The organism is Streptomyces alanosinicus, assembly GCF_014650595.1.
Classification (GTDB): Bacteria; Actinomycetota; Actinomycetes; order Streptomycetales; family Streptomycetaceae; genus Streptomyces; species Streptomyces alanosinicus.
This window is the reverse complement of the sequence record NZ_BMVG01000008.1, coordinates 168,347-356,911: the sequence shown is the minus strand read 5'-3', so window position 1 is coordinate 356,911 and position 188,565 is coordinate 168,347. Positions and strand designations below refer to the sequence as shown.

Here is a 188,565-nt window from a genome sequence, read left to right as displayed (position 1 = left end):
CGGCTCGCAGGCGGTGACCAGCTCCCGCAGCGGATACCGGGCCAGCAGCACATCCACCTCGGGGGACAGGGCCGGCTCCAGACGTTCGTGCACTGCAAGGGAGTCGTCGCCGAGAGCCTGCGCGGCGGCGCGGACGAGGCCTCGCTCCGGGCCCTTGGGCACCCCGGCCGCCGCACGCTCGTACAGCTCGGCGCCCTCCTCCAGCACCAGTCCGATGTCGATCCCGGCCGGCACCTTCACCGCGGCGGTGTGCCGCCAGGTGGCCAGCGGATCGCTCCACGCCTCCACCCGAAAGGTCCAGCGGCCCGTCGTGTCCGGGGTGACGTCCGCCCCCCACAGGTCGGTGCCCGGGGACAGCTCCCGCATCGGTGTCCACGGGCCGCGGCGGCCCTTCGGATCGCGCAGGACCACATTGGCGCCCACGGCGTCATGCCCCTCGCGGAACACCGTGGCCGTCACCTGGAAGGTCTCCCCGGCCACCGCTTTCGCCGGGCGCCTGCCGCACTCCATGGCCGGCCGGACGTCACGTACCGGTACACGGCCGATGGCCGGGGTCCTGCGCATGTATTTCACCTCCGCCGTGCGCGAAGCCGGGCACCCGGCACGGCTTCGCGATCCGAGAGAGGGCCGGCCGACGCCGGCCCCGTGGGGAACGCCTTGTACGGTGCCAGGTCAGGGGCGTGGCGCCGTGGAACGCCGCTCCGATGGTGGCGCTCTTCTGGCCGACCGACGTGACCGCGGCCGTCCGTCCTGCTCGCGCAGGTAGGTGACAAGAGTGGTGCGCAGATAGCGTTCGGCGGCGTCCGCGGCCTCGCGGGCGCAGCGCTTGCCCATCAGCACGCACAGTGTGTAGCCCGAGTCCTCGAACGTGACCCGGACCGTGCGGTCGTGGGGCGAGGCGAGCATCACGCGCTCCCACGCCCGGTAACGCCGCAACGCCCGGGCCACTTCGGCCTTGGCGGGTAGCAGCATTGCCCTCTTCACCCTCCACGCTCTCGACTGGGCGCGTTCCCGACGGTCGGGTGGTGTTCGCGCACGGAAGCGCGCGGCACCGTTACGGCGATCGAGGCTTTCACTTATGGTGCACGGACGACGACGCAGCGTCTTGTTGGATCTTCAACCACGAGTGGTGCCGGCTGCTCGTGTTGCACGAATGGCGTAGCGGCCGCACCGTAGAGGTGACTCAGGAGCGATCGAAGCTCACGCTATGTGTCCGGGAGTCGTTCCGGACGGGCATCCGGGATCCCTCCCGGAGGGGAGCGGGAGCCGCGCCGGTGAGGAGCAAGCGACGATGAAGACCGCAGTGCCCTGCTACTACCACATCGACGTGGAAGTCAGCCCGGAACGGGTGGGACAGGTCAGCCGCATCCTGGCCGCCCACCTCCGCTACTGGGACCTCGAGAACCTCGCGGTCCCCGTCTGTCACGGTGCCGAACTGCTGCTGCGGGCGATCGACCAGCACGCCACCGACAAGCACACCTCGATCGAGCTGTGGTGGAACGGCCAGCACCTCATCACCGCCTTCGGGGACGACGACCCGGATCTGCGCCCCGATCAGGATCTGCGCGCCTGCCTCGCCGACATCGCCGCCATGAGCGACGGGTGGGGCTGCTGCGCCTCGGACAGCGGCAGCAAGATCATCTGGTTCTCGCAGCGAGCCCGCGCCGGCCAGCGCGTCCCGCTGGTGCCGCTCGCCCCCGCACCCACGCTGCGTCAGGGGCTCCCGCTGCCGCGCGCGTTGCCGACGGCGCTGCTGGCCGCCCCGGCGGCACCGGTGGACGACACGCTCGGCGCGGCGGCCGCCGTTCCCTGTGCCGTCCTGGAAGGCAGCCGGTGACCGCCGGTTCCCTCAACAAGGGGCTGCCCGTGTGGAGCGGGCAGCCCTACCCTTTGGGCGCCTCGTTCGACGGACAGGGCACGAACTTCGCCCTGTTCAGCGAGGTGGCCGAGCGGGTCGAGCTGGTCCTCCTCGACGCCGCCGGAACCGAGACCCCGGTCCGGCTGCACGAGGTCGACGGATGCGTCTGGCATGCCTTTCTGCCCGGCATAGCGCCGGGCCAGCGCTATGGCTACCGGGTGTACGGCCCCTGGCAGCCCTCGCTCGGCCACCGGTGCAATCCGGCGAAGCTGCTGCTCGACCCGTACGCCCGCGCGGTGGACGGCCAGATCGACAACCACCCCTCGCTGTACGAGCGCGCCCCGGAGGGCCCCGCCCCCGCAGACAGCGCGGGGCACTCGATGCTGGGCGTGGTCACCGACCCGTACTTCGACTGGGGCGACGACCGCCCGCCGCGCACGCCGTACGCGGACTCGGTGATCTACGAGGCCCATGTACGCGGCCTGACCCGCACCCACCCGGACGTCCCGGACCGGCTGCGCGGCACCTACGCGGGCCTCGCGCACCCCGCCGTCATCGAGCATCTGACCTCGCTCGGGGTGAGTGCGGTGGAGCTGATGCCGGTGCACCAGTTCGTACAGGACGGGGTGCTCCAGGACCGGGGCCTGTCCAACTACTGGGGCTACAACACCATCGGCTTCTTCGCCCCGCACAACGCCTACGCCGCCTTCGGCACCCTCGGCCAGCAGGTCAACGAGTTCAAGGCCATGGTGAAGGCGCTGCACGCGGCCGGCCTCGAAGTGATCCTCGACGTGGTCTACAACCACACGGCCGAGGGCAACGAGCAGGGTCCGACCCTGTCCTTCCGGGGCATCGACAACGCCTCCTACTACCGGCTGGTCGACGGCGACTGGGCGCACTACTACGACACCACCGGCACCGGCAACAGCCTGCTGATGCGGCACCCTTACGTGCTCCAGCTGATCATGGACTCGCTGCGGTACTGGGTCACCGAGATGCATGTCGACGGCTTCCGCTTCGACCTCGCGGCCACGCTCGCCCGGCAGTTCCACGAGGTGGACCGGCTGTCGGCGTTCTTCGACCTGATCCAGCAGGACCCGGTGATCAGCAGGGTCAAACTCATCGCCGAGCCCTGGGACGTGGGGGAGGGCGGCTACCAGGTGGGCAACTTCCCGCCGCTGTGGTCGGAGTGGAACGGCCGCTACCGGGACGCCGTACGCGACTTCTGGCGGGCGGAGCCCGGCTCCCTCGGCGAGTTCGCCTCCCGGCTGACCGGCTCCTCCGACCTGTACCAGCACAGCCGGCGCCGGCCGCGCGCGAGCGTCAACTTCGTCACCGCGCACGACGGTTTCACACTGCGCGACCTGGTGTCGTACAACGACAAGCACAACGCGGCCAACGGCGAGGACGACCGGGACGGCGAGAGCCACAACCGGTCCTGGAACTGCGGCGTCGAGGGCGACACCCAGGACCCGGCCGTCCTCGAACTGCGCGCCCGCCAGCAGCGCAACCTGCTGGCCACGCTGCTGCTGTCGCAGGGCATCCCCATGCTCTGCCACGGCGACGAACTCGGGCGCACCCAGCGGGGCAACAACAACGCCTACTGCCAGGACAACGAACTCTCCTGGATCGACTGGCGGCCGACCGCCGAGCGGCGCGGCCTCGCGGACTTCACCCGGCATCTGATCGCCCTGCGCTCCGCGCACCCCGTGCTGCGCCGCCGCCGCTTCTTCCGGGGCGAGACCGCGACCAACGCCGCACAGCCGCTGCCCGACCTGATGTGGCTGAGGCCCGACGCCCGCGAAATGACGGCCCGGGACTGGCAGCGCGACGACGCGCACTCGGTGTGCGTGTTCCTCAACGGCGACGCCATCGCCGAACGTGATGCCTACGGCCGCCGCATGGTCGACGACTCCTTCCTGCTGCTCGTCAACGGCTACTGGGAACCGGTCGACTTCCGTCTGCCCCCCGGCTCCTTCGGCGAGCGCTGGACGACCCTGATCGACACCGCGGACCCGGAGGGCATCCCCGACGAACGCGAACACAAGGCGGCCACGAGCATCCACGCGGAGGCCCGCAGCCTCATCCTCCTGTCACGTCCGTCCCGCGCCGCGGGCCGGCAGTCAGTACTGCCGGCGGCCCCGGGCTCAGCGAGCTCGGTGTGACGTCACGGTGAACTGGGCGCCGTCCGGATCCCGGAGGATCGCCTCGTCCTCGGCCTCGCTCAGCACGCTGCCGCCGTGCTTCTCCGCCGTGCGGGCGCAGTCCAGGACGTCCGCGACGGCGAAGTGGATCTGCCAGTGCGGCCGTACGGAGGGGTCCGGGGCCGCCTCCAGCGCGCCCGAGTCGATGCGCGCCACGATGTCGCCCTGGCTGCGCAGCACCACCTCGCCGCCCTCGTACTCCACCTCGCAGCAGCCCGGCACACCGGACGCCCAGTCGAGGATCTCGCCGTAGAACAGCGCGGCGTCGAAGGCGTCGCGGGTGTGCAGCCGGATGAAGGTCGGCGAGGCCCGCCGCCAGGCCTCCCAGTTGCCGACCAGCTCGCCCTGCCAGATCCCGAAGGTGGCCCCGTCCCGGTCGGCGAGCAGCGCGGCACGGCCCGGTGGGAAGGACAGCGGCCCGACGGCCGCCGTACCGCCGCGCTCGCGGGCCCGGGCCACCGCCACATCGGCGTCCGGCACGGCGAAGTACGGCGTCCACGCCACCGCCATCTGCCACATGGCGGCCACGGCGGCGATCCCCGCCACCGGCACTCCCTGCGCCAGCGCTATCCGGAAGTGCTCGCCGAGCTTGGCGCCGCGCCAGCGCCAGCCGAGCACGGCGGTGTAGAACTCCTGGGTGGCCTGGAGGTCACGGCTGGTCAGGCTCACCCAGCACGGGGCACCGAAGACGGAGTGCGTGGAGACGACGTCTCGCTTGCGCGGTCCTCCCCCGGCGGGGGCGTCGTGGTTCATGTCAGTCGCGTCCTGCTCTCGGGGCCGGGCGGCCACCGGTCTGGCACCAGTGTCCAACCACGCGGGGGTCGGATGCCTGTCGAGGACGCCCGGTGGCATCGGCGCAGGCCGCCGAGGACGATGGGGGACATGGGAGCGAGTGAGCCCGAACGGATCTTTGAGCTGCAGGCGGAAGTCGACCAGTTGAAGGAGGCCGTGGCCTCCCACGCGGTCGTCGACCAGGCGATCGGGATGATGGTGGCCCTCGGCAGGGTGACCCCGGACGAGGGCTGGGAGGTGCTGAAGGAGGTCTCCCAGCACACCAACATCAAGCTGCGCAACATCGCGGAGCTGATCCTGATCTGGGGCCGCCGCGGCGACATCCCGCCCCAGGTCCGCGCCGCCCTGGAGGACACCCTGGACCGGTACGGTCCCACACAGGTGCCCGGCGCCCCGGAGGAGTGAGCCCCCGCCGGGGGCTCCGCGGGGCTGAGGGGGCTCAACGGGCGTTGGCGAGCAGTTCCTGGCGCAGTCGGTCGAAGCAGCCGCTGAGCAGCCGGGAGACATGCATCTGCGAGATACCGAGCTGCTGGGCGATCAGGCTCTGTGTCATTCCCCCGAAGTACCGCAGGTAGAGGATGGTGCGCTCGCGTTCCGGCAGGGCCTGCAGACACGGTCGGACGGCGACCCGGTCGACCACGAGGTCATAGCCGGGGTCGGGGTCGCCGAGCGAGTCCCCGAGGGCGTAGCAGTCGGTGCCGGCGACCTCGGCGTCCAGGGACAGCGCCGAGAAGCACTCCAGCGCCTCCATGCCGGTGCGCACCTCGTCCTCGGTGAGCCGCGCGTGGGCGGCGATCTCCGCCACGGTGGCCGGGCGCCCCGGGCTGCTCTGGGCCAGTTCCTTCGTGGCGCAGCGGACCCGGTTGCGCAGATCCTGCACCCGGCGCGGCACATGCAGGGTCCACATGTGGTCGCGGAAGTGACGCTTGATCTCGCCGGTGACGGTGGGCACGGCGTACGCCTCGAAGGCGCGGCCGCGCTCCGGATCGTAGCGGTCGACGGCCTTCACCAGGCCGAGGGCGGCCACCTGGTACAGGTCCTCCAGGGCCTCTCCGCGGCCGCGGAAGCGCACGGCGATCCGCTCGGCCATGGGGAGCCACAGCCGGACCAGTTCGTCACGGAGCGCCCGCCGCTCAAGGCCGTCGGGCATCCGCGCGAGCCGTGCGAAGGACTCCGCCGTGTCGGGGGCGTCGTCATGCGGGTGGGGTTTCGGGCTACCGGTGACACGCATGGTGCGCACCTCTCTCAGCAGGTGCTGGATGAAACAGACACCGCGGGAGGCGCGCTCGGACCGGGCAACGGGTACCGGGGCCGGCCACGAGGCGGGCTCCCACGGACGTGCCTCCGGTCCGAAGCACTGCCGTCCCTCTTCCCCCTCACGGACATCATCAAACAAATATGTCCATATGGGATGTGTCCATAGGGGATATGTGTCCATGTGGCATGTGGTCCGCGCTCTCCTTGACCTGCTCGGCGGGCATTACCTCTGTAGCAGAGATAATCTTCTTGTATGGAACCCGAGACGACGCGGCGAGCGGCAACGGGGTCCGAGACCCTCCCGGAAGAGCTGGCGGACGCCCTGGTGCGCATCCAGCGGCTGATCCGGCGCCGGCTGCGGGGCGGGATGAGCGTGCCCCGGCTGCGGGGCGCCGAGGTGGAGCTGCTGCGGCTGGTCCAGTCCCGGCCCGGCATCGGCATCTCGGACGCGGCAAGGGCGCTGCACCTGGCGGGCAACTCCGTGTCGACCCTGGTCAACCAACTCGCCCGGGCCGGATACCTGCTCCGCGAGACCGACCCCGCCGACCGGCGCGCCGCACGGCTGCAGCTGACCGAGGCCGCCGAGGAACGGCTCGGCGACTGGCAGCGACGCCGGGCCGAACTGGTCGTCCGGCAGGTGTCCGGGCTCGACGAGGCCGACCGGGAGGCGCTGCGCGCGGCCCTGCCGGCGCTGCGCAAACTCGCCGCCGGTCTGCACGAGGAGGCCGAGGAAGCCGAGAGAAGCCGGCGGAGACCGGGGGAGACTGACGGAGACCGGCGGAGGCCGACAGAGACCGGCGGAGACCGGCGGAGGCCGACAGAGACCGGCGGAGACCGGCGGAGGCCGACGATCATGACGGAGGTCCAGACACCGTGACGAGGCAAGCCCAGACACCGTGACGGAGGTCCAGACACCATGACGAGGGACACCCGCGACACACCCGGAGACGCCGTCGGCACGGCCGCCGGTCCCGCCACCCCCACGGAAACACCCGCCACGCCCCCCGCGGAGTCCTCCTCCGCCGTGGGCACCGCCGAGACCGCCCGCGTCTGTGCCGAGGCCGTCCCCGAGGCGGATGGGGGTGCCGTCAGCTGTACGCGGCTCGTCTACGCCTTCGGGGACAACCGTGCCGTCGACGGGCTCGACCTCGCCGTGCGTGAGGGTGAGGTGTTCGGGCTGCTCGGGCCCAACGGTGCCGGCAAGACCACCGCCATCCGTTGCATCACCACCCTCCTGCCCGTCCCCGCCGGCATGGTGCGCGTCTTCGGGCACGACGCCGCCGGAGAGCGGATGGCGGTGCGCCGGCTGCTCGGCTACGTCCCGCAGCAGCTGTCCGCCGACAGCGGGCTCACCGGCCGGGAGAACGTCGCCCTGTTCGCCCGTGTCTTCGACGTGTCCCGTCGCGAGCGCGCCGCGCGCGTCGGCCAGGCGCTGGCCGCCGTCGGCCTCACAGAAGCCGCCGACCGGCTCGCCGGTACCTACTCCGGCGGCATGGTCCGCCGCCTCGAACTCGCCCAGGCCCTGGTCAGCGCCCCCCGGCTGCTGATCCTGGACGAGCCCACCATCGGCCTGGACCCGATCGCCCGCACCGGCGTCTGGGAGCACATCAACGCCGTCCGCGCGGCCACCGGTATGACCGTCCTCGTCACCACGCACTACATGGACGAGGCCGAGCAGTACTGCGACCGGGTCGGTCTGATGCACCGCGGCCGCATCCGCGCCCTCGGCACCCCGGACGAGCTGCGCCGGGGCCTGGCCGAACGCCAGGGCGCCGACACCCTGCCCACGCTGGAGGACGTCTTCCGCCACGTCGCCGGCAGCGGTCTCGACGACAACTCCGAAGGAGGTTTCCGCGATGTCCGCAGCACCCGCCGCACCGCGCGCCGAGTCGGCTGACCACACCCCCGGCAGCGGCACCGACCTGCTGCTTCGCCCGCCCGTCCCGCGCGCCGGCTGGCGTCTGTTGCCCGCCCGGGTCGTCGCCATGTGCGCGGTCGAGCTGCAAAAGCTCCGGCACGACCGGACCGAGCTGTACACCCGCGCGGTCCAGCCCGCCCTGTGGCTGCTGATCTTCGGCCAGACCTTCACCCGGATCCGGGCGATACCCACCGGCGGTGTGCCGTACATCGACTTCATGGCGCCCGGCATCATCGCCCAGTCGGCGATGTTCATCGCGATCTTCTACGGCATCCAGATCATCTGGGAACGCGACGCGGGCATCCTGAACAAGCTGCTCGTCACCCCGACCCCGCGCTCGGCGCTGATCACCGGCAAGGCGTTCGCCGCCGGGGTGAAGTCGCTGATCCAGGCGATCGTCGTGATCGTCATCGCCGCTGTGCTCGGCGTGGCCCTCACCTGGAACCCGCTGAAACTGCTCGGCGTCGGCGCCGCGGTGGTCCTCGCCTCCGTCTTCTTCTCCTGTCTGTCGATGACCATCGCCGGCATCGTGCTCAGCCGCGACCGGCTGATGGGCTTCGGACAGGCGATCACGATGCCGCTGTTCTTCGCCTCCAACGCCCTGTACCCCGTCTCGGTGATGCCGGGCTGGCTGCAGGCCGTCAGCAAGGTCAACCCGCTGAGCTATCAAGTCGACGCCCTGCGCGGGCTGCTGCTCGGCACCCCCGCGCATCTCGGCACCGACTTCGCCGTCCTGGTGGTGGCCGCCGCGCTCGGCATCGCCGCGGCCTCCTCACTGCTCGGCCGGCTGGCCCGGTGATCTTGCCGGGGACGTGCGGCACGGACGTGATGTGCGGCACGCGCGCGCACCCCGTCCGAAGCGTCGCGCCCGCATACTTCCTGGGCAGCGCTTGATCAGCGATCAAAGCGGGCGAACCCCCTGGCCACGGCGCATTCTGCTCATTTGACAGTGCGCTCAGAGCACAGATAGACAGCAGCTCTCGAAGGTCGAGAGGGGCACTGTGTACGAGCCGAACGTGGTCGGTGACTGGCACGAGTACGACGAGCATGCCGGTCTGCGGGTCCGCGTCCACCGTCTGGAGGCCGCCGAGCCGCCGCGGGGACGCGACGACGCGGCCGCCGGCCTGACGTACTTCAGTGTCCGGGTGACGGTCGAGAACCGCGGTGCCCGGCACTACGGGATCCACCTGGAGGACGGCCAGATCGACGTCCGGGTCGGTCCCGACGGCGAGGGCGCGTTCATCGACTGGCGCAATTCCCAGTTCATCGAGGGCTTCGACGTCTACCCGCTGCGCCGGGTCACCGCCGTGGTCTACGCCGCCGCCCCCGAGGCCGCCCTGAGCCACGTGGATGTGCAGGTGCAGCTGCGGGTGGAGGAGGAGTGGGCCGACCGCCGGCTGTGGACGGGCGGCATCGGCGTGCTGGAGCCGGCCCCGGCCGCCGCCCCGACGGCCACGGGCCAGGGCAGCCTGGCCCACCAGGTCAGCGCCTTCCTGCGGGACCAGACGGAGCCCGGCCCCGCCTGACGCGCCCGCAGGCTCGGCACGGCCCTGCGACCTGACACGGCCCTACGGCGCATGAGCCGCGGCCGCGCGCCGTAGGGCCTGTCGTCAAACTCCCTCCCCCACTGCCTTGAGGGCGTGGGAGGTGCCCCCAGCGCGGCGGGGTGTGGCACGCACTCCCCCAGAGGGGGTACCCCCGGCGGCGTTGTCGTCGGTCGCCGACGCTACCCCGCGCTCGGCTGTGCTCGCGCGGGGGCGTCCGGCATCCCCGCCGTCGACTCCTTCCTCCGCCTTGCAGCTGCACGCGCCAGTCCCCGCCGGGCCCGCCCTCCGGGCGGACGACGGGAGTTTGACGACAGGCCCTAGGACCGGCACCGGGCCGCCGTACGCGGCCCGGCGTCTCAGTGCGGGATGCCGTCGATGAGTTCCCGGGCGCCCTGCCGCAGCAGCGCCACCGCGACCGAGGTGCCGAGGGTGGCCGGGTCGAGCCGGCCCGCCCACTCGTGGGCGTTCAGCCGGGTCTTGCCGTCCGGGGTGAACACACAGGCCCGCAGGGACAGTTCCCCGCTGCCGTCCACGCGCGCGTAGCCGGCGATGGGGCTGTTGCAGTGTCCCTGCAGCACATGCAGGAACATCCGCTCGGCCGTCGCCTCACGGTGGGTGTCCGGGTCGCCGAGCCCGCTGACGGCGTCGATCAGCTCGGTGTCGTCCGCCCGGCACTGCAGCGCGAGGATGCCCGCGCCGATCGGCGGCATCATCGTCTCCGCCGACAGCACCTCGCTGATCACGTCCGTCCGGCCGATCCGCGCCAGGCCTGCCGCCGCCAGCAGCAGCGCGTCCGCCTCGCCCTCGGCCAGCTTCTGCAGCCGGCGGTTGGCATTGCCGCGGAACGGCACGCACTCCAGGTGCGGGTGCGTGGCGGCCAGTTGGGCCACCCGGCGCACCGAGGAGGTGCCGATCCGGGTGCCGGCCGGAAGTTCGTCCAGGGTGAGGCCGTCCGGGTGGATCAGCGCGTCACGGATGTCGTCCCGCTTCAGGAACGCGGCGAACACCGTCCCGGCGGGCAGCGGCCGGTCCGCGGGCACGTCCTTGACGCAGTGCACCGCGAGATCGGCCTCCTGGGCCAGCAGGGCCGCGTCCACCTCCTTGGTGAACGCCCCCTTGCCCTCGACCTTGGACAGATCGCCGAGCCACTTGTCGCCGGTGGTCTTCACCGGAACGACCTCGGCGCGCACACCCGGGTGCAGTACGGCCAACTCGGCGCGGACCCGCTCGACTTGGGCCAGGGCCATGGGGGAGTCGCGGGAGACGATACGGATCAGTTCGGGAACCGGCATGCGCACACGATAGACCTCCGCGCCGGAGCCGGGCTCGACGGCCCGGTCTCACCCGAGGCCCTCCGGAAGGTCGGCCGCCGACTCCCGCGGCGTCAGATCCGGGCGCAGCCGCAGCCAGGACGGCTGGCGCAGCAGCCCGGCCCGGGTACGGGTGCTGTAGCCGACCTCTCCCACCACCTGGGGCAGCACCCAGCGGGCGTCCGGGATCCGGGGCGCCGGGTCGAAGGGGCAGCGGGCGCTCGGGGCCGCCGCCAGCAGCCGGGCCAGCTCGGTGCGCTCCGCCTCGCTCCAGCCGGTGCCCACCCCGCCGACGTACCGCAGCCGGCCGTGCGCGTCGCGCTGACCGAGCAGCAGTGCGCCGGGCAGCCCGCTCAGCCGCCCCTTGCCCGGCAGCCAGCCGCCGACGATGACGTCCTCGGCGCGCATGTTCCGGATCTTGATCCAGGCGCGGGAACGCACCCCGGGCTCGTACACCGAGTCCAGCCGCTTGCACACCAGGCCCTCCAGGCCGTGCTCCCTGGTCGCCGCGAGTGCCTCGGCGCCGTGTCCGGTCACGGCACCCGGCGTCGACCAGTACGGTCCGGCAAGCCCCAGTTCCGTCAGCCGGGCCCGCCGCTGTGCGTACGGCAGCCGTACCAGGGACTCCGCCAGGTAGGGCACGTCGAACAGCACCAGGTGCACCGGCACCCGCGCGGCTCGGCGCGCCGCCCGTGCGGGGGAGTGCGCGAGGCCCATCCGGCTCTGCAGCAACTGGAAGTCGGCACGGCCCCCTTCGTCGAGGGCCAGCACCTCACCGTCCAGCACGGCCGGCGTGGTGCCCAGCGCGTCGGCGAGCGGCCGCAGTTCGGGATAGGCCGCGGTGATGTCCTCGCCCGAGCGGGCGCGCAGCCGCACACTGCCGTCGCCGGGCAGATAGACCATCACCCGCTGGCCGTCCTGCTTGGTCTCGTACGCCCACCGCTCGTCCTGGGCGGCGGGCGGCAGGGTGCCGGCGGTGGCGAGCATCGGCGCGATCAGCGGCAGGGATACGGCGGTCACGGCTGAAGGTCTCGACCACTCCCGGCGCCGGCACGCGTGTCCACCGCCCGGTTCCCCTGAACGGGCCCGCACCGCGACCGGCGCGACCCGGGAGGCGATCCTGACCGCGGCGGAGCGGCTGTTCGCCGAACACGGCATGTACGCCGCCTCCGACCGTCAGGTCAGCGAGGCCGCAGGTCAGGGCAACAACGCGGCGGTCGGCTATCACTTCGGCACCAAGGCCGACCTGGTCCGTGCGGTGGCCCGCCGGCATGCCGAGCGCATCGAGGCGCTCAGGGAGCGGGCAATCGTGGCGGCCGGTGACTCCCGGGACGTACGCGACTGGGTCGACTGTCTGGTGCGTCCCGTCACCGAGCATCTGGCCGCGCTCGGCAGCCCGACCTGGTACGCCCGGTTCTGTGCCCAGGTGATGACCGACCCGGTGCTGCACGAGATCATGCTGGAGGAGTCCATGGCCTCGCCCGCGCTGCGGCAGGCCGTCGAGGGGCTGAACCGCAATCTCCCGGAGTTGCCGCCCGAGGTCCGCGCCGAACGCGGCCAGATGGTCCGGCTGCTGATCCTGCACACCTGCGCCGAGCGGGAACGGACCCTCGCCGAGGGCGCCCCGACCCCGCGGGCCACCTGGGCGGAGGCGGCCGACGGTCTCGCGGACGCGGTACTCGGCCTGTGGCTGGCCCCGGTCAGCCCGCCCCGCTGAGGCTCCGCGCCCCGGGCTCCCGGCCCCGCCGCCCCGGCTCCGCCTCGTGGACGGGCGCCGTACGGCGGATGTGTGACGATCCGTCAGGTGCGGCTCGTCGCGATGCTGACCGCGTTCGCGGCGGCCACCGCCCCGATGCCCACCCACTCCGGCAGCCCGAGACCCTGCCCGAGGACCGCCCAGCCGACCACGGCCGCCAGCATCGGGTTGACGCTCATGAACAGGCCGAAGGTATGGGCCGGCACCGTGCGCAGCGTGACCAGATCGGCGAGGTACGGCACGGCCGACGACAGCAGGCCCGCCGCCGCCGCGCACAGCACGGCCCCGGCGGTCGGCGGATGCCGGAGCGCGAGAAGGATCCCGGCCGGCAGGAAGGCTGCCGCGGACACGCACGCGGCCGCCGCGGAGCCCTGTGCGCCCGGCACGCGCCGCCCGACCAGTCGGTTGAGCAGGATGTACGAGGCCCAGCAGCAGGCGGCCACCAGACCGAGCCCCATCCCCGGATAGTCGGCGGACGGCTGAGGACGCATCAGCACCACGACTCCGGCCGCCGCCAGCACCGCGCACCCGGCGTCCAGCCGGCGCCGCGAGGCGGCCAGCGCGATGCTCAGCGGGCCGAGGAACTCCAGGGTCACCGCCAGCCCCAGGCCGATCCGGTCGATCGCGCTGTACAGGGTCAGGTTCATGGTGCCGAAGACCCCGGCGAGCAGCAGGACCGGCCACCACTGCCGCCAGGTGAAGGCGCGCAGGCGCGGCCGGCCGACGGCCACGAGAACCAGTGCGGCCACGTACTGACGTACCGCCACCACTCCCAGCGGACCGAGGACCGGGAAGGCCAGCGCGCCGATCGCCGCGCCGGTCTGGTTCGCGAGACCGCTGCCGACCATGGTCGCCACGCCGGCCGGCCTGCTCGGCGTGGGGTGGGCTGCCGAGGACCCGGACCCAGGCACGGACACGGACCCAGGCACGGACACGGACGCCGCGGGACGTCGCAGAACTCGTCGCATGCCGGGAGCATCCGCCCGCGTGTCTCTTGCGCAAAATGCATGCGTTCAACGATCTATACGCTGAGCGTATGGATGAGCTGGAGCTCCGGCAGTTGCGCTGTCTCGTCGCCATCGTCGACGAGGGCACCTTCACCGACGCGGCGATCGCCCTGGGGGTGTCCCAGGCGGCCGTGTCCCGCACCCTGGCCGGTCTCGAACGGACCCTGGGTGTACGGCTGTTGCGGCGCACCTCGCGTGCGGTGACCCCGACGGCGACCGGATCGCGGGTGGTGGCGCAGGCCCGGCGGGTGCTGGCGGACGTCGCCGACCTGGTCCAGGAGGCCACCTCGGGGCACACCCGGCTGCGGATCGGCTACGCCTGGTCGGCGGTCGGCCGGCACACCGTCGCCTTCCAGCGGCGCTGGACCGCGGCGCATCCCGGGACCGATCTGCATCTCGTGCGTGTCAACACGGCGTCCGCCGGGCTCGGTGAAGGAGCCTGCGACCTCGCGGTGCTGCGCCGGCCGCTGGAGGACCGGCGGTTCGACACGGCCATCGTGGGCCTGGAGCGGCGCCTGTGCGCGATGGCAGCCGACGATCCGCCGGCCCGGCGCCGCTCGGTCCGGCTCGCCGACCTCACCGGCCGGGTCCTGCTGGTCGACCGGCGCACCGGTACCACCACCCCAGAGCTGTGGCCGGCGGACTCCCGGCCCGCCGTCGAGGAGACGCACGACGTCGACGACTGGCTCACCGTCATCGCCGCCGGGCGCGGCATCGGCGTCACCGCGGAGTCGACCGCGAACCAGTACCCGCGGCACGGCATCGTCTACCGGCCGGTGCGCGATGCCGAGCCCGTCGCGGTACGGCTCGCCTGGTGGCGGGACGATCCGCACCCCGCTCTCCAGGCGGTCCTGGAGCTGCTCAGCGAGCTGTACCGCACGGGCTGACGGGCGCGCGGGCCAAGCCGCGCGACCAGTCGCTGACAAAATTGTTGACCATCTTGTCTGGCTGGATTTAGGGAACGAACTCGCCGAGCAGTTCGGGTGACGCGGGCCGGCATCCGTGCGGCACTGATCGATCTGGAGGCGCAGGGACTGGTCGAGCGGATCCGCAACCGCGGCTCGCGGGTGGTCGAGCGGATCCGCAACCGCGGCTCGCGGGTGCGGGTGGTGACCGTGGAGGAAGCGGTCGCGATCACGGAGTGCCGCATGGTCCTGGAAGGGTTGTGCGCGGCCAAGGCCGCCGTCAGCGCCCACCTCGCCGGCGTGATCGACGCGCTCGGCGACTGACCCGGCTGCGCCCTCCTCCCCGTCGCCCCGGTCGCCCCTCGTCGTCACCGCGTGCGCCGGGGACTTCCAGACGATGATCTACGCGACCGTCGCCCTCCGCTCCACCCCGGACCACCGTGCCACCGCCGTCGGCCGGACCTCGGGCATGGGCCGCTTCGGTGCCGGCTTCGGGCCCTGGCCGGGCGGCCGGTTGCTCGCGTCGGGCGACGGCGACCGGGGCTTCACCGCCTTCGCGCTCGCCGGTGTGTCGTCCATGGTGTTCATCGGCATCGCCGCCCTGCGCTCGACCCGCCGGCCCGAGCACCTCGGGCTGACCACCCGCCGGGAGCATGTGATGTAGTCGTCCGCACACTCCGGCGCACTCAAAGGAGAGCAACAGTGGGCGGGTTCGGCGGGTACCAGGACGAGATCTATCTCGACGGGCTGCGGGGGGGTGCTGCCGCGCTTCCCGATGACGTTCGAGGGCTGGGAGGAGAGCGCGCGTGCGGCGATGTCCCCGTCGGTGTGGTCGTACGTGGCGGGCGGGGCCGGTGACGAACGGACGCAGCGGGCGAACGTGGCCGCCTTCGCCCGTCATGGACTGATCCCGCGGATGTTCGTGGGGGCGAAGCAGCGGGATCTGTCGGTGTCGATGTTCGGGCTGACGCTTCCCTCGCCGCTGCTGATGGCGCCGATCGGGGTGCTGGGACTGTGCGCGCAGGACGGACACGGTGACCTCGCGGCGGCCCGCGCGGCCGCGGCCACCGGCGTGCCGATGATCGCCTCGACGCTGTCGGTGGACCCGATGGAACAGGTCGCCGCCGCATTCGGGTCGACGCCGGGATTCTTCCAGCTCTACACGCCCACGGACCGGGACCTGGCCGCGAGTCTGGTCGAACGGGCCGAGCGGGCCGGATTCCGCGGGATCGTGGTCACCCTCGACACCTGGGTGACCGGATGGCGCCCCCGGGACCTGTCGACGGGCAACTTCCCCCAGCTACGGGGCCACTGTCTGGCCAACTACACCAGTGACCCGGTCTTCCGCGCGGCGCTTCCCCGGCCCCCGGAGGAGGATGCCGGCGCGGCGGTGCTGCACTGGGCGGGCGTGTTCGGCAACCCCCTGACGTGGGAGGACCTGCCGTGGCTGCGGTCGCTCACCGAACTCCCGCTGATCGTCAAGGGCCTGTGCCACCCCGAGGACGTGCGCCGCGCCAGGGACGGGGGCGTGGACGGCGTCTACTGCTCCAACCACGGAGGCCGGCAGGCCAACGGAGGCCTGGCCGCGCTCGACGCACTGGCGGAGGTCGTCGAGGCCGCCGAGGAACTCCCGGTGATCTTCGACTCGGGGGTGCGCGGCGGCGCGGACGTCGTCAAGGCACTCGCGCTGGGCGCGACCGCGGTGGCCGTCGGCCGCCCCTACGCCTACGGGCTCGCGCTCGGCGGCGTCGACGGCATCGTGCATGTGCTGCGGTCCCTGCTCGCCGAGGCGGACCTGCTGATGGCGGTCGACGGATACCCGACCCTCGCCGACCTCACCCCGCGGGCACTGCGCCGCGTCACCTGACCACCCCTGGGGGTCTCGCGCTCCGGCACCATGCGTCACCCGCCCTGCTCGTCCGGCTCCACGTCCAGGCCCGTGCAGGCCAGTTCGCCGTCCACCTCGGCACACGCCTCCACGCCCCGCGGCGAGGACACCGAGAGCATGGGGCTGCTGTCCCCGGCGGTGTCGTCCGCCGGATAGCCGGCCGAGAGCACGTCCTGCCCGGAGCGCACCGACACCTGCCGCGCCCTGGCCGACCGCAGCCGCACCTCGGACCAGGCGGTCCCGCAGGCGGGCGAATAGCGCAGCCGGACGGTGTAGGCGGGGCCCGTGACCGTGCTCGTGGTCCGCGCGTCCCTCGCGCACACCGACGCGTCGGGCAACTCGCCCTGACAGGACCGGCCGTGACAGCGCGGCACCGCCGACACGGGCTGCGCGGCGGGCGCGGTTCCCGGACGCACGCACAGCGCGACGGTGGCGGCCACCGCCGTCGCCGCGCCGCACAGCGCGAGCAGGGACAGCGGCAGCCAGGAGGCGCGCCACGGCGGGATCCGCCGGAACCGGCGCGCCCGGCCGGGCTGCTCCGGCGCCGCGGCGGCCGAGGCGACGTCGGCCGCCTCCCACAGCGCCAGTACGGCCTCGGGATCGGCACCGGCGAGCCGGCACAGCGCCTCCACGGCGGGCCGCGGCGGCGGCGTACCGCCGGAGAGATAGCGGTGCCAGGCGGACTTGCTGTACGGGGTGCGCGCGGCCAGCGCCGCGAGACTCAGTCCCGTACGGTCCTTCAGCTCGCGCAGGGCCGGCCCCAGGGGCTCGTCCGCCGCGGTCGGCGCTTGGGGGTGCCGCATGTGCGTCCTCGACTCCCATTCCTCTGTCGGCTTCCTCTGTCGGTTCCGCCACGGGCTTCAGCGAGAGGTTTCCCCTATGGGGGGATTTCATCACTGTTGTCGGAATGGCTTCCCAGGAGTGCGGCGACTGCAACACCCGGTGAGGTATGAGGAAGGTGAGGCGTGCGGGCGCACCGAAGGCCCGTTCGGGGGTCGTCGAACGGGCCTTCGGCGGCTAGGCGGTGCGGCGGCGCGGTGCCGTCAGCACCGGGGGAGGGCGGCGCGGTTGGTGCGGATGTAGTGGGCCGAGACATAGCCCCTGTGGTGCGGCAGCCGGTACCAGGTGCGGTTCCCGTGCACCCGGGAGCCGTGCGCCTTGCAGACCAGCGCCACATGCCGGCCCGTGTACCGGTGGCCGATCACCCGGTAGCCGGTGCCGGGACCGGAGCGGACGTTCAGCCGGAGGTGACGCGTGGCGACCCGGCCGGTGACGGGTCGGACGTGACGGTACGACACGGGCTGCGCCACGAGGCGGTACGGCAGCAGCCGGTACGGCGATGTGCGCAGGGCACGCCGGTAGGCCATCGACCGCTCGAAGGAGCGGTACACCGCCGCCTGGGCCGTGTACCGGTGGCCGCGGTGCAGCCGGTGCGCGTGGTGCCTGCGCAGGTGGCGGCGGTGGTGGTGGAAGCGGTACGAGGTGTGCCGGTGGTGGGCGCGGTGGTGGTGGTTGTCGTACTGGGTGACGGCGCTGGGCGCCGGCTGCTGGGCGGCGGCGCTCGCCGCGGTCGCCCCGGCCGCCGTGGGCAGGAGCGCGAGCACCGCGACCGCCGTCAGCAGACCGCTCTTGAGGGTCCGTCCGATCATGGAAACCTCCGGCTGTGTTTCTCGTGACCACGAGGAGTGATCACGAAGCCAGCGTTTCCGTGACAGGCCGTCAGGATGCCGTTCCGCCGTCCCCGGGGACGGCTGGGACGTCCCGCGGGACAGGCATCCGGAACCGGATCCGTCCGGTGCCCGGTGCTGCGGCGTTCTGTCGTCCTGCTCGTCCCGGCGGACGTCCGGGTGAGGTGTCAGAGCGTCTCGGTGAAGGTGATGGTCCGCTCCTTCAGCAGCGGGAACACCGTGCCCCGGATCAGTACGGCGAAATGGTCCGTCTCCTTGTGCGCCTCGAAGCCGGCCCGGTCGGTGTAGCGCTCGTACAGCACGAACGCCCCCGGCCGGTCGACGACCTCGTGCGCCTCGTAGGCGAGGTTGGCGGGTTCCGACGGGACCAGCTCGCGCATCTTGCGCAGTGCGTCACGCACGGTGTCCGCGTCGGCGGGGGCGCACTGGTACTGGGCGACGACGGCGAAGGCCATGAGGTTCCTCCGGGGTCAGGGAACGGTGGGGACTCGCCGATTCCAGCACGCCCGCGGCGCCGGGCGGCCTGTGCGACACGACTACCGTCCAGTAATATCCGGCTCGTATCCGGCGCGGCGCCGGTCCCCGCAGTCGCCTTTCCGGGCGCCGCCGGTGCCATGGGAGGACGGTCATGACGGAACGCATCGAGGTCGGGGTCAAGGTCGAGGACTTCGCCCTGCCCGACGAGACCGGCGCCACCCGCCGGCTCGGCGAGCTGCTCGCCGACGGTCCGGTGGTGCTCTTCTTCTACCCGGCCGCGCTCACCCCCGGCTGCACCGCCGAGGCCTGCCACTTCCGTGATCTCGCCGCCGAATTCGCCGCCGTCGGTGCCCGGCCTGTCGGCATCAGCGGGGACAGCGTCGACAAGCAGCAGGAGTTCACCGGCCGGCACGGCCTCGGCATGCCGTTGCTCTCCGACGCCGACGGCACGGTCCGGGAGCGGTTCGGCGTCAAGCGCGGGTTCTCGATCGCCCCCACCAAACGCGCGACGTTCGTGATCGCCGAGGACCGCACGGTGCTGGCCGTCGTCCGCAGCGAGCTGCGCATGAACACCCACGCGGACCGGGCCCTCGCCGCCCTGCGCACCCACAAGGGCTGACCCGCTCCGGCTCCGCGCGGGACGCTCTGTAACGCTCCCGCGCTTGATGTGCCGCGGCAATCGGAACATCCTGGGGCATATGAAGCATGGCGCCGCCGTGGCGGTCATTGACGCCCTGGGCACGGTGGCCGGGTGGAGCGAGGGCGCGCGGCGGCTCACCGGCCGTGCCGCCGCGGACGTCGTGGGCCGGCCCGCGACCGAACTGCTCGCCGAGCACGTCCCGGACGAAACGCTCATCGCGCGGGCCGGTACCGTCGCACTGCGTCACCGTGACGGACACCGCGTCGAGCTGTACGTCTCCGCCTGCCCCCTCGCCGGGGCCGACGGCCGGCCCGCGGGCTTCGTCGTCACCGCCGAACCGCCCGGTACGTCCCTGGCCGCCGCGGCCTTCGAACAGGCCTCCATGTCCATGTCGGTCTTCGACCTCGAACAGCGCTATCTGCGCGTCAACGACACCGCCTGCAAGGTGATGGGCGTCTCCGAGGAATCCCTGACCGGCCGGTTCTTCCTGGAGACCGTGGAGGGCGGCGAATCCGACCAGGGCTTCCTGCGCCACCTGCGCGAGGTCGCCGAGACCGGCCGGTCCGTCCGCTACGAGAGCTTCGCCGGTGCTCCCGCACTCAACCGGGAGCATCTGTGGAGCGTCGAGATGTGGCCGCTGCGCGCCGGCTCGGGCGAGCTGACCGGGGTCGGCATGGCCGCCTTCGACAACAGCGAGCAGTACTGGGCCCGGCGCCGGCTCGCCCTGCTCAACGAGGCGACGACCGCCATCGGCACCACCCTGGACGTGGTGCGCACCGCCGAGGAACTGGTGGACATCCTCGTCCCGCGCTACGCCGACTTCGCCTGTGTGGACCTGCTCGACTGGGTGCTCGGCGCGGACGAACCGCCGATGATGCCGGACGGCGGTGTCGTCCTGTACCGCATCGCCCATGGCTCGACCCGCGAGGGCAACCCCGGCGCGGCCGTCCGCATCGGCGAGGTCGACGTCTATCCGCCGGACGCGCCGCCCGCCCGCGCCCTGCGCGAGGGCCACGCGGTGCTCAGCCGGGCCGGTGAGCCGGATTTCGTCGAATGGCTGAACGAGCGCAACACCCGCTCGCCGGAGGGCCGGCTTCACCGGCAGGGCGTCCATTCCCTGATCGCGGTGCCCCTGCGGGCCCGCGGCACCACCCTGGGCGTCGCGGTCGGCGTCCGCATGGCCCACCCCGACGGCTACGGCCCCGACGACGCCGTGTTCGCCGAGGAACTCGGCAGCCGCGCCGCCGTCTCCATCGACAACGCCCGCCGCTTCGCCCGCGAGCGCACCACCGCCCTCGCCCTCCAGCACAGCCTGCTGCCCAGAGGCCTGCCCGGGCAGGGACAGGCCGCGGTCGAGGTGGCCCACCGCTATCTGCCCTGCGGCTCGCTGGCCGGCATCGGCGGCGACTGGTTCGACGTCATCCCGCTCTCCGGCGGCCGGGTCGGCCTGGTCGTGGGCGATGTCGTCGGCCACGGCATCCAGTCCTCGGCCACCATGGGACGGCTGCGCACCGCCGTACGCACCCTCGCCGATGTCGATCTGCCGCCCGACGAGCTCCTCACGCACCTGGACGACCTCGTGACCCACCTGGCCGCCGAGGACAGCGGCGAGGAGGTCGCCGAACTCGGCGCCACCTGCCTGTACGCCGTGTACGACCCGGTCTCCCGCCGCCTCAGCCTGGCCGCCGCCGGCCACCCGGCCCCGGCCGTCGTCCTGCCGGGCGGCACCGCCGAGTCCGTCGACATGAGCGCGGGACCACCCCTCGGTGTCGGCGGGCTGCCGTTCGAGGCGACGGAATTGGAACTCCCCGCGGGCTCCGTCGTCGCGCTCTACACCGATGGCCTGATCGAGGACCGCGACCGGGAGATCGACGGTGCCGCCGACGAACTGCGCCGAGCCCTCAGCGCGCCCGCCGCCTCCCTGGAGGCCCTGTGCGACAGCGTCCTGAAGGCCGTCCTGCCCGACCAGCACAGCGACGACGTCGCCCTGCTGCTCGTGCGCACCCGCGCCCTGGGCGCCGACCGGGTCGCCACCTGGGACGTCCCGCCCGACCCCGCCGAGGTCGCCGCCTTCCGGCAGGCGGTCGGCGAGCAACTGGCCACCTGGGGGCTGGAGGAGGCCGCCTTCGTCACCGAACTCGTCGTCAGCGAACTCGTCACCAACGCCATCCGCTACGGCGAACCCCCCATCCAGCTGCGGCTGATCCGCGACCGCGCGCTCATCTGCGAGGTCTCCGACGCCAGTTCCACCTCCCCCCATCTGCGCCGGGCGCACGCCTATGACGAGGGCGGCCGCGGACTGCTGCTGGTCGCCCAGCTCACCCAGCGCTGGGGCAGCAGACAGACCGGCCGGGGCAAGACGATCTGGGCCGAGCAGACGCTGCCCGGCACCTGAGAGATCCGATCACCGGAACGGACAGCCGCTCAGCCCGCGATGCCGTTCAGCTCGGCGACCGCGTCGTCCGGCAGGACCAGGCCCGCGGCGGCGACGTTCTCGCGCAGGTGCTCCGGCGAGGAGGTACCGGGGATGAGCGCGATGTTCGGCGACCGGCGCAGCAGCCAGGCCAGCGCCACCTGCTGCGGCGACGCCTGGAGCCGGGCCGCCACTTTCGCCAGCGTCTCGGACTGCAGCGGGGTGAAGCCGCCGAGGGGGAAGTACGGCACGAAGGCGATGTTCGCGGCGGCCGTACGCTCCACGAGCGCGTCGTCCTGCCGGTCGGCCAGGTTGTACAGGTTCTGGACGGTCACCACGGGTGCGATCGCCAGCGCCTCGTCCAGCTGCGCGGCGGTCACCGTGCTCAGCCCGAGGTGCCGGATCAGCCCCTGCTCCCGCAGCCGGGCCAGCGCGCCGAACTGCTCGGCCAGGGAGTCGTCGTTCGGGGCGTCCACGCCACCCAGCCGCAGATTGACGACGTCCAGGGACTCCACGCGGAGACTGCGCAGGTTGTCGTACACCTGCGCCTTCAGGTCCTCGGGGTGCCGGGACAGGATCCAGCTGCCGTCGGGTCCCCGGCGGGCGCCGACCTTCGTGACGATGTGCAGATCAGCGGGGTAGGGGTACAGGGCCTCCCGGATGATCTCGTTGACGACCACGGGCCCGTAGAAATCGGCGGTGTCGATGTGTGTGATGCCCGCCTCCACCACCGCGCGCAGCACCGCCACGGCCCGCTCCCGGTCCTTCGGCGGACCGAAGACATGCGGCCCGGCCAGCTGCATGGCGCCGTAGCCGACACGGGTCAGGGTCAGGCCGTCGGCCGGGGTGATCGTGCCACCGAGCTGTGCAGTCATGTCGTACCTCTCAGGATGGTGCTCAGGCTGTCCGGGCCACCGCTGTCACGGCGGCGGCCCCGGATTCCACCCTGCGCCCCGGGCGTCCGCCGTAGCAGTACCCCGGCGATCCTGGGAGCGACAGGACCAGTCAGCGCGACGCGCGAGCGGCGCCCGCGGCCGGCTCAGAACTCCTCGTGCCGCTCGGGATCGTCGCCGAGCCGGCGCGGAGCGCGGCGGGCGATCGCCGCCAGCTGCCCGGAGTCCAGGCAGAAGCCGAAGACGTCCAGGTCGGCCCGCTGCCGGCCCGGATCGGCCGACTTCGGAAGGGGCAGCGCGCCCATCTGGACGTGCCAGCGCAGCAGTACCTGGCCCGGAGTCACCCCGTGCAGCTCGGCGATCCGCGCGACCGCGGGGTCGTCCAGCACATGGCTGCCCCGGCCCAGCGGGCTCCAGCTCTCGGTGACGATGCCCTTGTCCGCGTGGAAGGCGCGCAGCTCCTCCTGCGGGAACAGCGGGTGCAGCTCGATCTGGTTCACCGACGGCAGCACGCCGGTCTCCTTCTCCAGCAGCGTGATGTGCTCCTCGGTGAAGTTCGAGACGCCGATCGAGCGGACCAGCCCCTCCTCGCGCAGCTTGATCATCGCCTTCCAGGAGTCGGCGTACCTGCCGACACCGGTCTCGTTCGCGTGGTTCGCCGCGGTGCCACCAGCCGGTGGCCCAGACCGAGCGCGGAGCCCACGGCCCGCTCGGCCGCCGCGTCGTCGAGCGGCCAGGTGCCGAGACCGATGGCGGGGATCGCCGTAGCGTCGTTGAGCGTGTACACCGGAATACCGTTCACGATGGGACCTTCCCTCGCTTCGTGGACTCAGCCGGCCGGTTTCCAGCCCAGTGCCGGGCCCAGGCTTGTCGCCATGTCCGTCAGGATCTGTACGTAGTCCTCGTGCGCGAAGGTGAACGGCAGCGCGAACGCCACCTCGTCCACCTCCCGGAACGCGGCGTGCGCGGACAGGCGTTCGGCGATCTCCTGCGAGGTGCCGACCAGGTCCGGGGCGAACAGCAGCCGGCCCGGCCCCTGCGGGGAGGAGGTGCGGGGCAGCCGCTGGGCCGCGTACGCCTCGTACTTCGCGCGCTGCTCCGGGCTCGCGGAGTCGGTGGGGATCACGACCAGGCCGTGCGAGACCCGGGCCGCGTCGCCGTCGGGGTGACGGGCGCGGAACTCCCTGATGAGGGACTGCTGGATCGCGGCGAAGTCCCAAGGCCCGTCCGGCTGTTCCGCCTTGACCACGCTGCTGGTGAGGAGATTCAGGCCGTGCTCGCCCGCCCAGCGGGCCGAGCGGAGGCCGGAGCCGCCGTACCACAGCCGGCGGCCGAGCCCGGGGGACTGGGGCTGGACGACGTCCGAGAACACCTCGAAGCCCTCCCGCCCGCTGAAGTCGCTGGCGGGCTTGCCGCGCACCAGGTCCAGCAGCCGTCGCACCCGCTCGTAGGAGAAGTCCTCGGCCTCGGCCGTGTCCGGGTAGAGGGCGTCCTTGACCTGGTCGAAGTGTGTCGGCGGGCCCACGCTGACGCCCGGGTTCAGCCGGCCGCCGGACAGGATGTCCACCGTCGCCAGGTCCTCGGCGAGTCGCAGCGGGTTCTCCCAGCCGAGCGGTGTCACCGCGGTGCCCAGCGCGATGCGCCGGGTGCGCTGGGAGGCGGCGGCGAGGACGGCGACAGGGGACGAGATGCCGTGCTGCAGATGGCGGTGGCGCAGCCAGGCGCTGTCGAAGCCGAGCCGCTCGCCCAGCTCGATGATCCGCAGCGTGGACTCGTGCCCCGCCGCCGGATCCGCGGGGTCGAACAGGCCGATGGTGAGGAAGCCCAGCTTGCGCAGCGGACGGGCGGTGGACGGCATGGGCTCCTCCAACGGTCGTACGTCGCTTCCGCCTCCGATTCTGGCAGGCGGGTGTGACAACCGTGTGATCACTTCAGCGGAATGACGAACTCGTCCTCCACCGGCGGATCGGCCTCCTGCGCACGGTTGCCCGTCGCGGCGAAGCAGCGCAGCCGCAACTCCTCCGGAGCGACGTCCAGCCGCAGGAAGCACTTGAAGAACGGCGGGCTGTACGTGGCCGAGCCGGGCGAGAACAGCCGGGTGTAGAGGGTGCGCACGGGCAGCCGGAAACGGGACTCGCGGTCCGGGCGGCCGCCGGTGCCGAGCAGGCTCGCGACGAGACGGGTGCGCCTGCTCACCCGGGTGTCCGGACCGGGCGCGCGGCCCGTCTCGATGCCGAGCCGTTCGGCGACGACGGCCGTGGCCTCCGACTCGCTCAGGGTGAAGAAGCGGCGCAGCCGCAGCCGGCGTCCGTACAGGCGGCTGTAGAAGGCGAGCGAGTCACCGCGCAGCGGATAGCAGCGGAAGTCCCGCTCGGTGACACCGCCGACCGATACGCGCGGAATGGTGTGCGTGGCGTGCATGAACGCCCCGCCGCCGCCCGCGACCACGTACTGGATGGTGCGGCCGTCCACATCGACCGGGTAGCGCTGGTAGTTGTGGATGTCACCGCCGATCGCCGCCACGTAGCGGTGCTCCGGGTTCCGCACGATCTCGTCCACCGTCCCGCCGCCCTCGATCCGGCACGGGTGGTGTTCGCCGTCGACGTACAGCGGTGACCCGGTGATCAGGATCTTCGGCTTGGGCCCCCGGGACACCGTGCGCAGCCAGGCGCCCTGTTCGGCGTCGATCGTGCCGAGCAGACCGGTGTCGATACCGACGATCCGCACCGGACCCGCGTCGATGGCCCAGTACGGCCCCGGCTGCGCGGCCTGTTGACCGGGATCCGCGCGCAACTGCCGTGCGGCGGCGAGCCGTTGCTCGTCCGTCGGGCGCGGCCGGTGCCACAGCAGGGCGCGCCACCAGGCGCGGCCGAACGGGCGTGGCCGGGGCTCGGGGTCCAGCGGCGGGGTGTCGGCGCAGAAGACCCGCATGAACGCGCCGAGGTCCTCGTACCAGTCGTGGTTGCCCGGTATCGCGTAGATCGGCGCCGGATAGTCCTGGTAGGGCCGGAAGAACTTGTCGCCGTAGTCCCGGGCGCTGCCGACCGGATAGATCACATCGCTCGCGATCACCGCGAAGTCCGTGCCCTGACTCGCCTTCAGGAACCCGGGCACGACGGCGTATTGGGGATCGTCGCCCTCGCCGGTGTCCCCGATGACCATGAAGGAGAACCGGTCGGCGCCGTCCCGCCGGATCACCTTGTCGTCGGGCGCCCCGGCCGCCTGCCGGCGCGCCACCCAGCGGGCGCGGGTGCGTCCGGTCGGATCACCGAACCAGGACGCCAGCACGCCGTTGCGGGCGAGCCACAGGGTCCGCGGGTTCAGCCACGACACCTTCTCGACGTGGTCCGGCATCAACTGCTTGTAGGCTCCGGGCTCGGCCGAGCCCCAGCCGGCGCCCTGTGCGGTATCGCGCGAGGATTCAGACACACGATCCACCGTAACAACGCACCGGTCAGCGGCGGTTGGGGGGTCGGGTCCGCGGGCGTGTCGCAGGGCCGGCGCCGGCAGCGGATCCGGACGCGAAGGCCAGGATGTGCGGGACCGCTTCGCGCAGGCTCCCGAAGTGGCGGTGCACGCCCTCCACCGCGGCAGCGGCGTTCACGCCCCACACCGTCATACCGGCACGCAGCCCGGACCGCACTCCGGACGGGGCGTCCTCGATGACCAGGCAGTCGCCGGGATCGGCGCCCAGCAGCGCGGCGGCCCGCAGATACGGAACGGCAGAGGGCTTGCCCTCCTCGACGGCGGCCGCGTCGACGATCAGGCCCGGCGCCGGCAGACCCGTCCGCAGGAAACGGCCGCGCACCCGGTGCGCGTAGTTCGAGGTCACCAGCGCCCAGGACCCCGGCGGCAGGCCGCGCAGCACCTCTGCCGCGCCGTCGAAGGCCGCGTAGCGGCCGGACCGGACGTCCTCGTCCTCCAGTTCGTGCAGCTTGCCCAGGCACGCGTGCGGATCGTGGCCCGCGGCGACCTGCGCGAAGGTCTCGGTGGGCCGGGTCCGCAGGGCCACGCTGCAGACCTCGTCCGGGTCCAGTCCGTAGTGCGCCGCCCACGCTCGCCATACCTGGCGCTGGTTGTCCAGGGCGTCGATCAACGTGCCGTCGACGTCGAAGAGGACGTACCTGGTCCGGCCGGGCTGCGTGGATTCGCTCGTCACGCCGTGATCATGCCAGGCGAGGGGCGGCGAGGGGCGGCGAGGGGCGGCGAGGGACCGGTGCGGGGCCGGTCGCTACTCGTAGCCCTGCGCGGCGCCGAGTTGCAGGGCGATGGAGCGCCAGGTGACGGGTTCGAGCCGGGCGTGCACCGGCGTCGTGGCCCGCAGCCACCAGGCCCAGGCGTCCAGCCAGTCGCCCAGGATGCCGTGCGCCCAGGTGCCTCCGTCACCGGCCCACTCGCCGCGCTCGGCCCGCGCCCGCCGCTCGCGCTCGTCGCGGCGGAAGTCGACGGCGAGCGCGACGAGGTTGGTGCCGTCGCCCCAGTGCGACGGATCGGGCAACAACGACCCGCTGACCTCGCTGGACGTGGCCGGCCGCGAGATGAGTCACGGTGTCACCTCGAACACCGCGGGGCTCGAATACACCGGTGAGTCGGGCGGGTTGAACGAGGTGACCTCCGACATCATGGGCACCGGCGTGGAGTTCTACGCCAACAACAGCTCCGACCCGGGTGACTACCTCATCGGCGAGAAGATCAACATCAACGGCGACGGCACCCCGCTGCGCTACATGGACAAGCCCAGCAAGGACGGCAGCTCGGCCGACTCCTGGTACTCGGGCGTCGGCGGCCTCGACGTGCACTACTCCTCGGGCCCCGCGAATCACATGTTCTACCTGCTCTCCGAGGGCAGCGGCACCAAGGTCATCAGCGGTGTGACCTACAACAGCCCGACCTCCGACGGCGTCACCGTCACCGGCATCGGCCGCGCCGCCGCGCTGCAGATCTGGTACAAGGCGCTGACGACGTACATGACGTCCGGCACCGACTACGCCGCCGCCCGCACCGCCTCCCTGAACGCGGCCACCGCGCTGTACGGCGCGGGCTCCGCCCAGTACGCGGGCGTCGCCAACGCCTTCGCCGGCATCAACGTCGGCAGCCATGTCACCCCGCCGGGCAACGGCGTGACGGTCACCAACCCGGGCAACCAGACCTCCACCGTCGGCACGGCCGTCAGTCTCCAGGTGCAGGCGAGCAGCACCAACAGCGGCGCGCTGTCCTACAGCGCCTTCGGTCTGCCCGCCGGCCTGTCGATCCCTGCCCATCGACACCTCGGAGACCACCACCAGCACCCAGTACGACAAGCTGACGGTGACCGCGGGTTCGAAGACCCTCGCGACCTACTCGAACCTCAACAAGGCCGCCGGCTACAGCCAGAAGTCCTTCGACCTGTCCTCGCCGGCGGGCTCGACGGTCACGCTGAAGTTCAACGGCGTGGAGGACTCCTCGCTGCAGACCAGCTTTGTCGTGGACGACACCGCCCTGACGACCGGCTGAGCCACCCGTCGCGGCCCCGCACCCGAGGGGTGCGGGGCCGTGGCATGTCAGCTCAGCGGATCCAGGGTGAGATACGCCTGCTGCGGGCCGCCGTCGTGGACCAGCGACTCCTGGTTGCCGACGTCGTCGAAGGCGAACGCGTAGGCCTTGCCGTCGGCCATCGCCGCATGCACGGCACGCGCGTACTGGTTGGTCACCGCGTCCTGGTAGAAGCCGGCCGCCGAGGTGTCCGGCTGGTTCGGGTTGACCAGCAGCGTGGAGCGGTTGAAACCGGCGCACAGGGTGCGCGAAATGGGGCCGCGGACCTGGTCGTTGGGCGCGTCGAGCAGCTTGTGGCAGCCGAAGACGCTGTCCGCGTCCGGCTTCTGGAAGCTGGTGACGACGGCGCCCGAGGCGTCGGTGAAGTTCATGACGTCGCCCGAGACGCGGCCGTAGTACTTGGTGTCCGGCCGGTCGGTGAACGGCGTCACGGTCAGCGTCGACGTCGCGTACTTCTGCCAGACCCGGCTCACGTAGTCGTCCATCACGTTCGCCGGCAGGGCGCCCGTCTCCACGCCGTACAGCGGCGAGAGCGCACGCAGCACCGTGCCGTCGGAGCGGGTCTGGACCAGCCCGGACCAGCCGCCCGACCGGCCGCGCAGTGCGTCGAAGAAGCCGGAGTAGCCGCCGGACTTCAGATGTCCGGTGGTGCCCACGCCGCCGTCGGAGCGCCGCACCCCGACCGCGTACGGCGCCGAGAACATGTCCACCTGGGTGCTGTTCAGCCACAGCCCGGAGTCGTTGAGGGTGTACTCGGACCAGTTGAACAGGATGTTCCGGTTGGGGTCGGAGGGGTTCTGCACGGCCGGCTGCACCAGGCCGCCGGTGGCCAGCCGGAAATCGAGCTTCTGGCCGTAGGAGAAGTAGATCCGGCCGGAGAACTTCGGTATCCGGATCGTCTTCGACTGCCCGGGGGCCGGGCCGTCGATCGCCGTGTCCGGAGCGGGCGTCGGGGGGTTGCCGCCCGCCGGCCAGGCGTGGAAGGTGCCGTTCGCGTCGGCCCAGCCCTGCTGCCCGGAGGACAGCTGGGTGCCGAGGTCGTAGACGTAGACCGGTTCGGAGCGGCCCGAGTTGTTGGTGATCTGCAGGGGGATGGTGTCCGGTACGGCGGCACCGGCGCGGCCCGGGGCGCCGAGGGCGAGCACCGAGCCGACCAGGGCCGCGGCGGCCGCCAGGGGCAGTGCGGGGCGGGTGAGTTGATGCGGCACTCTCCATACCTCCGTGTGGGGTCGGGGTCGTACGGACCTTGGTCCGTACCTGTCTGAGAGCGCTCTCAGATTCGTGGTGAACCGCGTGTGTGTCAATGCGTGGAACGAGATCGGCTCCCGGCGCCCGCGGTGCGGCGGGAGCCGGGAGCCGATCGTGGTCCGGTGGGTGAGCCGGTGTCAGAAGGAGCGCCCGAGCAGGCCGAGCAGCGCCGCCCAGTGCCGCTCGGCGGCCTCCTCGTCGTACGCGGGCGTGTCCGCCTGCGTGTAGCCGTGCTGGGCGCCCTCGTAGACCTCGCACGTGTGCCGGACCCCGGCATCGGTCAGGGCCTTCTCGAAGCGCTCGATCTGCTCCGGCGGCAGCGACGGGTCGTTGTCGGCGTGGCCGAGGTACAGCTCCGCCTTGATGTGCGGGGCACCCAGGTGCGGGCTGGTCGGATCGTCGGTGGCGAGTGCGGCACCGTGGAATCCGGCGGCCGCCGTGACCCGGTCCGGATGCGCAGCCGCCGTCCACAGGGAGAGCCGGGCGCCCATGCAGTAGCCGGTGAGCCCGACCGGCCCGTCGGCGACCGCCGGGCTGTCGGCCATCCAGCGCAGATAAGCGGCGGAGTCCCGCACGATCAGATCCTGGGTCAGCGAGAAGATGATCGGGCCGAGCTTCTCCCAGATGGTCGGGTCGGCGCCGGGGTCGATGAACTCCGGCAGTTCGAGGACCGGCGCCCGGCCGAGACGGTACGTCACATTGGGCACCAGCACCGCGTAGCCCTCGGCGGCCAGCCGGTCGGCCATCGACTTCAGATGCGGGCGCAGGCCGTAGGCGTCCTGGTAGAACAGCACGCCCGGACGCGGGCGCCCGTCCGCGGGATGGACGAGATAGGCGTCGGCGACGCCGTCCTCGGTCGGGATGTCGACGTCGGTTCGCTGGAGATCGGTCATGGTGAGCAGGCCTCCCTGGGGGAATGGGCGTCGGGCGGCGGTCGGCCCCCCGGCGCCGGCTACGGCCCATGCTGCCACGCAAGATCCGCAGCCCCGCACCCGGTGCCCGCGCGCTCACTCGAAGCGGCTGGTGTCCCCGGCGCCCCGCCGTACGATCTCCGCCTCGCCGCCGGAGAAGTCCACGACCGTCGTCGGCTCGGTGCCGCACTCGCCCGAGTCGACCACCGCGTCCACCACGTGGTCGAGTCGGTCCTTGATCTCCCAGCCCTGCGTCAGCGGCTCCTTCTCGTCCGGCAGCAGCAGCGTGCTGGACAGCAGCGGCTCGCCCAGCTCCGCCAGCAGCGCCTGGGTGACCACGTGGTCGGGGATGCGTACCCCCACGGTCTTCTTCTTCGGGTGCAGCAGCTTGCGCGGCACCTCCCGGGTGGCCGGGAGGATGAAGGTGTAACTGCCGGGCGTGGACGCCTTCACGGCGCGGAACACGTCGTTGTCCACCTGCACGAACTGGCCGAGCTGCGCGAAGTCCCGGCACATCAGTGTGAAGTGGTGCCGGTCGTCCAGCCGGCGGATGGAACGGATCCGGTCCATCCCGTCCCGGCTGCCCAGCCGGCAGCCCAGCGCGTAACAGGAGTCGGTCGGGTATGCGATGAGGGCTTCCGAGCGCACCGCGTCGGCGATCTGGGCGATGCTGCGCGGTTGCGGGTTGTCAGGATGCACGTCGAAGTACTTCGCCACGCGTCGAGCTTATGCCGTCCGGGGCGTCACACGCGCATCCGGAGGCCGTCGTACGCACATCCGGAGGCCGATCGGGGCGCGTCCGGCCGACGATCCCACATTCGCGGGATTACTTCTCCGATTCGGGGGCACCCGACTTGAGCCGTCCTGGGTATCCCCCCCACCTCGGACGCGAGACTCCGCCGGCGTCCCACCCCCCCCGGGCCGCCGGCGGAGTCATGTCCGGGCGGGAGGCCCTCTCGTCAGGTACCGTGTGCGCACCCGTAAGCCCAGGTCACAACGGAGACGAGAAGGGGGGCGCGTGGTCGGCCGACCGGACGAGGGCCCGGTGTCGCCGCGGTCGCACGCCGGCGACAGCCTCTGGGCGCAGGAGCTGCTGGACCATCTGCGGCCCGCCGGACGCGATCTTCGCCGGCTCGTCGCCTGGCTCGGCCGGACCGTGCAGGCCGCGGTCTGCCTCCAGGACGCGCACGGCGCTCTGCTCGCCGGTGAACGCCTGCCGCTCGACGCCGCCGTGGTCGCCGACGTCGCCACCGGCCGGGTCTTCGCCGCCTCCGTCGAGGACGGCGTACGGCATGTGCGCCTGGTCGGTATCCGGCACCCGGGGCCCGGTCCCGCGGTGGGAGCCGTCCTCGCCGTGGCCCGTCCGGCGCCCTTCGACCGGCAGGCCGCGGACATCCTCGGCCACACCGCGAGCGTGCTGGAACTGCTCCTTCGGGACAAGGAGTTGGCGGAGTCCGGGCGCCGGCTGCGGCGCGCCACCGCCGATCTGCGGCTGGCGATCCTGCAGCTGCTCATGGTGGAGGACACCGTCTCCGCCCGCCGGGTCGCCGCCGGCCTGTGGCCGGGCCTGCTGGAGGAGGACACCGCCCGGGTGTACGTCCTCGAGAGTGCCGCCGACGAACGCGACCGGCTCGCCGAGGTGTGCGGGGACGCCACCGACGGCGGGGCGCTCGTCGTGCGCTGCCCCGCCGTGGACCGGCACGTCATCGTCGTCGGCCCGGCCTCCGACGTGGGGGAGCGGCTGCGGTCCCTCGTCATCGGCCGGCCCGGCACCTTCCTCGGTGGCAGCCCCCGGCAGCGCCTCGCCCTGACCGCCACCGCCTACGGACAGGCCGTCACCGCCCTCGCCGTGGCCCGCTTCCGGCCCGACCGGGCCGCCGTCTACGCCGCCCGCACCCGCCCCGCCCAGCTGATGGACCCCGCCGCGCTGCGGGCCTGGGCCGGCGCGGTGCTCCGTCCGCTCGACGCGCTGCCCCACCATGTGCGCGCCGAACTGCTCGCCACCACCCGGCTCGGCCTGGAGTTCACCGCCGTGAGCGCCGCCAAGGTGCTGGGCGTCAGCCGCAACACGGTCCGCGCCCGGATGGACCGGGTCGCCGCGCTGCTCGGGGCCGACCTCTCCCGGCTGCCCGTCCGCGCCGTCGCCCACGCCGCCCTCAACACCGAGGCCGCGTACGGCCCGTGCGACCCCCGCGGCCTGCCCGACCCGCCCTGCCGCACCCGGCTCACCGAGCTGCTGCGGACGAGCGCGCTGCGCGCCTGGGCCGAAGGGCTCCTCGGCCGGCTCGACGACGACGGGCGGGACCTGCGCGGCACCCTGCGCGCCTGGACCGGCGCCGACGCACACGCCGAACGCGCCGCCCAGGTGCTCGGCGTCCACGCCCAGACGGTGCGCGAGCACGTGCGGGCGGCCGAACCCGTGCTGGAACGCCGGCTGACGGACGGCGGCACCGATCTGTACGAGGTCGTCCTCGCCCACCTTGTGACCGGTGAGCTGCCCGTACCCGACCTCGGCGCGGCGGACGGCCCCGGAGCGGGCGCCCCGAAACCGGACCAACCGGACTCACCGGACTCATCTGTGCACCGGTGAGTGCCGGACGGCCCGTTCGGGGCACCGGTGCGCTACCCCGCGTCCGGCGGCTCGCGTAGGTTCAGCGGTCTGCGGGGCACGACCGGAGCGGGGGACCGGTCGCGGCCCCGCGCCCCGGCCGGGACGCCCGGTCCTGCCGATGTCCGCTGCGCGGCGTCTCCCGCCCGCGTGCTTCATCCCCCGTGTGTCATGGGCAGGTTGTACACATGCGCCGGGGAGATGATCTTCGTGATCGCTTCACCGAGCACGGTGCTGGGCTCCTGCGACCGGTAGTCGTTGTCGGTGTTGAGGAGCGCGACGAGTGTCGTCCGCGTCGACGGCAGATAGATCGTCAACGACTCGTAGCCCGGCAGGGATCCGTTGTGGCCGATCCATCCCTGTACGTCAAAGATGCCCAGGCCGTACCCGGCGCCCTTGACCGAGCTGGTCGACGGGGTGATCAGCCGCTGCTTCTGGGCGGCGGCGCTGACCATGCGGCTCCCGTCCGGGAACCGGCCGGTGGCCACCGTGGGCGCCCAGGTGCGCAGATCGTCCAGGGTGGAGATCATCGCGCCGGCCGCCCAGCCCCAGGACGGATTCCAGCCGGCCGCGTCGGCCTCCTTGCCGTTCGCCGTCTGCCGTGTGTAGCCCTGCGCATGCGGGGTGGGGAACTCGTCCCCGGCCGGGAACACGGTGTGCCGCATGCCGGCCGGAGCGAGGATGTGCTGCGTGATGTAGTCCCCGAGCCGCTGTCCGCTCACCTTCTCCACCACCAGTCCCAGCAGGATCAGGTTGGTGTTGGAGTACGAGAACTTCTCGCCGGGCTGGAATATCGCCGCGTGCTTGAACGCGTAGGCGAGCAACTGCTCGGGCGTGAAGCTCCGTTGCGGGTCGGAGGTCAGCGCCGTGAAGAAGCCGGCGTCCTGCGAGTAGTTGAACAGTCCGCTGCGCATCTCGGCCAGTTCGCGCAGCGTGATCCTGTTCTCGTTGGGCACACCGCCGATGTACCTGCCGATCGGGTCGTCCAGGCCGACCTTCTTCTGGTCCACCAGCTGCAGCAGTGCCGTCACGGTGAACGTCTTCGTCTCACTGCCGATACGCAGGTACATGTCCGGTGCCATCTTCTGGCCGGTGCTCTTGTCGGCGACGCCGAACGAGCGGACGTAACCCGGCTGTCCCGGCGTCCAGATGCCGACGGTCGCACCGGGCACGTCCGCCTCGTGCATCACCTTCTGTACGGCGGCGTCGAGTTGGCGTGCCACCTGCGGGGTGAGCGCGCGGACGCCGGGCTGCGAGGGGGACGGGCTGGGCGAGTCCGAGGGGGACGGGCCGGGCGGGTCCGCGCCGAGCGCGGCCGGCACGGCGCCAGGAGGAGTCACGGCGGCCCCGGCGGGGAGCGGCCCCGCCAGTGTCGCCGCCAGTACGGCGATCGTGGCCCCCCGGCGCAGGCGCGCGGACGAAGACGGCATGGGCTGACTCCAAGCACGTGAGAGCCGAACGTGCGGTGAGCGGGGCGTCGGAGCCCGGACCCTCCCAGCATAGGAGCGCTGTCCTCGCCACGCCCGTCGGGTGGACGGGTGACGGGGCCGGCTCCGGCACCGGTCGGCGGGATGCTTGTCCGACCGGTGGATGGGCCGTTCGAGGGACGGCCTCACTCGACCCGGTGAGGCGATGGCGCGGGGGCGTAGCCGCGGCGGTCCACGGGCGTTGCCCTGGTATGAACCGCTTGGATGACCCGCCGAACCGCCTGGCGCGGCCGGACCGGATCGACCGGCCGACGCGGCTCCGCCGGGCGGGCCGGCCCGCCCAGACGGACGGGGCCCGGGAGCCGATCTATGTCGGGCTCGTCGCCGAGTGGCGGGCCCAGGGCCGGACCGTACCCGCGGAACCGGACCTGCCGCGCCCCTCCTTCCCCGGGCCCACGACGGGCAGACGCGTCACGTCCGAGCGTCTCTGAACCGTCACCGCCCGCACAGTGGCGCGAGCACGGTGAGGGAGCCGGTGGCCTGGCGCAGTGCCCCTTCCAGGGCGCCGGGCGAGTGGAGCGCGCCGGTGCCGTCGGGCGGCACGAGCCACTCCAGGAAGCGCGCGGGCCGATACGGCGGGGGTACGGCGACCCAGGCTCCCTTGGTCGCGTACCGCAGACCGGAGCCCGCCCAGCCCCCGGACGGGTCCGGCGGCAGGAAGAAACCGACGCGGCCGGCCGCGGTGTCGACCAGCGTCGGCCCCGGCACCGGCGCTCCGGGCCGCCACAACAGGTCGAGCGTGAGCAGACCCAGCCGGTCCGGGACGCTCAGCACGTCCCAGAAGCGGCCCGCCTCCAGCAGCGCGATGCCCTCGCCGTGATCCCACTGCCATGCGCAGGAGCGCGGGTCGACCGCCGCGGCGGCCAGCCACTCCACGCCCCGCATCCACATCGTGTTCGTCATGCACTGCTCCGGGTGTCCTCGTTCGCCCGCGCCCGGTGCGGGGAACGGTCGTGACCGGGCACTCCGTGCGCCTGCACGCCAACCCGGCATATGCATGCTGGTGGATTTCCCCGCCCGGCGGAAGGGTGGCGAGGCCTGGCGTTTGAGCCGGGACGTTCGAACTCCGGCTGATGGTTCGTCAGTTGAGGGCAGGGGCCCTCAGGCAGCCGCTGTTTCCGGGCCAGGTCAGGGACGGGGGCCGCGGTGGGCGGCCGCCGGTTCGGGCGCCAGCACCAGCATCGTGACGTCGTCCCGGACCTCGCAGCCCAGACGGGCCAGATCCGCCCACACCATGCCCGGCAGCTCGGCCGGGACCGCGCGGGCCAGCGCGCCCAGCCGCGCCGGCAGCGGATAGAACGTGTCGCTGGAGTCCCGTGCCTCCCACACCCCGTCGGAGGCGAGGAAGAGCCGGTCGCCCGGCGCGAGCGGCACGGTGATCTCCCGCGGCGGGCCGGCGTCGGCCAGCCCGAGCCCCAGCGGCGGTCCCGACACCACCGTCACCTCCACGGCATGGCCCTCGTGCAGCAGGACGGGCACCGGATGGCCGCAGGCCACCACCCGCACCGCGCGGCCGTCGGGGGAGAACTCCAGCAGCACCCCCGTGGCGAACAGCTCCCCGTGCCGCGCACCCGCCGAGTCCACCGTCAGTCTGCGGTCCATCCGCGCCGCGACCGACTCCAGGTCGCCCTGGTCGAGCACCGCCTCCCGGAACGCGCCCAGCAGCGACACCACCGTCGCGACCGCCGTCAGCCCGTGTCCCTGCACATCGCCCATCACCGCGCGCACCCCGTACGGCCCGTCCCGCACGTCGAAGAAGTCCCCGCCCACCAGCGTCCCGTCCTGCGCGGCCCGGTAGAAACCCGAGCACCGCACGATCCCGACCCGGTCCGGCAGCGGTGGCATCACGGCCCGCTGCACGGCCTCGCCGATCGCCCGCTCCGTGTCCAGCTGGGCGTCCCGGCGGCTGCGCACATACGACACGAACACGCTCAGTGCGGCCACGAACACGACGGTGAGCAGATCGGTGTTGCCGGGGCGGTTCAGATGGGTGGCGGGGATGTTCAGCACCGTGACCGCCGCGGTGCCGAGCAGCGCGGTGGCCAGCGGGCCGTACGAAAGGACAGCCAGCGGCGGAATGGCCCCGAGCAGAAAGCCCAGGTCACGGGCGTGCGAGGTGATCAGCGTGGCCGTACTGACGACTGCGAGCAGCAGCACCGGCAGCACTCGCACCCACCGCGGTGGCGGTGCGCCGCGCAACCAGCCGCGTTCTTCCCGGTTCCGACGCGACCACCCGCCGCGCACCGATGTCACACCCCCAAGCTACGCCGCCAGCCCCACCCGGGCCTCCCGCCTGCGACAACACCATGGCCGCCGCGCTGGAGCGCCCGGTCGCGGCCCGGTCGCACGGTGTCCGCACCCAGCCGGAGACAGGGTGACGCACGGTGGACGCCCGGGCACCGGCCCCCGCTCACCCCCGCCGACGGGGCACCGTCGCTTTCCCGCGACCCGGTCCGCCGGACAGGCACTCCTCGCCATCGGCGGTCAGGCGGGCCTGGGCCGTGGCCAGGATTTCGGTGACGCGGAGGCCGAACGCGGCGTCGCAGGCGTGCGGGCGCCCCGTGCGGGCGGCCGTCAGCAGGGTGTCGACGGCACGGCAGAGTGCCGGCACCGCTCCTTCGGAACTCCCCGGCATCAGCGCCACGCCCGCCTCGCCCCGCAGCTCCACATCGGCCCCGGCCGCCGCGGGAGGTGCCGTCAGGCTCAGCGTGAGCGTGCTCGACGCACCGGTGGCGTGGTCGAGGACCAGATGCACGGTGTCCGCGGGACCGTGCGCCGCCGACACCACCTGCCGTACGTCGCCGAGGACCGGCAGCAGCACCGACAGGGCGTGCGGGCCGACGTCCCACAGCGCGCCCTTCTCCCGCCGCCAGGGCGAGCCCGCGAAGGGGCTGTCGGAAGTGAACACGGACCCCAGCCACTGCGCGCGGGCCGTGAACCAGCCCGCCGTGGCCGCCTGTTCCTCGATCCAGGCCTCCGGCTCCTTCTGGAAGCGCGTGGTGAGGAACACCACCGAGGCCACCCCGGCCCGCTCTGCCGCCGCCACCACGGCCCGGCCCTGCGCGACCGACACCGCGAGCGGCTTGTCGAGCAGCAGATGACGGCCGGCCCGCGCCGCACGCACCGCCAACTCGGCCTGCACGGACGGTGGCAGGGCCACGGCCACCGCGTCCACCTCGGCCAGCAGCGCGTCCACGTCGCCGTAGGCGGGCACCGCGTACTCCCCGGCCAGCGCGGTGGCCGCCTCGGCCCGGCGGCCCCACACCCCGGCGAATTCCACGCCGGGGTGCCCGAAGAGGGCGGGGGCGTACGCGGCCCGCGCCCACGGGCCCGTTCCCAGCAGTCCGATGCGCATGAAGCGTTCCTTTCTCCGAGCCGATCCCCGCACCCTCAAGAGGCTGCGCTCCGGCCGTCCTGCGCACACCTGCCGTCCGGATCCCGGTCCCCGGCGAGCCACGCGGCGATCGTCGCGGCGATGGGCTGACCTGTGTCCATCTCGACGAACCCGAACTGGCCCGACTGGTTGCACTCCAGGAACCACCAGATCCCGTCGGCGTCCTCGGCGAAGTCGAATGCGCCGTAGGCCAGTTCCGCGCCCCTCATGTACCGCTGTACGCCCTCGGCGACGCGCGGGGGCACGTCCACGGGCAGCCAGGGAGAGACCGAAGCGGCGAAACGGACGTCCACCTCGTCCGGGTGGGCGTCCGGATCGGCGGGCTTCCGCGCGGCCAGCAGGGTGTCGCCGACGGCGGTGAGCCGGATGTCGGCCCGCTTGGCGATCCGCCGCTGCAGCAGCGTCGGACCGAAGGCCACCGCCGAGAAGTCGGTGTCCGGCGCGACCCGGCTGGTCGGCACCGCACGCGGCGGTTCCTGTGGATGCGCGCCGGACACCGGTTTGACCACCAGGTCCGGGAAGCGCTCCGCGAACGCCCGGGCCGCCTGCGGGAACGTCGTGATCAGCGTGGCGGGCACCGCGAGGCTGCTGCGCTGGGCGAGATGCAGCTGCCAGGGCTTGTGCCGGGCGCGACGGGAGGCGTCCGGATGGTTCATCCAGCGGGCGTCGGTGGTGCGCAGCATGCCGTAGAGCGCCTGTGCCGACTCCTCCGTCAGCCAGGCGGACGGCTGGGCGGCGCGAGCGGCCGCCTCCCCGGGCCTGCGCACCCACACGGAGCGCAGACCGCTCATGCTCACGAGGCGCCCGCCGACGGACAGATGTCCACGGCAGGCGCCCTGCACGAACTCGCCCGACAGCGCCACCCCGGTGGTCAGATCGGCGGGATCGAGCCGGACGACAGGCACTCCGGACTCGCCCAGCCGGAGGACCACCATGTCCGCCGTCACGTCTTCTTCACTGGTCAGGATGAGCACGGTCATCAGTCGGGGCCCGCGGTTCAGTCGTCGAAGTGGGTCTTGGACCCGGCGGTCGACGTCGTGGTCCCCAGAGCTTTCAGGGTCGCGTGGTCGGTGGCGGCGATCCGCCCGTCCGGGAGGACGTTCAACTGCAGTCCGGAGTCGTACGCGTACGGAGTGGTGACGTCCAACTGCACAGCGGGGCGCGCGTAGTTGAGCGTGAACGGTTGCATGGTCTCTCCCTGATTCGGCTTTCACGTCCTTATACGAATCGAACGGGTGATTGGTTTCCTCACTCTGCGTAATCGCAGGTCGGAGGGGGCCGGACGGCCCCTGGGACACGGGGACGGCACGACACCGTCCCGCCGGGCGTGCGGGACGGCGCGCCCGCAAGCCTCAGGACGTCGGCGCCGCCCGGGAAGTTGCCCGCCCGGGCCGGAAAAATCGGCTGAGCCGGCGTCACATCGCCAGTGCGCCCCGGGCCGCCGCCAGGGCCTGCTCGGCGTATCCGCGTCCGAACAGCACCGCGTGCACCAGCAGTGGGAACAGCTGGTGGACGCCCACCCGTTCGCGCCATCCCGGCGCCATGGGGGCCGCCTCCTCGTACCCGGCGAGCACCCGGTCCAGCAGCGGGCAGCCGAACAGCCGGAGCATCGCCAGATCGGTCTCCCGGTGTCCGCCGTGCGCGGCCGGGTCGATGAGCCGGACCTCGCCGTCGGCGCCCCACAGGACATTGCCGTTCCACAGGTCGCCGTGCAGCCGCGCGGGCGGCTCGGGCGGGCCCGCCAGCTCCGGCAGCCGTACGCAGACCCGCTCGAACACAGGCGCCTCGCCCGGCCGGAGCGTGCCGCGGTCGACCGCCCCGCGCACATAGGGCAGGACGCGATGCTCGGCGTACCAGCGGGGCCAGTCGGTGCCCGGCGCGTTGCGCATGGGGGCGAGGCCGATGAAGGCGTCCTGGGGGCCGTCGGGCGGTGCCGCCCCGAAGTGCGGTGCGCCGGCCGCGTGCAGGGCCGCCAGGGCCTGGCCGAAACGCAGGGCCCCCGCGGGGTCCGGTCGCCCGGTCGGCACCCGCTCGGTCACCATCCAGCGCGCGTCGTGACCGAGCACCGCCGGCACCCGGACCGTGCCCGCCGCGGCCAGCCAGCGCAGTCCCGCCACCTCGGCCTGTACCGCCCCGGGCGCGTCGCCGCGCTTGACCATCACCCGGGCGCCGCCGTCCAGGGTGACCTCGGCGGGTGATCCGGACGCCGCCCGCGCGCCGGTGACCGGACGCCCGGTGAGCCGGGACGCCGCCCGGCCCGCGTCCTCGTGAGCCTCGTCTCGGTTGACCACGGCCCCAGAGTACGACCGCCAACAGATGCACGGTGCATGGAACTTCGAGCATTGCTACAACTGTTTTCGGCCAAAACCGGGCAGTAACTGCCCGTGCTGATCTCATGCGGTTAGCGTGAGGGCGCCGCGCAGCCACACCGGGGGCACAGGGCCCCGCCGGGACTAGCACGCGGCGGAGGCTTTCCCCTTTGACCACAGCATCCGTGCTGATGGCCGACGTCTTCGAAGTCCAGCCGTACACCTCCCACTGCGAGGTCATCCTGGGTGAGGGCGCGCACGCCGTGATCGGTGTGTCTCCGGGCAACAGTTACTTCTCGGCCCGCCGCCTGCACGACCTCGCCCGCTGGGGACTGGACCACTTCGACAGGGTCGACTTCGTCTACACCGACCTGTACGTCGCCGAGATGTACGAGGCATCCGGGTATCCGCCGGACGAGGCCCGGCGTAAGGCGGTGAAGAACCTGCGCGGTGTGCGCGCCAAGGTCCGTGACGCGGTGACGACGGCGGACCCGGAGGGACTGCGGCTGGACTGGCACCCGATGTCGGAGTTCCGCACCAACCCCGCTTATCAGGAGATCCACCGGCAGCTCAAGGACCGGCTGGCCGACGACGGCGCCTTCCGGGCCGTTTGCGATTCCTTGGTGAATCGTTTCCTCAGCGCCCGCGGCGAGGCGCCGACCGAGCACATGCGGGACGTGTGCCTGGACTATGTGTGCGCCGAGGCACCGCTGTTCCTGGACACCCCCGCCATCCTCAAGGTGCCGTCCTCGCTCAACTGCTACCACCAGCTGCTGCCGATGGCCGAGCTGCTGTACTCCCGCGGCGCCGGCCTGCGCGCCTCCCGCAACCAGGGCCACGCCGTCGTCACCCCCGCCGTCACCCCCGCCGTCCTGGAAGGAGCCGTGGCATGACCGCCGCCCCCGGCACCCGCGCCGACGAGGCGCCCCTGCTCGATTTCCCGTTCTCCTGGGACGGCACCCAGGTCCCCGCCGAGGTCGAGGAGATACGCGCCGCCACCCCCGTACGGCGCGTACGGACCATCGCCGGAGCCGAGGCCTGGCTGGTGTCGTCGTACGACCTGTGCGCGCAGGTACTGAAGGACGACCGGTTCTCGCTGAAGGACACCTCCGCCGCCGGAGCACCCCGGCAGTACGCGCTCACGATCCCGCCCGAGGTCGTGAACAACATGGGCAACATCACCGGCGCCGGACTGCGCCGGGCGGTGCTGAAGGCGCTCAATCCCAAGACGCCCGGTCTGCTGGAGTGGCTGCGCGAGGAGGCGCACCGGCTGGTGGACCGGATGGCGGCTGACGGCCCGACGGCCGATCTGCGCGGCGCGTTCTGCGAGCCGTACTCGGCGGGGATGCACTGCCATGTCCTCGGCATCCCGCAGACCGAAGCCCCGGCGTTCCTGCGCAGCCTGGACATCGCCTTCATGAACGCGCCGTGCCCGGTCACCGGAGCGAAGATCAACTGGGACCGTGACATCGCCCGGATGACGGCCCTGCTCGACGACCCGGCGACGCACGGCCTCATGGGTGAACTCGCCGCGCTGCGCGACGACCCCGAGTACGCGCATCTCAGCGACGAGATGCTGGCCACTGTCGGGGTCACCATGTTCGGCGCCGGTGTGATCTCCACCTCCGGCTTTCTCGCGATGGCGCTGGTCTACCTGCTCACCCACCCCATCGCCCGTGACCTCCTGCGCGACCGCCCCGACCTGATCGGCCCGGGTGTGGAGGAGCTGCTGAGGGTCAATCTCTCCATCGGCGACGCCCTGCCGCGCCTGGCGCTGGAAGACGTCCGGCTCGGTGACGTCGACGTGAAACAGGGCGAACTCGTCCTGGTGCTGGTGGAGGGCGCGAACCTCGACGCCGAGAAGTTCCCCGACCCGCACCGCTTCGACGTGCACCGCGACAACACGGCCGACCACCTCTCCTTCGGCGGCGGGGCCCACTACTGCCCCGCCACCGCGCTCGGCCGCGCGCACGCCCGGATCGCCCTGGAGGTCCTCCTCGACCGGCTCCCGGACCTCGCGCTCGCCGTCCCGTCCGGCCAACTGGTCTGGCGCACCGGCTTCATGAAGCGGATCCCCGAGCGGCTGCCGGTGACCTGGTAGCCGGGCGGACCCCGTGACCGTACGACGCCCCGGCCCGGCACAGCGGGCGGGGCGCCGTACGGGCCGGTCCGGCACACGGCCGGGCGGCAGCTGACCGGGGACATGCCCTGGGGCACCCCGACGGACCCGCCCGGAGCGTGCTCAGCGGCGGGCCGGGTACGGGCCCCGGGTCACCCCCACCGGATTGCCCGGCGGCAGCAGACCCGAGTCCTCGACCCGGCGCGCCAGGGGCTCCAGGAGAGCGGCCAGGCGTGCGGTGCGATCGGTGCCGAGCACGGTCCAGGGGCCTTCGGCCGCCGCGTCGGTCAGTGCCTCCACCTCCGCGCGCACGTTCGCCCCCGCCGGGGTGAGGGAACCGTCGGCCGCGAGCAGCCCGCGCTCGCGCAGCCGTATCGTGGCCGCGTCCCAGTCCACCGGTTCCCACTTGCGGGTCTCCCGCAGCAGGGCCCCGTCGGACTCGCCGGCCGCCGCCTTGAGCACCATGGCCTCGACCGGTCCGAGTCCCTGGCCCACCAGCACCGCCACATGGGAGTCGCCCCGGTGCTCGCGCAGCGTCGTCAGGCCCTGCCAGAGCCGGGCGGCGGGGCGGTCCGGGCGCTTGAGCGCCTGGTTGGCGGCGGCCAGCACCCGGCCCGCGGTGTCCGCCCCGGCGGCGGCCGCCCAGGCGAGGTCGGCCGCCTCGGCGAAATCGGCCGAGCCGACGATCTCCGCCCCGAACAGCGCGGTCATCGCCGCGTCCAGCGCGTCGAGGCGGGCGGCCAGCACCTCGGCCGGTGTCGCATACCCCCAGGCGTCCGGCAGGGCCCGGGTCACCCGGGTGGCGTGGAAGACGTAGAAACTGCTCGTCACGACGGACGGGGGAGCCGCGCCGAGCGGTGCCGCGCGCAGCGCGAAGTACCCCATCCAGAATCCGCGCATCCCGAGCGCGTCCGTCGCCCGGCGGACCTCCGGTGCGCAGTACACGAGGTCGTGCACCGGCTCGTACCGCTCCCACAGGGCCCGCGCCCTCGTGTCCGCCACCGCTTCCTCCACCGCGTCGGTCTGCCGTGCTGTCGGCACCAGCCTGCGTTATGACGGCAGTCATAACAAGCGGGGCGGGGGAGCCAGAAGGGGTACCGGCGTCCTCCGCGGGGTGGTGCGGAAGGAGGTACCGGCGGGCGCGGCGGTGGGCGCCGATAGGCCGACTGTGTGTCAGGAAGCGGTGCCCTGTGCTCCATATGTGTCCCCGAGGCCGATCCGGACGACAGACACCGCGCTCGGCGCCGCCGCGGCCATGCCCGCCGACCGCGGCCGGGGAGGGCGGCGGCCGATCGCCCGCTCCCGACAGGAGCGAGTGCTCCATGGGTCCGGCACCGGCGGAGGCGGAGCATCAACTGCACGGTGCGTCAGGGGAGTTGGGGGCCTTGGACGGTGCGGCGTCCTCGGTGGCGGTGAGGTCCGTCCGGGGGATCCGGCGGCCGCTTCCCGCCGGCCGCGGCGCTGTCGCCGACCGGCCCGCGGGCCGGTCCCGGTGCGAGGGGTGCGCCACGCCCGGCGATTCGCCCGGACGAGGGCATGGGGAGCGCGATCACTGGGTCAGACGGGTGGCTCGGTGACCCGGCTGGGCGGCTCGAATGGTGGGAGTCGAAGTGCTCACTGACGGTGGTTCATGTCGAGGCCGGGCTATCCAGCTGATGAGGTATCGGCTGCCCGGTCACGGCGGAAGGACATCGCTATGCGTTCTGCCCGCATGCTTCTGGCTACGGCGGCGGCCACCGCCGCCCTCGCCTTCGCAGTTCCCAGCGCCGCCCTCGCCGTCACCTCGGGTGACGACGGCGGCCGCGACGACTCCTCGCACAGCCGGAGCCACGACAGCGGTTCCGACGACGACCACGGCCGTGGCGGCGACGACCACGGAAGTGACGACGACCACGGCAAGGGCGGCGACCATGGCCGCGGTGACGACAACGACAATGATCACGGAGGAGACCACGGCAACGGCCGCGGACACGGCCCGCGCGGCGGAATGCACACGGGTGGCGGAGCGCTCGCCCTGGCGCGTGCCGGCCACCATGGCTCCGATGACGACGACCACGGCCGGGGTGGCGATGACGACCACGGCCGTGGCGGCGACGAGGACCACGGCGACAAGGGTGGTGAAGGCGACCACGGCCGGGGTGGCGACGACGACCACGGCCGCGGACACGGTCCGCGCGGCGGCGTGCACACGGGCGGCGGCGCGCTCGCCACGGTGCGTGTCGGCGCCCATGGTTCGGGTGACGACGACCACGGCAGGGGCGACGACCGCGGCGACGACCACGGCGGCAAGGGCGGTGGCGACGAGGACCACGGCGACAAGGGTGGTGAAGGCGACCACGGCGACAAGGGTGGTGAAGGCGACCACGGCCGGGGTGGCGACGACGACCACGGCCGCGGACACGGTCCGCGCGGCGGCGTGCACACGGGCGGCGGAGCGCTCGCCACGGTGCGCACCGACGCCTGGGGCGGCTCGGGCCGTGGTGGCGACGACGACCACGGCCGGGGCGGCGACGACCACGGCGGCAAGGGCGGTGACGACGACCACGGCCGGGGCGGCGATGACGACCACGGGCGTGGCGGCGACGACGACCACGGCCGCGGTGGGCACGACTCGCCGCGCGGCGGCATGCACACGGGTGGCGGCGCGCTCGCCACACCGAGTGTCACCGCGGGTGGCCTGGCCGTACTGGCCGTAGGCGCAGGCGGGATGTACGTGCTGCGCCGCAGGAAGGCCGGCCAGCCGTCGAACTGACCTGACTCTCCTTCCTTCCAGAGGCTGCGGCAGCCGCCGACGTGTCCACCGCGTCGGCGGCCCGCCCCAGGCGGGCGGTCCCCCGAAGCCCCCGCACGTACGTACCCGCTGTGCACCGGACCGACCATGCCGGAGCCCCCTGTACGTCACCCCCTGCGCGCCGGACCCTCTGCCCGGCGCCCCCTGTCCTGATCCCCGTGCTGCCGTGCCCGAGTGAGGTGGTGTCCGATGGCAGCAGAACCCTCCTCCCCGACCCCCGCGCAAACACCCGCGGACGGGCGGAGTTCCGGCCGTGGCGGGCGGCTGACGCTGTGGGGCGTGGCGATCGTCCTCCTCGTCGTCAGTGTGTTCGGCGGCCACCATGGCTCGGACGGCGCCTCGCAGGCCTCCCGGGCCGGCGGGACGCATACGTGGCATACGTGGCACACGCCCCGAGGCTCGGGCGCAGGCTCGGGCTCGGGCTCGGGAGCGGGCGCCGGCTCAAGCTCCGGTGCGGGAGCGGGCGCGAGCACGCCGTCCACGGCCCCGACACAAGAGGCCGACACGTCCCTGCCCCGATCCGAACCGACCCGTCTTGTCATCCCCGAGATCTCGGTGGATGCCCCCTTCACCACCCTGTCCATCGGCGACACCGGCCAGCTCGAACCGCCGCCGGCCGGTGACACCAACCTCGTCGGCTGGTACGCCAAGGGCGCCTCGCCCGGTGAGAAGGGCACCGCGGTCATCGCGGGGCACGTCGACACGACGACCTCCGCGGCCGTCTTCGCCAACCTCGACGATCTGTCGCCCGGCGACGAGTTCACCGTGCAGCGTGCCGACGGGCGCGACGCCGACTTCGTCGTGGACGACACCGAGACCTTCTCCAAGGACGACTTCCCGAGCAAGCGCGTCTACGCCGACGCCGACCGTCCCGAGGTCCGGCTGATCACCTGTGCCGGCGCCTACGACACATCCGCCAAGGACTACACCGACAACCTGGTGGTCTTCGCCCACCTGGTGTGAGGAGGCCCGTACACGTCAGCCGGCGCCGCCCCCGAGGGGCCCGCCCGGAGTGAACGCCAGAGCCGCGAACCGTTCGCCCATGCGGCGGTGCGCGGCGGCGTCCGGGTGCAGCCCGTCCGGCAGCGGCAGTTCACCGAAGTCGGCCTCGCCGTACAGCGCGCGGCCGTCGAGGTAGTGCAGGTGCGGGTCCTCGGCCGACCGTTCGCCGACGATCCGGGCCAGCTCCGCACGGATGACGCCCAGGGTGAGTTTCCCGCTCGCCGTCTCCGCCGGGTCCCCGGCCGCCTGGAACCGCAGCCGTCCCTCGCCGAGGGCGGAGGTGTCCATGAGGCTGGGGCCCGGCGTGTCCTCGTGCATGGGGCACAGGATCGGCGAGACGACGAGCAGCGGGGTGTCGGGGTGTCCCTCGCGGATGGTGTCGAGGAAGCCGTGCACGGCCGGACCGAATGCCCGCAGCCGCATCAGATCGGCGTTGACCACGTTGATGCCGAGCTTGACGCTGATCAGACCGGCGGGTGTGTCACGCAGCGCGCGAGCGGTGAACGGGTCGAGCAGGGCGCCGCCGCCCAGGCCCAGATTGATCAGTTCCACCCCGCCGAGGGACGCGGCGAGCGCCGGCCAGGTGGTCGTCGGGCTCGCGGCGGTCGAGCCATGGCTGATGGAACTGCCGTGGTGCAGCCACACCGTGCCGCGCGGGTCCGGTACGGGCTCGACGGGCGCGTCGGTGCGCAGGGCGACGAGTTCGGTCCTCTCGTCGTACGGCAGCCAGATCTCCACGACCTTGTCGGTGTCCGGCAGCCCGGTGCAGCGCAGCGTGCCGACGGGGCCCGGCCGGTGCTCGGCGGTGCCGTCGCTCAGGTCGATGGTGAGTGTGTGGCCGCCGGTGATGTGGCCGCCGCCGGCCGGACGTCCGTCGACGAGCACGTCGTACCGGCCCTGCGGGCGGGGCGGTACGCCGACGTAGACCCGTTTGGTCGGCAGGGCGTCCAGTTCGACGACGGTCGCGCGGGTGCGCAGCACCAGCCGTACGCCGGAGGGCTGGGACTCCACCATGGCCAGCTGCGGATCGGCGCACTGCGCGCGGGCGCGGGCGGGCAGCCGGTGCGGCAGCAGTCCGTGGGCGGTGCGTTCCAGTTCGAGGGCGCCACGCAGGAGTGCGGGCGTGATCGGGGTGGTGTGCATGGTGTCGGCCTGCGTTTCGAAGAGGTCGCGAGGATGCGAAGCGGGCGCTCGAAGGGCTCGTACGGGTCAGTCGCCGGGCCAGTTGCGCAGTGTGGCGTCGAGGGCGTCCAGGATGCGGGTCCAGGACTCCTGGGAGTCGGGGGCGCTGTGGCTGAATCCGCCGGCCAGCTCCAGGCTGACGTAGCCGTGGAAGACGCTGCCGAGCAGCCGGACGGCATGCGTCTGGTCGGGCTCGGCCAGGTCGTAACCGCGCAGGATGGCGCGGGTCATCGCGGCGTGCCGGCCGCCCGCGCTCGCGGCCGCCGCCTCGGGGGTCAGCGGGTGGCGGGTCGCCGCGTACCGGCCGGGATGCGCACGGGCGTAGTCGCGGTACACGTCGGCGAACGCGGTGAGGGCGTCCTTGCCGGCCCGGCCGGCGAGCGCGTCGGCGGCGCGGTCGGCCAGCTCCCGCAGAGCCAGCTGCGCGATACGGGTCTTGAGGTCCCCGGAGTTCTTCAGGTGCGAGTACAGGCTCGCGACCTTGACGTCGAACCGCCGGGCGAGCGCGGACAGGGTGACCTGCTCGAAGCCGACCTCGTCGGCCAGCTCGGCGCCCGCACGCACCAGCCGCTCGGTCGTCAGACCTGCGCGAACCATCTGCTCTCCCCTCTCTGCCATAAGTGATTATGGAGATACCTAAAGCATTTAGGCAAATGAGGGCGCACTTTAACTGGTCGGTGGCCGTCGTCGTCGTGGTCCGTCAGGTGCCGAGCCGTGCGGCGGCGCGGACGAGCCGTTGCTCGATGTCCTCCAGGGCGCGCAGGACGGTGGCCTGTTCGTCGTCGCCGGTGTCGCCGACGGTGGCGTCCTCCAGCTGGCGCCAGAGGTGCTCGACCTCCTTGCGTAGGGCGTGGCTGGCGGTGGTGGCCTCGATGACGGAGGCGCGCTTGTCGTCGGCGCAGGGGGAGCGGCGGACGAAACCGGCGTGTTCGAGGCGCCGGATGGTGCGGGTCATGGTGGCGGCGTCGGAGTCGAGCAGCCGGACGAGGTCGACCTGTCGCTGTGGTCCGAGCTCCCACAGCTGCATCATCACCAGCTCCTGGCCAGGGTGCAGACCCACGCGGCGCAGGAGGTGCCCGGCGATCATGCGGTGGGTGCGGGCCACCCGGAAGATCGCGTGACTGATGGGTCCGCCAACGGCGGCCGCGGGCAGGGGGATGGCCCCGCTCGCCAGGGCCTGAGGGCACCCCTCACTGCTGGCTGCGGACTCCGTCATGGTCTGAACGCCCCTGTTCCCGTCGTGAATATTGCTCGAACAGGATACCTCTCACCGGGTGCCTGGCTACGGATCTCGGTGGGGCAGACCGGCGAATTCGCGCGAGTTTCCCCTCCTTGTGTCCCTCCTTGTGATGGTCGTCATGCCGGTTTGTGGAATGCTTCTCGGGCACTTTACTGTTCGGACAGGTAATTCGACCGGCATCCACCACCTGAAGGGCTTGAGCCATGACCACTGCATTCGAACCGATCGATCTGGGCGGCAAGCGCCTGGCCAACCGCATCGCGATGGCGCCCATGACCCGCAGCCGCGCCTACGGGGCCGGCGCGAGCCCGACGGATCTGATGGCCGCCTACTACGCACAGCGGGCCGGCGCCGGGCTGATCGTCACGGAGGGCATCCAGCCCTCGCCGGTCGGCCAGGGCTACCCCGACACCCCCGGCCTGCACTCCGCGGAGCAGATCGCGGCGTGGCGGCAGGTGACCGACGCGGTGCACCGCGAGGGCGGGGTGATCTTCGCGCAGCTGATGCACACCGGCCGGATCGGCCACCCGAGCCTGCTGCCGGAGGGCCTGGTGCCGGTGGCTCCGTCGCCGGTGCCGGCCCAGGGGCAGGTCTTCACCCATGAGGGACCGAAGGACTTCGTGACGCCGAAGGAGCTGACCGAGGCGGAGATCCGGCAGACCGTCGACGACTTCGCCGCCGCGGCCCGGGGCGCCGTCGAGGCCGGGTTCGACGGCGTGGAGATCCACGGCGCCAACGGCTACCTGGTCCACCAGTTCCTCGCGCCCAACACCAACCGGCGCACCGACGCCTGGGGCGGCGCCGCCGAGGGCCGGATCCGCTTCGCCGTCGAGGTGGTCACTGCCGTGGCCGAGGCGATCGGCAGCCACCGGGTGGGACTGCGGATCTCGCCCGGGAACCCGTACAACGACATCGCCGAGCCCGACCCGGCCGAGGTCTACCGGGCGCTGCTGGACCGACTCGCCGGCCTGGACCTGGCCTATCTGCACCTGATGGAGGGCCCGGACCGGGAGCTGACCCGGGAGCTGCGCAAGCGGTTCCCCGGCACCTTCGTTCTCAACCCCTTCACCCACCCGGCCGCCACCGGCCCCGAGGCGCTGGACCTGCTCGACGACGGCAGCGCGGACCTGATCGCCTACGGCGCGCTGTTCCTGGCCAACCCCGACCTGCCGGCCCGCCTCGCCGCCGGCGGCCCGTTCAACACGCCGGACACGGCCACGTTCTACGGCGGCGACCACCGCGGCTACACCGACTACCCCACCCTCACCGCCTGAGCGGCGGCCCCGCCCCCAGGGTCGCACGGTGAGACAGAACGTGCGGTTCCCCTCTCCGATCTCCAACCGGGAGTTCCCGATGTCCCAAGCAATCACCTACTCCGAGTACGGCGGGCCCGAGGTGCTCCGGCTGACCGAGGTCAGCCCGCCGGAGCCGGGCCCGGGCCAGGTCCGCATCAAGGTCAGGGCCGCCTCCGTGAACCCGATCGACATGAAGCTCCGGTCCGGCCTGATGGCCCGCATGGCCCCGGCCGACTTCCCCGTGATCCCCGGCCTCGACGCGTCCGGTGTCGTCGACGCCGTCGGCGAGGGCGCCGACGCGGCGGTCGGGGACGAGGTCCTCGGCGCCACCGTGGGCGGCGGCTACGGCGAGTACGCCCTGCTGGAGCGGCGGGCGGCCAAGCCCGGGGCCTTGTCCTGGGAGGTCGCCGCCTCGCTGGTCACCGTCGGCCTGACCGCCTCCCGCGTGCTGGGCCGGCTGGGCGTCCAGGCCGGCCGGACCCTGCTCGTCCATGGCGCCGCCGGCAGCGTCGGCGTCCTCGCGGTCCAGCTGGCCGCCGCCCGCGGGATCACCGTCATCGGCACCGCCGCCGAGCGCGACCTGGAGCGCGTCACCGGCTTCGGAGCCACCGCCGTCCGCTATGGCGACGGCTGGGCGGAGCGGGTGGCGGCCGCCGCCGCGGGCGGCGTGGACTTCGTGTTCGACGCCTCCGGTGCCGGCGTGCTCGCCGGCTCCGTCGCCCTGACCGGCGACGCGGACAAGGTCATCACCATCGCCGACATGGCCGCCGCGCAGCACGGCGTCCGGTTCAGCGCCGGCACCGCGGATCAGGGTGGAGCGGACCTGCCGGAGCTGGTGCGACTGGCCGCCGCCGGACAGCTCACCGTGCCGGTCTGGCGTACCTACCCGCTCGCCGAGGCCGCCCGGGCCCACGCCGACCTGGAGGCCCACCGCAACCAGGGCAAGGCCGTCCTGGTGCCCTGACCCGGACACCGCCGCCTCGCCCGACGGGACCGGGCGAGGCGGCGGTGTCCGGCCGCGACCGGTGCCGGCCATCGGCTCGGTCGGCGGCAACGCCGCCCGCACACGAACTGGCGTGCGTCCGCCACCCGCCTCGGCTCCGGCTCCGGCCTCGTCCTGGCCCACGGTGCCGGCAGCAGTACCGCCGGCGCCTACGGCCGGCCGCATCCTGGGCGGCCCTGCCGCCCGCCACAGCGTCGTCGAGCGCGTCACCGCCCTCGTCCTGACGGCCACCATGGCCCGGCCCGACGACCAGCAGGCCCTGACCACCTCGTACCGGTGTGGCCCGTCGGCCGGCGGACACCCACTTTTTTGTGCGTACTTGGCAGCGCCGCCCGGCCGGGAGAGGCTGTTTCACGAGGTCAGGGGCGAGGGCGACAGCGCGAGAGGAGGTGGGTGCGATGGTGTGCCAGGAAACTGACCCTGGGTCAGGAAGCCGCCTCGCGTTCGCGTTCGCGTTCGCGCAGCCGGTCCAGGTGCCCATGTCCCCAGTCGGACACAGGGCCCAGGGCCTCGGACAGATCGCGGCCGAGACCGGTCAGCGTGTACACCGTCTTCGGCGGCAGCACGTCGTACACCTCCCGGTGCACCAGCCCGTCCTCCGCCATCTCGCGCAGCGCCTGAGTGAGCACCTTCTCGCTCAACCCCGGCAGCCGGCGCCGTAGTTCGGCGGGCCGGTGCGGTCCGGACTCCAGCAGCCAGAGCAGGGACGTCTTCCACTTGCCGTCGATGACGGCGATCGCGGCGGTCACTCCGCAGACGTCCGGGTCCTGGGCGCGGCTGCGTGTCATTGGCGTCCTCATTCTTTTCCCACCAGGCCGTACGGCCACCTTGTCTGTCTCTACGGGGAGTTGAAACATGTCCACGTCCACGAATCTTCCTTCCGTCACCGTGCTCGGTCTCGGTCCGATGGGCCGCGCGCTGGCCGGCGCGTTCCTGAGGGCGGGGCTGCGGACCACGGTCTGGAACCGCACACCGGGCAGGGACCGGGAACTGATCGCGCAGGGCGCGGCCGGCGCCGCGACGGCGGAGGAGGCGGTGGCCGCCGGGGATCTGACGGTGGTCTGCGTGGTGAACTACGACGCGGCCGACGCCGTCCTGCGCCCCGACTCCGTCACCCGCGCGCTCAAGGGCCATACCGTCGTGAACCTGAGCGCCGACACCCCGGACCGGGCCCGGCGGACGGCCCGGTGGGCCGAGGAGCACGGCATCCGCTACCTGGACGGCGCGATCATGACCGCGGCCCCCAGCATCGGAACACCCGAAGCCGTCTTCCTGTACAGCGGACCGCGGGAGCTGTACGAGGAGTACCGGCCCGTGCTGGCGGCGCTGGGCGGCGGGCACACCCACCTCGGTGCGGAGATCGGGCGCGCCGCCACCTTCGACATCGCGCTGCTCGACCTCTTCTGGACGGCGATGGCGGGCTATGCGCACGCTGTGGCGATCGCCCGGGCCGAGGGGGTCACCGCCGGCGAACTCGCCCCCTTCGCGCAGGGCATCGGCGCGATCCTGCCCCCGCTCTTCGCCGAGTTCGCGCAGGACGCCGACGACGGCAGCTACTCCGGGGCGATCAATCCCCTCACCTCGGCCGCCTCGACCATGAGCCATGTCATCGGCCTCTCCGAAGCCCATGGCATCGACGCGGGCGTGATGCGCGCGGCGGAGGGCCTGGCCCGGCGCACCATCGGCCTCGGCCACGGCACCGACGGCTTCATCCGGGTCGCGGAGGTCCTGGGCCGGCGCTGAGCCGAACGGGCCCGGGCGTGCCGTGGACCTGGGCGTGCCGTGAACCCGGGCGTGCTGTGCAAGGGGCCGGCCCGCACACCGACCGGGCGGCGCCACGGCCGGCGGACCTGCGGGCCCGAGGTCGGCGGACCTGCGACTTGTGCCGGACGCGGCACGGTGCGACGCTTCGGTCCGCCGGCCGCGACCACGGCCGGCGGTGCCTGTGAGCACGCGTTTTCCCGGACGGGGCGAACGGATCTCGCGGGGCCGGCCGGGGACGGGAACGGGGAGTGGTGCGATGGAGCTGGAGCTGCGGCACCTGCGGGTGCTGTGCGCGATCGCCGACGCCGGCAGTGTGGGGCGCGCCGCGACACAGCTCGGCTACTCGCAGCCCGCCGTGAGCACCCAGCTGCGGCGCATCGAACGCCACCTGGGCGAGTCGCTCTTCGAACGCGGCACGAGCGGAGTACGGCCGACCCGCTACGGCGTCGAGGTCGTCGCCCAGGCCCGCGACGTGCTGGCCCGTGCCGACGCCATCGGCCACCGGCCGGCCGCCGCGCCGCCCCGCCGCAGTCTGCGCGTCGCGGCGACCAACTCGCCCATGCTGTCCGGGACGGTCTCCCGTATCCGCACCCGGCTGCCGGACCTGTCCGTCGCGGTCACCAGCGTCTACGCCTCCTCGCGGATCGTCGAGCTGCTGGAGGACGGCTCGGTGGACGCGGCCATCGCCGCCGACTATCCGGGCATGGAGCTGCGCCACTCCGACGCGGTGCGGCACCGCGGGATCGTCACGGAGCCGACGTTCGTCGCCCTGCCCTCCCGGCACCGGCTGCGGCAGTGCGCGCAGGTCCAGCTCGCCGATCTGGCCGAGGACGCGTGGTTCGTCACCCCGGACGACGGGGCCGGCTGGCCAGGTGTGTTCTACGACGCCTGTGCGGCGGCCGGCTTCACACCGGTCACCGTGCACGAGTTCCTCGGCGACCAGACCCAGCTGCAGAGCATGATCGCCGACGGCCTCGGGGTGTCCCTCGTCCAGCCGACGCTGCGGCCGATCCCGCACGTCGTGGTCAAGCCGCTGGTCGGCTCCCCGCTGTGGTGCCGTTATGTACTGGCCTGGCGGCCCGACACCGTGACCGGCGAGGTCATGGAGGCCCTCTCCCAGTCCGCCACGGCCGCCTATCGCGATCTCGTCGCCCAGGCACCCCACCTGCGCGCCTGGGCCTCGCGCACCTGGAGCGTCACCGGGGCCTAGTGGGGTCATTGGCGCACGGTCCATGGCGCACTGCCAATGGCGCATGGTCGACGGCGCACCGCGATGTCATGAGCGATCCATGATGTTATGAGCGGTCAATGCCATGTGCTATGTCACACGGCATTGTTGGGGCGGGTGGCTCGCTGAGACAGTGCCACACACGCCTCAACACCCCACCGAGGCGCATCCCTTCGTGGAGGAATCCAGATGCGCTATCGCTTCGCGCCGCCCAGACGCATGCCCGGCCGCACACACCGCCGTACGTCCGCACGCGTGGCCGGCGCCGCGGCCGTCTGCGTCACCCTGGCCGGGCTGCTGTCGACGCCCGCGCTGGCGGCGCCGCAGCCGCACACCGGTGCCGCCCCACAGTCCCGCGCGCAGGTGCCGGTGCCGTCGCCGGCCGGCGCGGCCAACGCCGTCACCGAGCGTCCCGCGAGCCAGGCCCGGCGGCTCAGTCCGGCCCAACTCCCGCCCCTGCGGCCGCTGTCACCCGCTCCGGCCCGCAAGGCCGCGAGGGCGGCCTCCTGTACGCCCGGCGACTTCGGCAGCCGCAGCGGCTCCGCCCTTGTCGCCTTCGTGAAGGCGTCGACGACGGACTGCGTCAACACCCTGTTCTCGGTGACCGGCCAGGACGCGCACAACGTCTTCGTCGAGGCCCAGATGCTCAGTGTGGCGGCCGCGTTCACGCGCACGGCCGGACAGTACCGCGGCGACGACTCCGGCGGCCTGGAACAGCTGGTCCTCTTCCTGCGGGCCGGCTACTACGCGCAGTTCAACCATCCCGGGGACGTGGGCACGTACGGCGCCCGGCTCACCAAGGCCGTCTCGGCCGGCCTGGACGCCTTCTTCGCCCGCTCGCACTCGAACGATGTGTCGGCGGTGAACGGCGACATCCTCGGCGAGACCGTCATCCTCACCGACAGCGCCGACCTCCAGGGCCGCTATCTTCCCGTCTACGAGCGGTTGTTGAGCGCCTACGACAGCTCGTACGACTCCGTGGACAGCATGGTCAGGGCGATCAACGACGTCTACACCCCGCTGTGGCGTGGCAATTGGAACCCCGACTACGTCAAGGCGGTCGTCGCGGACCCGTCGATCACCGACACCCTGCACGAGTTCGCCCTGGACCACACGGACCTGCTCGGCACCGGCAATGCCTTCCTGGACTCCAACGCGGGGATGAACCTGGCCCGTTACGTCGAACACCCGGAACTCCAGGCGACCGTGAAGCCGCTCGCCAAGGATCTGCTGGACCAGTCCGCGATCACCGGCCCGACGGCCGCGCTCTGGGTGGCCGTCGCCACGCAGGCGAACGCCTACGACGGCAGCGACTGCGCGTACTACGACGTCTGCGACCTGCCCGCCAAGCTGACCGCGGCCGCCCTGCCGATCACCCACTCCTGCGACGCGGACCACAGCATCCTCGCCCAGGACCTCACGGACGCCGACCTCGACGCGGTCTGCGCCAGCGTGCTGCACCAGGACGGCTACTTCCGCGGCCTGGTGAAGGCCGACGGCCCGATACCCGGCCAGTACGTCTCCGCCATCCAGCTCGTGGTCTTCGCGAGCCGCGCCGACTACCAGACCTACGCCGGCGCGATCTGGGGCGTGAGCACCGACAACGGCGGCATCACGCTCGACGGCAACCCGTCCGACCCGGACAACCACACCACGTCGATCATGTACCAGAAGGGCTCCGACGACGGCTTCACGGCCCGGATCTGGAACCTCAACCACGAGTACACGCACTTCCTCGACGGCCGCGACGACATGAAGGGCCCCTTCGACCAGCAGATCTCGGTGCCCGACGTGTGGTGGATCGAGGGCCTCGCGGAGTACGTGTCCTACGGCTACCGGAACATCGCCGACGACCAGGCGGTCCAGGAGGCGGCTCGGCACACGTACAAGCTGAGCACCCTCTTCGAGAACACCTACGACAACAGCGACACGATCCGCACCTACCCGTGGGGCTATCTCGCCGTGCGCTACATGGCCGAGAACCATCCCGACGACATCCAGAACATGCTCGCCCGCTTCCGCGTCGGGGACTACGCCGGCGGATACGCCGTCTACCACGACGGCATCGGCACCCGCTATGACGCCGACTTCGACCAGTGGCTCACGGCGTGTGCCGCGGGCTCCTGCGCCAAGCCCGCCAAGGCCTGAGCGCACGCCCCGCAGCACGACGGCCGCCGACCGGAGACCCCGGTCGGCGGCCGTCGTGCTGCGGGGCGGGACGCCGTCAGACCGCCGTCGTCGGGTACGTCGGGTACTCGACGCCCGACACATGCTGGACGACCCGGACGACCTGGCAGGAGTAGCCGAACTCGTTGTCGTACCAGAGGTAGAGGATCGCGTTGTCGCCGTCGACCTTGAGGGCGCCGGCGTCCACGATCGAGGCGTGGCGCGAGCCGATGAAGTCGCTGGAGACCGCGTCGGGCGCCGTGGTGAAGTCGATCTGGCGCTTGAGCGGGGAGGTCAGCGACACCTCGCGGAGGTAGTCGTGGACCTCCTCACGGGTGGTCTCGCGGGCCAGCTGCAGATTGAGGATGGCGATCGAGACGTCCGGCACGGGCACCCGGATCGAGCTGCCGCTGATCGGCGCCTTCAGGTCCGGCAGGGCCTTGGCGACCGCGGAAGCGGCACCCGTCTCGGTGATCACCATGTTCAGCGGCGCGGAGCGGCCGCGGCGCTCGGACTTGTGGTAGTTGTCGAGCAGGTTCTGGTCGTTGGTGAACGAGTGGACGGTCTCCACATGGCCGCGCAGCACACCGTACTCGTCGTCCATCGCCTTCAGCGGCGGGACGATCGCGTTGGTGGTGCAGGAGGCGCAGGACAGGATCTGCTCGTCCGGCTTGACAGTGTCGTGGTTGACGCCGTGCACGATGTTCGGGACGTCGCCCTTGCCCGGCGCGGTGAGGACGACCTTCTCGATACCGGGGCGCAGGTGCTTGGACAGGCCCTCGCGGTCGCGCCACTTGCCGGTGTTGTCGATGAGGATGGCGTCCCGGATGCCGTACTCGGTGTAGTCGACGGCGCTCGGGTCGTCGGCGTAGATCACCTTGATGGCATTGCCGTTGGCCACGATGGTGCTGTTGGCCTCGTCGACCGTGATCGTGCCCTGGAACTGCCCGTGGATGGAGTCGCGGCGCAGCAGCGAGGCGCGCTTGACGATGTCCTCGGCGCCGCCGCCGCGCACCACGATGGCCCGCAGCATCAGGCCGTTGCCGGAGCCGGCCTTCTCGATCAGCAGCCGGGCGACGAGCCGGCCGATGCGGCCGAAGCCGTACAGGACGACGTCGCGCGGCTCACGGCGCTCGATCTTGTTCGCGCCCGTCGCGCCGGCGACGGCCTCGGCGGTGAACTCCGCCACGCTCAGGCCGCGCTCGTCGGCCATGTAGGTGGTGACCAGCATGCCGAGGTCGATCTGGGAGGGCCCGAGGTCGAGCGTGGTCAGGGCCTCCAGGAACGGCATGGTCTCGGTGACGGACAGCTCGGCGCCGGCGATCTGCCGGGCGAAACGGTGCGTCTTGAGGATGCTGACCACCGACTTGTTCACCAAGGAGCGGCTGTGCAGCAGGACGGTCACGTCCCGCTCGCGGTGCAGCTTCCCGATGAGCGGGATCATCGACTCCGCGATCTCCTCGCGGATCTTCCAGTTGGTGAACGAGTCGTCGTTGACAGTCACGGATCCATCTTTCGAGCTAGGGAGCGCTCATATGCTAACCAGACTTCTCACGTGCTCCTTCAGGAGGGGTGGAGTAAGGGATTTGCACCCATTCCTTGACTGATTCCTGAATCAGGGTGGAAGTCCGTAAGAAACCCGAGTCGCGGATTGCACGTCTTACCTGGCGTGCCCAAGGTCAACAGAGTGAGCACCTCCTCCGTACCGCGGCCCGAATCGGCCGCCCCGTCCCGTCCCCTCCGACCCCCGGCCCTGCCCCGGATCGCCCGGCGCGGGTTCCCGGAGGGAGCGCTGGCAGCCCTCGCCCTGTTCGTGGCCGTGCGGCTCGCCGGGGTCCTGATGGTGATCGTCACGAACGCGGTGCGGGGTCATCCGCTGGTCAAGAGCTTCGCCCACTCCTGGGACTCCCGCTGGTACCTGCATATCGCCGCCCAGGGCTACGGCCACCGGATCTGGATCACCCCGCAGGGCGCCGTCCAGAGCGACTGGGCGTTCTTCCCGCTGTACCCCGGGCTCATCAGGGCGCTGTCCACCGTGCTGCCGTTCAGCCCCGGCCAGGCCGCCCTGCTCATCGCGTGGATCGCCGCGGGTGTGGCGGCGTACGGGGTCTACGTCATCGGTCATCACCTCTACGGCCGCGGGGTCGCCACCGCCCTGGTCGCGCTGTGGGCCGCCCTGCCGCACGCGGTCGAGCTGACCATCGCCTACACCGAGTCCCTCTTCGCCGCGCTCGCCATCTGGTCCCTGTACTTCGTACTCAAGCGCCGTTGGCTGTGGGCCGGCACGCTGGCCGCGCTGGCCGGGCTGTCCCGGCCGAGCGGATTCGCGATCGCCCTGGCCGTCTCCCTCGCCGCCGCCCACGAGGCGCTGCGGGAGCGCGGCCGGGTCCCGGTGAGCCTGTGGGCCGGCGCCGTGCTCGCCCCGCTGGGCTGGCTCGGCTATGTGCTCTGGGTCGGCGGGCAGACAGGCGACCTGCTCGGCGGCTATTTCAAGGTGCAGAGCGCCTGGGACTCGCGTTTCGACTTCGGTCTCGGCTCGGCGCGCTTCCTGAAGGCCCTGCTGCTGCACGGCGGGGGCGTCGTCTACCCGGCGGCCCTGGTGATAGTCGCGGCCGGCGTGCTGCTGTTCGCGCTGCTCTGCCTGGAACGCGCACCACTGGCCCTCGTCGTCTTCGCCGGCGTCCTGATCCTGCTCGTGGTCGGGGGCTCCGGTTCCTTCTCCTCCAAGCCGCGCTTCCTGCTGCCGGCCTTCCCCCTCCTCATCCCCATGGCCCGCGCCCTCACCCGGACCTGGCGCGTCCGGCCGGCCCATGTCGTGGTCATCTACACGGGTCTGACCGTCGTGTCCCTGCTGTTCGGCGCCTATGTGGCGGTGGTGGCCCGCTCCCCGCTGTGAGACATGCGGCCCAGCTCGTGGCCGGAGGTATGAGACTGGTGAAAGTTCAGAAAGTTCCAGAGGGCTTCAGAGGGCTCCCGAGAGCGGCGTCGGCGGCGAGCGCACGCCGATGCCGCGCGGCACGATCAGCCGAAATAGGTAAAATCTAGGCATTTGCCGAACATTCAGGCGGACGGTCGTCGAAGGCCTCCGCCGCGCCGGAAGTGATCGATGCCCCGCAAGCGCTCCACGGACGACGGCGACGAGCTGCTGGCCAGACTCGGTTCGCTCACCGCCCAGGCACGCGAGCGCGCGGAGCTGCAGCGCACCCAGGTCGAGCTGGCCATCGAGCTGCAGCGCGGCATGCTGCCCCGGGACCTGCCCACCGCCCCCGGAGTGCATCTCGCCGTCCGCTACACACCGGCCAACCTCGGTCTCAATGTGGGCGGCGACTGGTACGACGCGTTCACCCTGCCCGACGGGCGGATCGGGCTGTCCATCGGCGACGTACAGGGGCACAACATCGAGGCCGCGGCCTTCATGGGCCAGGTGCGGGTCGGACTGCGTGCCCTCGCCTCCGTGACCGGAGAGCCGGGGGAACTGCTCGGCCGCACCAACGACCTGCTGCTCGCGCTGGGCAGCGAGCTGTTCGCCACCTGCACGTTCATGCGTCTCGACCCGGCCACCGGGGTGCTGGAGAGCGCACGGGCCGGCCATATCCCGTTCGTGTGGGCCACGGCGGACGGCAAGTCCGGCGTCGTGGACGACGAGGGAGGGCCGCCGCTCGGCATCGACAAGGGCATGGAGTTCCCGGTGACCCGGCACCGGCTCGCCACGGGCGGGGTGTTCGTCCTGGTCACCGACGGAGTGGTGGAGGGCCCCTCGCTGAGCATCGAGGCCGGCCTCGACCAGGTGGTACGCCTCGCCGGGATCGCCGCCGTCGCCGGCCTGGAGGCCCATGCGCTGGCCGCCGCCGTGATCAAGGGCGCCGAGAGCGTCGGACACGAGGACGACGCGGCCGTCCTCGTCGTCGGCCTGGACAGCCCCGCACAGCACCCGTGACCGGGCCGGCCGACCCGACGGGCGCGGGCCTGCGGATCGGGCGGGGGCCGGCGCCGGCGACAGCCGGGCAGCCTGCCCCGGGTGACTCGTCCGGGTGATGCGCGAGGCGTTCGGGATTCAGCCATAGGGGCGGACGGCACCGGCCCTCGCCTCGCCGAGGCGGCGCGGCCCGTGTGAGATTGCTGCTGTGGTGGGTTTCGAGGATCTGCGCCGGCCGGGCGGCTACGCCGTCCAGGTACTGGCCGTCGCGGCCTGCTACTACGCCGCGGCCCGGCTCGGACTCCTGCGCGAACTCTCCGTCGAGAGCGCCGTCGTCACCCCCATCTGGCCGCCGACCGGCGTCGCCGTCGCCGCCCTGCTGATCCTCGGCCTGCGCTGCTGGCCCGGCATCACGATCGGCGCCTTCTTCGCGGTGCTCTACCTCACCACCCCCCACCTCGACGTGCTCGGCACCCTCGCCGCTCAGACCGCCGCACCGGTGGTCGCGGTGCTCCTGCTGCGCCGGGCCGGCTTCCACACCGACCTCGGCCGGCTGCGCGACGGCGTCGCCCTGGTGTTCCTGGGCGCGCTGGGCGCGATGCTGATCAGCTCGACCGCCGGCGTCGGCCTCCTCGTGCTCACCGGCAAGCTCGACGCGCACAGCTTCTGCCCCGTCTGGCTCGCCTGGTGGGTGGGCGACGCCATGGGCGTCCTGCTCGTCACCCCGCTGCTGCTGTTGCTGCACGGCGCGCGCCGGCCGCCGTCCCTGGCCCGCTGGAAGGAGGCGACCGCGCTCGCCGTCGTCGCCTGCACTCTGGTGCCGTTGGCCGTCTACAGCCCGCTCAGCCTCCTCTACCTCGTCTACCCGCTCCTGATCTGGGCCGCCCTGCGCTTCCAGCTCCTGGGCAGTGTGCTGTGCGCGCTGCTGACGTCCGTGCTGGCCTCCGTCGCCGCGACGGACGGCGTCGGGGCCTTCAGGGGCCTCAGCCGGATCGAGATCATGGCGAAGCTGCAGACGTTCAACGGCTCGATGGCGCTGACCGCGCTGCTGCTCTCCGCGCTGATCACCGAACAGCGCAACACCAGGCGCTCGGTGGAGAAGGCCTGTCAGGAACTGGTCGAGGTGCTGGAACACCTCACCGCGGGCGGCGCTCCACCGCCCCGACCGCAGCCGGGCACCGAAGGCACCGAAGGCACCGAAGGCACCGAAGGCGGCGAAGGCGGCGACGGCAGCGAAGAGTGGCGCTCGCCCACCGGGCCCCGATGACCCGGCGCGCTCCGCCGGGCGGCCGGGGTCCTGGCCGGTCCCGGCGTGTCGAACGGCCGGTCCGGGGCGCCGGGAGACCATGGGCGCAGCCCGCAGGAGCACGGTCCGAAGCGGAGGGACAGACGCGGCATGGAGCAGCGGACGGCGAGCACGACGGACGGGCGGACCGGGACGGCCGGGATCCGCTCCCGCCCCGTGGAGCGCCGCGACGCCACCGCCGCACGGACGCCGGACGCCGGCGACGCGCGCCGCCGTGTCCCGCGCACCGACCGGGTCCTGCGCGGCCCGGTTCGCCCGCCGCGACCCGGCCACCGCCGAGCTGCTCGTCGGCGCGGACGGCGTCGCCTCCGCGGTCCGCGGCGTGTTGTCGCCGCAGACCACCCCGACCGACACCGGCGTCCGGTTCGTCATCGGCCGCACCCCGCTGACCGACGAGTTCGCCGGCCTGTCCAAGGCCTATGGCTCGAAGATCGCGGGCGACGGCGTCAGCCTGCTGCTCGGCGCGATGCGCTTCCGTACCCCGCCGAAGCAAGCCGCCGGACAACTGGCCCCCGAAGTCACGCTGCCCGACATCGGCGACTACGTACGCTGGGCCATGATCCTTCCGTCGAACGGCTCGCTCGGCGCCCCGACCGCGCAGGAGGCCGTGCTGTCCAGGATGGAGGGCTGGCACCCGGAGCTGCGGGCGCTCATCGAGCAGGCCGACCCGGACAACAGCACCCTGCTGTCCATCCGGGTGGTCGAGCCCCGCGAGCGCTGGGCGCCCGGTCCGGTCACGCTGCTCGGAGACGCCATCCACGCCACCTCCCCGACCGGCGGCAACGGTGCGAACACCGCGCTGCGCGACGCCGACCTGCTGCGCCGCTGCCTGATCGGGGCCGTCGAGCGCCGCCAAGACCTCATCGGCGCGGTCGGCGACTACGAGCGGCAGATGTTCGAGTACGGCGGCGAGGCCGTGCGCCACAGCCTCGCCGCGCTACCCGCCTTCGTCCCGAACCCGGAACGACCCGAGCCGGCGTAGGTTCCGGCGTGTTCAGGCCGGCCTCCCTGCAGATGGTCGCCGGTCGGGGGAAGCCCCGTCCGGAGGGGCCCTCGGCGGCGAACCTGGTCGACAAGCGAGTCTCGACCGACCAGCAGTGACTGCCCGTTCCGCCAGCGCGTACGGCGCGGACAGGACCACACCCTGCGCGTCAGCGCCACGCCTGCGGTCCACCGCGCTCTCCTCGCCCACTGCCAGCCCCTCGACGGCACCCCATGAACCCGCGCGGCCGCCGATGCCCGTGTCTGTTCCGGTGCCTCAGGGCTCCGTGCCGGTGTGCTCGTCGATGCCGGCCCGTCTGCGGTAGGCCCGCACCAGTGCCACGGACGCCGGGCCGCGTGGCCGGCGGCCGGGGCGGATGTCCACGGCGAACGCCTTCGACTCCTGGATGTGGACGTTCGGATCCAGGGACAGATGCAGCAGTTCGTTGGCCGCGTCCCCGGTGCTGTAGCCGTTGGGGCCCCAGTGGTAGGGCAGCCCCACCTGGTGCAGCCGGCGCCCCTGCACCGTCAGCGGTGTCATCCGGTCCGTCACCAGGACCCGTGCCTCGATCACCGCGCGAGCGCTGACGATCGTCGCCCACCCGGTGTGCTCCAGGCCCCGCTCGGCCGCGAGTCCGGGGGACACCTCGCAGAAGAACTCCGGCTGCAGCTCGGCCAGATACGGCTGCCAGCGGGACATACCGCCGGCGGTGTGGTGCTCGGTCAGCCGGTAGGTGGTGGCCACGTACGGGAACACCTCCGCACCGGGCTCGTCACCGCTCGGCTGATAGCGGTTGTCGGGGAGCGAGGGCAGCAACTGCCGTACAGGATTGCGCTGTTGGTGGTAGAGGAGGTTCGGGAACGGCGAGTCCTGCGGCTCGTAGTGGGCCGGGAGCGGGCCGTCGGCGAGTCCGGTCGGCACATACAGCGCGGCCTTGCCGTCGGCCTGCATGATGAACGGGTCCGTGCCGGACAGTGCCGCCGGGCCGGTCGCGTCCTCGGGGGGCCGGTGATCGGGCGCCTTGTCCCTCTTGATGTCGGGGACGTCGTATCCGGACCACTCGCCCTTGTCCGGGTCCCACCACACCAGCGCCTTGCGCGTGCTCCACGGTCTGCCGCGCGGGTCGGCGGAGGCACGGTTGTACAGGATCCGGCGGTTGGCCGGCCACGCCCACGCCCACTCGGCCGCCACCCAGTCCTGCTCCCGGCCGGGCCTGCGGCGGGCGGCCTGGTTGACGCCGTCGGCGTAGACACCGCAGTAGATCCAGCAGCCGCAGGTGGTGGAGCCGTCGGGCTTCAGCTGCTCGTAGGAGGAGAGCGGGGCGCCCTCGGCGTCATGGCCGTTGATCTCGGCGAGCACGGCCTCCGCGTCCGGCTCGGCGAGCCCGCCCTTCGTCGGATAGTCCCAGGCCAGATCGAGCATGGGCCGGTCCATCTCATCGGTGGACCCCGCGAGCCTCTCCCGGACGAGCCGCCCCAGATGGTAGGTGAACCACAGGTCGCTGCGCGCGTCGCCGGGCGGCTCGACGGCCTGGTGGTGCCACTGCAGCAGCCGCTGGGTGTTGGTGAAACTGCCGTCCTTCTCGGTGTGCGCGGCGGCCGGCAGGAAGAACACCTCGGTGCGGATGTCCGCGCAGCGCAGCTCACCGGTCTCGATCTCGGGCCCGTCCTTCCACCATGTCGCCGACTCGATCAGCGAGAAGTCGCGCACCACCAGCCAGTCCAGGTTCGCCATCCCGAGCCGCATCACCTTGGCGTCGGCGTTGCCCACCGCCGGGTTCTCACCGAAGAGGACGTAGCCCTTGCAGACGCCGTCCAGCTGGGCCAGGGCCGTCTCGTACGCCGAGTGGGAGCCGGTCAGCCGGGGCAGATAGTCGAAGCAGAAGTCGTTGTCGGCCCGCGCCGCCGCACCCCAGTACGCCTTGAGCAGGCTGACCATGTACGCGCGCATGTTGCCCCAGTACCCCTTGGGGGCCGTCCCGGCCTCGACGAAGGCGGCCAGGTCCGGGTGCCGGCGGGCGTCCGGCATCGGGATGTAGCCCGGCAGCAGGTTGTACAGCGTCGGGATGTCCGTGGAGCCCTGGATGGAGGCGTGGCCGCGCAGGGCGAGGATGCCGCCGCCCGGCCGGCCGATGTTGCCGAGCAGGGTCTGCAGTACGGCCGCCGCGCGGATGTACTGCACACCCACCGTGTGCTGGGTCCAGCCGACCGCGTACGCGAACGCCGTCGTAGGGTCGCAGCCGGAGTTCTCCGTGACCAGCTCGCACACCTGCCGGAACAGGCCCCGCGGCACGCCGCAGACCTCCTCGACCAGCTCCGGTGTGTAGCGGGCGAAGTGCCGCTTCAGCACCTGGAGCACACAGCGCGGATGGGTCAGCGTCTCGTCCCGCGCAGGCGCGCCCGCGCCGCCCTCGTACTGCCAGCTGCCCGTGTCGTACGTGCGGTTGGCGGCATCGAGGCCGGAGAACACGCCACCCAGGTCCTCGGTGTCGTGGAAGTCCTCCCGCAGGATCAGCGGGGCGTTGGTGTACGCCACGACGTACTCACGGAAGTACTTGTCCTGCTCCAGGACGTAGTGGACGATCCCGCCGAGGAAGGCGATGTCCGTGCCCGCGCGCAGCGGCACATGGACGTCGGCCAGCGCGCTGGTGCGGGTGAACCGCGGGTCGACGTGGATCAGCTTCGCGCCCCGCGCCTTGGCCTCCATCACCCACTGGAACCCGACCGGATGGCACTCGGCCATGTTCGAGCCCTCGATGACGACGCAGTCCGCGTTCTGCAGGTCCTGCTGGAAGGTGGTCGCGCCGCCGCGTCCGAACGAGGTTCCCAGACCGGGAACGGTGGAGGAGTGTCAAACCCGCGCCTGGTTCTCGAGCTGGATCGCGCCGAGCGCGGTGAACAACTTCTTGATCAGGTAGTTCTCTTCGTTGTCGAGCGTGGCCCCGCCGAGACTGGCGATGCCGAGGGTGCGCCGGGTGCGGGTCTCGTCGACCGTCCACTGCCAGCCCGCACGGCGTGCCTCGATCACCCGGTCCGCGATCATGTCCATCGCCGTGCCGAGGTCCAGCGGCTCCCATTCGGTCGCGTACGGCCGCCTGTGGAGGACCTGGCGCTCGCGCGCGTCCCCGGTGGTCAGCTGCAGGCTCGCCGCGCCCTTGGGGCACAGCCGGCCGCGTGAGACGGGGGAGTCCGGGTCGCCCTCGATCTGGGTGACCCGCTCGTCCTGGACGTAGACGTTCTGACCGCAGCCCACCGCGCAGTACGGGCAGACCGATTTCACGACGCGGTCGGCGGTGGCCACCCGGGGGGTGAGCCGCTCGCTGTGCGCGCTCTTCGCCGCGGCACCCCGGCCCAGCGGATCGCTGCCGGTCAGCTGGCGGTAGACGGGCCAGGAGTCGATCCAGGTGCGTATGCCCACGGTCGCTCCTTCCACCCGGTCGCCTGGTCCGCCCGGTCCCTCGATCTTCCCGCACGGGTGCGGTCCCGGCATCTCTCGCCCCGGTGCGCCGCTCAGGGCCTAGGGCCTGTCCGGCGGATCAGGTCGCGGGAAAGTGACGGCGCCTCATCGGCGCAGGTGAGCGGGGGTCGGTGCGTCCAGCTGCAAGGCGGAGGAGGGAGTCGACGCGGAGCGTCGGCGACCGACGACAACGCCGCAGATGGGCGTGCCGACCCCCGCGTCCGCGACAGGATCCGCCGGACAGGCCCTAGCCCCCTCGGCTCTCGTCACCGGCCGGACGTCTCACTCCCGCCCGGACCCGCATCCGTCGCCGCCTCCGGAGTCGTGTCCAGCAGCCCGGCCACGAGCTGACGCGTGTACGCGGTGTCGAGTCCGGCCGGGCGGAAGAGGATGCGGTACATCAGAGGAGCGACGACGCGGTCCATGACCGTCTCGACGGCGGGTGCGCTCTCCCCGCGGCCGGCCGCGCGGGAGGCCATCTCGTCGAGGAACTGCCCGGCCCAGGCGGTGAGATCGGCCCGCAGGCCGCCGTGGTCCCGCGGCGCCGTGTCGGGGCGGAGCCGCTCCACCGCCACGTCGGACAGCAGTTTCTGCAGGTCGCCCCAGCGGCGGTAGATCGTCGACGGTGTGACCCCGGCGCGCTGTGCGACCAGCGGCACCGTCAGCGCGTCGCGACCCACCTCCGACATGAGTTCGCGGACGGCGGTGTGCACCGATGCCTGGACCATGCAGCCCTTGTCCGCCGAGCCGCTCCCGTCCTGGACCGTGGGCGACGTCACGGTCCACCGCGTCGACGAGGCGCCGCTGCCGCCCGAGACCGGAGCGTGGCTCCTGCCCGACGCCCGCCCCGAGGTGGTGACGGGCGAGTACTGGCTGCACCCGCACTTCGTCGACAGCGACGGCACCCTGCGCATCGACAGCCACAGCTTCGCGTTCGTCGTGGGCGGGCTGCGCGTCCTCGTCGACACCGGCGTCGGCAACGGCAAGCAGCGGGCCAACCCGGCCTGGCACGACCTGCGCACCCCGTATCTCGAACGCCTCACCGCCGCCGGCTTCTCCCCGGACTCCGTCGACCTGGTGATCCTCACCCATCTGCACGCCGACCACGTCGGCTGGAACACACGCGAGGAGAACGGCGCCTGGGTGCCCACCTTTCCCCACGCCCGCTACCTGACGGCGCGCGCCGAGCGGGACTTCTGGGCCGGGTACGACATGGACGAGGCACGCCGGCAGATGTTCCTCGACTCCGTGATTCCGGTCGAACAGGCGGGGCTGCTGGACCTCGTCGACGTCCCGGCCGAGGGCACCGAGACCGCCCCGGGCCTGCGCCTTGTGCCCACACCGGGGCACACCCCCGGCCATGTGGCGGTCGAGCTGACCAGCCGGGGCCGGCGCGCCCTGATCACCGGCGACTGCATCCACCATCCGGTCCAGCTCGCCCACCCCGCCATCGGCGCCTGCGTCGACATCGATCCGCAGCGGTCGGCGGCCTCCCGTAGCGCGCTGCGCCGCTCGGTCGCCGACACGGACGCCCTCCTGCTCGGCACCCACTTCGCCCCGCCGACCGCCGGACACGTGATCACCCACGGGGACGCCTACCGGCTGCTGCCCGTGCCGGCGGACCTGAGCGCGCCCGCGGCCGGCTGAAGCACGGCGGCTCCGGCTGCACGGCGGCTCGCGGCTGCACGGCTGCACGGCGGCTCCCGGCTGTTCGGCGGCGCACGGCCGCTCGGTGTGGCCGGGGGCGGTCAGGTCTGCCGGGTGTGCATGGGATCGTGGGCGACCTCGTCCGGGCACCGTCGGCGCGATCCGCGCAGCTTCCGGTCGCGCCGCCAGTCGCATGCCGCGAGAGCCAGCGCCGCCACCATGCCGACGAGGGCGGCACCCAGCGCGGCGACGAGGGCGCCCCGGTAGTCCTGGCTCCTGCCGAGCACCAGGTAGAAAAGGCCGGGCAGGGCGGCCGTGCCGACCGCGGCGCCCAGCCGCTGGCCGGTCTGCAGTGCACCGCCCGCCGCGCCCGCCATGTGCACGGGTACCTCCCGCAGGGTCATGGTGATGTTGGGGGAGACCACGAAACCGCTGCCGATGCCGCCGAGGAACAGCACGGGGGCCGCGACCCAGGGGGCACTGCCGGGCGGGGCGAGACGCAGCAGCAGCGCCGTACCGCCCAGGCCGACGATCACAGCCGTGAGGCCGCACACGGTGAGCAGGCGGCCGAACCGCTCCACCAGCCGGCCGGCGACCACGGCCGCGATCGCCGAGCCCACCGCGAAGGGGGTCACGGCGAGACCGGAGCGGAGCGGGGAGAAGCCCAGGCCGTGCTGGAAGAAGAGCGCGAAGACCAGCCACACGCCACTGAACCCGATGAAGTACAGCGTGCCCACGCCGGCGCCCACCGCATAGCCGCGCGCGGTGCTGAACAGCCGGGGGTCGAGCAGCGGCTGGGCACCCCGGGCGACCAGCCGGCGCTGCCACCGGGCGAAGCCGGTGAGGACCGCGGCGCCCGCCGGGAACAGCCACCACAGCCGGCCAAGGCCTTCGGTGCCCGCCTGGACCAGCGGGAACATCAGCGCGAGGACGCCGAGGCCGAGCAGCAGGACGCCGGGCAGGTCCACGCTTCCCCGCCCGGAGCGCCGGGTGCTCGGCAGCAGACGGCGGCCGAGCAGGACGGCGAGAACGCCGATCGGGACATTGACGTAGAAGATCCACCGCCAGCCCTGGGCGCCGGAGGCGAGGGCGAGGATGACACCGCCGGTGAGGGGGCCGACGGCGGCGGACACACCGACGGTGGAGCCGAACAGGCCGAAGGCGCGGCCGCGTTCGGCGCCACGGAACAGCTGCTGGATGAGCGCGGAGTTCTGCGGCGCCATGAAGCCGGCCGCCAGCCCCTGGGCGAGCCGGGCCACCACCAGCAGCGTGATGTCCGGCGCCGCCCCGCAGGCCGCGCTGCACACGACGAAGCCGCTGAGGGCGAGCAGGAAGATACGACGCCGGTCCAGGGCGTCGCCGAGCCGCCCGGCGGTGACCAGGGCGAGGGCGAAGGTGAGCGCGTATCCGGACACCACCCACTGCACCTGCGCGGGCGAGGCGCGCAGATCCCGCTGAACCGTGGGCAGGGCGACCGCCACGATCGTCACGTCGAGCAGGCTCATGAAGCCGGCCACCAGGGTCACCCACAGGGCCCGCCACCGGCGCGGATCCGGTTCGTACCCCGTCTCCTGAGCGCCGGGCCGCACCCTGTCCGCCGCTGCCACCTGGGCTCCTCTCATCAGGCCGCACCTCACAGCCTGCTCCCGTGGCCTTCCGGGGGCAAAGGCGGACCCGGCGGACCGGGCGGACCGCCCATCGTCAAGACCCTCCCGGCCGAACTTTTCCCGCACGTCCGGCATCTCACCAGATGCAAGGCGAGTTACGGATTTCTCTACGAAGCGGGAGAACGCTCACCATGACGCACAAGAACCAGCACCAGCACCAGCACGAGATCCAGGGCCACACGCCTGGGACCGCCATATCGGCCCGGTCCGGCCGGCGGCGGCGCCTCGTCCGGGCCACGCTCGCCGCGAGCGCCGTCGCCGCGCTGGGGATCGCCGGCGCCGGGGTGGCACAGGCCGCCGGGACGGGGGCCGCGAAGGCCACGCCCACCTGTGCCGTCTCCGCGCTGAGCGCCTCGTTCGGCGAGGGCCTGGCCGGCGGCATGAACCATCAGGGCGTGGTGCTGAAACTGAAGAACACCGGCGCTCACACCTGCCTGCTGCGGGGCTACCCGGGCCTCGGCCTGCAGAACGCCTCGCACCGGACACTGCGCTCGACCACGCACTGGGGCGACACCTGGTACGCGAAGAGCCCGGCCAAGGCCACCCTGACGCTCGGCAAGGGCCAGAGTGTGGAGGCGGTCATCGCGTGGACGCACGCCAACACCGGCACCTCGGACGCCGTCCACGCCGCGTATCTGGAGGTCACCCCGCCCGCGGCCACCAGCCACAAGACGCTCAAATTCCCCGAGTGGGTCGACAACGGCGACCTCAGTGTGACCGTGCTCGCCCACCGGATCGACGTCACTCCCTGAACCGGCGGCCGCGCGCCGCACGGCGCGCCCGCTGAGGTACGACCGTGTACCGGGGATCCTCGGCGGAGACCACCCCGGCGTGAAACACGCCGAAGCGCAGCGCCGCCGAGCCGGTGAGCAGGGCGGCTGCGGCCGCCAGGGCAAGGCGTCGGTCCCGTCCGCCGGGCAGGGCGAGGGCCGCGCCGCCCGCCGTGAGCAGCTCGGCCGCCCGCAGCAACCGCCCTGGCCTGCCCTTCTCGAACGGCTCGGCGGCCAGGCCCATGCGCCGCCGCATCGTCCGGAAGGCACCCAGTTCCAGTACGGCTCCGAGCACGGCCAGCCGGCGCGCGGGCCCCGCCTGCGGGCTCGGTGCCGAGGCCAGGGCCAGACCGGACGCGGCGGTGGCGGCGGAGCCCGCGAACACGAACGGCAGTTCGCGGTAGCCCTCGTGCCAGGAGGGCACCGCCGTGTCCGAGAGGAGCACGGCGGTGTACGTCGCCACCGCCGGGCCGAGTGCGGCCGCCGCCGCCGTCGCGGCCGAGCCCAGCGTCCGGCAGCGGCCCGTCGCCTCGGTGGCCGCCGCGGTCAGTGCCAGCGGCGCGTAGCCCGCCAGCAGCCAGGAGCCCACGCTCATCGGGGAGGTGGGCTTGAGGACCCGGAGCATGTTCAGGAAGCGGGCCGGGCGGCCCAGGTCGTGCACGAGCGCGGCCAGCGAGAGCGAGACGGCCCCGGCCGCCCCGAGCTTCGCCGGCGCCGCCAGCCCCGGCCGGCCGGTGGCCTGCGCGCCGGCCGCCAGCAGCGAGGAGGCCCCGGCCAGACCGCCGAGATACAGATAGCCGGCGATGTCCAGCGCCCGCCACGTCGGACGCTTCAGCACGGGGCGGCCGTAGTACGAGGAGAACGCGGCGTCCGGCACCATCGGCTGCTCGCCCCGGCCGCGCCGACGCCGGCGGCGCCCCGCACCCGGTACGTCGTCGTGCCCCGCGTCCGCCGCGCTCATCGCGGCCCCCGTACGAAACCGCCCAGGGTGAGGGCGGCCAGACAGACCGCGGCCAGGGCCGCGTGCCGCCACATACCGGGCAGATCCCGGGTGGTGACCACCGGGTCCGGGGGCAGGCCGTAGACCTCCGGCTCGTCCAGCAGCAGGAAGAACGCCCCGGCGCCGCCCACCCCGTCGTCCGGGCTCTCGCCGTACAGCCGGGCCTCGGTCACACCGGCCGCGTGCAACTGCGTCACCCGGGCCCGGGCCCGCTCCCGCAGCTCCTCCAGCGGGCCGAACTGGATCGAGTCGGTCGGGCAGGACTTGGCGCAGGCCGGTTCCATGCCGACGCCGAGCCGGTCGTAGCACAGGGTGCACTTCCACACCCGGCCGTCGCCCTCGCGCTGGTCGATGACGCCGTACGGACAGGCGGGCACGCAGTAGCCGCAGCCGTTGCAGATGTCCTGCTGGACCACGACCGTGCCGAACTCGGTGCGGAACAACGCGCCGGTGGGGCACACGTCCAGGCACCCGGCGCGGGTGCAGTGCTTGCACACGTCGGAGGCCATCAGCCAGCGCAGTTCGGTGCGGCCGTCGGGGGCGATGGGGGAGATCCGCCCGGCGGACGCGGACGCGGACGCGGGGTCAGGACCGGGGCCGGGCGCCGCAGGAGCGGCGGGTGGGCCGGGGGAGGGTGTGCCGGTGCCGAGCCGGGCGGCGGCCGCGAACACGTCGACGTCGTCGTGCGCGGCACCGGGTTCCGGTCCGCCGAAGGTCCGGCGCTGCTCGACGAAGGCCACGTGCCGCCAGGTGTCGGCGCCGCGGCCCTGGGTGTTGTCGTAGGACATGCCGGTCAGTTCGAGCCCGTCCTCCGGGACGGCTTCCACTCCTTGCACGCCACCTCGCAGGCCTTGCAGCCGATGCACACCGAGGTGTCGGTGAAGAAGCCCGCCCGCGGCGGGGCGTCGGGGTAGCCGGCGGCACCGGCCACGTCCGGCTCGGGGCCGTACCGCGGATGTCCGAGGATCTCGTCGCCCTCCCGCGTCGCCGCACCTCCTGGTTCGGGCCGGGTGCACTCCTCGGTCACGAGGGTGGCACGGGTGCCCCCGCGCCGCGCGTGCGGGAGCTCCGAGCGTGGTGGCCGGATTACTTACGCTTGGTTGAACAGTCCAGACTGATAAATCTATGCTGAGTAATCATGGACACAGTTGCACTGGCCGCCGAACTGAGGCTGGCCATGGGACGGATCGTCCGTCGGCTGCGCCAGGCGCACGCGGTCGGCGATGTCACGCTCTCCGGCGTCTCGGTGCTGGTCCGGCTGGCCCGGACCGGTCCGGACTCGCCCGGCTCGCTCGCCGAGTCGGAACGCGTCCGGCCGCAGGCCATGGCCAGCACCCTCGCCGGACTCGAACAACGCGGCCTGGTGAGCCGGGCCCCCGACACGGCCGACGGCCGCCGGGCCATCGTCTCCCTCACCGACGAGGGCCGAAGCGTGCTGGAGCAGCGCCGCTCCGAGTCCGTGGGCCGCCTCGCCCACGCCCTGGCGGAGTTCACCCCGCAGGAGCGGCAGGCCCTGCACGACGTCCTGCCCCTGCTCGACCGACTGGCGGAACGGCTGTGACCGGCCCCGCACCCGCCGCGCACGGCCCCGCCGCCGGCATACGCGCCCGACTGCTCGCCCGCTCCGCCCGGCTGCGGGACACTCCCCCGGGCCCCGGCTACAAGTGGGTCGCCCTCTCCAACACCACACTCGGCGTCCTGATCGCCACCATGGACGCCTCCATCGTGATCATCTCGCTGCCGGCGATCTTCCGCGGAATCGGGCTCGACCCGCTCGCGGCCGGCAACATCGGCTATCTGCTGTGGATGATCCTCGGCTATCTGCTGGTCTCGGCCGTCCTCGTGGTCGTCCTCGGCCGGCTCGGCGACATGTTCGGCCGGGTCCGGATCTACAACCTCGGCTTCCTGGTCTTCGCCTGCGCCTCCGTCGCCCTGTCCCTCGACCCCTTCCGGGCGGGCGCCGGCGCCTTGTGGCTGATCCTGTGGCGCGTCGTGCAGGCCTTCGGCGGCTCCATGCTCACCGCCAACTCGGCCGCCATCCTCACCGACGCCTTCCCGGCCCGGCAGCGTGGCATGGCCCTCGGAATCAACCAGATCACCGCGCTCGCCGGGCAGTTCCTCGGCCTGCTGGCCGGCGGTCTGCTCGCCGCCGTCGACTGGCGGGCGGTGTTCTGGGTGAGCGTCCCGGTCAGCATCACCGGCACGATCTGGTCGTATCTGAGCCTGCGCGAGACCTCGGCCGGCGTGCGCGGCCGTATCGACTGGCTCGGCAACCTCACCTTCGCCACCGGCGCCGGCATCCTGCTCGCGGGCATCACCTACGGCATCCAGCCCTACGGCGGCCACCCCACCGGCTGGACCAGCCCCTGGGTGCTCACGGGCCTGATAGGCGGCGTCTTCCTGCTGCTGGTGTTCTGCGTCGTCGAGACGCGGGTCGCCGAGCCGATGTTCCGGCTGTCCCTGTTCACGGTGCGGGCCTTCGCCGCCGGTAACCTGGCCGCCCTGCTCACCGCGATCGCGCGCGGCGGACTGCAGTTCATGCTGATCATCTGGCTCCAGGGCATCTGGCTGCCGCTGCACGGCTACGACTTCGAGGACACCCCGCTGTGGGCCGGCATCTTCATGCTGCCGCTCACCCTCGGCTTCCTCGTCGCCGGGCCGCTCTCCGGCCATCTCTCCGACCGGTTCGGCGCCCGTGTCTTCTCCACCGCCGGACTGCTCCTCGTCGCCGCCTCCTTCCTCGGACTGCTGGCCCTGCCCGTGAACTTCGACTACGGCGTCTTCGCGGCCCTGCTGCTGCTCAACGGCCTGGGCCAGGGCATGTTCTCCTCGCCCAACACCTCCTCCATCATGGGCAGCGTCCCCGCCCGCTACCGGGGCGTGGCCTCCGGGATGCGCTCCACCTTCCAGAACTCGGGTACGGCCCTGTCCATCGGTGTCTTCTTCTCGCTGATGGTGTCCGGGCTCGCGAGCACCCTGCCGAAGACGCTCAGCAGCGGACTCCAGGCGCACGGTGTGCCCGCCGGCACCGCGCACGAGGCGGCCTCGCTGCCGCCGGTCAGCACGCTGTTCGCCACGTTCCTCGGGAACAACCCGATCGGCCATCTGCTCGGCGACGGCGGCACCCTGGACCGTCTGACCGCCGCCCAGCGCGCCACCCTGACCGGCCACACCTTCTTCCCGGAACTGGTCTCCGGGCCCTTCCACCACGGCCTGACCATCGTCTTCAGCGTGGCCGCCGGCATGGCCCTGGTCTCCGCGCTCGCCTCCGCCCTGCGCGGCGGCCACGAACGCGCCGACGACGACACGTCCGAGCAAGGGCAGCACCCCGGCACGGAAGGACAGCCGGCATGGCGCACAGCTCGCTCCTCGTGACGGGAGTCCAGCGCTCCCTCGTGGTACACCCCGAAGTCAGCCCGCGCAAAAGGACGTTCGCCGCGCTCGGGATGTGCGGTCACTGCTCGCGGCGCCGGCGTACGACGTGTCGTACGGCGAAGGCCGCGAGCAGTGCGGCGGCGGTGACGAGGACGTACAACTGATAGCGCGAGACCTCGGCGTAGACGGCCTGGATGTGGGTGCCGACCACATAGGCCAGGGTCGTCCAGAGGCCGACCCACAGGGCCGCGCCGAGCGCGTTGAAGGCGAGGAAACGGCGCCAGCGCATGCCGGTGGTGCCGGCGATGATGCCGTTGGCCTGGCGGAGCCCCTCGATGAACCGGGCCACGGTCACGATCTTGCCGCCGTGCCGGCCGAAGAACTCCTCGGCGGCCGCGAACCGCTTCGGCGTCAGGAAGACGAACCGCCCCCAGCGGTGCACGGCGGCCCGTCCGCCGACCCGGCCGATCAGATAGCCGATGTTGTCCCCGACGACGGCCGCGGTGAACGCGATCAGCGCCACGGCCACGACGTTCAGCCGCCCCGCGCCCGCGTACACCCCAGCGGCCAGCAGGATCGTCTCGCCGGGCGCGGGCACCCCGAAGTCCTCCACCAGGACCACAGCCCCCACGGCCCAGTAGCCGTAGTGGCCGAGCAGGGGGGCCAGATGCGCCAGCGGACCCGGAAGCGGAGGGGCGGCCATGCCTCCACGGTACGTCGCCGCGATCAGCGGGCGGCCGGTGCCCGGCGGCCGCGCCTCAGCGCCGGCCGGCGGTGTCCTGGTCGCGGACGACCGGGCCCGGGACGTCGTCCGCCGCGCCCGGAGCCGCGCGTCGGGACAGCCGGCCGGTCAGCCGCAGCGCGAGCGGCTCGGTGTAACGGGCCGTCAGCGGGCCGAGGACGACGAGGATCAGCACATACGCCGTGGCCAGCGGACCGAGGTCGGAGCCGATCCCGGCGGTGACGGCGAGACCGGCGATGACGATGGAGAACTCGCCGCGCGCGACCAGGGTGCCGCCGGCCCGCCAGCGGCCCTGGGCCGAGATGCCGGCGCGCCGGGCCGCCCAGTGACCGGTCGCGATCTTGGTGAGGGCCGTCACGACGGCGAGGGCCAGCGCGGGCAGCAGCACCGGCGGGATGCTCGCCGGGTCGGTGTGCAGCCCGAAGAAGACGAAGAACACGGCCGCGAACAGGTCCCGCAGCGGCGCAAGGAGGTGGTGGGCGCCCTCGGCGACCTCTCCGGACAGCGCGATGCCGACGAGGAACGCGCCGACGGCCGCCGAGACCTGGAGTTGCTGCGCGACTCCGGCGACCACCAGCGTCAGACCGAGCACCACCAGCAGCAGCTTCTCGGGGTCGTCGGTGGAGACGAAGCGGGAGATGTGCCGGCCGTAACGCACGGCGAGCAGCAGGACCAGGCCCGCCGCGCCGAGCGCGATGCCCAGGGTGACACTGCCGGCGGCGAACCCGGTGCCGGCCAGCAGCGCCGTGACGACCGGCAGATAGACCGCCATGGACAGGTCCTCCAGCACCAGGATGCTGAGGATCACCGGAGTCTCCCGGTTGCCGATCCGGCCGAGGTCGCCGAGCACCTTGGCGATCACCCCGGACGAGGAGACCCAGGTGATGCCCGCGAGGACGACGGCGGCGATCGGACCCCAGCCCAGCAGCAGGGCCGTCGCGGCGCCGGGCAGGGCGTTGAGGGTCATGTCGACGAGCCCGGCCGGGTACTGGGTCTTGAGATGGGAGACGAGGTCACCGGCTGTGTACTCCAGACCCAGCATGAGCAGCAGCAGGATCACACCGATCTCGGCGCCGATCGCCACGAACTCCTCGCTGGCGCCGAGCGGCAGCAGCCCGCCCTCGCCGAAGGCCAGCCCGGCCAGCAGATACAGCGGGATCGGCGAGAAGCGGAGGCGGGCGGCGAGCCGGCCGAGCAGCCCGAGGCCCAGGATGATGGCGCCGAACTCGATCAGGAAGACGGCGGAGGAGTGCATGCGATCACTCCCGGCCGAGTATGGAGGCGGCCGCGTCGACGCCCTCGCGGGTGCCGATCACGATCAACGTGTCCCCGCCGGCCAGCCGGAAGTCGGGGCCGGGGGAGGGGATCGCCTCGGCGCGCCGCAGGACGGCCACGATCGACACCCCGGTCTCGGTGCGCATCCGGGTGTCGCCGAGCAGCCGGCCGTTCCAGTACGACGCCGCGGCCAGCGCGATCCGTTCGGCGACCAGGCCCAGTTCCGTCGTGGACAGCAGGCTGGGGCTGTGGTGCGTCGGCTGTAGCGTGCCGGCGAGGGCCTCGGCCTCCTGGCCGGACAGCCGGACCGACAGCGCACAGGCGTCGGGATCCGTGCCCTGATAGGCGCTCAGCGTCCTCGACCCGTCCCGGTGGGCGACCACCGACAGTCTGTGCTGCTCGCGGGTCGTCAGGTCGTACCGGACACCGATGCCCGGCAACGGCGTCCGACTCGTGCGTACGGCGCCCATGGCCGCCCCCTGCCCCGCTTGAATATTTCTTGGTGAAGTGATTACCCGGAGCTTACCTTGGCGGTGTGCGGTCGCCGGCGGCGGTCCCGGGTGGGCAGGGGGTGGGGGAAATGGGGGAGCGAGTGGGGTGTCACCCCTGGCGGACGGCGTCCTCGTCGTCGCCGGGGAGCGCCTGGCATGCGTGACACAGTTCATGGTCGCCGTCGCGCGTGATCACGGTGCCCCAGCCGAGGCACACCTCGCAGTCGCGGGCGAGCCCCAGATCGGGGCGGGGAGGCAGGAGAGGGCTGCGGTGGGCTCCGTGTGCCATGAGGGTGCTGGCTCCTTGGAGGTCGCGGAGGAGACATGAAAGGCGTCGTCCTGGGTGATGACAACGCTGTCTAGGTGCCCTTAATTATGTCCGACATGTCCCGTCTGTCTGTGACGCACGTCACTCCACCCCCGCTTCTCTGCCAGGACTCCCGGCTGGGCTCCCCGCCGGTTCACCCGAGCCGGCCCAGCCTGGCCTCCCGCCACAGGTCCACGCCGCCGTCGGTCGCGTACGTGTCGATCTCGGCCAGTTCCTCGGCCGTGAAGTCGAGGTTCTCCAGCGCGGCCACGTTCTGCTCCAGCTGTTCGATGCGGGAGGCGCCGATGACGAGCGACGTCACCCGCTCGTCGCGCAGCGCCCAGGCGAGCGCCAGCTGTGCGAGGGTCTGTCCGCGCCGGGCCGCGATGTCGTTCAGGGAGCGCAGCCGGTACAGCATGTCGTCCGTCAGCCAGGAGGCGTCGAGCGATGTGCCCTGGGCCGCCCGCGAGTCCTTTGGCACCCCGTCGAGGTAACGGCCCGTCAGCATCCCCTGGGCGAGCGCCGTGAAGCCGATGACTCCGAAGCCCTCCTCCTCGGCCGCGTCCAGCAGGCCGTCCGTCTCGATCCAGCGATTGAGCATGCTGTACGACGGCTGGTGGATCAGCAGCGGAGTGCCCAGCTCGCGCAGGATCGCGGCCGCCTGCCGGGTGCGCTCGGCGTCGTAGGAGGAGATGCCGACGTAGAGCGCCTTGCCCTGGCGTACGGCGGTGTCCAGTGCGCCCATCGTCTCCTCCAGCGGCGTGGTCGCGTCCAGCCGGTGGGAGTAGAAGATGTCCACGTAGTCCAGGCCCGTCCGGCGCAGCGACTGGTCCAGCGAGGCCAGCACGTACTTGCGCGAGCCGCCGCCCTGGCCGTAGGGGCCGGGCCACATGTCCCAGCCGGCCTTGGTGGAGATCACCAGCTCGTCCCGGTACGGCGCGAGGTCCCGCTTCAGCAGCCGGCCGAAGTTCGACTCGGCCGCGCCGTACGGCGGGCCGTAGTTGTTGGCCAGGTCGTGGTGGGTGATCCCGAGGTCGAAGGCGCGCAGGGCGATCTCGCGCTGGGTCTCGAAGGGGCGGTCGTCGCCGAAGTTGTGCCAGTAGCCCAGGGACAGGAGGGGCAGGTCCAGCCCCGAGCGGCCGGTGCGCCGGTAACGCATGGTGCCGTCGTAGCGTGCGGGGTCCGCGACGTGGGTCATCGGGTCTTCTCCGGATGGTGCTGTAGGGGTCGCCCCTCCGTGTGCGGACGGGCTCGTCCACCCTGCGCCGCCGCGCCACGCAAGTCCAACCGCCGCCCCGGATGGGATTGAGCGGCGCCGTTTCTGAATCGGACGCGGCCGTGCCGGGTCGCCACCTGCGGTTGTTCGATCCTACGAACTTCACGCGAGCCGGGTTACCGTCCCGCTCGGTCTTTGATAGGAAACTTTCCTACCAGTGCCGGAACGGACCAACTCCCCACCCTCCGCCTCGACTTGGAGTCCCAGTGGTGTACGCAGACCGCGAACCCGCCCCCACCCGTGTCTCCCGCCGGACCGTCGTCGCCGTGCTCGGCGCCGCCGTCGCCTCCGGCGCGCTGTTCGGAACCCAGCGCGCCCTCGCGTCGCCCGCGCACGCGGCCGCGTCGGGCCTCGACGACCCGGCGAAGAAGGAGATCGCCATGGAACTGGTGTCGAGCGCGGAGAACTCCTCGCTCGACTGGAAGGCCCAGTACAAGTACATCGAGGACATCGGCGACGGCCGCGGCTACACCGCCGGCATCATCGGCTTCTGCTCCGGCACCGGCGACATGCTCGACCTCGTCCAGCTCTACGCCGACCGCAAGCCCGGCAACGTCCTCGCCACGTACCTGCCCGCCCTGCGCAAGGTCAACGGCAGCGACTCGCACGCCGGCCTCGACCCGAACTTCCCCAAGGACTGGCGCACGGCGGCCAAGGACTCCGTCTTCCAGCAGTGCCAGAACGACGAGCGTGACCGGGTCTACTTCAACCCCGCGGTCGCCCAGGGCAAGACGGACGGCCTGCGCACCCTCGGCCAGTTCTGCTACTACGACGCCATCGTCATGCACGGCGACGGCGACGACCCCACCAGCTTCCGCAACATCCGGGGACGCGCCCTGCGCAGCGCCAAGCCCCCGGCGCAGGGCGGCAACGAGACGACGTACCTCAACGCCTTCCTCGACGCCCGGGTGTGGGCCATGAAGCAGGAGGAGGCACACAGCGACACCAGCCGCGTCGACACCGAGCAGCGGGTCTTCCTGCGCAAGGGCAACCTCGACCTGAACACCCCGCTCGACTGGAAGACGTACGGGGACAGTTACCACATCGGCTGACCGGCCCGCCGGGCGGCAAGCCCGCGGCGGGCCGTCGGGCGCGGTTCCCGGGACACCGGGCGCGCCCCGGCGGCCTGCCGCGATGTCCACGTCCGCCAGGACGGTGACCGCTGCCGGGTGGACCACCGGGCGGGGCACACTCGCGTGTCAGGGCCCTGACGAGGGAAGATGGGCGGGGAGCGATCGATCACCCCGACATCGATCATCTGAGGCGGAGGACGGATCATGCCGCACGAGCGAGCGGGCCGGCCGGCCGGTCCCGAGGACCTTGTCGACGTGGCCCGGCTGGTCACGGCGTACTACGCAGCGCACCCGGACCCGGCCGACCCCGCCCAGCGGGTGACGTTCGGCACCTCCGGACACCGGGGTTCGTCGCTGGCCGGCGCCTTCAACGAGGACCACATCGCCGCCACCAGCCAGGCCATCTGCGAGTACCGCACGGCTCAGGGCACCGACGGCCCCCTCTTCCTCGGCGCCGACACCCACGCGCTGTCCGAGCCGGCGAAGGTCACCGCGCTGGAGGTGTTCGCGGCCAACGGCGTGCGGGTGCTCGTCGACAGCGCGGACGGCTACACCCCCACCCCCGCCGTCTCGCACGCGATCCTCACCCACAACCGCGGCCGTACCTCCGGCCTCGCCGACGGTGTCGTCGTCACTCCCTCCCACAACCCGCCCGCCGACGGCGGCTTCAAGTACAACCCGCCGAGCGGCGGACCGGCCGCCTCCGACGCCACCTCCTGGATCCAGGACCGGGCCAACGAGGTCATCACGGGCGGTCTGAAGGACGTACGCCGGATGTCCTACGCCCGGGCACTCGGCGCGGAGACGACCGGACGGTACGACTTCCTCGGCGGCTACGTCGGCGATCTGCCCAGCGTGCTCGACCTGGACGCCGTCCGCGCGGCCGGCGTGCGCATCGGCGCCGACCCGCTCGGCGGCGCGTCCGTCGCCTACTGGGGGCGCATCGCCGAACAGCACGGCCTCGACCTCACCGTGGTCAACCCGCACACCGATCCCACCTGGCGGTTCATGACGCTGGACTGGGACGGCCAGATCCGCATGGACTGCTCGTCGCCGTACGCCATGGCCTCCCTCATCGAGCAGAGCGACCGGTTCCGCATCGCCACCGGCAACGACGCCGACGCCGACCGGCACGGCATCGTCACCCCGGACGCCGGCCTGATGAACCCCAACCACTACCTCGCGGTCGCCGTCTCCTACCTCTACCGGCACCGCGACCAGTGGCCCGCCGGCACCGGCATCGGCAAGACGCTGGTCTCCTCGACGATGATCGACCGGGTCGCGGCCGACCTCGGCCGTCGACTCGTCGAGGTTCCGGTCGGGTTCAAGTGGTTCGTGGACGGACTGGCCGGCGGCACGCTGGGGTTCGGCGGCGAGGAGTCGGCCGGCGCGTCCTTCCTGCGCCGCGACGGCTCGGTGTGGACCACCGACAAGGACGGCATCCTGCTGGCCCTGCTCGCCTCCGAGATCACGGCCGTCACGGACCGGACGCCGTCGGAGCACTACGCCGGCCTGACCGCCCGCTTCGGCAGGCCCGCCTACGCCCGCATCGACGCGCCCGCGACGCGCGAACAGAAGGCCCTGCTCGGCAAGCTGTCCCCGGCGCAGGTCACCGCCGGCACGCTGGCGGGTGAGGCCGTCACGGCCGTCCTCACCGAGGCGCCCGGAAACGGCGCCGCCATCGGCGGCATCAAGGTCACCACGGAGAACGCCTGGTTCGCGGCCCGCCCCTCGGGCACCGAGGACGTCTACAAGGTCTACGCCGAGTCCTTCCTCGGCGCCGGCCATCTCGCCCGGGTGCAGGAGGAGGCCCAGGCCGTGGTGCTGGGCGCGCTCGGCGGCTGAGACGAGCTGTGGCGGCCTGCGGTATCGCGCCCCGCAGGCCGCCGCCGGCTTCAGCCTCGGGTGTGCCCGCGCTCCAGCCGGGCGAGGACCGCCTGGGCCATGGCTTGCTCCCCCCTGGCGTTGGGGTGCGCCGGGGCCGCGGGCGCGACCGGCTGCAGGGGCTCGATCCAGCGGTCCGCGGGCGCCTTGCACATGTCGTGGCCGACCGTGGGGCCGTAGGTGTCGACGTAGTCCGCCCGGTTGAGGCCGGCCACCAGGCGCAGCATCAGATTGAGCCGCTTCTCGGTGTCGCGCAGATACGCGAAGTCCTTCTGCGCGAAGGGGACTTGGGGGAAGCAGCCGCTGCCGTCGTCGGGCAGCAGGTCCGGGTAGCCGACGACGACCACGCGCGCGTGCGGCGCCCGCGCGTGCACGGCCCGCAGCACCCGGTCGACCTTCGGCGCGGTCCGTACGATCGCGAGGGTGAGCCGGTCGTAGCCGGACGCCGTGTAGGAGCGCTCGCAGGGGTTGCCGGTCGGGTCCTGGGCGGCGAGGTGCGCGCAGGTGCTGATGATCGGGCCGAAGCCGACGTCGTTGCCGCCGATCTGGACGGTCACCAGATCGGTGTCGCGCCCCACGGCGTCGAGCTGGGGCTTGTTGCTGCCCTGCGGCTGCCACATCTCGGCGGTCTTCGCCCCGGAGCAGCTGACGTCCGTGAACGCGCTCACCTGCCGCTGGGTCGCCACCAGCGTGGGGTAATTGTGGTCGGAGCGCGCGCAATAGGCGTCCACCTGGCCCGGGATGCCGGGGCCCGAGGTGTAGGAGTCGCCGAGGGCCACGTAGCGGATGGCGCGGCCGTGTCCGGCGGGCTGTGCGGCGGCCGGGGTCGTGCCGGCCGCGACGAGGGCGCAGCCGCCCAGCGCCGCCCCCACCGCGGCGGCTCGCCGCCGTCCTCTCGCGCCGCCCGCCGGACGCGTGTCGTTCCTCATGAGCCCTCCCCCTGAGACCGGATACATCGCGCGATGCCGGCACCGGGTGCCCCACGCGCGTTCGACTGGGTCTGTATACCGTCCGGTAGGTCTCGTGGACCAGAAGCGGGAAGCAACGAGTTCAGGGCGCCCCTTACGACGACCGGGTGACGCGGCGAGCATCCGGGCCGAGGACGGCTCCGCACGGCGTGCGGGACATGCCGGTCTGCGGGGCGCGCACGGTGGCGCCGGGCGGGGTGCGGGGTCCGATCCGGCGCCGATTATCAGGCCAACCGGTGTTCCGCGCTACACCATCCGGTGGCTTATGGCCGCCACAGTGTTATTCGAGTCGCCGATTTCCTGATCAATCCACTATCGAGCCCTTGGGACTGACCAGCCGTCATAGAGCTCTGACCCAAGTCGAGGAGAGTGGAAAGAATGACGAGACCGCCGCGACGGCGATCCGTTCTGGCGTCGGCCGCCACTGCCGCAGCACTCGCCGCAGCCACGCTGGCGAGCGCGGGAGCGGCCTATGCCCAGGACCACACCACCCCACAGCCCTATCCCAACAGACCGGCTTACCCGCAGCACCAGGTAAAGCCCATGTCTCCGGTGAAGCCCGAGTACCCGCACCGTCCGGTGCGGCCCGAGTATCCGGTTCATCCTGAGAAGCCTTTCATTCCCCAGAAGCCGGAGTATCCGGTTCATCCGGTGAAGCCGGTTGTTCCGGTCAGGCCGGAGTACCCGGCTCGTCCGGTGAAGCCGGAGTTTCCGGTTCATCCGGTGAAGCCCGCTGTTCCGGTCAGGCCGGAATACCCGGCTCGTCCGGTGAAGCCCGAGCTTCCGATCCATCCGGTGAAGCCCGCTGTTCCCGTGCGGCCGCAGTACCCGGCTCGTCCGGTGAAGCCCGAGCTTCCTCAGCATCCCGCGAAGCCGGTGCTTCCGGAGAAGCCTGTCTATCCGCAGCGCCCGGTGAAGCCCGCACTTCCGCAGCGGCCTGTGAAGCCCGAGCTTCCTCAGCACCCCGTGAAGCCGGCGCTTCCGCAGCGTCCGGTCAGGCCCGAGTATCCGGTGAAGCCCGTTCTGCCGGTGAAGCCTGAGCTGCCGCAGCGGCCTGTGAAGCCGCAGCTTCCCCAGCGTCCGGTGAAGCCGGTGCTTCCGGAGAAGCCTGTTTATCCGCAGCGTCCGGTGAAGCCTGAGCTTCCGCAGCGCCCGGTCAAGCCCGCGTATCCGGTGCTTCCGGCGAAGCCTGAGCTGCCGCAGCGGCCTGTGAAGCCGCAGCTTCCCCAGCGTCCGGTGAGGCCCACGCTTCCGGAGAGGCCTGCTTATCCGCAGCGGCCTGTGAAGCCTGAGCTGCCTCAGCGTCCGGTGAAGCCTGCGCTTCCGGTGAAGCCGCAGCTTCCGCAGCGGCCTGTGAAGCCTGAGCTGCCGCAGCGTCCGGTGAAGCCGCAGATGCCGCAGCGTCCGGTGAAGCCTGCGCTTCCGGCGAAGCCCGAGCTGCCGCAGCGTCCGGTGAAGCCGCAGATGCCTCAGCGTCCGGTGAAGCCTGCGCTTCCGGTGAAGCCGCAGCTTCCGCAGCGGCCTGTGAAGCCTGAGCTGCCGCAGCGTCCGGTGAAGCCGCAGATGCCTCAGCGTCCGGTGAAGCCTGCCCTTCCGGCGAAGCCCGAGCTTCCGCAGCGTCCGGTGAAGCCGCAGATGCCTCAGCGTCCGGTGAAGCCTGCGCTTCCGGTGAAGCCCGAGCTTCCCCAGCGCCCGGCGAAGCCCGCACTTCCGCAGCGGCCTGTGAAGCCCGAGCTTCCCCAGCGGCCGATGAAGCCCGCTGTTCCGGTCAGGCCCGAGCTGCCGCAGCGTCCCGTGAAGCCGCGGATGCCGCAGCACCCGGTGCGGCCGGAGATCCCGCAGCACCCGGTGCGGCCGGAAATGCCGCAGCACCCGGAGATGCCGCAGCACCCCGGGAAGCCGTCGAGGCCGCACGGGGGGCCGGAGCGGGGGCATGGTCAGGACGAAGACTGAACGTCGGTGACGACGGCCGGGTGAGATAACCCGGCATATCCGTGAGAGAACGCTGGGCCGCCCCGCACCGGGCGGCCCAGCGGCGCGTCAGGGGCCCGTCCCGGTGATCGCCCTGGGCGCCGGCGGCCCCTCGTCCGGCCGGAAACGGGCAGTTGGCCGAGAACAGGCCCCGTTCACAAGCGGTGGGCCGTACTCCGGCGAAGGCGAGGCGTCTCGTCCCCGCCATTACCCTGGCTGCCGTACCGCCCGCCCGGCACGCCCGTCCCGCCCCTCTCGTCGCCCGCCTCCGGGGTGCACAGATGTGAGCCACGAGAGGCCGTCACAGGTAACTCACGAGTTCTTCACAGGGCGATCACTTTCGGCCGTTCGGTGTGCCTGGCCGCTCCGGCGGGGCAGACGCCGTGGCGATCCGGTGCCTAGCCTCCCGGGCCATGCGATCACCTCTGCTGAGACGTCTCGGTCTCACCGCCGTCCTGGCCTTCGTCCTCGCCGTCTTCGGATTCGCCCCCGGCGCCGGCGCGGCCGATGCCGCGCCGGCCGCCCTGACCTTCGCCACCGACAGCGCGACCACCACGCCCGGTGGCACCGTGAAGCTGTCGATGACGATCACGAACAACAAGACCTACGACATCTGGTTCGTGTACCAGACCATCGATCCGACCTGGCTGACCACGCAGCGCCCGGACCTGAAGTACAGCTTCACGGGGTGCAGCCTGGCCGGCGTCTCCGGTGACACCTCCTGCTCCGGCACCGGCCCGAGCAACCTCGGCGGCAACTACGGCGCCACCATCCCGCCCGGTCAGAGCCGTACCGTCACGCTGACCCTGAAGGTCGCCGCCGACTCCGGCTGCAACGGCAACATCGGCTTCTACTCGTACTACTACGCCGAGTTCGGCGACAGCACCAACACCAGCGCCGGGCCCGTCTACACGCCCGAGACGCGCGTGCTCTGCGCCTGACGGACGCCCCGGTTCCGCGGCCTCGGGGACGGGATCCGGCCTCCCCGCCCGACGTCCCGTGCGGCACGGACCCCGACTGTCCCGCCCGGCGGACCCATGTGGTCCGCCGGTGCGTCGTACCAGGGCCGTAACGGCGGAACGGAGTCGTCCGTTCGGCGCGATCCCCTCGTCCCGGTGACGGCGAAACCGCTTCCGGGGTTGCCCCCGTGAGCCGTTGGATACGTGTGATTTTCCGTCAGGTTTCGCAACTCGACCACAAAAGCTACACAGGGCCATCACCATGTGACGCGACGGATGCGTCGACGACCGGCTTCTGAGGGGGATGCAGGCGTCGCGCAAGGGGGTGCGTCCGCTCCACGGAGCCGTGCTCACCCCTGCCCGGGGAGGGGACTTCACCGCATGAAGCGGACCATCCGCACCACCGCGCTGACCGTCGGCGCGCTGACCGCCGCGCTCGGCCTCCAGGCCGGCCCGGCGCACGCCGACACCGCCGCACCGCGTATCGACCTCAGAGTGCTGGTGGTGAGCGACGGCGGCCCGGCCACCGATGCCATCGCCGCCGAACTCGACGCCGCCGGAACGCCGTACACCAAGGTCGACCTCACCAGCGCCACCCGGCCGGCCGTCGATGCCGGCTTCCTCGCCGACACGGTGGACGGCCGGCCGCGCGCCAGGTTCCAGGCCGTCGTGCTGCCCGACGACAACCCGTTCGCGGCCGGCAGCCCCGAGATGGCCGCGCTCGCCGCCTATGAGCAGACCTATGCGATCCCGCAGGTCGACGCCTACACCTACGCCCGCCCCCAGGCCGGCCTGCAGGTCCCCACGTCCGGCGGCTACGCGGGAAGCATCGACGGCGTACAGGCCCAGGTGACCGCGGCCGGCAAGGCCGGGCCCTTCGGCTACCTCGCCGGCGCCGTGCCCTTCGAGGACAACTCGCCTTCGGTGGGCGAGAGTTACGCCTACCTGTCGACACCCGCGCCCGGCGCCGACTTCACGCCGTACGTCCAGGCCCCCATCCCCGGCAGCTCCCGGCAGGGCTCGCTGGTCGGCGAGTACCGGCACGACGGGCGGCGCGAACTGGTCGTCACCTTCGTCTACAACCAGTACCAGCAGCAGTTCCGGCTGCTCGCACGCGGCCTCGTGGAGTGGATGACCGGCGGCGTCCGCCTCGGCGCCTCCCGCAACTACTTCGCCGTGCACGTGGACGACGTCTTCGCCGCCGACGACCGCTGGGACACCCAGCTCAACTGCACGCCCGGTGACGTCGACTGCACGGGCGGCGCCGGTACGCCGCACCCGATCCGGATGACCGCGGCCGACGTCGACTACGCCACCGCCTGGCAGAGCAGCCGTCACTTCACCTTCGACCTCGTCTACAACGGCGCGGGCAGCGCCGACCAGCGCGAGGACAACAACGGCGTCGACCAGCTCGCCGACAAGCTCATCGCCGACCGCGACCGGTTCCGCTGGATCAACCACACCTATACGCACGCCTTCCTCGGCTGCGAGCAGAACACCACCGTGGTGCCGTGGACGTGCGAGACCGACGCCGACGGCAGCACCAAGTGGGTCAGCCGGTCCACCATCGACAACGAGATCGCCGTCAACCGCGTGTGGGGCCAGGTGGCCGGACTCCCGCTGGACACCCATGAGTTGGTCACGGGCGAGCACTCCGGGCTGCGCATCCTGCCGCAGCAGCCCGCGGACAACCCCAACCTGGCGCCCGCCCTGCGCGACAACGGGGTCCAGTGGCTCGCCGCGGACAACTCCCGCGACCCCGAACAGCGACAGGTCGGACCGGCCGCCACGGTCTCCCGCTACCCGATGAACGTCTTCTACAACGCGGGCAGGGCCTCCGAAGAGGTCGACGAGTACAACTGGCTCTACACCGGCCGCGCCCAGGGCGGCAGCGGCATCTGCGAGGACAACCCCTCGACGACCACGTGCCTGACCGCTCCGCTGGACACCAGCACCGGGTACCACGACTACATCACGCCGCTGGAGACCCGTATCGCCCTCGGACATGTGCTCTCGGGCGACCCCAAGCCGCACTTCATCCACCAGTCCAACCTCACCGAGGACCGCATCGCCTACCCGGTCCTCGACGGCGTGATCGACGGCTACGACGCCCTGTTCAACGACAACACCCCGCTGGTGAACCTGCGGATGAAGGACATCGGCACCGAACTGCGGCGCCGCGCCGCCTGGACGAGAGCCGTGGCCGCCGGGCAGGTCACCGCCTACCGCATCGGGGACACGGTGACCGTCCAGGCGCCGAACGGCACCGATGTCACCGCGACCCTGCCCACCGGAACCACCCTGGGCGGCACCGCCTTCGGCACGCCCTACGCGGGCGAGATGTCCGGCTGGACGGCCTCCTCCGGCAACGCGCTCACCTTCGCCCTGCCGGACTCCTCGTCCGCCCCGGCCGCCGGCGCCGGCACCACCCGGGCGGCCACCGCCCCGGCCCCGCACACCAGGATCCCGGCCGGAGTGACCGAACAGGTCCCGTACACCCCGGGCGGCTGACCGGCGCACCACAGGAGGGGTCCGTCCGCCGTCGCGGCCGCACGGACCCCGGGTCCCGGCCGCCCGCCGGCGGCCCGAGCCCGCACGACCACCCCACACCTCGGCCGTGGAGCCCCATCGATGCACGTTCAGCACGGCGTCCGCCGCCCCGGCGCGGCGCACGTCACCCTGCTCACCGAAGGCACCTACCCGCACAGTCACGGCGGCGTCAGCGTCTGGTGCGACCAGCTCGTCCAGGGCATGCCCGACCTCGACTTCGAGATCCTCGCCGTCACCGGCACCGGACACGAACCCGTCGTATGGGACCTGCCCGCCCACGTCCGCCAGGTGCTCTCCGTACCCATGTGGGGGGAGCCGCCCGCGGGCCGTTCCCCCCGGGGCCGCGCCCTGCGCCGCCTCGCCGCCGCCTACGAACGCTTTCTCACCGCGCTGCTCGACCCGCACGCCGAGGACCAGTTCGCCCCCGGGCTGTACACGATGGCCCAGGCGGCCGCCGAGGGCACCCTGAGCCCGTTCCTGCGCGGCGACCGCGCCATCGCCATCCTGGCCGCGGTCTGGAACCGGCCCGGTCTCGCCGTCCGCGAGGCCCGGCCCACCCTGCACGACGCGGTCACCGCCACCGCGCTGCTCGAACACGCCCTGCGCCCGCTCGCCGCACCACCGCCCCGGCACGGTGTGGCGCACGCGGTCAGCGGCGGCGTCGCCGTGCTGCCCGGGCTCGCCGGACTGGCCCGCCATGACGTCCCGCTGCTGCTCACCGAGCACGGTGTCTATCTGCGCGAGCGCTATCTCGGCTATCGCACCGCCCCCTACCGCTGGCCGGTGAAGGCCCTCGTCCTCGGCTTCTTCCGGCTGCTCGCCGAGGAGAGCTACCGCCGCGCCGCCCTGATCACCCCGGGCAACCGCTACAACCGGCTGTGGGAGGAGCAGGGCGGCGCCGATCCGCGAGCCATCCGCACCGTCTACAACGGCGTCGATCCCACCGCCTTCCCGCCGGCCGGGCCCGAGCCCGGGACACCGACGCTCAGCTGGGCGGGCCGGGTGGACCCGATCAAGGACCTGGAGACCCTGATACGCGCCTTCGCCCTGGTCCGGGCCGAGATATCCGAGGCCCGGCTGCGGCTCTTCGGCGGCACACCGCGCGGCGGAGAGCCGTACCGGGAGCGCTGCGAGGCACTGGCGGCCGAGCTGGGGCACGCGGACGCCGTCACCTTCGAAGGCCGGGTCGACGACATCAAGGACGCGTACGCGGCCGGGAGCGTGGTGATGCTCTCCAGCATCAGCGAAGGCTTCCCGTTCACCCTCATCGAGGCCATGTCCTGCGGCCGGGCCACCGTCTCCACCGATGTCGGCGGGGTGCGCGAGGCCGTCGGGGACACCGGGCTCGTCGTCCCGCCGCGCGACCCCGCCAGGATGGCCGCGGCGGCGCTGGAACTGCTCGGCGACGCCGAACGCCGTGGTGCGATGGGGGAGGCGGCCCGGCTGCGGGTGATCGAGCAGTTCACCCTGCGCCGGACCATCGACACCTTCCGCTCGGTCTACCTCGAACTGCCCTCGCGGGCCCGGCCGCCGACGGCACCCGCGCAGCCGGCCGGTGCCGGGAGCCTGGCCGGATGAGCGGACCCATGGCCCTCGAACCGGGCGGCACCGAACGGGACACGCTCGCCCTGCGGCTCGCCGTCCCGCCCGCCCGCGCCCACGACGACGGCACGCCCGCGCGGGACGCCGTCAGCCGGCTCGCCGCCGGCCTCGCCGACCGCATCGGCCCCGCCGTCCACCCCTACGAGGTGGCCGCCCTGCTGGAGTCGGAAGGTCTGACGGCGGACCGGATCAGGGAACAGTACGGCCACCCCGACCTGTTCTCCCTCGCTGCCGCCCTCTACGCGCACGTGCCCCGTACCTTCCCCGAACCACCGGCCGTGGCCGACCCCTGGCGTCCCGACCCGGTGCGCTGTCTGCTGCGCGGGGTGCTCTTCGCCCTGCCGGGACTGGCCTATCTGCTCACCGCACCCCTGTGGCACCCCGGCGGGCACACCGCCGCACTGATCGTCGCCGGGCTGCTCTCCTGGGCGTGGGGCCAGGCACTCGGCCACCGTGCCCACGTACGGCTGGCGACCGGTCGCCGTGAGGCGGCCCGCACCCTGCTGACCGGCGCACCCCTGGGCGCGGCGTTCGCCACGGCCGCCGCCGCCCCGGCGGCCGGCCACGCCCCGGTGCTCGCGGCGGCGGCCGCCCAGTCGCTCTATCTCGCGGCGGCGGGGGTGCTGTTGGTGCTGGCCCGGGAACGGCTGCTGCTCGCCGCGCTCACCCCGCTCCTCGCGGGCGCCGCCGCCCTGCCCTGGCTCGATCCCGGCACCCCGCTGCGCCTCGTACCACCACTGCTGGCACTCTGCGCCACGCTCGCCGGCACCGCCCACACCCTGCGCGGCGCCCTCGCGGCCCCCGCCGCCGTCGGCGGCCGGCGGCCGGCGCTGCGGTCCTCCCTGCCGTACGGTCTGTTCGGGCTGGCCGCGGGCCTGCTCGTGCTGCTCGACGGCAGACGCGAGCCCTACGCCGTGATCGTGCTGACCGTCAGCATGGGCCCCGCCGAATGGCTGCTCCACCGCTACCGGGGCCTGTCCGTCGCCGCCCTGCGCGCCACCGCCACACCCGCCGGGTTCCGGCTGCGCTCGGCCGCCGTCCTCGGCCTGTGCCTGCTCGGCTATCTCCTCCCGCTGCTGCTCGCCGCCCGCCTCACCGGCGCCGCACCGGACACCCTGCTCCCGCTCGCGGCCACGCTGTGGACCGCGCTGCTGCTCCAGGCGTTCGGCGAGGCCTGGCCGCCGGCCGCGATCTGTCTGACCGCGGCGGGCCTCGCCGGCGCGGTCTCCCTGCTGCGCCTGCCACCGGGCCCGGTCGCACTGCCGCTGTCCTGCGGCGCCGCGGCCCTGTGCCTCGCGGTCTGCGCGCTACGGCTGCTCGGCCGCCCCGCCCGGCACGCCTGACTCGACCGACTCACCGGAAGGAACGACCAGTTGACCTCCGCACCGCTCGCCGCCGTCACCGGGGCCGAGGGATTCATCGGCTCCCATCTCACCGAGGCCCTCGTGGCCTCGGGGCACCGGGTCAGAGCCATGGCCCAGTACAACTCCTTCTCCTCCTACGGCTGGCTGGAGACCCTCGCCCCGGACGTCCTCGACCAGGTGGAGATCGTCCTGGGCGACGTCCGCGACCCCGGCTCGGTCCGCGGCCTGCTCGACGGCGCCGACGTGGCCTACCACCTGGCCGCGCTGATCGCGATCCCGTACTCCTACCAGGCTCCGCACAGCTATGTGGAGACCAACGTCACCGGCACCCTCAACGTGCTCGAAGCCGTGCGGGCGCTCGGCACACCCCGGCTCGTGCACACCTCCACCAGCGAGACCTACGGCACCGCGCGGACCGTGCCGATCACCGAGGACCACCCCGTCAACACCCAGTCGCCGTACGCCGCTTCGAAGGCCGGCGGGGACCGGCTGGCCGACAGCTACCACGCGAGCTTCGGCACCCCGGTGGTCACCCTCCGGCCGTTCAACACCTTCGGGCCGCGCCAGTCGATGCGCGCCGTCATCCCGACCGTGATCGGCCAGATCGCGGCGGGGGAGCGCACCATCACCCTCGGCGATCTGCGCCCCACCCGCGACTTCACCTTCGTCAAGGACACCGCGCGGGCGTTCCTCGCGGTGGGCACAGCGCCCGCCGGACAGGTCCTCGGCCACACCTTCAACGCCGGTACCGGCGGCGAGATCTCGGTCGGCGACCTGGTCGCGCTGATCGGCAAGGTCATGGACACCGCCCTCGACGTCCGCGCGGACCGGGCCCGCATCCGGCCCGCGAACTCCGAGGTGATGCGGCTCGTCGCCGACGCCTCCCGGCTCACCGCCGCCACCGGCTGGCAGCCCGCCCACACCCTGGAGCAGGGCCTCGCGCACACCGTGGAGTTCTTCCGCGACCCGGCCCACCTCGCCCGCTACAAGACCGGCATCTACAACATCTGACCCGTCCGGCACATCACGTCTTCTTCGAAGGAGAAGCACCATGCACGCAGTGATCCTGGCGGGAGGCAAGGGCGTCCGGCTGCGGCCGTACACCACCGCGCTGCCCAAGCCGCTGGTCCCCATCGGCGACCAGCACGCCATCCTGGAGATCGTGCTGCGCCAGCTGTCGGCGGCCGGTTTCACCCGCTGCACCCTCGCGATCGGCCACCTCGGCGAGATCATCCGGGCCTTCGTCGGCGACGGCTCCCAGTGGGGCATGGCGGTCGACTACGCCACCGAGGACAGCCCGCTCGGCACCATGGGCCCGCTGCTCCAGCTCAGAGACCGGCTGCCCGAGACGTTCCTCGTGATGAACGGCGACGTCCTCACCGACCTCGACTTCGCCGACGTACTGCGCCGGCACCGGGCGTCCCGCGCCCCGCTGACCATCGCCACCTACGTCCGCGAGGTGCACATCGACTTCGGCGTCCTGACCACCGACGCCAGCAAGGTCGTCGCGTTCATCGAGAAGCCCAGCATGGACTACCGCGTCTCCATGGGCGTCTACGGCCTCAGCCGGGCCACCCTCGACGGCTACACGGCCGGTCTGCCGCTCGGCTTCGACGAACTCGTCGTGGACCTGCTGCACCGTCAGAACGCACCGCACACCTACGAGTTCGAGGGCTACTGGCTGGACATCGGCCGCCCCGACGACTACGACCGGGCCAACGCCGAGTTCACCAGCCGCAAGTCCCTGCTCCTCAAGGGGGTCTGAGGACCGTATGCGCATTCTCGTCCTCGGCGGCACCGGATATCTGGGCCGCCATGTGGCCGCGCGGCTGCGCGCCCTGCCGGGCGCGCTGATCCTCACCGCCGGACGTTCGCCCGCCGCCGAGTTCGGGGCCGACCTCGCCGCCGACCCGGCCGAGCGGCTCGCCGGGACGCTGGCGGCGGCGGCGCCCGACGCCGTCGTCAACTGCGCGGGCGCGACCGGCGGTGACCCGGTGACACTGGCCGAGGTCAACGCACGCGGCCCCGCCGTGCTGTGCGCCGCACTGCGCGAGGCCGCTCCCGCCGCGCGTCTGGTGCACCTGGGCTCGGCCGCCGAGTACGGGCCGGGCGTCCCCGGCACCCCGGTCCCCGAGTCGGCGCCCGCCTGCCCGGTCACCCTCTACGGCGCCACCAAGCTCGCCGGCACCGTCGCGATCGGCGCCTCGGCCCCGGACGGGGTGGTGCTGCGCGTCGGCAACCCGGTGGGCCCCGGTGCGCCCCCGGCGAGCCTGCCCGGCCGGCTGGCCGCGCTGCTGCGCTCGGCCGGCCAGGACCCGGAGGCGGTGCTGCGGCTCGGAGACCTGTCCGCCCACCGCGACTTCGTCGACGTACGCGATGTCGCCCAGGCGGTCGCCCTCGCCGTCATCACCCCCGGACTGCTGCCGCCCGTTCTCAACATCGGCGCCGGAAAGGCCGTGACCGTACGGGAGTTGGCGCACGGACTGGCTGGACGGGCGGGATTTCGGGGGCGGTGGGCGGAGAGCGTGGGCGGCTCCGCGCGCTCCGGCCCGGTCTCCTGGCAGTGCTCGGACATCTCCGCCGCCCAGCGGGCCCTCGGCTGGCGCCCGGCCCACACCCTCGACGACGCGCTCACTGCGCTGTGGTCGGCGACCGCGGAGCGCGTGCCATGAGCCTGCTCATCCCGCTGTATGTACACCCGGCCGAGGACCCCGGCGCCTGGCACCGGCTGATCACGGCGGCCGCCCGTACCCGCGCGGTCGTCCTCAACCCGGCCAGCGGACCCGGCACCGCCCCGGACCCCGCGTTCACCGCGGCCGCCCGGGCCCTGCACACCGCCGGGGCCCGGCTGCTCGGGTACGTCGACACGGACTACGGCGTCCGGGACCGGGCCGGCATCACCGAGGACCTGCGCCGGTACCAGGCCTGGTACCGGACCGACGGCTGCTTCCTGGACCGGGTGACCGCCACCCCGCAGGGCCTGCCGGCCTGCCGCCGGCTGGTCCGCGAGGCACGGCGGCTGGGCGCGGCCACGGTCGTACTCAACCCGGGCGTCCACCCGGCGCCCGGGTACGCCCGCCTCGCCGATCTGACCGTCACCTTCGAGGGCCACTGGTCCACGTACGTGCGCGCGTTCACCCGGCCGGCCTGGACGGGCCGGCATCCGCCCGACCGGTTCTGCCATCTCGTCTACGGCGTCCCCGAGGCCCTCGTCCCGCTCGCCGTACGCACCGCGCACGAGCGCGGCGCGGCGGTGTGCGGCCCGGTGACGCGCGAACCACCCAATCCCTGGGCCGAGTTGACCCCGGCACTGGCCGAGCCGGACGGCTGACCGGCGCGATCCATGTGCGAAGCTGCGGAGATCATCCGTTCGCATCGCACAGGAGAGGCCCCGGCATGGCCATCATCCACCGCACCACGCTCAAGCCCACGAAGCTGGAGCTGCTCACCGACTGGCTGCCCACCCGGCCCTGGTACCGCGGCGGCCCCGGCGCCCCCGTGCTGACCAAGTCCGGCGGCTTCCGGCTCGACGACCCCGACGGCGAGGTCGGCATCGAGTTCATGGTGGCCACCGACACCTCCACCCCCGAACCGACCGCCTACCTCGTCCCGTTGACGTACCGCGGCGCACCGCTGCCGGGCGCGGAGCACGCCCTCGTCGGCACGACGGAGCACGGAGTGCTCGGCAAGCGCTGGGCCTACGACGGCTGTCACGACCCGGTACTGGTCGCCGCGTTGCTGTCGCTGATCGAGGGCCGGGCCCAGGCGCAGGCCCAGAGCATCGACAACACGCCCGACCCCGAGGTGGTCCGCTCCTACACCGGCGCGCCCTTCCCCGCCGACGGCTTCGTCCCCGCGCCGGCCGACGACCGGGAGGGCACCCGGCTCCCCGCACCGCATGGCACGGTCCTCCATGTCCACCGCGTCCTGCACCCCGTCGCCGAGCACCCGCCGGCCCGCCCCGAGGGGACGAACGGCCATGTGGCACGCGGCTGGCAGGACCCGCAGGGCAACCCGCTGACGGCGCTCCTCGTGACGCTGCGGACCAGCTGACCGGCCGACCGGCTGACCCGCACGGTCACAGAACCCGCCTCGCCTGCTGGCATGGACGGGTCAAATCTGGCACTCTCTCGACAGCCCGGCAGCGCCGCGTCCTGACCCCGTGAGGACGCGGCGCACCGCCCGGCACAGCGATCGCGCAAGCCCCACCCCGGCCGCCCCGGTGTACCCCGACCGGCCCGCGGCCATCGAGCAGGCCGGGAATCCCGGCCGCCGCAAAGGAGAAGCGTGTGAGATCGACTCCCCACAAGGCCCTCGGTGCCGGCGCCCTCGCCGTCGCCGCGACGGCCGCCCTCGTACTCCCCGCAGCGCCCGCCACGGCCCGCCCGGCCACGGCACCCGCCGCCTGCACTCCGGCACAGGTCGTCGGCAACGGCGGCTTCGAGAACGGGACATCGCCCTGGACGACGTCCTCCGCCAACGTCATCACCAGCCGCTCGGGGCAGACCGCCCACGGCGGCAGCTCCTACGCCTGGCTGGACGGAGTCGGCAGCACCCACACCGACACCCTGAGCCAGAGCGTCACCGTCCCCGCCGGGTGCGACACGGCCACCCTCACCTTCTGGCTGCACATCGACACCACGGAGACGACCTCGTCCCTCGCGTACGACAAGCTCACGGCCAGGATCGGCAGCACGACACTGGCCACCTACTCGAACCTGGACAAGAACACCGGGTACATGCGGAAGACGATCGACGTGTCGGCGTACGCGGGGCAGACCGTCACTCTCTCCTTCACCGGTACCGAGGACTCCAGCCTGCGGACGAGCTTCGTGCTCGACGACATCGCACTCGACACCTCCGGCGGTACCACGCCCCCGCCGGGCGATGACACCCGCACCCCGGCCGCGCCCTCGTACACCGTGAACCTCAGCAGTGACACCAGCGGCACCGAATGGACCGGGCACGAGAGCGTCACCTTCACCAACGCCTCCGCCACCGCGCTGAACGAGGTCTACCTCAGGCTGTGGGACAACTACCACGGCACCTGCGACGCCATGCCGATCCGCGTCAGCGCCGTCACGGGAGGCACGGCCGAATCGCCCACCGTGGCGTGCACCGCGCTCAAGGTCGACCTGCCGGCCCCGCTCGCCCAGGGCCAGAGCGCCACCATCGGCTTCGACCTCGGCATCACCGTGCCCAGCGGCGCCGACCGCTTCGGCCACGACGGCGACTACAGCTTCATCGGCAACGCCCTGCCCGTCCTCGCGGTCCGCGACAGCGCCGGCTGGCACCTGGACCCGTACACGGACAACGGCGAGGCCTTCTACTCCCTGGCCGCCGACTTCAAGGTGACCCTCGACCACCCCAGCGGCCTGCTGGTCCCGGCCACCGGCACGTCCACCGACACCCCCGGCGCCGGCGGCCGTACGGTGACGACGGCGACGGCGTCGAAGGTGCGTGACTTCGCCTGGGCCGCCGGACCCTTCACCAAGATCTCCGGGACCTCCGCGGCCGGAGTCCCGGTGAACGTCTACTCCGTCTCGGGGATCAGCTCCGCCAGCGCCCAGTCCATGCTCTCCACCGCCAAGACCGCCGTGGACGCCCACGCCTCCCGCTTCGGCGCCTACCCCTACGGCGAACTGGACGCCGTGATCGACGACAACTACTGGTTCGGCGGCATGGAGTACCCCGGCTTCGTCCTGGACGTGGTCAGCACCACCGCCCTCACCCATGAGACCGGCCACCAGTGGTGGTACGGCATCGTCGGCGACGACGAGTACAACAGCCCCTGGCTGGACGAGGCGTTCACCGACTACGCCACCGACCTCGCCCTCGGCAAGACCGGCGCCAACTGCTGGAACAGCGTCTCCTGGGCCTCCGGCGCCGAGAAGATCACCAACTCCATGGCCTACTGGGACGCGCACTCCTCGCGCTACTCCACCGTCGTCTACGGCTACGGCAAGTGCGCCCTGCACGACCTGCGCCGCGTCCTCGGTGACACCGCCATGGCCAAGCTGCTGAAGGACTACGCGAGCGCGCACTGGTACGGCGTGTCGACCACGGCCGAGTTCAAGGCCGCCGCCCAGGCCGCCACGAGCACCGACCTCACCTCCTTCTGGACCCAGCACCGCATCGACGGCTGATCCGCGCGGGCCGGTCCTGCCAGGTGCCTCCGGGGCGCCTGCCCGACCGGCCCGTACGCCGTCCGGGGGCCACCCATACGGACCAAGAACGGCCCGGGATGGCCCAGTTGGGCGGCACCCGGAGTGCGCTACCGCCCGACGGCATGTCAGATGGTCTTGTGCGAAGCTCTCTCTCCCCCCAGTGCGGCCGCGCACGCCTGGCTCTCACGGGCGTGCTGACCGGCCTTCTCCTCACCCTGACCAGCCCCGCGGCCCATCCCGTGTCGAACCCGCCGGTACCCCGGCACGGCAGCGCGTACATGGGCATGGGCGTCCTCGCCCACGACGGCCGGCCCGTCGGTGCCGACGCAGGTCCCCCCACCCGCGCCAACCAGCTCGAAGGCGTCGACGTCGCCAGCTATCAGGGCAATGTCTCCTGGTCGACGCTCTGGGGCGAAGCCACCAAGTGGGCGTACACGAAGGCCACCGAGGGGACGTCCTACACCAACCCCTCCTTCACCCAGCAGTACGACGGCCCGTACAAGGTGGGCATGGCCCGCGGCGCGTACCACTTCGCGACCCCGGACACGTCCAGCGGCAGCACTCAGGCCGACTACTTCCTGGCGCACGGCGGCGGCTGGTCCAAGGACGCCAAGACCCTGCCCGGCGTGCTCGACATCGAGTGGAACCCGTACGGCGACAGCTGCTACGGCAAGTCCAAGAGCGCCATGGTCGACTGGGTCAAGGACTTCCTGAGCCGCTACAAGTCCCGCACCGGCCGTGACGCGGTCATCTACACCGCGACCAGCTGGTGGACCGACTGCACCGGCAACTACGCGGGCTTCGGCAAGACCAATCCGCTGTGGATCGCCCGCTTCGCCTCGACCGTCGGAACACTGCCGGCGGGCTGGTCGGTGTACACCATGTGGCAGTACACCTCGTCCGGCAAGACCGTCGGGGACCACGACCGCTTCAACGGCGACCAGGGCCGGCTGCAGGCCCTGGCCACCGGCTGACAGCAGGACCCGCCGGAGTACCCGCTGGGGTACCCACCCGTGTCGGCCGCCCTGTCCCCGTGGCCCGGGCCCAGGGCGGCGGCCGACACCACGAGAATGATCAGGGCGGCCATGACCACCTGGCCGACGACGGTCACGAACGCCCGGGCACGCGCCGCGACCAGCGCCGCCACCAGGGCGAAGGCGCCGACTCCCGCCGCGGCGGTCAGATAGCCCGAGGGCGAGTCGTAGGCGACGGTCTTCGCCGTGTCCAGATTGAACCCGGAGAGAAACCAGAGCCCGAAGTCGACGGTGAGTACGGCCAGTTCGAGGAAGACCAGTCCGCACCCGGCGCCGATGTCCGCACCCGTGTCGGCGCGGTCGCGCCGCCGCGGGTCGCCGGTGGCGTCGAACGCCGGCGGGGCTGTGGGGAGGTTCATGGCCGCCACCCTGCCCGGCCGGCGGGGCGTGCACATGAGTACGGGTACTCAGCCGGACCGGCGGGGCGGCGGGGCGGCTCAGCGCACACCCCGGATGGGCAGGATGGCGAGCGCGCCGAGCAGCGACAGCGCACCGCCGAACAGGAACAGCGGGGTGTAGCCGCCGAGCGCGGTCACCACGGCCGAGGCGACGAACGGCGCGAGGATCTGCGGGCCCGCGTTGGCGATGTTCAGCACGCCCAGATCGCGTGCGGCATCCTCCGCGCGGGGGAGCACGAGCGTGACGACGGCGGTGTCCACGGCCATGAAGCAGCCGAACGCCAGCCCGTTCAGCGCGCTGAAGACGAGCATGCCCGGCCAGGTCGGCGCGACCACGGGCACCACCATGACGAGACCCGCGAGCGCCGCCGAGACCCCGACGAACACCTTGCGCCGGTTCCACCGGTCCGACAGCAGGCCCCCGACCAGTGTGGAGACGGCCATCGCCGCCATCGACACCGGCGTGAGGACCGCCAGGGCGTCCGCCGCGCGCAGTCCCTTCGGCAGCGAGATGTGGTCGTCGAGGATGTAGAGCTGATAGCCGACGACCGAGAAGTAGCCCAGCACCATCAGAGCGCGGCCGATGAAGGCCCAGCGGAAGTCGCGGCTGCGCAGCGCGGACAGGCCGGCCGCCGACCGCCGGCGCCAGGGCAGCGCCGGAGCGGGTGCGGCGCCGCGCCCGGTGCGCGGGACATCCCGGCACAGCGCCGTCAGCAGGACGGCGGCCGCGGCGCCCACGAGCCCCAGCACCAGGTATCCCGTGGCGAGCCGGCCGGTGCATCTGGAGGCGATGAGGACGCCCAGCGTGCCGCCCACCGGCAGGGCGAGACCCACCACGGCGGAGGCCGTGCCACGGCGGGCCGGCGGGATCCGGTCGGGCACGACGGCGGTGACGGCGGCCTGATAGACGTTCATGGTCGCCTGGACCAGGCACCAGGCGATGCCCACCAGCAGCGCGGTGCGCACGCTGCCCAGGAGGGCGAGAGCGGCCAGCGAGGCCAGCGCTCCGCCGAGCACCCAGGGATTGCGGCGCCCCGAACGGTCGGACAGGGCGCCGGCGACCGGATTGCAGGCCGTCGCGAACACCGAGCTGACACCGCCGATCAGGCCCAGCAGCGCCACCTTGTGATGCGGGTCGATCGCGGCGACCTGGGTGGGCAGCAGTACGGACCCGACCCCCGTGTACACCGCGTACATCGACGCGTTGGCGACGAGCAGCAGCGCCATCAGCCCGCGCTGCCGGGGCTCGGGCACGGCAGCCGCGGTGTCGCTCCGGAGATCTTCGGTCGGCAGGGACATGGCTACTCCTGAGAGGACGGGAGGAGACGCGGAAGGGAGGGGAGGGGGAGAAGAAGAGGGGCCGAACACGAGTTACTTACACGAGTAACCGAAGGCGGATCCTTGTGTAGCACTGCTCTCGCCCGGTTGAACAGGGGTCTGCGCCGGTCAAGGCGGTGACGCGTGTAACGTGTGGGTGACCTGCACAAGGACCCGACGGCGGATGGGAATCATGGCGAGGAACGCGGCCGCGGCCGTCACCAGCGCCGATGTGGCGCGGCTGGCGGGCGTCTCGCGGGCCACCGTCTCCTTCGTGCTGAACGACACCCAGACGCACCGGGTGAGCGAGGCCACCCGGGCGAGAGTCCTCGCCGCCGCGGACACCCTCGGCTATGTGCCGCACGCGGGGGCCCGCGCCCTGCGGGCCGGCCGCAACAACCTGGTGCTGATCCCGGCCGCCGTGTCCGCCGTCGGCCGCCTGGTCAGCGGCTGGATCGACGATCTGCACACGGAGCTGGAGCGGTACGGGTACACGGCCGTCCTGCACGCCGGGCGGTACACGGACCCCGCCGCCGCGGCCCGCGCCTGGGCCGAGCTGCGCCCCGGCGCGGTCCTGGCGCTGGACGGCACGAGTCTCGGCGCGGCCGGCGCGCAGGTGCTGCGGCGCGCCGGTGTCCGGGCGCTGATGGCGCTCGCGCCGCAGCCCGTCGAAGGCGTGCACACGGTTCTCTTCGACGACCGGCGCGTGGGTGTGTGCGCCGCCGAACACCTCGTCGCGCGGGGGCGGCGGCGCCTCGGCGTCGTCATGCCCGGCGAGCGCGGTCTGTCGGCCTTCGCCGAGCCCCGGCTCGCCGGCGCGCGCAGCGTGGCCGCCCGTACGACGGCGACGGTGACCCCGCTGGAGATGGAGTACACGCACGCGTCCGCCGCCCGGCTGGCGAGCGGCTGGGCGCAGCGCGGCCTGGACGGTGTGTTCGCCTACAACGACGAGTACGCGTCCCTGCTGCTGTGTGTGTTCCGGGACGCGGGCGTCGACGTGCCCGGTGAGGTCGCCGTCGTCGGCTGCGACGACCTTGTGACGGCGGCCCTGCAGCGCCCCGCGCTCACCACGGTCCGGCTGGCGGTACCGTCGGCCGCGCAGGTCGCCGCGGCGCTGCACGACCTGATCGAGACCGGCACCGCCGCACCCCTGCCCGCGGTCGAGCCCGTCCTCGTCCGCCGCGCCTCCGCCTGACGGCCACGCCTCCCCCGGGGACGGGGCTCCCCGCCGTGACCTGCGTCAGGCCGTCAGATGCCGGTGCAGGAACTCCACGCTGTGCGCCACGATGTCCGGCACCTCGCAGGAGCCCAGGAAGATGTGGTCGGCCCCCTCGACGGGCCGCACCGTGACCTCGCCGCCCGCGTCCTTCAGCACCCGGGCCAGCGCCTCGCTCTGGTCGTAGGGGACGATCTGGTCCTCGCGGCCGTGGATGAGCAGGAACGGGGGCGCGCCGCCGTCCGCCGCGTAGGTCACGGGACTGGCGACACGCGCCCGCTCGTGGCGTTCGCTCTCCGGTCCGCCGAGCAGGGCCTCGAAGGGGTTCGGGTACGACGCCCCGTCCGGCAGCGACGGCAGCGCCCGGCCGAGGATCGCCGCGATGTCGGACACGCCGTACCAGTCGACGACGGCCCGCACCCCGCTGTCCGCCTCCCGTACGCCCTCCGCCCCTTCGAGGCCGGCTCCGTGCGCGTCGGCGCGGACCAGGCCGGCCAGCGCGGCGAGATGGCCGCCGGCCGACTCGCCCCAGGCGCCGATCCGTTCGGGGTCGATGCCGAGGTCCGCGGCGTGGTGGCGCACATAGCGGACGGCGGCCTTCACATCGTGCAGCTGGGCGGGGAACGGCGCCTCCAGACTGTGCCGGTAGTCCATGGCGACGAGGGCCAGGCCCGCGCCGAGGACGGCGCCGTGCAGCAGTTCCACCGGCACGGTCGGCGGCGGAAAGCGCCGGTCGCCCTCCAGCCAGCCGCCGCCGTGGATCCATACGACGGCCGGCACGGGGCCGTCCCCGGGCGGTACATGGACGTCCAGCAGGCGCGGCCGGTAGCCGGGCGAGGTGGCATAGGTCAGCCCGTGGTGGCGGCGCACGCCGTCGGTGCCCGTCTCGGCGGGGGCGGGGGCGTGGAACGGGGGCGGCGGCCAGCCGGTTTCGGGCCGGGCGGGTGCTGGTGAGGTCATGGCGGGGCCTTCCGTCGTCGGCCGGGGCGATGGCCCGACGGCGCGGAGCCGCCGGCGCGAGCGCGATGTTACACGTGTAACCAATGGCTGGCGAGAGCTTCGCGGTGCCCCGTGGGCCGGTCGGGCGGCGTCGCTCAGACGATGTGGCGTCCGCCGTCGACCGTCAGTACGTCGCCGGTGGTGTACGCGGCCCGGGTCAGATAGGCCACGGCCTCGGCCACGTCCTGCGGTGAACCGACGCTGCGCAGCGGCGTGTTGGCGGTGATCCACGCGCGGGAGTCCTCCCACACCTGCCCGGCCTCGTCGTACCAGGGCGTCTCGATGAGGCCCGGGGCGACCGCGTTCACCCGGATCCGGGGGCCGAGTTGGGCGGCGAGCAGCCGGGTCAGGTGGTTGAGGGCGGCCTTGCTCACGGCGTAGGGGATCGAGCTGCCGAGGGCACGGGTGGCCGAGACCGAGGAGACATTGACGATCGCGGCGGACTCCGACTCGCTGAGGTACGGGACGGCGGCCGTGGTCAGCTGCCAGACGCCGAAGACGTTGACGTCGAAGATGTCCCGCCAGGCGGCGGTGTCGGCGGCGTCCAGGTCGTCGAGCGGGATGAAGCGGGTGGTGCCGGCGTTGTTGACCAGGATGTCCAGCCGGCCGTACTCGTCGATCGCGGCGGCCACGATCCGCCGGGCGTCCGCCGCGTCGGCGACATCGCCCTGGACGTACACCGCGTCGGGAAGTTCGTCCGCGAGGGTCTGGCCCGCCAGGGCGCTGCGCGCCGAGTTGACGACGACCCGGACCCCGTCCGCCGCCAGCCGTCGGGCCACGGCCGCGCCGATCCCGGACGACGATCCGGTGACCAGTGCCACGCGATTGCCGTTCATGTCCCACCCCGTTGTCTTCGTCGTTGTCTTTGTCGTTTTCACGCGTTGCGTCGAGGCTTGAGAGCGTAATATACCGTGTAGTGGAATGTGAATTCCATAATACGGAAATTGAGGCTGATGCGGTGGGGGAGGTACGGTCGGCGCCATGGCTGACTCCCGGCTGACCACCTCCTCCTTCCTCGTCCTCGGCGTCATCGACAAACTCGGTGAGGCCAGCGCCTACGACGTGAAGGTGGAGGCCGGTCGCACCGTCGCCCCGTTCTGGTCGGTGCCGCACGCGCAGGTGTACGCGCAGTGCGACCGCCTGCTCGCCGCCGGCCTGCTCGCCCAGGTGCGTCAGGAGAGCGGACGGGGCCGCCGGGTGCTGACCCTGACCGACCGGGGCCGGGAGGTGCTGCGCGACTGGCTCGCCGACCCCGAGTTCGTCCCGGTCGAGGCGCGCGAACGCGGCATCCTGAAGCTCTGGTTCGGCGCCCGCCCGGACGAGATCGCCCCCGGCCAGCTCGCCGAACACCGGCGCACCTTGGGCACGTACGAGGAACTGGCCGACAGTGTCGGTGCGCTGCTGACCCCCGGGCAGCGGGAGGCGCTGGAGTTCGGCATCCGATACGAGCGCATGATGACCGAGTTCTGGGACTGGGTGGCCCGCCGGGACGAACGCGCACCGGACCGTTGACCTCGCCGCCCGTCCGCTCTACCGTCGGTAACCCCGCGATAGTCCAGAAGAGACTATGGGGGTGACCGAGCCGGTGAGGAACAGGGGGACGCCGTGCGTCCATGGACGAGCAGCACCTGGCGCCGCGCCGCCGCGGTGAGCGTCACGGCCGTGTGCCTGTGGTACGCGCCCATCGCGATGACCGAACTGTGGTCCTACGCCCGGCCGGGGGCCCCGTCGCCGGGAACGTGGGTGCTGGCCCACACGGTCTCGCCCCGGTACGTCGCGGACGCGCTCGCGACCCGGGTCGCCCCGTACCGGCACAGCCTGATCCCGATGATCGTGCACTCCGTGCTCGGCGGACTGCTGATGCTGCTCGGGCCCGCGCAGCTGCTCACGGCGGCGCGGCGCCGCACCCGTGCGCACCGCGCGCTGGGCGTGCTGTTCGCCGTCACGGTGTACGCCTCGATGGCGGGCGCCGGCCTCTATCTCGCCCGCACCGCGCCACGGGACGCCTTCAGCGGGGCGGCCTTCTGGATCGTCCTCGCCACGATCCTCGTCGGCACCGTCCTCAGCGTCACCTTCGGCATCCTCGCCGCCGTCGGCGGTTTCCCCGACCTGCATCAGCGCTGGATGCTGCTGTGCTACGGATACCTGCTGACCGCACCCCTGCTGCGGCTGGAGTGGGGAGCCCTGCCGGCGCTGCTGCCCGGCCTGCCCATGACGGAGATCAACCGGGTGGCGATCATGCACCTGGGTTCCCTCGTCGTGTTCGGCGCCCTGCTCGCCTCCCGCGCCAGGGACTCCCGCGACACCGTCGAGGGCCTCGGCCGCTCCTGGGCCCCGCTGCCCGTGACCGCCGCCGCCCACCTGGCCGCCGCGGCCGCCCTGGTCTGGATCGCACACGCCCTCACCGCGTACGGCACCGCCGGGAACCGCCTGCTGGCCGCCTATCTCCTGCCCTACGCCGTGGCGTACGCGGTGATGGCGACCGGCGCACGGCGGGCCGCTCGGGCGGGGAGGTTGTGGGCGCGTGAGGAGTGGCGGATCCACCTCACGGGTCTCTGTCTGGCGCCCGTGCTCTCGGCCGGCGCGGTGGCCGTGTTCCAGCACAGCCTGGGGCTCGGCCGGTTCACCGCGCTCACCGCCGGCGTCGCCATCGGCTGTGGGATCACCGCCTTCGGCGCCACGCTCGTGGTGAGCCTGCGACTGATGTACGCCCGCGAGGTGCGCAGACGCTCCCGGCCGGCCCCGCTGCCCACGCCACGGGCGACTATCGCGGTGCCGTAACCGCGTCCTCGCGCCGGCCCCCGCGCACCCGCACGGCGGCGGCCGCCTCCACGGAAACGGAACCCAGCCATGACCCAGCCCAACCAGCCCCTCGGCACGCCGGCGCCCGGACGCCCGCTCGCGCCCGGAGTGGCGCTGCTGGCCGTCGCGGTCGCGGTGGTCAACCTGCTCGTCGGCGCCGTCCTCACGGCCGTCGCCCTGACCGGTCACGTCCTCGGGGCGTGGCCGTCACCGGATCCGCTCAGCCCCGGACTGCTGGGCGCCGCGATGCTCGGCACCGCGCCGGCGCTGTTCGCCCTCGGCCGCGCGAGGACCTGGCAGGAGGCGCGCACCCTCGTCCTGCCGGTGGCCGTGGTCCTGGCCGGTCTCCTCACGGTCAGTCTGCTCAACGCGGGCCGGCTGTACCTCGCCCGCGGCGGCCCGGTCGTCTCCGTGCTGTTCAGCCTCGGCTGGCTGTTCACCCTCGGCCTGCTGTGCGTGGCGGCGGCGATCTGCCTGGCGGCGCAGGCCCTCACCCGGTCCGGGCCGCCCGCCCCGCGCACCGCGCCGCTGCCGGGCTGGGCCAAGCCGCCCCTCGCGGTGCTCGGCTCCTCCTGGCTGGGCATCGGCACCGGACTGCTGGTACGACCCGGCTTCTGGGCCGACTTCGTGCCCTGGCGCACCGGTCGCGTGGATGCGCAGGCACTCGGCGTCTGGGCGCTGGCCCTCGGTGTGGGTGTCCTCGGTTCGCTCGCCGAGGACGACCTCGACCGCACCCGCCCCGCGCTGCTCTCCCTGCCTGGTACGGCCCTCGCCCTGACGGTCGTCCTGGCCGGCCGCGCCTCCCACGTCCACTGGTCCTCCGGACCCGGTGTGGGGCTGGTCGCCATGGTGGCCGGGCTGCTGGCGGCCGGGGCGAGCGGGCGGCTCCTGATCCGCGGGAACGGGGGACAGGGCGAGGCGATGCGCGGCGCCGGCTGACCGTGGGCGCGAGCCGCGACGGTCACACCATGAGCGTGATCGAGGCGCTGCGACGGGCGGGCCGGTCGACGTACCGGTCGCCGGAGCGGACGCCGCCCTCGGCCCCGGTGCACAGCGGGCACGGCGCGGCGCCGGGAGAGGGTGCTGCCGGCGGCTGACCGACGGCACCCTCACCGTGGCCACGGGCCCCGTGTCCCCGCCCTGTTCGCCGTACGGGCGCGGGCCGTCGCAAGAGGGCGTCAGGGGTCGGGGAGGCGAGCCGGTCAACCCAGGGCGGGCGGTGTCCAGTCGGCGTGCCGCAGGATCGCCCGCATCGTCACCCGGGACGGGGCGAGCCGCAGCCCTGTGTTGCGCAGGGCGACGGCGAGCGGATGGGAGAGCCGCTGCCCCATCCGGCCCGCCTGCCGCGCGGCGCGGGCGACCGCCTGTGACCGCGGGCGGCGCTCGGCGTCGTAGCGGGCCAGTGCCGAAGCCACCGAGGGCTCATGGGCGAGCGCGGCCGCCAGCGTCGCCGCGTCCTCCAGGGCCTGGCAGGCGCCCTGGCCGAGGTTCGGGGTCATCGCGTGCGCCGCGTCGCCGAGCAGCGCCACCCGCCCGGCGACGAACGACCGCAAGGGCGTGGCCAGTTCATGGATGTCGTGGTGGAGCACGGCCTGCGGCCGGGTGGCGTCGAGAAGGTGGGGGATCGGGTCGTGCCAGCCGCCGAAACGCCGGTGCAGCATGCCGAGCGGGTCGGCATGGCGCACACCGGCCGGCGCGGTGAGCACGGCGTGCCATTCGGCCCGGCCGTCGCTGAAGGCGATATGCCCGAACTCCGCGCCGCCGCCCCAGGTCAGCTCGAAGTCGCAGCGCAACCGCACCGGGCGTTCGGTGATCGCCCGCAGTACCGTCGAGCCGGCGTACACCGGGCCGGCACCGCCGGGGAAGAGCAGGCCGCGCAGCCGGCTGCCCACCCCGTCGGCCGCGACGACCAGATCCGCGTCCAGCATGCCGTCCCCGACCGGCACCCCGACCCGGTCGGGCGCCGTGCGGTCCAGTCCGGTCACCGTGACACCGGTCCGCAGACACCCGGCCGGCAGGGCCGCGCGCAGCAGTCCGTGCAGGACCGAGCGCCGGATGCCGACGATCGGCGTCCCCAGCGCGCGTTCCAGGGCGGCGCCGTCCATCCTGCTCAGCCAGCTGCCCTCGGGGGTGCGGGTGCCGCCGGTGTACTGCGGGCGCGACGCCGCGCGCACGGCCGGGCCGACACCGAGGGCGTCGAGGGCGCGCAGCCCGTTCGCGTGCAGCGAGATCCCGGCGCCCGCGTCGGCGAGGGTGCCGGCCCGCTCCAGCACCTGTACGTCCCAGCCGGTCCGGTGCAGTCCGATCGCCGCCGCCAGACCGCCGATGCCGCCCCCGACCACCACCGCCGTACCGCCCATGCCGGTCCCCCTTCGACCTCGGTCCTCGTCCGCCCGGCCGCAGCCGGTCTTCTACAGTTGTAGAAGACCCTACCGCGGGTGCTCTACAGGTGTAGAAGGCGGGGTGTAGAAAGGGGGAGTGTCCACAGATCGACGTACTCTCCTGGCCGACGCGGCCATCGCCGTGCTCGCCGACTCCGGGATGCGGGGGCTGACGCATCGCGCGGTGGACCGGGCGGCACAGCTGCCCCCCGGCACCACCTCTGCCTACTACCGCACCCGCCAGGCCCTGCTCACCGCGCTGGTCCGGCGCCTGGTGGCGCTCGACCAGACCGAGCTGCAGGAGGCCGCGGCCGGGGTGCCCGTGCCGCGGTCCGTCGGCCAACTGGTCGCGGGGATCGTGGAGTTGGCCGAAGCGCGGCTCACCGGGGACGGTCGCACGCGCTCACTGGCGCGCTACGCGTGTGCCGTCGAGAGCGCGCGCCACCCCGAGCTGCGCGAGATCCTGGTGCCGCGCGAGAACCTGGGGCGCCGGGTGGTGTGCGACTTCCTCGCCGGACGGGGGGTGGCCGACGCCGAGGAGCGCACGGTCACCCTGCTGACCTGCGTCGACGGCCTGGTCTTCGACCGGCTGGTGAACGGCGGAGCCGTGCGGGAGGGGGAGGTGCGGGGGCTCGTGGCGGCGGCGTTGCGCTGAGTCGTACGACGACGGCGGCGCCGCCTCCTTGGGACGAGGAGACGGCGCCGCCCTTCTTCACACGCCCCGCGGCGTCAGACCAGCCACCCGATGAAGTGGGCGAGTCCGGCGAGGATGTCGGTGAGGACGTTCATGGTCGTGCTGCTCCTTGCGATGTATGAGTGGGACCTGTGCGTCGACCACGGTCTGCAGCCCGTCGCTCGCACACCGCAAGTATGGTCCCGCCGCTTCCGCCCCGTCGCTCTTCCGGGCGACGATCACCTGTTCCAGGGAACAACTGATCCCGTGTTCGGATCTTGGATAAATCCCTTGTGGGGCAAGGCGGTTGAGGTCACGGCGGCACCGCGCGCACGGCCCGCAGCACCGCCCAGACGACCGAGACCAGCGGGACGGCCACCACGGCACCGATCACCCCCGCGATGATGCTGCCGGCGATCACCGACACGGCGACGACAAGCGGATGCAGCCGCACCGCCCAGCTCATCACCAGCGGGTGCAGCACATGGCCCTCCAGCTGGCCGATCACGACGATCAGCGCCAGCACGGCCAGCGCCGTGACCGGTCCGCGGCCGGCCAGCGCCACGATGGTGGCGACGCCGAGCGCCACCGGCGAGCCCACCAGCGGCACGAACGCGGCGAAGAACTCCAGCAGCGTCAGCGGCAGCGCGAGCGGCACCCGCAGCACGAGCAGGGCGATGCCGACGAGTACGGCATTGGTGGCGGCCACGATGATGATGCCGCGCGTGTACCCGGCGAAGGCCCGCCAGGCCGCCCGCCCCGCACGGTCCCACGCCGGACGGGCGCCGCTCGGCAGCAGATTGTCCCGGATCCAGCCCCACAGGCGCTCGCCGGAATGGATGAAGAACACCGAGGAGAACAGCGCGAGCGCGGTCCCGGTGACCACCTCGACCACCCGGCCCAGTCCGCTCACGGCCCGGCTGAGCAGGCTGGAGCGGTGCGTGGAGAGGTAGTGCGTCGCCTGGTTCTCCAGTTCGGAGAGCCGGCTCGGGCCCAGTCGGAACGGGGGCCGGCGCAACCACTCCTCGATGCGGTGCACCCCGCCGCTGAACTCACCCGCCAGCCGGGTCGACTCACCGGCCACCGCGTTGCCCACCAGGGCGAGCAGGGCGAGCAGGAGCAGCACACTGCCGACGAGCGCCACGGCGACGGCCAGCGGCCTGGGCAGGACGCGGTCGAGCCGGTCCGTCAGCGGGCGCAGTACGGAGGTGACGACCAGCGCCAGGAAGAGCGCCACGGCGATGAGCTGGAAGCTGCCGAGGACGCTGAAGACGCCGTAGACGACGATCCCGATGAGGATGAGCCGCCAGGCGTAGGCCGCCCCGACACGCAGCCAGGGCACCGTCGGCTCACCCACCGACACCGCCACCGGCTTCGGGCGCGGGGCGGCCGTGTGCCGCACGGAGCGCGCCGGCCGGCTGCCCGGCAACCGCCCCCGGCGGCGTCCGCCGCTCGGCCCGGCCGCCCGCCGACGCCCATCGCCCACCACCGCTTCCGGCTCCTCTCCGCCACCTTTGCTGACGGTCGGTCACTTGGAAGAACCGTAAGCACACGCCGGGGACGGGGCGCGCGGAGCGCGTCCGTGCGCGACATCCCCCCGATGGCGGCGTTTTCCCGCGGATACCTGCTGGGGCGGGCCCACCGCGCCGCGCCCCTGGCGCGGTCGACGTAGCACAGCGGGAGACCCGGCGCGCCGAAGCACCGCCACGCGGCTGAAACAGCGCGGCGGTGCTTCACGCCACCCCGGCCAGCGGCGACGATGCCATGTCATGAACATTTTGCTCGTCGCCAGTGCGTTCAACAGCCTCACCCAGCGCGTGTACGCCGAACTCTGCGACCTCGGGCACCGCGTGGACGTCGTACTCGCCTCGCAGGGTGAGGAACACATCCGGACCGCCGTACACGAGTTGCGGCCGGAACTGGTCATCGCGCCGATGCTCAGGACGGCCCTGCCCGAGGACGTGTGGCGCGAACACACCTGCCTGATCGTGCATCCGGGGCCGCCCGGCGACCGCGGCCCGTCCTCGCTGGACTGGGCCGTCGCCGAGCGTGCCCCGCGGTGGGGCGTGACCGTCCTGCAGGCGGAGGCCGCGATGGACGCGGGCGCGATCTGGGCGGCGGAGCCGTTCCCCGTGGCGCCGGTCGGCAAGAGCGACCTGTACCGGGGCGAGGTCTCCGACGCCGCCGTCACCGCCGTCCGCACCGCCGTACGGCGCTACGCCGAAGGCTCCTACAAGCCCCGGCCGCAGACCGACGAGTCGATCAGCGTGGTCTGGCGGGACGCCTTCCGGCAGGTGCGCCGGCGCATCGACTGGGAGCGGGACGACACCGAAACGGTTCTGTGCAAACTCCGCGGCGCCGACTCACAGCCGGGCGTCCGCGACGAACTCCTCGGCCGGGAGGTGTTCCTGCACGGCGGGCACCCCGAGGACCGGCTCCGCGGCCGCCCCGGCGCACTCCTCGCCCAGCGCGCCGGCGGCATCTGCCGGGCCACTCGCGACGGTGCCGTCTGGATCCCGGAACTGCGCCCCCGCAAGAACTCCGGCGATCCCGCCCCCTTCCGCCGCCCGGCCGCCTCCGTGCTCGCCGCCTGGGAGCCCTCCCTCGAACTCCCCGAGGCGCCCGTCCCGCTGAACCTGCCCGCCGACCGGCGCACCTGGACCGACATCCGCTACCGGCAGCGCGGGGACGTCGGCCACCTCGGCTTCTCCTTCCCCGGCGGCGCGATGAGCACCGATCAGTGCCGACGCCTGCTCGCCGCCTACCGGTACGCCCTCTCGCACCCCACCCGCGTCCTCGTGCTCGGCGGAGGCCGTGACTTCTTCTCCAACGGCATCCATCTGAACGTCATCGAGGCGGCCCCCGACCCGGCCGAGGAGTCCTGGACCAACCTCCTCGCCATGGACGACCTGGTCGAGGAGGTCCTGCACACCACCGACCGGCTGGTCGTGGCCGCGCTCGCCGGCAACGCGGCGGCCGGCGGCGTCATGCTCGCCCTCGCCGCCGACGAAGTGTGGAGCCGCACCGGCACCGTCCTCAATCCGCACTACCGGCGGATGGGCCTGTACGGCTCGGAGTTCTGGACCTATACCCTGCCCCGCCGCGCCGGAGCGGACGAGGCCCGCCGGCTGACCACCGAGGCCCTGCCGGTCAGCGCCGCGTCCGCCGGCCGGCTGGGCCTGGTGGACCGGCTCGTACCGGCCGCCCCCGGCGACTTCCCCGCCGAGGTCCAGCGCCTCGCGGCCGGCCTCGCCGCCGCCCCCGGACTCGACCGGCGGATCGCCGGCAAGGCCGCCGCCCGCGCCGCGGACGAACGCGAACGCCCCCTCGCCGCCTACCGCGAGGCCGAACTGGCACGCATGCACGCCCTCTTCTTCGACCCGCAGTCCTCCTACCACGCGCTGCGCTCGGCGTTCGTGCGCAAGACCCCCTCCGGCTCGCCCCGGCCCCTGACCGCACCGGCGGGAGAGCCCCGTTGACGCCGCGGCTGCTGGTCGCGGGTATCGGTAACATCTTCCTCGCCGACGACGCCTTCGGACCCGAGGTGGTCCGCGCCCTCGAACAGCGCCCGCTGCCGCCCGTGGTGCGCGTGCGCGACTACGGCATCCGCGGCATGGACCTCGCCTATGACCTGCTCGACGGATACGACACCGCCGTCCTGGTGGACACCGCCCGCCGTGGCCATCACCCCGGCACCCTCTGCCTGATCGAGGCCGAACCGCCGGACGGCAGCGTCCTGCCCGAGGCCCATGGCATGGACCCGGCCAAGGTGCTGGCCCTGGCCACCCTCCTCGGCGACGAGCCGCTGCCCCGCGTGCTCGTCCTGGCCTGCGAGCCCGAGGTGCTGCCGGCCGGCGACGCCGACCTGCTCCCCGGGCTCAGCACACCGGTGCGGGAGGCCGTCGGCCCGGCCGTGGAGGCCCTGCACACCCTCGTAGCGGCCCTGCTCACCGACCCCGCCGCGCCCGCACCCCCGTTGGGCCACCCGATGGAATCCGGCCCCCCGCACCCGGCTGCGCTGCCCGGCACGGCGGGCGGCTGAGCGGAAGATCGGTGAGGCCCGGACGCACGGACGCGCCCCGGGCCTCAACCGTCGCATCCGAGGAGCAGCGCCCATGTGCCGGTCCGACGTCAAGCAGGCCGTTCTGGCCAAGAACGACGACCTGGCCGCGGATCTGCGCGGCGACCTCGCCCGGCAGGGCGTGACCGTCGTCAACCTGCTGTCCAGCCCCGGCAGCGGAAAGACCGAACTCCTCGGCCGGGTCCTGGCCCGCGCGGTGGAGCGCGGCGTCCCCGTCGCCGCGCTGACGGCCGACCTGGCCACCGAGAACGACGCCGTACGACTGGCCCGTTCCGGCGCCCCCGTCCAGCAGGTGCTCACCGACGGACTGTGCCACCTGGAGGCCCGACAGGTCCGCACCCGGCTGACCGGCTGGCTGCCGGCGGACACCGCCGTGCTCTTCGTGGAGAACGTCGGCAACCTCGTCTGCCCGGCCGCCTACGATCTCGGCGAGACGCTGCGGGTCGTGCTCATGGCGGTCACCGAGGGTGAGGACAAACCCCTGAAGTACCCGACCGCGTTCGGCTCCGCCCATCTCGTCGTGATCACCAAGACGGACCTCGCCGAGCCGGCCGGCTTCGACGAGAGTGCCTTCCGGACGAACGTGCACCGGGTCAACCCGGGCGTGGAGATCGTACGGTCCAGCGCCCGCACCGGCACCGGCGTCGGCACCCTCCTCGACCGCGCCCTCGCCGCCCGGGACGGCGGCCTCCACCAGCCGCCGCTCGCACCGCGGCCGCACGGCCACCACCACACCGCCGGCGCTCCCGCACTATGACCGCCCCGGCCACCGGCCTCGTACGCCGCCGGCTCACCGTGCGGGGAACCGTGCAGGGCGTCGGCTTCCGGCCCTATGTGCACCGCCTCGCCGCGGGCCTGGGCCTCGCCGGGTTCGTCGGCAACACCGGCGACGGCGTGATCGTCGAGGTCGAGGGCCCGGCGCACGGGATCGACCGGTTCTGCGCCGCACTGACCGAACACCCCCCGCCGCTGGCCACCGTGAGCGGCATCGCCGGCGAGGACGTGCCCGCCACCGGCGACGACGGCCCCTTCGTGATCCGCTCCACGGAGCGGGCCCAGGGCCGCACCCAGCTGCCGCCGGACACCGCGACCTGCGCCGACTGCCTGCGCGAACTCGCCGATCCCGCCGACCGCCGGCACCGGCACCCGTTCGTCACCTGCACCCACTGCGGGCCGCGCTTCACCATCGCCACCGCGATGCCGTACGACCGCGCGGCCACCACCATGGCCGGCTTCCCGATGTGCCCGGCCTGCTCCGGCGAGTACGGCGCCCCCGCCGACCGGCGCTTCCACGCCCAGCCGGTCGCCTGCCCCGACTGCGGGCCCCGGCTCACCTTGACCCCGGCCCTGGGCGGCCTGCGCCCGGCACGGGACGCGAACGCCCTCGCCACGGCCCGCGCGCTGCTGGCCGCCGGCCGGATCCTCGCCGTCAAGGGGGTCGGCGGCTACCACCTGGCCTGCGACGCCACCGACGAGCGGGCCGTGGCCACCCTGCGCGGCCGCAAGGAACGGGGCGGCAAGGCCTTCGCGGTGATGTGCCCGGATCCCGCCACCGCCGAGCGCCTCGCGGTCCTGTCCGCCGCCGAACGGGCCGCCCTGACCAGCGCCCGCCGCCCCATCGTGCTGCTGCGCCGCCGCACCGGGCGCGACGGCCTCCGACTCGCCGACCAGGTCTGCCCGGGCAGCCCCTACGTGGGCGTGATGCTGCCCTACACCCCCGTCCACACCCTGCTGTTCGGGCTGCCCGGCGATCCGCCCGGCCCCCGGGCGCTGGTCATGACGAGCGGCAACCGCTCCGGCGAACCCATCGTCACCGACGACGCCGAGGCCCTGGCCCGGCTCGCCGGGCTGGCCGACGCCTGGCTCGCCCACGACCGGCCCATCGCCGCGCCGTGCGACGACTCCCTGCTGCGGGTCCGTGCGGACGGCACCGAACAGGTCCTCCGGCGCTCCCGCGGCTATGTGCCGCGCCCGCTCAGGCTGCCGGTCCCCGTGCCGCCCGTGCTCGCGGTCGGCGGCGACCTGAAGAACGCCCTGTGTCTGGGCGAGGGCTTCAACGCCTGGTTCGGGCCGCACATCGGCGACATGGGCGACCTGGCGACCCTGGAGGCCGCGGCACGGGCCGAACGGCACCTCACCCGGCTGACCGGCGTCAGCCCCCGGCAGGTGGCCGCCGACCGGCACCCGGGCTACCACTCGACGGCCTGGGCCCGCCGCCGAGCGGCCCAGCTCGGCCGCCGGGCGCCGACGTCGGTGCAGCACCACCACGCCCACATCGCCTCCGCGATGGCCGAGCAGGGCCTGGACGGCACCACCCCGGTGATCGGCGTCGCCTTCGACGGCACCGGATACGGCGACGACGCCACCGTGTGGGGCGGCGAGGTCCTGCTCGCCGACTACCGCGGCTACCGGCGCTTCGCCCACCTCACCCCCGCCCCGCTGCCCGGCGGCGACGCCGGCGTGGCCAACCCCTGCCGGCTGGCGCTCGCCCGGCTGTGGGCGGCCGGGCTGCCGTGGGAGCCGGACCTGCCGAGTGTCCTGGCCTGCACCGAATCCGAACGCACCGTGCTGTGCAGGCAGTTGACCCGGCAGGTGGCCTGCGTGGCGACCTCCAGCATGGGGCGCCTCTTCGACGCCGTGTCCTCGCTGGCCGGGGTGTGCCACCGCGCCGGGTACGAGGCACAGGCCGCGATGGAACTGGAGGCGGCGGCACTTCGGGCCCAGGACGCCGACACCGAGGCGTACCCCTTCGACCTCACCGGTGCGCACGTCCTCACCTGCGACCCCGCCGCGATGCTGAGGGCCCTGCTCGCCGATCGCCGGCGCGGCACCCCCGCACCCGTCCTCGCGGCACGCTTCCACCGGGGCGTCGCCCGCGCGGTCGCCGAGATCTGCCGGCGCGCCCGCGCGGCGACCGGCCTGAACACCGTCGCCCTCACCGGAGGTGTCTTCGCCAACGCGCTGCTGGAGGAGGAGAGCGCGACGCTGCTCACCGGGGCCGGTTTCGCCGTCCTGCGGCACCGTGAAGTCCCCCCGAACGACGGAGGGCTGGCGCTCGGTCAGCTCATGGTCGCGGGAACCGCAAACAACCACGAGACGGAGTGACCCATGTGTCTGGCCGTGCCCGGCAAGGTCGTGTCCATCGACCATCGTGCCGACCCCAGGACCGGGCTGATCGACTTCGGCGGGGTGCGCAAACAGGCGTGCCTGGAGTATCTGCCCGACGTCCGGGTGGGGGAGTACGTCATCGTCCACGTCGGCTTCGCCCTCCAGCGCCTGGACGAGGAGTCGGCACGGGCCTCCCTGGAGCTGTTCGAGCAACTGGGGCTGCTGGACGAGGAGTTCGGGGACGCCTGGGAACAGGCGGCCCGGCAGGAGAGCGGGAGTGAGGCCCGGTGAAGTACATCGACGAGTTCAACGACCCCGCCCTGGCCCGCCGGCTGCTGGACGAGATCCACGCCACGGTCACCCGCCCCTGGGCACTGATGGAGGTGTGCGGCGGCCAGACCCACTCCATCATCCGCCACGGCATCGACCAACTCCTGCCGGAGCAGGTCGAGTTGATCCACGGTCCCGGCTGCCCGGTGTGTGTCACACCGCTCGACGTCATCGACAAGGCCCTGGAGATCGCCGCCCGCCCCGAGGTGATCTTCTGCTCCTTCGGGGACATGCTGCGGGTGCCCGGCACCGACCGGGACCTGTTCCGGGTCAAGGGCGAGGGCGGTGACGTACGCGTGGTGTACTCGCCGCTGGACGCGCTCGAACTCGCCCGCAAGCACCCGGACCGGCAGGTCGTGTTCTTCGCCATCGGCTTCGAGACGACCGCCCCCGCCAACGCCATGGCCGTCCACCAGGCCCGCCGGCTCGGCGTCGACAACTTCAGCCTGCTGGTCTCCCACGTCCGGGTGCCACCCGCGATGGAGGCCATCATGACCGCGCCGGAATGCCGGGTTCAGGGCTTCCTCGCCGCCGGGCACGTGTGCAGCGTGATGGGCACCACCGAGTACCCGGAGCTGGCCGAGCGACACCGGGTGCCGGTCGTCGTGACCGGCTTCGAGCCGCTGGACATCCTGGAGGGCATCCGCCGCGCCGTCCACCAGCTGGAGCGCGGCGAGTACCGGGTGGAGAACGCCTACCCGCGCGCCGTGCGCGAGCGGGGCAACCCGGCGGCGCTGCGCATGCTGGAGGACGTCTTCGAGGTCACCGACCGCAACTGGCGCGGCATCGGCCGCATCCCCGCCAGCGGCTGGCGGCTGTCCGAGGCCTACCGCGCCCATGACGCGGAGATCCGCTTCGACGTCACCGGGATCCGCACCGAGGAACCCGCCGTGTGCCGGGCCGGCGAGGTGCTCCAGGGCCTGATCAAGCCCACCGAGTGCGAGGCCTTCGGCACGGCCTGCACCCCGCGCACCCCGCTCGGCGCCACCATGGTCTCCAGCGAGGGCGCCTGCGCGGCCTACCACCTGTACCGGCGGATGACCGACGGCCCGGCCCCGAAGGGGTCCCGCATTCCCCAAGAGGAGCTGAACAGCGTTGGCTGACCTCGCTGCCGAAGCGGCCGTCGACCCCGCGAACTGGACCTGCCCCGCCCCCCTGCGCGACCAGCCGGTCGTCGTGATGGGCCACGGCGGCGGCGGTGCCCTGTCCGCGGAACTGATCGAGCAGATCTTCGCCCCCGCCTACGGCAACCCCACCCTGGCCGCCCTCACCGACTCGGCGGTCCTCGGCCTCGGCGGCGCCCGGCTGGCCTTCTCCACCGACTCCTACGTCGTGCGCCCGCTGTTCTTCCCCGGCGGCAGCGTCGGCGACCTCGCCGTCAACGGCACGGTGAACGACCTGGCGATGAGCGGCGCCCGCCCCGCATATCTGTCCATCGCCTTCGTCCTGGAAGAGGGCGTGGCGCTGGACGTCGTCGGCCGGGTCGCCCGCGCCGTCGGCGCGGCCGCCGAAGCCGCGGGTGTCGTCATCGCCACCGGCGACACCAAGGTGGTGGAGTCCGGGCACGGCGACGGTGTCTACGTCACCACCGCCGGCGTCGGCCTCGTACCGGACGGAGTCGACATCCGCCCGCAGCGGGCCCGGCCCGGCGACGCCGTCATCGTCAGCGGCCCCATCGGGCTGCACGGCGTGGCCGTCATGAGCGTCCGCGAGGGCCTGGAGTTCGGCGTCGAGATCGTCTCGGACACCGCGCCGCTGGCGGACCTCGTGGCGGCCATGCTGGCGGTCACGAACGACATCCATGTGCTGCGGGACCCCACCCGGGGCGGGCTCGGCGCGTCCCTGAACGAGATCGCCCGCGCCTCCGGCACCGGGGTCCGGCTGCGCGAGCGGGCCATCCCGGTCCCCGACGAGGTCGCGAACGCCTGCGGCTTCCTCGGCCTGGACCCGCTGTACGTCGCCAACGAGGGCAGGCTCGTCGCCTTTGTACCCCCGCCGCACGCCGAGGCCGTGCTCGCGGCGATGCGCGCCCATCCGCGGGGCGAGGGCGCGGTGATCATCGGGGAGTGCGTCGAGGACCACCCCGGCATGGTGGTCGTGGCCACCGGTCTCGGCGGCACCCGGGTGGTGGATCTGCCGCTCGGTGAGCAACTGCCCCGCATCTGCTGAGCGACAGCCCGGCCCCGCCCTCAGGTCGGGGCCGGGCCGGTTCACCCCTTCACGCCCGAGATCTCCAGCTCCCGGCCGCTGCGCAGACACTGCGAGGGCCGGTCACAGGACGGGCACCAGAAGAACGGTGGCATGCCGACGGCGAACTCCTCGGCACACCCGTCGCACCAGGCCAGTGCGGTCACCTGCTCCACGACCAGCGCGGCCCCGGCGAGCGCCGTGCCGTCGCGGGCCACCTCGAAGGCGAAGTGCAGCGCGTCCGGCACGACACCGGCCAGCTCGCCGACCCGGACGGTCACCGCTGTCACCCGGTCCGTCCCGTCCGCGCGGGCGATCTCCTCGGCCTGTTCCAGGATCGCGGTCGCGATCGACAGCTCGTGCACCAGCGGCTCACGGGTAGCGGCGGTTGGCGCCGAGCCCACCGGTCATCCGGTAGATACGCACCTCCCGCATGATGCCCGGGAGCTCCTTGACGAGCAGAGCGGCGCAGAGGCTGCCGATCACCACGGCCTGCGCCATGAGCAGCTGCCGTCCCGACATCCCCGCTCGCGCGGTCCTGCTTCTCCTGCCCATGTTCATGACGGTCACTTTCTGCTCTGTCATCCCGGTGAGATGTTCGGCATGTCCTGCGTCAGGGCGTCATGCCGTCTGGAGTGGATACCGGTGGAGCGGCGCGCGTCGGACGTGCCGTCCACGTGGTGTCCGGGCTGATGCTTGTACGGGCCCTGGTTGCCCTGGTGCAGTCCCCGCACGTGGGACGGCGTGTCGGGCTTCGCCTGGGGGCGGCCCACTCGGATGCTGCCCATGCCGGTTCTCCCTTCCGGGTCTCACGACCGTTCGATCAGCTCTCTGAAGAACTGTTCTACGGCCGACCAGACCTCGCCGCCACCGGACAGGCCCCGCCACTCGCGGCGGACCAGGGCGATCATGCGGTAGCAGTCGTCGACCGGCACGATCCAGTGTTCGTCGAGGCCACGCACCGTGTTCACGAGAAGCGCCTCCACATCGGGCGCCATGGACTTCAGCTGCGCGACCGAGCCGGCCAGCCGCTGCCAGGCCGCCGCGTCCACCTCCCAGCGCATGGCGCCCGCAGGGCTCGGGCCCTGCGCGGTGACCGTGCCGTCCGGGTGCGGCACGAAGAACACCAGCCCCACCGGCACGCCCAGCACCGAGGTGTCCACCGGCGGCAGCCGCAGCCGGCGCCGCGGCACGAGCCGGTAGCGGCCCGCCTCCGCCCCGGCGAACAGCACCGAGCACGCCCGGCACACACACCGCGGCTCGGCGGCATCGGTGTCGTAGAGATGGGGGTGTCCGTCCGCCAGGACGGCGGCGCACAGCTCGCAGCGCTCGGTCCCGGCCGCCGCCGCGCGGTCCGCCGCGGAACGGATGACCCGGGCCAGTGCCCCGTCCATGGTCATCGCGCCCCTTGCGGCCGCGCCGGGGCCCGGTGGGTGAGCGTGGTCAGCGGCACGAACGCCGGTGCCGCACGGCGCCCGGCCGGCTCCGTCAGCTGCTCCACCGCCGTCAGCTCCGGTGCCACGGCCAGCACCGCGGCCCGGACGGCCGCCATGGCGTCGCCGGACCCGCCGCCGCAGCCGGACCCGCACTTCCCGCCCGTGCTCAGCCGGACCCGGGCGACCCGCCCCTCCACCCCGGCCCACGCCAGGTCGCCGCCGAGCTTGCGCACCGCCGGCCGCAGCCGTTCCACCGCACGGGCGGCCCGGCGCTCGGCCGGCTCGGGATGGATCGCGTGCAGCACCAGCAGATGCCCGAGCAGCTCGTCCTCAGCGAGCCGTTCCCGCAGCGGCGCGTCGGCGCCGTCCAGCACCCGGGCCAGCGCCTCGCCGTAGACCTCGGTCAGCAGGGACACCGCCTCCAGCGCCGGGGCCGCCGCCGACTCCAGCTCCGCCAGCACCTCGTCGAGCCGGGCGAGCCGCGCCTCGACCGCCGGGTCGGACAGCCGGACGGCGTCAGCCATGGTTCGCCCCGTACGTGGGCGAGTGCACCGTGGACAGCGTCTTGCCCTTGCCGACGTACATGTGCACACCACAGGGCAGACACGGGTCGAAGCTGCGCACGGTACGCATGATGTCGACACCCTTGAAGTCGTCCGGACCGTTCTCCTCGAAGATCGGCTGGCCCTGGACGGCGTCCTCGTACGGGCCCGGGGTGCCGTAGATGTCGCGGGGGCTGGCGTTCCACGGGGTGGGCGGGTACGGGTGGTAGTTGGCGATCTTCTTGTCCCGGATCACCAGGTGGTGGGAGAGGACACCGCGGACCGCCTCGTGGAAGCCGCAGCCGATCGACTCGTCCGGCACCTCGAAGTTCTCGTAGACCTTGGTGTCGCCGCTGCGCAGCATCCCCATGGCCTCCTCCAGGAACTGCAGGGCCATGGCGGCGGCGTAGGCGATGAAGTACGGCCGGGCGCGGTCCCGTTCGAGGGTGTTGCTCCACTTCGGGATCTTCCACTCCAGGGTCGTCTCCGGCAGCTTCTCGCCCTTGGGCAGGGTGATGCGCACGGTGCCGCCGGTGGCCTTGACGTAGGGGGTGTCGACCAAGCCGCTGAGCGCGGTCGACCACAGCCGGGCGAGCGGCCCGCCCCCGGTGTCCAGGGCGAGGTGCTCGTCGGTGTCCGGGTGGTACCAGCGCGGGCTCATCACCCAGCTGTAGTTGCCGTCGAAGTCACGTTTCTGCGGCACCGGGACCGTGGTCTGGTTCCACGGGTGGCGCATGTCGACGGGGTTGCCGAGCGGGTCGTGGGTGACGAAGGGGTCCTCGTTCACCCAGTCCTCGTAGAACGAGCTGCCCAGCATGACGCGCAGCCCGAGGTTGATGTCGATCAGGTTGTTGGTGACCAGCTTGCCGTCGACGACGACGCCCGGGGTGACATACATCGCCCGGCCCCACTCGTTCATCGTGGCGTAGCGGTAGTCGACGACGTCCGGGTTCTGGAAGGCGCCCCAGCAGCCCAGCAGGATGCGGCGCTTGCCGACCTCCTCGTAGCCGGGCAGCGCCTCGTAGAAGAAGTCGAAGACGTCGTCGTTCATCGCCACCGCCTTCTTGATGAAGTCGATGACGCGCATCAGGCGGCTGAGGTAGTCGGTGAAGGTGTTCGGCTGCGGCATCGTGCCGACGCCGCCCGGGTACAGCGTGGAGGGGTGCACATGGCGTCCCTCCATCAGGCAGAACATCTCCCGGGTGATCCGGCTGACCTTCAGCGCCTCCTTGTAGACCTCACCCTCGAAGGGGTTGAAGGCCTTCATGATCTCGGCGATGGTGCGGTAGCCGTGCACATCCCCGCGCGGGGCGTCCGTGCGCTCGGCGCGGGCCAGGAGCCCGGGGTTGGTGGCCTTGACCATCGCCTCGCAGAAGTCCACGAAGACCAGGTTGTCCTGGAAGATCGTGTGGTCGAAGATGTACTCCGCCGCCTCGCCCAGGTTGGTGATGTGCTCGGCCAGCTTCGGCGGCTTCACGCCGTAGGCCATCTGCTGGGCGTAGTTGGAGCAGGTGGTGTGGTTGTCGCCGCAGATACCGCAGATGCGCGAGGTGATGAAGCCCGCGTCGCGCGGGTCCTTGCCCTTCATGAACACCGAATAGCCGCGGAACAGCGACGAGGTGCTGTGGCACTCCACGACCTCCCGGTTGGCGAAGTCGATCTTCGTGTAGATGCCCAGGTTGCCGATGATCCGGGTGATCGGATCCCATGACATGTCGACGATCTGGGCGGGCTTGCGTTTGGTGGACCGGGCGGTGGTCGTCATCTGCGGTACTGCCCCTCGCTGTTCGGGTCGGGCGGATCGGGGACGGGCGGTGACATGACGTCAGGCGCGCCAGTGCGGGTCGTAACCGCTGGTGAGTCTGCGCTTGTTGTGGCGCCACCTGGGCTCGTGGTTCACCATGTCGTTGGTCAGACCGCGCAGCCGGCGGATGACCGCGCCGTAGGGCCGGATCACCATCGACGACAGCGTGCCGCCCGGGGGCTCGTCCATGAACGGCATGAAGGCGTCGGGGAAGCTGGGCATCGTGCAGCCGATACAGATGCCGCCGACGTTCGGGCAGCCGCCGATGCCGGCCATCCAGCCGCGCTTGGGCACGTTGCAGTTGACGACGGGACCCCAACAGCCCACCTTCACCTGGCACTTGGGGGAGTTGTAGTCCTTGGAGAAGTCGCCCTGCTCGTAGTACGCGGCCCGGTCGCAGCCTTCGTGGACGGTCTTCCCGAACAGCCACTGCGGGCGCAGCATGTGGTCCAGCGGAGGCGGCGGAGCGGAACCGGCCGCGTGCTGCAGCACCCAGACCAGGGTTTCCATGAAGTTCTCCGGCTGGATCGGACAGCCGGGCACATTGACCACCGGCAGTCCCGAGCGCGCCCTGAACTCCCAGCCCAGATAGTCCGCGAGACCCATGCACCCGGTCGGGTTGCCGGCCATGGCGTGGATACCGCCGAACGTCGCACAGGTCCCGGCCGCCACCACCGCCCACGCCTTGGGCGCGAGCTGGTCGATCCAGTGGTTCAGGGTCTGCGGCCGGCCGGTCTCGGGGTCGTTGCCGAACGACGTCCAGTAGCCGTCGCCCTCGATGATGTTCTGGTTCGGGACCGAACCCTCGATCACCAGGATGAACGGCTCCAGCTCGCCGCGGGCCGCCGCCCGGTACGGCGCCAGGAAGTCCTCGCCGCCCAGGCTGGGCGACAGCACCTTGTTGACGAGGTTCACCTTCGGCAGGCCCGGGATGAGACCGAGGACCACGTCCTCGATGGACGGCTGCCCGGCGGCGGTCAGTGACACGGTGTCGCCGTCGCAGCTCATGCCCTCCGAGATCCAGAGGATGGTGATCTCGTCGAAGCCGCTCGACGCCTTGGCTTCGGTGGTACCGCTCTGTGTGGTCATGTCTGCGGCCTCCGTCGCAGTCGGTCGTGGGCCTGGCCGGCGGCAGCCGGCGGGGCCTGGGGCGCGAGGGGTTCGACCTCGTCGGGCCGGAAGTAGTGGAAACGGCCGTACCAGCCGTGCAGTTCGGCGGCGGGATCGTCGTCGACCGTGACGGCGAGCCGCACGCTGCCGTCGACGTCGTGGAAGACCGCCGCGACCTGCGCGCCGCGCCCGTCGAGGAACATGTCCTGGGCATCGGCGCCGCGCAGCCGCGGGCGCAGCCGCACCGGGCTGCCGGCCCCGACCGGCACCCCCGCCACGAGCACCGTGTCGGTGCTCGGGGACAGCCCCTCGTCGCCGCCCTCCTGCCACCAGGCGGGCCGCTGCGCGTCCGGGGCCCCCGGCGCGGGCACCGGGGTCAGGGAACGGATCACACCGTGCAGCCGCTCGAAGACCTCCCGGGGCATCGTGTCGACCCGGTCGACGATCTGCGCCGCCCGCGGATCGGTGGCCCGCGCCTCCGCCTTCTCCTCGTCGGTCAGCAGCATCGTGCGCAGCGTGAGGATCTCGTCGATCTCCGCCGCGTCGTGCAGATCGCCGGGACTCTCCGGCGCCACCTGCGGCTGGTCGGGCAGGATGATCGGCGCGGACAGCATGACGGCAGGCGGGGCGCTGTCCTGCCGCGCACCGCCGAGCACGGGAAACGTGAACGCGTTCCGGCAGCCCCGCGCGTGCTCCGCGAGTTCCTGGGGCGGATCGATCAGGGACACGAACTCCAGCCCGTCCCCGCCGACGAGCGTGTGGGTGGCGATCAGCGCCTGCCGCAGCGCCGCGTCGCGCGGGGCCCGCGGGTCCGCCGCGTCGCCGGTGTGCTCGGTGCGCACCCGCAGCCGGTACAGGCCCGGAGCCAGCGGTTCGGCCCCCACCGTCGTCGTGGCCCGCACCTCGTGGCGCCGGCGCAGGATCCGCCCCGCGGCCTTCGGCAGCGGCTCGGACTCGACACCGGCGGCCGCGCCCACCGGCGCGCCGCGGCCGCCGCGCACCAGCTCCGCCAGCGGCAGCACCAGCTCGGCCTCGCGCGGCACCGCCTCCTCGAACGAGAGATGCGCGGCGCCGTCGGCCGTCCGCAGCGACTCGACCGGGCGGTGCCGGCCCTCCGGGTCCGCCGCCTCGACCTGCTTGTCCTGCATCTGCAGATACCGCACCCGCACCCGCACGACGGCGTCCGCGCGCGCCCGCACCAGGCACTCGGTGCGCTGGTACCAGGAGTCCGCGGAGCCGGAGATCCCCGGTGTGAGCGGCCCGTCCCGCTCCACCCAGTCGCGGGGCAGCAGCACACCGAACTGCCAGCGGACCCGGTTCTTCGGCGAGGACCGGCGGTACGGGTAGAGCAGATATCCCTCGTAGAGCACCGCGTCCGCCACGGCACGGACCCGCTCGAAGCCGTCGTACGACGCGCCACCGCCGTCCAGCACGGCGGCCGGCGCCGCGCCGCCCGCGCCGGCTCCATCCGACATTCCGCCTCCTCGTCACCGGTCCCCCGGCAGACTCCTTCCACCACCGTCACACCCGTCACAGCACCTCGCCCCTCCGGCGCACCCCGATTGGGCCGGGCAGGGGACACCGGGCCGGTTTCACGCGCTCCCGGCGCCACCCCCCAGTGCTTCCGAGCACCGTCCCGGGCCGCATGTCCCGCCACCTGGGGCATGGGACCGTGGTGCGGTCACCGCAGCCGGCCGACGGAGAGGAACCGGACATGTTCGACGCCCTGAAGAATCTGAAGGACAAGGCCGAGGACATCGCGGAAGAGCACGGCGACAAGATCGCCCAAGGCCTGGAGAAGGCCGGCGACCTCATCGACGAGCGAACCGACGGCAAGCACAGCGACACCATCGACACGGCCGTCGACAAGGCACAGGGCCTCGTCGAGAAGCTGGGCGAGAACGGCGCGAAACACTGAGCGCCGGCGCCCGCCGGGCGCCGGTCTCCTCGGGCGGGCCGCTCACGGCAGGTGTTCCAGGGCGACCAGGGCCGCGTCGTCGTCGAGGTCCCCGCGCACATGGCGGACGAGGTCGCGGCGCAGCGCGGCGACCATCGCGTCCAGAGGCCGCCCGGCGTGCGCCTGCACGTGCGCGGCCAGGTCGTGGAAGCGGCCCCGGCGGTCGCGGGCCTCGATGAAGCCGTCGGTGTACAGCACGAGCCGGTCACCCGGGACGAACGGCACCGTCTGGGCGGCGGGGCGCGCCGCCAGCAGATCGCCGAGGCCCAGCGGCGCGCCGGGCTGGTCCGGCTCGTACGGCCGTACCTCGCCGGCGTGGACGACGTACGGCTCGGGATGGCCGCAGTGCACGATGCGGGCCACGGGCTCGCCGGGCGGGAACTCCATCAGCAGCGCCGTGGCGAACCGCTCCGTGAACAGCGTGAGCGTGCCCCGGCCGTCGGGGCCGAGCGCGTCCGGGTCGCCGTCGAGGGCGGCGATGTGCCGGCGGGCCCGCTCGTCGAGCTGCTCCGCCACCTTCGTCAGCGAGGGCTCCCGGTGCGCGAGGTCACGGAACGCGCCGAGCAGGGTCGCCGACGCACCGACGGCCTCCAGCCCCTTGCCCCGGACGTCGCCGATCACGATCCGGATGCCGTACGGCGTGCGCACCGCTTCGTAGAAGTCGCCGCCGATCCGTGCCTCCGACTCGGCCGGCAGATACACACCGCTCAGGGCGAGCGAGCCGATCCGCTGGGGGAGCGGGTGCATCAGCGCGCACTGGGCGGTCTCGGCGACGGAGCGGATCCGGTTCAGCTGCCGTTCCCGGCGCTGTCGCAGCGAGCACGCGGTCAGCGAGGTCAGTCCGACCACGAACAGGCTGACCAGCGCGACGTTCGTGTCCGGATGCCCCCAGCTGCCCGCGTCCCACTGCAGCAGCGCCGCGATCACGAGCGCGGCGAGGGCGAGCACCGCCGTCGCCCACCAGGTGAGCAGGACGGCGGCCAGCACCGGGACGGCGGCCATGACCGGTGAGACATGCAGCCAATCCGGGGTGAACAGGTCGGTGACGGTGACGAGCATGATGAGCAGCACGGGGGCCGAGGCCAGCAGTGCGCGGGAGCCGGTGCGCCGGTCCCGGAGCGCCGCGGACCATCCGCTCGGCTTCCGGCGCGCGGGTGCGGCGGTGTGCACGGTGGTGGTGTCCTGGAGATCGCTGGTGTGAGAGGTCATCGTCGTGGTGAGGGCCGTAGCGGGTGGAGGAGCCGGTGGGGGCGGGCGGTCGGCGTGGTCGCCGGCGCCGACAGGCAGGTGAGGGCCGATTCCAGGGGGCGCAGCAGACGCTGGTCCGGGGCGGCCTTGTCCGGGGGCTCGCGGTCGGGGGCGCCGAGCCGGGCGAGGGCCTGCCGTGCGGCGGGCAGGGCCGGGTGCGGCCGGCCGCCTCGGCAGGAATAGGCGCACAGGGCGGTCGTCCGCAGCAGCCGGGCGTAGGGCTGGGCGAACGCGGTGGCGGGGCGGGAGGTCTCGGCCGCCTCGGGGTGGGTGTCGAGGAGCCGGCCCGTCGTGCTCACCTGTCCCGCCACGTCGCTCAGGGTGCGCAGCACCCGGTGGTCCAGGTGCGAGCGGCGGCGCCGGGCGGTCGGCCGCAGGTTCCAGCGCATGCTCTCGTGCGCTTCGTCCATGGCGGCCCGGGCGCGGGTCAGCGCGGTACCGAGGTCGTCCTCCCAGGCCGGGCCGAGGACGTTACGTGGCCGCTGGTGCCGTACGACCGCGTCGGCCAGGCCGTCGAGATGCCGGGCGATCACCAGCCGGAGGTCCTCCAGTGCCCGCTCGGCGGACCGTGTCCGCACGGTGGGAAAGAGCAGCACGCTGCACGCCAGCCCGAAGGCGATGCCCAGCACGATCTCCGCGAGGTGGGTGGCCAGCTCACCGGGGTGGCGGCCACGGACCAGCGCGAAGGTGATCAGGGCGGTCGTCGGGACATGCAGGCCGTAGTGACCGAGGAAGCCGTGCCGGGCCAGCAGCACGGCGGCGAAGACGACGACGGCCAGTCCCACCATGCCGGGCTCGGCGTACAGCGCGCCGGGTATGGCCACGAGCACGCCCAGCAGGCAGCCGGCGGCGTACCGCGTGGCGGCGGACACCGTGGCCGCCACCGTCGTCTCGACGATCAGGACGGCCGCGATGGCGCCCGCGTACGGCTCGGTGACGTGCAGCAGCAGTGCGCAGGTCTGCCAGGTCAGCGCCGCCGCCACCGTCGCACGCGCGGCCTCGGCGCCGCCGGCCTGTCTGATCCGCGCCGGGAGAGCGGTCCATCGTGCACTGCGCATGTCTCGTTCCTCCCGTTTCGCGACCGTTCTCTTCGGTCGGGCAAGACCGCCCAGGATAAACGGACAAATGGGCCAAACGGCAAATAAGGAATTTGTAGGAAGGGTGCCCGGCCGGGCCGGCGGGTGACCTGTTCAAGTCTCAACAAGTGGGCCGGTGTTCGCGGTCCTGCCCGCGGGTGCGGGCGGCCATGGGTGCTCGACCTCGTACGCCCTGAACTTGTCTGGTCAAGTTTGGATGCGGTTCTTCCGTTCGACAGTGCCGGCCACTACTCATGTCCCGTTCGTTGCGCACAGTCAGGCCGTGAGGTCTTCCCTCCTCGCGGCATCCTCATCAACGGGACGAGGTACTACGTATGCGACCGCGCTGGAGATCTCTCGGCGGGCTTCTCGCCCTCCACGGCGCCCTGCTCGTCGCCGCCCCCGCTTCCGCCCAGGCGGCCGGGACCAGTGGCAACCTGATCGTCAACGGCGATGCGGAGAGCGGCGGTTACTGCACCGGCGACTGGGCCGCCGCCACCACGGTCCCCGGCTGGACCACCGAAGCCGGCGGTCCGAACGTCATGTGCCACTCCGTCGCCTCCTTCGGACTGCCCGGCGACGGCAGGACCCCCGGCAAGGCCTTCTTCGCGCCCGGCAACTTCGGCGACGGCGCGATGACCCAGACCGTGGACGTCTCCTCCGCGGCCACGGCCATCGACGGCGGCGCGGTGCACTATAACCTCTCCGGCTGGCTCGGCGGCTGGACCACCTACAGCGGCAATGTCGCCGTCAGCCTGCACTTCCACGACGGCAGCGGACGACCCCTCGGCGCCACCGCCACACTGCCCACCGTGTCCGCGAGCGACCGGGGACATGCCACCGCGTTCCTCTCGCGCAGCGCCACCGGCGCGATCCCGGCCGGCACCCGGTCCATCCAGGTCGAGGTGCAGTTCCTGTCGACGAGCAGCGAGACCGGCTACCTCGACAACCTCTCCCTCACCCTGGACACCCCGGTCGGCGCGCCCGCCCCGCTCGCCCCGCCCGTCTCCAAGGTCCCGGGCTACGACCATGTGTTCACGGTCATGATGGAGAACACGGACTACTCCCAGGTCATGAACGACCCGGCGGACACGCCGTACATGCACAGCCTCATGGCCCAGGGCGCCAACCTCACCGACTTCCACGGTGTCTACCACCCGAGCGACGAGAACTACCTCGCTGTCGCGGGCGGTGACACCTACACCAAGGGCGCCACGTACTTCCCCAACATCAACTCACCCGAGCGCAACCTCGGCGACACCCTGGAGGAGGCCGGCAAGACCTGGAAGGCCTACGAGCAGGGCATGGGCACCCCCTGCAACACCAAGAACGACCACGACAGTTACTACGAGCCCGACGACGCGCCCTTCATCAACTACACCGACATCAGCGGCAACGCCTCCCGCTGCGCGGCCCATCTGTTCGACACCACACAGCTGACCACCGACCTCAAGACCGCGGCCACCACCCCGGACTTCTCCTGGATCGCCGCCGACGACTACTACGACGGGGAGGCCTCCGGCAACGGCAGCGCCACCAGCCTCAAGACCCAGGACGGCTGGCTGAAGCAGACCCTCGCCCCGGTCCTGTCCTCGCCGGCCTGGACCCAGCAGCGCTCGCTGCTCATCCTGACCTGGGACGAGAGCAACAGCGAGGCGTACAACCACATCGCCACCACCGTCGTCGGCTCCCAGGGCACGGTCCCGGCCGGCACCAGCAGCCCGCTCCACTACGACCACTACAGCATCGGCCGCACCGTCGAGGCGGCCCTCGGGCTGCCCGGCCTCACGGCCAACGACACCTACGCGACGCCGCTCAACGCCGCGTTCGCGCCGTCCACCGCGACCAAGCCGACCCTCACCGGCGACCTGAACGCGGTCGCGAACGGCGGCAACGTCACCCTGCGCTACTCGGTGCCGACGGCGTCCCAGGTCAGCGCCAAGAACTGGATCGGCGTCTACCCGGCGGGCGTCACCCCGGGCAAGCAGTCCTCGCTGACCTGGTCCTACGCCCCGAACGCCAGCGGCGCGCTCACCTTCCCCACCGGCAAACTGAACGGCGCGGGCACGTACGACGTGTACTACCTCGCCGATGACGGCTACTCGGTCCTGGCCGGACCGTTCTCCCTGACCGTCGGCTGAGGCCGGCTCACGACGGACACCGGGCCCACACGCGTGGGCCCGGTGCTCGGCGGCGCGGCCCTTGGCTCACAGGCCCAGGGAGATGGCCACGCGGGTCAGCTCGGCCGTGTTGGTGATGTTGAGCTTGGCCCGGATGCGGCGCAGATAGGCGTCCACGGTATGGGTGGACAGCCCCATGTGGCGGGCGGTCTGGACGTATGTGCGGCCGGCGGAGATGTGCCGGAGCGTCTCCCGCTCGCGCGGAGCCAGCGTGCTGAGGGCCTTGGGGTGCGGCGTGGTGAGAGTGGCGCTCATGGTGCTGTCCTCCGGCGAGGTGTTTGACCTTTAGGGCGATTTGCCCGATTTCCTCCAGGTTGGTTGCCGGACGTCATGACGCCGTCCGCCGACTGTCACAGGCGTGTCACAGGGAAAGGGGAAAGCGGTGACATGGCCGGCCGCGTGTCAGCAGGGCGTGGCTCAGCCCACCCCTGGTCCGGGCCCCGCGAGGCCGGTCCGGTGGGCGAACAGGGCGGCCTGGACCCGGTTCTCCAGGCCCAGCCGGGTCAGGATGCGATTGACCCGGCTCTTCACGGTCGCCTCGCTGAGCCCGAGGTCCGCCGCGATCCGCGCGTTGGACAGCCCCCGCGCGACCAGGACGAGGACCTGGATCTCGCGCTCGGTGAGCATGCCGGCTTCCGACGCCGGGTCCGGCGCGGGGGCGAGGAGGGCCGGTGGCAGCCCGGTGACCGTGTCGATCAGGCGCCGGGTGACGCTCGGGGCGAGCACGGACTCGCCGTCCGCCGCCGCGCGCAGGGCCTCGGCGAGCTGATCGGGCCGACTGTTCTTCAGCAGGAAGCCGACCGCCCCGGCGCGCAGCGCCGCGTGCACGTACTCGTCCAGGTCGAAGGTGGTCAGCACCAGGACCCGCGGCACCGGCCCCGGGCCGGGCCAGTCCTGGACGATCCGCCGGGTCGCCTCGACGCCCGTCGTACCCGGCATCCGCACATCCATCAGCACCACGTCCGGTCGCAGCGCCACGGCGCGGGCCACGGCCTGCTCGCCGTCGGCCGCCTCCCCGACGACCGACAGGCCCTCCCTGCGGTCGATGACGAGACGCAGCGCGGTCCGTACGATCTCCTGGTCGTCCACGACGAGCACGCGTACGGTCATCGGTCCCCCTGTGCCGGTCCGGGAGCCCGCGCCGACAGCACGGCGCGTACCCGCCAGCCCCCGTCCGGGCGGGGCCCGGCGTGCAGTTCTCCGTCGAAGGCCGCCACCCGCTCCCGCATGCCGACGAGCCCGCGTCCGGCGCCGGGCACCGGCCGGTGTCCCGGGGCCGGCGCGTCGTTGTCCACCTCGATCGTCAGCCGTGTCTCGTCCCCGTGCACGGCGATCCGCACGACGACCGGACCGGCGTGCTTGACCACGTTGGTCAGCGCCTCCTGGACGATCCGGTAGGCCGAGACCTGGATCCCGGCCGGCAGCGCCTTCCCGGCGGGCGTCCCGGAGACACGGCTGACGCGGCACCCCGCCGAGGCCGCGACACCGACCAGCAGGTCGAGGTGGTCCAGGGACGGCTCGGGCGCGAGGTCGCGTTCGCCGAAGGACAGCAGCCCGAGCAGCCGTCGCATCTCGGTCAGCGCCGTGTCGGCGGTCCGGGCGATCAGGCCGACGCCGTGCGCGGCCTCGCCGGGGTCGGGCGGACGCGAGGTCAGCACGTCCTCGGCGGCGCGCGCCTGGAGGGCGATCGCGCTGACGTGGTGCGCGACGACATCGTGCAGGTCGCGGGCGATACGGGCCCGTTCGGTCAGCACGGCCTGCCGGGCGTTCAGCTCCTGCTCGGCCGCGAGCCTCCTGTTCAGCTCGCGCAGGCGTGCCGCGTCGGCGTCGATCCTGCGCCGTCCGTACCCCAGCAGCCAGGCCAGGGCGAAGAAGAACGCGAACGTCGTGACGCTGATCGGCTCCAGCGAGCCGAGCCGGGGCGGCTCCCAGTTCCCGGTCAGGGCATCCGTGACCGCGGTGACGGCGAGGCAGCACAGGGTGAGCGGCCCGCTCGCCGGTGCCGGTGCGTACCGGGCCACGGCGTAGACGCCGAGCATCAGCAGGAACGGCCCGGGGATCTTCCCCGGGATCGGACCGAGCGCCTGGAAGAGGACGTACAACGCGGTCATCGCCGCCAGGACGGTCCGCGGCCGCGTCCGCCGCCACAGCAGCGGCACGGTCTGCGCGCCCCACAGCGCCACCCCCCAGCCCACCGGCCGCGGTGCCCGGTCCAGCACGGTCGCCATGTCGAGCAGGGTGAGGCCGCCGGCCCACAGCGCGTCCGTCAGACGCGGTCGGTCGGCGAGCCAGTGCTGGGCGGCTCGGGGCAGGGCGTTCACCTGGACGGTCATCTCGGTCCGTCAGGCTAGACGACAGCGCGGGCGGCGCGGATCCTCCGCCGGGCGCGCATCGAAAGATGCGTCGGCGCGCCGAGGATCGGCATCGGGCCCGAGGCGCGGCCGGGGCCGGCCGTCCTAGCGTCCCGACCATGACGAACACAGCCGTACCGGCACCGCCCCACCCGACGGCACCACCGCCGTCGCGGCCGACCCGCGCCCACCGGCGCGCCTGGCCCCTGCTGCTCGGCACCGCGGCGATGCTCTTCGCCGTCGGTGGCCGCTGGGACATCGCGGTCGCCGCGTGGATCTTCCCCGTCCTGCTGCTGCGCTTCACCCGGCTGAGCCGGGCCTGGTCCGGGGCGCTGTGGATCTGGCTGGCGCACCTCGGGGCCGCCGTCTTCTGGGTGCAGGAGTCGGCGCTCGGCCTCAACACCGTGGTGCTGGCCGGGGCCGTCGCCCTGGCCGCCCTGCAGACGCTGCCCTTCCTCGCCGACAGACTGCTGACGGACCGGCTGCCGGCGGCGCCCGCCGCGCTGGTCTTCCCGGCCGGTGTCGCCGCCGCCGAGTTCCTGATCACCCTGGTGTCCCCGTTCGGCACGGCCTACGGCTCCCTGGCCGTCACCCAGCACGCGGACCTGCCGCTCCTCCAGGTCGTCTCGGTCACCGGCCCCTGGGGCATCGGCTTCCTCATCGGCTACGCCGCGAGCACCGTCAACGGCATATGGGACCGCCCCGCCTGGCGCGACGGCCTCGTCTGCATCGCCGTCCTGCTGAGCGTCCTGCTCGCCGGCGGCGCCCGGTCGGCCTTCTTCCCGCCGCATGGCGCGACCGTACGGATCGCCGGTGTCAGCCCGTCCCGCACCGTGACCGAGCGGCTGCAGGACACGCTCGCCCGGTTCGCCGACGGCCCGGGCGGCATCGCCGCGGCCCCCGTCACGGCGGTGCGGCCCGCGATGACCGCCGTCGAGGACGACCTGCTGGCCGCGACCCGCCGTGAGGCGGCCGCCGGCGCGAAGATCGTGATCTGGCCGGAGAACGCCGTCAGGACTCAGGAGGCACAGGAGTCCGCCGCCATCGCCGCCGCCCGGGCGCAGGCCCGCCGTTCGGGCGTCTACCTGGAGATCGGAGTCCGCGTCTACAGCACCACCGCGCCCGCCCACGGCCGGGACGAGGCACTCCTCATCGACCCGCACGGCACGGTGCTCTGGACCTACCAGAAGGCCCACCCCATCCCCGGCTCGGAACGGTTCACGCCCGGCGACGGCCAGGTGCCGGTCGTCCGCACCCCGTACGGCCGGCTCGCCAACGTCATCTGCTACGACGCCGACTTCCCGGACCTGATGCGCACGCGGGCCGACATCATGCTGGTGCCCGCGCACGACTGGAAGGAGTACGGCGCCGCGCACACCGACAAGGCGGTACTGGCCGCCGTCGAGGGCGGCTACTCCCTGATCCGCCAGGACGCCGAGGGCGTCTCGGCCGCGTACGACGGCCAGGGCCATGTCCTCGCCACCGCCGACTACTTCGCCACCGGCCGGCAGACCATGGTCGCCGATGTGCCCGTGCACGGCGGCACCACGGTCTACGACCGCGTCGCGGACACCTTCGCCTGGCTCTGTCTGGCCGGCCTGGGAGTGCTGACCGTCACCGCCCTGGTGCGCCCCCGGCGTCCGGTGGGCCGCTGACGCCGGGGCGGGCGGCTCAGGCGACGGCCTGGCGTGCCGTCCGCTCCACCAGGGAGATCCCCTCGCTCATCGAGGCGCTGCCGTTCGACAGCACCGCGACGAGACAGCGGTGGCCCTTCACGGTGACCTGGCCGACGCTGTTGATGTCCCACAGGCCGGAGGCGGTGCGCTGCAGCCAGCCGTTCTTCAGCGCGCGCGGGGTGCCCGAGGCGCCGGCGGCCGAGACTCCCCAGGTCTGCTCGGGGACGACCTGGCCCATGAGGGTGCGGATGTAGGCCCGGGACTGCGCGTTCAGCGCGGTGGCGCCGGAGCCCGTCGTCGTGGCATCGGCCCCCGTCGCCGTGGCGTCGTCGAACACGGCCCTGAGCAGCCGTATCTGATCGCTCGCGGTCGTCCGGGTCAGCCCCCACCTGCCGCCGTCCCCGCCCGTCGTCGAGGTCAGGCCCAGCCGCTCGTTGGCCGCCGCCAGCCCGGAGGCCTGGCCGATCTGCTGCCAGAGCGCGTCGGCCGCCGTGTTGTCGCTGCGCTGGATCATCGGCTCGGCGTGACCACGCTCCTCGTCGGTGAGCTGCCGTCCCGCGTCCTGGGCCCGGAGCAGCACCGCCGCGAGGATGTCGACCTTGACGATGCTGGCGGTGTCGTACGCGCTGTCCTGTCCTCGCACCACGGGCGTGCGGCCGGTGTCGTCCAGGTCGAGCACGGCGGCCGTGGCGTGCGGCGCCGCGACCGGGGTGGCGGCCGACGCCGGGGTGGGGAGCAGCGCACCGGCGAGGAGGGCCGCGGCCGAGGAGAGGAGGACGCCGGTCCGGGTGCGTGCGGTGCTGGAAGAGGGGCGAGACGACATGCCCACGAACGTAAGGAAAAGGTGCGCCGGGCGAAGTGGCAGCCGTCACGTTCGTGATTGTTGATGGTGAATTGTGAGAAGGCCCACCTACGCCACCGATGGGACGCATTGCGCGCCATGGGTTGGTCGCGCGGCGGCGTGTACGCGCGGCCGGAACGGGCCGCTCGCCTATCGTCGGCCCGACACCGACATCCGGAGTGATAATGGAAAAAACGGATGAAATGGTTGGCGTGGTCGAGTGTGCGGCGGTCGCGCCCGTCGGTTCGCCATCCGTACGCCGTATCCGGCCGTGGCCCCTCGGCGCCGCCCTCGCGCTCGCAGCCGGTGCCGCGGCCGTACTCCTGCTCGGCGGCACACACTGGCTGAACCAGCCGGCCGTCCAGGCCTGGCGCACCGTCTGCCTCGCCATCACCGTCCAGGCACTCCCGTTCCTGCTGCTCGGCACCGCCCTGTCCGGCGCCATCAACGCCTTCGTGCCGGCCGACCTGTTCACCCGGATCCTGCCGAAGCGGGCCGCCCTCGCCGTGCCGGTCGCCGGCGTCGCGGGCGCGGTGCTGCCGGGCTGCGAGTGCGCCTCCGTCCCGGTCGCCAACAGCCTGATCGGCCGGGGCGTCACCCCGGCCGCCGCCTTCGCCTTCCTGCTCTCCGCGCCCGCCATCAACCCCGTGGTGCTGACCGCGACCGCCGTCGCCTTCCCGGGCAACCCCGCGATGGTCGCCGCCCGGCTGGTCGCCTCCCTCGCCACGGCGGCCGCGATGGGCTGGCTCTGGCTCTGGCTGGGCAAGGAGAAGTGGCTACGACCCTTCCTACGGCACCGGGACAGCGGCCACCGGCACGGCCACAGCCGCTGGAACGAGTTCCGCCAGGGGTTCCAGCACGACTTCCTGCACGCCGGCGGCTTCCTCGTCCTCGGCGCCATGGCCGCGGCCACCTTCAACGTCGCCGTGCCGCGCTCCGTCCTCGACACCTTCTCCGGCTCGCCCTGGCTCTCGGTGCTCTTCCTGGCGGGGCTCGCTGTGCTGCTCGCGGTCTGCTCCGAGGCCGACGCCTTCGTCGCCGCCTCGCTCACCGGCTTCTCCCCGACCGCGCGGCTCGCGTTCATGGTGGTCGGACCGATGGTCGACCTGAAGCTGATCGCCCTTCAGGCGGGCACCTTCGGACGGGCCTTCGCCTGGCGGTTCTCCACGGCCACCACCGTCGTGGCGGTCGCCGCGAGCGTCCTGATCGGAGGCGCCCTGCTGTGAGACGCCCTGCCCAGACCCTGCTGCTGACCCTGACCGGCATCGGCCTGCTGCACTCGGCCCTGTTCACCGACACCTATCTGCGGTACGTCAAGGCCGGTCTGCGACCGCTGCTGATCGCCTCCGGCATCGTCCTGCTCCTCCTCGGCCTGGCCGCGGCGGCCGTACGGGGCGAGCGGCGGGACACCGTCCACGACAACCGTGGGTCAGCCGATGGCCACACCACCACGGACCCGCACGAGCACGAGCAGGGTCATGAACACCGGCACAGCCATGCACACCGGCATGGTCATGACCACTCCGGCGCCCCGCGCGTCGCCTGGCTGCTGTTCCTCCCGGCGGCCAGCCTGCTCTTCTACGCGCCGCCCGCCCTGGGCGCGTACACGGCGGCACGCTCCAGCACCAAGCCGGTGGCGGTGCAGAGGACAGGATTCGCCGCGCTGCCGGCGACCTCACCGCTGCCGCTGACCCTCACCGACTTCACCAAGCGCGTCCAGCAGGACCGCACCCGGGCCGTCAAGAGCCGTCTCGTCGAGCTCACGGGCTTCGTCACCCCGGCCGAGGACGACGACGGCTGGTATCTGACCCGGATCATCTTCACGTGCTGCGCGGCGGACTCGCAGACCGTCAAGATCCGCGTGTACGGCACCGAGGCACCCCCCGCGAACACCTGGCTCGCGGTGACCGGCACCTGGCACCCCCGAGGCGCCCTCGGCACGAGGACCGCGCAGGCGGCCCTGGACGTCCGCAGGGCCCGCCCCATCGCCCAGCCGGTGAACGCCTACACCGACGATCTGCCGCTCACACCGTCCTGACCGCCGGGGCGGAATCGGTCCCGTCCGTCAGGAGCACACCGGTGACCATGTGGGGGCGGATGCGCACGGCGTGATCCATCTCCTCGCACGGCGCCCAGGGGACGAGCAGCGAACGCAGCCGGGCCAGGTCGGCGGGGTCCGTGACAAGCCGGGCGTAGCCCGTGACGACGACGCTCCAGCCGAGGTGCGTGCCCGGATCGATCGCGTCGGCCTCGTAGGCGACCACCACGCCCTCGCCGCTGTCCTGCTGGGCGTGCGCGGTGAGCGCGGCGCCTTCATGGGTGCGGATGACGATGTCGCCGCCGTCCAGGACATGGCTGACGGGGCGGACGGTGGGCAGCGCCTGCCGGGTGAAGACGATCCTCCCCAGCGACACGGTGCCCAGCAGCCGCAGTGCCTCGACGGGGTCGATCTCGATGCGCCGGAGCGCCGGCTCGTCGTTACGGATCATGGCTGGCTTCTTCGCGGGTGCGTGACGGTCTCCTCGTCGGCTCCGGTCCCCCGGCGCCCACGGCGTGGACGCCGGGGGCGGAACGGCACCGCGGGGGAATCGGCGCCGCTCCTGTCTCCCACGGTGGTACGTCACCGGCCGCGCGCCCAGTGCCCTTCGGCCTCGGCCCCAGGGCCGGACGGCCCGACCGCACGGGCCGAGGGGGCCGAGGGGGCCGCGGGGGAGCGCCGGCGCAAGGCCGGCGGGTGCCTGCCTGGTGCCTGCCGGGTGCCCATGGGGCTCCTCTCCGGCTCCTCCGGGCTCCTCTCGGGTCCCTCCCGGCCCCTCCCGGCCCCTCCCGGGTCCCTCTCGGGCTCCTCTTCGGCGCTCACGCCGCCTTCGTCCGGATTGAGGTGCACGATGGAGTCGTGGCACTCGACGGCCGGGTCCGGGAGACCGCCCCGAGCCCGCTCGCCGCCCGCCCGGCGTGATCCCGCCCGGCGGGGCGGACGTGGAGTGCGCGGCGAGGCCGCCGGTGCGCGAGAGGAGGCGGTGACGATGAACCGGACACCTCCCACGACGGTCACCCGGGTACGGCTGTGGCGCTGGCGGCGCAATCCGCTCAGACGGCACAGCGATGTCGTCGAGGCCTGGATCGTCCTCGCGACCTGGGTGCTCGCCGTCCTCGGCGGGGCCGTCGCCGGACTCCTGGCGGCCCACAGCGCCGACGCGGCGTTCACCGCCCGGCAGGCCCGGGTGCGCGCCGTCTCCGGCGTGCTCACCGACACCCCGGCGAGCGCCCCGACCTCCGGCACCGGCTACGACGACGGACAGGTCTGGGCCACCGTGCGCTGGACGGACGCGCACGGCACCGTGCACACCGACCGGGCGAAGGTCGAGCCCGGTGCCACCACCGGATCCCGGGTGACGGTGTGGACGAACCCCGCGGGCCACGTGGTCTCCCGGCCCGTCACCGGCGCCGCGGCGGACCTGCAGGCGGCCCTCACCGGCGCCCTCGTCGCCCCCTCGGCGGGCGCGGCGGTCTGGAGCGCGGGCTGGCTGCTCCGCACCCGGCTGATCCGCCGGCGGATGGCCGAGTGGGACGAGGAATGGAAGCAGATAGGCCCCCGCTGGGGAAACTTCAGCGGCGGCCGGGGCTGAACGCCCACGAAGGCAGAGGGCGAAAAGCAGGGGACGAAGTCGAGGGCGGGAAGGGCCATCCGCTTCTCGCGGATCCGGATTGCGCGGTGCGCGGCTCTCCGGCCGCTTCCCCGCGTCTGTCTCTCGGTCCTTCCCGCCACTACCAGCACACCACGGAAACGGCCGTCCCACCAGGCCCGCCACAGCGCGACGGTCTCGTCGAGCCGGGCGGGCGGCGTTCCCACGGCACCTCGGACAGGTCGTACAGGTGCCGTCCGAAGCGGCCGGGACAGGCCGCGCCGACGGCCACGGCGAGCCGCCCGCCGGACGGCAGGCCGAGGGAGGCCAGGGTCTGCGCGCTCGGCACAGGGCGGCGCAGGGACGGCGGCAGCGCCGTCGTGGCCAGGGCCACGGTCTCGGTCGCCGGAGCCGGCGCGCCCGGCGCACCGGGATCCCGCTCTACCGCACCGGGAATCGCTGTTCAGGCAGGAGTTCCACGCCGAAGCGCTCGTGCAGGGCCGCCGCGGAAAGGCCCCCCTCGGGAACGGCGAAGCCCAGGCCCCGGAGGGCATGGACCGCGTCCGGCGCGTGCGCGGCATCCATCGTCATCACGCCGGTATCGCGAGGCGGCCACCCGCTCACAGCGGGGTCGCCGCCTGCAACAGGAGCAGCAGGGTGACCGCGGAGTTGGCCGAGCACGTCGCGGAGAGGACGGCCCCGGTGGCCGCCGTCCACAGGGCCAGGCCCACGGTCGTGAAGACGGACGGCCAGGCGCGCCCGCTCGGCGCCGGCGCGAGAAGCGCGGCGACCCGCCGGGGGAGCGGTCCGGGCGCGGCCAGCGCGGCGAGCGTCGGCGCGGGCGCGGCGCGGGAGACGAGCGCGGCGGTGCCGATCGCCCGGGCGACGGCCCTGCGGCTGCCGACGGCCCGCGCCGCCTCCTCGTCCGCCCAGCGCTCCGCCGTGTAGGCGACCGCCGTGCGCAGGGGCCGCAGGAACGGGTTGGCGCAGGCGGCGAGTTGGACGAGCAGCAGATGCCGGTGGTGCCGGGCGGCGAGATGGGCCCGCTCGTGAGCGAACAGCGCCCGGCGCTCCCGGGACGCCAGACAGTCGAGCATCGCCGTGGACACCACGATCCGCTCCCGCGGGCCGCCCGGCAGGGCGTAGGCGTACGGCTCCGCGTCCGGCAGCACCGCCACCTGCGTGGACGGCAGCCCGCGCAGCGCCGCGTGGGCACGCCGCCGTACCCGGCCGTGCCGCAGCAGCGCGCGGGCACCGGTCGCGACGACCGCGAGCAGTGCGGGGATCGCGGCCTTCCCGGCGACCTCGTGCCGTGGCACGCTCGCGCGCACCTCGGGGTCCGACCAGCCGTCCGGCAGTGGGTTGCCGGGCAGTTGGGCCGTGCCGACGACCATCAGCAGGGCCAGACACAGCGTGCTGCACAGCGCCATGACCGTGGCGACGCCGGTCAGCAGCACGGTGGCGGTGCGCGGATGCAGGCGCTGCTCGGCCAGACGGGCGACCGGCCAGGCCGTGAGCGGCAGGACCAGGGGCAGGAAGACGAAGATTCCCATGCGTGCCTCAGTCCTCGTCGTCGGCCTGGTCCAGCAGTTCGCGCAGCAGTCGCTCGTCGCCCTCCGGCAGTGCGGTGATGAAACTCGCCAGCACCGCCCGGCGGTCCTGCTCGCCGTCCAGGACCTTGCGCATCTTCAGCGCGGCGAGCCCCGCCTCGTCGGCGGCGGGCAGCCAGACGAACGAGCGGCCCTCACGCCTGCGGGTCACGGCGTTCTTCGCCAGCAGCCGCACGAGGACCGTCATCACGGTCGTGTAGGCGAGATCGGCCGCCAGGCGCTCCTGCACCCAGCCCGCGGTCACCGGCCGGCCCGCCTCGTGCAGTGCCGCGAGCACCCGGGTCTCCAGCGCGCCCTGCGCCCTGCGCGGGCGGCGTGCCTCGGGCTCCGTCACCGCTGTCTCCCTTCCGCCGGGCCTCGCCTCTCCGCCGGGCCGCGCCTCGATTCCCCGTGCCGGAGGAACATCACGAGGAACATCACATCGTACAGAGCGGACCCCATGGCCGGTTTGCGCTGCTCGTGGCGGCATCGGCCGTGCCGCACGGCCCGCAACTTCTACAGTGTTGTAGATTCAATTCGGGTCCGGGACACGGATCCGAACCGATCATGTGCGTGGAGGGACGAACCATGGGTGTTTCCCTGTCCAAGGGTGGAAACGTGTCGCTGAGCAAGGAGGCGCCGGGACTGAGCGCGGTGGTCGTCGGACTGGGCTGGGACGTGCGGACCACCACGGGTGCCGGCTTCGACCTCGACGCCTCCGCCCTGCTGCTGAACGACTCGGGCAAGGTCGTCTCCGACCGTCACTTCGTCTTCTACAACAACCTCGCCAGCCCGGACGGCTCCGTCGAGCACACCGGTGACAACCTCACCGGTGAGGGCGAGGGGGACGACGAGAGCATCAAGGTGAACCTCGCCGCCGTACCCGCCGAGGTCGACCGGATCGTCTTCCCGGTGTCCATCCACGACGCCGACGCGCGCGGTCAGAGCTTCGGTCAGGTGCGCAACGCATTCATCCGCGTCGTCAACCAGTCCGGCGGCGCCGAACTCGCCCGCTACGACCTGTCGGAGGACGCCTCGACCGAGACCGCGATGGTCTTCGGCGAGCTGTACCGGGGCGGTGCCGAGTGGAAGTTCCGGGCCGTCGGACAGGGCTACGCCTCCGGACTCGCGGGCATCGCGGGCGACTTCGGCGTCAGCGTCTGATCCGGCGCGGACGGCTCGCGGACGTCGCCTTCTTCCGGCATCTGGCCGGCGACGACGGCTCGGTGCGGCACTTCGGCGACGACCTCACCGGCGGCGCGGGCGCCCGGGGCGACGACGAGGTCGTCCTGGTGGACCTCGCGCGCGCTCCATCGCGGCGGCTCCGGCCGGCAGTTGACGGCCCTGGGCGAGCCGGCCGCGGGCCGGACGTTCCAGGATCCGCCGCCCGCCGCGTCAGTCGCGGGAGTTGCCGAACAGGAGGCGGTAGCCGATGAGCAGCACCAGGGAGCCGCCGATCGCCGCGCCCCAGGTGTAGAGGTCGAAGAAGTGCTTCTCCACCGGGCGGTCGAGGAAGCGGGCGGAGAGCCAGCCCCCGACGAAGGCGCCCGCGACGCCGATGAGGGTGGTGCCGATCAGGCCGCCCGGGTCGCGGCCGGGCAGCAGGATCTTGGCGATGCCTCCGGCGAGCAGGCCGAGGATGATCCAGCCGATGATGCCCACGGTGTTGTCCTTCGGTCGGGTCGGGTTCCGCGCCGCAGGCGCCGGACGCCGACACTGGGGGTTGCCTGTTTGCGCAAGCCTAGGGGTGGTTGAGGCGCTCCGGGCAAGGGGGGTTCGCCCCCTGATGACGAGCCGTGGAGGTTCTGCTACATGATTAAGACATTGCGCAATCGGGGAACTGAAGAGGCCCCGGAGACGTCGATCATGATGGACGCGGTAAGTGTGAGCGGCTGCGGAGGACGTGGATGAGTGTGTCCCTGACCAAGGGCGGCAATGTGTCGCTGAGCAAGCAGGCCCCGGGCCTGACTGCTGTGACGGTCGGGCTGGGCTGGCAGGCGAAGACCGGGTACGAACCGGACGTCGGCGCGCTGCTGTGCGACCCGTCGGGCCAGGTGCTCTCCGACGAGCACTTCGTCTTCTTCAACAACCTGAGCAGCCCCGACGGTTCGGTCCGCCACTGCGGAACCGGCAGTCCGGCCGACGGGGACGACCAGCGGATCCAGATCGACCTCACCAAGGTCCCGGACCGGGTCGAGAAGATCGTCTTCCCGGTGTCCCTGTACGACGCCGCGAGCCGCGGCCAGGCCTTCGGCCAGGTCCAGCGGGCGCACATCCGCGTCCTCGACCGGGACGGCGGCACCGAACTGGCCCGCTACGACCTGGCGCCCGGCAGCCTGTCGACGGAGACGGCCCTGGTCTTCGGCGAGTTGTACCGGCACGGCGCGCAGTGGAAGTTCCGCGCGATCGGCCAGGGGTACGCCTCGGGACTCGCCGGCATCGCCACGGACTACGGCGTCACCGTGCTGCAGGAGGAGGCGCCCGCGCCCGCGATCCCGACCGAGAGCCCTGCTCCGCCCGGAGGTTCGCGGGCGATCGCCGGCACATCCCTGCCGTCCACCTCGCAGCCGAGCGCCGGTACGCCCCTGCCGTCCACCCCGCACCCGAGCGCCGGTACGCCCGTGCCGCCCACCCCTCAGCAGCCGCCGGCCGGCGCCCCGCCGGCCCCGGTGTTTCCCCCATCTCCGCAATCCATGACCGGGAGTTCGACCGTGACCTGCTTCTTCGACCCCAACCACGGCCCGGGTGCCACGACCGTGACCTGGTCCCCGCAGTGGGGCGTGCCCCGCCCCGTCCAGGTCTGCGGCGCCTGCGCACAGCGGGTACAGACCACGGCACCGCCCTTCTACACCCCGCCCCAGCAGGGCTATCCGCAGCCTGTGCCGCAGGGCTATCCCCAACAGGGCTACCCCCAGCAGGGATATCCGCAGCAGGGCTACCCGCAGCAGGGGTACGGACAGCCGTACGCGGACCATGACCACCAGCAGGGCGGCGGCCGGCGCTTCGGCACCGGCGCGCTCATCGGCGCCGGCGCGGCCGGCCTCATCGGCGGCGCACTGCTCAACGAGGCGTTCGACGACGACGAGCCGGACGTCGAGGTCAACAACTATTACGAGGACTGAGTCCTCTCCCTCCCCCACGCCCGCTGCTGGGCTTCCTTACGGGGCCCCTACACTGGGTGGGCGCGTGCGCGTCAACTGTGACGAGGGCGGGGACGGGAGAAGACGGTGACGGAGAACGCCGCGGGCTTCGACGACCCGCCCGCCGAGGTGCTGGCGGAGGCCGCCGCGGCGTTCGGTCTGCTCGCCGCCCCTGCCCGGCTGCACCTGATGTGGGCCCTGTCGCAGGGGGAGAGCGATGTCACGCATCTCGCCGACCGGGTGGGCGGCGCGCTGCCCGCGGTCAGCCAGCATCTGGCGAAGCTGAAGCTGGCCGGCCTCGTCCGCTCCCGTCGCGAGGGCCGGCGGCAGGTCTACTACATCGACGACCCCGATGTGGTGACCCTGGTCCGCGTGATGGTGGGCCAGCTGACCGCGCGCTCACAGCACACCTCGGCCGCCGTCCACGGACTGCGCAGGTCGAGTGGCTGAGGGCCGTCCCGCCGTACGGTGCTGCTCGGAGCCGGTCGGGCCATCACCTTTCTTATATCCGTTCTTATGTACGGCGCGTAGACTCCGGCTCTCGTACCGCCCCGGACCGTACGGTTCCATGAGATGCCTCACCTGTGAATCATGTGTGCGTCTGTGCTGTTCGGGCAGCTGATTTGTTAGATTGCGCAATTACGCAAGCAAGGCGGAGCAGCCCGCTCCGCCCGCCCGTACATCGCCGCACGGGCCGGGCCGTACACCCCATGGCCCGGACCGAGGGGCCCGACCGTTCATGGGAGTGGGAGATGAGCGACCCGTGGGACGGGCCCTCCGGGCAGGCCACGCGCAGCCGTAGCGCGCGGGTACCCGGACAGCGAGCGGCCGAGCCCGACGGGGCGCGCCCGTCGGGCGGCCGGGCGGCGGCCAGGGCCGCCGCCCGCTCCCGCGTCGGCAAGCGTGCGCACCGGGGCCGTCAGCCGGGCCGCGCCCGCAAGGTGCTGAAGATCCTCGGGATCAGCCTGTCGGTCATCATCGTGGTCACGGCCGGCGCGGGCTGGTGGTTCTACGAGCACCTGAACGGCAACATCCACAGCGTCTCGCTCGACGGCAAGGGCGGCACCGAGAAGGCCGACGCCTTCGGCCGCACCCCGATCAACATCCTTGTCATGGGCTCGGACGGCCGCACCAGCGCGGCCGACTGCAAGCTCGGCGGCGGCTGTTCGCGGACCGGGGTGCAGACCGGCAGCAACGCGGATGTGCAGATGGTGGTGCACATATCCGCCGACCGCTCCAACGCGACGGTGATGAGCATCCCCCGCGACACCATGACCAAGGTCCCGGCCTGCCAGGACAGTGACTCGGGTCAGTCCACGGCCGGCTACTACGGCCAGATCAACAGCGCGCTGCAGTACGGCCCCGCCTGCCAGGTGGCCACCGTCCACCAGCTCACCGGCATCCCGATCGACCACTTCGTCAAACTCGACTTCTCCGGCGTCGTGCAGATGTCCGACGCGATCGGCGGTGTCTCCGTCTGTGTCAGCGACGACGTCTACGACACCTACTCGCACCTGAAGCTGTCCAAGGGCAACCACACCCTCAAGGGCGACGCGGCGCTGGAGTTCGTCCGCTCCCGGCACGGCTTCGGCGACGGAAGCGACCTCGGCCGTACGACGACCCAGCACATCTTCCTCAGCTCGATGATCCGCAAGTTCAAGAGCGCGGGCACGCTCACCGACCCCGCCGCGGTCTACGGCCTGGCCGACGCCGCGACCAAGGCGCTGACCGTGGACGACGGCCTGGGCACCGTGAAGAAGCTGATCTCGCTCGCGTCGGACGTGAACAAGGTGCCGACGAAGCGGATGACGTTCACGACGATGCAGACGGCCGCCGACCCGGGTGACAAGGACCGGGTGGTGGTGGGCCCCGGCGCCAAGAGCCTGTTCGCCACGATCGCCAACGACCAGCCGCTGACGGACGGTTCCGGCAAGAAGTCCGCGGCCGCCTCGGTGACCGCGAAGGCCACGGCCCCGGCCGTGCCGGCCGCGCAGATCGCCGTCACGGTCGAGAACGGCACCGCGGTCACCGGGCGTGCCTCGGAGATCGCGTCCGCGCTGACCGACCAGGGCTTCAGCTCCGCCACGACCACGGCCAACGCGCCGAGCCCCGCCACGGCCACCACGCTCACCTACGGCGCCGACCAGAAGGGCCAGGCACAGACCGTCGCCAAGGCGCTGGGTCTGTCCTCCACGCATCTGAAGCAGGGCACCGGCACCGGCCTGACCCTGGTGATCGGCGGCGACTGGCCGAGCGGCACCAGCTTCCCGGGCGGCAATTCCGCACCGGCGCCCGCCGACACCCACGCCGCGGTCTCCAACGCGCATGCCTCCACCGCCGATCAGGCCAAGACCTGCGCCAAGGTCAGCCCCTACAAGACGGTCACCGTCAATGGCGTGTCCATGACGCCGACCCAGGCATACGCGGCGGCGCGCGGCAAGCCCGATTCCGACGCCTGACCGGGGCGACCGACCCGGTGCACCGGCTGTACAGTTGCGCAAGGCCGCAAATGAGAGAGGGGCGGGCGCGATGCTCCGCAACGGACTGGAACCCTGGCACCTGCTGATCCTGGCGATCGTCGTCATCGTGCTGTTCGGCTCGAAGAAGCTGCCCGAGGCCGCCCGTGGACTGGGCAAGTCCATGCGCATCCTCAAGAGCGAGGCCAAGGCCATGAAGACCGACGACGAGGCGCAGCCGTCCGCCGCTCCCGTGGCGGAGGGCAGGCCGGCCGACTGAACCGCGACCGCCGGTCCAGTCGGGCCGGCTATCCGGTCGGGGCCGGCGATCCGGTCAGGGGCTGGCGATGTCGAAGCCGTACCGCAAAGGCTCGGTGGTGACGGTGTAGTCCCGGCGGTACAGATACACCGCCTCCGCGCGCACGCCGTCGGGCGGTGCGGCCTCGACCGGGCAGGGGCGGGTCACCTGGATCACGCGCGGCCGGTCGGAGACCTTGATCCGCAGCCCGTTCGCCGGCCCGCCGGTGAGTACGGCGGTCTCCCAACCCGTCACTTCGGTAGTCTCCACGGCTGACAGTTTAAGGGTTGCGCAAGTTATGAGGTCGTGAGTCCGGTCACTGCCCCGTCCGGTTACGACGGGCGCTGGGAGGCCGCCGCGTCGGGGCGGAGGTCGGACAGGGTCAGCGGGTGGGCCGGGGGATCGGGCAGGGCGATGCGGGAGGCCACCTCCAACTCGGGGCCGACGTGGAGCAGTTCGCCGGGTTCCATGAGCCGCCAGTGCGGGCTCTCGTCCATGCGCTCGCTGGCCACGACGACGGACGGGGCGTCGCCCAGGTGTGCCGAGCGCACCCGCAGACGTCCGTTGCGGCCGGTGTGGTCCAGGTGCCGCGCACCCTCGTGGCCGCCGGCCGGGCGGCGCAGGACATACAGCTCATGAGTGGCGGGATAGCGCAGGGCCCACAGTTCCCGGGCGGTGACGAGGATGATGTTCAGGGCATACAGGGGGAGGTTCCCGGCGACCCAGCGTGCCGCGGACACAAGGCCCGCGGACACATCCCCGCCCTGTGCCGCGGTCTCGCGTGTCACCAGGGCGAAGAAACGCTCGGAGTCGGTGTCGCCGCGCACCAGCGAGCGGTCCTCGCCCAGCTGCCGGTCGAGCGCGTCGAGCCCCTCGATCACACCGTTGTGTGCGAACAGCCGCCCCTGCTGCGTGAAGGGGTGTGTGTTGCGCACATCCAGCCCGCCGGTGGAGGCGTACCGAATATGTGCCAGGAACGTGGCCGACTCCACATCCCGGGCCTCCTCGGCGAAGGCGCGGTCCTCATAGGCGGCGATCGGCGCCTTGTGCACCTCCGGGGTGCCGTCCGCGTCGAAGTACCCGAGCCCGGTGCCGTCCGGTTCGCGGTGGCTCTGTGCGCTCAGGCTGTCGGGGGCGTCCAGCAGCCAGAACATGGCGTGTGTGCGCAGTGGAGAGCTGATCAGTCCGAACAGCCGGCACACGGCAACCTCCTCGTCACCTTCGTCCGCCGGGCCCCGTCGACCGGCACCCGGACGACCATCGTCCCGCGCGGCGGCCGTTCCCGCACCCGGCACCACCCGGGGCATGCTGTCCGCTTCCAGGGGCGGGCAAGGCACTCGGCCCGCTCCTCCACCTCGTCAACCGGCCGGTCGCAGCGCCGAGTCGAGGGCTCCGTCGATGGTGGGGTGGGAGAAGGCGAACCCCGCCTTGTGCAGCGCGGCCGGTACGACACGTGCGCTGCACGTGATGCTCGCGGCGAACTCGCCGAGCGCCGTGCGCAGGGCGAAGGCGGGGACGGCGGCGAACGCCGGTCGGCGCAGGGCGTGGCTCAGCGCCCGGGTCACCTCGCGGTTGGTGAGCGGCTCGGGGGCCGTGAAATTGAGGGGCCCGGAGAGTTCCCCGGTACCGAGGGCGAAGCGGAGCGCCGCGATGTGGTCCGGCAGCGAGATGAAGGGCCAGTACTGGTCACCGGAGCCGAGTCGGCCGCCCAGTCCGAGGCGGAACAGCGGGAGGAGACGTCCGAAGGCGCCGCCCCGGGCGGAGACGACCAGACCGGTGCGCGGGTGGACCACGCGGATGCCGGCCTGCCGGGCCGGGTCGGTCGCAGCCTCCCAGTCGACGCAGACGCGGGCCAGGAAGTCGCTCCCGGCGGACTCGCCCTCGTCGACGGTCCGTTCACCGGTGTCGCCGTAGAAGCCGGTGGCGGACGCGGACACCAGGACGCGCGGCGGACGGGCGGCAGCGGCGCAGGCGCGCGCGACGGTGTCGGTGCCGCGTACCCGGCTGTCGTGGATCTCCCGCTTGTAGGCGGCGGTCCACCGCTTGTCGCCGACCCCCGCGCCGGCCAGGTGCACGACGGCGTCGGCGCCGTCCAGGGCGCCGGGCTCGACCCGGCCCGCGACCGGGTCCCAGTGCGCGGCCGCGCTGCCGTCCCGTGGGGCGGCGGCGGACCGGTCGCGGACGAGCCGGACGACCTGGTGGCCGTCGGCCAGCAGTGAGCGGGTGAGAGCGGAGCCGATGAGTCCGGTGGACCCGGTGATCGCGACGCGCATGGCGTCCTCCCGAGGAACGTCGTGCTGATGGTTCAAGTTTGAAGCATAGGCACGATACAGCGAGTGCTTGTAAGTTCAAGTAAAGATCCGTGTCCGTCGACGAGCTCCTCGGCCGCCTCGTCGCGGCCCGTGACCGGGGTGAACTGTCCCCACAGGAGCTGGACTCGATGATCTTCCAGCTGCTGGTCGCGGGCCAGGAGCCGGTCACCGACCAGATCACCACCGCCCTGATCGCCCTGTTCCGCAACCCGGCCCAGCTCGCCCGGCTCCGTGCGGACCCCGCCCTGCTGCCCCGTGCGGTCGAGGAACTCCTCCGCTTCGACAGCGCCTTCGAGCTGACCACCTGGCGCTTCTTCGACGCGGACAGCGATCTGCACGGCACCCGGGTCCCGGCCGGCGACTCCGTGATCGTCTCCCTGTGCGCCGCCAACCGCGACCCGCGCCGCTTCCTCGACCCCGACACCCTCGACCTCGGCCGCACCCCCAACCCGCATCTCGCCTTCGGCCACGGCATCCACTTCTGCCCCGGCGCCGCGCTCGCCCGCGCCCAACTCCAGATCGCCCTCGGCACGCTCCTGGCCCGGCTGCCGGGCCTCCACCTGGCCGTCGAGGACGCGGAGATCGAGTGGATCCCGGCGGTCCTCGGCCGCGGCACCGGCCATCTGCCGGCCGGCTACGACCGCCGTCTGTGACCCGGGAGCCACCCCTGCCGCCCCGTCCTCACGCTCTTCGGAGACCCGTATGCCCGTTCCCCTGACGACCCGCCGGACCAGCGCATCACGAGCGTCAGCGCCGCGATCCTGAGCCTGCTCCTGCCCCACCATCGCACCACCGACCCGGGCCCCGCGCCCGCCGCGGCGTTCCCGCACCACCTGCGCCGTATCGCCGCTCCCTCCGCTTCCTGCACCGGCTCTGCACGGACATCGAGCGGATCCACCCGCCCGGCGCCCGCATCGTCATCTGCTCCGACGGACATGTCTTCGGCGATGTCATCCACGTCCCCGACCACCGCATCGACGCGTACGCCGACGAACTGCGCGGCCTCATCGCCGGCCTGGGTCTCACCCGGCTGTCCGTCTTCGACCTGCGCGACGTGCTCGGCGATCTGCCCCACGACCGCAAACGCGCCCATGTCCACCAGCACCACGCGCCCGCCGTCGAGGCGCTGCGAGCCGAGGTGCACGCCGACGACCAGGTGCGCGCCCTGTACCGGGGCATCACCCGCTTCCTCGTCGAGGACACCCCCGACTTCCCGGGCACCCGCTCGGCCCTCCAACGCGCGTGCCGGCAGCGGGCGTACGGCGTCCTCCAGCGCAGCCGCGCCTGGGGGACCCTGATCGCCGCACACCATCCGGCCGCCGTACGGCTGTCCATCCATCCCCAGCCGGCCGGCGCCGAGAAGTTCGGCATCCGCCTCCTGGACGCGCCGGACGCCTGGACCACCCCCTGGCACTCGGCCGCCCTGCACCGGGCGGACGGCACCTGGACGCTGATGCCCCGCACCAGGGCCGCACGGCTGGGCCGGCTGGTGACGGTCGACGGCCGGGCGAGCCACTTCCGTCAGGAGTGAGACGGCTTCGCGGCCACCCGGCCGCGAGGGGCCCGACGGGACAACCTCACCCGCTGCGCGAGGTCCAGGGCGGCCGGCTCCCATGACCGGTACGTGAAGCCGAACCCGGCCTCCCGCAGCCGGCCCGGGATCACCCGGCGGCTCTTGAGCAGCAGCTCCGTGTCCGTGCGCACCGCGAACGCGCCCAGCTCGGCCATCCAGCGTGTGGCCGGCAGCCCCACGGGGACGCCCCAGGCCGTGCGCAGCGCCCGCATGAAGTCCCGGTGCGGGAGCGGGCAGGGGGCGGCGAGGTTCACCGGCCCGGTGATGTCGTCCCGGTCGATCAGGAACTCCACCGCGCGCACGAAGTCCTCGTCATGAATCCAGGACACGTACTGCGCACCGCCTGCCACCGGCCCGCCGAGCCCCAGCCGGGCCAGCGTCAGCAGATGGTCGAAGACCCCGCCCCGGTCCGGGCTCATCACCATCGCCGAGCGCAGCGCCACCTTCCGGGTCGCCGGCGTCGAGGCCTCGGCCTGCGCCCGCTCCCAGTTCTTCGCGATGTCGACGCTGAAGGCCCAGTAGTCCGGCACTCCGGCCTCCGAGCCGCCGATCACCCCCGTCGCCTCGTCGTTCGGCGCGTCGAAGCGGTGGGCGTAGACCGTCGCCGTACTCATCTGCAGCCACACCCGCGGTGGCCGTGCGGCGGCGGCGATCGCCTCCCCGACCACCCGGGCCGAGTCCACCCGCGAATCCATCATGGCGCGCAGGTTCTCGGCGGTGTAGCGGCAGGAGACACTGCGTCCGGCCAGGTTGATCACGACATCGCTGCCGTCGACCACCTCGGTCCACCGGCCGGGCGTGACCCCGTCCCAGCCGACCTGCCGCGCTCCCACCGGATGCCGGGTCAGGACGGTGACCTCATGGCCGGCCGCCGTCAGCGCACGATCGAGAATCGTGCCGACCTGGCCGGTTCCACCGGGCAGAACTATTTTCATCGAGCCCCCTCGTTCGGTGCGCACAGCGTAGCCGTAGATTTGAACGTGTTCAAAAGCGGCCCGGGGGAAGGACGGGGATCGACGATGAGCGACTGGCAGTGGGACGAGACCCTCTTCGAGGGGACGGCCCCCCACTACGCCCGGGGCCGGCTGCCGTATGCCCCGGGGCTGGTGCCGTTGCTGGCCGAGGCGCTGGCCGCCGACGGGCACGGACGGCTGCTCGATGTGGGCTGTGGGCCCGGGACCGTCACGATCCCGCTCGCACCGCTGTTCCGTGAGGCCGTCGGGCTCGACCCGGACACCGGACTGATCGCCGAGGCCACGAAGGGGGCCGTCGCCGCGGGGGTGGCCGCCAGGACCCGCTGGGTGCGGATGCGTGCCGAGGAACTCCCGGCGGGCCTGGGGCTGTTCGACGTCGCCGTGTTCGCCCAGTCCTTCCACTGGACGGACCGCGAGCGGGTGGCGCGGACCGTGCGCGGCATGCTGCGGCCCGGCGGGGCGCTGGTCCATCTGTCGGACCTGAAGACCGAGTCCCGTACGGCCCGGGGTCTGCCGTGTCCGGCGGTGCCCTACGGGGACATCGAGGAGCTGGTCAGGCGTTACCTGGGCCCGGTCCGGCGGGCCGGCCGCGGGCTGCTGCCGCACGGCACGCCCGGCGGTGAGGCGGCGGTGCTGGCCGGCGCCGGTTTCCTCGGCCCCGAGCGCCATGTCGTCCCCGGCGGACAGGAACTGCGGCGCGCCGTGGACGACGTGGTGGCCTGGACGTTCTCGCTGTCGTATGCGGCCCCGCATCTGTTCGGCCCGCACCGGGAGGCGTTCGAGACGGATCTGCGCCGTCTGCTGGTGCGGGCCTCGGCCGGGGGCCTGTTCTCCGAACGGGCCCCCAGCACCGAGGTGATCATCTGGCGGTCCGGGCCAGCGCCGCGACCTCGGCCGCGGTGAGCGTCCTGCCGTAGACGCGGAAGTCGTCGACCGCCGCCTTCAGATACGGGTCCGGGTACTGGGACCTGCCGATGTACGCGGCGCGGATGTGGTTGCCGAAGTATCGGGGTTCGACGGTGACCGCCGTGTTCCGGCCCGCCTCGCGGCCGTCGACATACAGTACGGCGGTGCCGGAGCCGTAGGTGACCGCCACATGCGCCCAGCGGCCGGTCGGCAGCGGATCGGCGTCGATGCGCTGTTCCTCGCCTCCGCCGCCCGTGGTGATCGCGTAGCGCAGGGTGCCCGAGTCGCTCCGCGGGGTCAGGAACATATTGGCGCTCACCCCGGTGCCGAAGTCGAAGATCCGGCTCCAGGTGGCCGGCTGTCCGGCCAGGTCGACCCAGGTCGCCACCGAGTAGGCGGACGCCCCGGCGAGCAGGTCCTCGGCGAGCGCGACATGACCGTCCGTGCCGTCCAGGGCCACGGCCCCGCCGATGTGGCCCTGGGCCCGGGCGGCCCCGCCCGCGAGCGTCGCCGCCCTGCCGTTGCCGGTGGCGTCGGCCGCCGTGCTGCCGGAGGTCTCGTCGAAGCGGTACCAGGCGGCGAACTCCGGGGGAGGGGACGGGGGCCGGCCGGTCAGCCAGTACACGTTGTAGTACTGGTGGTGGACGCGGGCGATGGGCAGCAGCGGGACCGTCTCGCCGTCGGCGGTCGCGGTGAGCCGCAGCGGATCGGCCGACGTCTGCCGGACGGAGGAGGTGTCAAGGCGTGGCATCCAGCGGCTCGCCGTGGTGCCGTACGCCCCGGCCAGCACCACCGGACCGTGCAGGACGGCCTGTACGTCCGGGTCGTCGGGCGCCGCCTCCACCCTCGTACGCATCGGCAGGCTGACCTCGACCCGGTCACCGGTCCGCCAGGCCCGCGAGAGGCTCAGCCAGCCGCCCGCCGCCGGACGGTCAGGCAGCGTACGGCCGTTCAGCGCGACACGCGCGCCCGAGGCCCAGCCCGGGACCCGGATCCGCAGCTCATGGCTCGCGGACCCGGCCGTCACGGTGAGGAGGGTCGAGGCGGAGTCGGGCAGCCGGGTGGACTGCCGCCAGGTGATCCCCTGCTCCTGCCAGCGCACCTCGGACGGGACGAACAGATTGACCAGCAGCCGCCGTTCGTCGTGCGTGTAGATCGTGTCCGCGAACTTCGCCTGTGTCTCCATGCCGGTGCCGTGGTCGCAGGAGAAGTTGGCGTAGTCCGTGGAGTAGGCGTTCGGGTCGGTGCCCATGAAGGACGGCTGCTGCTTGAAGGAGCCGGGGCCGAGGCCCGTGTAGTAGATGTTGAAGCCGTGCGCGGAGTCCGGGTCCTGCTCGCCCAGCATCTGGTTGAACAGGGTGCGTTCGTAGTGGTCGAGCAGGTCCGTGCGGTCGGGATCCTCGAAGTGCAGCAGCCGGGTCAGCTTGAGCATGTTGTAGCTGTTGCAGTTCTCGCAGGTGCCGTTGGACAACTGGCCGGCGACCACGTCCGGTTCGTGGAAGGCCTCGCCGTTGCTGTTGCCGCCGATGACGTACGAGTGGTGGTCGGTGACGATCCGCCAGAAGTTCGCGGCGATCGTGCGGTAGCGCTCGGGCAGGCCCTCCTGCCACAGGCGCAGCGCGCCGACCATCTTCGGGATCTGGGTGTTGGCGTGCAGCCCCGCGAGCCGGTCCTCCCCGGCGGCCAGCGGATCGAAGACCCGGGCGTGGGTGAAGCGTTCGGCCACCCGCAGCCAGCCGGTGTCGCCGGTGAGGGCGTGCAGATCGGCGAGTACGTCGTTCATGCCGCCGAACTCGGTCTCCAGCACCCTCTGCATCTGCGGGTAACTCAGCTTCCCGGTACGGGTGTCGACCCAGGCACCGAGCCGGAGCACCACGTCGAGGGCCTGCTCGTTCCCGGCCAGCCGGTACTGGTCGACCAGTCCTGCCATGATCTTGTGCAAGGTGTAGTACGGCGCCCAGACGCCCGTCCCGGCCTCCAGCCGGTCGAAGAAGCTCTCCGGGAAGGCCGAGAGATACCCCTTGCCGTATCCCGCCGACGGCGAGGCGGCCTGGCACGCGGCCAGGGCGGCGACGAGCCGGCGGCCCTTGTCGCGCAGCGCGGTGTCGCCGGTGCTCGCGTAGGTGAGGGCGAGACCGGAGAGCAGATGGCCGGTGGAGTGCCCCCGCAGTTCGACGGTCGGCGCCTCCCAGCCGCCGCAGGGCTCGGCGGTGCTGGGCAGGCCGACGTTGAGCCGGAAGGTGTGCAGCAGCCGGTCGATGTCGACGAAGCGCAGATAGGCGGTGTTGCGCAGCTGGTTGTCCCGGAACGGCCCGGCCAGCAGGGTCACCGCGGTGAGCGGGAACGGCGCCACACGGCCGGCCTGCGTGCGGGGCGATCCGCTGGGGTGGGGTGATCCGCCGGGGCGGGGTGCTGCCTGGGCGAGGGTGCCGTCCGTCACCGTGAGAGCCGCGGCGGCCGCGCCGGCCACGGTGAGGAAGGACCGTCTGCCAAGGGGTGGGGTCACGAAGTCCTCCGCATGTCGATGGCTGGGGGAGGAGGGTCCCGGTCTCCCGCCCCGCTGACGTTCGTTCGAAATATCGAATGTTGTGCGACATGCTGTGCGAGCATCCACCGTAGAGGACTGGCTCCTGGTGTCAATCTCATGGCCCGACTGGCCGGATCTGAGCGGGAGTCAGGGCCCGCCCGCCTCCTCAGGAAGGCAGCAGGCGCAGGGCGTACAGCGCCGCGCCCAGGTCGGCGACGGCGATCGGGTCGGTGAGCGCGTGCCCGGTCACCTCCTCGATGCGGCGCAGCCGGTAGCGCACGGTGTTGGGATGGACGAAGAGCCGTTCCGCGGCCTCGGCGGCCACACCGCCCGAGCCGAACCAGTGCCCCAGGGTCTGCAGCAGCCGTGCGCGCTCCGCCTCGGGCAGCGCCAGCAGGGGACCCAGGGTCACCTCGACCAGCCGGCTCGACTCCGCCGGGGCCGCCGCGACCAGCATCGCCAGCGGACTGTCGTCGAACCGGGAGACGCCCGGGCCCGCGCCGGGCAGCCCGGCCAGGGCCAGCCGGGCGAACCGCAGCGCCTGCGGGGTCTCGCGCAGGGTGTCGAACCGGGGGCTGACGCCCACCCGGGCGCGCCGTCGGCGCAGCGCCCGCAGGCCCATCTTCTCCGCGTCCCGATGCTGGAGCGAGACCAGCCCGATCTGCTGGTCCGGCAGCAGCCGCCACACCGACGGCACCCCGAAGCGGCGCAGCGCGGTCTCGATGCCGGGCAGCGGCTCCTGGCCGGGATCCGGGACCGCCGCGGCCACGACCGCGTACGGGCCGCGCTCCGGCAGACCGAGCTGGCGGGCCGCCTCCCACGGCGTCGTACGATCCGCGAGGGCGCCCGTGAACAGCGCCTCCGCCAGGGCCGAGCGGCGGGCCTCGCGCTGCAGCGCCAGCTCCGCGCTGGCCTCGCGATAGGCGGCCGCCACGGCCTCCGCGTACCGGCCGAACAGAGCCCAGATCTCCGAGGAACCGGCCACCAGCTCGGCGTCCGTCACCTCCGGATGCCGGTGCGCCTCCTCGACCATCTCCGACCAGAACAGCTCGAAGCCGACCCGATAGGCGTGCAGGGTGTCCGCGAGCGGAACGCTCTGCTCGGCACGGATCCGCCCGGTCTGCAGGGCGGCTCCCACGTCGGGTTCGGCGCCGTGGGCGAAGCGCCCCAGCAGCAGATCGGCGTTGTCCTCGCAGGACTCCCTGAGCGAGGAGAAGGGGATGAGCGACTCGTCCGCGTACGACTCGACCTCCGCGCGGATGCGTTCGGCCATCCGCTCACCCAGCTCGGGAAGGCGCACCCGCAACGCGGCGCCCACATTCTGCAGACCCATGTGTGCAGCGTACGGCGCCAAGTTTGTTCCTGGGAACAAAGTGGGGGCGTGCGGACTGTGGGTGCCGCCATGGACGCCCGCGTCACCGCACGCGAGCATGCCGTGAGCGCCCGCGACGGGACCCGGGGGCGCGGTGAGCAGGGGTGCGAGGAGGCATCATGGCCAATCTGGCGGACTTTCTGGTGGACACGGCGCGACGCCGGCCCGACGCCCCGGCGCTGCGCCTGGGCGCGGCGACCACGGCCTACGCGGAGCTGGACCGGCTGAGCGCCCAGGCCGCCGCGCTGCTGCGCACCGAGGGCCTGCGCACCGGCGACCGAGTCGCGCTGATGCTCCCGAACGTGCCCGAGTTCGTCGTCCTGTACTACGCGGTCCTGCGCGCCGGCGGCATCGTGGTGCCGATGAACCCGCTGCTGAAGGAGCGCGAGACCGAGTACCACCTGCGGGACTCCGGCGCCGTGCTGCTCTTCGAATGGCACCAGGCGCCCGGCGAGGGCGCCGCGGGAGCGAACGCCGCCGGGGTGCGGCACCTGGCGGTCGAACCGGCCGCCTTCGCCGCCGAACTGGCCCGCCTGGAGCCGCAGTTCGAGGTGACCGCCACGGCCGGGGACGACATCGCCGTCCTGCTCTACACCTCGGGCACCACCGGCCGGCCCAAGGGCGCCGCACTCACCCACGCCGGGCTCCGCCACAACACCGAGGTCAATGTCGCCGAGGTCCAGCGGCTGACCTCCGACGACGTGATCGTGGGCTGTCTGCCGCTGTTCCACATCTTCGGGCAGACCTGCACCATGAACGTCGCCGTGCACAGCGGGGCGTCCCTCACCCTCGTCCCCCGCTTCGACGCGCAGACCGTGCTCGACGCCATCGCCCGCGACCGGGCCACCGTCTTCGAGGGCGTCCCCACGATGTACGCGGCGCTGCTCCAGCACCAGGGCGCGGGCGCGGCAGACGTGTCCAGCCTGCGCATGTGCATCTCGGGCGGCGCCTCCCTGCCGGTGGAGGTCCTGCACGGGTTCGAGCGGCGCTTCGGCTGCATGGTGCTGGAGGGCTTCGGCATGTCCGAGACCAGCCCGGTCGTCTCCTTCAACCACCCCGACCGCCCGCGCAAGCCCGGCTCCGTCGGCACCCCCATCCGCGACGTCGAGGTCCGGCTGCTCGACGACGCCGGCCGGGACGTCGCCCCGGGCGAGGTCGGTGAACTGGCCGTGCGCGGGCCGAACGTGATGAAGGAGTACTGGCACCGTCCCGAGGAGACGGCCGCCGCCGTCCCCGACGGCTGGCTGCGCACCGGCGACATGGCGCGCCGCGACGAGGACGGCTATCTGTTCATCGTCGACCGGAAGAAGGACCTCATCATCCGCGGCGGCTACAACGTCTACCCGCGGGAGATCGAGGAGGTGCTGCACGAGCACCCCGCCGTCGCCCTCGCCGCGGTCGTCGCGGTGCCCGACGAGCGGCTCGGCGAGGAGGTGGCGGCCGCGGTGGTCCTGCGTCCGGGAGCCGCGGCGGACACCGAGGAGTTGCAGCGGTTCGTCCGGGACCGGGTCGCCGCCTACAAGTACCCGCGCCTGCTCTGGCTGACGGATGCGCTGCCGATGGGGCCGAGCGGCAAGATCCTGAAGCGGGAGATCACCGCGCCGGTGTCCTGAGGCCGTGCCGCTGTGCTGAAGCGCGAGGAATGAACAGGTTGTTCATCATAATCAGTTGACGTCATATTGTGTGTGATCCCACACTGCACGCATGGCATCCACCGCTGATCACACCGACCCCTTCACACCCCCGCAGCCGGAGCAGGCGCGCGCCCAGCGGGTGTACGCCTCGCTGCTGCGCATCGCCGAGCGGCACGCCGCGACGGACGCGCAGCGGCGGCGGCAGACGAATCCGTCGCTGCTCGGCCCGCACGAGGCCGTCCGGCTGGTGTCGTTCCTGCTCAGCGGGGCCGCGCTGGCGGAGGACGGCGAACCGGAGGTGGACCGGGCCGACATCACGGCCGCGCTGAGTCTCGTACCGCTGGTGCGGGCGGAGCTGGACGAACTGGAGGCCGGGCTGCTGCAGATGGCGCGGGGCCGGGGGATGACCTGGCCCGACATCGCCTTCGGCCTCGGCCTCGGCACCCCGCAGGCCGCCCGCCAGCGCTACGAGCGGCTCGCCGACCGCACCGCCGTCGAGGACGGCGATGCGGCCGGCTGACGCAGTGTCCGACTGACGCCGTCCTACTCGCCGATCGTGCCGGGATGACAGCACGCCCCCTGCCGGAAGTGCTCGGCCACCTCCAGCCATGTCATCCCGCTCGGAGGTTCGTGTTCTGCGGCGCGGGCGGACCGGTCCGCCCCGTGGAGGGACGTCAGATCCCCCTGTTCGTGGGGGACTCCCTCGCGGACCACGACCGGGATGTCGACGAGGGTGTCGAAGTCGGCGAACGGATCGCCCTCGACGATCGTGAGATCGGCGATCCTGCCCGCCTCCACCGTGCCGAGATCCGCGTCGAGACCGAGCAGACGGGCCGGCACGCTGGTCGCGCTGTGCAGGGCCTCGGCGGGGCTGAAGCCGTGGGCGTGCAGGGCGCGCAACACCAGATGCACGGAGAGGCCGACCGGGACCAGGGGCGCGTCGGTGCCCAGGGCGATCGTGGCGCCGTGATCCGCCAGCCGCCGGTAGTCGGCCATCTCGGTGGCGAGGGCGCGCTGTTGGGCGTCGGTGGGCGCGGTCCGGGCGTGCTCGCGGACCACGGCGACGTCCCAGGGCGGCATGAGCTGTGTCACCCGCGGATCCTCGGCCAGCCGGGGGTCGGCGGCGAGCAGGATCTGCGCGGTGAACGGCGTGATGACCAGCGCGAAGGACCCGTCGGCGTACTGCTCCACGAGATCCTGGCCGATGCGCCCGAGCGGGCTGGTGGCATGCCCGAACTCCAGGCGCTGGGTGGCCTGCAGATGGGTGGTCAGGCTCTGGCCCGCCGCCCGGCCGGGGGAGCACAGATGGCTGCCGCTGGGCACGCCGAGCGCGCGGGCGGCCTCCGCGGCCTCGGCCATGACCTCGCCCGGGGCCCGCACATAGGTCTTCACGAAGTCGACGTCCAGGGCGGCGGCGCGCCGCAGCGTGCGCCGGACACCCTCGCGGGTGCGATGGGCGCGGCCCATGCTGTACGCGGTACGCGCGCCGTCGAGGAGTTCGGCGCAGGCGAGCTGCCGCGGTCCGCGCAGCTCCCCGGCGGCGGCCGCCTCGCGGAGCCGTACCGCCTCGTACAGCGGACTGCCCAGACACGCCGTGGTCGTGATGCCGTACGCGAGCGCGGTGAGGCTCTGCCGGGCGCCGTAGGTGGCCGGATACGGGTGGGTGTGGCTGTCGAAGAGACCGGGCACGACCGTACGGTCCGAGGCGTCCAGGGTGCGGTGTCCGGGGCGGCGGGAGCGATGCGGTTCGACGGCGGTGATGCGTCGGCCGGTGATGAGGATGTCGACGTCGTGCCGTGGCGGCGCGCCGGTGCCGTCCCACAGCTGACCGGCGTGGACGCGCAGCGGCTCGGGGGAGTCGCCCGCGGCGCGCCCGGCGGTCAGGCGGAGCGGGAGCGTGTGGGCCCGCGCGGTGGCGAGGGAGAGCCGGCGCAGCCGGCCGTCGCAGAGGTAGAGCAGGGTGCCGGAGTCCGCGGACCAGCTGGGATGGTCGGCCGGCTCGTCGGTGAACAGGCGGGCGGGGCCGGCCGGGGTGCCGTCCGCCGTCACCGGCAGCAGCGACAGCGCCGACTCGGTCACCAGCGCCATCCAGCGGCCGTCGGGGGACCATACCGGCCCGGAGGCGACCCGGTCGGACAACGACTGGTGTTCGGCGGGCAGATGACGTCGTTCGCCGCCGGTGCGGGTGTCGATGACGCGGATGAGGTTGTATCCCTCGCGGAAGCGCTGGTTGAGCCGGTTGCGGTCGCAGAAGGCCACATACCGGCCGTCGGGCGACCAGGTCGGGGCGCCGGGCGGCCCGTCGGTGGCCAGCGGCCGGGCCAGCTGCTGCTCGGCGCCCGTGGCCAGGGTGCGCACCAGCAGGTTCCCGGTCAGGTCCTGGCAGGCCAGCCGGGTGCCGTCCGGGGACAGCGCGGGATACAGCCGGCCGCCTTCGGTCAGCGGCTCGTCGGCGCCGCCGTCCAGGTGGTGACGGTGTACGGCCACCAGCCCGTCCTGGTCCGTGCAGTACAGCACGCTGCGCCCGTCCGGCGCCCAGGCCGGCATCTGCAGCAAGTGGGTGTCGGCCGCCTGGCGCAGCCTGCGCGGTGTGCCCCCGACCGGCATCAGCCACAGGGCGTTCAGCGCCACGAAGGCCACGCTGCGTCCGTCGGGTGACAGGGCCGGCCGGTGCAGCCCCCGCACCGGGGCCGGGCGCTGCGGTGCGAGCGGACGCCGGCGCCGCCGCGGGGCCGGATCGGGCACCGGCATCCGCGCGGTGAAGGGCACCTCCCGCACGGAGGAACCGGACAGTGAGCGGACGCGGATCTGGCCGTCACCGGCGTACAGCAGCTCGTCCTCGCTCAGCCAGCACGGCGGGGCGGCCGCCAGGTCCTCGTCCGCCGTGACGACCTCGCCGTCGACCATCAGCCGCGCCGCGTCGGCGGGCAGCCCGGGGGTGCCCGCGCCGGTCAGATGCACATACGCGATACGGCCGGAAAGTGACACGGACGGGCACACCAGCCGGCCGCTGGTCACCGTACGCAGCACCTCCGCCGGGCCTCCGGCGAGCGGCACCCGGACCAGCGAGAGGCCGCCGTCGTTGCCGCCGCCCGGTGTGTGGGCGGCGCGTACGCACACCAGCGACCGGCCGTCGGCCGACCAGGCCGGATCGTAGTCCTCGTGGTCGCCGCCGGTGACCCGGCGCGGCCGGCCGTCGCCTAGGTCGAGCACCCACAGCCCGTAGGACGAACCGGTGGTGGCGTCGCCGCCGCGTTCGGATGAGAAGGCCAGCCGGGTGCCGTCCGGCGACCAGGCCACCCCGCGGTCGTCCCAGGGCCCGTCCGTCACCTGCCGCAGCCCGCCGCCGTCCGGGCGCAGCGTCCACAGATGGAAGCCGCCCCCGCGATAGCCGCACACGGCCAGCGTCCTGCCGTCCGGGGACAGCGCGGGACGGGTCGCCTCCAGCTCCCAGTCCGTCAGCCGCACGGCCTGTCCGCCGTCACGGGGCACCCGCCACAGCACCCCCTGCACCTCGGCGATCAACGCGCCGCCGGCGCGGCTGCCGGTGACCGAACCCCCGGTCATCCGGGTGTACGTGAGCACCTGCCCGGCGTGGTCGGCCTGGGCGTCCGGCGCGTCCGGCGCCCCCACGGCCGCCGCCGCCCGCCCGGACGCGCCGGCCACCAGTCCTGCCGCCGCCGTCCCCAGAAACCGCCGCCGATCGACGCTGCCGAAGTCCATCCCTTGTCCTTCCTGCCGTTTCCGTACAGCGAAGTGGCAGTGGCACGTTCCGCACCAGTACGCGATTTCAGCCACACCCGCCCCGTCTCACCACCCCGTCAGCAGCAGATGGTTGAGGAGCAGGGCGAGCACCGCCTGGGCGGTGAGCCAGCCACGGGGGCGGGGGAGCAGGGCGCAGGCGGGGAGGAGCCAGAGGGCGAAGGGCAGCCAGATGCGTTCCGTCTCCGCCTTGCTCATGCCGGACAGGTCGGCCACCAGCAGGGCGAGCAGCGCGGCACAGACGAGCACCGCCGGCCGTGTCCCGGCCGGTGTCCGGGCGCGGTCGGTGCCGGGCAGCAGCGTCGCGGTCGCCCGCCGCAGGCCCGCCGCCGTGGCCAGGCCGGTGATCAGGACCGTGCAGGCCAGATTGGCCCAGACCCAGTAGCCGTAAGGGCGGGTGCCGCCGACGCCCTGGTAGTAGCGCGTGACAAGAAGGTGGTAGGCCTGCCACCAGTCGAATCCCGCGAGCGTGAACAGCACGGGGAACACGGCCAGTCCGGCGAGCAGCGCGAGCAGCAGGGTGGGGCGTTCCCGCAGCCCCGAGCGGGCGAGTACGGCGACCGCCGCCCCGATCAGCGCGAACGGCGTGAGGCCGTAGGAGAGATAGCAGGTCAGGCCGGACAGCAGCCCCGAGGCCGCCGCGCAGACGTGGGACCGCCGGGTCAGGGCCAGGGCGAACAGGGCCACGGACCAGGCGGCGACGGCCGCGAAATAGCCGTCGGCGGACACGCCCTGCCACACCGCGGCCGGGGCCAGCACCAGGAACGGCGCGGCCCGGCGGGCGAGTTCCTCGTCGGTCAGTGCGCGCAGCGCGATCAGCACGGCCACGCAGCCCGTGGCGCCCACGACGATGCACCACATCCCGGCCCGGCCACCGCCCCCGAGCCCGATCCGGTCCAGCAGGACGAAGGTGAGCGTGGCGGCCGGCGGATGCCCGGCGATATGGGCGGGCCAGGGGTCCGGGGTGCCGCTGACGATGTGGTGGGTGAAGTCGCGCAGGGCGGCCGGGATGTCGTGGAAGCGGCCGATGACCCGCAGGTACTCGTTGCGGGTGGTCAGCCGGACCGCGATGCCCTGGTGCCAGCCGTCGATCAGGGCCAGGGACAGGATCCAGGCCACGGCGCCCGCCCAGGCCGCCGCGAGCAGGGCGCGCCAGGGCAGCCGGGCCGCGACACGGGGGCCGTACGCCACGGTGGCCGCCGCCACCGCCACAGCCGCCGGGGTACCCGGCCCGACATGCGGGTCCCACTCGGCGAACACCGGCGGCCAGTGCACGAACAGGGTGTGGCGGGTGTCCTGGATGTGCCGGCCGACGAGGACGGCCACGGTCACGAGCAGGGTGGCGGCACCGGCGGCGTACAGGTCGCGGCGGATGGATCGAGTCACACCGGAACGCTAGGCCGCGGAACCGGTCAACTGCTGGCATCCGGCTCAGCACGGGTGAAACGTCAGCATTTCGTCACAGGTCGCGGCCCCTTCTCCGGGGGTGTCCAGGCCTACGGTCGGGACATGCGCGACCATCCCCCTCTCCCCATCTCCCCGGGGTTCTGGCGCAGCCCGCTGCGCGGCCCCTGGCTCACCTCGGTGCTCGGCCTCGTCCTGCTCATCGGCATCACGGTGCTGTTCGTGACCGGTCTGGTGTCGTACGCCGCGTACAACCCGGGCCTGTCCCCGGTGAACGACCAGACACCGGACAAGGGCGTCCTCGGCTTCTATCTGTTCGCCTGGCCCACCGGCCCGGTGTGGCTGTACCGGCTCACCCAGGGCGTCCATGTGACGCTCGGCATCACCCTGATCCCCGTCCTGCTGGCCAAGCTGTGGTCGGTGGTGCCGAGGCTCTTCACCCTGCCGCCGGCCCGGTCCGTGGCGCACGCACTGGAGCGCGTCTCGCTGTTGCTGCTGGTCGGCGGCGGTCTGTTCGAGTTCACCACCGGGGTGCTCAACGTCCAGCTGGACTATGTCTTCCCCGGCTCGTTCTACCCGCTGCACTTCTACGGCGCCTGGGTGTTCTTCGCCGCCTTCCTCGCCCACGCCGCGCTCAGGACGCCGACCGCGCTGCGCGCCGTACGCGGGCGACTGCACGAACAGAGCGACCTGGTCACCCCGCGCCCCGCGCCGCCCACCGTCTCCCGGCGCGGCGCGCTGTGGCTGGTCGGCGGCGGCTCCCTGCTGCTGTTCCTGACCACGGTCGGACAGAGCCTCGGCGGGCCCTTCCGCCGGACGGCCCTGCTCGCGCCGCACGGCACGGCCGATCCCGGCGGCGGCCCGAACGGCTTCCAGATCAACAAGACCGCCGCCTACGCCGGCATCACCGCGGCCGACACCCATCCGGACGCCTGGCGGCTCGTGGTGACCGGCCGCAGCGGGACCGTTCGGCTCAGCCGCGCCCAGCTGCTGCAACTGCCGCAGCACAGCGCGTCGTTGCCCATCGCCTGTGTGGAGGGCTGGTCGACCGCCGACCAGTGGTGGCGCGGGGTGCGGCTGCGCGACCTCGCGGCACTCGTCGGCTACGACGGCGATCCGCCGGACGTGTTCGTGGAGTCCCTGCAACGGCACGGTGCCTTCCGCCGCGCGGCGCTGCGCGCCAACCAGGTCGCCGACGAACGCTCCCTGCTCGCCCTGTCCGTCAACGGCGAGGAACTCTCCCCCGACCACGGTCACCCGGCGCGGATCATCGTGCCCGCGGCACCCGGTGTGCTCAACACCAAGTGGGTGGCCCGACTGACCTTCGGAGACCTGTGATGCCGCACCGTGTACCTCTGGGTTCCGTTCTGCGGCGGCCGCGCCGCATGCCCCTCGGCAGCCCCCTCCAACTGCTGCTGCTCGCCTGCTCGTTCGCGCTCGCCGCCTACGCCGGGATCCGGCTGCTCGCCGGCGACCGGCTCGGGGTGGCGCTGTGGATCGTGGGCGCCGCCCTGCTGCACGACCTCGTCCTGGTGCCGCTGTACTCGCTGGCCGACCGTGCGGTCACCCGCGGCCTGGGGGCGGCCGGACGGCGCGGCTGGACGCTGTACGCGCGCGTCCCGGCGATGCTGTCCGGGCTGCTCCTGCTCGTCTGGTTCCCGCTGATCAGCGGGATGGTGGACGAGCCCTACCGGTCGGCCACGAACCTGTCCCCGGACGGCTTCCTCACCCGCTGGCTGCTGATCAGCGCCGTACTCTTCGGGGGCTCGGCGCTGCTGCTGGCCTGGCGGCTGCGCAGGGCGGCGAAGCACCGGCCGCCCGCGTCCCACTGAGCGACGGGCCGCCAGCCGGCCCTGCGTGCGTAGCGCAGCAGGGCCGCGGTGCCGAGGCGCGCCCAGGGGAAGCGGGCACCGGTGTCCTCGGGCGCGCCGATCGTGTCGACGACCTGGACCCGGGCGCGTTCGTCCACATGCCCCGGCACGGTCTCGGCGATCAGCAGACCACCGGGACGCAGCAGCGCCGCCACCCGCTGGAGCAGCGCGGACGGCTCCCCGCCGATACCGATGTTGCCGTCCATGAGCAGCACGGTGTCCCAGCGGCCCTCGCCGGGCAACGGCTCGAAGACCGAACGCCGCAGCGCCTGCCCGCCGAGCCCGACCGTGTGGTCGACGGCGGCCTCGCTGACATCGACGCCGAGCACGGTACGGCCGCGGGCGGCGAGTTCCGCCACCAGCCGGCCGGGGCCGCAGCCGACGTCCAGGACGGCGCCCTCGCAGCGGTCCAGCACCGCCCGGTCCACGGCGTCCGCGCCGGCGCACCAGCGCTCCACCTCCAGCGGCAGCAGCCAGCCGTCGGCACGGCGCAGGAACAGCGGGCCACGGCCGGTGCGCAGCGCGGTCGCGTACGGGTCGGCGGCCGCCCAGGCGGCACGGGTGGCGGTCGGGCTGCTCATCGTGTGCCGGCCGTCGTACAGCGGGCCAGCCGGGCGGCGAACCGCCCGTGCGGGGCGAGCGCGGCGACGGCGCGGGCGTCGGCGGCGGTGTCGACGTCCCGCAGCCGGGGCAGCTCGCGCACCCGCAGCCCGGCGGCCAGCAGCCGGTCCCGCTGCACCGCCCCGGTCTCGGCCGTCGACATGGGCACGCCGCGCAGCAGCGCGGGATCGGGCTCGGCCAGCCCCAGGGCCCAGAAGCCGCCGTCCTCGGCGGGACCCAGATACGCGTCGCAGTCCGCGAAGTCCACACTGAGCAGCTCCGGCGTCACCTGCGGGGTGTCCATGCCGATGAGCAGCGCGGGGCCGGAGCAGTGGGCGAAGGCGTCCGCCAGCCGCTCGTCCAGCCCGCCCGCGCACTGCGGCAGCACCTCGAAGCCGGGCGGCAGCCAGGGGCCCGGCGCCCCGTCGAGGACGAGCACACGCCGGGTCGCCGGAGCCGCCGCCACCGCGTGCAGGGTGTCGGCGAGCGCCGCCGCCGCGAGGCCGGCCGCCTCGCGCGGGGTGAACGGCGGGGTGAGGCGGGTCTTGACCCGTCCCGGGAGCGGTTCCTTGGCGATGACGAGAAGCGCGGTCACCGTACGAGCTCCCTGCCCGCAGGGGCCTCGGCCAGCACGCGGCTCATGTCCCGCACCGCCTGCCAGGTGCCGCGCCAGGTGCCCGTCACCTTGGAGGCGCCGGTGCGCGGCCGGTAGGGCACGTCGTGCTCGGTGACGCGCCAGCCGGCGTCGGCCGCGCGGACGACCATCTGCAGCGGATAGCCGCTGCGCCGGTCGGTGAGGCCCAGCGCGAGCAACGGCTCGCGGCGGGCGGCGCGCAGCGGGCCCAGGTCGTGCAGGCGCAGCCCGGTACGGCGGCGCAGCATGCGGGCCAGCGCCAGATTGCCCGCCCGGGCATGCGCGGGCCAGGCGCCCCGGCCCTGCGGGCGCCGCCGGCCGAGCACCAGATCGGCCGCGCCGTCCTGGATCTCTTGCACGAAGGGAACGAGCAGCGCGGGATCGAGGGAGGCGTCGCAGTCGCAGAAGCACACGATGTCGCTCGTGGCCGCGGTCAGCCCCGCGTGGCAGGCGGCACCGAAGCCGCGCCGCGGCTCGTGCACCACCGTCGCGCCGAGCGCGCGGGCGATGTCGGGGGAGCCGTCGGTGGAACCGTTGTCGACGACGAGAGCGCGCCAGCCGGCCGGAATCCGGCCGAGCACCCAGGGCAGGGCCTCGGCCTCGTCCAGGCAGGGCAGCACCACGTCGACGTCCGTGGAAGTGGTCGTCACGGTTCTCACCCTACGAACGACAATCGGGCATATCGGACTCTCGGTCCTTACGAAACGCGGACGCCGGGGCCGCGGCGCGCCACCGCCGCGCCCGGGGGTGGGACGCTTGAGGCATGCAATCGCCGTACGAGCCCCACGGGACCGAAGCCGCAGGTGAGGCGGCCCGCATCCTGGTCGTGGACGACGACCCGACCGTCGCCGAGGTCGTCACCGGATATCTGCACCGCGCCGGCTATCTGGTCGACCGCGCCGACGACGGCCCGACCGCCCTCACCCGCGCCGCCGCGCACCGGCCCGACCTCGTGGTGCTCGATCTGATGCTGCCCGGCATGGACGGCCTGGAGGTGTGCCGGCGGATGCGGGACCGCGGGCCGGTGCCGGTCATCATGCTCACCGCCCGCGGCGACGAGGACGACCGCATCCTGGGCCTGGAGGTCGGCGCCGACGACTACGTCACCAAGCCCTTCAGCCCCCGTGAACTGGTCCTGCGGGTGGAGTCGGTGCTGCGCCGCAGCCGCCCCGCCGCCACCACGGGGCACCGGCTGGCCACGGCCGGTCTCTCCGTCGACCCCGACGCCCGCAGGGCCACCAAGAACGGCGGTGAACTCGCCCTCACCCTCAGGGAGTTCGACCTGCTCGCCTTCTTTCTGCGGCACCCGGGCCGGGCATTCAGCCGCGAGGACCTGATGCGCGAGGTCTGGGGCTGGGACTTCGGCGACCTGTCCACCGTCACCGTCCATGTCCGCAGACTGCGCGGCAAGGTCGAGGACGACCCGGCCCGGCCCCGGCTGATCCAGACGGTCTGGGGCGTGGGCTACCGCTTCGAGCCCGCTGCGGCGGTGAGCTGACCATGCGTGACACCCTGCTCATCGCCCTGTACGCGTTCGCCGGCGCCGCGGCCGCCGGGCTCATGGGAGCCGGCCTGTTGCGCCTGATCCGGCGCCGCTCGCTGACCGCCTCCGTCGCCGTCGTCGCGGCGGTCGCCGTCGGCGCGATGCTCGCCGGTACGCTCGCCGTTGCCTGGGCGATGTTCCTGTCCTCGCACGACCTCACGGTGGTCACCACCGTCGTCGCGATGGCGGCCGTGGTCTCCCTGGTCACCGCACTGCTCCTCGGGCGCTGGGTCGTCGCCCGCAGCCGTGAACTCACCGCCGCCGCCCGCTCCTTCGGTGACGCCGGTGCCTTCGCCGCCCCGCACGTCCCCGCCACCGCCGAACTGGACGCCCTCAGCCGCGAGCTGGCCACCACCAGCGCCCGGCTCGCCGAATCCCGGGAGCGGGAGCGGGCGTTGGAGAAGTCCCGGCGCGAACTGGTCGCCTGGATCTCGCACGATCTGCGCACCCCGCTGGCCGGACTGCGGGCCATGTCGGAGGCGCTGGAGGACGGCGTGGCGACGGACCCCGACCGCTACCTCAAACAGATCCGCACCGAGGTCGAACGCCTCAACGACATGGTCGGCGACCTCTTCGAACTCTCCCGCATCCACGCGGGCACCCTGCCGCTGAGCCCCTCCCGGATCTCCCTGTACGACCTGATCGGCGACGCACTCGCGGGCGCCGACCCGCTCGCCCGGGAACACGGGGTACGGCTGGTGGGCGACAGCGTCGCACGCGTGCCCGTGGAGGTGGACGCCAAGGAGATGACCCGCGTCCTCGGCAACCTCCTGGTCAACGCCATCCGCCGCACCCCGCCGGACGGCACCGTGGCGATCGCCGCCGAACGCACCGACGACGCGGTGGTCCTGTCGGTCACCGACGGCTGCGGCGGCATCCCCGAGGAGGACCTGCCCCGCGTCTTCGACACCGGCTGGCGCGGCACCGACGCCCGCACCCCGCCGGCGGGCGCGGGCCTCGGCCTGGCCATCGTCCGCGGCATCGTCGAGGCCCACCAGGGACGGGCGAGCGTCCACAACATCCCCGGCGGCTGCCGCTTCGAGGTCCGGCTGCCCGCGGCGTCCTAGGGCGTGTTGCGCGCGAACTCCCGCATCCCCTCGGCGAATCCGACCTGGGGCTGCCACCCGAGGTCGGCGCGGAGCCGGGCCGAGTCCGCGGTGATGTGCCGTACGTCGCCCAGCCGGTACTCGCCGGTGACCACGGGCGACGGACCGCCGTACGCGTCGGCGAGGGCGTGCGCCATCTCGCCGACCGTACGGGGCTGGCCGCTGCCGGTGTTGTACGCGATGAGGACGCCCGGGGCGGCCGGCGACTCCAGTGCCGCCACGTTCGCCTCCGCCACGTCCCGCACATGTACGAAGTCCCGCCGCTGCCGCCCGTCCTCGAACACCCGCGGGGCCTCGCCGCGCGCGAGTGCCGAGCGGAAGAAGGACGCGACGCCGGCGTACGGGGTGTCGCGGGGCATCCGGGGGCCGTACACGTTGTGGTAGCGCAGGGACACCGCCGATCCGCCCGTGCCGCGGGCCCAGGCCGCGGCCAGATGTTCCTGGGCCAGCTTGGTCGCCGCGTAGACGTTACGGGGATCGGCCGGGGCGTCCTCGCCGACCAGACCGGGGCGCAGTTCCGCGCCGCAGTGCGGGCAGGACGGCTCGAACCGGCCCGCGTCCAGGTCGGCGACGGCACGGGGGCCGGGGCGTACGACCCCGTGCCGCGGACACGTGTACCGGCCCTCGCCGTAGACCACCATCGAACCCGCGAGCACCAGGCGCCGCACCCTCGCCTCCGCCATGGCCGCGACCAGCACGGCCGTGCCCAGGTCGTTGCGGGAGACGTACTCCGCCGCGTCGGCGACCCCGTTGCCGAGTCCGACCATCGCCGCCTGGTGGCAGACCGCGTCCACCCCGGCCAGCGCACGGGCGACGGCCGCCGGATTGCGCACATCCGCGCCGGGGTCCTCCCGGACGTCGTACACGAGCGGCTCGTGCCCGCTCGCGCGGAGCGCCTCGACCACATGGGACCCGATGAACCCGGCACCGCCGGTGACCAGTACACGCATGGCTTCACGCTAGCCGCGGAGCATCCGCGCACAGGGCGACGCGACCGGCACGTCATGACTCCGTAAGAGCCGGGCGCCCGCGGAGGCGTGCGGCCGGCGGTCCCTGCCCACCCCTACGGCACGGGCGTTGACCCCTGAATGCCGTGGGCGCTTCAAGAATCTTCGTCAACAACGTTGACTCCACAGTGCCGCACCCGCACATTACCTATCAGTAGAACCCTGAAGTAACCCCCATGCACCTGCACCTCTTTCTGCTCTGAGCCGCCGCTTTCTCGCGCACCAGTACCAGCGCGGGCACCGCCATGCCCGCCTGCTCCGTGTCCCCACCCCGAGAAAAGAGAGCACCTTCCCATGCCCACATCCGTCCTGCGCCGCGCCGTCGCGGCGACCTCCGCCCTCGCCGGGGCACTGACCCTCGGCCTCACCGCCGCGCCCGCCCAGGCCGCCACACCCCTGAACTACGCCGCCCTCGGCGACAGTTACAGCGCCGGCTCAGGTGTGTTGCCCGTTGACACGAGCAACCTGATCTGTCTGCGCTCCACGGCCGACTACCCCCATGTCATCGCCGCCCGCACCGGCGCCCAGCTGACGGACGTCACCTGCGGCGCCGCCCAGACCAAGGACTTCACCGCGTCCCAGTACCCCGGACTCGCCCCGCAGACGGACGCCGTCACCGAGGACACCGACCTGGTGACGCTCACCATCGGCGGCAACGACAACGGCACCTTCGTCAACGCCATGCTGGCCTGCGGCACCGCGGGCGTCCTCACCGCAGGCCACGGCAGCCCCTGCAAGGACATGTACGGCAGCACCTTCGACGACGCCATCGACACGAACACCTACCCCGCGCTGAAGAGCGCGCTGAACGCCGTACGGGACAAGGCGCCCGGGGCGCGCGTGGCGGTGCTCGGATACCCGTGGATCACCCCCGCCAAGGCCGACCCGTCCTGCTTCGCCCAACTCCCGGTCGCCACCGACGACGTGCCGTATCTGCACGCCCTGCAGGCACACCTCAACGCCGTGGTCCAGCGCGCCGCCGAGGAGACCGGGGCGACGTACGTCGACTTCTCCCAGGTGTCCGCCGGGCACGACGCGTGCCAGGCCGTCGGCACCCGTTGGATCGAGCCGCTCCTCTTCGGGACGAACATCGTGCCCGTCCACCCGAACGCGCTCGGCGAGCAGCGCATGGCCGAGCAGACCATGAGCGTCCTCGGCCTCGGCTGAGGCCGTACGTCAAGGAGAGCGCACGGATCGGTGAACTCCGCGTCAATGGCGCGGAGTTCACCTGTACCGCCTTCCCCTGCCGACCGGATGTTCAGCTCCGCTGGAAGAACTCCACCTCGCCGACCGCGACCACCCGCTGCCCGGTGAGTCCCGTGACCGAGCCCAGCACCAGCCGCACCTTCACCACGTCGTCGATCCCGGTCGCGACGGTCTGGTCTCCCGCCTTGTCGCTGAGGTCGATCTCCTTGTGGCGCACCGAGCCGTCCGCCGAGGTGACCTCCATGTCCATGCGCAGCGCCCGCGCCTGACGGGCGTACTCCTCGGGCTCCTTCGACGCGCCGTTGGTGATGATGACGTCGACCAGCCGGAACGGCTTGCCGAAGGTGTACGTGATCGAGGCTCCGGCCCCCGGCGCACCCCAGAAGCGGTTGCTGAGCCCGTCCGTGGTGTCCTTCGCCGGATGCCCGGGCACCTCGCCGCTGGCGTGCACGCCCACCGGCGTGACGGCCTTGGCCCCGCCGAGCTTGTCCCGGGTGTCCTCGATCAGGGCGCGCCCGGCGGGCAGCAGGAAGAACACGCCCACGCACAGCGCCAGGATCACCGCCAGCGTCACCAGCACCCGGATCCACCGCCCGGACCCCGCCCGCACCCGACGGCGGAACGGCCAGATCGTCCGCCACCAGGGCAGCGGCTCCTGGGCCGCCCCCGGGGTCAGCGGACTCGCACAGCGGCGGCAGAACCGGCGCTCCGGCGGATTGGGCGTGCCGCACACCGGGCACGGCACGCCGGCCACCTCCTCCGACGCGGCCACCGGCCGTACGACCGGACGCTGCGCGACCGGCTTCGCCGGCTGCACGGGCGCGGGCTGCGGGGGAGCAGGCTGCGCGGCGCGCGGTTGCGTGGGAGCCGGCTGCGGGGAACGCGGTTGCGCGGGAGCCGGCTGCGCGGCGCGCGGTGGCGCGGGGTCGGGTCGGGAGGGGCTCGGTTGCGGGGTCGGTGGCGTGGTGGGTGGTTGTGCGGGAGCCGGTGGAGTCATGGGTGGTTGTGTACGGGCCGGGGGCGTGACCGGCGGCTGTGCGGGGGCCGATGACGGTGCGGGCGGGGCCGGGGGAGGGCTGGACGGCTGTGCGGAGGCGGACGGCCGGGCCGGGGGCTCGCCGTCGGGGCGGTCCGGGGATGCCGAGGGTGCGGAGGGTGCGGAGGAGCGGTCCGCGCTGCCGCGGCTGTCGCGGGCCCCGTCGCGGGTGCCGCCGTCCGCGGGAGTCCTGCTCGGCATCTCGCCGGCCCGGCCCGCGCGACGCTCACCGGTCGTCCCGGCAGGTGTGTCATCGTCGGGCGCAGGCGCAGGCGCAGGCGCAGGCGCAGGCGTTGGTGCCGGTGTTGGTGCCGGTGTCGGCGTGGGTGCCGGTGCCGGATCGGGCTGCGGTTGCGCTCGCCCTCGCGGTCCGTCGTCCGCCGCCGGTCCGCCCTCCGCCGGAGGCGCAGGCGTAGGCGTGGACACGGGTGTTGGTTCCGGCGTTGCCGACGGCGCGGACGTACCGCGTGAGCCCTCCTCGGACCAGCCCAGATACGAGCCGCAGTTGCTGCAGAAGTCCTCAGCGGGGTCGTTGGACGCCCCGCACACGGGACAGGCACGCATGACGTCAGCTCCCTTCGCCCGAGGGCGGGCCGGGCAGGATCTCCACCCGGCACGAGACATGCACCGGGCACAGGGACCGGACGGCCTCCCGGACCCGGGCCCCGTCCACGTGCGGATCGCGGCCCGGCCACACCCGGACCACCATCTCGCCGGACGGCTCCGGCGGCAGCCCGGTGCCCGCGGTACGGGACCACACCGCCCCGCCGTCGCCGACGACATCGGCATTCACCCCGAGGGTGAGCCGCAGCCGCTCGACCAGGCCGCGCCGGGTGCCGCGCCAGCGGTGCAGCTCCACCGCGCGCGTCACCGCCTCCCGGCGCAGCTGCGCGGACCACTCGGCGTCGTCGTCCGCGCCCACCCACGACGCCAGCCAGGCCACGAAGTCCAGCGGCGCCACCCGCGGGTCGAGATACGCGGGCAGGTTGTCGAGGGTCGAGAACACCGGCGCGAGGACGGTGTCCAGGCCCCCGGTGAACCGCTGGGCGAAGTCGTCGTCGGCGTAGAGCGCGGGCAGCAGCCCGCCGATCGGATGCCGGCTCGGCAGACCGGGTACGGCGGCGCGGCTCATGCCTGGCCTCCCGCTTCCAGCGGCTGTACGACGACCTGGTGCTGGTAGGAGAACACCAGCGCGCCCGAGGCCACGTCGATGCGGTCCACCGGAGTGCCGCGCCGCCCGGTGATCGGGTCGGCGGCGAACAGCCGGATCTCCTCCACCAGCGCGTTGCCGGTGGCGCGTTGCAGCAGGCCGAATATCTCGCCGTACTGCACCGGCCGCCCGAACGGCCAGCCGGCGCCGTCCGGACCGCCGATCAGCGGGTTGAGGTAGCGGAACAGCGCGGCCAGCGCCGCGTCACGCACCCGGTCGGTGTCCTCGGGCGCCGCCGCGAGCCGGGCGACGACCGTGACACCCTGGTACACCGGCGGCTCCACCACCAGCCGGGTGCCGATCAGCCGCCGCTCGTCCAGGCTCTCGGTGATCGCGGTGAGCACCTGGTCCGAGGGGATCAGCTGCTCGAAGCGGAGCCGGTCCCCGTCGTCCGCCACGGCGTCCGGCACCACCAGCACCCGTACCGCGCCCGCTCCTTCGGCCGCCGGCAGACAGCGCACCCGGCGCACCGAGGGCGCCGCCTGCCGGCTGATGATCTCGTAGTCCTCGGCGGTCACCGCGCGCTCCTGCATCCGCAGCGCGTCCGGCGCCCGCAGCTTGGCGTTGGCGACGGTCTCGCCCTCCACCCCGCCGCGCGCCGCCTCCCGGTTGGTGACCCGGGCGATGTACGGCACGGAACTGCGCAGCACCGAGATCGCGCCCCGCGCCACATTGCCGGCCGGGCCGCCGCCGGTGCGGTAGCGCGACACCCGGATGTGGGCGCCCTTCTCGGGCACCGCGCCGCACAGCCGGAGCGTGCCGTTCGGCTCGCGCAGGGCGGGCGGGAAGGTGAACTCGCCGGTGGTCGCGTCCACCCGCAGATGCCGGTCCTCGGGACCGGAGCGGCCGAAGTGCTCCACGATGGTCCAGCGCTGCCAGCCGTCGGCCGAGGAGACCTCCACCACGGGCGGTTCGCCGTCCAGCAGCACCGGCGGCCGGCCGAGCCGGAACGACTGGCCCGGCACCCCCTCGGACGTGCCGAGCGGGACGTCCGTGACGGTCTCGGCGTGCTCGACGGCGATGGTGCCGCCGACCGTGAACACGGACGCCTCACGCACCGTCGGGGACTCCGAGTAGAACGGCTGCCCGGGCTCCGGCTCGGTGACCCGGCAGCGCAGCCAGCCCGCGCGCGTCCCGCCGATCACGGACGCCGTGTGGTCGGCGGGGACGTGCACGATCACCTCGCCGGGCCGGTTCAGGCCGCCCGTCGTGTCCTCGCCGGTCTCGCACACCTGCCAACGGCCGCCGTCCCACGCCTCCCACACCAGGGGCGGCTGGCGCGGGTCCACGCCGACGCCCTCCACCCTGCTGTCCAGGCGTACGGCGACGATGCACCGGGGTACGGCCGTGGGCAGCCCGAACAGCACGGCGTCGCCGGGCTCGGGCGCCGTCTGGAAGCACGGTACGTCGCGGCCTTCGCCCAGCTCACGGGTCCGGTCGCTCTGCTCGCCGCTCCGGGGCGCGGTCACCAGCCGGTTCAACTCGCTGGGCACCACGCGCAGTTCGTCCGTGGTCGCGAACACCACGGGCTCCTCCGTCTCGCCGTCGCCCGTCGTCACCTCGGTGCCGGCGGGCAGCGTCACCGTGTCGGGCTGCGGCGCGGACAGCCAGAAGTCGACCTCGGCCCCGGCCGCCGCCGGCGGGAACAGGCGGATGCCCAGCAGGTCCAGGAAGGCGGTGTAGTTCTTGTCGGGCACCCGGTTCAGCCGGTACAGCAGCTGGTCCACGATGTACGCGAAGGTCTCGATCAGGGTGACACCGGGATCGGAGACGTTGTGGTCGGTCCACTCCGGCGCGCGCTGCTGCACATACCGTTTCGCCTCGTCGACGAGTTGCTGGAACCGTCGGTCGTCCAGGTTGGGGGAGGGCAGGGCCATCAGTCCGCGACCGCTTCCTCGGCCCCCTCCTCGGAGGGGATCGTGTAGAAGGGAAACACCAGGTTGCGCCGGTCGTTGGTGGACCGCACCGTGTAGCGCACGTCGATGTAGAGGGTTCCGTCGTCCACCGCGTCGAAGGCCACCACCACGTCGTCCACCGTGATCCGCGGCTCCCACCGCTCCAGCGCCTCGCGCACCGCCCCCGCGATCCGCCCCGCGGTGGCGCCGTCGCCGGGCGCGAAGACGTAGTCGTGGATGCCGCAGCCGAACTCCGGGCGCATCGGGCGCTCTCCGGGCGCGGTGCCGAGCACCAGCCGGATCGCCTCCTCGATCTCCCGTTCCCGCTCCACCATGGCGATCCCGCCGGTCGGCCCGACGCGCAGCGGGAACGCCCAGCCGCGCCCGATGAACCGCTCGCTCATCACAGGCCTCCGATCTGGACGGTCAGGTCGCCGCCCGAGATCATCGCGCCGCAGGTCGTCTGGTCGCGCATCCGCGCGGCCGGCAGTCCGCCGATGAGGACGGGACCCGAGCCGAGCGCGGCCGGGTTCGGCATGACCACGTTGCCCGGCCCCAGGGCCAGGTGCGGGGGCACCGCGCAGGTGTGCAGGCTGCCCACGACGGCGGCGGGGCGGCCGCCGATGAGCACGGTCGCCACCCGCACGGCGGCGCCGGGCGGCGGGGTGGCGATCACACCGCCGTGGTTGGTGGGGTCTCCGGTACGGGCTGCGGCCGGCATGGGGTGCTCCTTGCAGAAAGTCGGGGGGACAGGGGTCAGTTGATCCGAATGAGCCTGGCCTTGAGGACGCCCAGCAGACCGCCGTCGACGGTGACGTTCGACGAGCCGTTGACGCTCACGGTGCGGCCGCCGATCGTCACTCCGACCCGGCCCTGGATGTCCACGTTCCGGCCCGACACGCTCACGTTGCCCCGCCCGGCGTCCAGGGTGATGCCGTTCTTGTCGAGCAGGACGGAGCTGAGGGGCTGCCGTCCCTTCCCGGCGTACACCTTCAGCTCGATCCGGTCCCGCCGGTCGTCCAGGAACACCTCCAGACGTTCGTCGGCGCTCCTCAGCCGCACCCCGGAGGGACCCGGCGCCCGTGCGTCCAGCAGTTCCACCCGATGTCCCGAACGGGACACGAGGGAACGGCGGTTGACCTTCCCGCTGGTGCCGTCGACCAGCGGCACGTCGTGCTTCGAGGGCTTGTCCACGCCGTTGTAGAGCCCGCCGATGACGTACGGGCTGTCCAGCAGGCCCTGTTCGAAGCCGACCAGCACCTCGTCGTTGACCTCGGGGCTCACCACACCGCCGCCGCCCTTGCCGCCCCACTGCACGGTGCGCACCCAGTCGGTGACGTAAGTGTCGTCCAGCCAGGGGAACTTCAGCCGTACGGCACCGCGCTCGGCGCCGGCCGGCTCGCGCACGTCCGTCACCACGCCGATCGCCAGACCCGGCATGCGCGGGCCGCGGCCCGGCGCGTTGGCGCCGGTCACCAGGCCCGCAAGGGAGCGGTCCGGGCTGGCACTGACCCAGACCGTCGTCCGGTACCCGCCGTGCGGCTCCAGGACGTGCTGCACCGCCGTCGCCGTGTACTTGCCGGAGAACGCCTGCCCGACGTTGCCGAGCGCCACGGGCTCGCCCGCCCGCAGCCGCGGATTGCCCTCGGCCAGCACCTCCAGCTCACCGAAGCCCGCGCTGACCTGATCGGCCACGGCGTCGGCGACCGCGGTGGTCTCGGCCTGGGTGCGGTACGGGGTGTCGGTGACGGTCAGTTTCGCCGACGTGCCGAACCGGGCGGCCAGCGCCGGGCTCAGACCCGGCACCACCGTGTCACTGGTCACCGACGGCTTGCGGGCCACCAGCGGACGCTTCGTGGTGACGTCCCAGCCGCGCACCTCCACCTGCGAGGCCCCGTCCGCGGCCGACAGCGAGGCCCGCAGCGCCAGCAGGTTGCGCCCGTACTCCAGCACCATCGGGTTCTGGGTGGCCGGGGTCGAGGGCGCGGGCGCCCCGGACGCCTTCTTGGGCCTGGTGAACTGCAGCACCCCCTTGTCGTCGACGCGTACCTGTGCACCGCTCTCGCCCGCCAGATACTGCAGGAAGTCCCAGTCGGACACGTTCGCCTGCGAGAGCTGCTTGTAGGTGACGGGCGCGGCCTCCACCTTCCCGCAGGTCAGCCCGGCCCCGGCGGCCACCTTGCGGACGATCGCCGACGCCGTCATGTTCCGGTACGCCACTACCTTGCGGCCCCGCTGCAGACGGTGCGCCTTGGAATAGGCGCGCACCACCGTGAACGAGCCCGTGCTGTCCCGGTCGATCTCCACCGCCGTGACCTCGCCGTTGAACAGCCGCTCGCGTGCCTGCCCGGCCACCGTCACCACCGACACCCGCAGCGGGGTGCCGAGCGTGATGCCGGTCGACTTCAGGAACTCGTGATCGGGGTCGCGGTAGGTGAGCACGGCGGTGTCCGGCAGGCCCACGTTCTCGTCCACCACGCAGCTCACCAGCTGTGCCGCCCAGATCGGCGGCAGCTCGCCGGGCGCCTCCACGACGGGGTCCGCCGCGAACGACCGGCCGCCCCGTGCCTCGGGTGTGGTCACCGTTCCTCCTCAGCGCCCGCGTCCCCGAGCGCCGGCACCACCAGTTCGGTACCGGGCGTCAGGTCCATCGGGTCGTCGATCCCGTTCGCCTCCGCGATGGCCCGCCACGCCGTCGCGTCGCCGTACTCCCGCCAGGCCAGCAGCGCCAGGCTGTCCCCGGCCACGACCGTGTGCGTGCTGCGGGCCGTCCGGGCGCCGGAGGTGGGGTTCTGCCCCGGCGGGTCGACGCTCGCCTCCTCCACCGACAGCGAACAGGTCGCCCGCAGCGGCTTGCCGTCCACGTCGAACAGCGTGTACGTCACCGACAGACTGGAGAGCACTCCGTCGAACGACGTCGTACGGGCCCTACCCCACTCGAAGCGCACCCAGGGACTGGCCGGCTTCTTCCGCGCGAGGCTCGCCGGGCTCGGCACACACGCCTTCATCAGCGTCTCGACCGCCTGCTCCACCGAGTTGTCATGGGTCGAGGTCGCGTCGAGGAAGACCTCCAGGCTCAGCTGCCGCGGCCCGCTGCCCACGAACTCCGGCAGCGCCGACTGCCCGGCCATCCGCGACGGGGTACGCCGCCACTCGGTGGTCTTGCTCAGCTGCAGGGTGTTGGGATTGAACTGGAGGTTCAGTCGCGCGATCGTCCCTCCGGGCTTCGCGCCGACCGCCGCCGGGGGTTCCTTCAGGGTCAACTGGGCCCTGGCCCGGCTGGTGCGCATGGCAGGCATCAGGAGGGCCTCAGTCCCTCGTGGGCGATCTCCAGGGTCTCCACCGCCGCCTGTGAGGACGACGGGTCGAACGACGGCCCCTGCCAGCGCACCGGCACGATGCCGAGCACCTGCCAGCTGATGATCCGGGTCAGATCCGGCTTCAGCGCCACGATCTCGCCGTCCTTGGGCTCCACACGCCGCAGCGTCTGGTCGAGCCAGCGCCCGATCTTCGCCGTGTCGGCGGTGACCGGCCGGGTGAGGGTGATGTTCGACCAGGTGACCCGGCCGGGCAACTGCCAGGTGAAGCCGTTGTTCCCGCCCTCGGCGTAGCTCTCCATCTCCACCTCGGCCCCCATCCCGGAGCAGGTGTGGAAGGCCCCCAGATCGTTGCCGCCGATCGCGAGCCGGAAGAACACGCTCGTCGCGAAGATGTTGTCCGTCATCCGTTGGTCATCCGTTCCTGTCCTCAGCGGCGTCCGTCGTAGGGACGGCCCGCACGTTCGCGCCCGCGCCGCAGGTCGGCGCGGAGCAGCCGGGCCAGCGGGTCCACCAGTCGCCGTGCCAGCTCGTCCAGGTCGACCACGGGCTCCTGCGGCGCACCCGCCGACCCCGTCCCCCGGGCGCCGGCCGTGCCGGGCGCCGGCGGCTCGGAGGCCGACCGCGGCCGGCCCCGCGCCGGTACGGCCCGCACCGGCACCCCGCCGGGTACGGCGCCGCCCCCGGCCCGGGTCGTCTCGCGCTGCACGGCCGGACCGGTGGAGCCGGCGGCCCCCCGCGGCGCCGCCGCGGGCGCGGTCGGCGCCGTACGGGTGGCACGGACCACCGGCACGGGCGGGGTGGCGGCGGCCGGGCCGTACGGGTGGTCCGGGAGTGCGGGTGCCTGCGGATCGGACAACGGCAGCGTGTGCGGTCGTACGGCCATGTCGCCGCCGGTGGCGGCGCGTTGGACGGACGGAGCGGGCCGTACGACGGGCACGGCCCGCCGGTCGGACGTGGTCGGCCGCGCCCCGGGCACGGTCCGCCGGGTCTCGGGCGAACCGGCCGTACCTGCGGGCGAGTCGGCCGGTCCCGACGGCACCGGTCCGGCGGCGGAGCGCTGTACGTGCGGTACTTCGGCCGCCGGCCCCGGCTCGGGCGAGGGTGCGGAGGCGTTGACGACGGGGTCCGGGGCACGGCGCCAGGACGCGGCGACGACGACGGGGCGCTCGGCCGCACGGGTTGCCGAGGGCGGTGCGACACCTTCCGGCACACGGGTGTTGACCGCGAGCGGGCGTGCGGCGAGCAGCGCGAGGGTACGGGGCGCGGACCGCTGTCCTTGAGCGGTGAGCGTCCGGCGCTGGATCACACCGGGCGTCCCCGCATCGGGGGAGTCGGTGCCGGTGCCGGTTCCTGGCTGGGCAAGGGTGACCGGCCGGGTGACGACCAGCGGCCCCGGTCCGCCCACGCCCGTGCCCGCGCCGGACGGCGATGCCGACGCGCCGGTCGAGGGCGCCGGGGGCTCAGGCGCGCCGGCACGCTGCACCGGGGCACTCGGTGCCGGAAGTGAAATCCCTTGGACCGCAGGTGAGTTGGGGTTCCCGCCGCCGCTCGCGCTGTGTGTCGTGCCCAGCAGGGGCGCGGCGGGCGGCTGGGCGTTGGAGGCAGTCGCCGGCGGGCTCGTGACGGTGTGGTCCGGGCGCACATGGGCGCGCTGGACGTGGGGGAGCGCCTCGGCGCCGCCGCCCGCCGGACGGCCCGTCGCGCCCCTGGGGCCGGTCGAAGGCGATGCTTCCGCGGTCGGCGGCATCGCGGACAGCGGTGCCCCGAGTCCACCACGGACACGGGCGCCGGACGGCTGAGGCCGCGTGGGCGGGCCGGACGGCCCGGGAACGGGCGGTGTGCCAGGGGACGTTCCGGTCGTTCCGGTCGTCTCGGTCTGTGCCTCTCCCTGTGCCTGTGCCCGCGTCTGTGCCCGCGTCTGTGGCTGGGCCTGGGGTGCGGGACGGGTCTGGATCTGAGGCCGGGGCTCGCGCCGGAGCCGGTTCTGGGGTGTCGCGGGGTTCGAGACGTACGGGCCCGGCGTCGCGTCCGTACCGGGCGCGCTCGCCTGCCGCTGCACCATCGGGAGCGTCGGTGCGTCCGCCGGGTGTGCGGCGGTGGCCGGAGCGGTCGTCCCGGGCCCGCCGGTGGTGAGCGGTCTGGCGGTGGCGGGCAGTTCCGGCAGCGGCGCGCCCAGCGGCGCCCGGGTGTCCGGGTGCGCCGGGTCGGCGGTGCGCTGCACGGCAGGCGCGGGGTTCGACGGTGCTGGTGCGACGACGGCCGGCACCGCGTCAGGGCCCGAGAGGGGGCGATCGGCGGGGCGAGCGGCCGTGGGCTCGGGCTCGGGCCGCAGTGCCGCGATGCGGCGTAGTGGCGTGGCCGGCCGTCGGGCGACGGTCAGCGAAGGGCTGAGCGGCCGAGGGCGTACGGAACGGGCACTGATGGTCCTCGCCACGGGGGCAGGGGAGGCGGAGACATCGCGCGCCGGAGCGGCGGAGGCGTCGCGCGCGGGGGTGGCGGAAGCCGCGCGTTCCGTCGCAACGGTCGTGGCCTGGCCGTGCGGTGCCGTGCGGTCAGGGCGCGGCGGCGGCGTCGTACCGGGGCCGGAAGGTGTCCGGGGCGCGGGGGCGTGGCCCGCGGAGTGGGGCACCACGGCGATCCGTCGGACGACCGGGAGTTCGGGTCCGGGTGCCGGGCGGCCGGGTTCGGCGGTGGACCGCTGCACGGGAGCGTCCGGTGCGGTGACCGTGACCAGGGGGTCGGCGGCGACGAGGGCGCGGCCGGGCGACGTCTCGGCCGACCGCTGGACGGCAGGCGGAACGGCCGGGCCGGACTGCCCGGCCCGGCCCGAGGGTGCCGAAGCGGGCGTGCCACCACTGGCACCGCTGCCGGTACCGGGAGGTGCCGGGCGCGGATCCGTGGCCGCCGGTCCGGCGGGGCTCGGCGTGTCGGTCCCCGCCCGCTGCGGGGACCCGGAATCCGGCCGCCCGCCGGTGTCATGGGGTCCGGCCCCGGGTCGTGCCCTGCGGGACACCTGACGCACGGGGGCAGCGGCACGCTGTTGCGTGCCGGCCGTGTCCGGACGGGTCTGGGCGGGTTCTCCGGCGCGCGGACCCGCCTCGACAGCCTCCTCGGCCTGCGGGCTCGGGACACGCAGCAGCAGGGGGCCGCCGGCGGTGTGGGTGGCGCGTGGCGTGGCCGGGCCGGTGACGCCACGCACCAGACCGACCGGTGCGGAAGGCAGCAGTGCGTGGCCGAGGCCCGCGTCGAACGACGGGTTCTGCCAGGAGGCGAGACCCGAGCGGAAGGAGAGGCCGTCGCTCACACCGAGCGGGGCACGGGACACCGTCAGCATCGGTGGCCGGGTACGGCGCCATCCGCCGTCCCAGTCCTGGGGCACGGACGGACCGGCCGCCCCGGACGCGGGCGTGCTCATGGCACGCTGCACGGCCGGCTGCGCGGAGCCGGGACCGGCCGGGGTGCCGCCGGCACCCGGTGCCGTGGCCCGGCGGCGCAGTCTGTCCCGCCATGCCATGAGCTCAACCGCCTTCGTTGACACGGGTGTTGATACGGGCGATCTCGGTCACCCACTGCCGGCGCTCGGCGTGGGTGAGGTCGAGGATCTCCTCGCGCTGCCAGTGGAAGTGGTAGGCGATGTACGCGATCTCCTCCCGCAGCCGGGGGAGTGCGTACGTCACGATTCCCCCAGGCGCCCACCCGAGAGGTCGACCTCGAAGCCGCCCTCGCAGTGCGGGCAGACCACCGCGGCGCGGGTGTGGCCCTCGCTGTTGACACGGCGGTAGAAGTCCTGGAGGAACGCCACGTCGGTGGCGTACATCCGCTCCACGATCCCCGCGTGCACATCGGTGATGGTGCCGAGCCGGGTGATCACCTGACTCAGCAGCACCACACTCAGATACGCCGGGTTCTCCTTGACCCGCAGATCGATCTGGGGCCGCAGTTCGTCCCGTGCGGTGGCCAGACGCATCGCGCCGTGCCGGTGGAGCGTGCCCGCCTCGTCCACGTACCCGCGCGGCAGCTCGAACTCGAACTCCGTGCGCAGCCCGTGGTCCGCCAAGGCCGCGGGGCGGGCGGCCGGAGCCTGCGGGGGAGCCTGGGGCTCGTCGCCCGCCGCAGCGGGGGACGTCGCCTCCAGGAACTCCTCCAGGTTGCCGGCCGTGACGGTACGGCGCCTCATTCGACGACGATCTCCTCGAACACGATCGTGACGGTCTCGGTGGCCGCCGAGGACTCACCGGCCTTGAGTGAAGGGCCCTCCCACTTGGAGGCCCAGCCGTTCATCAGCTGGATACGGCGGACCGTCTCGCCCTTGGTGTCCTTGATCTCGATGGTCAGGTTCTGCCGGGCGGTGTCGACGGCACCGTTGTTCAGCGTCTCCTTGATCCACTTGGTGAACTCGCTGCTCTTGTCGAGTCCCCGGGTGATCGTGATCTCGCCGGCCTGTCGTGCCCCGGGCTGCTTGCGGATGATCTGCTTGCCCGTCGACGTGACCTGCTTGACCTCGACGACCTCCTCCTCGACGGAGAACCCGCTGATCTCCTGGATCGACTCGACCATGTACCCGCCGAGCTGCACGCCGAAGACGTGAGTAGAGAGAGCATCGCCTTCTGCCATGACTGTCTGTCACCTTTCCTTTGCAGACCCGCGGGTCACTCGTCGATGAGACTGGTGCTGTCGGAGAACTGGGCCAGCCGGAACACCACGAACTCGGCGGGCTTGACCGGAGAGACGCCGATCTCACAGACGACGCGGCCCTGGTCGATGGAGGTCTGCGGGTTGTTGTCGCGGTCGCACTTGACGTAGAACGCCTCCTCGGCGGTGCGGCCGAAGAGCGCGCCCCGACGCCATTCCTCGGTGAGGAACGCGGTGACGTTGCGCCGGATGCTGGACCACAGCCGGTCGTCGTTCGGCTCGAAGACCACCCACTGGGTGCCCAACAGGATGGACTCTTCGAGGTAGTTGAACAGCCGGCGCACGTTCAGGTACCGCCAGGCCGGGTCGGAGGACAGGGTGCGGGCACCCCAGATCCGGATGCCGCGGCCCGGGAAGGCGCGTACGCAGTTCACGCCGATCGGGTTCAGCAGGTCCTGCTCGCCCTTGCTGAGCCGGACCTCCAGGTCCACCGCGCCCCGGATCACCTCGTTGGCGGGCGCCTTGTGCACGCCGCGCTCGGCGTCGCTGCGCGCCCACACACCCGCGACGTGACCGCTCGGCGGGACGGTGGTGTTACGGCCGGCCGCCGGGTCGAAGACCCGCACCCACGGGTAGTAGAGGGTGGCGTACCGGGAGTCGTAGCCCGCCTCCTCGTTGCGCCAGTGCCGCACCTGCTGGGCGGTGAGCCCGGGGGGCGAGTCCAGCACGGCGACCCGGTCGCCCATCTGCTCGCAGTGCGAGATGACCGCGAGCTGCACGGTGCGCACGCCCTCGGCGTCGATGTCACCGCGCTGGTAGGCGCCCATCAGGTCCGGGACCGCGACCATGGTGATCTCGTCGATGCTCTCCAGGCCGGCGAATCCGGTCCGGGCGGCGGCGTCGCCGACGTACTCGGCCGGGTTGATCCGGGACACCGCACCGCCGGCGGGCGCCGCGGGCGAGGCCGGGGCGTCGGGCACGGCCACCGTCTGGCTGGCCGGCCGGGTCTGGGTGGCGTCGCGCTGCTCGGTGACCTCGACCAGCTTCGACGCGCGCAGCTGGGTGACCACATAGCCCTTGACGTTCTTGCGGGTGGAGACGTCGAACGTCTCGACCACCTGCTCGCCCTGACGGACCAGCAGCTTGAAGCGGTCCTCGGGCGGGTTCTCGCCGTCGGCGTCGGCGATCTCCACGGACACGCCGGAGGTGCCGGGCCTGGCCGTGATCTGGAATCCGCCGAGCGTCAGCGGCTGGGCGGCCCGGGCGTCCCGGGACCCGCGTCCGCCGCCGTCCGCCGTGGCGGCGCCGTCGGCGGAGCCGCCGATGCGCACCACGTAGGCCGCGCCGCCGCCGTTGGAGAAGTAGCCGTACACGGCGTGCGCGAGGTAAGTGCCCTCGGTGAACCCGCCGAACAGCTGGGTGTACTGGTCCCAGTTGGTGACCAGCGTCGGTTCGTGGAAGGGCCCGCTCTGGGCGAACCCGACGAACGCGGCGACGGCGGTGCCGACCCCCTCGATCGGGCGGGCACCGGACTGCACCTCCTCCACGTACACGCCCGGGGTGAGGTACGTCGGCATGCTCGCTCCTTCACGTTCATCGGATCACCTGCGTCGATGCCGAGTCTCCGGGGCGGATCAGGCCCGGCGGCAGGGGCGTCGGTACCTTGCCGGGGGCAACCGCACTGCCTTTCCGGACGCCCGCGCGGACCACAGGGGAAGGAACTCCGGTGCGCGCCCGCCCAGTTCGACGGTCCCGCACCGGCGAGCCCCTCAGGCGCCGACGACGTCCGCCAGATACGGCCCGAACTCGCTCTCCAGGACGAGCCGGCCCAGCTTGCGGTACTCCTGCACCACCGCTGTCACCAACTGCCGCATGGCGAGCGGACCTCCGGACTCCGCGGCCAGATAGGCGGCGGTCACCGCGCAGGCCCGGATGGAGCCACCGGCCAGTTCGAACCGTTCCGCGCAGAAGCCGAGGTCCAGGTCGTCCGCGCGGGGCAACCGGGCGCCCAGACAGCGGTCCCACAGGGCCAGCCGCTGGGCCGCGTCGGGCACCGGGAACTCCGCCACCACATCGAGCCGGCGGGTGAACGCCTCGTCCAGGTTGGCCCGGAGATTGGTGGTCAGCACGGCGATCCCGTCGAAGGACTCCATGCGCTGCAGCAGATACGCCGACTCGATGTTGGCGTGCCGGTCGTGCGCGTCCTTGACCTCCGAGCGCTTGCCGAAGATCGCGTCGGCCTCGTCGAAGAGCAGCACGGCGTTGACCGCGGACGCCTCGGTGAAGATCCGCTCCAGGTTCTTCTCGGTCTCGCCGACGTACTTGTCGACGACCGTGGACAGATCGACCACGTACAGATCCATGCCGAGGTCCGCGGCGACCACCTCGGCCGACATCGTCTTGCCGGTGCCCGACTCGCCCGCGAACAGCGCGATCACACCCCGGCCCCGGCCCCCGCCGGGCCGCATCCGCCACTGTCCGAGCACCTGCTCGCGATGGCGGGCGCGCACGGCGAGTTCCCGCAGCCGGCGGTGGGTCGGCTCGGGCAGCACCAGGTCGTCCCAGCCGACCGCCGGCTCCACCCGGCGGGCCAGCCGGGCCAGCCCCGCGCCGTTCTGCGCGCGGACGGCGAACCTGAGGTCGTCGGGGCACACCGGGCGGCCCGCGAGCGCGGCGGAGCGCAGCGCGGCGTCCGCCGCGCGCCGCAGCTGACCGCCGTCCAGACGGTGCGCGGCGACCGAGCGGGCGAGGGCATCGACGTCGGTGCCGCCCGGCACGGAGCCGTCGGTGTCCGTCAGGGCCAGGGCGTGCCGCCAGCGCGCGGCCTGCCGTTCGGGGGAGGGCGGGGCCACCGGCAGGACGACCGGGGTGTCCGGCGCCCACGTCGGGTCCCAGCCCTCCCGGCCGTGGGTGAACAGCGGGATGCCCCGCAGCGCCGTGCACAACTCGCTGAGGGCACGGGTCCGTTCGGCCGGCGGCGCGGGCAGCGCCTCCAGGGGGCCGAGGACGACACCGGCGCCGGTGAGGCGGGCTTCCAGCGCCGCGACCCGGGCGAGCGCCCGCACCTCGCCGGGGCGCCGGGCGAGCGCCGCGGCGTCGAGGACCAGCGTGTCCAGCCCCGCCGTGCGCAGGGCCGCCGCGGCGAGTCCCGGCGCGTCACCACCCCGGTCGAGCAGATACACCGACCCCGTCCCGGAGCGGGCGGCCAGCGCCGCCCGGCGCACCTCGTCCGCGTCGGCCGTCGGGTCGTCCGTGCTCTCGCCGAGCACTCCGGCGAGCCGGGCGTCCGGCGCCGTACCGCCCAGCAGATGGCCGCTCACCCGGTCCGGCACCACGAGCACCCGCGACAGCGGCGGCCGGTCCGGCTCGGTGACCTCCAGCAGTCCGCCCGCGACCAGCGGCGCACCCGGTGCGAAGCGGAACCGGGCGGCCGACGCCGAGGCGAGCCCGCACAGCTCCAGCGCCAGGGCGACCGTGGGTCTACGGCGGGTCAGATCGTCGTTGAGATAGCCGTAGAGCCGCTCGAAGCGGGCGTCCAGGTCCGGTGCCAGCGCGATCAGCAGCAGATCGATGTCGAGCGGCGACAGCCCGAACCGCGCGGCGAGCGAGCCGAGCACGGAATCGGGCGGCGGGGGCGGCGGCTCGTATCCGGGCACGCCGAGCCCGCCCGGCTCGTTCAGGATCCGCTCCACGGCCTCGGGGGAGAGGTACTGGCCGCGGTAGGGGTCGTCGGGGTCGGGATCGACGGCACGGCGGGCGGCCACCGCGTGGCGGACCCGGTCCTCGACCAGCCGCAGGCGCTGCCACAGGGGATCCGCGGCGACCGCGGTGACGACATCGGCGGGGTACGTCACGGCCGGCGGCCCCCTCTGCGGCGGCGGGCGGGCGCCGGGCGCCGCTCGCGCGGAGCGGCGAAACCGTCCGGACCCGGGTCGCTGACGCCCTCGTAGCGCAGCCGGCGCCCCGGCACCGGATCCCCGTCCTGCCCGTGATCCCCGTCCTGCCCGTGATCCGCAGCCTGGCTGTGATCCGTGGCCCGCACCACGAGTCCCTCGGTGACCGGCGGCGCGGCCGCGCTGCTCGTCCCGGCGAGCGGCGCGCGCACCCGCACCCCGAGCGACGCCTTCAGCTCGCCGCCCAGCGCCGACCACACATCGGAGGCCGACGGCCCGTCGGGCTCTGCGCCGGCGGTGTCCAGCGCGACGGTCAGGCCCAGTTCGGCCAGCGAGCCCGTGAGCAGGTGCTGCGGCAGCGCGTCCACGGCCACCAGCGTGGCGAGCACCTGCGACAGCAGCCGATGCTCGTCCTGCGGGCGGCTCGCCCACGCCGTGACCAGGTAGGTCAGCTCGAACCAGCGGGGCGGGGTGCGCCGCGCCACGACGTACCCGTCCGCGTCGTACACCTCGCCGGCGCCGGCGCCGCGCCGGGTGGCGTCCTCCCGGATGTCGTACAGGAACACACAGACGGTGGGGGCGTTGCGGCGCGCGGCCCAGTCCCGGGTCGGCGCGTCGAGGACGATCTCGACCCCGGACGCCTCCAGCCCCGACCCGGCGAGCAGAGTGCGCAGTGCCTCGTCGACCTCGTGGATCACCGGCGGGTCACCTCGTCCGGCGGCTGCACACTGCCGTTCACCACCAGGAAGTCGGTCTTCACCGGGGAGAATCCGGGCCCGCTCGCGGTGATGGTGCGCGGACCCGTCTGGTCCTTGCTGAGGATCAGCAGCTGGCCGATGAAGGTGCCGTCGGGCAGGGGCACGGTCGGTGCCGCGGCCGCGGTGATCCCCGGCTTCCAGGTGAAGCGCACCGGGACGCCCGGCGGGAAGTCCTTGCCGCGTACCGAGGTGACGAAGCCGGGCTTGCCGATCGGCGGGACCGCGATGATCTTCGGCTGGAGGATGCGCAGCGTGGTGCGTGTCTTGTTGTCGCGCGGGTCGGCGTCCGTCCCGGTGGTGGTGAGGGTGCCGGTGGCCCGGCCGGTCAGCGCGTGATCGGGGGAGAGCACCACCCGTACGACGGTGGAGTCGCCCGGTGCCAGGTCCGGCAGCGCGCACACCCAGCGGGCGTCGCAGCCCGGCGGCGGCCCGCCGTTCGGGATCCCGGCGGGCAGCCCGATCCGCAGCCGCAGCCCGGTCGCCAGCGCGTTCCGGCCGTTGCGCACGGTGTACGTCACCACGACCCGGCCGCCCACATAGCCCGGGTCGGGCTGGGCGGTGACCCGGACGCCGGGGCCGGCCTTGGGAGCGGGCGGGGTCGGCGGGGCCGGGGGTGTGGGCGGGGTCGTCGGAGGCGGGGAGGTCGGCGGAGGAGAGGTCGGCGGAGGAGAGGTCGGGGGCGGGGTGGGCGGGGCGGCCTTCTGCACCGGCACTACGGTCCGGGCCGTGTTGTCGCCGGGCTGCGGGTCGATCACGCTGCCGGTGACCGACCAGTCCACCGGCTGGTCGCCCACGGTGCGCCCGGTCAGTGTCACGGTCACCGGCACGGTCGTGCCGGGGGGTACCACCCCGATGTCGCACTGCAGGGAGGCGGCGTCACAGGTGCCGCCCGGCCGGCGGACCCGGGTCACGCTCACCCCGGCGGGCGGTGCGATGGTCAGCCGGGTGCCGGGCGAGGCGGCCGGGCCGTTGTTGACGACGTCGACGCGGACATCCGTGGAGTGGCCGACGGTGACCGCGGGTACCGTGCCCGGGGCGTGCACGGCCAGGTCCACCGACTGCTGGACGCTCGGCTCCTTCTGCCGCCCCGGCAGTTCCAGGGTGAGCGGGGTCTGCCGGCCGGTCGCGATGTTCAACAGGTGTAGCTTCTCGGGGCAGTTGACCGGCGCGTCGGTGCGCGAGCTGAAGACGATCCCGGTGCCGTCCGCGGTCCAGGCCGCGTCACGCGGCTGGTGCGGCCCGGTGACCGAGCTGTCGGGCAGCTCCTGACGGCAGGCGTCGCCGTTGCCGCGCGCGGATTCGGGCAGCAGCACCTGGCAGGTGCCGCCGGACACGGAGGTGAGCACCATGCCGTTGTGCTCGTCCACCTGGCCGCCGCCGTTCTTGCGGTTGAAGGCGATCTGCCGTCCGTCCGGCGAGAACGCCGGACTGTCGTCGATGACCGCGCAGTTGCCGGGGCAGATCGCCGAGCTCAGATCGTGCTGCTGATCGAGGTGGTCCACCGGCACGGTCCAGATGTGCTTGTTGCCGCCGTTCCCGTCGATGGTCATGTTGCGGGTGAAGGCGAGCGTGGTGCCGTCGGAGGACCAGGTGGGCTGGGCGTCGCCGCCCGTCTGCTGTCCGGCCGGCGGCACGATCTCGTGCACGATCGCACCGGTGGTGGCGTCGGCGATCAGGATGCGCCCGGGCCCGGAGGCGGAGCCGACCCCGCCCGGCGACGTCCGGGTGAACGCGATGTACTTGCCGTCCGGCGAGAACGTGGGGTCGGTGTCCCAGTCCTTCGGCCCGCGCCCGGCCAGCGGCATGGGCGCGGGGTTGGAACCGTCGGCGTCCACCGTCCAGATCCGCTCGATCCGGTCGTTCGCGTCGCCCTCGAACACGGTCACCACGATGCGGCGGCCGTCCGGTGTGTAGTTCTGCCGCTCGGTCCACGGGTCGTACCCGGCAGCCGGGTTGAACAGGGGGTCCTTGGCCGGATCGGTGTTGGTGTCCGCCGCCGGGTCCTCGTTCAGGATGGTCAGCCCGAGGTCACGCGGGTCGGCGCCGTCCGCCCGGACATCCTGGAGGGTCACCACATGCGGACCGTGCACACCGTCCGCCTTGTTGGTTCCCTTCGCCGTGGTGCGGTCCACCACGACGTAACCGCCGTTCTGCGGTCCGGCCCAGGTCGGCGTGCCGACCGCGCGGTCCTCCATGAGCACCAGGTTCGGGCCCGATGTGCGGTTCTGGACCTGGTACACGTGGTCCCAGTCGCCCTCGCAGCCACAGGTGCGGTCCGGGCTGAGGAACAGCACGCCCTCCCCATCGGGCATCCAGGCTGCCCCATGGGTCCGCCAGTCGGCCGATGTGCCGGTGAGCAGCGGCTGGTCGCCGGCCGTGCCGCCGGTCACCCGCAGCCGGGGGCCCGCCGAGTTGTCGGAGGCGGTGGGGGTGGAGGTGTACGCGATGAGGTCCCGGTGCGCCGGGTCGTTCACCGGGTTCCACACCGGCTCCGTCGCCTTGTCGCCCAGCGTGCCGGTCACCCGGGTCGGGGTGCCGCCGGCCAGCGGGCGCACATAGATCTGTTCCCCGAACACCGCGTCCGCGTCGCAGGCGTACGCCAGGCGCTGCCCGTCCGGCGACACCGTCGGGCTCTCCTCGTTCACCGGAGTGTCGGTCAGCCGGGTCAGTCCGGTGCCGTCGGTGCGCACCAGCCACAGGTCGCGCTGCTTCTTGCCGTCGGCGCCGCCGGGCTCCGCCGAGTCGAACACCACGGACCGGCCGTCCGGGGTCAGCCGGGGGTGTGCCGCGTCCCGGCCGCTGGTCAGCTTGCGTACCGAGCCGTCGGGGGCGCGCAGATAGATCTGGGGGTTCTTCTCGTCGCGGCGGCTCGCGAACACCATCGTGTCGCCCAGCGCCGACGGTTCGACGTCGTAGTGCGCCGGACCCGGCCCGAACAGCGGCTCGCTGTCCTT

At 72.9% G+C, this 188,565-nt stretch carries 169 protein-coding genes and 10 pseudogenes (1 of these 179 running past the window's edge); 81 read left to right on the top strand and 98 right to left on the bottom strand.

What is annotated here, in order from left to right:
* Both IE277_RS20520 and IE277_RS20515 read right to left on the bottom strand, forming a co-directional pair.
* A partial coding sequence (locus tag IE277_RS20520; RefSeq protein ID WP_189954430.1) for a maltotransferase domain-containing protein occupies positions 1 to 564 on the bottom strand: 564 nt, incomplete at its 3' end.
* Positions 565 to 672: 108 nt separating this feature from the next.
* Positions 673 to 972 carry a DUF5133 domain-containing protein gene (locus IE277_RS20515; protein WP_189954428.1) on the bottom strand — a complete coding sequence of 100 codons (300 nt, stop codon included), beginning with the start codon at positions 970 to 972 and terminating at the stop codon, positions 673 to 675.
* 319 nt (positions 973 to 1,291) lie between these two features.
* Between IE277_RS20515 and IE277_RS20510 the strand changes: the two genes are divergently transcribed.
* Both IE277_RS20510 and glgX read left to right on the top strand, forming a co-directional pair.
* Positions 1,292 to 1,837 (top strand): pep a2, encoded by a 546-nt coding sequence (locus IE277_RS20510; RefSeq protein WP_189954426.1) that lies wholly within the window; start codon positions 1,292 to 1,294, stop codon positions 1,835 to 1,837.
* A 23-nt stretch (positions 1,838 to 1,860) separates the two neighbouring features.
* Positions 1,861 to 4,023, top strand: coding sequence for a glycogen debranching protein GlgX (glgX, locus tag IE277_RS20505; protein WP_189954490.1), 2,163 nt, complete (start codon positions 1,861 to 1,863; stop codon positions 4,021 to 4,023).
* Here glgX and IE277_RS20500 read toward each other — a convergent pair.
* Positions 4,006 to 4,815 carry a VOC family protein gene (locus IE277_RS20500; RefSeq protein ID WP_189954424.1) on the bottom strand — a complete coding sequence of 270 codons (810 nt, stop codon included), beginning with the start codon at positions 4,813 to 4,815 and terminating at the stop codon, positions 4,006 to 4,008. The genes glgX and IE277_RS20500 overlap by 18 nt on opposite strands.
* Before the next feature lie 129 nt (positions 4,816 to 4,944).
* Between IE277_RS20500 and IE277_RS20495 the strand changes: the two genes are divergently transcribed.
* Positions 4,945 to 5,259 (top strand): ANTAR domain-containing protein, encoded by a 315-nt coding sequence (locus tag IE277_RS20495; protein ID WP_189954422.1) that lies wholly within the window; start codon positions 4,945 to 4,947, stop codon positions 5,257 to 5,259.
* Between the two features lie 34 nt (positions 5,260 to 5,293).
* Here the strand turns inward: IE277_RS20495 and IE277_RS20490 are convergent, their stop codons facing one another.
* Complete coding sequence (locus IE277_RS20490; RefSeq protein ID WP_189954420.1) at positions 5,294 to 6,085, bottom strand: RNA polymerase sigma factor SigF; 792 nt, start codon at positions 6,083 to 6,085, stop codon at positions 5,294 to 5,296.
* A gap of 279 nt (positions 6,086 to 6,364) precedes the next feature.
* Here IE277_RS20490 and IE277_RS20485 point away from each other — a divergent pair.
* The 4 genes and pseudogenes from IE277_RS20485 to IE277_RS20470 all read left to right on the top strand — a co-directional run.
* Positions 6,365 to 6,847: pseudogene (locus IE277_RS20485) on the top strand (MarR family winged helix-turn-helix transcriptional regulator); the annotation flags it as partial.
* A 180-nt stretch (positions 6,848 to 7,027) separates the two neighbouring features.
* Positions 7,028 to 8,008, top strand: a complete 981-nt coding sequence (locus tag IE277_RS20480) for an ABC transporter ATP-binding protein (protein WP_229881838.1) — start codon at positions 7,028 to 7,030, stop codon at positions 8,006 to 8,008.
* Positions 7,968 to 8,828, top strand: a complete 861-nt coding sequence (locus tag IE277_RS20475; RefSeq protein WP_189954416.1) for an ABC transporter permease — start codon at positions 7,968 to 7,970, stop codon at positions 8,826 to 8,828. Before IE277_RS20480 ends, IE277_RS20475 begins: the two co-directional genes overlap by 41 nt.
* A 202-nt stretch (positions 8,829 to 9,030) precedes the next feature.
* Entirely contained in the window at positions 9,031 to 9,555 is a 525-nt protein-coding gene (locus tag IE277_RS20470; RefSeq protein ID WP_189954414.1) for a hypothetical protein, read from the top strand.
* 377 nt (positions 9,556 to 9,932) lie between these two features.
* Here IE277_RS20470 and hemC read toward each other — a convergent pair whose 3' ends face one another.
* On the bottom strand, positions 9,933 to 10,874 hold the full coding sequence (gene hemC / locus IE277_RS20465; protein ID WP_189954412.1) for a hydroxymethylbilane synthase: 942 nt from the start codon (positions 10,872 to 10,874) through the stop codon (positions 9,933 to 9,935).
* Positions 10,875 to 10,916: 42 nt separating this feature from the next.
* The gene (locus tag IE277_RS20460; RefSeq protein WP_189954486.1) at positions 10,917 to 11,873 is read right to left on the bottom strand and encodes an ATP-dependent DNA ligase; all 957 of its coding nucleotides are present in this window, start codon (positions 11,871 to 11,873) and stop codon (positions 10,917 to 10,919) included.
* 133 nt (positions 11,874 to 12,006) lie between these two features.
* On the opposite strand from IE277_RS20460, the gene IE277_RS20455 reads away from it, so the two are divergent.
* The gene (locus tag IE277_RS20455; protein WP_373310831.1) at positions 12,007 to 12,603 is read left to right on the top strand and encodes a TetR/AcrR family transcriptional regulator; all 597 of its coding nucleotides are present in this window, start codon (positions 12,007 to 12,009) and stop codon (positions 12,601 to 12,603) included.
* An 83-nt stretch (positions 12,604 to 12,686) separates the two neighbouring features.
* Here IE277_RS20455 and IE277_RS20450 read toward each other — a convergent pair whose 3' ends face one another.
* A complete protein-coding gene (locus IE277_RS20450; protein WP_373310828.1) occupies positions 12,687 to 13,499 on the bottom strand; it encodes an EamA family transporter in 813 nt (270 codons plus the stop codon).
* Positions 13,500 to 13,678: 179 nt separating this feature from the next.
* Between IE277_RS20450 and IE277_RS20445 the strand changes: the two genes are divergently transcribed.
* The 4 genes and pseudogenes from IE277_RS20445 to IE277_RS20430 all read left to right on the top strand — a co-directional run bounded on the left by IE277_RS20445 (position 13,679) and on the right by IE277_RS20430 (position 16,421).
* Positions 13,679 to 14,536 (top strand): LysR family transcriptional regulator, encoded by an 858-nt coding sequence (locus tag IE277_RS20445; RefSeq protein ID WP_189954408.1) that lies wholly within the window; start codon positions 13,679 to 13,681, stop codon positions 14,534 to 14,536.
* A gap of 40 nt (positions 14,537 to 14,576) precedes the next feature.
* Positions 14,577 to 14,842, top strand: a pseudogene (locus IE277_RS20440) (GntR family transcriptional regulator); the annotation flags it as partial.
* 103 nt (positions 14,843 to 14,945) lie between these two features.
* Positions 14,946 to 15,218: pseudogene (locus IE277_RS20435) on the top strand (MFS transporter); the annotation flags it as partial.
* 38 nt (positions 15,219 to 15,256) lie between these two features.
* Positions 15,257 to 16,421, top strand: a pseudogene (locus IE277_RS20430) (alpha-hydroxy-acid oxidizing protein).
* Between the two features lie 35 nt (positions 16,422 to 16,456).
* Here the strand turns inward: IE277_RS20430 and IE277_RS20425 are convergent.
* The 3 genes from IE277_RS20425 to IE277_RS20415 form a co-directional block, all read right to left on the bottom strand.
* Positions 16,457 to 17,245, bottom strand: coding sequence for an XRE family transcriptional regulator (locus IE277_RS20425; protein WP_189954406.1), 789 nt, complete (start codon positions 17,243 to 17,245; stop codon positions 16,457 to 16,459).
* Between the two features lie 240 nt (positions 17,246 to 17,485).
* Complete coding sequence (locus IE277_RS47325; protein WP_229881836.1) at positions 17,486 to 18,091, bottom strand: SH3 domain-containing protein; 606 nt, start codon at positions 18,089 to 18,091, stop codon at positions 17,486 to 17,488.
* Positions 18,092 to 18,297: 206 nt separating this feature from the next.
* Positions 18,298 to 18,585 carry a putative quinol monooxygenase gene (locus IE277_RS20415; RefSeq protein ID WP_189954404.1) on the bottom strand — a complete coding sequence of 96 codons (288 nt, stop codon included), beginning with the start codon at positions 18,583 to 18,585 and terminating at the stop codon, positions 18,298 to 18,300.
* Positions 18,586 to 18,758: 173 nt separating this feature from the next.
* Here IE277_RS20415 and IE277_RS20410 point away from each other — a divergent pair, with 173 nt between their 5' ends.
* Complete coding sequence (locus IE277_RS20410) at positions 18,759 to 19,226, top strand: peroxiredoxin (RefSeq protein ID WP_308433404.1); 468 nt, start codon at positions 18,759 to 18,761, stop codon at positions 19,224 to 19,226.
* 79 nt (positions 19,227 to 19,305) lie between these two features.
* Positions 19,306 to 21,642, top strand: coding sequence for a SpoIIE family protein phosphatase (locus IE277_RS20405; RefSeq protein ID WP_189954402.1), 2,337 nt, complete (start codon positions 19,306 to 19,308; stop codon positions 21,640 to 21,642).
* 29 nt (positions 21,643 to 21,671) lie between these two features.
* On the opposite strand, the gene IE277_RS20400 is transcribed toward IE277_RS20405, so the two are convergent.
* The 6 genes and pseudogenes from IE277_RS20400 to IE277_RS20375 all read right to left on the bottom strand — a co-directional run bounded on the left by IE277_RS20400 (position 21,672) and on the right by IE277_RS20375 (position 27,051).
* The gene (locus tag IE277_RS20400; RefSeq protein ID WP_189954400.1) at positions 21,672 to 22,535 is read right to left on the bottom strand and encodes an oxidoreductase; all 864 of its coding nucleotides are present in this window, start codon (positions 22,533 to 22,535) and stop codon (positions 21,672 to 21,674) included.
* Between the two features lie 164 nt (positions 22,536 to 22,699).
* Positions 22,700 to 23,355 (bottom strand): annotated as a pseudogene (locus tag IE277_RS20395) (aldo/keto reductase).
* A 27-nt stretch (positions 23,356 to 23,382) separates the two neighbouring features.
* Complete coding sequence (locus IE277_RS20390) at positions 23,383 to 24,411, bottom strand: LLM class flavin-dependent oxidoreductase (RefSeq protein ID WP_189954398.1); 1,029 nt, start codon at positions 24,409 to 24,411, stop codon at positions 23,383 to 23,385.
* A 68-nt stretch (positions 24,412 to 24,479) separates the two neighbouring features.
* Positions 24,480 to 25,982 carry a metallophosphoesterase family protein gene (locus IE277_RS20385; RefSeq protein ID WP_189954396.1) on the bottom strand — a complete coding sequence of 501 codons (1,503 nt, stop codon included), beginning with the start codon at positions 25,980 to 25,982 and terminating at the stop codon, positions 24,480 to 24,482.
* Positions 25,983 to 26,007: 25 nt separating this feature from the next.
* Entirely contained in the window at positions 26,008 to 26,712 is a 705-nt protein-coding gene (locus IE277_RS20380; RefSeq protein WP_189954394.1) for an HAD family hydrolase, read from the bottom strand.
* Positions 26,713 to 26,784: 72 nt separating this feature from the next.
* Positions 26,785 to 27,051 (bottom strand): hypothetical protein, encoded by a 267-nt coding sequence (locus IE277_RS20375; RefSeq protein WP_189954392.1) that lies wholly within the window; start codon positions 27,049 to 27,051, stop codon positions 26,785 to 26,787.
* Here IE277_RS20375 and IE277_RS20370 point away from each other — a divergent pair.
* A pseudogene (locus tag IE277_RS20370) lies at positions 27,038 to 28,046 on the top strand (M4 family metallopeptidase); the annotation flags it as partial. The gene IE277_RS20375 and the pseudogene IE277_RS20370 overlap by 14 nt on opposite strands.
* Positions 28,047 to 28,093: 47 nt before the next feature.
* Here the strand turns inward: IE277_RS20370 and IE277_RS20365 are convergent.
* The 3 genes from IE277_RS20365 to IE277_RS20355 form a co-directional block, all read right to left on the bottom strand.
* Positions 28,094 to 29,293: a glycoside hydrolase family 64 protein gene (locus IE277_RS20365; RefSeq protein ID WP_189954390.1), complete on the bottom strand. Its 1,200-nt coding sequence runs from the start codon at positions 29,291 to 29,293 to the stop codon at positions 28,094 to 28,096.
* A 177-nt stretch (positions 29,294 to 29,470) separates the two neighbouring features.
* Positions 29,471 to 30,226, bottom strand: coding sequence for a dienelactone hydrolase family protein (locus tag IE277_RS20360; protein WP_189954388.1), 756 nt, complete (start codon positions 30,224 to 30,226; stop codon positions 29,471 to 29,473).
* 114 nt (positions 30,227 to 30,340) lie between these two features.
* Positions 30,341 to 30,961: an L-threonylcarbamoyladenylate synthase gene (locus tag IE277_RS20355; RefSeq protein ID WP_189954387.1), complete on the bottom strand. Its 621-nt coding sequence runs from the start codon at positions 30,959 to 30,961 to the stop codon at positions 30,341 to 30,343.
* Between the two features lie 301 nt (positions 30,962 to 31,262).
* Here IE277_RS20355 and IE277_RS48840 point away from each other — a divergent pair, with 301 nt between their 5' ends.
* Positions 31,263 to 32,834: a helix-turn-helix domain-containing protein gene (locus tag IE277_RS48840; RefSeq protein WP_189954386.1), complete on the top strand. Its 1,572-nt coding sequence runs from the start codon at positions 31,263 to 31,265 to the stop codon at positions 32,832 to 32,834.
* Between the two features lie 173 nt (positions 32,835 to 33,007).
* Here the strand turns inward: IE277_RS48840 and IE277_RS20345 are convergent, their stop codons facing one another.
* A complete protein-coding gene (locus tag IE277_RS20345) occupies positions 33,008 to 34,282 on the bottom strand; it encodes a serine hydrolase domain-containing protein (protein WP_189954385.1) in 1,275 nt (424 codons plus the stop codon).
* Positions 34,283 to 34,539: 257 nt separating this feature from the next.
* On the opposite strand from IE277_RS20345, the gene IE277_RS20340 reads away from it, so the two are divergent.
* Entirely contained in the window at positions 34,540 to 34,770 is a 231-nt protein-coding gene (locus tag IE277_RS20340; protein ID WP_189954502.1) for a hypothetical protein, read from the top strand.
* Between the two features lie 4 nt (positions 34,771 to 34,774).
* Here the strand turns inward: IE277_RS20340 and IE277_RS20335 are convergent, their stop codons facing one another.
* From IE277_RS20335 to IE277_RS20310, 6 genes are all read right to left on the bottom strand, one after another.
* On the bottom strand, positions 34,775 to 35,242 hold the full coding sequence (locus IE277_RS20335; protein WP_189954384.1) for a hypothetical protein: 468 nt from the start codon (positions 35,240 to 35,242) through the stop codon (positions 34,775 to 34,777).
* 225 nt (positions 35,243 to 35,467) lie between these two features.
* Positions 35,468 to 36,592, bottom strand: coding sequence for a PP2C family protein-serine/threonine phosphatase (locus IE277_RS20330; protein ID WP_189954383.1), 1,125 nt, complete (start codon positions 36,590 to 36,592; stop codon positions 35,468 to 35,470).
* A 157-nt stretch (positions 36,593 to 36,749) separates the two neighbouring features.
* Positions 36,750 to 37,694: a Gfo/Idh/MocA family protein gene (locus IE277_RS20325; RefSeq protein WP_189954382.1), complete on the bottom strand. Its 945-nt coding sequence runs from the start codon at positions 37,692 to 37,694 to the stop codon at positions 36,750 to 36,752.
* A gap of 35 nt (positions 37,695 to 37,729) precedes the next feature.
* Entirely contained in the window at positions 37,730 to 38,713 is a 984-nt protein-coding gene (tgmB, locus tag IE277_RS20320; RefSeq protein ID WP_189954380.1) for an ATP-grasp ribosomal peptide maturase, read from the bottom strand.
* 17 nt (positions 38,714 to 38,730) lie between these two features.
* Positions 38,731 to 38,922 (bottom strand): putative ATP-grasp-modified RiPP, encoded by a 192-nt coding sequence (gene tgmA / locus IE277_RS20315; RefSeq protein ID WP_158918144.1) that lies wholly within the window; start codon positions 38,920 to 38,922, stop codon positions 38,731 to 38,733.
* 226 nt (positions 38,923 to 39,148) lie between these two features.
* Positions 39,149 to 40,024: a fructosamine kinase family protein gene (locus IE277_RS20310; RefSeq protein ID WP_189954378.1), complete on the bottom strand. Its 876-nt coding sequence runs from the start codon at positions 40,022 to 40,024 to the stop codon at positions 39,149 to 39,151.
* Between the two features lie 188 nt (positions 40,025 to 40,212).
* On the opposite strand from IE277_RS20310, the gene IE277_RS20305 reads away from it, so the two are divergent.
* Together IE277_RS20305 and IE277_RS20300 are read left to right on the top strand one after the other, a co-directional pair.
* Positions 40,213 to 40,935, top strand: a complete 723-nt coding sequence (locus IE277_RS20305) for a cyclodityrosine synthase (protein ID WP_229881834.1) — start codon at positions 40,213 to 40,215, stop codon at positions 40,933 to 40,935.
* Positions 40,932 to 42,143, top strand: coding sequence for a cytochrome P450 (locus IE277_RS20300; RefSeq protein WP_189954377.1), 1,212 nt, complete (start codon positions 40,932 to 40,934; stop codon positions 42,141 to 42,143). The genes IE277_RS20305 and IE277_RS20300 overlap by 4 nt, the downstream gene beginning before the upstream one ends.
* Positions 42,144 to 42,284: 141 nt before the next feature.
* On the opposite strand, the gene IE277_RS20295 is transcribed toward IE277_RS20300, so the two are convergent.
* A complete protein-coding gene (locus IE277_RS20295; RefSeq protein WP_229881833.1) occupies positions 42,285 to 43,202 on the bottom strand; it encodes an SCO6745 family protein in 918 nt (305 codons plus the stop codon).
* A gap of 634 nt (positions 43,203 to 43,836) precedes the next feature.
* Complete coding sequence (locus IE277_RS20290) at positions 43,837 to 44,769, bottom strand: hypothetical protein (protein ID WP_189954375.1); 933 nt, start codon at positions 44,767 to 44,769, stop codon at positions 43,837 to 43,839.
* A gap of 372 nt (positions 44,770 to 45,141) precedes the next feature.
* Between IE277_RS20290 and IE277_RS20285 the strand changes: the two genes are divergently transcribed.
* The gene (locus tag IE277_RS20285) at positions 45,142 to 45,915 is read left to right on the top strand and encodes a class F sortase (RefSeq protein WP_189954373.1); all 774 of its coding nucleotides are present in this window, start codon (positions 45,142 to 45,144) and stop codon (positions 45,913 to 45,915) included.
* A gap of 15 nt (positions 45,916 to 45,930) precedes the next feature.
* Here IE277_RS20285 and IE277_RS20280 read toward each other — a convergent pair whose 3' ends face one another.
* The 3 genes from IE277_RS20280 to IE277_RS20270 form a co-directional block, all read right to left on the bottom strand.
* The gene (locus IE277_RS20280; protein WP_189954371.1) at positions 45,931 to 47,097 is read right to left on the bottom strand and encodes an SGNH/GDSL hydrolase family protein; all 1,167 of its coding nucleotides are present in this window, start codon (positions 47,095 to 47,097) and stop codon (positions 45,931 to 45,933) included.
* 66 nt (positions 47,098 to 47,163) lie between these two features.
* Positions 47,164 to 47,733: a TetR/AcrR family transcriptional regulator gene (locus IE277_RS20275; protein ID WP_189954368.1), complete on the bottom strand. Its 570-nt coding sequence runs from the start codon at positions 47,731 to 47,733 to the stop codon at positions 47,164 to 47,166.
* Positions 47,734 to 47,836: 103 nt separating this feature from the next.
* On the bottom strand, positions 47,837 to 48,352 hold the full coding sequence (locus IE277_RS20270) for a MarR family winged helix-turn-helix transcriptional regulator (protein WP_189954365.1): 516 nt from the start codon (positions 48,350 to 48,352) through the stop codon (positions 47,837 to 47,839).
* Positions 48,353 to 48,579: 227 nt separating this feature from the next.
* Here IE277_RS20270 and IE277_RS20265 point away from each other — a divergent pair, with 227 nt between their 5' ends.
* Complete coding sequence (locus IE277_RS20265) at positions 48,580 to 49,650, top strand: alkene reductase (RefSeq protein ID WP_189954363.1); 1,071 nt, start codon at positions 48,580 to 48,582, stop codon at positions 49,648 to 49,650.
* Between the two features lie 79 nt (positions 49,651 to 49,729).
* A complete protein-coding gene (locus IE277_RS20260) occupies positions 49,730 to 50,635 on the top strand; it encodes an NADP-dependent oxidoreductase (protein WP_189954361.1) in 906 nt (301 codons plus the stop codon).
* Between the two features lie 464 nt (positions 50,636 to 51,099).
* Here IE277_RS20260 and IE277_RS20255 read toward each other — a convergent pair whose 3' ends face one another.
* Positions 51,100 to 51,462 (bottom strand): winged helix-turn-helix transcriptional regulator, encoded by a 363-nt coding sequence (locus IE277_RS20255; RefSeq protein ID WP_189954359.1) that lies wholly within the window; start codon positions 51,460 to 51,462, stop codon positions 51,100 to 51,102.
* A gap of 67 nt (positions 51,463 to 51,529) precedes the next feature.
* On the opposite strand from IE277_RS20255, the gene IE277_RS20250 reads away from it, so the two are divergent.
* The 3 genes from IE277_RS20250 (at position 51,530) to IE277_RS20240 (ending at position 55,814) form a co-directional block, all read left to right on the top strand.
* Entirely contained in the window at positions 51,530 to 52,417 is an 888-nt protein-coding gene (locus IE277_RS20250) for an NAD(P)-dependent oxidoreductase (protein WP_189954356.1), read from the top strand.
* Positions 52,418 to 52,694: 277 nt separating this feature from the next.
* Positions 52,695 to 53,648, top strand: coding sequence for a LysR family transcriptional regulator (locus IE277_RS20245; protein ID WP_189954355.1), 954 nt, complete (start codon positions 52,695 to 52,697; stop codon positions 53,646 to 53,648).
* Between the two features lie 207 nt (positions 53,649 to 53,855).
* Entirely contained in the window at positions 53,856 to 55,814 is a 1,959-nt protein-coding gene (locus tag IE277_RS20240; protein WP_229881831.1) for a collagenase, read from the top strand.
* 76 nt (positions 55,815 to 55,890) lie between these two features.
* On the opposite strand, the gene IE277_RS20235 is transcribed toward IE277_RS20240, so the two are convergent.
* Entirely contained in the window at positions 55,891 to 57,336 is a 1,446-nt protein-coding gene (locus IE277_RS20235) for a glyceraldehyde-3-phosphate dehydrogenase (RefSeq protein WP_189954353.1), read from the bottom strand.
* A 183-nt stretch (positions 57,337 to 57,519) separates the two neighbouring features.
* Here IE277_RS20235 and IE277_RS20230 point away from each other — a divergent pair, with 183 nt between their 5' ends.
* From IE277_RS20230 to IE277_RS20215, 4 genes are all read left to right on the top strand, one after another.
* A complete protein-coding gene (locus tag IE277_RS20230; RefSeq protein ID WP_229881830.1) occupies positions 57,520 to 58,728 on the top strand; it encodes a putative hexosyltransferase in 1,209 nt (402 codons plus the stop codon).
* 210 nt (positions 58,729 to 58,938) lie between these two features.
* On the top strand, positions 58,939 to 59,769 hold the full coding sequence (locus tag IE277_RS20225; protein WP_189954349.1) for a PP2C family protein-serine/threonine phosphatase: 831 nt from the start codon (positions 58,939 to 58,941) through the stop codon (positions 59,767 to 59,769).
* 187 nt (positions 59,770 to 59,956) lie between these two features.
* Complete coding sequence (locus IE277_RS20220) at positions 59,957 to 61,015, top strand: MASE1 domain-containing protein (protein WP_189954347.1); 1,059 nt, start codon at positions 59,957 to 59,959, stop codon at positions 61,013 to 61,015.
* Positions 61,016 to 61,268: 253 nt separating this feature from the next.
* Complete coding sequence (locus IE277_RS20215) at positions 61,269 to 62,036, top strand: FAD-dependent monooxygenase (protein WP_229881828.1); 768 nt, start codon at positions 61,269 to 61,271, stop codon at positions 62,034 to 62,036.
* A 276-nt stretch (positions 62,037 to 62,312) separates the two neighbouring features.
* On the opposite strand, the gene fdnG is transcribed toward IE277_RS20215, so the two are convergent.
* Both fdnG and IE277_RS20200 read right to left on the bottom strand, forming a co-directional pair.
* Positions 62,313 to 65,453: a formate dehydrogenase-N subunit alpha gene (gene fdnG / locus IE277_RS20210; protein WP_229881827.1), complete on the bottom strand. Its 3,141-nt coding sequence runs from the start codon at positions 65,451 to 65,453 to the stop codon at positions 62,313 to 62,315.
* Positions 65,454 to 65,758: 305 nt separating this feature from the next.
* Entirely contained in the window at positions 65,759 to 66,220 is a 462-nt protein-coding gene (locus tag IE277_RS20200; RefSeq protein WP_189954343.1) for a TetR/AcrR family transcriptional regulator, read from the bottom strand.
* Positions 66,221 to 66,227: 7 nt separating this feature from the next.
* Here IE277_RS20200 and IE277_RS20195 point away from each other — a divergent pair, with 7 nt between their 5' ends.
* Positions 66,228 to 67,139, top strand: a complete 912-nt coding sequence (locus tag IE277_RS20195) for an MBL fold metallo-hydrolase (protein WP_373310827.1) — start codon at positions 66,228 to 66,230, stop codon at positions 67,137 to 67,139.
* Positions 67,140 to 67,240: 101 nt separating this feature from the next.
* On the opposite strand, the gene IE277_RS20190 is transcribed toward IE277_RS20195, so the two are convergent.
* Positions 67,241 to 68,761 carry an MFS transporter gene (locus tag IE277_RS20190; protein WP_189954339.1) on the bottom strand — a complete coding sequence of 507 codons (1,521 nt, stop codon included), beginning with the start codon at positions 68,759 to 68,761 and terminating at the stop codon, positions 67,241 to 67,243.
* Positions 68,762 to 68,937: 176 nt separating this feature from the next.
* Between IE277_RS20190 and IE277_RS20185 the strand changes: the two genes are divergently transcribed.
* Positions 68,938 to 69,558, top strand: coding sequence for a DUF4232 domain-containing protein (locus IE277_RS20185; protein ID WP_189954337.1), 621 nt, complete (start codon positions 68,938 to 68,940; stop codon positions 69,556 to 69,558).
* Here the strand turns inward: IE277_RS20185 and nrfD are convergent.
* Both nrfD and IE277_RS49210 read right to left on the bottom strand, forming a co-directional pair.
* Positions 69,548 to 70,537: an NrfD/PsrC family molybdoenzyme membrane anchor subunit gene (gene nrfD / locus IE277_RS20180; RefSeq protein ID WP_189954335.1), complete on the bottom strand. Its 990-nt coding sequence runs from the start codon at positions 70,535 to 70,537 to the stop codon at positions 69,548 to 69,550. The genes IE277_RS20185 and nrfD overlap by 11 nt on opposite strands.
* Positions 70,534 to 71,543, bottom strand: a pseudogene (locus IE277_RS49210) (4Fe-4S dicluster domain-containing protein). Before IE277_RS49210 ends, nrfD begins: the two are co-directional and overlap by 4 nt.
* A 171-nt stretch (positions 71,544 to 71,714) precedes the next feature.
* Between IE277_RS49210 and IE277_RS20170 the strand changes: the two are divergent.
* On the top strand, positions 71,715 to 72,137 hold the full coding sequence (locus IE277_RS20170) for a MarR family winged helix-turn-helix transcriptional regulator (protein ID WP_189954333.1): 423 nt from the start codon (positions 71,715 to 71,717) through the stop codon (positions 72,135 to 72,137).
* A gap of 149 nt (positions 72,138 to 72,286) precedes the next feature.
* Positions 72,287 to 73,951, top strand: a complete 1,665-nt coding sequence (locus IE277_RS20165) for an MFS transporter (RefSeq protein WP_229881856.1) — start codon at positions 72,287 to 72,289, stop codon at positions 73,949 to 73,951.
* A gap of 79 nt (positions 73,952 to 74,030) precedes the next feature.
* On the opposite strand, the gene IE277_RS20160 is transcribed toward IE277_RS20165, so the two are convergent.
* The 5 genes from IE277_RS20160 to mgrA form a co-directional block, all read right to left on the bottom strand.
* Positions 74,031 to 74,654, bottom strand: a complete 624-nt coding sequence (locus IE277_RS20160; RefSeq protein WP_189954331.1) for a DedA family protein — start codon at positions 74,652 to 74,654, stop codon at positions 74,031 to 74,033.
* A 55-nt stretch (positions 74,655 to 74,709) separates the two neighbouring features.
* On the bottom strand, positions 74,710 to 75,948 hold the full coding sequence (locus tag IE277_RS20155) for a cation:proton antiporter (protein WP_189954329.1): 1,239 nt from the start codon (positions 75,946 to 75,948) through the stop codon (positions 74,710 to 74,712).
* A gap of 4 nt (positions 75,949 to 75,952) precedes the next feature.
* Positions 75,953 to 76,438, bottom strand: coding sequence for a cation:proton antiporter regulatory subunit (locus tag IE277_RS20150; RefSeq protein ID WP_189954326.1), 486 nt, complete (start codon positions 76,436 to 76,438; stop codon positions 75,953 to 75,955).
* A gap of 130 nt (positions 76,439 to 76,568) precedes the next feature.
* Positions 76,569 to 76,748, bottom strand: coding sequence for a hypothetical protein (locus IE277_RS20145; protein ID WP_189954324.1), 180 nt, complete (start codon positions 76,746 to 76,748; stop codon positions 76,569 to 76,571).
* 172 nt (positions 76,749 to 76,920) lie between these two features.
* Positions 76,921 to 77,964 (bottom strand): L-glyceraldehyde 3-phosphate reductase, encoded by a 1,044-nt coding sequence (gene mgrA, locus IE277_RS20140; protein WP_189954322.1) that lies wholly within the window; start codon positions 77,962 to 77,964, stop codon positions 76,921 to 76,923.
* 284 nt (positions 77,965 to 78,248) lie between these two features.
* On the opposite strand from mgrA, the gene IE277_RS20135 reads away from it, so the two are divergent.
* Positions 78,249 to 79,094: a chitosanase gene (locus tag IE277_RS20135; protein ID WP_189954320.1), complete on the top strand. Its 846-nt coding sequence runs from the start codon at positions 78,249 to 78,251 to the stop codon at positions 79,092 to 79,094.
* A gap of 225 nt (positions 79,095 to 79,319) precedes the next feature.
* Entirely contained in the window at positions 79,320 to 80,960 is a 1,641-nt protein-coding gene (gene pgm / locus IE277_RS20130; RefSeq protein WP_189954318.1) for a phosphoglucomutase (alpha-D-glucose-1,6-bisphosphate-dependent), read from the top strand.
* Positions 80,961 to 81,010: 50 nt separating this feature from the next.
* Here the strand turns inward: pgm and IE277_RS20125 are convergent, their stop codons facing one another.
* Positions 81,011 to 81,928: an SGNH/GDSL hydrolase family protein gene (locus tag IE277_RS20125; RefSeq protein ID WP_189954316.1), complete on the bottom strand. Its 918-nt coding sequence runs from the start codon at positions 81,926 to 81,928 to the stop codon at positions 81,011 to 81,013.
* A 582-nt stretch (positions 81,929 to 82,510) separates the two neighbouring features.
* On the opposite strand from IE277_RS20125, the gene IE277_RS47300 reads away from it, so the two are divergent.
* From IE277_RS47300 to IE277_RS20040, 12 genes are all read left to right on the top strand, one after another.
* Complete coding sequence (locus IE277_RS47300) at positions 82,511 to 83,920, top strand: hypothetical protein (RefSeq protein WP_229881823.1); 1,410 nt, start codon at positions 82,511 to 82,513, stop codon at positions 83,918 to 83,920.
* Positions 83,921 to 84,351: 431 nt separating this feature from the next.
* Positions 84,352 to 84,879 carry a COG1361 family protein gene (locus IE277_RS20090; RefSeq protein ID WP_189954313.1) on the top strand — a complete coding sequence of 176 codons (528 nt, stop codon included), beginning with the start codon at positions 84,352 to 84,354 and terminating at the stop codon, positions 84,877 to 84,879.
* 399 nt (positions 84,880 to 85,278) lie between these two features.
* Positions 85,279 to 87,408, top strand: coding sequence for a hypothetical protein (locus tag IE277_RS20085; protein ID WP_189954311.1), 2,130 nt, complete (start codon positions 85,279 to 85,281; stop codon positions 87,406 to 87,408).
* Positions 87,409 to 87,528: 120 nt separating this feature from the next.
* On the top strand, positions 87,529 to 89,025 hold the full coding sequence (gene pelF / locus IE277_RS20080; RefSeq protein WP_189954309.1) for a GT4 family glycosyltransferase PelF: 1,497 nt from the start codon (positions 87,529 to 87,531) through the stop codon (positions 89,023 to 89,025).
* Positions 89,022 to 90,392 (top strand): hypothetical protein, encoded by a 1,371-nt coding sequence (locus tag IE277_RS20075; RefSeq protein ID WP_189954308.1) that lies wholly within the window; start codon positions 89,022 to 89,024, stop codon positions 90,390 to 90,392. Before pelF ends, IE277_RS20075 begins: the two co-directional genes overlap by 4 nt.
* A gap of 30 nt (positions 90,393 to 90,422) precedes the next feature.
* The gene (locus IE277_RS20070) at positions 90,423 to 91,424 is read left to right on the top strand and encodes a GDP-mannose 4,6-dehydratase (RefSeq protein ID WP_189954306.1); all 1,002 of its coding nucleotides are present in this window, start codon (positions 90,423 to 90,425) and stop codon (positions 91,422 to 91,424) included.
* 40 nt (positions 91,425 to 91,464) lie between these two features.
* A complete protein-coding gene (locus IE277_RS20065) occupies positions 91,465 to 92,178 on the top strand; it encodes a nucleotidyltransferase family protein (protein WP_189954304.1) in 714 nt (237 codons plus the stop codon).
* Positions 92,179 to 92,185: 7 nt separating this feature from the next.
* Positions 92,186 to 93,085, top strand: a complete 900-nt coding sequence (locus IE277_RS20060; protein ID WP_189954301.1) for an NAD-dependent epimerase/dehydratase family protein — start codon at positions 92,186 to 92,188, stop codon at positions 93,083 to 93,085.
* Positions 93,082 to 93,744 carry a spherulation-specific family 4 protein gene (locus IE277_RS20055; RefSeq protein WP_189954299.1) on the top strand — a complete coding sequence of 221 codons (663 nt, stop codon included), beginning with the start codon at positions 93,082 to 93,084 and terminating at the stop codon, positions 93,742 to 93,744. The genes IE277_RS20060 and IE277_RS20055 overlap by 4 nt, the downstream gene beginning before the upstream one ends.
* A gap of 65 nt (positions 93,745 to 93,809) precedes the next feature.
* A complete protein-coding gene (locus IE277_RS20050; protein WP_189954297.1) occupies positions 93,810 to 94,466 on the top strand; it encodes a maltokinase N-terminal cap-like domain-containing protein in 657 nt (218 codons plus the stop codon).
* Between the two features lie 236 nt (positions 94,467 to 94,702).
* Positions 94,703 to 96,559 carry a M1 family aminopeptidase gene (locus tag IE277_RS20045; protein ID WP_189954295.1) on the top strand — a complete coding sequence of 619 codons (1,857 nt, stop codon included), beginning with the start codon at positions 94,703 to 94,705 and terminating at the stop codon, positions 96,557 to 96,559.
* A 143-nt stretch (positions 96,560 to 96,702) separates the two neighbouring features.
* The gene (locus IE277_RS20040) at positions 96,703 to 97,554 is read left to right on the top strand and encodes a lysozyme (RefSeq protein ID WP_189954294.1); all 852 of its coding nucleotides are present in this window, start codon (positions 96,703 to 96,705) and stop codon (positions 97,552 to 97,554) included.
* Between the two features lie 59 nt (positions 97,555 to 97,613).
* Here IE277_RS20040 and IE277_RS47295 read toward each other — a convergent pair.
* Positions 97,614 to 97,973 (bottom strand): annotated as a pseudogene (locus IE277_RS47295) (DUF6234 family protein); the annotation flags it as partial.
* Between the two features lie 78 nt (positions 97,974 to 98,051).
* Entirely contained in the window at positions 98,052 to 99,311 is a 1,260-nt protein-coding gene (locus IE277_RS20035) for an MFS transporter (protein ID WP_189954292.1), read from the bottom strand.
* A 211-nt stretch (positions 99,312 to 99,522) separates the two neighbouring features.
* Between IE277_RS20035 and IE277_RS20030 the strand changes: the two genes are divergently transcribed.
* Positions 99,523 to 100,524: a LacI family DNA-binding transcriptional regulator gene (locus IE277_RS20030; protein WP_189954291.1), complete on the top strand. Its 1,002-nt coding sequence runs from the start codon at positions 99,523 to 99,525 to the stop codon at positions 100,522 to 100,524.
* Positions 100,525 to 100,569: 45 nt separating this feature from the next.
* Here the strand turns inward: IE277_RS20030 and IE277_RS20025 are convergent, their stop codons facing one another.
* Entirely contained in the window at positions 100,570 to 101,505 is a 936-nt protein-coding gene (locus tag IE277_RS20025) for an alpha/beta hydrolase (protein WP_189954290.1), read from the bottom strand.
* 134 nt (positions 101,506 to 101,639) lie between these two features.
* Entirely contained in the window at positions 101,640 to 102,380 is a 741-nt protein-coding gene (locus IE277_RS20020; RefSeq protein WP_189954289.1) for an SDR family NAD(P)-dependent oxidoreductase, read from the bottom strand.
* A 145-nt stretch (positions 102,381 to 102,525) separates the two neighbouring features.
* On the opposite strand from IE277_RS20020, the gene IE277_RS20015 reads away from it, so the two are divergent.
* From IE277_RS20015 to IE277_RS48835, 4 genes are all read left to right on the top strand, one after another.
* Positions 102,526 to 103,056 (top strand): PadR family transcriptional regulator, encoded by a 531-nt coding sequence (locus IE277_RS20015; RefSeq protein WP_189954288.1) that lies wholly within the window; start codon positions 102,526 to 102,528, stop codon positions 103,054 to 103,056.
* A 93-nt stretch (positions 103,057 to 103,149) separates the two neighbouring features.
* Positions 103,150 to 104,325 (top strand): DUF2306 domain-containing protein, encoded by a 1,176-nt coding sequence (locus IE277_RS20010; RefSeq protein ID WP_229881822.1) that lies wholly within the window; start codon positions 103,150 to 103,152, stop codon positions 104,323 to 104,325.
* Positions 104,326 to 104,394: 69 nt separating this feature from the next.
* Positions 104,395 to 105,285 carry a hypothetical protein gene (locus IE277_RS20005; protein ID WP_189954287.1) on the top strand — a complete coding sequence of 297 codons (891 nt, stop codon included), beginning with the start codon at positions 104,395 to 104,397 and terminating at the stop codon, positions 105,283 to 105,285.
* Between the two features lie 29 nt (positions 105,286 to 105,314).
* The gene (locus tag IE277_RS48835) at positions 105,315 to 105,443 is read left to right on the top strand and encodes a hypothetical protein (protein WP_268252634.1); all 129 of its coding nucleotides are present in this window, start codon (positions 105,315 to 105,317) and stop codon (positions 105,441 to 105,443) included.
* Between the two features lie 105 nt (positions 105,444 to 105,548).
* Here IE277_RS48835 and IE277_RS20000 read toward each other — a convergent pair whose 3' ends face one another.
* Positions 105,549 to 106,706, bottom strand: coding sequence for an FAD-dependent monooxygenase (locus tag IE277_RS20000; RefSeq protein WP_189954286.1), 1,158 nt, complete (start codon positions 106,704 to 106,706; stop codon positions 105,549 to 105,551).
* 118 nt (positions 106,707 to 106,824) lie between these two features.
* Here IE277_RS20000 and IE277_RS19995 point away from each other — a divergent pair, with 118 nt between their 5' ends.
* The gene (locus tag IE277_RS19995) at positions 106,825 to 107,382 is read left to right on the top strand and encodes a TetR/AcrR family transcriptional regulator (protein ID WP_189954285.1); all 558 of its coding nucleotides are present in this window, start codon (positions 106,825 to 106,827) and stop codon (positions 107,380 to 107,382) included.
* 331 nt (positions 107,383 to 107,713) lie between these two features.
* Here IE277_RS19995 and IE277_RS19990 read toward each other — a convergent pair whose 3' ends face one another.
* Entirely contained in the window at positions 107,714 to 108,886 is a 1,173-nt protein-coding gene (locus tag IE277_RS19990) for an AI-2E family transporter (RefSeq protein ID WP_373310826.1), read from the bottom strand.
* A 283-nt stretch (positions 108,887 to 109,169) separates the two neighbouring features.
* Here IE277_RS19990 and IE277_RS19985 point away from each other — a divergent pair, with 283 nt between their 5' ends.
* The 6 genes from IE277_RS19985 to hypE all read left to right on the top strand — a co-directional run bounded on the left by IE277_RS19985 (position 109,170) and on the right by hypE (position 117,088).
* The gene (locus IE277_RS19985; protein ID WP_189954283.1) at positions 109,170 to 110,879 is read left to right on the top strand and encodes a hydrogenase maturation protein; all 1,710 of its coding nucleotides are present in this window, start codon (positions 109,170 to 109,172) and stop codon (positions 110,877 to 110,879) included.
* Positions 110,876 to 111,442, top strand: a complete 567-nt coding sequence (locus IE277_RS19980) for a hydrogenase maturation protease (RefSeq protein WP_189954281.1) — start codon at positions 110,876 to 110,878, stop codon at positions 111,440 to 111,442. The genes IE277_RS19985 and IE277_RS19980 overlap by 4 nt, the downstream gene beginning before the upstream one ends.
* A 73-nt stretch (positions 111,443 to 111,515) precedes the next feature.
* Entirely contained in the window at positions 111,516 to 112,238 is a 723-nt protein-coding gene (gene hypB / locus IE277_RS19975; RefSeq protein ID WP_189954278.1) for a hydrogenase nickel incorporation protein HypB, read from the top strand.
* 2,351 nt (positions 112,239 to 114,589) lie between these two features.
* Positions 114,590 to 114,880 carry a HypC/HybG/HupF family hydrogenase formation chaperone gene (locus IE277_RS19970; RefSeq protein WP_189954276.1) on the top strand — a complete coding sequence of 97 codons (291 nt, stop codon included), beginning with the start codon at positions 114,590 to 114,592 and terminating at the stop codon, positions 114,878 to 114,880.
* Complete coding sequence (gene hypD / locus IE277_RS19965) at positions 114,877 to 116,022, top strand: hydrogenase formation protein HypD (protein ID WP_189954274.1); 1,146 nt, start codon at positions 114,877 to 114,879, stop codon at positions 116,020 to 116,022. Before IE277_RS19970 ends, hypD begins: the two co-directional genes overlap by 4 nt.
* Positions 116,015 to 117,088, top strand: coding sequence for a hydrogenase expression/formation protein HypE (gene hypE / locus IE277_RS19960; protein WP_229881820.1), 1,074 nt, complete (start codon positions 116,015 to 116,017; stop codon positions 117,086 to 117,088). The genes hypD and hypE overlap by 8 nt, the downstream gene beginning before the upstream one ends.
* A gap of 41 nt (positions 117,089 to 117,129) precedes the next feature.
* Here hypE and hypA read toward each other — a convergent pair whose 3' ends face one another.
* Genes hypA through IE277_RS19920 form a run of 8 tightly spaced genes read right to left on the bottom strand, consistent with a single transcriptional unit; the run spans position 117,130 to position 123,473 of the window.
* A complete protein-coding gene (gene hypA / locus IE277_RS19955; RefSeq protein WP_189954271.1) occupies positions 117,130 to 117,471 on the bottom strand; it encodes a hydrogenase maturation nickel metallochaperone HypA in 342 nt (113 codons plus the stop codon).
* A 7-nt stretch (positions 117,472 to 117,478) separates the two neighbouring features.
* Positions 117,479 to 117,691, bottom strand: coding sequence for a hypothetical protein (locus IE277_RS19950; protein ID WP_189954500.1), 213 nt, complete (start codon positions 117,689 to 117,691; stop codon positions 117,479 to 117,481).
* Positions 117,688 to 117,894 (bottom strand): hypothetical protein, encoded by a 207-nt coding sequence (locus IE277_RS19945; protein WP_189954270.1) that lies wholly within the window; start codon positions 117,892 to 117,894, stop codon positions 117,688 to 117,690. The genes IE277_RS19950 and IE277_RS19945 overlap by 4 nt, the downstream gene beginning before the upstream one ends.
* 21 nt (positions 117,895 to 117,915) lie before the next feature.
* Positions 117,916 to 118,506 carry a DUF5947 family protein gene (locus tag IE277_RS19940; RefSeq protein WP_189954268.1) on the bottom strand — a complete coding sequence of 197 codons (591 nt, stop codon included), beginning with the start codon at positions 118,504 to 118,506 and terminating at the stop codon, positions 117,916 to 117,918.
* Positions 118,503 to 119,066: a NifU-related iron-sulfur-binding protein gene (locus IE277_RS19935; RefSeq protein ID WP_189954265.1), complete on the bottom strand. Its 564-nt coding sequence runs from the start codon at positions 119,064 to 119,066 to the stop codon at positions 118,503 to 118,505. The genes IE277_RS19940 and IE277_RS19935 overlap by 4 nt, the downstream gene beginning before the upstream one ends.
* Positions 119,059 to 120,849, bottom strand: a complete 1,791-nt coding sequence (locus IE277_RS19930) for a nickel-dependent hydrogenase large subunit (RefSeq protein WP_189954263.1) — start codon at positions 120,847 to 120,849, stop codon at positions 119,059 to 119,061. The genes IE277_RS19935 and IE277_RS19930 overlap by 8 nt, the downstream gene beginning before the upstream one ends.
* A 60-nt stretch (positions 120,850 to 120,909) precedes the next feature.
* Positions 120,910 to 121,977, bottom strand: coding sequence for an NADH-quinone oxidoreductase subunit B family protein (locus IE277_RS19925; protein WP_189954262.1), 1,068 nt, complete (start codon positions 121,975 to 121,977; stop codon positions 120,910 to 120,912).
* On the bottom strand, positions 121,974 to 123,473 hold the full coding sequence (locus IE277_RS19920) for a hypothetical protein (RefSeq protein WP_229881814.1): 1,500 nt from the start codon (positions 123,471 to 123,473) through the stop codon (positions 121,974 to 121,976). Before IE277_RS19920 ends, IE277_RS19925 begins: the two co-directional genes overlap by 4 nt.
* 239 nt (positions 123,474 to 123,712) lie before the next feature.
* On the opposite strand from IE277_RS19920, the gene IE277_RS19915 reads away from it, so the two are divergent.
* Positions 123,713 to 123,916: an antitoxin gene (locus IE277_RS19915; protein ID WP_189954259.1), complete on the top strand. Its 204-nt coding sequence runs from the start codon at positions 123,713 to 123,715 to the stop codon at positions 123,914 to 123,916.
* A 42-nt stretch (positions 123,917 to 123,958) separates the two neighbouring features.
* Here the strand turns inward: IE277_RS19915 and IE277_RS19910 are convergent, their stop codons facing one another.
* Both IE277_RS19910 and IE277_RS19905 read right to left on the bottom strand, forming a co-directional pair.
* Positions 123,959 to 125,164, bottom strand: a complete 1,206-nt coding sequence (locus IE277_RS19910) for a PP2C family protein-serine/threonine phosphatase (RefSeq protein ID WP_189954257.1) — start codon at positions 125,162 to 125,164, stop codon at positions 123,959 to 123,961.
* The gene (locus IE277_RS19905; RefSeq protein WP_189954256.1) at positions 125,161 to 126,261 is read right to left on the bottom strand and encodes an FUSC family protein; all 1,101 of its coding nucleotides are present in this window, start codon (positions 126,259 to 126,261) and stop codon (positions 125,161 to 125,163) included. The genes IE277_RS19910 and IE277_RS19905 overlap by 4 nt, the downstream gene beginning before the upstream one ends.
* Positions 126,262 to 126,614: 353 nt before the next feature.
* On the opposite strand from IE277_RS19905, the gene IE277_RS19900 reads away from it, so the two are divergent.
* Positions 126,615 to 128,420, top strand: coding sequence for an alkaline phosphatase family protein (locus IE277_RS19900; RefSeq protein WP_189954254.1), 1,806 nt, complete (start codon positions 126,615 to 126,617; stop codon positions 128,418 to 128,420).
* A 66-nt stretch (positions 128,421 to 128,486) separates the two neighbouring features.
* Here IE277_RS19900 and IE277_RS19895 read toward each other — a convergent pair whose 3' ends face one another.
* From IE277_RS19895 to IE277_RS19885, 3 genes are all read right to left on the bottom strand, one after another.
* Positions 128,487 to 128,714, bottom strand: coding sequence for a response regulator transcription factor (locus IE277_RS19895; protein ID WP_189954252.1), 228 nt, complete (start codon positions 128,712 to 128,714; stop codon positions 128,487 to 128,489).
* 162 nt (positions 128,715 to 128,876) lie between these two features.
* Entirely contained in the window at positions 128,877 to 129,569 is a 693-nt protein-coding gene (locus IE277_RS19890; RefSeq protein ID WP_189954250.1) for a response regulator, read from the bottom strand.
* Positions 129,566 to 130,792: a sensor histidine kinase gene (locus IE277_RS19885; protein WP_189954248.1), complete on the bottom strand. Its 1,227-nt coding sequence runs from the start codon at positions 130,790 to 130,792 to the stop codon at positions 129,566 to 129,568. Before IE277_RS19885 ends, IE277_RS19890 begins: the two co-directional genes overlap by 4 nt.
* Before the next feature lie 137 nt (positions 130,793 to 130,929).
* On the opposite strand from IE277_RS19885, the gene IE277_RS19880 reads away from it, so the two are divergent.
* Positions 130,930 to 132,465, top strand: coding sequence for a nitrilase-related carbon-nitrogen hydrolase (locus IE277_RS19880; protein WP_189954246.1), 1,536 nt, complete (start codon positions 130,930 to 130,932; stop codon positions 132,463 to 132,465).
* Between the two features lie 16 nt (positions 132,466 to 132,481).
* Here the strand turns inward: IE277_RS19880 and IE277_RS19875 are convergent, their stop codons facing one another.
* Complete coding sequence (locus tag IE277_RS19875; protein ID WP_189954244.1) at positions 132,482 to 133,309, bottom strand: serine hydrolase; 828 nt, start codon at positions 133,307 to 133,309, stop codon at positions 132,482 to 132,484.
* Positions 133,310 to 133,530: 221 nt separating this feature from the next.
* On the opposite strand from IE277_RS19875, the gene IE277_RS19870 reads away from it, so the two are divergent.
* Both IE277_RS19870 and IE277_RS19865 read left to right on the top strand, forming a co-directional pair.
* A complete protein-coding gene (locus IE277_RS19870) occupies positions 133,531 to 134,553 on the top strand; it encodes a permease (RefSeq protein WP_229881811.1) in 1,023 nt (340 codons plus the stop codon).
* Positions 134,550 to 135,365 carry a TIGR03943 family putative permease subunit gene (locus tag IE277_RS19865; RefSeq protein WP_189954242.1) on the top strand — a complete coding sequence of 272 codons (816 nt, stop codon included), beginning with the start codon at positions 134,550 to 134,552 and terminating at the stop codon, positions 135,363 to 135,365. The genes IE277_RS19870 and IE277_RS19865 overlap by 4 nt, the downstream gene beginning before the upstream one ends.
* Here the strand turns inward: IE277_RS19865 and IE277_RS19860 are convergent.
* The gene (locus IE277_RS19860) at positions 135,352 to 135,816 is read right to left on the bottom strand and encodes a pyridoxamine 5'-phosphate oxidase family protein (protein WP_189954239.1); all 465 of its coding nucleotides are present in this window, start codon (positions 135,814 to 135,816) and stop codon (positions 135,352 to 135,354) included. The two genes, IE277_RS19865 and IE277_RS19860, sit on opposite strands and share 14 nt — an antisense overlap.
* A 537-nt stretch (positions 135,817 to 136,353) precedes the next feature.
* On the opposite strand from IE277_RS19860, the gene IE277_RS19855 reads away from it, so the two are divergent.
* Positions 136,354 to 136,956, top strand: a complete 603-nt coding sequence (locus tag IE277_RS19855; protein WP_189954237.1) for an Rv1733c family protein — start codon at positions 136,354 to 136,356, stop codon at positions 136,954 to 136,956.
* A 139-nt stretch (positions 136,957 to 137,095) separates the two neighbouring features.
* Here IE277_RS19855 and IE277_RS19850 read toward each other — a convergent pair whose 3' ends face one another.
* The 4 genes from IE277_RS19850 to IE277_RS19835 are packed head-to-tail and all read right to left on the bottom strand — an operon-like array spanning position 137,096 to position 138,897.
* Positions 137,096 to 137,347: a hypothetical protein gene (locus IE277_RS19850; RefSeq protein ID WP_229881809.1), complete on the bottom strand. Its 252-nt coding sequence runs from the start codon at positions 137,345 to 137,347 to the stop codon at positions 137,096 to 137,098.
* A 47-nt stretch (positions 137,348 to 137,394) separates the two neighbouring features.
* Entirely contained in the window at positions 137,395 to 137,547 is a 153-nt protein-coding gene (locus IE277_RS19845; protein WP_189954234.1) for a hypothetical protein, read from the bottom strand.
* Between the two features lie 26 nt (positions 137,548 to 137,573).
* The gene (locus IE277_RS19840) at positions 137,574 to 138,506 is read right to left on the bottom strand and encodes a M56 family metallopeptidase (protein ID WP_189954232.1); all 933 of its coding nucleotides are present in this window, start codon (positions 138,504 to 138,506) and stop codon (positions 137,574 to 137,576) included.
* A 7-nt stretch (positions 138,507 to 138,513) separates the two neighbouring features.
* Entirely contained in the window at positions 138,514 to 138,897 is a 384-nt protein-coding gene (locus IE277_RS19835) for a BlaI/MecI/CopY family transcriptional regulator (RefSeq protein ID WP_308433402.1), read from the bottom strand.
* A gap of 233 nt (positions 138,898 to 139,130) precedes the next feature.
* On the opposite strand from IE277_RS19835, the gene IE277_RS19830 reads away from it, so the two are divergent.
* Both IE277_RS19830 and IE277_RS49560 read left to right on the top strand, forming a co-directional pair.
* On the top strand, positions 139,131 to 139,706 hold the full coding sequence (locus IE277_RS19830; RefSeq protein WP_189954228.1) for a TerD family protein: 576 nt from the start codon (positions 139,131 to 139,133) through the stop codon (positions 139,704 to 139,706).
* Positions 139,707 to 139,726: 20 nt separating this feature from the next.
* Positions 139,727 to 139,855, top strand: a pseudogene (locus IE277_RS49560) (TerD family protein); the annotation flags it as partial.
* An 82-nt stretch (positions 139,856 to 139,937) separates the two neighbouring features.
* On the opposite strand, the gene IE277_RS19825 reads toward IE277_RS49560, so the two are convergent.
* Entirely contained in the window at positions 139,938 to 140,204 is a 267-nt protein-coding gene (locus IE277_RS19825; RefSeq protein WP_189954226.1) for a GlsB/YeaQ/YmgE family stress response membrane protein, read from the bottom strand.
* Positions 140,205 to 140,449: 245 nt separating this feature from the next.
* Here IE277_RS19825 and IE277_RS49200 point away from each other — a divergent pair, with 245 nt between their 5' ends.
* The 4 genes from IE277_RS49200 (at position 140,450) to tatA (ending at position 144,418) form a co-directional block, all read left to right on the top strand.
* On the top strand, positions 140,450 to 141,664 hold the full coding sequence (locus IE277_RS49200; RefSeq protein WP_189954224.1) for a TerD family protein: 1,215 nt from the start codon (positions 140,450 to 140,452) through the stop codon (positions 141,662 to 141,664).
* 105 nt (positions 141,665 to 141,769) lie between these two features.
* The gene (locus tag IE277_RS19815; RefSeq protein ID WP_189954222.1) at positions 141,770 to 142,132 is read left to right on the top strand and encodes an ArsR/SmtB family transcription factor; all 363 of its coding nucleotides are present in this window, start codon (positions 141,770 to 141,772) and stop codon (positions 142,130 to 142,132) included.
* Between the two features lie 302 nt (positions 142,133 to 142,434).
* Positions 142,435 to 144,141: an LCP family protein gene (locus IE277_RS19810; protein ID WP_229881808.1), complete on the top strand. Its 1,707-nt coding sequence runs from the start codon at positions 142,435 to 142,437 to the stop codon at positions 144,139 to 144,141.
* Positions 144,142 to 144,211: 70 nt separating this feature from the next.
* Positions 144,212 to 144,418 carry a Sec-independent protein translocase subunit TatA gene (gene tatA / locus IE277_RS19805; protein ID WP_189954220.1) on the top strand — a complete coding sequence of 69 codons (207 nt, stop codon included), beginning with the start codon at positions 144,212 to 144,214 and terminating at the stop codon, positions 144,416 to 144,418.
* Between the two features lie 54 nt (positions 144,419 to 144,472).
* On the opposite strand, the gene IE277_RS19800 is transcribed toward tatA, so the two are convergent.
* From IE277_RS19800 to IE277_RS19790, 3 genes are all read right to left on the bottom strand, one after another.
* Positions 144,473 to 144,706, bottom strand: a complete 234-nt coding sequence (locus IE277_RS19800; protein WP_189954218.1) for a hypothetical protein — start codon at positions 144,704 to 144,706, stop codon at positions 144,473 to 144,475.
* 62 nt (positions 144,707 to 144,768) lie between these two features.
* Positions 144,769 to 145,638, bottom strand: coding sequence for a class II glutamine amidotransferase (locus tag IE277_RS19795; protein WP_189954216.1), 870 nt, complete (start codon positions 145,636 to 145,638; stop codon positions 144,769 to 144,771).
* 156 nt (positions 145,639 to 145,794) lie between these two features.
* Complete coding sequence (locus IE277_RS19790; RefSeq protein WP_189954455.1) at positions 145,795 to 146,709, bottom strand: TIGR01777 family oxidoreductase; 915 nt, start codon at positions 146,707 to 146,709, stop codon at positions 145,795 to 145,797.
* 98 nt (positions 146,710 to 146,807) lie between these two features.
* Here IE277_RS19790 and IE277_RS19785 point away from each other — a divergent pair.
* Both IE277_RS19785 and IE277_RS19780 read left to right on the top strand, forming a co-directional pair.
* Positions 146,808 to 147,401, top strand: a pseudogene (locus tag IE277_RS19785) (cytochrome P450); the annotation flags it as partial.
* Positions 147,402 to 147,610: 209 nt separating this feature from the next.
* Positions 147,611 to 148,279 (top strand): L-tyrosine/L-tryptophan isonitrile synthase family protein, encoded by a 669-nt coding sequence (locus IE277_RS19780; RefSeq protein WP_308433408.1) that lies wholly within the window; start codon positions 147,611 to 147,613, stop codon positions 148,277 to 148,279.
* On the opposite strand, the gene IE277_RS19775 is transcribed toward IE277_RS19780, so the two are convergent.
* A complete protein-coding gene (locus IE277_RS19775) occupies positions 148,270 to 149,256 on the bottom strand; it encodes a TIGR01777 family oxidoreductase (RefSeq protein WP_189954214.1) in 987 nt (328 codons plus the stop codon). The genes IE277_RS19780 and IE277_RS19775 overlap by 10 nt on opposite strands.
* A gap of 84 nt (positions 149,257 to 149,340) precedes the next feature.
* Between IE277_RS19775 and IE277_RS19770 the strand changes: the two genes are divergently transcribed.
* Positions 149,341 to 150,198 carry a class I SAM-dependent methyltransferase gene (locus IE277_RS19770; RefSeq protein ID WP_189954212.1) on the top strand — a complete coding sequence of 286 codons (858 nt, stop codon included), beginning with the start codon at positions 149,341 to 149,343 and terminating at the stop codon, positions 150,196 to 150,198.
* On the opposite strand, the gene IE277_RS19765 is transcribed toward IE277_RS19770, so the two are convergent.
* Positions 150,155 to 152,707 (bottom strand): beta-L-arabinofuranosidase domain-containing protein, encoded by a 2,553-nt coding sequence (locus IE277_RS19765; protein WP_189954210.1) that lies wholly within the window; start codon positions 152,705 to 152,707, stop codon positions 150,155 to 150,157. The genes IE277_RS19770 and IE277_RS19765 overlap by 44 nt on opposite strands.
* Before the next feature lie 187 nt (positions 152,708 to 152,894).
* The gene (locus IE277_RS19760) at positions 152,895 to 154,061 is read right to left on the bottom strand and encodes a PucR family transcriptional regulator (RefSeq protein ID WP_229881806.1); all 1,167 of its coding nucleotides are present in this window, start codon (positions 154,059 to 154,061) and stop codon (positions 152,895 to 152,897) included.
* Between the two features lie 158 nt (positions 154,062 to 154,219).
* On the opposite strand from IE277_RS19760, the gene IE277_RS19755 reads away from it, so the two are divergent.
* Both IE277_RS19755 and IE277_RS19750 read left to right on the top strand, forming a co-directional pair.
* Entirely contained in the window at positions 154,220 to 155,713 is a 1,494-nt protein-coding gene (locus tag IE277_RS19755) for a long-chain-fatty-acid--CoA ligase (protein WP_189954208.1), read from the top strand.
* A 91-nt stretch (positions 155,714 to 155,804) separates the two neighbouring features.
* Entirely contained in the window at positions 155,805 to 156,254 is a 450-nt protein-coding gene (locus IE277_RS19750; RefSeq protein ID WP_189954207.1) for a DNA-binding protein, read from the top strand.
* A 23-nt stretch (positions 156,255 to 156,277) separates the two neighbouring features.
* On the opposite strand, the gene IE277_RS19745 is transcribed toward IE277_RS19750, so the two are convergent.
* Both IE277_RS19745 and IE277_RS19740 read right to left on the bottom strand, forming a co-directional pair.
* Positions 156,278 to 159,457, bottom strand: a complete 3,180-nt coding sequence (locus tag IE277_RS19745; RefSeq protein WP_189954205.1) for an amidohydrolase family protein — start codon at positions 159,455 to 159,457, stop codon at positions 156,278 to 156,280.
* 87 nt (positions 159,458 to 159,544) lie between these two features.
* A complete protein-coding gene (locus IE277_RS19740) occupies positions 159,545 to 160,882 on the bottom strand; it encodes a hypothetical protein (RefSeq protein ID WP_189954203.1) in 1,338 nt (445 codons plus the stop codon).
* A 123-nt stretch (positions 160,883 to 161,005) separates the two neighbouring features.
* Here IE277_RS19740 and IE277_RS19735 point away from each other — a divergent pair, with 123 nt between their 5' ends.
* Positions 161,006 to 162,238, top strand: coding sequence for a molybdopterin-dependent oxidoreductase (locus IE277_RS19735; protein WP_189954201.1), 1,233 nt, complete (start codon positions 161,006 to 161,008; stop codon positions 162,236 to 162,238).
* Positions 162,239 to 162,587: 349 nt separating this feature from the next.
* Here IE277_RS19735 and IE277_RS19730 read toward each other — a convergent pair whose 3' ends face one another.
* From IE277_RS19730 to IE277_RS19720, 3 genes are read right to left on the bottom strand one after another with little or no spacing between them, the layout of a single operon-like run.
* Positions 162,588 to 163,352 carry a class I SAM-dependent methyltransferase gene (locus IE277_RS19730; protein WP_189954199.1) on the bottom strand — a complete coding sequence of 255 codons (765 nt, stop codon included), beginning with the start codon at positions 163,350 to 163,352 and terminating at the stop codon, positions 162,588 to 162,590.
* The gene (locus IE277_RS19725; protein WP_189954197.1) at positions 163,349 to 163,966 is read right to left on the bottom strand and encodes a TIGR04282 family arsenosugar biosynthesis glycosyltransferase; all 618 of its coding nucleotides are present in this window, start codon (positions 163,964 to 163,966) and stop codon (positions 163,349 to 163,351) included. The genes IE277_RS19730 and IE277_RS19725 overlap by 4 nt, the downstream gene beginning before the upstream one ends.
* The gene (locus IE277_RS19720; protein ID WP_189954195.1) at positions 163,963 to 164,664 is read right to left on the bottom strand and encodes a glycosyltransferase family 2 protein; all 702 of its coding nucleotides are present in this window, start codon (positions 164,662 to 164,664) and stop codon (positions 163,963 to 163,965) included. Before IE277_RS19720 ends, IE277_RS19725 begins: the two co-directional genes overlap by 4 nt.
* A 104-nt stretch (positions 164,665 to 164,768) precedes the next feature.
* Between IE277_RS19720 and IE277_RS19715 the strand changes: the two genes are divergently transcribed.
* The gene (locus IE277_RS19715; protein WP_189954194.1) at positions 164,769 to 165,503 is read left to right on the top strand and encodes a response regulator transcription factor; all 735 of its coding nucleotides are present in this window, start codon (positions 164,769 to 164,771) and stop codon (positions 165,501 to 165,503) included.
* A 2-nt stretch (positions 165,504 to 165,505) separates the two neighbouring features.
* Positions 165,506 to 166,615 carry a sensor histidine kinase gene (locus IE277_RS19710; RefSeq protein ID WP_189954191.1) on the top strand — a complete coding sequence of 370 codons (1,110 nt, stop codon included), beginning with the start codon at positions 165,506 to 165,508 and terminating at the stop codon, positions 166,613 to 166,615.
* Here the strand turns inward: IE277_RS19710 and IE277_RS19705 are convergent.
* Entirely contained in the window at positions 166,612 to 167,604 is a 993-nt protein-coding gene (locus tag IE277_RS19705) for an NAD-dependent epimerase/dehydratase family protein (RefSeq protein WP_189954189.1), read from the bottom strand. The two genes, IE277_RS19710 and IE277_RS19705, sit on opposite strands and share 4 nt — an antisense overlap.
* 351 nt (positions 167,605 to 167,955) lie before the next feature.
* On the opposite strand from IE277_RS19705, the gene IE277_RS19700 reads away from it, so the two are divergent.
* On the top strand, positions 167,956 to 168,828 hold the full coding sequence (locus IE277_RS19700; RefSeq protein WP_189954187.1) for an SGNH/GDSL hydrolase family protein: 873 nt from the start codon (positions 167,956 to 167,958) through the stop codon (positions 168,826 to 168,828).
* 91 nt (positions 168,829 to 168,919) lie between these two features.
* On the opposite strand, the gene IE277_RS19695 is transcribed toward IE277_RS19700, so the two are convergent.
* Complete coding sequence (locus IE277_RS19695) at positions 168,920 to 169,684, bottom strand: NADase-type glycan-binding domain-containing protein (protein WP_189954185.1); 765 nt, start codon at positions 169,682 to 169,684, stop codon at positions 168,920 to 168,922.
* Positions 169,685 to 169,723: 39 nt separating this feature from the next.
* On the opposite strand from IE277_RS19695, the gene IE277_RS49555 reads away from it, so the two are divergent.
* Complete coding sequence (locus IE277_RS49555; protein ID WP_189954183.1) at positions 169,724 to 169,918, top strand: hypothetical protein; 195 nt, start codon at positions 169,724 to 169,726, stop codon at positions 169,916 to 169,918.
* Positions 169,919 to 170,471: 553 nt separating this feature from the next.
* Here the strand turns inward: IE277_RS49555 and IE277_RS19685 are convergent.
* The 15 genes from IE277_RS19685 to IE277_RS19615 form a co-directional block, all read right to left on the bottom strand.
* The gene (locus IE277_RS19685; protein WP_189954181.1) at positions 170,472 to 171,035 is read right to left on the bottom strand and encodes a phage tail protein; all 564 of its coding nucleotides are present in this window, start codon (positions 171,033 to 171,035) and stop codon (positions 170,472 to 170,474) included.
* Complete coding sequence (locus IE277_RS19680; protein ID WP_189954179.1) at positions 171,032 to 172,990, bottom strand: putative baseplate assembly protein; 1,959 nt, start codon at positions 172,988 to 172,990, stop codon at positions 171,032 to 171,034. Before IE277_RS19680 ends, IE277_RS19685 begins: the two co-directional genes overlap by 4 nt.
* Complete coding sequence (locus IE277_RS19675; RefSeq protein ID WP_189954177.1) at positions 172,990 to 173,412, bottom strand: GPW/gp25 family protein; 423 nt, start codon at positions 173,410 to 173,412, stop codon at positions 172,990 to 172,992. The genes IE277_RS19680 and IE277_RS19675 overlap by 1 nt, the downstream gene beginning before the upstream one ends.
* Entirely contained in the window at positions 173,412 to 173,729 is a 318-nt protein-coding gene (locus IE277_RS19670) for a PAAR domain-containing protein (protein ID WP_189954175.1), read from the bottom strand. Before IE277_RS19670 ends, IE277_RS19675 begins: the two co-directional genes overlap by 1 nt.
* 35 nt (positions 173,730 to 173,764) lie before the next feature.
* Positions 173,765 to 175,591 carry a VgrG-related protein gene (locus IE277_RS19665; RefSeq protein ID WP_189954174.1) on the bottom strand — a complete coding sequence of 609 codons (1,827 nt, stop codon included), beginning with the start codon at positions 175,589 to 175,591 and terminating at the stop codon, positions 173,765 to 173,767.
* Positions 175,588 to 176,307: a CIS tube protein gene (locus IE277_RS19660; RefSeq protein WP_373310825.1), complete on the bottom strand. Its 720-nt coding sequence runs from the start codon at positions 176,305 to 176,307 to the stop codon at positions 175,588 to 175,590. The genes IE277_RS19665 and IE277_RS19660 overlap by 4 nt, the downstream gene beginning before the upstream one ends.
* Positions 176,307 to 176,732 carry a phage tail protein gene (locus IE277_RS19655; protein ID WP_189954172.1) on the bottom strand — a complete coding sequence of 142 codons (426 nt, stop codon included), beginning with the start codon at positions 176,730 to 176,732 and terminating at the stop codon, positions 176,307 to 176,309. The genes IE277_RS19660 and IE277_RS19655 overlap by 1 nt, the downstream gene beginning before the upstream one ends.
* Positions 176,733 to 176,755: 23 nt before the next feature.
* Positions 176,756 to 179,842: a hypothetical protein gene (locus tag IE277_RS19650; protein ID WP_189954170.1), complete on the bottom strand. Its 3,087-nt coding sequence runs from the start codon at positions 179,840 to 179,842 to the stop codon at positions 176,756 to 176,758.
* 4 nt (positions 179,843 to 179,846) lie between these two features.
* Positions 179,847 to 180,005 (bottom strand): DUF6760 family protein, encoded by a 159-nt coding sequence (locus IE277_RS19645; RefSeq protein ID WP_177235491.1) that lies wholly within the window; start codon positions 180,003 to 180,005, stop codon positions 179,847 to 179,849.
* On the bottom strand, positions 180,002 to 180,505 hold the full coding sequence (locus IE277_RS19640) for a hypothetical protein (RefSeq protein ID WP_189954168.1): 504 nt from the start codon (positions 180,503 to 180,505) through the stop codon (positions 180,002 to 180,004). Before IE277_RS19640 ends, IE277_RS19645 begins: the two co-directional genes overlap by 4 nt.
* A complete protein-coding gene (locus tag IE277_RS19635) occupies positions 180,502 to 180,942 on the bottom strand; it encodes a phage tail protein (protein ID WP_067132325.1) in 441 nt (146 codons plus the stop codon). The genes IE277_RS19640 and IE277_RS19635 overlap by 4 nt, the downstream gene beginning before the upstream one ends.
* A gap of 35 nt (positions 180,943 to 180,977) precedes the next feature.
* Positions 180,978 to 182,537 (bottom strand): phage tail sheath family protein, encoded by a 1,560-nt coding sequence (locus IE277_RS19630; RefSeq protein ID WP_189954166.1) that lies wholly within the window; start codon positions 182,535 to 182,537, stop codon positions 180,978 to 180,980.
* 192 nt (positions 182,538 to 182,729) lie between these two features.
* Positions 182,730 to 184,814: an ATP-binding protein gene (locus tag IE277_RS19625; RefSeq protein ID WP_189954164.1), complete on the bottom strand. Its 2,085-nt coding sequence runs from the start codon at positions 184,812 to 184,814 to the stop codon at positions 182,730 to 182,732.
* Positions 184,811 to 185,551 carry a Pvc16 family protein gene (locus tag IE277_RS19620; protein WP_189954162.1) on the bottom strand — a complete coding sequence of 247 codons (741 nt, stop codon included), beginning with the start codon at positions 185,549 to 185,551 and terminating at the stop codon, positions 184,811 to 184,813. Before IE277_RS19620 ends, IE277_RS19625 begins: the two co-directional genes overlap by 4 nt.
* Positions 185,548 to 188,565 carry the 3' portion of a TolB family protein gene (locus tag IE277_RS19615; RefSeq protein ID WP_189954160.1) on the bottom strand. The gene runs 231 nt beyond the window's last position, so the window shows 3,018 of its 3,249 coding nt (coding positions 232–3,249); its start codon lies beyond the right edge, outside the window; its stop codon occupies positions 185,548 to 185,550. Before IE277_RS19615 ends, IE277_RS19620 begins: the two co-directional genes overlap by 4 nt.

Excerpts from the sequence above, each read along its gene's own strand:
- IE277_RS20515 (WP_189954428.1), bottom strand. The coding sequence starts at position 972 with ATGCTGCTACCCGCCAAGGCCGAAGTGGCCCGGGCGTTGCGGCGTTAC.
- IE277_RS20510 (WP_189954426.1), top strand. The coding sequence starts at position 1,292 with ATGAAGACCGCAGTGCCCTGCTACTACCACATCGACGTGGAAGTCAGC.
- IE277_RS20500 (WP_189954424.1), bottom strand. The coding sequence starts at position 4,815 with ATGAACCACGACGCCCCCGCCGGGGGAGGACCGCGCAAGCGAGACGTC.
- IE277_RS20495 (WP_189954422.1), top strand. The coding sequence starts at position 4,945 with ATGGGAGCGAGTGAGCCCGAACGGATCTTTGAGCTGCAGGCGGAAGTC.
- IE277_RS20490 (WP_189954420.1), bottom strand. The coding sequence starts at position 6,085 with ATGCGTGTCACCGGTAGCCCGAAACCCCACCCGCATGACGACGCCCCC.
- IE277_RS20480 (WP_229881838.1), top strand. The coding sequence starts at position 7,028 with ATGACGAGGGACACCCGCGACACACCCGGAGACGCCGTCGGCACGGCC.
- IE277_RS20475 (WP_189954416.1), top strand. The coding sequence starts at position 7,968 with ATGTCCGCAGCACCCGCCGCACCGCGCGCCGAGTCGGCTGACCACACC.
- IE277_RS20460 (WP_189954486.1), bottom strand. The coding sequence starts at position 11,873 with ATGCTCGCCACCGCCGGCACCCTGCCGCCCGCCGCCCAGGACGAGCGG.
- IE277_RS20445 (WP_189954408.1), top strand. The coding sequence starts at position 13,679 with ATGGATGAGCTGGAGCTCCGGCAGTTGCGCTGTCTCGTCGCCATCGTC.
- IE277_RS20425 (WP_189954406.1), bottom strand. The coding sequence starts at position 17,245 with ATGCGGCACCCCCAAGCGCCGACCGCGGCGGACGAGCCCCTGGGGCCG.
- IE277_RS47325 (WP_229881836.1), bottom strand. The coding sequence starts at position 18,091 with ATGATCGGACGGACCCTCAAGAGCGGTCTGCTGACGGCGGTCGCGGTG.
- IE277_RS20415 (WP_189954404.1), bottom strand. The coding sequence starts at position 18,585 with ATGGCCTTCGCCGTCGTCGCCCAGTACCAGTGCGCCCCCGCCGACGCG.
- IE277_RS20410 (WP_308433404.1), top strand. The coding sequence starts at position 18,759 with ATGACGGAACGCATCGAGGTCGGGGTCAAGGTCGAGGACTTCGCCCTG.
- IE277_RS20405 (WP_189954402.1), top strand. The coding sequence starts at position 19,306 with ATGAAGCATGGCGCCGCCGTGGCGGTCATTGACGCCCTGGGCACGGTG.
- IE277_RS20400 (WP_189954400.1), bottom strand. The coding sequence starts at position 22,535 with ATGACTGCACAGCTCGGTGGCACGATCACCCCGGCCGACGGCCTGACC.
- IE277_RS20390 (WP_189954398.1), bottom strand. The coding sequence starts at position 24,411 with ATGCCGTCCACCGCCCGTCCGCTGCGCAAGCTGGGCTTCCTCACCATC.
- IE277_RS20360 (WP_189954388.1), bottom strand. The coding sequence starts at position 30,226 with ATGACCGATCTCCAGCGAACCGACGTCGACATCCCGACCGAGGACGGC.
- IE277_RS20345 (WP_189954385.1), bottom strand. The coding sequence starts at position 34,282 with ATGCCGTCTTCGTCCGCGCGCCTGCGCCGGGGGGCCACGATCGCCGTA.
- IE277_RS20335 (WP_189954384.1), bottom strand. The coding sequence starts at position 35,242 with ATGACGAACACGATGTGGATGCGGGGCGTGGAGTGGCTGGCCGCCGCG.
- IE277_RS20325 (WP_189954382.1), bottom strand. The coding sequence starts at position 37,694 with ATGCGCATCGGACTGCTGGGAACGGGCCCGTGGGCGCGGGCCGCGTAC.
- tgmB (WP_189954380.1), bottom strand. The coding sequence starts at position 38,713 with ATGACCGTGCTCATCCTGACCAGTGAAGAAGACGTGACGGCGGACATG.
- tgmA (WP_158918144.1), bottom strand. The coding sequence starts at position 38,922 with ATGCAACCGTTCACGCTCAACTACGCGCGCCCCGCTGTGCAGTTGGAC.
- IE277_RS20300 (WP_189954377.1), top strand. The coding sequence starts at position 40,932 with ATGACCGCCGCCCCCGGCACCCGCGCCGACGAGGCGCCCCTGCTCGAT.
- IE277_RS20285 (WP_189954373.1), top strand. The coding sequence starts at position 45,142 with ATGGCAGCAGAACCCTCCTCCCCGACCCCCGCGCAAACACCCGCGGAC.
- IE277_RS20280 (WP_189954371.1), bottom strand. The coding sequence starts at position 47,097 with ATGCACACCACCCCGATCACGCCCGCACTCCTGCGTGGCGCCCTCGAA.
- IE277_RS20275 (WP_189954368.1), bottom strand. The coding sequence starts at position 47,733 with ATGGTTCGCGCAGGTCTGACGACCGAGCGGCTGGTGCGTGCGGGCGCC.
- IE277_RS20270 (WP_189954365.1), bottom strand. The coding sequence starts at position 48,352 with ATGACGGAGTCCGCAGCCAGCAGTGAGGGGTGCCCTCAGGCCCTGGCG.
- IE277_RS20265 (WP_189954363.1), top strand. The coding sequence starts at position 48,580 with ATGACCACTGCATTCGAACCGATCGATCTGGGCGGCAAGCGCCTGGCC.
- IE277_RS20260 (WP_189954361.1), top strand. The coding sequence starts at position 49,730 with ATGTCCCAAGCAATCACCTACTCCGAGTACGGCGGGCCCGAGGTGCTC.
- IE277_RS20255 (WP_189954359.1), bottom strand. The coding sequence starts at position 51,462 with ATGACACGCAGCCGCGCCCAGGACCCGGACGTCTGCGGAGTGACCGCC.
- IE277_RS20250 (WP_189954356.1), top strand. The coding sequence starts at position 51,530 with ATGTCCACGTCCACGAATCTTCCTTCCGTCACCGTGCTCGGTCTCGGT.
- IE277_RS20245 (WP_189954355.1), top strand. The coding sequence starts at position 52,695 with ATGGAGCTGGAGCTGCGGCACCTGCGGGTGCTGTGCGCGATCGCCGAC.
- IE277_RS20240 (WP_229881831.1), top strand. The coding sequence starts at position 53,856 with ATGCGCTATCGCTTCGCGCCGCCCAGACGCATGCCCGGCCGCACACAC.
- IE277_RS20225 (WP_189954349.1), top strand. The coding sequence starts at position 58,939 with ATGCCCCGCAAGCGCTCCACGGACGACGGCGACGAGCTGCTGGCCAGA.
- IE277_RS20200 (WP_189954343.1), bottom strand. The coding sequence starts at position 66,220 with ATGGTCCAGGCATCGGTGCACACCGCCGTCCGCGAACTCATGTCGGAG.
- IE277_RS20190 (WP_189954339.1), bottom strand. The coding sequence starts at position 68,761 with ATGAGAGGAGCCCAGGTGGCAGCGGCGGACAGGGTGCGGCCCGGCGCT.
- IE277_RS20185 (WP_189954337.1), top strand. The coding sequence starts at position 68,938 with ATGACGCACAAGAACCAGCACCAGCACCAGCACGAGATCCAGGGCCAC.
- nrfD (WP_189954335.1), bottom strand. The coding sequence starts at position 70,537 with ATGAGCGCGGCGGACGCGGGGCACGACGACGTACCGGGTGCGGGGCGC.
- IE277_RS20170 (WP_189954333.1), top strand. The coding sequence starts at position 71,715 with ATGGACACAGTTGCACTGGCCGCCGAACTGAGGCTGGCCATGGGACGG.
- IE277_RS20165 (WP_229881856.1), top strand. The coding sequence starts at position 72,287 with ATGGACGCCTCCATCGTGATCATCTCGCTGCCGGCGATCTTCCGCGGA.
- IE277_RS20160 (WP_189954331.1), bottom strand. The coding sequence starts at position 74,654 with ATGGCCGCCCCTCCGCTTCCGGGTCCGCTGGCGCATCTGGCCCCCCTG.
- IE277_RS20155 (WP_189954329.1), bottom strand. The coding sequence starts at position 75,948 with ATGCACTCCTCCGCCGTCTTCCTGATCGAGTTCGGCGCCATCATCCTG.
- IE277_RS20150 (WP_189954326.1), bottom strand. The coding sequence starts at position 76,438 with ATGGGCGCCGTACGCACGAGTCGGACGCCGTTGCCGGGCATCGGTGTC.
- IE277_RS20145 (WP_189954324.1), bottom strand. The coding sequence starts at position 76,748 with ATGGCACACGGAGCCCACCGCAGCCCTCTCCTGCCTCCCCGCCCCGAT.
- mgrA (WP_189954322.1), bottom strand. The coding sequence starts at position 77,964 with ATGACCCACGTCGCGGACCCCGCACGCTACGACGGCACCATGCGTTAC.
- pgm (WP_189954318.1), top strand. The coding sequence starts at position 79,320 with ATGCCGCACGAGCGAGCGGGCCGGCCGGCCGGTCCCGAGGACCTTGTC.
- IE277_RS20125 (WP_189954316.1), bottom strand. The coding sequence starts at position 81,928 with ATGAGGAACGACACGCGTCCGGCGGGCGGCGCGAGAGGACGGCGGCGA.
- IE277_RS47300 (WP_229881823.1), top strand. The coding sequence starts at position 82,511 with ATGTCTCCGGTGAAGCCCGAGTACCCGCACCGTCCGGTGCGGCCCGAG.
- IE277_RS20090 (WP_189954313.1), top strand. The coding sequence starts at position 84,352 with ATGCGATCACCTCTGCTGAGACGTCTCGGTCTCACCGCCGTCCTGGCC.
- IE277_RS20085 (WP_189954311.1), top strand. The coding sequence starts at position 85,279 with ATGAAGCGGACCATCCGCACCACCGCGCTGACCGTCGGCGCGCTGACC.
- pelF (WP_189954309.1), top strand. The coding sequence starts at position 87,529 with ATGCACGTTCAGCACGGCGTCCGCCGCCCCGGCGCGGCGCACGTCACC.
- IE277_RS20075 (WP_189954308.1), top strand. The coding sequence starts at position 89,022 with ATGAGCGGACCCATGGCCCTCGAACCGGGCGGCACCGAACGGGACACG.
- IE277_RS20065 (WP_189954304.1), top strand. The coding sequence starts at position 91,465 with ATGCACGCAGTGATCCTGGCGGGAGGCAAGGGCGTCCGGCTGCGGCCG.
- IE277_RS20060 (WP_189954301.1), top strand. The coding sequence starts at position 92,186 with ATGCGCATTCTCGTCCTCGGCGGCACCGGATATCTGGGCCGCCATGTG.
- IE277_RS20055 (WP_189954299.1), top strand. The coding sequence starts at position 93,082 with ATGAGCCTGCTCATCCCGCTGTATGTACACCCGGCCGAGGACCCCGGC.
- IE277_RS20050 (WP_189954297.1), top strand. The coding sequence starts at position 93,810 with ATGGCCATCATCCACCGCACCACGCTCAAGCCCACGAAGCTGGAGCTG.
- IE277_RS20040 (WP_189954294.1), top strand. The coding sequence starts at position 96,703 with ATGTCAGATGGTCTTGTGCGAAGCTCTCTCTCCCCCCAGTGCGGCCGC.
- IE277_RS20035 (WP_189954292.1), bottom strand. The coding sequence starts at position 99,311 with ATGTCCCTGCCGACCGAAGATCTCCGGAGCGACACCGCGGCTGCCGTG.
- IE277_RS20030 (WP_189954291.1), top strand. The coding sequence starts at position 99,523 with ATGGCGAGGAACGCGGCCGCGGCCGTCACCAGCGCCGATGTGGCGCGG.
- IE277_RS20025 (WP_189954290.1), bottom strand. The coding sequence starts at position 101,505 with ATGACCTCACCAGCACCCGCCCGGCCCGAAACCGGCTGGCCGCCGCCC.
- IE277_RS20020 (WP_189954289.1), bottom strand. The coding sequence starts at position 102,380 with ATGAACGGCAATCGCGTGGCACTGGTCACCGGATCGTCGTCCGGGATC.
- IE277_RS20015 (WP_189954288.1), top strand. The coding sequence starts at position 102,526 with ATGGCTGACTCCCGGCTGACCACCTCCTCCTTCCTCGTCCTCGGCGTC.
- IE277_RS20005 (WP_189954287.1), top strand. The coding sequence starts at position 104,395 with ATGACCCAGCCCAACCAGCCCCTCGGCACGCCGGCGCCCGGACGCCCG.
- IE277_RS48835 (WP_268252634.1), top strand. The coding sequence starts at position 105,315 with ATGAGCGTGATCGAGGCGCTGCGACGGGCGGGCCGGTCGACGTACCGG.
- IE277_RS20000 (WP_189954286.1), bottom strand. The coding sequence starts at position 106,706 with ATGGGCGGTACGGCGGTGGTGGTCGGGGGCGGCATCGGCGGTCTGGCG.
- IE277_RS19985 (WP_189954283.1), top strand. The coding sequence starts at position 109,170 with ATGAACATTTTGCTCGTCGCCAGTGCGTTCAACAGCCTCACCCAGCGC.
- hypB (WP_189954278.1), top strand. The coding sequence starts at position 111,516 with ATGTGCCGGTCCGACGTCAAGCAGGCCGTTCTGGCCAAGAACGACGAC.
- IE277_RS19970 (WP_189954276.1), top strand. The coding sequence starts at position 114,590 with ATGTGTCTGGCCGTGCCCGGCAAGGTCGTGTCCATCGACCATCGTGCC.
- IE277_RS19950 (WP_189954500.1), bottom strand. The coding sequence starts at position 117,691 with ATGACAGAGCAGAAAGTGACCGTCATGAACATGGGCAGGAGAAGCAGG.
- IE277_RS19945 (WP_189954270.1), bottom strand. The coding sequence starts at position 117,894 with ATGGGCAGCATCCGAGTGGGCCGCCCCCAGGCGAAGCCCGACACGCCG.
- IE277_RS19940 (WP_189954268.1), bottom strand. The coding sequence starts at position 118,506 with ATGACCATGGACGGGGCACTGGCCCGGGTCATCCGTTCCGCGGCGGAC.
- IE277_RS19935 (WP_189954265.1), bottom strand. The coding sequence starts at position 119,066 with ATGGCTGACGCCGTCCGGCTGTCCGACCCGGCGGTCGAGGCGCGGCTC.
- IE277_RS19930 (WP_189954263.1), bottom strand. The coding sequence starts at position 120,849 with ATGACGACCACCGCCCGGTCCACCAAACGCAAGCCCGCCCAGATCGTC.
- IE277_RS19925 (WP_189954262.1), bottom strand. The coding sequence starts at position 121,977 with ATGACCACACAGAGCGGTACCACCGAAGCCAAGGCGTCGAGCGGCTTC.
- IE277_RS19920 (WP_229881814.1), bottom strand. The coding sequence starts at position 123,473 with ATGTCGGATGGAGCCGGCGCGGGCGGCGCGGCGCCGGCCGCCGTGCTG.
- IE277_RS19915 (WP_189954259.1), top strand. The coding sequence starts at position 123,713 with ATGTTCGACGCCCTGAAGAATCTGAAGGACAAGGCCGAGGACATCGCG.
- IE277_RS19910 (WP_189954257.1), bottom strand. The coding sequence starts at position 125,164 with ATGACCTCTCACACCAGCGATCTCCAGGACACCACCACCGTGCACACC.
- IE277_RS19905 (WP_189954256.1), bottom strand. The coding sequence starts at position 126,261 with ATGCGCAGTGCACGATGGACCGCTCTCCCGGCGCGGATCAGACAGGCC.
- IE277_RS19900 (WP_189954254.1), top strand. The coding sequence starts at position 126,615 with ATGCGACCGCGCTGGAGATCTCTCGGCGGGCTTCTCGCCCTCCACGGC.
- IE277_RS19895 (WP_189954252.1), bottom strand. The coding sequence starts at position 128,714 with ATGAGCGCCACTCTCACCACGCCGCACCCCAAGGCCCTCAGCACGCTG.
- IE277_RS19890 (WP_189954250.1), bottom strand. The coding sequence starts at position 129,569 with ATGACCGTACGCGTGCTCGTCGTGGACGACCAGGAGATCGTACGGACC.
- IE277_RS19885 (WP_189954248.1), bottom strand. The coding sequence starts at position 130,792 with ATGACCGTCCAGGTGAACGCCCTGCCCCGAGCCGCCCAGCACTGGCTC.
- IE277_RS19880 (WP_189954246.1), top strand. The coding sequence starts at position 130,930 with ATGACGAACACAGCCGTACCGGCACCGCCCCACCCGACGGCACCACCG.
- IE277_RS19875 (WP_189954244.1), bottom strand. The coding sequence starts at position 133,309 with ATGTCGTCTCGCCCCTCTTCCAGCACCGCACGCACCCGGACCGGCGTC.
- IE277_RS19870 (WP_229881811.1), top strand. The coding sequence starts at position 133,531 with ATGGTTGGCGTGGTCGAGTGTGCGGCGGTCGCGCCCGTCGGTTCGCCA.
- IE277_RS19860 (WP_189954239.1), bottom strand. The coding sequence starts at position 135,816 with ATGATCCGTAACGACGAGCCGGCGCTCCGGCGCATCGAGATCGACCCC.
- IE277_RS19855 (WP_189954237.1), top strand. The coding sequence starts at position 136,354 with ATGAACCGGACACCTCCCACGACGGTCACCCGGGTACGGCTGTGGCGC.
- IE277_RS19840 (WP_189954232.1), bottom strand. The coding sequence starts at position 138,506 with ATGGGAATCTTCGTCTTCCTGCCCCTGGTCCTGCCGCTCACGGCCTGG.
- IE277_RS19830 (WP_189954228.1), top strand. The coding sequence starts at position 139,131 with ATGGGTGTTTCCCTGTCCAAGGGTGGAAACGTGTCGCTGAGCAAGGAG.
- IE277_RS49200 (WP_189954224.1), top strand. The coding sequence starts at position 140,450 with ATGAGTGTGTCCCTGACCAAGGGCGGCAATGTGTCGCTGAGCAAGCAG.
- IE277_RS19810 (WP_229881808.1), top strand. The coding sequence starts at position 142,435 with ATGAGCGACCCGTGGGACGGGCCCTCCGGGCAGGCCACGCGCAGCCGT.
- tatA (WP_189954220.1), top strand. The coding sequence starts at position 144,212 with ATGCTCCGCAACGGACTGGAACCCTGGCACCTGCTGATCCTGGCGATC.
- IE277_RS19790 (WP_189954455.1), bottom strand. The coding sequence starts at position 146,709 with ATGCGCGTCGCGATCACCGGGTCCACCGGACTCATCGGCTCCGCTCTC.
- IE277_RS19775 (WP_189954214.1), bottom strand. The coding sequence starts at position 149,256 with ATGAAAATAGTTCTGCCCGGTGGAACCGGCCAGGTCGGCACGATTCTC.
- IE277_RS19770 (WP_189954212.1), top strand. The coding sequence starts at position 149,341 with ATGAGCGACTGGCAGTGGGACGAGACCCTCTTCGAGGGGACGGCCCCC.
- IE277_RS19760 (WP_229881806.1), bottom strand. The coding sequence starts at position 154,061 with ATGGGTCTGCAGAATGTGGGCGCCGCGTTGCGGGTGCGCCTTCCCGAG.
- IE277_RS19755 (WP_189954208.1), top strand. The coding sequence starts at position 154,220 with ATGGCCAATCTGGCGGACTTTCTGGTGGACACGGCGCGACGCCGGCCC.
- IE277_RS19750 (WP_189954207.1), top strand. The coding sequence starts at position 155,805 with ATGGCATCCACCGCTGATCACACCGACCCCTTCACACCCCCGCAGCCG.
- IE277_RS19745 (WP_189954205.1), bottom strand. The coding sequence starts at position 159,457 with ATGGACTTCGGCAGCGTCGATCGGCGGCGGTTTCTGGGGACGGCGGCG.
- IE277_RS19735 (WP_189954201.1), top strand. The coding sequence starts at position 161,006 with ATGCGCGACCATCCCCCTCTCCCCATCTCCCCGGGGTTCTGGCGCAGC.
- IE277_RS19730 (WP_189954199.1), bottom strand. The coding sequence starts at position 163,352 with ATGAGCAGCCCGACCGCCACCCGTGCCGCCTGGGCGGCCGCCGACCCG.
- IE277_RS19715 (WP_189954194.1), top strand. The coding sequence starts at position 164,769 with ATGCAATCGCCGTACGAGCCCCACGGGACCGAAGCCGCAGGTGAGGCG.
- IE277_RS19710 (WP_189954191.1), top strand. The coding sequence starts at position 165,506 with ATGCGTGACACCCTGCTCATCGCCCTGTACGCGTTCGCCGGCGCCGCG.
- IE277_RS19705 (WP_189954189.1), bottom strand. The coding sequence starts at position 167,604 with ATGCGTGTACTGGTCACCGGCGGTGCCGGGTTCATCGGGTCCCATGTG.
- IE277_RS19700 (WP_189954187.1), top strand. The coding sequence starts at position 167,956 with ATGCCCACATCCGTCCTGCGCCGCGCCGTCGCGGCGACCTCCGCCCTC.
- IE277_RS19685 (WP_189954181.1), bottom strand. The coding sequence starts at position 171,035 with ATGAGCCGCGCCGCCGTACCCGGTCTGCCGAGCCGGCATCCGATCGGC.
- IE277_RS19680 (WP_189954179.1), bottom strand. The coding sequence starts at position 172,990 with ATGGCCCTGCCCTCCCCCAACCTGGACGACCGACGGTTCCAGCAACTC.
- IE277_RS19675 (WP_189954177.1), bottom strand. The coding sequence starts at position 173,412 with ATGAGCGAGCGGTTCATCGGGCGCGGCTGGGCGTTCCCGCTGCGCGTC.
- IE277_RS19670 (WP_189954175.1), bottom strand. The coding sequence starts at position 173,729 with ATGCCGGCCGCAGCCCGTACCGGAGACCCCACCAACCACGGCGGTGTG.
- IE277_RS19660 (WP_373310825.1), bottom strand. The coding sequence starts at position 176,307 with ATGCCTGCCATGCGCACCAGCCGGGCCAGGGCCCAGTTGACCCTGAAG.
- IE277_RS19655 (WP_189954172.1), bottom strand. The coding sequence starts at position 176,732 with ATGACGGACAACATCTTCGCGACGAGCGTGTTCTTCCGGCTCGCGATC.
- IE277_RS19650 (WP_189954170.1), bottom strand. The coding sequence starts at position 179,842 with ATGGCATGGCGGGACAGACTGCGCCGCCGGGCCACGGCACCGGGTGCC.
- IE277_RS19640 (WP_189954168.1), bottom strand. The coding sequence starts at position 180,505 with ATGAGGCGCCGTACCGTCACGGCCGGCAACCTGGAGGAGTTCCTGGAG.
- IE277_RS19635 (WP_067132325.1), bottom strand. The coding sequence starts at position 180,942 with ATGGCAGAAGGCGATGCTCTCTCTACTCACGTCTTCGGCGTGCAGCTC.
- IE277_RS19630 (WP_189954166.1), bottom strand. The coding sequence starts at position 182,537 with ATGCCGACGTACCTCACCCCGGGCGTGTACGTGGAGGAGGTGCAGTCC.